197 protein-coding genes, 2 pseudogenes, 1 riboswitch and 1 other annotated feature are annotated in these 228370 nt (G+C 54.1%); of the genes and pseudogenes, 113 read left to right on the top strand and 86 right to left on the bottom strand.

The features are described 5' to 3' along the window. The coding region (locus ABRZ26_RS14085; protein WP_319604767.1) for a transposase at positions 1–344 on the top strand (344 nt) is incomplete at its 5' end. A 231-nt stretch (positions 345–575) separates the two neighbouring features. Further along, entirely contained in the window at positions 576–3242 is a 2667-nt protein-coding gene (locus tag ABRZ26_RS14080) for a type I restriction enzyme HsdR N-terminal domain-containing protein (RefSeq protein ID WP_319604766.1), read from the top strand. 555 nt (positions 3243–3797) lie between these two features. Here ABRZ26_RS14080 and ABRZ26_RS14075 read toward each other — a convergent pair. After that, on the bottom strand, positions 3798–4052 hold the full coding sequence (locus ABRZ26_RS14075) for a helix-turn-helix domain-containing protein (protein WP_319604765.1): 255 nt from the start codon (positions 4050–4052) through the stop codon (positions 3798–3800). A gap of 104 nt (positions 4053–4156) precedes the next feature. On the opposite strand from ABRZ26_RS14075, the pseudogene ABRZ26_RS14070 reads away from it, so the two are divergent. The 3 genes and pseudogenes from ABRZ26_RS14070 to ABRZ26_RS14060 all read left to right on the top strand — a co-directional run bounded on the left by ABRZ26_RS14070 (position 4157) and on the right by ABRZ26_RS14060 (position 6008). Then, positions 4157–4420 (top strand): annotated as a pseudogene (locus tag ABRZ26_RS14070) (helix-turn-helix domain-containing protein). Positions 4421–4605: 185 nt separating this feature from the next. Continuing rightward, complete coding sequence (locus ABRZ26_RS14065; protein ID WP_319604764.1) at positions 4606–5217, top strand: rhomboid family intramembrane serine protease; 612 nt, start codon at positions 4606–4608, stop codon at positions 5215–5217. A 218-nt stretch (positions 5218–5435) separates the two neighbouring features. Then, positions 5436–6008: a hypothetical protein gene (locus ABRZ26_RS14060; protein WP_319604763.1), complete on the top strand. Its 573-nt coding sequence runs from the start codon at positions 5436–5438 to the stop codon at positions 6006–6008. A gap of 430 nt (positions 6009–6438) precedes the next feature. Here the strand turns inward: ABRZ26_RS14060 and ABRZ26_RS14055 are convergent, their stop codons facing one another. Beyond that, positions 6439–6978, bottom strand: coding sequence for a DUF2058 domain-containing protein (locus ABRZ26_RS14055; protein ID WP_319604762.1), 540 nt, complete (start codon positions 6976–6978; stop codon positions 6439–6441). Between the two features lie 179 nt (positions 6979–7157). Here ABRZ26_RS14055 and ABRZ26_RS14050 point away from each other — a divergent pair, with 179 nt between their 5' ends. Further along, positions 7158–7541, top strand: coding sequence for an MFS transporter (locus ABRZ26_RS14050; RefSeq protein ID WP_319604761.1), 384 nt, complete (start codon positions 7158–7160; stop codon positions 7539–7541). Here ABRZ26_RS14050 and ABRZ26_RS14045 read toward each other — a convergent pair. Next, entirely contained in the window at positions 7538–8389 is an 852-nt protein-coding gene (locus ABRZ26_RS14045; RefSeq protein WP_319604760.1) for a helix-turn-helix domain-containing protein, read from the bottom strand. The genes ABRZ26_RS14050 and ABRZ26_RS14045 overlap by 4 nt on opposite strands. 122 nt (positions 8390–8511) lie before the next feature. On the opposite strand from ABRZ26_RS14045, the gene ABRZ26_RS14040 reads away from it, so the two are divergent. Further along, the gene (locus tag ABRZ26_RS14040) at positions 8512–9927 is read left to right on the top strand and encodes an MFS transporter (RefSeq protein ID WP_319604759.1); all 1416 of its coding nucleotides are present in this window, start codon (positions 8512–8514) and stop codon (positions 9925–9927) included. A gap of 59 nt (positions 9928–9986) precedes the next feature. Here ABRZ26_RS14040 and ABRZ26_RS14035 read toward each other — a convergent pair whose 3' ends face one another. Beyond that, the gene (locus tag ABRZ26_RS14035) at positions 9987–10604 is read right to left on the bottom strand and encodes a LysE family translocator (RefSeq protein WP_319604758.1); all 618 of its coding nucleotides are present in this window, start codon (positions 10602–10604) and stop codon (positions 9987–9989) included. A gap of 273 nt (positions 10605–10877) precedes the next feature. Between ABRZ26_RS14035 and ABRZ26_RS14030 the strand changes: the two genes are divergently transcribed. The 6 genes from ABRZ26_RS14030 to ABRZ26_RS14005 all read left to right on the top strand — a co-directional run bounded on the left by ABRZ26_RS14030 (position 10878) and on the right by ABRZ26_RS14005 (position 16840). Beyond that, the gene (locus ABRZ26_RS14030) at positions 10878–11756 is read left to right on the top strand and encodes a LysR substrate-binding domain-containing protein (RefSeq protein ID WP_319604757.1); all 879 of its coding nucleotides are present in this window, start codon (positions 10878–10880) and stop codon (positions 11754–11756) included. Positions 11757–12205: 449 nt separating this feature from the next. Continuing rightward, entirely contained in the window at positions 12206–13024 is an 819-nt protein-coding gene (locus tag ABRZ26_RS14025) for an ABC transporter ATP-binding protein (protein ID WP_319604756.1), read from the top strand. A gap of 2 nt (positions 13025–13026) precedes the next feature. After that, complete coding sequence (locus ABRZ26_RS14020; RefSeq protein ID WP_319604755.1) at positions 13027–13815, top strand: ABC transporter permease; 789 nt, start codon at positions 13027–13029, stop codon at positions 13813–13815. Between the two features lie 20 nt (positions 13816–13835). Beyond that, positions 13836–14912, top strand: coding sequence for an ABC transporter substrate-binding protein (locus tag ABRZ26_RS14015; protein WP_319604754.1), 1077 nt, complete (start codon positions 13836–13838; stop codon positions 14910–14912). An 81-nt stretch (positions 14913–14993) separates the two neighbouring features. After that, a complete protein-coding gene (locus ABRZ26_RS14010) occupies positions 14994–16181 on the top strand; it encodes a mandelate racemase/muconate lactonizing enzyme family protein (RefSeq protein ID WP_319604753.1) in 1188 nt (395 codons plus the stop codon). 56 nt (positions 16182–16237) lie between these two features. Beyond that, positions 16238–16840 (top strand): peroxidase-related enzyme, encoded by a 603-nt coding sequence (locus ABRZ26_RS14005; RefSeq protein WP_319604752.1) that lies wholly within the window; start codon positions 16238–16240, stop codon positions 16838–16840. Positions 16841–16927: 87 nt separating this feature from the next. On the opposite strand, the gene ABRZ26_RS14000 is transcribed toward ABRZ26_RS14005, so the two are convergent. Then, positions 16928–17305 carry a MerR family transcriptional regulator gene (locus ABRZ26_RS14000; RefSeq protein WP_319604751.1) on the bottom strand — a complete coding sequence of 126 codons (378 nt, stop codon included), beginning with the start codon at positions 17303–17305 and terminating at the stop codon, positions 16928–16930. Positions 17306–17647: 342 nt separating this feature from the next. Here ABRZ26_RS14000 and ABRZ26_RS13995 point away from each other — a divergent pair, with 342 nt between their 5' ends. The 3 genes from ABRZ26_RS13995 to ahpF all read left to right on the top strand — a co-directional run bounded on the left by ABRZ26_RS13995 (position 17648) and on the right by ahpF (position 21370). Next, positions 17648–18793, top strand: a complete 1146-nt coding sequence (locus tag ABRZ26_RS13995) for an MFS transporter (RefSeq protein WP_319604750.1) — start codon at positions 17648–17650, stop codon at positions 18791–18793. Between the two features lie 375 nt (positions 18794–19168). Then, complete coding sequence (ahpC, locus tag ABRZ26_RS13990; protein WP_319604749.1) at positions 19169–19732, top strand: alkyl hydroperoxide reductase subunit C; 564 nt, start codon at positions 19169–19171, stop codon at positions 19730–19732. Between the two features lie 69 nt (positions 19733–19801). Then, entirely contained in the window at positions 19802–21370 is a 1569-nt protein-coding gene (gene ahpF / locus ABRZ26_RS13985) for an alkyl hydroperoxide reductase subunit F (protein WP_319604748.1), read from the top strand. A gap of 807 nt (positions 21371–22177) precedes the next feature. On the opposite strand, the gene queG is transcribed toward ahpF, so the two are convergent. Then, positions 22178–23317: a tRNA epoxyqueuosine(34) reductase QueG gene (gene queG, locus ABRZ26_RS13980; protein ID WP_319604747.1), complete on the bottom strand. Its 1140-nt coding sequence runs from the start codon at positions 23315–23317 to the stop codon at positions 22178–22180. A gap of 144 nt (positions 23318–23461) precedes the next feature. On the opposite strand from queG, the gene nnr reads away from it, so the two are divergent. From nnr to ABRZ26_RS13925, 11 genes are all read left to right on the top strand, one after another. Further along, positions 23462–24991 (top strand): bifunctional ADP-dependent NAD(P)H-hydrate dehydratase/NAD(P)H-hydrate epimerase, encoded by a 1530-nt coding sequence (gene nnr / locus ABRZ26_RS13975; RefSeq protein WP_319604746.1) that lies wholly within the window; start codon positions 23462–23464, stop codon positions 24989–24991. Then, positions 24988–25470: a tRNA (adenosine(37)-N6)-threonylcarbamoyltransferase complex ATPase subunit type 1 TsaE gene (gene tsaE, locus ABRZ26_RS13970; RefSeq protein WP_319604745.1), complete on the top strand. Its 483-nt coding sequence runs from the start codon at positions 24988–24990 to the stop codon at positions 25468–25470. The genes nnr and tsaE overlap by 4 nt, the downstream gene beginning before the upstream one ends. Further along, entirely contained in the window at positions 25467–27143 is a 1677-nt protein-coding gene (gene amiB / locus ABRZ26_RS13965) for an N-acetylmuramoyl-L-alanine amidase AmiB (RefSeq protein WP_319604744.1), read from the top strand. Before tsaE ends, amiB begins: the two co-directional genes overlap by 4 nt. A 49-nt stretch (positions 27144–27192) precedes the next feature. Continuing rightward, positions 27193–29115, top strand: coding sequence for a DNA mismatch repair endonuclease MutL (mutL, locus tag ABRZ26_RS13960; protein ID WP_319604743.1), 1923 nt, complete (start codon positions 27193–27195; stop codon positions 29113–29115). Beyond that, complete coding sequence (gene miaA, locus ABRZ26_RS13955; protein ID WP_319604742.1) at positions 29108–30049, top strand: tRNA (adenosine(37)-N6)-dimethylallyltransferase MiaA; 942 nt, start codon at positions 29108–29110, stop codon at positions 30047–30049. Before mutL ends, miaA begins: the two co-directional genes overlap by 8 nt. Before the next feature lie 113 nt (positions 30050–30162). Then, positions 30163–30459, top strand: a complete 297-nt coding sequence (hfq, locus tag ABRZ26_RS13950) for an RNA chaperone Hfq (RefSeq protein WP_048637380.1) — start codon at positions 30163–30165, stop codon at positions 30457–30459. 92 nt (positions 30460–30551) lie between these two features. Beyond that, a complete protein-coding gene (gene hflX, locus ABRZ26_RS13945; protein ID WP_319604741.1) occupies positions 30552–31832 on the top strand; it encodes a ribosome rescue GTPase HflX in 1281 nt (426 codons plus the stop codon). A gap of 89 nt (positions 31833–31921) precedes the next feature. Then, positions 31922–33187 (top strand): FtsH protease activity modulator HflK, encoded by a 1266-nt coding sequence (gene hflK / locus ABRZ26_RS13940; RefSeq protein ID WP_319604740.1) that lies wholly within the window; start codon positions 31922–31924, stop codon positions 33185–33187. Between the two features lie 3 nt (positions 33188–33190). Beyond that, positions 33191–34180: a protease modulator HflC gene (gene hflC, locus ABRZ26_RS13935; RefSeq protein ID WP_319604739.1), complete on the top strand. Its 990-nt coding sequence runs from the start codon at positions 33191–33193 to the stop codon at positions 34178–34180. Between the two features lie 97 nt (positions 34181–34277). Continuing rightward, on the top strand, positions 34278–34478 hold the full coding sequence (locus ABRZ26_RS13930) for a DUF2065 domain-containing protein (RefSeq protein WP_009111325.1): 201 nt from the start codon (positions 34278–34280) through the stop codon (positions 34476–34478). A gap of 100 nt (positions 34479–34578) precedes the next feature. Next, entirely contained in the window at positions 34579–35877 is a 1299-nt protein-coding gene (locus ABRZ26_RS13925; RefSeq protein WP_319604738.1) for an adenylosuccinate synthase, read from the top strand. Positions 35878–35921: 44 nt separating this feature from the next. Here the strand turns inward: ABRZ26_RS13925 and mpl are convergent, their stop codons facing one another. Further along, the gene (gene mpl, locus ABRZ26_RS13920; RefSeq protein ID WP_319604737.1) at positions 35922–37307 is read right to left on the bottom strand and encodes a UDP-N-acetylmuramate:L-alanyl-gamma-D-glutamyl-meso-diaminopimelate ligase; all 1386 of its coding nucleotides are present in this window, start codon (positions 37305–37307) and stop codon (positions 35922–35924) included. 168 nt (positions 37308–37475) lie between these two features. On the opposite strand from mpl, the gene fbp reads away from it, so the two are divergent. Further along, entirely contained in the window at positions 37476–38480 is a 1005-nt protein-coding gene (gene fbp, locus ABRZ26_RS13915; protein WP_319604736.1) for a class 1 fructose-bisphosphatase, read from the top strand. Between the two features lie 73 nt (positions 38481–38553). On the opposite strand, the gene ruvX is transcribed toward fbp, so the two are convergent. From ruvX to ABRZ26_RS13875, 8 genes are all read right to left on the bottom strand, one after another. Beyond that, positions 38554–38976, bottom strand: coding sequence for a Holliday junction resolvase RuvX (gene ruvX, locus ABRZ26_RS13910; protein WP_319604735.1), 423 nt, complete (start codon positions 38974–38976; stop codon positions 38554–38556). After that, positions 38976–39539, bottom strand: coding sequence for a YqgE/AlgH family protein (locus ABRZ26_RS13905; RefSeq protein ID WP_319604734.1), 564 nt, complete (start codon positions 39537–39539; stop codon positions 38976–38978). The genes ruvX and ABRZ26_RS13905 overlap by 1 nt, the downstream gene beginning before the upstream one ends. 99 nt (positions 39540–39638) lie before the next feature. After that, positions 39639–40598, bottom strand: a complete 960-nt coding sequence (gshB, locus tag ABRZ26_RS13900; RefSeq protein ID WP_319604733.1) for a glutathione synthase — start codon at positions 40596–40598, stop codon at positions 39639–39641. A gap of 11 nt (positions 40599–40609) precedes the next feature. Then, positions 40610–41344, bottom strand: coding sequence for a 16S rRNA (uracil(1498)-N(3))-methyltransferase (gene rsmE / locus ABRZ26_RS13895; protein ID WP_319604732.1), 735 nt, complete (start codon positions 41342–41344; stop codon positions 40610–40612). Between the two features lie 182 nt (positions 41345–41526). Beyond that, positions 41527–42225, bottom strand: coding sequence for a deoxyribonuclease I (gene endA, locus ABRZ26_RS13890; RefSeq protein ID WP_319604731.1), 699 nt, complete (start codon positions 42223–42225; stop codon positions 41527–41529). A 98-nt stretch (positions 42226–42323) separates the two neighbouring features. Continuing rightward, positions 42324–42836, bottom strand: coding sequence for a SprT family zinc-dependent metalloprotease (locus tag ABRZ26_RS13885; protein ID WP_319604730.1), 513 nt, complete (start codon positions 42834–42836; stop codon positions 42324–42326). 90 nt (positions 42837–42926) lie between these two features. Beyond that, on the bottom strand, positions 42927–44078 hold the full coding sequence (gene metK, locus ABRZ26_RS13880; protein WP_319604729.1) for a methionine adenosyltransferase: 1152 nt from the start codon (positions 44076–44078) through the stop codon (positions 42927–42929). Between the two features lie 143 nt (positions 44079–44221). Continuing rightward, positions 44222–44461 (bottom strand): hypothetical protein, encoded by a 240-nt coding sequence (locus ABRZ26_RS13875; RefSeq protein WP_319604728.1) that lies wholly within the window; start codon positions 44459–44461, stop codon positions 44222–44224. 330 nt (positions 44462–44791) lie between these two features. Between ABRZ26_RS13875 and speA the strand changes: the two genes are divergently transcribed. Then, positions 44792–46771, top strand: coding sequence for a biosynthetic arginine decarboxylase (gene speA, locus ABRZ26_RS13870; RefSeq protein WP_319604727.1), 1980 nt, complete (start codon positions 44792–44794; stop codon positions 46769–46771). 62 nt (positions 46772–46833) lie between these two features. Here the strand turns inward: speA and ABRZ26_RS13865 are convergent, their stop codons facing one another. Together ABRZ26_RS13865 and loiP are read right to left on the bottom strand one after the other, a co-directional pair. Next, entirely contained in the window at positions 46834–47451 is a 618-nt protein-coding gene (locus tag ABRZ26_RS13865) for a LuxR C-terminal-related transcriptional regulator (RefSeq protein WP_319604726.1), read from the bottom strand. A gap of 457 nt (positions 47452–47908) precedes the next feature. Further along, entirely contained in the window at positions 47909–48667 is a 759-nt protein-coding gene (gene loiP / locus ABRZ26_RS13860; RefSeq protein ID WP_319604725.1) for a metalloprotease LoiP, read from the bottom strand. Between the two features lie 340 nt (positions 48668–49007). On the opposite strand from loiP, the gene tkt reads away from it, so the two are divergent. The 8 genes from tkt (at position 49008) to ABRZ26_RS13820 (ending at position 58355) form a co-directional block, all read left to right on the top strand. After that, positions 49008–51002, top strand: coding sequence for a transketolase (tkt, locus tag ABRZ26_RS13855; protein WP_319604724.1), 1995 nt, complete (start codon positions 49008–49010; stop codon positions 51000–51002). Positions 51003–51494: 492 nt separating this feature from the next. Next, the gene (epd, locus tag ABRZ26_RS13850; RefSeq protein WP_319604723.1) at positions 51495–52511 is read left to right on the top strand and encodes an erythrose-4-phosphate dehydrogenase; all 1017 of its coding nucleotides are present in this window, start codon (positions 51495–51497) and stop codon (positions 52509–52511) included. A gap of 72 nt (positions 52512–52583) precedes the next feature. Continuing rightward, positions 52584–53747, top strand: coding sequence for a phosphoglycerate kinase (gene pgk / locus ABRZ26_RS13845; protein ID WP_319604722.1), 1164 nt, complete (start codon positions 52584–52586; stop codon positions 53745–53747). Between the two features lie 119 nt (positions 53748–53866). Continuing rightward, entirely contained in the window at positions 53867–54946 is a 1080-nt protein-coding gene (gene fbaA, locus ABRZ26_RS13840) for a class II fructose-bisphosphate aldolase (RefSeq protein WP_319604721.1), read from the top strand. Positions 54947–55077: 131 nt separating this feature from the next. Next, positions 55078–55932 carry a small-conductance mechanosensitive channel MscS gene (mscS, locus tag ABRZ26_RS13835; protein ID WP_319604720.1) on the top strand — a complete coding sequence of 285 codons (855 nt, stop codon included), beginning with the start codon at positions 55078–55080 and terminating at the stop codon, positions 55930–55932. Positions 55933–56094: 162 nt separating this feature from the next. Next, a complete protein-coding gene (locus ABRZ26_RS13830) occupies positions 56095–56709 on the top strand; it encodes a hypothetical protein (protein ID WP_319604719.1) in 615 nt (204 codons plus the stop codon). Between the two features lie 152 nt (positions 56710–56861). Then, positions 56862–57476, top strand: coding sequence for an arginine exporter ArgO (gene argO / locus ABRZ26_RS13825; protein ID WP_319604717.1), 615 nt, complete (start codon positions 56862–56864; stop codon positions 57474–57476). A gap of 153 nt (positions 57477–57629) precedes the next feature. Next, positions 57630–58355, top strand: coding sequence for an oxidative stress defense protein (locus ABRZ26_RS13820; RefSeq protein WP_319604716.1), 726 nt, complete (start codon positions 57630–57632; stop codon positions 58353–58355). Here the strand turns inward: ABRZ26_RS13820 and ABRZ26_RS13815 are convergent, their stop codons facing one another. Then, positions 58356–59249, bottom strand: coding sequence for a LysR family transcriptional regulator ArgP (locus tag ABRZ26_RS13815; RefSeq protein WP_319604715.1), 894 nt, complete (start codon positions 59247–59249; stop codon positions 58356–58358). Positions 59250–59519: 270 nt separating this feature from the next. On the opposite strand from ABRZ26_RS13815, the gene rpiA reads away from it, so the two are divergent. Both rpiA and serA read left to right on the top strand, forming a co-directional pair. Next, complete coding sequence (rpiA, locus tag ABRZ26_RS13810; RefSeq protein ID WP_319604714.1) at positions 59520–60176, top strand: ribose-5-phosphate isomerase RpiA; 657 nt, start codon at positions 59520–59522, stop codon at positions 60174–60176. A gap of 300 nt (positions 60177–60476) precedes the next feature. After that, complete coding sequence (serA, locus tag ABRZ26_RS13805; RefSeq protein WP_319604713.1) at positions 60477–61709, top strand: phosphoglycerate dehydrogenase; 1233 nt, start codon at positions 60477–60479, stop codon at positions 61707–61709. Between the two features lie 42 nt (positions 61710–61751). Here the strand turns inward: serA and ABRZ26_RS13800 are convergent, their stop codons facing one another. Continuing rightward, positions 61752–62753: a zinc-binding alcohol dehydrogenase family protein gene (locus ABRZ26_RS13800; protein ID WP_319604712.1), complete on the bottom strand. Its 1002-nt coding sequence runs from the start codon at positions 62751–62753 to the stop codon at positions 61752–61754. 117 nt (positions 62754–62870) lie between these two features. Here ABRZ26_RS13800 and ABRZ26_RS13795 point away from each other — a divergent pair, with 117 nt between their 5' ends. Next, positions 62871–63776, top strand: coding sequence for a LysR family transcriptional regulator (locus tag ABRZ26_RS13795; protein ID WP_319604710.1), 906 nt, complete (start codon positions 62871–62873; stop codon positions 63774–63776). A 77-nt stretch (positions 63777–63853) separates the two neighbouring features. Here ABRZ26_RS13795 and ettA read toward each other — a convergent pair whose 3' ends face one another. After that, positions 63854–65521, bottom strand: coding sequence for an energy-dependent translational throttle protein EttA (ettA, locus tag ABRZ26_RS13790; protein WP_319604709.1), 1668 nt, complete (start codon positions 65519–65521; stop codon positions 63854–63856). Positions 65522–65901: 380 nt separating this feature from the next. Here ettA and sltY point away from each other — a divergent pair, with 380 nt between their 5' ends. Beyond that, positions 65902–67830, top strand: a complete 1929-nt coding sequence (gene sltY, locus ABRZ26_RS13785; RefSeq protein WP_319604708.1) for a murein transglycosylase — start codon at positions 65902–65904, stop codon at positions 67828–67830. Positions 67831–67899: 69 nt separating this feature from the next. After that, positions 67900–68247 (top strand): trp operon repressor, encoded by a 348-nt coding sequence (trpR, locus tag ABRZ26_RS13780; protein WP_319604707.1) that lies wholly within the window; start codon positions 67900–67902, stop codon positions 68245–68247. Here trpR and yjjX read toward each other — a convergent pair. Next, on the bottom strand, positions 68244–68780 hold the full coding sequence (gene yjjX / locus ABRZ26_RS13775; RefSeq protein WP_319604706.1) for an inosine/xanthosine triphosphatase: 537 nt from the start codon (positions 68778–68780) through the stop codon (positions 68244–68246). The two genes, trpR and yjjX, sit on opposite strands and share 4 nt — an antisense overlap. 52 nt (positions 68781–68832) lie before the next feature. Between yjjX and gpmB the strand changes: the two genes are divergently transcribed. Beyond that, positions 68833–69483 (top strand): 2,3-diphosphoglycerate-dependent phosphoglycerate mutase GpmB, encoded by a 651-nt coding sequence (gpmB, locus tag ABRZ26_RS13770; protein WP_319604705.1) that lies wholly within the window; start codon positions 68833–68835, stop codon positions 69481–69483. On the opposite strand, the gene robA is transcribed toward gpmB, so the two are convergent. Then, positions 69472–70362, bottom strand: a complete 891-nt coding sequence (gene robA / locus ABRZ26_RS13765; protein WP_319604704.1) for an MDR efflux pump AcrAB transcriptional activator RobA — start codon at positions 70360–70362, stop codon at positions 69472–69474. The genes gpmB and robA overlap by 12 nt on opposite strands. A 364-nt stretch (positions 70363–70726) precedes the next feature. Between robA and creA the strand changes: the two genes are divergently transcribed. After that, entirely contained in the window at positions 70727–71194 is a 468-nt protein-coding gene (creA, locus tag ABRZ26_RS13760; RefSeq protein ID WP_319604703.1) for a protein CreA, read from the top strand. A gap of 73 nt (positions 71195–71267) precedes the next feature. Here creA and arcA read toward each other — a convergent pair whose 3' ends face one another. Next, the gene (arcA, locus tag ABRZ26_RS13755) at positions 71268–71984 is read right to left on the bottom strand and encodes a two-component system response regulator ArcA (RefSeq protein ID WP_048637421.1); all 717 of its coding nucleotides are present in this window, start codon (positions 71982–71984) and stop codon (positions 71268–71270) included. Positions 71985–72726: 742 nt separating this feature from the next. On the opposite strand from arcA, the gene ABRZ26_RS13750 reads away from it, so the two are divergent. From ABRZ26_RS13750 to thrC, 5 genes are all read left to right on the top strand, one after another. After that, entirely contained in the window at positions 72727–73413 is a 687-nt protein-coding gene (locus ABRZ26_RS13750) for a tRNA/rRNA methyltransferase (RefSeq protein WP_319604702.1), read from the top strand. A 211-nt stretch (positions 73414–73624) separates the two neighbouring features. Beyond that, positions 73625–73693 (top strand): thr operon leader peptide, encoded by a 69-nt coding sequence (gene thrL, locus ABRZ26_RS13745; RefSeq protein ID WP_349824361.1) that lies wholly within the window; start codon positions 73625–73627, stop codon positions 73691–73693. Further along, positions 73632–73747: a sequence feature (Thr leader region), on the top strand. (Overlaps the previous gene by 62 nt.) Positions 73748–73909: 162 nt before the next feature. After that, positions 73910–76369, top strand: a complete 2460-nt coding sequence (gene thrA, locus ABRZ26_RS13740; RefSeq protein ID WP_319604779.1) for a bifunctional aspartate kinase/homoserine dehydrogenase I — start codon at positions 73910–73912, stop codon at positions 76367–76369. A gap of 2 nt (positions 76370–76371) precedes the next feature. After that, positions 76372–77301 (top strand): homoserine kinase, encoded by a 930-nt coding sequence (gene thrB / locus ABRZ26_RS13735; RefSeq protein WP_319604701.1) that lies wholly within the window; start codon positions 76372–76374, stop codon positions 77299–77301. 3 nt (positions 77302–77304) lie between these two features. Continuing rightward, the gene (gene thrC, locus ABRZ26_RS13730; protein WP_319604700.1) at positions 77305–78594 is read left to right on the top strand and encodes a threonine synthase; all 1290 of its coding nucleotides are present in this window, start codon (positions 77305–77307) and stop codon (positions 78592–78594) included. Between the two features lie 78 nt (positions 78595–78672). Here the strand turns inward: thrC and yaaA are convergent, their stop codons facing one another. Next, entirely contained in the window at positions 78673–79446 is a 774-nt protein-coding gene (gene yaaA, locus ABRZ26_RS13725; protein ID WP_319604699.1) for a peroxide stress protein YaaA, read from the bottom strand. Positions 79447–79796: 350 nt separating this feature from the next. Between yaaA and tal the strand changes: the two genes are divergently transcribed. Next, complete coding sequence (tal, locus tag ABRZ26_RS13720) at positions 79797–80750, top strand: transaldolase (protein ID WP_319604698.1); 954 nt, start codon at positions 79797–79799, stop codon at positions 80748–80750. A gap of 157 nt (positions 80751–80907) precedes the next feature. On the opposite strand, the gene ABRZ26_RS13715 is transcribed toward tal, so the two are convergent. Next, positions 80908–81669: a GGDEF domain-containing protein gene (locus ABRZ26_RS13715; RefSeq protein ID WP_319604697.1), complete on the bottom strand. Its 762-nt coding sequence runs from the start codon at positions 81667–81669 to the stop codon at positions 80908–80910. Between the two features lie 715 nt (positions 81670–82384). On the opposite strand from ABRZ26_RS13715, the gene mog reads away from it, so the two are divergent. After that, positions 82385–82972, top strand: coding sequence for a molybdopterin adenylyltransferase (mog, locus tag ABRZ26_RS13710; RefSeq protein ID WP_319604695.1), 588 nt, complete (start codon positions 82385–82387; stop codon positions 82970–82972). A 127-nt stretch (positions 82973–83099) separates the two neighbouring features. Beyond that, positions 83100–84437: an MFS transporter gene (locus tag ABRZ26_RS13705; protein WP_319604693.1), complete on the top strand. Its 1338-nt coding sequence runs from the start codon at positions 83100–83102 to the stop codon at positions 84435–84437. A 62-nt stretch (positions 84438–84499) separates the two neighbouring features. Here the strand turns inward: ABRZ26_RS13705 and satP are convergent, their stop codons facing one another. Further along, the gene (gene satP / locus ABRZ26_RS13700) at positions 84500–85069 is read right to left on the bottom strand and encodes an acetate uptake transporter (RefSeq protein WP_319604691.1); all 570 of its coding nucleotides are present in this window, start codon (positions 85067–85069) and stop codon (positions 84500–84502) included. Positions 85070–85251: 182 nt separating this feature from the next. Continuing rightward, complete coding sequence (locus ABRZ26_RS13695; RefSeq protein ID WP_319604690.1) at positions 85252–85560, bottom strand: hypothetical protein; 309 nt, start codon at positions 85558–85560, stop codon at positions 85252–85254. Between the two features lie 51 nt (positions 85561–85611). Between ABRZ26_RS13695 and dnaK the strand changes: the two genes are divergently transcribed. Further along, entirely contained in the window at positions 85612–87531 is a 1920-nt protein-coding gene (gene dnaK, locus ABRZ26_RS13690; RefSeq protein WP_319604689.1) for a molecular chaperone DnaK, read from the top strand. A 111-nt stretch (positions 87532–87642) separates the two neighbouring features. Beyond that, entirely contained in the window at positions 87643–88776 is a 1134-nt protein-coding gene (gene dnaJ, locus ABRZ26_RS13685) for a molecular chaperone DnaJ (protein ID WP_319604688.1), read from the top strand. Between the two features lie 222 nt (positions 88777–88998). Here dnaJ and rpsT read toward each other — a convergent pair whose 3' ends face one another. After that, positions 88999–89262, bottom strand: coding sequence for a 30S ribosomal protein S20 (gene rpsT, locus ABRZ26_RS13680; RefSeq protein WP_239782317.1), 264 nt, complete (start codon positions 89260–89262; stop codon positions 88999–89001). Positions 89263–89679: 417 nt separating this feature from the next. On the opposite strand from rpsT, the gene ribF reads away from it, so the two are divergent. The 9 genes from ribF (at position 89680) to ABRZ26_RS13635 (ending at position 102527) form a co-directional block, all read left to right on the top strand. Continuing rightward, positions 89680–90621: a bifunctional riboflavin kinase/FAD synthetase gene (gene ribF, locus ABRZ26_RS13675; protein ID WP_319604687.1), complete on the top strand. Its 942-nt coding sequence runs from the start codon at positions 89680–89682 to the stop codon at positions 90619–90621. 32 nt (positions 90622–90653) lie between these two features. Continuing rightward, positions 90654–93467, top strand: a complete 2814-nt coding sequence (ileS, locus tag ABRZ26_RS13670; protein ID WP_319604686.1) for an isoleucine--tRNA ligase — start codon at positions 90654–90656, stop codon at positions 93465–93467. Then, positions 93467–93976 carry a signal peptidase II gene (lspA, locus tag ABRZ26_RS13665; protein WP_319604685.1) on the top strand — a complete coding sequence of 170 codons (510 nt, stop codon included), beginning with the start codon at positions 93467–93469 and terminating at the stop codon, positions 93974–93976. The genes ileS and lspA overlap by 1 nt, the downstream gene beginning before the upstream one ends. Continuing rightward, a complete protein-coding gene (fkpB, locus tag ABRZ26_RS13660; RefSeq protein WP_319604684.1) occupies positions 93976–94449 on the top strand; it encodes an FKBP-type peptidyl-prolyl cis-trans isomerase in 474 nt (157 codons plus the stop codon). The genes lspA and fkpB overlap by 1 nt, the downstream gene beginning before the upstream one ends. Beyond that, the gene (gene ispH, locus ABRZ26_RS13655) at positions 94430–95380 is read left to right on the top strand and encodes a 4-hydroxy-3-methylbut-2-enyl diphosphate reductase (RefSeq protein ID WP_319604683.1); all 951 of its coding nucleotides are present in this window, start codon (positions 94430–94432) and stop codon (positions 95378–95380) included. The genes fkpB and ispH overlap by 20 nt, the downstream gene beginning before the upstream one ends. Before the next feature lie 300 nt (positions 95381–95680). Beyond that, positions 95681–96502, top strand: a complete 822-nt coding sequence (gene dapB, locus ABRZ26_RS13650) for a 4-hydroxy-tetrahydrodipicolinate reductase (protein WP_319604682.1) — start codon at positions 95681–95683, stop codon at positions 96500–96502. Between the two features lie 434 nt (positions 96503–96936). After that, on the top strand, positions 96937–98085 hold the full coding sequence (gene carA, locus ABRZ26_RS13645) for a glutamine-hydrolyzing carbamoyl-phosphate synthase small subunit (protein WP_319604681.1): 1149 nt from the start codon (positions 96937–96939) through the stop codon (positions 98083–98085). A gap of 14 nt (positions 98086–98099) precedes the next feature. Then, positions 98100–101327: a carbamoyl-phosphate synthase large subunit gene (gene carB, locus ABRZ26_RS13640; RefSeq protein ID WP_319604680.1), complete on the top strand. Its 3228-nt coding sequence runs from the start codon at positions 98100–98102 to the stop codon at positions 101325–101327. A 267-nt stretch (positions 101328–101594) separates the two neighbouring features. Beyond that, positions 101595–102527: an SDR family oxidoreductase gene (locus tag ABRZ26_RS13635; protein ID WP_319604679.1), complete on the top strand. Its 933-nt coding sequence runs from the start codon at positions 101595–101597 to the stop codon at positions 102525–102527. 37 nt (positions 102528–102564) lie between these two features. Here the strand turns inward: ABRZ26_RS13635 and ABRZ26_RS13630 are convergent, their stop codons facing one another. Continuing rightward, positions 102565–103179 (bottom strand): LysE family translocator, encoded by a 615-nt coding sequence (locus ABRZ26_RS13630; RefSeq protein WP_319604678.1) that lies wholly within the window; start codon positions 103177–103179, stop codon positions 102565–102567. 163 nt (positions 103180–103342) lie between these two features. Here ABRZ26_RS13630 and ABRZ26_RS13625 point away from each other — a divergent pair, with 163 nt between their 5' ends. The 3 genes from ABRZ26_RS13625 (at position 103343) to folA (ending at position 105170) form a co-directional block, all read left to right on the top strand. Next, positions 103343–104119: a threonine/serine exporter family protein gene (locus tag ABRZ26_RS13625; RefSeq protein ID WP_319604677.1), complete on the top strand. Its 777-nt coding sequence runs from the start codon at positions 103343–103345 to the stop codon at positions 104117–104119. Then, positions 104110–104580, top strand: a complete 471-nt coding sequence (locus ABRZ26_RS13620) for a threonine/serine exporter (RefSeq protein ID WP_319604676.1) — start codon at positions 104110–104112, stop codon at positions 104578–104580. The genes ABRZ26_RS13625 and ABRZ26_RS13620 overlap by 10 nt, the downstream gene beginning before the upstream one ends. A gap of 107 nt (positions 104581–104687) precedes the next feature. Then, a complete protein-coding gene (gene folA, locus ABRZ26_RS13615) occupies positions 104688–105170 on the top strand; it encodes a type 3 dihydrofolate reductase (protein WP_319604675.1) in 483 nt (160 codons plus the stop codon). Between the two features lie 56 nt (positions 105171–105226). On the opposite strand, the gene apaH is transcribed toward folA, so the two are convergent. The 6 genes from apaH to lptD all read right to left on the bottom strand — a co-directional run bounded on the left by apaH (position 105227) and on the right by lptD (position 112023). Then, the gene (gene apaH / locus ABRZ26_RS13610) at positions 105227–106063 is read right to left on the bottom strand and encodes a bis(5'-nucleosyl)-tetraphosphatase (symmetrical) ApaH (RefSeq protein ID WP_319604674.1); all 837 of its coding nucleotides are present in this window, start codon (positions 106061–106063) and stop codon (positions 105227–105229) included. Between the two features lie 2 nt (positions 106064–106065). After that, positions 106066–106443, bottom strand: coding sequence for a Co2+/Mg2+ efflux facilitator ApaG/CorD (apaG, locus tag ABRZ26_RS13605; RefSeq protein WP_319604673.1), 378 nt, complete (start codon positions 106441–106443; stop codon positions 106066–106068). 14 nt (positions 106444–106457) lie between these two features. Continuing rightward, positions 106458–107276 (bottom strand): 16S rRNA (adenine(1518)-N(6)/adenine(1519)-N(6))-dimethyltransferase RsmA, encoded by an 819-nt coding sequence (rsmA, locus tag ABRZ26_RS13600; protein ID WP_319604672.1) that lies wholly within the window; start codon positions 107274–107276, stop codon positions 106458–106460. Beyond that, positions 107269–108270 (bottom strand): 4-hydroxythreonine-4-phosphate dehydrogenase PdxA, encoded by a 1002-nt coding sequence (gene pdxA / locus ABRZ26_RS13595; RefSeq protein WP_319604671.1) that lies wholly within the window; start codon positions 108268–108270, stop codon positions 107269–107271. The genes rsmA and pdxA overlap by 8 nt, the downstream gene beginning before the upstream one ends. Beyond that, the gene (surA, locus tag ABRZ26_RS13590; protein ID WP_319604670.1) at positions 108270–109565 is read right to left on the bottom strand and encodes a peptidylprolyl isomerase SurA; all 1296 of its coding nucleotides are present in this window, start codon (positions 109563–109565) and stop codon (positions 108270–108272) included. Before surA ends, pdxA begins: the two co-directional genes overlap by 1 nt. A gap of 97 nt (positions 109566–109662) precedes the next feature. Then, positions 109663–112023, bottom strand: a complete 2361-nt coding sequence (gene lptD / locus ABRZ26_RS13585) for an LPS assembly protein LptD (RefSeq protein WP_319604669.1) — start codon at positions 112021–112023, stop codon at positions 109663–109665. A gap of 186 nt (positions 112024–112209) precedes the next feature. Here lptD and djlA point away from each other — a divergent pair, with 186 nt between their 5' ends. Then, a complete protein-coding gene (gene djlA, locus ABRZ26_RS13580) occupies positions 112210–113076 on the top strand; it encodes a co-chaperone DjlA (protein ID WP_319604668.1) in 867 nt (288 codons plus the stop codon). A 72-nt stretch (positions 113077–113148) separates the two neighbouring features. On the opposite strand, the gene rluA is transcribed toward djlA, so the two are convergent. The 4 genes from rluA to ABRZ26_RS13560 all read right to left on the bottom strand — a co-directional run bounded on the left by rluA (position 113149) and on the right by ABRZ26_RS13560 (position 121198). Beyond that, entirely contained in the window at positions 113149–113826 is a 678-nt protein-coding gene (rluA, locus tag ABRZ26_RS13575) for a bifunctional tRNA pseudouridine(32) synthase/23S rRNA pseudouridine(746) synthase RluA (protein ID WP_319604778.1), read from the bottom strand. An 89-nt stretch (positions 113827–113915) separates the two neighbouring features. Next, positions 113916–116819 (bottom strand): RNA polymerase-associated protein RapA, encoded by a 2904-nt coding sequence (gene rapA, locus ABRZ26_RS13570; RefSeq protein WP_319604667.1) that lies wholly within the window; start codon positions 116817–116819, stop codon positions 113916–113918. A gap of 302 nt (positions 116820–117121) precedes the next feature. Continuing rightward, a complete protein-coding gene (locus ABRZ26_RS13565; RefSeq protein ID WP_319604666.1) occupies positions 117122–119488 on the bottom strand; it encodes a DNA polymerase II in 2367 nt (788 codons plus the stop codon). A gap of 111 nt (positions 119489–119599) precedes the next feature. Further along, a complete protein-coding gene (locus ABRZ26_RS13560) occupies positions 119600–121198 on the bottom strand; it encodes a sensor domain-containing diguanylate cyclase (protein ID WP_319604665.1) in 1599 nt (532 codons plus the stop codon). A gap of 727 nt (positions 121199–121925) precedes the next feature. On the opposite strand from ABRZ26_RS13560, the gene ABRZ26_RS13555 reads away from it, so the two are divergent. The 6 genes from ABRZ26_RS13555 to ABRZ26_RS13530 all read left to right on the top strand — a co-directional run bounded on the left by ABRZ26_RS13555 (position 121926) and on the right by ABRZ26_RS13530 (position 127601). Continuing rightward, positions 121926–123062, top strand: coding sequence for an ABC transporter substrate-binding protein (locus ABRZ26_RS13555; protein ID WP_319604664.1), 1137 nt, complete (start codon positions 121926–121928; stop codon positions 123060–123062). Positions 123063–123263: 201 nt separating this feature from the next. Continuing rightward, complete coding sequence (locus ABRZ26_RS13550) at positions 123264–124163, top strand: branched-chain amino acid ABC transporter permease (RefSeq protein WP_319604663.1); 900 nt, start codon at positions 123264–123266, stop codon at positions 124161–124163. A gap of 59 nt (positions 124164–124222) precedes the next feature. Further along, positions 124223–125206 carry a branched-chain amino acid ABC transporter permease gene (locus ABRZ26_RS13545; RefSeq protein ID WP_319604777.1) on the top strand — a complete coding sequence of 328 codons (984 nt, stop codon included), beginning with the start codon at positions 124223–124225 and terminating at the stop codon, positions 125204–125206. Continuing rightward, complete coding sequence (locus tag ABRZ26_RS13540; RefSeq protein WP_319604662.1) at positions 125196–125975, top strand: ABC transporter ATP-binding protein; 780 nt, start codon at positions 125196–125198, stop codon at positions 125973–125975. The genes ABRZ26_RS13545 and ABRZ26_RS13540 overlap by 11 nt, the downstream gene beginning before the upstream one ends. Next, positions 125968–126663: an ABC transporter ATP-binding protein gene (locus ABRZ26_RS13535; RefSeq protein WP_319604661.1), complete on the top strand. Its 696-nt coding sequence runs from the start codon at positions 125968–125970 to the stop codon at positions 126661–126663. The genes ABRZ26_RS13540 and ABRZ26_RS13535 overlap by 8 nt, the downstream gene beginning before the upstream one ends. 167 nt (positions 126664–126830) lie before the next feature. Further along, positions 126831–127601 carry a DedA family protein gene (locus ABRZ26_RS13530; protein WP_319604660.1) on the top strand — a complete coding sequence of 257 codons (771 nt, stop codon included), beginning with the start codon at positions 126831–126833 and terminating at the stop codon, positions 127599–127601. Positions 127602–127734: 133 nt separating this feature from the next. Here the strand turns inward: ABRZ26_RS13530 and ABRZ26_RS13525 are convergent, their stop codons facing one another. From ABRZ26_RS13525 to ABRZ26_RS13490, 8 genes and pseudogenes are all read right to left on the bottom strand, one after another. Continuing rightward, positions 127735–128820, bottom strand: coding sequence for an iron-containing alcohol dehydrogenase family protein (locus tag ABRZ26_RS13525; protein ID WP_319604659.1), 1086 nt, complete (start codon positions 128818–128820; stop codon positions 127735–127737). Between the two features lie 146 nt (positions 128821–128966). Then, on the bottom strand, positions 128967–130136 hold the full coding sequence (hisC, locus tag ABRZ26_RS13520; protein ID WP_319604658.1) for a histidinol-phosphate transaminase: 1170 nt from the start codon (positions 130134–130136) through the stop codon (positions 128967–128969). A gap of 152 nt (positions 130137–130288) precedes the next feature. Then, positions 130289–131974, bottom strand: a complete 1686-nt coding sequence (gene hutU, locus ABRZ26_RS13515) for a urocanate hydratase (protein ID WP_319604657.1) — start codon at positions 131972–131974, stop codon at positions 130289–130291. A 64-nt stretch (positions 131975–132038) separates the two neighbouring features. Then, a complete protein-coding gene (hutH, locus tag ABRZ26_RS13510) occupies positions 132039–133589 on the bottom strand; it encodes a histidine ammonia-lyase (RefSeq protein ID WP_319604656.1) in 1551 nt (516 codons plus the stop codon). Between the two features lie 126 nt (positions 133590–133715). Beyond that, complete coding sequence (locus tag ABRZ26_RS13505) at positions 133716–134501, bottom strand: ABC transporter ATP-binding protein (protein WP_319604655.1); 786 nt, start codon at positions 134499–134501, stop codon at positions 133716–133718. Beyond that, positions 134501–135382, bottom strand: coding sequence for an ABC transporter permease (locus ABRZ26_RS13500; protein ID WP_319604654.1), 882 nt, complete (start codon positions 135380–135382; stop codon positions 134501–134503). The genes ABRZ26_RS13505 and ABRZ26_RS13500 overlap by 1 nt, the downstream gene beginning before the upstream one ends. 17 nt (positions 135383–135399) lie before the next feature. Then, entirely contained in the window at positions 135400–136380 is a 981-nt protein-coding gene (locus ABRZ26_RS13495) for an ABC transporter substrate-binding protein (protein ID WP_319604653.1), read from the bottom strand. Between the two features lie 308 nt (positions 136381–136688). After that, a pseudogene (locus ABRZ26_RS13490) lies at positions 136689–136796 on the bottom strand (HutD/Ves family protein); the annotation flags it as partial. Here ABRZ26_RS13490 and ABRZ26_RS13485 point away from each other — a divergent pair. From ABRZ26_RS13485 to hutI, 3 genes are all read left to right on the top strand, one after another. Further along, entirely contained in the window at positions 136795–136968 is a 174-nt protein-coding gene (locus ABRZ26_RS13485) for a hypothetical protein (RefSeq protein WP_319604652.1), read from the top strand. The pseudogene ABRZ26_RS13490 and the gene ABRZ26_RS13485 sit on opposite strands and share 2 nt — an antisense overlap. A gap of 269 nt (positions 136969–137237) precedes the next feature. Then, complete coding sequence (gene hutC / locus ABRZ26_RS13480; RefSeq protein ID WP_319604651.1) at positions 137238–138038, top strand: histidine utilization transcriptional repressor HutC; 801 nt, start codon at positions 137238–137240, stop codon at positions 138036–138038. A 176-nt stretch (positions 138039–138214) separates the two neighbouring features. After that, complete coding sequence (gene hutI, locus ABRZ26_RS13475) at positions 138215–139477, top strand: imidazolonepropionase (RefSeq protein ID WP_319604776.1); 1263 nt, start codon at positions 138215–138217, stop codon at positions 139475–139477. Between the two features lie 192 nt (positions 139478–139669). On the opposite strand, the gene ilvN (ABRZ26_RS13470) is transcribed toward hutI, so the two are convergent. From ilvN (ABRZ26_RS13470) to sgrR, 8 genes are all read right to left on the bottom strand, one after another. Further along, positions 139670–139963 carry an acetolactate synthase small subunit gene (ilvN, locus tag ABRZ26_RS13470; RefSeq protein WP_319604650.1) on the bottom strand — a complete coding sequence of 98 codons (294 nt, stop codon included), beginning with the start codon at positions 139961–139963 and terminating at the stop codon, positions 139670–139672. 4 nt (positions 139964–139967) lie between these two features. Further along, on the bottom strand, positions 139968–141632 hold the full coding sequence (gene ilvB / locus ABRZ26_RS13465; RefSeq protein ID WP_319604649.1) for an acetolactate synthase large subunit: 1665 nt from the start codon (positions 141630–141632) through the stop codon (positions 139968–139970). 115 nt (positions 141633–141747) lie between these two features. Then, positions 141748–141849, bottom strand: a complete 102-nt coding sequence (gene ivbL, locus ABRZ26_RS13460; protein WP_319604648.1) for an ilvB operon leader peptide IvbL — start codon at positions 141847–141849, stop codon at positions 141748–141750. Between the two features lie 266 nt (positions 141850–142115). After that, a complete protein-coding gene (adhE, locus tag ABRZ26_RS13455; RefSeq protein ID WP_319604647.1) occupies positions 142116–144800 on the bottom strand; it encodes a bifunctional acetaldehyde-CoA/alcohol dehydrogenase in 2685 nt (894 codons plus the stop codon). Positions 144801–145623: 823 nt separating this feature from the next. After that, positions 145624–146271: a thiamine ABC transporter ATP-binding protein ThiQ gene (gene thiQ, locus ABRZ26_RS13450; RefSeq protein ID WP_319604646.1), complete on the bottom strand. Its 648-nt coding sequence runs from the start codon at positions 146269–146271 to the stop codon at positions 145624–145626. Continuing rightward, on the bottom strand, positions 146255–147865 hold the full coding sequence (gene thiP / locus ABRZ26_RS13445; RefSeq protein WP_319604645.1) for a thiamine/thiamine pyrophosphate ABC transporter permease ThiP: 1611 nt from the start codon (positions 147863–147865) through the stop codon (positions 146255–146257). Before thiP ends, thiQ begins: the two co-directional genes overlap by 17 nt. Further along, on the bottom strand, positions 147841–148827 hold the full coding sequence (gene thiB / locus ABRZ26_RS13440) for a thiamine ABC transporter substrate binding subunit (protein ID WP_319604775.1): 987 nt from the start codon (positions 148825–148827) through the stop codon (positions 147841–147843). The genes thiP and thiB overlap by 25 nt, the downstream gene beginning before the upstream one ends. Positions 148828–148921: 94 nt before the next feature. Continuing rightward, positions 148922–149040: riboswitch (TPP riboswitch) on the bottom strand. A gap of 41 nt (positions 149041–149081) precedes the next feature. Next, a complete protein-coding gene (sgrR, locus tag ABRZ26_RS13435) occupies positions 149082–150740 on the bottom strand; it encodes an HTH-type transcriptional regulator SgrR (protein WP_319604644.1) in 1659 nt (552 codons plus the stop codon). Positions 150741–150830: 90 nt separating this feature from the next. On the opposite strand from sgrR, the gene sgrT reads away from it, so the two are divergent. Beyond that, entirely contained in the window at positions 150831–150995 is a 165-nt protein-coding gene (gene sgrT / locus ABRZ26_RS13430; RefSeq protein ID WP_319604643.1) for a glucose uptake inhibitor SgrT, read from the top strand. 200 nt (positions 150996–151195) lie between these two features. On the opposite strand, the gene ABRZ26_RS13425 is transcribed toward sgrT, so the two are convergent. The 11 genes from ABRZ26_RS13425 to leuA all read right to left on the bottom strand — a co-directional run bounded on the left by ABRZ26_RS13425 (position 151196) and on the right by leuA (position 162330). Then, a complete protein-coding gene (locus tag ABRZ26_RS13425) occupies positions 151196–152026 on the bottom strand; it encodes a shikimate 5-dehydrogenase (protein WP_319604642.1) in 831 nt (276 codons plus the stop codon). 63 nt (positions 152027–152089) lie between these two features. Further along, positions 152090–153343 (bottom strand): zinc-binding dehydrogenase, encoded by a 1254-nt coding sequence (locus tag ABRZ26_RS13420; RefSeq protein ID WP_319604641.1) that lies wholly within the window; start codon positions 153341–153343, stop codon positions 152090–152092. Positions 153344–153367: 24 nt separating this feature from the next. Continuing rightward, the gene (locus ABRZ26_RS13415; RefSeq protein ID WP_319604774.1) at positions 153368–154198 is read right to left on the bottom strand and encodes a PTS system mannose/fructose/sorbose family transporter subunit IID; all 831 of its coding nucleotides are present in this window, start codon (positions 154196–154198) and stop codon (positions 153368–153370) included. A 10-nt stretch (positions 154199–154208) separates the two neighbouring features. Beyond that, positions 154209–155003 (bottom strand): PTS mannose/fructose/sorbose transporter subunit IIC, encoded by a 795-nt coding sequence (locus ABRZ26_RS13410; protein ID WP_319604640.1) that lies wholly within the window; start codon positions 155001–155003, stop codon positions 154209–154211. Between the two features lie 96 nt (positions 155004–155099). Then, entirely contained in the window at positions 155100–155591 is a 492-nt protein-coding gene (locus ABRZ26_RS13405) for a PTS sugar transporter subunit IIB (RefSeq protein WP_319604639.1), read from the bottom strand. Continuing rightward, positions 155588–156013 carry a PTS sugar transporter subunit IIA gene (locus ABRZ26_RS13400; protein WP_319604638.1) on the bottom strand — a complete coding sequence of 142 codons (426 nt, stop codon included), beginning with the start codon at positions 156011–156013 and terminating at the stop codon, positions 155588–155590. Before ABRZ26_RS13400 ends, ABRZ26_RS13405 begins: the two co-directional genes overlap by 4 nt. Positions 156014–156194: 181 nt before the next feature. Beyond that, positions 156195–157154, bottom strand: coding sequence for a sugar-binding transcriptional regulator (locus ABRZ26_RS13395; RefSeq protein WP_319604637.1), 960 nt, complete (start codon positions 157152–157154; stop codon positions 156195–156197). Positions 157155–157639: 485 nt separating this feature from the next. Continuing rightward, positions 157640–158242 (bottom strand): 3-isopropylmalate dehydratase small subunit, encoded by a 603-nt coding sequence (gene leuD, locus ABRZ26_RS13390; RefSeq protein WP_319604636.1) that lies wholly within the window; start codon positions 158240–158242, stop codon positions 157640–157642. 13 nt (positions 158243–158255) lie between these two features. Next, on the bottom strand, positions 158256–159656 hold the full coding sequence (leuC, locus tag ABRZ26_RS13385; protein WP_319604635.1) for a 3-isopropylmalate dehydratase large subunit: 1401 nt from the start codon (positions 159654–159656) through the stop codon (positions 158256–158258). A 2-nt stretch (positions 159657–159658) separates the two neighbouring features. Continuing rightward, positions 159659–160750 carry a 3-isopropylmalate dehydrogenase gene (gene leuB / locus ABRZ26_RS13380; protein ID WP_319604634.1) on the bottom strand — a complete coding sequence of 364 codons (1092 nt, stop codon included), beginning with the start codon at positions 160748–160750 and terminating at the stop codon, positions 159659–159661. Continuing rightward, positions 160750–162330 carry a 2-isopropylmalate synthase gene (gene leuA / locus ABRZ26_RS13375; RefSeq protein ID WP_319604633.1) on the bottom strand — a complete coding sequence of 527 codons (1581 nt, stop codon included), beginning with the start codon at positions 162328–162330 and terminating at the stop codon, positions 160750–160752. The genes leuB and leuA overlap by 1 nt, the downstream gene beginning before the upstream one ends. 497 nt (positions 162331–162827) lie before the next feature. Between leuA and ilvI the strand changes: the two genes are divergently transcribed. The 5 genes from ilvI (at position 162828) to def (ending at position 168123) form a co-directional block, all read left to right on the top strand. Beyond that, positions 162828–164546, top strand: coding sequence for an acetolactate synthase 3 large subunit (ilvI, locus tag ABRZ26_RS13370; protein WP_319604632.1), 1719 nt, complete (start codon positions 162828–162830; stop codon positions 164544–164546). Between the two features lie 2 nt (positions 164547–164548). Next, on the top strand, positions 164549–165040 hold the full coding sequence (gene ilvN, locus ABRZ26_RS13365; protein ID WP_319604631.1) for an acetolactate synthase small subunit: 492 nt from the start codon (positions 164549–164551) through the stop codon (positions 165038–165040). 232 nt (positions 165041–165272) lie between these two features. Next, positions 165273–166277 (top strand): catabolite repressor/activator, encoded by a 1005-nt coding sequence (gene cra, locus ABRZ26_RS13360; protein ID WP_319604630.1) that lies wholly within the window; start codon positions 165273–165275, stop codon positions 166275–166277. 86 nt (positions 166278–166363) lie between these two features. Next, the gene (locus tag ABRZ26_RS13355) at positions 166364–167587 is read left to right on the top strand and encodes a DUF2075 domain-containing protein (protein ID WP_319604629.1); all 1224 of its coding nucleotides are present in this window, start codon (positions 166364–166366) and stop codon (positions 167585–167587) included. Between the two features lie 14 nt (positions 167588–167601). After that, the gene (gene def, locus ABRZ26_RS13350; RefSeq protein WP_319604628.1) at positions 167602–168123 is read left to right on the top strand and encodes a peptide deformylase; all 522 of its coding nucleotides are present in this window, start codon (positions 167602–167604) and stop codon (positions 168121–168123) included. 41 nt (positions 168124–168164) lie between these two features. Here the strand turns inward: def and ABRZ26_RS13345 are convergent, their stop codons facing one another. Further along, positions 168165–168638, bottom strand: a complete 474-nt coding sequence (locus ABRZ26_RS13345) for an L-alanine exporter AlaE (protein ID WP_319604627.1) — start codon at positions 168636–168638, stop codon at positions 168165–168167. Positions 168639–169534: 896 nt separating this feature from the next. On the opposite strand from ABRZ26_RS13345, the gene mraZ reads away from it, so the two are divergent. The 16 genes from mraZ to lpxC all read left to right on the top strand — a co-directional run bounded on the left by mraZ (position 169535) and on the right by lpxC (position 187358). Then, positions 169535–169993: a division/cell wall cluster transcriptional repressor MraZ gene (gene mraZ / locus ABRZ26_RS13340; RefSeq protein WP_319604626.1), complete on the top strand. Its 459-nt coding sequence runs from the start codon at positions 169535–169537 to the stop codon at positions 169991–169993. A gap of 2 nt (positions 169994–169995) precedes the next feature. After that, positions 169996–170937 (top strand): 16S rRNA (cytosine(1402)-N(4))-methyltransferase RsmH, encoded by a 942-nt coding sequence (rsmH, locus tag ABRZ26_RS13335; protein ID WP_319604625.1) that lies wholly within the window; start codon positions 169996–169998, stop codon positions 170935–170937. Continuing rightward, positions 170934–171254 (top strand): cell division protein FtsL, encoded by a 321-nt coding sequence (gene ftsL / locus ABRZ26_RS13330; RefSeq protein ID WP_319604624.1) that lies wholly within the window; start codon positions 170934–170936, stop codon positions 171252–171254. The genes rsmH and ftsL overlap by 4 nt, the downstream gene beginning before the upstream one ends. Before the next feature lie 23 nt (positions 171255–171277). Further along, on the top strand, positions 171278–173041 hold the full coding sequence (gene ftsI, locus ABRZ26_RS13325; RefSeq protein ID WP_319604623.1) for a peptidoglycan DD-transpeptidase PBP3: 1764 nt from the start codon (positions 171278–171280) through the stop codon (positions 173039–173041). Continuing rightward, positions 173028–174515, top strand: coding sequence for a UDP-N-acetylmuramoyl-L-alanyl-D-glutamate--2,6-diaminopimelate ligase (murE, locus tag ABRZ26_RS13320; RefSeq protein WP_319604622.1), 1488 nt, complete (start codon positions 173028–173030; stop codon positions 174513–174515). Before ftsI ends, murE begins: the two co-directional genes overlap by 14 nt. Then, positions 174512–175873, top strand: coding sequence for a UDP-N-acetylmuramoyl-tripeptide--D-alanyl-D-alanine ligase (gene murF, locus ABRZ26_RS13315; protein WP_319604621.1), 1362 nt, complete (start codon positions 174512–174514; stop codon positions 175871–175873). The genes murE and murF overlap by 4 nt, the downstream gene beginning before the upstream one ends. After that, positions 175867–176949: a phospho-N-acetylmuramoyl-pentapeptide-transferase gene (gene mraY / locus ABRZ26_RS13310; protein WP_319604620.1), complete on the top strand. Its 1083-nt coding sequence runs from the start codon at positions 175867–175869 to the stop codon at positions 176947–176949. Before murF ends, mraY begins: the two co-directional genes overlap by 7 nt. Before the next feature lie 3 nt (positions 176950–176952). Beyond that, complete coding sequence (gene murD, locus ABRZ26_RS13305; protein ID WP_319604619.1) at positions 176953–178269, top strand: UDP-N-acetylmuramoyl-L-alanine--D-glutamate ligase; 1317 nt, start codon at positions 176953–176955, stop codon at positions 178267–178269. Next, positions 178269–179471, top strand: a complete 1203-nt coding sequence (ftsW, locus tag ABRZ26_RS13300) for a cell division protein FtsW (RefSeq protein ID WP_319604618.1) — start codon at positions 178269–178271, stop codon at positions 179469–179471. Before murD ends, ftsW begins: the two co-directional genes overlap by 1 nt. After that, on the top strand, positions 179468–180532 hold the full coding sequence (gene murG / locus ABRZ26_RS13295; protein ID WP_319604617.1) for an undecaprenyldiphospho-muramoylpentapeptide beta-N-acetylglucosaminyltransferase: 1065 nt from the start codon (positions 179468–179470) through the stop codon (positions 180530–180532). Before ftsW ends, murG begins: the two co-directional genes overlap by 4 nt. Positions 180533–180625: 93 nt before the next feature. Continuing rightward, positions 180626–182086 carry a UDP-N-acetylmuramate--L-alanine ligase gene (gene murC / locus ABRZ26_RS13290; protein ID WP_319604616.1) on the top strand — a complete coding sequence of 487 codons (1461 nt, stop codon included), beginning with the start codon at positions 180626–180628 and terminating at the stop codon, positions 182084–182086. An 8-nt stretch (positions 182087–182094) separates the two neighbouring features. Then, positions 182095–183015, top strand: a complete 921-nt coding sequence (locus ABRZ26_RS13285) for a D-alanine--D-alanine ligase (RefSeq protein WP_319604615.1) — start codon at positions 182095–182097, stop codon at positions 183013–183015. Between the two features lies 1 nt (position 183016). Then, positions 183017–183865 carry a cell division protein FtsQ gene (gene ftsQ, locus ABRZ26_RS13280; RefSeq protein ID WP_319604614.1) on the top strand — a complete coding sequence of 283 codons (849 nt, stop codon included), beginning with the start codon at positions 183017–183019 and terminating at the stop codon, positions 183863–183865. Next, a complete protein-coding gene (ftsA, locus tag ABRZ26_RS13275) occupies positions 183862–185118 on the top strand; it encodes a cell division protein FtsA (RefSeq protein WP_109052476.1) in 1257 nt (418 codons plus the stop codon). The genes ftsQ and ftsA overlap by 4 nt, the downstream gene beginning before the upstream one ends. Before the next feature lie 68 nt (positions 185119–185186). Beyond that, positions 185187–186338 (top strand): cell division protein FtsZ, encoded by a 1152-nt coding sequence (gene ftsZ / locus ABRZ26_RS13270; RefSeq protein ID WP_319604613.1) that lies wholly within the window; start codon positions 185187–185189, stop codon positions 186336–186338. A gap of 102 nt (positions 186339–186440) precedes the next feature. After that, entirely contained in the window at positions 186441–187358 is a 918-nt protein-coding gene (gene lpxC / locus ABRZ26_RS13265) for a UDP-3-O-acyl-N-acetylglucosamine deacetylase (RefSeq protein WP_319604773.1), read from the top strand. Positions 187359–187369: 11 nt separating this feature from the next. On the opposite strand, the gene ABRZ26_RS13260 is transcribed toward lpxC, so the two are convergent. Then, on the bottom strand, positions 187370–187897 hold the full coding sequence (locus ABRZ26_RS13260; protein ID WP_319604612.1) for a DUF721 domain-containing protein: 528 nt from the start codon (positions 187895–187897) through the stop codon (positions 187370–187372). Positions 187898–187925: 28 nt separating this feature from the next. Here ABRZ26_RS13260 and secM point away from each other — a divergent pair, with 28 nt between their 5' ends. From secM to mutT, 3 genes are all read left to right on the top strand, one after another. Beyond that, positions 187926–188438 carry a secA translation cis-regulator SecM gene (secM, locus tag ABRZ26_RS13255; RefSeq protein ID WP_319604611.1) on the top strand — a complete coding sequence of 171 codons (513 nt, stop codon included), beginning with the start codon at positions 187926–187928 and terminating at the stop codon, positions 188436–188438. A gap of 98 nt (positions 188439–188536) precedes the next feature. Beyond that, complete coding sequence (gene secA, locus ABRZ26_RS13250; protein WP_319604609.1) at positions 188537–191239, top strand: preprotein translocase subunit SecA; 2703 nt, start codon at positions 188537–188539, stop codon at positions 191237–191239. Between the two features lie 69 nt (positions 191240–191308). Then, on the top strand, positions 191309–191704 hold the full coding sequence (gene mutT, locus ABRZ26_RS13245) for an 8-oxo-dGTP diphosphatase MutT (protein ID WP_319604772.1): 396 nt from the start codon (positions 191309–191311) through the stop codon (positions 191702–191704). Positions 191705–191743: 39 nt separating this feature from the next. Here the strand turns inward: mutT and yacG are convergent, their stop codons facing one another. The 3 genes from yacG to coaE all read right to left on the bottom strand — a co-directional run bounded on the left by yacG (position 191744) and on the right by coaE (position 193394). After that, entirely contained in the window at positions 191744–191941 is a 198-nt protein-coding gene (gene yacG, locus ABRZ26_RS13240; RefSeq protein WP_319604608.1) for a DNA gyrase inhibitor YacG, read from the bottom strand. A gap of 81 nt (positions 191942–192022) precedes the next feature. After that, complete coding sequence (gene zapD / locus ABRZ26_RS13235) at positions 192023–192775, bottom strand: cell division protein ZapD (RefSeq protein ID WP_319604607.1); 753 nt, start codon at positions 192773–192775, stop codon at positions 192023–192025. After that, the gene (coaE, locus tag ABRZ26_RS13230) at positions 192768–193394 is read right to left on the bottom strand and encodes a dephospho-CoA kinase (RefSeq protein WP_319604606.1); all 627 of its coding nucleotides are present in this window, start codon (positions 193392–193394) and stop codon (positions 192768–192770) included. Before coaE ends, zapD begins: the two co-directional genes overlap by 8 nt. Positions 193395–193568: 174 nt before the next feature. Here coaE and ABRZ26_RS13225 point away from each other — a divergent pair, with 174 nt between their 5' ends. Continuing rightward, positions 193569–194609 carry a GMP reductase gene (locus ABRZ26_RS13225; RefSeq protein WP_319604605.1) on the top strand — a complete coding sequence of 347 codons (1041 nt, stop codon included), beginning with the start codon at positions 193569–193571 and terminating at the stop codon, positions 194607–194609. A 121-nt stretch (positions 194610–194730) separates the two neighbouring features. Here ABRZ26_RS13225 and hofC read toward each other — a convergent pair whose 3' ends face one another. From hofC to ABRZ26_RS13200, 5 genes are all read right to left on the bottom strand, one after another. After that, entirely contained in the window at positions 194731–195936 is a 1206-nt protein-coding gene (hofC, locus tag ABRZ26_RS13220) for a protein transport protein HofC (RefSeq protein WP_319604604.1), read from the bottom strand. Continuing rightward, entirely contained in the window at positions 195936–197378 is a 1443-nt protein-coding gene (gene gspE, locus ABRZ26_RS13215) for a type II secretion system protein GspE (protein WP_319604602.1), read from the bottom strand. The genes hofC and gspE overlap by 1 nt, the downstream gene beginning before the upstream one ends. A gap of 2 nt (positions 197379–197380) precedes the next feature. Then, a complete protein-coding gene (gene ppdD, locus ABRZ26_RS13210) occupies positions 197381–197827 on the bottom strand; it encodes a prepilin peptidase-dependent pilin (RefSeq protein WP_319604601.1) in 447 nt (148 codons plus the stop codon). Positions 197828–198092: 265 nt separating this feature from the next. After that, positions 198093–198983: a carboxylating nicotinate-nucleotide diphosphorylase gene (nadC, locus tag ABRZ26_RS13205; protein ID WP_319604600.1), complete on the bottom strand. Its 891-nt coding sequence runs from the start codon at positions 198981–198983 to the stop codon at positions 198093–198095. A gap of 205 nt (positions 198984–199188) precedes the next feature. Beyond that, entirely contained in the window at positions 199189–200052 is an 864-nt protein-coding gene (locus ABRZ26_RS13200; RefSeq protein WP_319604599.1) for a nucleoside-specific channel-forming protein Tsx, read from the bottom strand. A 408-nt stretch (positions 200053–200460) separates the two neighbouring features. Between ABRZ26_RS13200 and ampD the strand changes: the two genes are divergently transcribed. After that, positions 200461–201036 carry a 1,6-anhydro-N-acetylmuramyl-L-alanine amidase AmpD gene (gene ampD, locus ABRZ26_RS13195; protein WP_319604598.1) on the top strand — a complete coding sequence of 192 codons (576 nt, stop codon included), beginning with the start codon at positions 200461–200463 and terminating at the stop codon, positions 201034–201036. Continuing rightward, positions 201033–201887 (top strand): beta-lactamase regulator AmpE, encoded by an 855-nt coding sequence (gene ampE / locus ABRZ26_RS13190; protein ID WP_319604597.1) that lies wholly within the window; start codon positions 201033–201035, stop codon positions 201885–201887. The genes ampD and ampE overlap by 4 nt, the downstream gene beginning before the upstream one ends. 56 nt (positions 201888–201943) lie before the next feature. Here ampE and ABRZ26_RS13185 read toward each other — a convergent pair whose 3' ends face one another. Next, the gene (locus tag ABRZ26_RS13185; RefSeq protein WP_319604596.1) at positions 201944–203302 is read right to left on the bottom strand and encodes an amino acid permease; all 1359 of its coding nucleotides are present in this window, start codon (positions 203300–203302) and stop codon (positions 201944–201946) included. A gap of 643 nt (positions 203303–203945) precedes the next feature. Between ABRZ26_RS13185 and pdhR the strand changes: the two genes are divergently transcribed. The 4 genes from pdhR to lpdA all read left to right on the top strand — a co-directional run bounded on the left by pdhR (position 203946) and on the right by lpdA (position 211128). After that, on the top strand, positions 203946–204710 hold the full coding sequence (pdhR, locus tag ABRZ26_RS13180; protein ID WP_319604595.1) for a pyruvate dehydrogenase complex transcriptional repressor PdhR: 765 nt from the start codon (positions 203946–203948) through the stop codon (positions 204708–204710). A 143-nt stretch (positions 204711–204853) separates the two neighbouring features. Then, a complete protein-coding gene (aceE, locus tag ABRZ26_RS13175; protein ID WP_319604594.1) occupies positions 204854–207517 on the top strand; it encodes a pyruvate dehydrogenase (acetyl-transferring), homodimeric type in 2664 nt (887 codons plus the stop codon). 14 nt (positions 207518–207531) lie between these two features. Next, complete coding sequence (aceF, locus tag ABRZ26_RS13170) at positions 207532–209433, top strand: pyruvate dehydrogenase complex dihydrolipoyllysine-residue acetyltransferase (protein WP_319604593.1); 1902 nt, start codon at positions 207532–207534, stop codon at positions 209431–209433. Positions 209434–209703: 270 nt separating this feature from the next. Next, a complete protein-coding gene (gene lpdA / locus ABRZ26_RS13165; protein WP_319604771.1) occupies positions 209704–211128 on the top strand; it encodes a dihydrolipoyl dehydrogenase in 1425 nt (474 codons plus the stop codon). Between the two features lie 122 nt (positions 211129–211250). On the opposite strand, the gene ABRZ26_RS13160 is transcribed toward lpdA, so the two are convergent. The 4 genes from ABRZ26_RS13160 to ABRZ26_RS13145 form a co-directional block, all read right to left on the bottom strand. Continuing rightward, a complete protein-coding gene (locus ABRZ26_RS13160; protein ID WP_319604592.1) occupies positions 211251–211679 on the bottom strand; it encodes a hypothetical protein in 429 nt (142 codons plus the stop codon). 64 nt (positions 211680–211743) lie between these two features. Then, a complete protein-coding gene (locus tag ABRZ26_RS13155; protein WP_319604591.1) occupies positions 211744–212316 on the bottom strand; it encodes a hypothetical protein in 573 nt (190 codons plus the stop codon). A gap of 21 nt (positions 212317–212337) precedes the next feature. Continuing rightward, positions 212338–212823: an Hcp family type VI secretion system effector gene (locus tag ABRZ26_RS13150; RefSeq protein ID WP_319604590.1), complete on the bottom strand. Its 486-nt coding sequence runs from the start codon at positions 212821–212823 to the stop codon at positions 212338–212340. A gap of 282 nt (positions 212824–213105) precedes the next feature. Further along, positions 213106–214092 carry a helix-turn-helix transcriptional regulator gene (locus ABRZ26_RS13145; protein WP_319604589.1) on the bottom strand — a complete coding sequence of 329 codons (987 nt, stop codon included), beginning with the start codon at positions 214090–214092 and terminating at the stop codon, positions 213106–213108. Between the two features lie 319 nt (positions 214093–214411). On the opposite strand from ABRZ26_RS13145, the gene ABRZ26_RS13140 reads away from it, so the two are divergent. After that, positions 214412–216673 carry a TonB-dependent siderophore receptor gene (locus ABRZ26_RS13140; RefSeq protein WP_319604770.1) on the top strand — a complete coding sequence of 754 codons (2262 nt, stop codon included), beginning with the start codon at positions 214412–214414 and terminating at the stop codon, positions 216671–216673. Between the two features lie 126 nt (positions 216674–216799). Further along, a complete protein-coding gene (locus ABRZ26_RS13135; protein WP_319604588.1) occupies positions 216800–217663 on the top strand; it encodes an alpha/beta hydrolase in 864 nt (287 codons plus the stop codon). 49 nt (positions 217664–217712) lie between these two features. Here the strand turns inward: ABRZ26_RS13135 and ABRZ26_RS13130 are convergent, their stop codons facing one another. Continuing rightward, positions 217713–219332, bottom strand: coding sequence for a methyl-accepting chemotaxis protein (locus tag ABRZ26_RS13130; protein WP_319604587.1), 1620 nt, complete (start codon positions 219330–219332; stop codon positions 217713–217715). Positions 219333–219756: 424 nt separating this feature from the next. Between ABRZ26_RS13130 and acnB the strand changes: the two genes are divergently transcribed. Further along, positions 219757–222354 (top strand): bifunctional aconitate hydratase 2/2-methylisocitrate dehydratase, encoded by a 2598-nt coding sequence (acnB, locus tag ABRZ26_RS13125; RefSeq protein ID WP_319604769.1) that lies wholly within the window; start codon positions 219757–219759, stop codon positions 222352–222354. A 350-nt stretch (positions 222355–222704) separates the two neighbouring features. Then, positions 222705–223772 carry an alkene reductase gene (locus ABRZ26_RS13120; RefSeq protein ID WP_319604586.1) on the top strand — a complete coding sequence of 356 codons (1068 nt, stop codon included), beginning with the start codon at positions 222705–222707 and terminating at the stop codon, positions 223770–223772. Positions 223773–223804: 32 nt separating this feature from the next. Here ABRZ26_RS13120 and ABRZ26_RS13115 read toward each other — a convergent pair whose 3' ends face one another. The 4 genes from ABRZ26_RS13115 to fepB all read right to left on the bottom strand — a co-directional run bounded on the left by ABRZ26_RS13115 (position 223805) and on the right by fepB (position 227936). Beyond that, on the bottom strand, positions 223805–224632 hold the full coding sequence (locus ABRZ26_RS13115) for an ABC transporter ATP-binding protein (protein WP_319604585.1): 828 nt from the start codon (positions 224630–224632) through the stop codon (positions 223805–223807). A 24-nt stretch (positions 224633–224656) separates the two neighbouring features. Further along, positions 224657–225691 (bottom strand): iron-enterobactin ABC transporter permease, encoded by a 1035-nt coding sequence (gene fepG, locus ABRZ26_RS13110; RefSeq protein WP_319604584.1) that lies wholly within the window; start codon positions 225689–225691, stop codon positions 224657–224659. Positions 225692–225702: 11 nt separating this feature from the next. Then, complete coding sequence (gene fepD / locus ABRZ26_RS13105; RefSeq protein WP_319604768.1) at positions 225703–226707, bottom strand: Fe(3+)-siderophore ABC transporter permease; 1005 nt, start codon at positions 226705–226707, stop codon at positions 225703–225705. Positions 226708–226922: 215 nt separating this feature from the next. Further along, positions 226923–227936 carry a Fe2+-enterobactin ABC transporter substrate-binding protein gene (gene fepB / locus ABRZ26_RS13100; RefSeq protein ID WP_319604583.1) on the bottom strand — a complete coding sequence of 338 codons (1014 nt, stop codon included), beginning with the start codon at positions 227934–227936 and terminating at the stop codon, positions 226923–226925. A gap of 157 nt (positions 227937–228093) precedes the next feature. On the opposite strand from fepB, the gene ABRZ26_RS13095 reads away from it, so the two are divergent. Beyond that, on the top strand, positions 228094–228370 hold a 277-nt coding region (locus ABRZ26_RS13095; protein WP_319604582.1), incomplete at its 3' end, for an Rpn family recombination-promoting nuclease/putative transposase.

The following is a 228370-nucleotide window of genomic DNA, read 5'->3' as shown; positions in this document are numbered from 1 at the left end:
TGCTGGATGGTATTGGTGTTCAGCGTCAGAACGGCAGTATGAAGCGCCGTGGTTATGCGGTTTTGGCTGACAAAGCTTACTCAGGGCATGCGCTTCGTAACGAACTGAAACGAAAAGGGATAAAAGCAGTTATCCCTCGAAAATCTAATGAAAAAATGGCTTCTGACGGACGCTCACGGTTCGCCAGTGACATTTACCGTCGCCGCAACGTAGTGGAGAGATGTTTTGGCCGGTTAAAAGAGTACCGGCGTATTGCCACACGCTACGACAAAACGGCGAGAAATTATCTGTCGATGGTGAAACTGGGCTGCATCCGACTCTTTTACAAGAAGTTATGCAATTAAGGGACACAGCCTAGTATAAGAAGATCCTTTTGTAAGGATAAGATAGCGGTTTAAAGGTTGCCCATATACCACAACATCTATTATATTTTTTGTGGTAGGGATGTGAGTAAACATAATTGGTATAATAACGTCCCTATATCTGGAGTGCTTTTTCGCATACTCTAGTTTAGATTTTTATGAATTATTAAAAAAGGTAGCAATAAAATAATTAAATTTATAGGAGTATGATAGATGTGGGAGAAAGAGGGTTTTAAAAATGAAAGTGACGTAGAGCAGAAGTTTATTTATCCGTATTTGACTTCACCATTTCCGTATGGATTTAATTTACCTAGCTCAGTGATTCAAACAAAAGTTAATATTAGAAGATTTACCATTGGTAAAGGTAATGAGACGAAGTTATATTACCCTGATTATTTGATTGTTGTGTCTGGTTTACCGTTAGTTGTTATAGAGGCTAAGGGGCCGTCTGAGAATTTAAATGAAGGTTATAGACAAGCAAGATTGTACGCAACAGAACTTAACTCTCTTTTTGATACAGGTAACAACCCATGTAAATATGTAATTGCAAGCAATGGCATAGATTTTTGGTATGGTTCTGTTGATCAAAGTGAACCAAGATCAAGAATTAAAGTTTTAGATTTGTGTAATTATACGGAAGCTGATGCAGCCTTACAAGATATATTTTCATGGGGTAAAATTGAAGAACTTGCTAGTAATATTTCAAAAGAAATAAAAAATGAAAACTACTTTAAACCTAGGAGATTAATAGGTGGAGTGGCATTTCAGAATGAAGAGGTCGGTAAGAATACTTTTGGTGCAACATTGACCACGTCAATATCTTCTATTTTTAACCCTATTACAAAGGCTGATAAGAGATTTATTGCGAAAAATGGATATATTTCCTCTAAAAAGAGAGAGCGTTATATTGAGCCTATAGATAAAGTTATACGTGCAGCTCGTCCACCAAGTGAAACAAATGCGGTCTTAATCGAGGATACTAGTAGTCCTACTGAAATATTAGATCGTTTGAAAAACCAAAAAGAATTAGAACACCAGATTATGCTTATAATTGGAAGTGTTGGTTCGGGGAAAACAACTTTTGTTGATTATTTACAGGAAAAAGCACTGCCGAAATCACTTCTAGAAGATATGGTTTGGTGTCGGTTCGACATGAACAATGCACCTGTTTCACCAAATGAAATTTATACATGGCTAAAAAATAAAATTATTGAATCCTGTAAAAACTCAATGCCTGAAGAGGATTTCGAAGATATTGAAACAATCCAAAAACTTTATCATGCTGAGTTAAATGCATTTAATAAAGGTGTTGGTAAGTATTATTCACAGAATCCTGACGTTTATCATGTCAAATTAGCTGAATTTATACAAGATCTGCAAAGTAATCTAGAAAAAACAGTTAACGCATTTATGAGATATTGTTGCGGCAACAGGAATAAGCTAAGCCTAATAGTACTGGATAATTGCGACAAAAAAACAAGGGATGAACAACTGTTAATGTTCGAAGCGGCTCAATGGTTGAAGTCAGAGTATAAATCATTAGTAATATTGCCATTGAGAGACGAAACCTATGATAATAATAGAAATCAACCCCCACTTGATACAGCCTTAAAAGATATGGTTTTTAGAATAGATCCCCCTATGTTTCAGCAAATTCTAGTGAGGAGGGTACAATTAGCTTTGAATAAACTAAATTCCAATTCAGGAGAAAAACTTAAATTTAGTTTACCGAATGGAATCCAAGTTGAATATCCTAGGTCAGATCAAGCCTATTATCTTACTTCTATTGTTACCTCTCTTTTTGAACATGACCGCTTTGTCAGAAGAATGATTGTTGGGCTTTCTGGTCGTAATATGCGAAATGCATTGGAAATATTCCTTGAGTTTTGCAATAGCGCACATATCGGTGAGGACCAAATATTCAAAATAAGACAGTCACAGGGAAGATATACTATACCGCTGCACCAAGTTGCTACTGTTTTAATAAGGATGAATAGAAGGTTCTATGATTCTGATAACTCCTACATAAAAAATATATTCAGCGCAAACAATGAAGATTCCAACCCAAACTACTTCACTAGATATATGATTATAAAATGGTTGAGAAGAAAGTTTTCTGAAGCTGGAACAGAGGGGTTTAAAGGTTATTTTACTAAAAAATCTTTAAAAGATGCTTTAACTGGGTATGGCCTAACTCCGAATTTACTTGATAGAGAAATAAATTACCTTCTATCAAGTCGTTGTATAATTGCAGAACATCTAAGGTTAGATTACGTTGATGATGAAGATTTGATAAAGATAGGGCCAGCGGGTTTCGTTCATCTTGACTTGGTAGGTAATATAAGTTATTTGGCCGCTGTATCAGAAGATACATATTTTAACGATCGCTTTACAGCAGAAAGAGTTGTATCTCGTATAAAAGAAATTAATTCACATCTTCATATTCAGAATACAGTTGACAATGCTTCTGACTTAGTGAGTTTTCTATCCGAGAAACAAAAACAACTAACACCACCAAATGGTTCATTCCTATTGGATGATTTATTTCAAGAGCTTACGGATATTAGCGAGGCTCAAAATGCTGTTGCAAGAGTTCGTATTAACCAATCGTGGGATCCTTGGTTTGACGCTCACAGAAGGCTGCCTCGCGGTTCAAAACATCAAGTTAGTCTCACTAATGTAGTGAAGTACGGATCATTTGTGGAATTTAAAGATGGTTTAGTTGGGTTGGTTCACAATTCAAATTATAACGGAATATCACCGAGTATTGGTGATAAAGTCGAAATTGAAGTCATTTGGGTTGATGCTGTTCAGAAGAAAATGAGTCTTTCTCTGGTGTCAATTATACAAGAGGATGCTGGGGATTTATTTGAGAAGTGATCAAAAAGAAGTAGGGTAAGTGAAACTTACCCTACTTCTTGTGGTGTGTTTAAAAAAATACCCATGATAACTATTGGCATACTGCAATTGCATTACATATGTAATCTTCTTTTTATATTGATTCATTTGTTAATTGGGTATAGAAATTCTGCTTCTCGCTCGTGCCTGACAAGGAGCTATCTCGAGGATACATTCAGTGCCAAAAGCGGATGCTGCTAACATTACAGATGTACCCATCAATGAGGAGCAGGTCAGAGATACCTTGCCAAATTCCCCAACCTAGTACACAATATAGCCAGTCAACCAACGAGGTGTACCGAAAACCTTTGTTGAATCAACCGATTGAGCGAGAAATGACTATCTCGTTTCCCGCTCCAATTTCTTTTCTATAGACAGCCACCAACGTCTGTAGCTCTCTGATTCAACAGGGTAGTCGCTCTGTTGCGCATCCTAAAAAAGCCATTGAAAATCCCAGCGTAGCCATGTGTCCGCGCGTTCAACATGGCGTTGAATAATCGGATGCGGCCTGTGGAAGGCGCACGTTGTTACGCGAGGTTATTTTGCGCTGAGCGGCTTATTTTTCGCCGGGATCTTGCCAATGATGCTGATGGGATCGATCGAGAGCAAACGGGCAAGGTGGACAAATTCTACGATGTCTAACCGGCGCTCTCCGTTTTCGACTTTGGCGATAAACGACTGAGGGCGAGCCAGCGCCTGAGCCAGACTGTCCTGCGTGACCCCTTTCGCTATGCGCGCCTCGCGCAGCGCCTTGATAACACGTTGATATTCTTCTGAATAAATTGACGCCATCTCGTTAACCTTGATTGATATCCCAAAATCGAATATCTGCCATTTATTGAGTTATCCCAAAACAGGATAATCAATGAAATTCGTTATGAAGAGGAGCCAGGAAGATGAATAAAAATGACTGGCATCCTGCTGATATCATTGCATCTCTAAGAAAATAGGGAACAACGTTGCAGCGGTTTCAAAGCGGCGGAGCTGGCCTCGTCCACGTCGGCGAATGCGCTGGGCCGAGGGGCGAGCGTTTAATTGCTGATGCGCTTAAAAAACAACCGAAAGAGATCTGGCCTTCATGCTATCAGGATATCGGGAGTGGACAGGGCGACAGGCGCAGGTGGTTTGTGAAACAGATTTATGGCAAAGGGATAAAATAATATCGATATACTTGTGATACTTAAAGTTGCAGGTATGTTTACCATAAGCCTACATCTGTGCCATCGTGAACCAGTAGGTCTATCCTGCATTTTGAGGTTTATTGATTATATAATCCGCTAACCTATAAACTGAGTCTTTAATGAGTCATATTACTGTGACTTTAAATTATAAAAGGATATCGGTGATGCATAAAAACTATTTTCCCCTAACAACTATATTTATCATATGCCTGACATTTTTTTATTCTACATATGTTTCATACTCCCTGACGGGCAGTTTTATGGGTAAAATAAGCGTTCTGGATTTAGAGAAGTTTGGGGGGGTAACGCCAAGTAAACTGTATGATTTTGAAATCTGGAGACTACTGCTCTCCCAATTCATACATGTTAAACCGATTCATATGATTTATAATGTGTTGTCTTTTTTTATACTCGGCGTTTTATTAGAAAAACATATTGGTTCTCGATTTCTGTTCGTTTTATGGTTTGCTAGTGGTGCATTAGGAACCCTTTATAGTACTAATTTTGTAAGTTACCCTTGGAATATTGGTACAGGATCATCTCAAGCTGTATTGGGTGTTTCTTCGTTCGCTTTATTATTAGCTTTGGTTAAAGAAAAAACGACGAATATGTTAAAGTTTGCTGTGGTTTTTTCTATATTACCAGCAATGATTTTGGATGTTATTTATGCGCATTATCCAAAACCTGGCCATGTGCTTTCCATTTTTGTCGGTCTTGTATTGAGTCTAGTTTATTACAGAAAGCATAAATTATATTTTGATAATGAAATTATTTAAAAACGGTAAGTTACATATAAGCTATGCCAGTACTCATTGAAAATGCTTGAATTTTCTGGGAATGACAAGATGTCGCTCTTCTTACCGTAAAACCGTGGCCTGTTTCCCTTTACTACTACATATCACGGTGACAATGCGTTATGCTCGTTTTGCACTCAATTATGTTATTGATGTTATTTTACTCAGCCACATCGTAAATGTTCTAATCGGTATTCAATATGGAAAAACCAGAGTACAAATACAGCTTGCAGGAACTTCTTTGCCTGAAAGTATTCAGTGAAGTGTTTGGCGTAATCAGCTCTGAAGCGTTTTGTCGGGCTGTAGTGGCCTGGGCTGAAAGAGAGGTTATCACTGGCATAGACTCTGAAACGCTTCTTATAATTGCATCGCTGGGACTTGATTCAACGCTAGACCGTTTTGAAGTCGAGAAATACCTGCTTATTTACCAAAGTGAACAGTGCATTCAAGATCCATCCCCTCGTTATAGTGCTTTAGTTTGGCTTCGCTTGCAGCTGGAACAGTTGATTACAGCCTCATCCGCATACGAAATCGAAAGCAGGCTTTCATTTTTTACACATTATGTTTTAGACCACCCACCACGAGCTTTCGCCTGTATAACAAATACACTATCAAATTTTTATTGGGAACTCTATGACGAGTCAATTCCTGTATTTAATTCCAGAGCATCTGAAATGAGTGAAGATGAGCTTTTAGAGCAGGTTAAAGAGCGTCTACTTCCCTTCTACCGGATTCTAAACAACCCCGACTGGATGCAGGTATTAGCTTATTGAAACCAAAGCACCTGCATCATCGTTTTATTCATAACCTCTTAATTCGTGGTTACAGGCGAGCGCTGGTATTGGTATTTCAGCTACAGTAATCGAGCCATCAATGAAACATCATGTTTTAGGCAATGAGCTGATGACATGTCTTGATTACTAACTCTTTGAAAGATTTCTTTTTGGCACCTACCTGCGGATCGATGACACTATGTCAACAATGAGCGAATTGCAGACTTAGCGCCATGGTGAACCAGGTAATGGGGAGCCGATCAAGATGATAAAAAGCCGGGAGGCCAAAAGGCGTCATGCCAGCCGGGCTGGTCGCAAAGGTTGGCAACTATCCGGAACAACAGTGCGTTTTTCCATAAACTGGCTGAATATAAGTGTTAATGAAAAGCCCGGTGGGACTTTTCATTCTTAAGCATCGGCAACACATCAATTACCACATCAAATCATCAGGTACTTTAAAATCCGCATACGGATCTTCTTCATCTTGCTCTTCCTGACTAAGCGCACTATTTAATACAATACTGTTCTCATCTCGCTGCGCAATTTTATCGGCTACGCTCGCGGGGATAATCGCGTATTCACTCTTGCCGCTGTTATCAACAACCAAACGGGCAATGGCGAGACGACCACTGATCAACTGAGCTTGAGTAAGTTTATCCACCACTATTTTTTTAATTAAATTGTTATCTGTGAAGTTAAAGTCAATATCGCCTTTTGAAATGACGATTCGGTTCATTTCAATGAGCTGCTTCACCTGAGCTTTATACTCTTTGGATAAAGCCGCTTGTTTTTGTTGTTCGCTTAGCTGTTTATCACGCTCAAGTTGCGCTTTCTTATTTTCTTCCACAGCCGCTCTTGCCTCACGCGCCTGAACGCGTGATTTTTTAGCCGTTCTCTGGACTTTGGCCATTTTTTTGCTGGTTACTAATCCAGCTTTGAGCATCTGCTCTTGTAAGGTGAGTTTTGCCATCTTCGTTTCTAAACCCGTTGAATAATTTTGGGGATTATACCTGTAATTTTTAAGGCTGTACCAGGTTGCAGGATCTGAGCACCGCGTGGCTTGAGTTTATAGGGATCTACGCATGAAATAAAACCAGTGCTGACACCGGGTCGAATGATTCTGTTCGCCATGGTCATAGGATAGGGGTCATGGTCGCCGATCTTTATTACGCGCAGTCGCGACTGGCGGAGATTGGCCGCAGTTTCGGATGCCCGGCGACTCGGCCGACCCTGATCCAGTTGGGCTATGCTCTTGGCGTTTTGCTCATCGGCATTTTCTTGGCGGATGTGGCTGCTCAGGGTCTACAGGTGACACATCAGTCGGTGCTGTATCGCCTTGCGCCCGAAGCGCGTTCACGCATTACTGCGGTCTTTGTCACGTCGGGATTCGTCGGCATGTCGCTGGGAACGGCGCTCGCCAGCCTGGGGTATGCCCGGCTAGGGTCGACAGGCGTTTGCCTTATTGGCGCCGCATTCCCCGCTGTGCTGGTTCTTCACTGGTTGTGGCGCGCGGCTGGAATAAAGCCTTTTTAATTCTGTCGCGATGGCATTATTTCCGACAAACGTTGGCGATCCGTTTCGGTTTGAGGATGATAAATATTTAATCTGCTGCTGGCGTCGCCGCTAAAGTTCCACCACAATTGTTTATCGAGCGCTATTTTACCCAGTTCTGCATGCCTATAGGTATATGACAGTTCCTCTGGTTGTAATACGGTATTATCTGCCCAGGCCTTATCAAAAATAGGCGATAGCGCTTTAAAATCATCAATTTTTTGCTTCAGCATTTCATCATCAGGATATCTGGCCAATGTGTCCCTGAGAAACCCCGCCATTCTGGTTATTTGTATCCTCATTTTTTTGTCATTATCAATACATAAGAATTTTTGCCAGGCGGCGTTTCTGATAGTCAGGCTAAGATAGTTTTTTTCGCTGACAGGAATGGAATCAATGTTAAAACCAATCATAAGACTGAATGCATGATTACATGTAATAATATCTAAATAATCATTCTGCAATAGTGAAGGGAGCGGGTTGAGTTGTAATAGTAATTGAGAGGTGTGTTCGGAAATGGTGCGGCAAGGATCTTTGTGCGTTATTGTTTGCGGCGAAATTAAATGGCAGAGGTATTCGTATTCAAACGTAGTCAGCCGCAAGGCCTTTGATATTGATATAAGTACCTGCGGTGAAATACCCGCCGCTTGGCCGCGCTCAATTTTACTGTACCAGATTGTGCTAATGCCGGAAAAATAGGCTACATCCTCTCTTCTCAATCCTTTGGTTCTGGTTCGAACGGGCTTGGACAATCCCATGATCTCAGGAGAAATACTTTCTCGTTTTGCGCGTAAGAAATCGCCCACTAACTTTAGGTTATCCTGGTTCATTAACTAACCCTATACAATTTATACGTGTCTAACCTGTTCCTTGTACGGTATAAAACAAAGGTCATAATGTCCATGCTTAATTAAAAATAAGCGATAAAAATGACCGGCATGGAATGAGAAAAATGTTAAGTAAGAATAGAAATAAAGCGCTTTCCGCGTTTGGAGTACTGCTTCTGGTGATGGGGCAGGTCTTGCCTCAATTAGATTTCTCAATAGTGAATGTCGCACTCGATGTAATAGGTAACACATTAAAAACGGATGAGACCGGACTTGTATTGATCGTTGCGTTATATGGATTAAGTTTCGCCGCGCTAATTACCACCGGGGGGCGACTCGGCGATAAGTACGGAAGAAAGCGTCTGTTTATGATTGGCATTATCGGGTTTTGTATTGCCTCGGCGATTTGCGGGTTTGCCGCTGATATTATCGCTATGCTGGTGGGGCGTGTACTTCAGGGCCTTTTTGCCGCACTGCTAATGCCGCAAATACTCGCGACAATCCATACCACATTAGAAGGCGATCGCCACCGCAACGCCGTCGGTATTTACACTTCTATTGCCGGCCTTTCCGTCGTTATTGGCCAAGTGGTCGGCGGTTGGTTGGTGTCTGCAAATTTATGGCATTTAGGCTGGCGAATCGCTTTTTTTATTAACGTGCCTATTTGCATGGTTATATTTATATTGGGTTATTTTGTTATCCCTGAAACTCAATCAGATAAAGCTCAACAACATATGGATGTCAGGGGGATCGTATTATTTATTTTGTGCCTGTCATTGATCATGATGCCCGTCTCTTTAGGAAAACACTGGCCTGAACTATGGTGGTTATTGTTAGGCGCGCCGCCTTGCGCAATGCTATTGTGGAAAGCGGAAAAGGCATATGAAATGGCAGGCCGTAAGCCAATTTTGCCGCCGTCGCTGTTCAAAACACCGATGGTGATAAATGGGTTCGTCAGTGAAATGACGGTGACATTTACTTATCCCGGATATCTGTTTGTCACGGCGTTATGTTTACAAAGCGCCATAGGATTCACGTCGTTTGAATCAGGAAATTCATTTATTGCGCTCGGCGTGATGTTTTTTATCGGCTCATTGATAAGTAAACCATTAAGCAAACGGATTGGCGATGCCAAATCTTTTGCTCTCGGATCGATTCTTTCCGTTATAGGGTTTTTAGGAACTGTCTCGCTAATTTATCATTTCAATGCTGACCTGAGGTTTTATCACTTGTGGATAGCCACGGGCGCGGTAGGGATCGGTGACGCCATCAGGCTAACCTCGGCTTACAGGATTGCATTATCGCGAGTCGGGAAACACCTTGCCAGTGAAGCAAGTAGCGCATTAGTCACCGTACAGCAGGGCTGTGCTGCGTTAGGCACGGCATTTACCGGCGCAATCTATTCATTTGCGTTAGTTCAGGGATATTTAACGGCAATAACAATATCAATCGGCGTCGTGTCTTTGTTGGCGCTATTTGTCGGCATCCCGGTTTATATCAAAACCGCCGGCGCGCTAAAAGCAAACTTGAACGCATCATAAGCCAATAAAATAAGTGGGGGATATTGGCATGCCCCACTTTTTTATCCCTGCAATGCCGCTTAAATAGCGACATTGGTAAAAGCCAGGGACGCGCCCAGCGCGATCAGGGCTATACCGATGAGTTTGTCGACCGTGAGCTGGTGGTTCAGCAAGCGACGGCGCATAGCAGGAGCCGCAAAGAAGAGCGCGACAATGCTGAACCAGATCCAGTGTGAAACCGACATGAACAGGCCATAGGCGACGTTGTGGCTTATCGGGCTGCCTGCGTGTACCACCTGCGTATAAGTCGCCACCACGAAGAGCATGGTTTTCGGGTTAAGCGCATTGGTCAGGAAGCCCATGCGAAAGGCCGCCAATGATGACGGCGCGGCGCCGGGCGCCTCTTCCAGTTTCAGTGCCGTCTGGTTGGTCAGCGATTGGTATCCAAGATAGATAAGATAGGCGGCGCCAAGCACCTTCATCGCCAGGAACAGCAAAGGCGAGTCGACGATAACCACGGCGATGCCCAGCACCGTATACATCACATGGACCTGCACGCCGCAGGCGATGCCGAACGCCGAAATCAAGCCGGTGCGCGAGCCGAAGGCGTAGCTGTTTCGGGTGACCATCGCGAAATCGGGACCAGGACTGATGACCGCCAGAATGGTGATGGTGGCCACTGCTATCAGTTCGTTCATAAGTTCAATACTCCATTGGAAGGCGCGCGACGATCGGACGGCGGAATGATGTCATCTTTTGTGCAATGGTTTTGCACAGATTGTTGATGCGGTCGCGGCTTGCAATCTGCTTCAATCGCGGCTGTGCTGCGGCAGTATCAGGTGCTGGTTTCCCCATATTTAACCTTTGGTTGTCCATTAGTGCTTGCGTGGTGTTGCTTTAATTATTGAGTGCTTGCGCGGGGGAAAAAAGCGATTTATCTTGAGGCAAATCTGTTAGATTTCATCGTGAATATGAAACTTCCATCACTGGCTTCATTCCGCTTTTTCGAAGCGGCGGCGCAAACCGGCAGCTTCGTGAAAGCGGCCGAACAACTGCATGTGACGCACGGAGCCGTCAGCCGGCAGGTGCGGCTGCTGGAAGAGGCGTTGGGCGTCGAGCTGTTCGAGCGACGCAACCGGGCCGTCTTCCTCAATGCGGCCGGGCGCTCATTGCATGCGGCCACGTTCGCGGTGTTCGAACAGCTTGAAACTGCGGTTTACCGGTTGCAGCAGGCGGCGCGGGAAGAGGTGCTGGTGTTGTCCTGTGAGCCGACCATCGCCATGAAATGGCTGATCCCCCGGCTACCCTCGTTTCATCAGGAAAATCCCGACATCAATCTGCATCTGGTCGCGGCAGGGGGGCCGATCGATTTCGCACGAACCGGGGTCGATCTGGCGCTGCGTCGCGACGATTTTCTCTGGGAACAGGGGATTCACGCCGAGAAAATCTGCGATGAGTGGGTGGGGCCGGTAAGCCGCGCGCAGAGGGCGCGGCAGGAGCAACTGGACGGCGTGCGTTTGTTACACGCCGGAACGCGCCCTAAAGCGTGGTCGACCTGGCAGCGATTAGCCGGTGTTTCCACGAAAGGCAGCATCAGGGTCGACTACGAACACTTTTATCTGTGCGTTCAGGCGGCGGCGTCCGGTCTGGGGATGGCGATGGTTTCGTTCCTGATGGTGCAGGATGAACTGGAGAGCGGGCAACTGCATGCGCCCTATGGCTTCATCCGCGATGGCTCCGGTTATTACCTGCTGTCGCCGGAAGCGCTGGAGCAGGACGAAAAGCGCGCGCGTTTCAAGAGCTGGCTGATGGCGGAAGCGGCAACCAGCCTTTCCGCCGTTGGGAAATAATCCGGCAAGTCCGCTTGCCCCTGTCGAGCGGTATTTCGAGTAATAGCCGCCGTCGGTTAGCGGCGAATAGATGATGATTTCCCTGGTTTCAAGATTGGTATATTAAATATGACGCTTAATATGCTAACCGGTAGACGGCGGAATAGAGGGTTTTATTATTATCGACTTTTATTTCCGTCTGAATAAAGCTAAGTCATGCCGGCAATTAATGGATAAAAATAATAAATCGCATATATAAAATGCGCGCCCGGCATCGGATCGGTTACTCACAGCAAACCTTAAATCTTTATGCGAAAAACGGCATTACTAATTCGATATAGTGCAAAAGCGCGCTGTGCTTATTGGTTTTTAATTCTCAGCAGTAATGATAGCCTGTTATATATTCTCATTTTTATTATTTAATTCGAAAACTATAAAAATATCGGCGCATATTGTTTTGAGGGAAATAAATGCCAATTCTGTCCGCCAGGTCCGGGAGGGAAGGTCAATCGCCGGCCAAATCCAGCACCATCAGCGTTCGCGGCGTCCAGCAGCGATTTACAACCAGGAATAATTCCGTTACGGCGTTGACCGGGGTGGATATCGAGATTCCGGCCGGGCAATTCCTTTCTATCGTCGGGCCGTCAGGCTGTGGGAAAAGCACGTTGCTGCGGCTTATCGGCGGACTGGATCTGCCATCGGCGGGCGAGATTCTGATCGATGACGTCAGAGTGCGGGGACCACGCAGGGAAATCGGCACGGTATTCCAGACGCCGGTGCTGTTTCCCTGGCGTACCGCGCTCGAAAACGTTCTTCTACCGGCGGTGGTGAGACGGCAGAACCGCAAACAGGCCACGGCAAAGGCCTATGCCCTGCTTGAGGCCGTACAGCTCTCCGGATTTGAGAAGAGTTACCCCGCCGAGCTTTCCGGAGGTATGCAACAACGCGTCGGCATTGCCCGCGCGCTTGCATCCGACCCCGGCATGCTACTGATGGATGAACCCTTCGGCGCGCTGGACGCTCTGACACGCGAAACCCTCAACGATCAAATTCAGCAATTATGGATGGCGCAGCGCCAGACCGTGGTCTTCGTCACCCACTCGGTGCCGGAAGCCATTTTTCTTTCGGATCGGGTGCTGGTGATGAGCGGTCGTCCCGGGCAGATCCGGGCCGATATCGCTATCGATCTTCCCCGACCACGCACGCTGGCCGACACCGCGACGGCGATCTTCGGCGCCTATGCCGAGGAAATACGCGGCCACCTCAATGCCAACGGCCGGCTGGATTGATCATGAAAAATATCGTTCTCAAAATCGTATCCAGTCTCCTGTTGTTCGTCGGCCTGCTTTGCCTGTGGCATTTCAGCGTGGTCTATTTCGGCGTGCGCAGCTATGTGCTGCCGGGGCCGATCGCCGTGGCGCAAGCCCTCTGGAACGGCATCGGCAACGGACTTTACCTTGAGCATATCTACGTTACGCTCACCGAAACGCTGACCGGGTTCGCCGCCGCTTTCGTCGCCGCGCTGGCTCTGGCGACGCTGATTTCGCTTAGCCGCCGGGCGTCTTTTTATCTTTATCCCTATATCGTTTTCTTTCAGTCGGTGCCCAAGGTGGCATTGGCGCCGGTCATCGTGATCTGGTTCGGACTGGGCATTAACTCGAAGATCGTCACGGTGGCGCTGATGTGCTTCTTCCCGCTGATGGTGAATGCGATCGCCGGCCTCCAGTCCGCGCAGAAGGATCGGATCGATCTATTACGCTCGCTCGGCGCCAACCAGTTCCAGATCTTCACGCTGCTGCGTCTGCCGAGCGCGTTGCCGTTCATCGTGGCCGGCGCCGAGGTCTCGATGATCTTCGCCCTGATTGGCGCCATTGTCGCTGAGTTCGTCGGCGCGCAGGCCGGCCTCGGCGTGCTGTTGCAAACCATGGGCAGCAATCTCGACGTCGCGGGGCAATTCGCGGTGTTGGTGATCCTCGCCTCCATTGGATTTCTGCTCAACCGGATCGTCACCCTGCTCGGCGACCGGCTTCTGGCCTGGGATGCAGGCCGTAAATCACGCCGGTTCGGAAACCGGCATTAACGTTGACGCTGGAGTTCGCTATGTCGCTCAAAAGTCTTGCCCATGCCGCCCTGGCGGCGCTGTTCCTGATCCCCGCAAGCGGCGCGCTGGCGGCGGACGCGAAACCCGTCCGTTTTGCGTGGTGTACATCCTCGACCGGTATTTCGATGGCGCCGATCGCCGCGGCGAAGAAGTTCGGCTGGCTGGAGCAGGAAGGGATCGCGCTCGACATCATCCATGTCGGATCCGGCACCGATTGCGCGAAATATGTCGCAACCGGCGAAGTGGATTTTGCCGCGCCCGCAATCGAGGCGACCGCGGCAATGGCCGCCGTCGGCGCGGATTTGAAGATCTTTTTCACCATCCAGCAGGTGTCATCCTGGAGCATTCAGGCGCCCGCCGCCGGCAGCATCAGCACCGTAAAGGATCTTAAAGGCAAGAAAGTCGGCGTCATCTCGCTGTCCGCCCTCGGCGCGACGATCGTCAAGGGGTTAGCAAAAGAGGCGGGACTGGATCCTGACAAGGATATATCGCTGGTCGCGGTCGGCGATGCGCAACGCGCCGCTTATTTCCTGCAACAGAAAGAAATCGATGCGGTCAGCATTTTCACCCTGGCTCATCTTCAGATCGAAGCGCTCGGCACGCCGCTGCGAGAAGTGGAGGCCGCCTCGATCAAAGATGCGCCGTCGATCGCGCTGGTGACCCGGGGCGATTATCTGAAGGAACATCGCCAGGAGGCCGTGAAACTGGCCCGGGCCTATGCCAAGGGGCTCGCTTTTACCTTTGCCGCGCCGCGCGCCGCCGAGAAAGTTTTCTATGAGGTGTTCCCGAAAGCGGTGCCGGATGCGTCGGTCGCCGCAGGGGTTCACCGCTCGAATATCACGCTGACGGAATATCATGCCGGCGCGCCTTCGCCGCTGAACGGCAACTTGCCGAGCTGGGGCTACTCGCGGCCGGAGGTTTATGGCGCTTATATCGCCAGGTTGATCGACTGGGGGCTGGTACGCGGCAAGATCAGCGAAACGGACGTGATCGACAACAGCCTGCTGCCCGAGATTAACGATTTCGATCACGCGGAAATCGCCGCGCTCGCCGCCAACGCGCCGACCGGCGACTGATGGCGGCGCGCTGTTTTTCGAATTCGACGGGCGGCGTTCCGGAACGGGCCGCACACTAACGCAACGAGCGGAGATAAGGTGATGAAGATTACCAGTATCGATATCTACGAGGTGCTTGGCCCGCAGATGGCGAAGACCCGGTGGAAACCGGTGATCATCAAGGTGAACACCGACGAGGGGATCAGCGGCTTCGGCGAAGTCGGCCTGGCTTACGGCGCAGGCAGCGCCGCCGGGGCCGGCATGGTGAAAGAACTGGCGCGCTACGTTATCGGCATGGATCCGATGAACGTCGAGCAGATCTGGGAGAAGTTGTTTCGCAAGACGTTCTGGGGCATGGGCGGCGGCGGCGTGATTTTCGGCGGTATAAGCGCCATCGACATCGCATGCTGGGATATCCGCGGCAAGGCGCTGGGCCTGCCGCTGTACGTTCTGCTCGGCGGGAAGATGCGCGACAAACTGCGGACATATGCCAGTCAGATCCAGTTCGACTGGGGCAAAGACAACAACAGGAATCTGATCGAACCGGCAGAATACGCCGAAGCGGCGCTGCGCGCGGTCGCCGACGGCTACGATGCCGTCAAGGTTGATGTGGTCTGCCTCAATTCCGCCGGGCAATATGCGGCGGAGTCGCTTGAAGGCATTCTCACCAACGCCCAGCTCCGGCTATTCGTCAATCGCGTGAAGGCGATCCGCGAGGCCGTCGGCCCGGATGTCGACATTATTCTTGAACAGCATTCCTTCCTGGGCGTGAATTCGGCCATCCAGTTTGCCCGGGCGGTCGAGGAATACGACATCTTCTTTTACGAAGAGCCGATCCATCCGCTTAATGTCGACGCCATGGCGCTGGTGGCCCGCAGCACCTCCATTCCAATCGCCTCCGGCGAACGAATTTATAGTCGCTGGGGCTATCGTCCATTCTTTGAGAAACAGGCGCTGGGCGTCATCCAGCCGGATCTCGGTCTGGTCGGCGGCATCACCGAGTGCAAGAAGGTGTGTGATATGGCGCACATCTACGACGTCCAGGTGCAATGCCATGCCTGCGGCAGCCCGATTATCACCGCCGCTTCGCTGCATATGGAAGCGGTATTGCCGAATTTCATCATCCACGAGAACCATCGCTACAACCTGCTCGATCACAACATTGAGCTGTGCAAATACGATTATCAGGCCAGGGACGGGTTCTACGAGGTTCCCAATCTGCCCGGCATCGGGCAGGAGATGAGTGAAAAGGCCATGCGCGAGAGCGCCTGCTCTCATATTACCGAATGACGACCGAACGCCATCATTCATTACACACGCCATCCACATCAATGAGGTTTCCCCGTATGACAGACGTTCAAATCGCTGCGGCATCCGACATCTCCTGGCTGCGCTTGCCGGCGGCCCACTTAACCCCCGCCGTTCGGCAGGCTCTGAGCGCGACCGTGGCGTCGATAGGCTATATCCGTCATCAGCAGAATGTCGTCGCCCATCGTCCCGCGCTGCTGACGGCCACCGCGGCTCTCGCCGAGGCGGTGCTGCGCGATCCCGAGGGCGCGCTCTCGCTGCGGGAACGGGAACTGATCGCGCTGGTGGTCAGCGCGGAAAATCGCTGCGACGCCTGCGTGATTGCGCATACCGCGGCATTGCGCGCGCTCGGCGCCGATGAACTGTGGGCGGAGCAGGTCGCGATCAATTATCGCCGCGCCGAACTGACGCCGAGGGAGCGGGCGCTCGCCGACTATGCGCTGAAGGTGACGCGCGCCGCCAACGAGGTAGTGCCAGACGATCTTGATGCGGTGCGCGCGGCCGGCGTACCGGAAGAGGGGCTGCTGGAGGCGGTCGCCGTCGCCGCCTTCTTCAACCTGACCAACCGCCTCAACAGCGCTCTCGGCATTCAGGCAAACCGCGAGGCTCACGCATCGCACCGGGGGAACGCGCCCGCCTGATCTGCGCGCTAACTGGCGGCCATGATCGGATATGCGTATTTTAGCCGCCGGAAAGATAGGTAAAGGTGCCTGTCCGCGCGTGCGGGGTCAGGATGACCCCAGGTTTATTAAATCCATTAATGATTTGATCTTCGACAGCCGCTTTTCGACTTTGGCCGCCGCGCCGTCCAGCGTGTAGCCATCCTCCAGCAACTCATTGATGAGGATGATTTTCTTGATGTCCGCCAGATTGAACTGGCGCGAACTGGCATCCGGATCAACCGACTTGATGATTCCCTTCTCTTCCCAATAGCGGAGTTTTCTAACGGGAACGCCTGTAATATCAGAGACTTCTCTGATACCGACAATCACTTTAGCCAGAAAATCGTGATAAGAGTCTGAAAGTTTTTGCATATCAGCGGTCACCGTATTTAGAAACCCGATGGTTTTATACAGTGAGTATAGTTTTAGATCAATGATTGACATGTCATGATGCCGGTTGTAGTTTTACGACAATTATTGTTGCATTGAGACAAAATCCAGTTAACGCTTTTCACTGCAAAATAAAGCGAGTGTGACGATTATTTCGTGCTCTGTAAGTAAGCAATAGCCTATTTATCTTGGGTAGGGCGTTATTTGTCCCGACGGTTTTGCTGATGTCGTTTTTATTAAAATTGGGGGGTGATCATTATTCCATAAATACCGGTTATTACTGGTGGGAACGATTTTTTATGGTTCGTATATAGATTTATATTCTGATTTTGTTAATTCATTGTCGTGATTATTTTTGTGCATTAATTATTTATTCAAGGCAGGAAGTTAAAAGTAATGTCCCAGCTTAAAACGAGTGCGCCCATGTTCGTGGCTTTTATCACGATGCTTGTGGTCGGTACCGATCTTTTTGTCGTATCGCCTTTGCTTGCCCCTATTGCCGAATCATTTGATATATCAATAGGAAAAACCGGCCTGTCCGTCACCATCTTCTCCCTTGCCTATGTTATCGGCGCGCCGATATTTGGCAGCTTAGGGGATAAATTTGATAAAAAAATTATCCTTGTCGCCGGGCTATTAGGATTTGCCATCGCCAATTTTCTCACGGCCGTATCGCCGTCCTATAGCCTGTTTATTATTGCACGCGCACTGGCGGGCGCGGCCGCTGCGGCGATCAGCCCATCTATCTATGCGCTTATCGGCAGTAATGCCCCGGTTGGAAATAAAGGGAGCTGGATGTCGGTCGCTGTGGCCGGATTTCTTATTTCATTGACGACTGGCGCGCCGACCGGAGTTTATATTTCAGAAATGAGCAACTGGAATAGGGTGTTTGTCATTATTGCCGTGTTATCTCTCTTTCTTGCGCTGTTAAATTGGAATATCTGGGAAAAGGCGAGTAAATCTGCGATAAAAAAAGAACAGAAAACCCGCCTGGCGCAAAAACTCAAAGCCGTTTCTATTACTGGCGTCTGGGGAGGATGCGTCTATGCTACCTATACTTATCTCTCGGTAGGGTTGCAATCGGCGGCGGGATTCAGTAACGCGCTGATTGCATTCGCATTGATCATTTATGGGGGCGGGGCCGTTATCGGCAGCCTGAGCGGGGGGAAACTGGCTGATAGATTCGGTACCAAAAAGGTTGCCGCATTAAGCCTGGTTGCTCTTTCTTTAGTCGAAATTACGCTCTCTTCATTGTTGAATTTCGCCCCTGAATTACAGATGATGACGATTGTCCTATTGGGGGTGTTCGCCATTGTCGCCTATCCCTGCCTTCCCGCTTATCAAGGTTATCTGATAGGACAGTTTCCCGATGAAAGCGGGGCTATCATGGCCTGGAATAGCAGCGTTATGTACTTGGGCATATCCATAGGCGCGGCGGTAGGCGACGCGGTTTTTTCCAGTGTCGGCTTTATTTTCGTCCCTCTTCTCAGCGCCGTGGCGGGTATTCTGGGCGGGTATCTTTGCCATCGAATGAAATTGTAATGCGGATGATGAAATCGTCAGACGCCTGGAAAAACCGTTTTCTTTAAGGCGCCTTGATGGCTTAGATTTGATCCTATTGTCTTTGTCGCAACACAATAGATTTCCGGATTTTTATTGGCGCGGCACGGATAGTGATGGGATCTTTGCTAAATTTAAGGCGGTAAAAGGTTGATGAACACGCCATTGTTGCCGGTCGTTGTCCTGACGATCGCCTGTGACGCTGTCTCTTATGCGATCTCACGGCGTTGGTAAAGTCAATGCCGCGTCTATCGCTAAGTAAGGTATTACTTATCGATTCGATAATAACAACGGATTGGTGATGTTCATCACGTTTCTGTACTTTAGTGCCATACCAACACACATGAGGATACCGTGATGTCAGTAATTAATACCCAGGTTAAACCGTTTAAAAACCAAGCATTCAAAGATGGCAAGTTCATCGAAGTCACTGAGAAAGATATCGAAGGCAAATGGAGCGTGTTCTTCTTCTATCCGGCCGACTTTACTTTCGTCTGCCCGACCGAACTGGGCGACGTTGCCGATTATTACGATGAATTCCAGCAGCGCGGCGTGGAAATCTACTCTGTTTCCACCGACACCCATTTTACGCACAAAGCGTGGCACAGCAGCTCTGAAACCATTGCCAAAATCAAATATACCATGATCGGCGACCCGACCGGCCAACTGTCCCGCAACTTTGAAATCCTGCGTGAAGATGAAGGTCTGGCTAACCGCGGTACCTTTATCGTTGACCCGCAAGGCATTATCCAGGCGGTGGAAATCACGGCTGAAGGTATCGGTCGCGATGCGTCAGACCTGCTGCGCAAAGTGAAAGCCGCTCAGTATGTCGCCTCTCACCCAGGCGAAGTTTGCCCGGCTAAATGGAAAGAAGGCGAAGCGACGCTGGCTCCGTCGCTGGATCTGGTCGGCAAGATCTAAGTCAGACCCCGCTGAGATCTGTTTTTTATCGGGTGCCTGGCACCCGATTTTTTGCACGGAGGATAACCAATGCTCGACAATACAATGAAAGTCCAGTTGAAAGCCTATCTGGAAAAATTAACTAAACCTGTTGAGTTAATTGCGACTCTGGATGACTCGGCAAAATCTTCTGAAGTAAGAGAATTACTGACTGAAATCGCTGGCTTATCTGATCAGGTCAGCTTTACTGAGGACAACAGTCTTCCCGTACGCAAACCCTCTTTTCTGGTGACCAATCCAGGATCGCAGAGCGGCCCGCGTTTCGCCGGCGCGCCGATGGGGCATGAATTTACCTCGCTGATCCTGGCTTTGTTGCAGGTCGGCGGACATCCGTCAAAAGAAGCGAAAGAATTACTCGACCAAATCCGCAATCTTGACGGTAAGTTCCAGTTCGAAACCTATTACTCGCTGTCTTGCCACAACTGTCCGGACGTGGTGCAGGCGCTGAATTTAATGGCCGTCCTGAATCCAAACATTACCCATACCGCGATTGACGGCGGCGTGTTTCAGGATGAGATCCAAAGTCGTAACGTCATGGGCGTGCCGACGGTGTTCCTTAACGGCGAACACTTTAGCCAGGGCCGTATGAGCCTGAGCGAAATCGTGACTAAAATCGATACCGGTGCGGGCGCAAAGCAGGTTGAAAAACTGAATCAACGTGATGTCTACGATGTGCTGATTATCGGCAGCGGCCCGGCAGGGGCGGCTGCGGCGGTTTATTCCGCGCGTAAAGGTATTCGCACCGGTCTGCTGGGCGAACGTTTCGGCGGCCAGATCCTGGATACCGTGGATATTGAAAACTACATTTCCGTGCCGAAAACGGAAGGGGCGAAGCTGGCGACCGCGCTGAAGAGCCATGTTGATGACTACGATGTCGATGTGATCGACGCGCAGAGCGCTGAAGCGTTAATTCCAGGCAGCAAACCGGGCGCGCCGCATCAGGTCGTGACCGTTTCCGGCGCGGTGCTGAAATCCCGCAGCGTGATCATCGCCACCGGCGCCCGCTGGAGAAACATGAATGTGCCTGGCGAGGATCAATACCGCACTCGCGGCGTGACTTACTGCCCGCACTGCGACGGCCCGCTGTTTAAAGGCAAGCATGTGGCGGTGATTGGCGGCGGCAACTCCGGCGTGGAAGCGGCGATCGATCTGGCCGGGGTAGTGAAGCACGTTACTCTGCTGGAGTTCGCGCCGGAACTGAAAGCCGACTCCGTATTGCAGGATAAGCTGCGCAGCTTGCCGAACGTCGACATCATCCTGAACGCGCAAACCACGGAAGTGAAAGGCGACGGTCAGAAAGTCACGGGTCTGAGCTATAAGGACCGCGTCAGCGATACGTTGCATGAGCTGCCGTTGGAAGGGATCTTCGTGCAGATCGGTCTGCTGCCCAATACCAACTGGCTGGAAGGTACGGTCGCCCGTAACCGGATCGGCGAAATTGAAATCGACGCCAAGTGCGAAACCAGTGTTAAAGGCGTGTTTGCCGCCGGCGATTGCACCACGGTGCCTTACAAGCAGATTATCATCGCCACCGGCGAAGGGGCCAAAGCCTCGCTGAGCGCTTTTGATTATCTGATCAGAACGCAGTCAGCCGTCTGATACTGAGCTTGATGACAAAGTGCGTCGAGCGGTGAGAATGGATAGATCGTAAAGACGCGGTAAGTACCTCCCTGTAAGCTCGAGCCGCGCGAATAGGAATCTCAGGGATGAGATTCCCCCTTGCAGGGCCGTCGTAAGCGACGTTCAAAGGCGTTCCCAACGCCTTTGTCCCTGGCGCGGACGCTTTACTCTTCTATCCCATTCTCACCGTTCAGGTTAGGCGGATAGGTTTGTCAACAGTCTGACTGATATTGATCGCATCGACCAGATAGCGTCGGTGTGGTCGGTCATCCACTTCATCATTATCATTGCCACATTTGAAATTCTGTCTGCCGTGTCTGGCCCGTCGAGCAACGCTTGATGGGCTTTTTTTTGCCGTTATCGGCAAAAATAACGGGATAGGGGTTGCCAAGGGACGGCGGCGACTTCATAATGCCGGCCTTTCTTTGCACGGACGTAAGGAAATACTATTGATTGACGCGTTAAATGTTAACGGTGTTCACCCCCCTGCGGCGGCGTTTCCCAGAGAGGCTTTTCCAGCCTGTCGTTACGCATTTTTTTGATTAATCCATACAAAACATAATAATTTTTTGAACAGACTTATCCACAGGCCGCCTGTTGATCTTTTTCCCGTCGCGCTATCTTGCTGACGGCGCTGTTTTTTCCATTTCTTTGATATTTATAGATAAAAATTACTTATAAAACGTTATCGCAATCACTTGTACTTTTTGTGACGGTTGATTGTGAAAGACTTTTTATATTTATGCACAGGCTGGACGACGTGTTGATAACGCCGGACGTCATGGCTCACGCATCACGCGGCAATCCTTTCTCGACCGCCCGAATCAACCTTTTTTTCCGCGCCGGCTGCACGTCAATTTCCCGCAATGCACGGCGCGTCATCTGCTGCTCAATGGCCCAGTGGATATGTTCGTCCAGCAGTGCGCTTTCGCCCAGCCGGGTTTGCAATGCCAGCACAATCTGCGCCTGATAGGGCGCATTTCCCAGCGCTACCGCGATATTACGCAGCCAGCGCAAATGGCCGATACGGCGAATGGCGGAACCCTCCGTAATGCGGAGAAATTTTTCTTCACTCCAACTGAACAGATCGAGTAATTCCGGGGTATGCAGCGCCGCGCGCGGGCTAAAATCGGTTTCGTCCGTTAATTGAGAGAAGCGATTCCACGGGCAAATTAACTGGCAGTCGTCGCACCCATAGATACGATTGCCCATCAGGGGGCGGAATTCCTCGGGGATCGCGCCTTCAAGCTCTATCGTCAGATATGAAATGCAGCGTCGGGCATCGACCGTGTACGGCTCGACGATGGCGCCGGTAGGGCAGGTTGTCATGCAGGCCACACAGCGGCCGCACTGTTCTTCCTGCGGTTGGTCTACCGGCAACGGCAGGTCGATCAGCAGCTCGCCGAGAAAGAACCAGGAACCGGATTCCCGATTTAATAAAAGTGAGTGCTTACCAATCCAGCCGAGTCCGGCTTTAGCGGCGAGCGGCCGTTCCAGAATCGGCGCTGAGTCGACGAACGGGCGAAAATTCAGTTCGCCGCAGTAGTCCTGGATTCGATCGCCGAGCTTTTTCAGCCGCTGGCGCAGCAACTTGTGATAGTCGCGGCCCAGCGCATAGCGGCTGACGTAACCTAGCCGGGGATTCTTTAGCGTACTGGCGAATGCCGCTTTCGCGGGCAAATAATTCATGCGCACGCTGATCACCCGCAGCGTGCCGGGCAATAGCTCATGCGGACGCGCGCGCAGCATGCCGTGGCGCGCCATCCAGGCCATTTCGCCATGATATTGCTTGTCCAGCCAGGCTTGCAGCTTAGGCTCCTCGGCGGATAAATCGGTATCGCAGATGCCGACCTGCTGGAAGCCCAGCGATAGCCCCCATTGCTTAATAAGTTGTGCCAATTCGCCGAGATCGTAGGGGTATACCATGACAAGCCGTAACGGGATGAGAGAGCGGGTTATTTTACCACATTACGCTTTACAGACCGATAGCGCGGTAATTTGCGTGAGCTATGGCGGTTGCCCCCATAGCTTGCTAACTTGGAACGATCTGCTGAACCATAAGGGGGCGTGATGACTGACGGCTTAACCTGTGGATCTGACTTTTCTCTTCCACAAACAGTATTCCAGGCGCAGTGGGTGCGTCGTGAAGAGGCGAACGCCGCTCGCGAGAGCGGGGTTTCATTGTATGAGCTGATGCGGCGGGCAGGACAGGCAACCTTTCAAATTGCCCGCCAATATTATCCAACCGCCAACCATTGGCTGATACTGGCGGGGCATGGCAACAACGGCGGCGATGGTTATGTGGTCGCCAGTCTGGCGCAGGCCGCAGGCATCACGCCTTATGTCATTGCCTGTACGGGCGACCGTGATTTACCGGCCGAGGCGCACGCCGCGCGTCAGGCCTGGCTGGATCAGGGCGGAACGATCCAGCGTGCCGACGCGCCGTGGCCGGATGATATCGACCTGATTATTGATGCTTTGCTGGGAACCGGCTTGTCCAATGCGCCGCGCTCCCCTTATGACGAACTGATTACCCAGGCAAACGCGCATTCCGCCCCCGTGGTCGCGATTGATATTCCTTCCGGATTAAATGCTGAAACCGGGCAGCGTGCGGGCAACGCCGTTCACGCCGAACATACGGTCACGTTTATTGCCCTGAAACCGGGGTTGTTAACGGGCAAGGCCCGCGATTGCGTCGGCCGATTGCACTATAACGCATTAGGATTATCCGAATGGATGGCCGCTCAAGCCGCGCCGATACGGCGGTTATCGGCGATATCGCTAACGGAATGGCTGAAGCCGCGGCGTCCGGACGTCCACAAAGGCGATAACGGACGCTTGTTGATCGTGGGCGGCGATTACGGCATGGGGGGGGCGGTGTTTATGGCAGGGGAAGCCGCCTTACGCAGCGGCGCCGGTCTGGTGCGAGTACTCACTCACAAAGAGTATTTATCGGCGTTGCTGACTGTTCGTCCGGAGCTGATGGTGCGGGAACTCACCGCCGATAATTTGCGGCAGGGGCTGGAATGGGCCGATGTCGTGGCGATTGGACCCGGTCTCGGGCAGGACGAGTGGGGAAAAAATGCGCTGCGGCTGGCGGAAAATTGTAACAAACCGATGTTATGGGACGCCGACGCGCTTAACCTGCTGGCAATCGATCCGCATAAACGGCAGAATCGCGTGCTGACGCCGCACCCTGGCGAGGCGGCCCGTTTGTTGAACTGCCGTGTGTCTGATATTGAAAGTGATCGCTTACTTGCAGTGCAAAAACTGGTAAAACGTTATGGTGGCGTTGTTGTATTAAAAGGTGCAGGTACAGTCATTGCCGGCGAACAGGGCCAATTGGCCATTGCCGACGTGGGCAACCCCGGTATGGCGACGGGCGGTATGGGCGATGTGTTGTCCGGGATTATCGGTGGTTTGCTGGCGCAAAAGCTCTCGCTGTATGATGCCGCCTGCGCGGGATGCGTTGTCCACGGCGCATCGGCTGACTGGCTGGCCGCACGGCGCGGAACCCGCGGTATGTTGGCAACCGATCTGATGCCTGTGTTGTCCCGATATGTCAATCCCGAATCGATACCCTTAGAAAAGACAGAATGAAAAAAATTGCGTTACCTCTGCCGGATGAGGCAGCAACCATCGCGTTAGGCGCGGCGCTGGCTAAAGCCTGTGAAAGCGCCTGCGTCGTGCATTTATATGGCGATCTTGGGGCAGGGAAGACGACCTTTAGCCGAGGTTTTTTACAGGCGCTGGGACATCAGGGCAATGTGAAGAGCCCGACGTACACCCTGGTCGAGCCTTATGCCCTCTCGCCGTTGTCGGTCTATCATTTCGATCTCTACCGTCTGGCCGATCCTGAGGAGCTTGAGTTCATGGGGATCCGTGATTATCTGGATCAGGACGCCATTTGCCTGATCGAATGGCCCCAGCAAGGCGCAGGCATTTTACCGGCTGCCGATCTGGCATTGCATTTGCTTTATCAGGAGCCGGGCCGGCAAGCCGAACTGTCGGCGCTTTCCCCTCGGGGAGAGGAGATTGTGCTGCGGGCGGCGAATCAGTTGGGGATAACAGCGCGATGATGAGCCGTATGATCAAGCCGTTCGTCTGGATGGGGTTGATGCTGTTCGCCAGCGCCGTCTGGGCCGCCAATCTATCTGATATCAAAGTGGATAACGCCTCCCGACAGGCAACCGTAAGCCTGAGCTTCAGCGGTCAGCCCGTCTACGCATTCTTTCCGCTGAGCAATCCCGCCAGAGTGGTGATTGATATTCGTCAGTCCGTGCTGATTCAGGGATTACCGCTGGAATTCAGCGGGCAAAATCTGATTAAGCGGGTCCGGACCAGTAATGCGCAGGACGCGCAAAGCATACGTCTGGTGCTGGATCTGACGCAATCCGCCAAGACCCGGGCGGTAACGCAGAAGACGGCTAATGGATACGCCGTGGTTTTTACCCTGATCAGCGACAATCCCAGGGCGACGCAAAGCGCGCCGGCGGCGCGACGTGAGCAGCAACAGCCGCCGGCGAAGTCTCAACCGGCGAAAAATCCGTTCAATAACCAGCCGACCCTGGTGGTGAATAGCAATGCGTCGGCCAGAAAGCCTGCGCGCGCCGTCGGTAACGATAGCCACGAACCGGTGGTGGTGGCCATCGATGCCGGACACGGCGGTCAGGATCCCGGCGCCATCGGTCTGAATGGGCTGCGTGAAAAGGATGTCACCATCGCCATTGCCCGTAAGCTGCAAGCTTTACTGAGCAACGATCCCGCGTTCAAAGGGGTACTGACGCGCAACGGCGATTATTTTGTGTCGGTGATGGGGCGCTCCGACGTGGCGCGTAAACACGGCGCCAATATTCTGGTCTCCATCCATGCGGATGCCGCGCCAAATCGCAGCGCCACCGGCGCGTCGGTATGGGTGCTATCCAATCGCCGGGCAAACAGCGAAATGGCCGGTTGGCTGGAACAGCATGAGAAGCAGTCGGAGTTGCTGGGCGGCGCCGGCGATTTGCTGGCAAACAACAGCGCCGATCCTTACTTAAGTCAGGCGGTGCTGGATCTGCAATTCGGTCATTCCCAGCGCGTCGGCTATGACGTCGCCAGCAAAGTGTTGCGTGAACTTCAGCGCGTGGGCGGGTTACACAAATCCCGGCCTGAACATGCCAGTCTGGGGGTGTTGCGTTCGCCGGATATTCCTTCGCTGCTGGTTGAAACCGGGTTTATCAGCAATGTGGCGGAAGAGCGTCTGCTGGGCAGCAATGCTTACCAGGAAAAAATCGCCAACGCGATTTATCGCGGGGTGAAGAGCTATTTTCAGACGCACCCTTTGCAAGCCGCCCCAAAGCAGGAGGATCGCCCGGTTCCGCCGGCGACAAGCAGAGCGGCAACGCCGGCGGAAAAGACCGGTAGCAGCGGCGGCATTCGCCATACGGTGGCGCGCGGCGAAACGCTGTCGTCTATCGCCGCGCGTTACGGCGTCAGCATGTCGGCGATCCGGGATATCAACAAGCTGAATAAAGATATTGTGTGGATTGGTCAGCGTTTGAGAATTCCGGCCAGCGGGGTAAAACAAACGGCGACAGCGGCCAGCGCCAAAAAAGCCGCCGCGGTGGTCAAACATAAAGTGGTGCGCGGCGATACGCTGAGTGCGATTGCCGACCGTTACGGCGTCAGCATGAAAGAGATTCAGCGGGCAAATGATATGAATTCAGGCGCCGTGCAACTCGGCCAGACGTTGCTCATCCCTTCTGCCTGAAGGGATTGTTATCCTGAATGTTCATTCCGTTAATGTAAGAGGGTATGCCATGTCGATTCAGGTTTTACCACCGCAATTGGCTAACCAGATCGCCGCCGGCGAAGTGGTGGAGCGGCCGGCCTCGGTCGTAAAAGAGTTGGTGGAAAATAGTCTGGATGCTGGCGCGACCCGTATTGATATTGACATAGAGCGCGGCGGCGCCAAATTGATTCGCATCCGGGACAACGGCGTCGGCATCAGCAAGGATGAGCTGACGCTGGCGCTGGCGCGCCATGCGACCAGTAAAATTTCGACGCTCGACGATCTGGAAGCCATTGTCAGTATGGGCTTCCGCGGGGAAGCGCTGGCCAGTATCAGCTCGGTTTCCCGACTGACGCTGACCTCCCGCACCGCACAGCAGTCCGAAGCGTGGCAAGCCTATGCCGAGGGGCGGGATATGGCGGTTACGGTCAAGCCCGCCGCCCATCCTGTCGGCACCACGCTGGAAGTGCTTGATCTGTTTTACAATACGCCCGCCCGGCGTAAATTTATGCGCACGGAAAAAACCGAATTCACCCATATTGACGAGGTGGTGCGGCGCATTGCGCTGGCGCGTTTTGATATCGCCATTACGTTGCATCACAACGGCAAGCTGATCCGGCAATATCGACCGGCGACCGAGCCTTCTCAGCATGAACGTCGGTTGGGCAGCATTTGCGGCAGCGCGTTTTTACAGCATGCGCTGGCGGTGTCGTGGCAGCATGACGATCTGACTATTCACGGCTGGGTGGCCGATCCTTCCGGGGCGAAGCAGTTGCCCGAAATGCAATATTGTTACGTTAACCAACGTATGATGCGCGATCGCTTGATCAATCATGCGATTCGCCAGGCTTATCAGGATCAGCTTAAAGACGATCAGCAGCCCGCCTATGTCCTCTATCTGGAGATCGATCCGCATCAGGTTGATGTGAATGTGCATCCGGCCAAGCATGAAGTCCGCTTTCATCAGGCGCGTCTGGTGCATGATTTTATTTATCAGGCGGTCATGACGGTATTGCAGCAGGTGTCCGCGCCGGGGTTGGCGCTGCTGGAGCCGGGAAGCGAACAGCCGATACAGTGGCAGCAGGAAAACCGTACGGCGGCCGGAGAAAACCATTTTGCCCGGCCAGCCGCGCCTGCGGCGGCGAAAAGCGGCGGGCAACGCTCAGGCAATGCTCGCGAGACGCAACATCCGGGCTATCCGGCCGGCCCAACCTATCAGAAAAAACAGGGCGAGCTGTACCGTAAGTTGCTGCAACCGAATGAGGTAGCGGAAGACGCCGCCCGGCCGCCGGCGGCGGAAACGGAGGTTATCCCTTCGCCGTCGGCGCCTGTCGCTACGCAAGGCGCCGACGCGGCGAAATCCGCCGCTATCGCGGAATCGCCGCTGGAGAGCAATGTAAGCGGCTTCGGCCGGGTGTTGACCGTCTATCCGCCCTGTTATGCCCTGCTGGAGTACCGCAAAGGGCTGGCGTTGCTTTCATTACCCGTCGCGGAGCGTTATCTGAAGCAGGTGCAGCTGACGCCGCCTGAAAGCGGATTGCGTCCGCAGCCGCTGCTGATTCCCCAGCGCCTGACGCTGAGTAAATCCGAACTCTCTGTATTGGCAAGATTTCAGCCGTTACTGGCGCTTTTTGGCGTCGATATTCATGTCGAGTCACAGCGTGCAACGTTACGAGCGGTACCTTTACCATTGCGCCAACAAAATTTACAAAACTTGATCTCTGAACTGGTAGGCTATCTGGCCGATCGTGAAACGGTAGAGCCGAACATTTTGGCCGCATGGATGGCCGCCCGCCTGAGCAGCGAACAGCAAAGCTGGAGTCATGCTCAGGCGATACAACTATTAACGGATGTAGAGCGCCTTTGCCCACAGCTGGCAACGGCGCCGCCGATTGAACTTTTATATAAGATGGATATCAATATTGCCATCAAGGCTCTGAAGCATGAGTGATTTTGCAAAGACGCCGCATCCGCCCGCGATTTTTATCATGGGGCCGACGGCGTCGGGGAAAACAGCGCTGGCAATGGCGTTACGTCGATATTTGCCGGTGGAGTTGATTAGCGTCGACTCCGCCCTTATTTATAAGGGCATGGATATCGGCACCGCCAAGCCGAGCGCGGATGAACTGACCGAGGCGCCGCATCGTCTGATCGATATTCTCGACCCGGCGCAAGCCTATTCGGCGGCCGATTTCCGGCGGGATGCCCTGCGGGAAATGGCGGATATCAGCGCCGCCGGACGGATCCCCCTGCTGGTGGGGGGAACGATGCTGTATTTTAAAGCCCTGCTTGAAGGACTGTCGCCCCTGCCGTCCGCCGATGCGGCGGTTCGCCAGCGTATTGAAGCGCAGGCGCAAGAAATCGGCTGGGAAGCGATGCATCGACAGTTGTGCGAGATCGATCCGGTGGCCGCGACTCGGATTCATCCAAATGATCCGCAGAGACTCTCGCGGGCACTGGAAGTTTTTTTCGTTTCAGGTAACACTTTAACTGAACTGACAAAAACGACTGGAGAGGCGTTGCCTTATAACGTTCATCAGTTTGCTATTGCTCCGGCAACACGCGAATTGCTGCATCAGCGTATTGAGCTGCGTTTCCATCAGATGTTAACGGCGGGTTTTGAGGCGGAAGCGCGGGTTCTTTTTGCCCGACATGATTTGCATAAGGACTTGCCTTCCATTCGTTGTGTCGGTTATCGCCAGATGTGGTCATATTTATCGGGCGAAATTGATTACGATGAGATGGTTTATCGGGGAATTTGTGCGACACGTCAGTTGGCCAAGCGGCAAATGACCTGGTTACGCGGTTGGGACGACGTCTGTTGGCTGGACAGTGAAAAGCCGCAGGCGGCGTTGGACAAGGTAATACAGGTTGTTAGTGCATAGGTTGGGTGATTGTGTACAATTGGTGAGTCTCAGCGCATAAATTTTTTACATCGTTATTTTAGGACCCTAGGGGTTCTTTGTTACAAACAACATACAAATAAGGAAAATATAGAATGGCTAAGGGGCAATCTTTGCAAGATCCGTTCCTGAACGCATTGCGTCGCGAACGTGTTCCGGTTTCGATTTATTTGGTGAATGGTATTAAGCTGCAAGGCCAGATTGAATCTTTCGATCAGTTTGTCATTTTGTTAAAAAATACGGTTAGCCAGATGGTGTATAAGCACGCCATTTCTACAGTTGTTCCATCTCGTCCGGTGTCTCATCACAGTAATAATCCAGGCACCAGCAACTATCATGGTAGCAATCCGGCTGGGCAGCAACAGCCGCAGGAAAGTGATGACGCTGAATAAGGCGTATTGTCAATTCACCAAGGCGGGGGGGAAGAAACCATTATACCTATCCCTCGCCCTGGTGTTTTTTGATCGTTTGAGAGGTTACTCGCTTGTTTGACCGTTATGAAGCCGGTGAACGGGCCATACTTGTTCATATTTACTTCTCGCAAGATAAAGATACAGAAGATCTGCTGGAGTTTGAGTCTCTGGTCTCTTCTGCCGGAATTGAATCGTTGCAGGTAATTACCGGCAGCCGTAAGGCACCTCATCCCAAGTATTTTGTTGGCGAAGGCAAAGCCGAAGAAATTGCTCAGGCGGTAAAAGATACCGACGCTTTTGTGGTGCTGTTTGACCACGCGCTGACGCCTGCCCAGGAACGTAATCTGGAGCGTTTGTGCGAATGCCGCGTGATTGACCGCACCGGGCTGATTCTGGATATTTTCGCTCAGCGCGCGCGTACCCACGAAGGTAAGTTGCAGGTAGAGCTGGCGCAATTGCGTCACCTTGCCACCCGGTTGGTTCGCGGCTGGACTCACCTTGAGCGGCAAAAAGGGGGCATCGGTTTGCGCGGCCCGGGGGAAACCCAGCTTGAAACCGACCGTCGTTTGCTGCGTAATCGCATCAGCCAGATTTTATCCCGCCTTGAACGGGTGGAGAAACAGCGCGAACAGGGGCGCCGGTCGCGCGTTCGCGCGGATGTGCCGACGGTTTCCCTGGTGGGGTATACCAATGCCGGGAAATCCACGCTGTTTAACAAGATAACGTCGGCGGACGTGTATGCCGCCGATCAACTATTTGCCACATTGGATCCAACATTGCGCCGGATTGAGGTTGCTGATGTCGGTGATACGGTGTTGGCGGATACCGTAGGTTTTATCCGGCAGTTACCGCACGATTTGGTGGCTGCGTTTAAGGCTACATTACAGGAAACGCGTCAGGCTTCTCTGTTGTTGCATGTTGTGGACGCCGCCGATCCTCGTCTCGACGAGAATATCGACGCGGTAGACGCCGTGTTGGCGGAAATCGAAGCCGACGAAGTTCCCGTGCTGTTGGTAATGAACAAAATCGATATGCTGGAAGGTTTCGCGCCGCGTATCGATCGCAACGAAGAAAATTTACCGGTCAGAGTTTGGGTTTCTGCACAAACCGGTGAAGGCATTCCGTTGCTATTTCAAGCGCTGACTGAACGGCTATCCGGGGAAATCGCCCAATACGCATTGAGCCTTCCCCCTCAGGCCGGACGGTTGCGCAGCCGTTTCTACCAGCTTCAGGCAATAGAAAAAGAATGGATTGAAGATGACGGACATATCGGTTTGGTGATTCGTATGCCGATTGCCGATTGGCGTCGTCTCTGTAAACAAGAGCAGGAACTGACGGACTATATTGTCTGACCGGCAAATTGTCTAAACGGCGAAATAGTCTGATGGACTCTGGGATATTGAACCTGAAGAACACCTATCATAAAGAATGGAGCTAAAACATGGCGTGGAATCAGCCCGGTAATAACGGACAGGACCGCGACCCGTGGGGGAGCAGCAATAACAATAGCGGCAACTCTGGCGGAAATAATAATAAAGGTGGCCGAGATCAGGGGCCACCAGATTTGGACGATATCTTCCGGAAACTGAGTAAAAAACTCAGCGATCTGGGGGGCGGAAAAGGCTCTGGTTCCAGCAGCGGCGGAACTTCCGGCGGTTCCGGTCTGGGCGGCCGGGTTGTCGGTATTGTCGCGGTTGCGGCCGTCGTCATCTGGGCCGCCAGCGGTTTCTATACCATCAAAGAAGCGGAACGCGGCGTGGTGACGCGCTTTGGCAAGTTCAGCCATCAGGTTGAGCCCGGCCTGAACTGGAAACCGACGTTTATCGACTCCGTCAGAGCCGTGAACGTGGAATCCGTGCGCGAACTGGCGACCTCCGGCGTGATGCTGACCTCGGACGAGAACGTGGTGCGCGTCGAAATGAACGTCCAGTATCGCGTAACGGAACCGGAACGTTATCTGTTCAGCGTGACCAATGCGGATGACAGCCTGCGTCAGGCGACGGACAGCGCTCTGCGCGGCGTGATCGGTAAATACACCATGGATAAGATCCTGACCGAGGGTCGAACCATCGTGCGTACCGATACGCAGCGCGTGCTGGAAGAAACGGTGCGTCCGTACAACATGGGCATCACCCTGCTGGACGTCAACTTCCAGGCGGCGCGTCCGCCGGAAGAGGTGAAGGCGGCGTTTGACGACGCCATTGCCGCCCGTGAAAACGAGCAGCAATACATTCGTGAAGCGGAAGCCTACGCCAACGAGGTTCAGCCGCGCGCCAACGGTCAGGCGCAGCGTATTCTGGAAGAGGCTCGCGCTTATAAAACCCGTACCGTTCTGGAGGCGCAGGGTGAAGTGGCCCGTTTCGCCAGAGTCTTGCCGGAATATAAAGCCGCGCCTGAGATTACGCGCGAGCGTCTGTATATCGAGACGATGGAGCGCGTTCTCAGCCATACCCGCAAGGTGCTGGTTAACGACAAAGGCGGCAACCTGATGGTACTGCCGTTGGATCAGATGCTGCGCGGCGGTTCCTCCGGCGGCGGCGAGAATACGTCAGGCGCCGGCAGCGCCAATCCGCTGCGTTTGCCCGCCACGTCCGGCAATAGCGGCGCGAGCAGCGGCCAGACGCGCAGCAGCAACAATGGAAATATCATGGATCAGCGCAGAGCCAATGCGCAACGTGATGACCTCACTCGAGTAGGGAGAGAATAATCGATGCGTAAACCCTTACTAATTATCCTGATCCTGGTACTGATGGTGGTCTATGCGTCACTGTTCGTGGTGCAGGAAGGCCAGCGCGGCATCGTGATGCGCTTCGGCAAAGTATTGCGCGATGATGAAAACAAACCGCTGATTTATGCGCCGGGATTGCAGTTTAAAATTCCGTTTATTGATTCAGTGAAGATGCTGGATGCGCGTATCCAGACCATGGAGAATCAGGCTGACCGCTTTATTACCAAAGAGCAGAAAGACCTGATCATTGATTCCTATATCAAATGGCGCATCAGCGATTTCAGTCGTTATTATCTGGCGACCGGCGGCGGCGATGTTTCTCAGGCGGAAGTGCTGTTGAAACGTAAATTCAGCGACCGTTTGCGTTCAGAGATCGGCCGTCTGGATTTAAAAGGCATCGTTACCGATTCGCGTGGTCAGTTGATGACCGACGTGCGTGAGGCGTTGAACACCGGCACCGGCGAGACAACCGAAGCGGATAACGCCATTGCTTCAGCCGCGGCGCGTGTTGAGCAGGAAACCACCGGCACTCAACCCCATATCAACCCGAACAGTATGGCGGCGTTGGGGATTGAAGTGATTGACGTGCGGATTAAGCAGATTAACCTGCCGACCGAAGTGTCCGACGCCATCTACCAGCGTATGCGCGCAGAGCGTGAAGCGGTAGCGCGTCGTCACCGTTCGCAAGGCCAGGAAGAGGCTGAGAAGTTAAAGGCGACGGCGGACTACGAGGTGACCCGTACGCTGGCGGAAGCCGAGCGTCAGGGGCGTATTTCCCGTGGTGAAGGCGATGCGGAAGCCGCGAAACTGTTTGCCCAGGCCTTCAGCGAAGATCCTGATTTCTACTCCTTCATTCGTAGCCTGCGCGCCTATGAAAGCAGCTTCAGCTCTAATCAGGACGTGATGGTGCTGAGTCCGGACAGTGATTTCTTCCGCTATATGAAATCGCCGGAAACGACGCTTCGCCGTTAATGTTTCCGCGATGACTTGCTTAAAGCCCGTGAATACGGGCTTTTTTTCGTGTCGCTGCAAGCGACGTTGAAAATCTGACAGGCAATTTGGAGTGTTTATGAATGCAACCGTTTGGATGGCTTTGGGATTGGTATTGATTATCGAAGGGCTGGGTCCCTTGCTGTTTCCCCGCATCTGGCGGCGTATGATTTTGGCGATGGCGCAGTTGCCGGATAATACATTACGGCGTTTCGGCGGTGGAATAGTGGTTGCCGGATGCGTTGTCTACTATATGTTGCGTAGCCGCATGGGCGGCTAGTCTTTATCTTAAAAATGTGCGCAAACCGGCGCTAAAAAGTACTGAAAGCGAGCAAATGAGATGTTAGAATCTTTTTTTAAGCAACCTGGTGATTCTTGAGATGGGTAAGAACGTCGTCGTACTGGGCACCCAATGGGGTGACGAAGGTAAAGGCAAGGTCGTTGACCTGCTGACTGAACGGGCTAAATATGTTGTGCGCTACCAAGGTGGCCACAATGCGGGCCATACTCTGGTTATTAACGGTGAAAAAACCGTTCTTCATTTAATTCCCTCGGGTATTCTGCGTGAGAATGTCATCAGCATCATCGGTAACGGTGTGGTGCTGGCGCCTGATGCCTTGATGAAGGAAATGACGGATCTTGAAGCGCGCGGCGTCCCGGTACGCGAACGTCTGCTGTTGTCTGAAGCTTGTCCGCTGATTCTTCCTTATCATGTCGCATTGGACAACGCGCGCGAAAAAGCGCGCGGCGCCAAGGCAATCGGCACGACGGGGCGCGGCATCGGTCCGGCCTACGAGGATAAGGTGGCTCGTCGCGGGCTGCGTGTCGGCGATCTGTTCGATAAACAGGCGTTTGCCGTTAAGTTGAAAGAGATCGTTGAATACCATAATTTCCAACTGGTTAACTATTACAAAGTCGAAGCGGTTGACTACCAGAAAGTGCTGGACGAGGTATTGGCGATCGCCGATATCCTGACCGGTATGGTGGTCGACGTATCCGATCTGCTGTATAAAGCCCATCAGCGCGGCGAGTTCGTCATGTTTGAAGGCGCTCAGGGTACGCTGCTGGACATCGACCACGGTACCTATCCGTATGTGACCTCTTCGAACACCACCGCCGGCGGCGTGGCGACAGGTTCCGGTCTGGGACCCCGCTATGTCGATTACGTTCTGGGTATTGTCAAAGCTTACTCCACGCGCGTCGGCGCGGGTCCGTTCCCGACCGAGCTGTTTGATGATGTCGGCGACTACCTTACCGAGAAAGGCAATGAATTCGGCGCGACTACCGGTCGTCGTCGTCGTACCGGCTGGCTGGATGCCGTCGCGGTTCGCCGTGCGGTTCAGATCAACTCCCTGTCTGGTTTCTGCATGACTAAACTGGATGTGCTGGACGGTCTGAAAGAAGTCAAACTCTGCGTCGGCTACCGCATGCCAGATGGCCGCGAAGTGGATACCACGCCGCTGGCCGCCGATGGCTGGGAAGGTATTGAGCCGATTTATGAAACCCTGCCCGGCTGGTCTGAAAGCACCTTCGGCGTGAAAGATCACAGTAAATTGCCGCAGGCGGCGCTGAACTACATTAAGCGTGTGGAAGAAGTGACCGGCGTGCCGGTAGATATTATTTCTACCGGTCCGGATCGCGACGAAACGATGATCCTGCGCGATCCGTTTGACGCCTGATTAGTTGACGAAGGACGGGTTGACCCGTCCTTTTTGCTGCCCCTCTATTTATCCGCCGTAAGTTCCGCCATCGCCTTTTTATTCAATGCATCCAGCAGCTTATTATGGATATTACTGAACCCGCCGTTACTCATCACCAATATGTGATCGCCCGGTAGCGCGGCTTTTGCGATCATATCAACCAGCGTATCGATGTCGGCGCTCCAGTGCGCAGGCTGCACGCAGGATTCGGCCACTTCGGCCACCTGCCAGGGAATATGCTGGGGCTGAAATAGAAACACTTCATCGGCGCGACCGAGCGCCGGAGCAAGTTCGTTTTTACATACGCCCATCTTCATGGTGTTGGAACGTGGTTCAAGCACCGCCAGAATGCGGGCCGTTCCTCCGACCTTGCCGCGTAGCGCGGCCAATGTCGCCAGTATCGCCGTAGGATGATGGGCGAAATCATCATATACATTCACGCCATGCGCCGTACCGCGTAGCTCAAGCCGACGGCGGGCATTAACGAAACCGCCCAATGCGCGGCAGGCATCGGCAGGCAGTACGCCAACGTGGTGCGCCGCGGCAATCGCCATCAGTCCGTTATGCATATTGTGTTCGCCTACCAGGCTCCAGTGTACTTCGCCAACCACTTCGCCATTCAGGTAAACCTGATATTCGCTGGCGTCCGTCGAGACTTTTTTCGCGTGCCAGACGCCGTCTTCGCCAACCAGTTCTTGCTGGCTCCAACATCCCATCGCCATCGTCTGCTTGAGATGAATATCATTGGCGGGCAGGATGATTTTCCCGCTGCCGGGAACCAAACGCACCAGGTGATGGAACTGTTTTTGAATAGCTTTCAGGTCATCAAAGATGTCGGCATGATCGAATTCAAGATTGTTGAGAATCAGCGTGCGCGGGCAATAGTGGACGAATTTTGAACGCTTATCGAAAAAGGCGCAGTCATATTCATCTGCTTCAATCACCATAAACGGGCTGTCGCCTAAACGCGCCGAGACGGTAAAGTTGCCCGGCACGCCGCCAATCACGAATCCCGGCTGATACCCGCAATCTTCCAGGATCCAGGCGACCATGCCCGCCGTCGTGGTTTTGCCGTGGGTGCCGGCTACCGCGATGACCCAGCGATCGCGCAACACATAATCATGCAGCCATTGCGGGCCGGAAGTATAAGCTAACCCTTGTTCCAGAATGGCTTCAACGCAAGGATTGCCGCGCGTCATCGCATTGCCCACGATAACCAGATCGGGCGCGGGATCGAGTTGAGCCGGGTCGTACCCTTGCATCAGCGTGATTCCCTGTTCTTCCAGTAAGGTACTCATGGGCGGGTAAACGTTTGCATCGGAGCCGGTAACCTCATGCCCCAGCGAGCGGGCCAACAGCGCCAGGCCGCCCATAAAGGTGCCGCAGATGCCTAAAATGTGAATACGCATACAGTTTCCATCTATACAGTGAGTCTGCGCACATTCTAACCCCATGAAACCGTCATAAGAAATGGATTTGACTAGGTACTCACTTTCTCTTTGGGCTACACTGCAATCGAATACGCTGGCGGTTTTTAAATGAAACCGCTTTTCATCCGTAGACTCTGGAATAGTGTTATGAAAACGTTAGGCGAATTTATCGTCGAAAAACAGCACGATTTCTCTCATGCCACCGGTGAGCTTACCGCGCTGCTCTCTGCGATCAAACTGGGTGCTAAAATTATCCATCGTGATATTAACAAGGCGGGCCTGGTTGATATTTTGGGTACCAGCGGCATTTCCAATATTCAGGGCGAAGTACAGATGAAGCTTGATCTGTATGCCAATGAAAAGTTGAAAGCCGCGTTAAAAGCGCGGGGCGAAGTCGCCGGGATAGCCTCTGAAGAAGAGGATGAAATAGTTATTTTTGACGGCGAGCGGGCTGAAAACGCCAAATATGTGGTGTTGATGGATCCGCTGGACGGCTCTTCCAACATTGATGTAAACGTATCCGTCGGCACGATATTCTCTATTTACCGCCGCATCACGCCCTTGGGGGTTCCGGTAACCGAGGATGATTTCCTGCAACCGGGCAACAAGCAGGTTGCCGCCGGCTATATCGTTTATGGCTCCTCCACCATGCTGGTGTATACCACCGGACACGGCGTGCATGCTTTTACCTACGATCCCTCCCTCGGCGTGTTCTGCCTGTCTCATGAAAAGGTTCACTTCCCGGAAAAAGGGAATATGTACTCCATCAACGAAGGGAATTACATTAAATTTCCTCTGGGGGTGAAGAAATACATCAAATACTGTCAGGAACAGGACGAAGCGACGCTGCGCCCCTATACCTCGCGCTATATTGGTTCACTGGTTGCGGATTTTCACCGTAACCTGTTGAAAGGCGGTATTTATCTCTATCCAAGCACCGCCAGTTATCCGCAAGGCAAACTGCGTCTGTTGTACGAATGCAACCCGATGGCGTTTCTGGCGGAGCAGGCGGGGGGGAAAGCCAGCGACGGTGAACGCCGTATTCTGGATATTATTCCGGATAAGTTGCACCAGCGTTCGCCTTTTTTTGTGGGAACGGAGTCGATGGTCAATGACGTTGAGCGCTTTATCCGCGAATACCCGGATGAGTAAGCGCTAATTTGGCGGCTTGAATCATACGGCAGCGCGCCTCGCAGACGGAGGCGCGCTGATTATCCGCATTCCCTCACTGATTTTGTCCTTCAAACCAGCTTTCCAGAATAATCACGGCGGATGCCGCGTCGACGCTGCCTTTATCCAGCGCTCGAAATCCGCCGTGCTCAAACAGATCGGCCCGGGCTTCCACCGTGCTCAGACGTTCGTCATGCAGCGCGATTTGCACGCCAAAGCGGCCGTGCAGACGGTTGGCGAATTTCCGCGCTCTGGCGGTGAGCGGCTGTTCCGTTCCATCCATGTTTAGCGGCAGTCCCACCACGACCAGCGCCGGTTGCCACTCGGACAGCACTTTTTCTACTTTTTGCCAGTCAGGTATTCCCTCTTGCGCCTTGAACGACGTCAGCGGACGCGCCGTCCGGGTTATTTCCTGGCCGATAGCGACGCCAATGCTTTTGGTGCCGAAATCAAAGGCAAGAATGGTGCGGCTTGCCATCAGGCGTGACCTGCTTCAGTGGCGATATTATGGATATCCACGCCCAGTTTTTTGGCCGCCGCCCGCCAGCGTTCGGCAATCGGCGTATGAAACAGAATCTCTTTATCCGCCGGCGAAGTCAGCCAGGCATTGTCCAGCAGCTCGTTTTCAAGCTGGCCTTCTTCCCAGGCGGAATAGCCCAGCGCCACCAGCATGTTTTCCGGTTGATTCGCGGTGCCCAACGTCTCCAGTACGTCTTTCGAGGTGGTGATCATGGTGTCCTCGGAAATACTGATGCTGGAGCCAAAACCGTCGCAAGGGGTATGCAGGATAAACCCACGATCGTCGGCCAGCGGTCCGCCGGAAAAAACCGGTTTGTCCAGGCTGATTGCGGGATCGCGCGGCGTTGGGTTTATCTTTAGCTTCTTCAGCACGTTCTCCACGGTAAACTGCTCCATGGGTTTGTTGATGATCAACCCCATGGCGCCGTCTTCATTATGTTCGCAGATATAGACCACCGAACGCTTAAATACCGGATCCTGGAGTGCTGGCATGGCGATGAGAAAGTGATGCTGTAAATTCATTTGTGCTATCGATCTTTGTCGGCGTTTGATGATCGGCTCGTCAACACAGTACGAGCCGGGCGTTCATGCATTCCGGCTGAAGATATCGCCAGGAACGCATTAGCTGTTACGCGCAGCCAGACGTTTTTTAATCGCATCCATAAGCATGCCGGTGATGGAGATATCCGGATAGGCCGCTTCAATCTCACGTACGCAGGTCGGGCTGGTAACGTTAATTTCAGTCAGACGATCGCCGATGATATCCAGACCCACAAAGATCAGGCCTTTCTGCTTCAAGGTGGGGGCGATTTCATTGGCGATCTGCCAGTCGCTGTCGCTTAGCGGACGGGCTTCTCCTCGTCCTCCCGCCGCCAGATTGCCGCGCGTTTCGCCGCTTTTGGGAATACGGGCCAGGCAGTAAGGAACGGGTTCTCCGTCAACGACCAACACGCGTTTATCGCCTTCTTTAATCGCCGGCAGATAGTTTTGCGCCATGCAGTAACGGCTGGCATGTTCGGTCAATGTTTCAATGATAACGGAAACGTTGGCGTCATCCTGTTTCAGACGGAAAATAGAGGTTCCCCCCATGCCGTCCAGCGGCTTCAGGATGACATCGCCATGCTTCTGATGGAACTGACGCAGCTTATCCGCGCTCCGGGTGACCAGGGTATCCGGCGTCAGATGCGCGAACCAGGCGGTGAAGAGTTTTTCGTTGCAATCACGCAGGCTCTGCGGTTTATTGACGATCAGCGTGCCTTTCTCTTCCGCGCGTTCCAGGATGTAGGTGGCGTAAATGAATTCCGTATCGAACGGCGGATCCTTACGCATCAAAATGACATCCAGCTCTTCCAGCGCGATATCCTGTTCGCCGGAGAAATCATACCAGCCATCATAGTCGTACTGTACGTTCAGACGACGGGTGGTGGCGCGGGCCACGCCGGCATGCAGATAGAGATCGTTCATCTCCATGTAATGCAATTCCCAGCCACGACGCTGTGCTTCCAGCAGCATGGCGAAACTGGTGTCTTTCTTGATATTGATGGCGTCAATCGGATCCATCACGATACCGAGTTTGATCATTATTTTCTCCTTTACCCCAGATCGCCGAAACGTACCTGCAAGGCGGTAATTGCGGTGAGCGCTGTGGTTTCTGTACGCAATACGCGCGGCCCCAGGAGGATGTCGGTAAATCCGTACTCCGAGGTCATCGAAATTTCATTGGAGGATAGACCTCCTTCCGGGCCGATCAACAATCGAACCCGCTTTACCGGCAGCGGCAAGGTATTAATGCTTTGCGTGGCGCGTGGGTGCAGATTGAGTTTTAATGCTGAATCCTGCTCGGCGCACCAGCTTTCCAGCGTTATCGCCGGGCGTACTTCCGGCAGACGGTTACGGCCGCATTGTTCGCAGGCGGCTATCGCGATCTTCTGCCATTGACCGATCTTCTTTTCCAGCCGATCGGCGTCTAATTTTACACCACAGCGTTCAGAAAACAGGGGAGTGATGATATTCACGCCCAGCTCAATGGACTTCTGAATGGTGAACTCCATTTTTTCGCCGCGGGACATGACCTGTCCCAGGTGCAGATGCAACGGCGATTCTTTATCTTCCAACTTACCTTCTGTAACGCGGACCCGCACACTTTTTTTACCTGACTGAACAATTTCGGCGGCAAAGATGTAATTGCTGCCGTCGAATAATTGCAACGGCTGGCCGCTGCTCATGCGCAGAACACGCCCAACGTGGTTGGCCGCCTCTTCACTCAGTTCAACTTCGCCGCCCGCGAGCGGCAGCGTCTCGGGATGAAAAATGCGCGGTATTCGCATACTGATGTTCCGACCTTAATCATGTAGTAATCTGAACTGGACCTGTTGTGTCCAATAAAGGCAAACCACCGTCGGTCAGACGGTGGTTTTACGGACGGTCATTTCCTTCGTCTTGCAGGTTACCGGCCTTGCAACCTGAAATCTGTCGGGCATGACGATACACGCTATAGTAGGTAGACTGACTATTGCTGGCAAGCCTGTTGAACGTAAGGGTTATGATTCCCTTGTTTTGCGGCAATGCGCTGGTCGCGAGTACATTCCCATGGCGTGACCGGAAATTGTTTATCCCAGGCTTCGAACAGCTGGGTTTGCTGTCTGGATAAACGCAACTGGTAGCGATCCCGCATGTAAAAATAGGTGCGGGCGATGGGGCCGCGGGCGCGGGCCGGCGGCTCCGCCGCTTTGTTTTTGAAGTCGATCTTCATTTCACACTGGCCGTATTCGGACTGGCCGCCGTTCCATTGGCCATACATGAAATTACCGCGATCGCCGTTGATCTCGCCGATGGCGGGTTGCAGGTTATGTAGGTCGGTTTCCATTTCACGGTATACCGGATCTCTGCTGCAATTCTTTCTGCCGCCGTTTTGCCAGCACTGGCGCTGATGACCGAACTGCCAGGCGGGGACGACATGTTCCCATTCAATACGGCTGGCGCGCTGCTCGCTTTTTCTTACCTGATAGCCGCAGGAGGCGAGATCGGGAATGCCTTTTTTCCCCTGCCATTTGATTTCACAACCGCAATAAAACGTGCCGGGCGCTCCCTGATTGACCTGTACCGCGGCGGCTTTTGCCTGAGTAAAGTTATTGATGTTTTGACTAAAGGCTGCGGCGGAAACCAGACCAAACCCGACCGATGCGATAGCGAGTGTTTTGCGTAGCATATTCCAAAATACCCCATGGGCAATAAATCAGGCAGACTACCGGATGTGACTTCGGCAGGCAAATGCAAAAGCTGGTTTTTTAAGCTGATAATTTTCTTTTAAATAGAATTTGTTACGACGAAACGTAATGTTCCACCGCAATGGCGGCAACGATATTCTGTTTCGCCGCGCAGCACGCGGTTATGACGCCGCACGGTTAACTGATGCTGTCGACAACCACACTGATAGGGGAAAGTTTTGCCCTGCACGGATTTCACCTCGAAGCGGTGCGTGCGCCGGGCCGGCGTCTGCAATACGCTCTCCATCATCCACCGCCACTCATTGCCATGCGGCGCGACTTTGCCAAAGCGGGCAAAAACCAGCAGATGAGCTAATTCGTGCGGGACGACTTCATCAATAAAAGTTTGCTGGTTTTCCTGCAAGAGAACAGGATTGAGGCGGATTTCCCACTGTTGTAGCCAGGCTGTGCCGGCCGTCGACCCGCGCTGCTGATAGCTAACGACAGGCTCGGGGTAGTCGCTGTTCAAGGCCAGATTGGCTTGCCGGAGTTTTTCTCGCAGGCAACGCATGACCGCCTGATGGTAGGCAATGGGAATTCTCGGTGTATTCATACGAAGAAGGATAAAACGGGGCGGGGCGCAGCGCAATAACCCCTCTTGCGTCTCCCCCTTGCCAGGGGGAGACGCGATGCGGTATTACCGTTACAAACCGGCGGCTTCACGCAACAGCGCGGCTTTATCGGTTTTTTCCCACGGGAAGTGTTCGCGGCCGAAGTGGCCGTAAGCCGCGGTTTCCTGATAGATCGGGTGCAGCAGATCCAGCATCTGGATTAAGCCGTAAGGGCGCAGATCGAAGAACTCGCGCGCCAGCAGGATCAGTTTTTCGGTCGGGACTTTTTCCGTGCCGAAGGTTTCGATCATGATGGAGGTCGGTTCCGCGACGCCGATAGCGTAAGAAACCTGGATCTCGCAGCGATCCGCCAGACCGGCGGCAACGATGTTTTTCGCCACATAGCGAGCCGCGTAAGCGGCGGAACGGTCCACTTTCGATGGATCCTTACCGGAGAATGCCCCACCGCCGTGACGAGCGGCGCCGCCGTAGGTATCGACAATAATTTTACGGCCGGTCAGACCGCAGTCGCCCATCGGGCCGCCGATAACGAAACGTCCGGTTGGGTTGATGAAGAATTTCGTGTTGGCGGAAAGCCATTCAGCAGGCAGCACCGGCTTGATGATCTCTTCCATCACGGCTTCATGCAGATCTTTCTGCGCAATATCTTCCGAGTGCTGAGTCGACAGAACCACCGCATCGATACCGGCGATTTTTCCATCGTCATACAGGAACGTCACCTGGCTTTTCGCATCGGGACGCAGCCATGACAGGGTGCCATTTTTACGTACTTCAGATTGACGCTGGACCAGGCGATGCGCGTAAGTGATCGGCGCCGGCATCAGAACGTCTGTTTCGTTGGTGGCGTAACCGAACATCAAGCCCTGATCGCCTGCGCCTTGCTCCAGCGGATCGCTGCGGTCGACGCCCTGGTTGATATCGGGGGATTGCTTCCCGATGGCGCTCAATACGGCGCAGGAATTAGCATCAAAACCCATTTCGGAATTAACGTAACCAATGTCGCGCACAGTACGGCGTGTGACTTCTTCGATATCTACCCAGGCGCTGGTCGTGATTTCACCACCGACTAACACCATACCGGTTTTTACGTAAGTCTCACAGGCGACGCGCGCCTTAGGATCTTGCTCCAGAATAGCGTCAAGGACGGCATCGGAGATCTGGTCCGCAATTTTATCCGGGTGTCCCTCAGAGACAGACTCGGACGTAAAAAGGTGTTTAGCCATGAGTTTCTTTACCTTCAAATCAAAGCCGTTAAGCAATTTACCCGTTAATCAGTTTGGATGGATTAACATCTGGACGTCTATTCTAGGTCACGTTTTGTTCTCATTACCAGCAGTTTTTGGTTTTAACCGATCATCGTTTTTTGTTATCGGTCATTTTTTCTTACCGAGTAGCCGTCGACGGCGATATTTTCATTTTGCTTTTCCCGCATCATGTCGGTATAAACGGCAAGCGGTTTGTTCGCCGTGATAAAGGTATATTGACCGTTCCGTTGATGGTTTAACCGTATGCCCCGCGGCGTGCGTGGAGGTGATAGGATTAATGATCCGTTGTTTACTGAGTGTGTTGCGTTCACAACGCCTTTCTTTTGACGCCATAGCGTCATGCGCTCACCCCTTCTCTTTGTTTGCTCGAAGTTGCCTGTCTTTGAATTCGACGCAGGATTCCAGGGCCGGTTAGTCTGCCGCTGTTCCCTGAGCCGGAGGCGAACGCTGCTCTGCCGGTAATGATTTTTCCTGTTCTTTCCACCATGAGTTTTCACTGACCCGTACCACGGAGTCTGACAACGTGTTTTACACTAATAAGAGTAATACAACGGCGGCATACTGTATTCAGTCTGGTTTTTCACTGGCGATGCGGCGTGTTGCGAGCATTATGCTGGTTGTTTATTTAGGCGCTGAGACGATCAGCCGTACAAAAAAAGAAGAGGTTCGTTATGTCTGACGACATGATTCATCAGGGCTCGTCAGCGACGGGTAAATATGAAAATTTGCGCTCCATGCAGGAGGTTGCCATGAATGACCAGAATGCCAGCGAAATGCTTCGTACTTATAATATTGCCTGGTGGGGTAATAATTATTACGACGTTAATGAGTTAGGGCATATCAGCGTTTGTCCGGATCCCGATGTGCCGGAAGCGCGCGTCGATCTGGCCAAGTTGGTCAAAGAGTTGCAGGAAGAAAGGCACCAACGCCTGCCGGCGCTGTTTTGTTTCCCACAGATTCTTCAGCACCGTTTGCGATCCATTAATGCGGCGTTTAAACGGGCGCGCGAATCCTTTGGTTATCAGGGCGATTACTTTCTGGTTTACCCCATCAAGGTCAACCAACATCGCCGCGTCATTGAGTCGTTGGTTAATTCCGGCGAGCCAATGGGACTGGAGGCCGGATCCAAGGCGGAATTAATGGCGGTGCTGGGCCACGCCGGCATGACGCGCACGGTGATAGTCTGCAACGGTTATAAAGATCGCGAGTATATTCGTCTGGCGTTGGTCGGCGAAAAGCTGGGACACAAGGTTTATCTGGTCATTGAGAAAATGTCCGAGATTAAGCTGGTGCTGGAAGAGGCTGAGCGTCTGAACGTGGTGCCGCGTCTCGGCGTGCGCGCCCGTTTGGCTTCCCAGGGATCCGGCAAATGGCAGTCCAGCGGCGGCGAAAAATCCAAATTCGGTTTGGCGGCGGCGCAGGTGTTGCAATTAGTTGAAATGCTGCGTGACGCAGGCCGGCTGGAAAGTCTGCAACTGCTGCATTTCCATCTTGGCTCCCAGTTGGCGAACATCCGCGATATCGCCACCGGGGTGCGTGAGTCCGCCCGTTTCTACGTTGAGCTGCATAAGCTGGGCGTCAACATTCAGTGCTTCGACGTCGGCGGCGGTTTAGGGGTGGATTATGAAGGAACGCGTTCCCAGTCGGACTGTTCGGTCAACTACGGTCTGAATGAATACGCCAATAATGTGATTTGGGGTATTGGCGACGCCTGCAACGAATATGGGTTGCCGCACCCGACGGTGATCACCGAATCGGGCCGGGCGGTGACTGCGCATCATACCGTATTGGTTTCCAATATTATCGGGGTGGAGCGTAACGAGTTCAGCGAACCTTCGGCGCCGGAAGAGGATGCGCCGCGCGCGTTGGAAAGCCTGTGGTCAACCTGGCAGGAAATCAAGCAGCCGGGAAACCGTCGCTCGCTGCGAGAATGGCTGCACGACAGCCAGATGGATCTGCATGATGTGCATACTCAATATACGCACGGCATGCTGGATTTAACCCAACGGGCGAAAGCGGAGCAGCTTTATCTGAGTATCTGTCAGAAAATTCAGCAGCAGTTGGATCCCAGCAACCGTGCTCACCGACCGATTATTGACGAATTGCAGGAGCGTATGGCCGATAAGTTGTACGTCAACTTCTCGTTGTTCCAGTCGATGCCGGATGCATGGGGAATCGATCAACTTTTCCCGGTGATGCCGCTGGAAGGGCTGGATAAACAACCCGAACGCCGTGCCGTCTTGCTGGATATTACCTGTGACTCAGACGGGTCTATCGACCATTACATCGATGGGGATGGTATCGCGACCACGATGCCGATGCCGCCGTATGATGCCGAGAATCCGCCGTTACTGGGTTTTTTCATGGTAGGCGCTTATCAGGAAATTCTGGGGAATATGCATAATCTGTTTGGCGATACGGCGACCGTCGACGTATTCGTTTTCCAGGACGGCTCCATCGAGATCGATGAATCGGATGAAGGGAATACCGTTGCGGATATGCTGGAGTATGTTCAGCTCGATCCCGAAGTTTTGCTGGCGCGTTTCCGCGATCAGGTAAAAGGTACCGACCTGGATGCGGCGCTCCAGGCGCAATTCCTGGAAGAGTTTGAAAATGGTCTTTATGGGTACACCTATTTAGAGGACGAGTGACGTTTTAATCGCTCAAGGCAGATTGCGGAAGGATGTGCCGGCGCACATCCTTTTTTTTAGCATTAAGCCAGGGAATCCATGGCGTCGATATTTTTTATCGATGCGGATGGATAAGCCGCATCGCCGGGAAGACCATCCCTGAAGAGAATTTTGGCGATGAGTATTAATGAGTTTTTGTCCTGAACGCCATATTTATTCAATAATCTTGATTTGCTGTTCAATACGGATTTTTTATTCAGGCCGACGATGGCCGAGATTGACTCCACGCTGTAGCCCGCAATCCAATATTGAAAAACGGCATACTCTGATTTGGATAGTCTGACCGGCATGAGTGAATGCCGGCTATGCTGTGGGATAACGTCCAGCAACTGATAAAAGGCCGCTATCGGCGAGGATTTGGAAATAAGCAGCGTCTTTTCATCGATACATACCGGCGGGTGAAGGGGGGAGGCGTTGATGATCACGAAGGCGGCCGCCATAGGGTAAAAAAACGTTCTTACTGATTCGTAATATTCCTCAAACCCTTCGCTACTGCCGTCGATGATAAAGATACAGGTTGTTCTTCCCTGGGAAAGCGTAAACCGGCTGGAGGGTCTCACATATAGCGCAGGAATGCTGGCCAGGACTTCTCGTAAGCCCACGGTGGTAAAATGACATTTGCTGAAAATTCTCACATCCATGATTATTAACACATCAACGTTTGTTTTTTAAAAGGAGACAACCCAACAAGGGTTGCTGACGCCGCAAATACTACTCAACCGTTAAGAAAGTATTAAATGGGTGTGGTTTCAAATGGATATCTTGAAAAAATAAAAAGTGGAGAAGTATTTATTCTATATTTTTATGTTTATTTCAGGGGGAATTCAATGCCCGTAGGGGCGCTATTATGCTTGATTTGTAAACGTATTGCCATCTTTAAAATATATGAATTTCGCCCGCGTCGAAGGGAAAGATAATAAAGTCATATTATTTTAGACTATCATTTTTTATTCTTCGATTGGTTAACGCTATTACCGGTGGGGGCGCTAGCGAATGAGAAAGGCGACATTATTTAACAATAACTCGGCGAGGGCGGACAGTGTTGGCAACGGCACCTGGCGATACCAGGTGCCGGATGGGTATCAAATGTCTAAACGATTATTTGCCCGCGGCAATACGCTCACGGATATGTTTGGCGCGCCCCTCTGATGACGGATGCGAATCAAACATGCTGCTCTCATGTCCTGCATCCAGCTTGGCCAGTTTCTCAAAGCTGGTTGCCAGACCTTCGGTTTTGATGCCGCGTTTTTTCAGCAGATCAAACGAGTAGTCATCGGCCTGCGACTCTTGCGACTGGGAGAACTGCGCATTAACCAGTTTTTCACCCAGATCGGCAAGTTGGGACTGTGATAACGAAGCCGCCACGCCGCCCGCGGAAGCCGCGGCGGAACGGGCTGCGGTCGCGGCGTAAGCCACCTGCATGGCTTTGCGGGTGTGACCCAGCGCGACATGGCCCATTTCATGGCCCAGAACGCCCTCGATCTCATTGTCCGTCATCATGTCCATCAAACCGCTGTAAACGCGGATACAACCGTTTGCCATCGCCCAGGCGTTGACATCTTTGGTCAGATAAACCTTATAGTTGGCCGGCGTACCGTTAATATCGTGGCCCAATGCGTTCGAAATTTTATTCAGACGTTTTGTGTATACGCTATTAGCCGGAGCTATTTGAGCTTCTTTATCCATCTGCTCACAGGATTGGTTACTTAGCGTTTTTACCTGTTCGTCACTGAGTGTGGCCGCCTGGAAAGCCTGGGTGCCGGATTGTATCAGTGCGCTGGAGTCAAGATTCTGGCAGCCGCTGAGTAAAGCGGCGATACTGAGTGCCAGCAGAGGCAAAGAAATTCGAGATGTCATAAACATATTCCCTAAGATAGTGAGGTATAAAAATAAAAGCGTTGGCAACATAACCGAAAACATAATCGGGTAGTAGGCCATAATTCTGATTTATATCCGATAGTTATTCCTTGATGGGGCGCAAGTCTGCGGCGTTAAGCCCGGTTAGCGGCGATACGGAAAAAGAGTGGTTGACGAATTAGTGACTCAATCCACCGTTTTTGCTCACGGTTCCATGTGCATTCGCCTTGATTTTCATGTACATTTATAGTCATCTTTTCTTCGCCTTTCCTGGCTAACGTGTTGATTAATATATCCTATGTCTGACAAGACATCTGTTCAATCCGATCTGGAGTAAAGCATGTCCTCTCGTAAAGAACTTGCCAATGCTATCCGTGCGCTGAGTATGGATGCGGTGCAAAAAGCTAAATCCGGTCACCCCGGCGCCCCGATGGGGATGGCGGATATCGCCGAAGTTCTGTGGCGTGATTACCTGAACCACAATCCAGCCAACCCGCACTGGGCTAACCGCGACCGTTTTGTGCTGTCCAACGGCCACGCTTCAATGCTGATATATAGCCTGCTTCACCTCACCGGCTATGACCTGCCTATCGAAGAGTTGAAAAATTTCCGTCAACTGCACTCTAAAACTCCTGGTCATCCCGAGTACGGTTACACGCCGGGCGTGGAAACCACGACCGGACCGCTGGGACAGGGCATTGCCAATGCGGTGGGTATGGCGATTGCGGAGCGTACGCTGGCCGCGCAGTTTAACCGTCCGGGTCATGAAATTGTCGACCATTACACCTATGCCTTCCTGGGCGACGGTTGCATGATGGAAGGCATTTCTCATGAAGTCTGCTCGCTGGCAGGGACGATGAAGCTTGGCAAGCTGACGGCGTTTTATGATGACAACGGCATCTCCATTGACGGCCATGTGGAAGGCTGGTTTACCGATGATACGGCTGCCCGTTTTGAAGCCTACGGTTGGCACGTCGTTCGCGGCGTAGACGGTCACGACGCGGATGCGATTAAGCGCGCCATCAACGAAGCCAAGCTCGTTACCGATAAACCATCGCTGCTGATATGTAAGACGGTGATCGGTTTCGGTTCGCCGAACAAAGCCGGTACGCACGATTCCCACGGCGCGCCGCTGGGCGATAGCGAAGTCGCGGCATCCCGCGAACAACTGGGCTGGAAATACCCGCCGTTTGAGATCCCGAAGGATATCTACGCCGAGTGGGATGCGAAAGCCGCCGGTAAGCGTAAAGAAGCCGCCTGGGATGAAGCCTTTGCCGCTTACGCCAGCGCTTACCCCGATCTGGCCGCCGAGTTTAAACGCCGCACCAATGGCGAACTGCCGGCTGACTGGCAGGCCGACGCGCAGAAATTTATTGAGCAGTTGCAGGCCAATCCGGCGAAAATCGCCAGCCGCAAAGCCTCGCAGAATGCGCTGGAAGCCTACGGCAAGTTGTTGCCGGAATTCCTGGGCGGCTCCGCCGACCTGGCGCCGAGCAATCTGACGGTGTGGTCTGGCTCGAAGTCGCTGGATAAGGATAACGGCGGCAATTATATCCACTACGGCGTGCGTGAATTCGGTATGACGGCGATTGCCAACGGCATCTCGCTGCACGGCGGTTTTATCCCTTATACCGCCACCTTCCTGATGTTTGTGGAATACGCCCGTAATGCGGTTCGCATGGCGGCGCTGATGAAGATTCGCAGCATTTACGTCTATACCCACGACTCCATCGGTCTGGGCGAAGATGGCCCGACCCACCAGCCGGTTGAACAGTTAGCCAGCCTGCGCGTAACGCCGAATATGAGCACCTGGCGTCCGGCCGATCAGGTTGAAACCGCCGTGGCATGGAAATATGCCGTTGAGCGTCAGGACGGTCCGACGGCGTTGATTCTGTCGCGTCAGAACCTGGCTCAGCAGGATCGCAGCGTCCAGCAACTGGCGGATGTAGCTAAAGGCGCGTATGTGCTGAAAGACAGCGGCGGTCAGCCGGAAGTGATCCTGATCGCCACCGGTTCCGAAGTGGAACTGGCGGTGGGCGCCTATGACAAACTGACGGCGGAAGGGCGTAACGTTCGCGTGGTGTCGATGCCGTCTACTGATGCGTTCGACAAACAGGATGAAGCCTACCGTGAGTCGGTATTGCCGAAAGCGGTGTCGGCCCGTGTGGCGATTGAAGCCGGTATCGCGGACTACTGGTACAAGTATGTCGGTCTGAACGGCGCGATTGTCGGGATGGAAAGCTTCGGCGAATCCGCACCGGCGGAACTGCTGTTTGAAGAGTTCGGTTTCACGGTGGATAACGTGGTGGCGAAGGCTAAAGCGTTGTTGAAGTAAGTTCAGAACCGGCGCGATGCCGCCGGCGGTTGCTGACCAACCTTCGTGGCTTGTTTCCAAGGGAGGGCGCAGGCAGGCCACTCCCTCTGGTAAAGTCGGGGCGGGAGGAGGGTTATTGGTAAAGCGTCGGACTTTGTCATCAGACTGAGCCGCCAGAGCGATCTGGCGGCTTTTTGTATGGCGGCGCCATCTCTCCAGCTCGCCGTTCGTCTGGTAGAAATATGACGTGGGTCACTCTTCTGATGAGAGTCGAGTGAGAATATTTCTTTTGCAGGTTAATTCGTTTATGCTAGCTGAAGCGTTTCAGTTGTGATGTTGATAGCATTTATTCAACACAATCGGGCTTGCGCGGATTTGAATTCGGTTTAGCGAGCCCGGCAAGAGACGCAGGCGCGAGTCTGAGTGATTTAAGCATGCCGACGCCATTGCCACTTTCAGCAAGAAGTCTATATCCTATGCGGGTGGCACTATCATCGTTACACAGGGAACTGCATGACAATCCGTATTGCTATAAACGGTTTTGGCCGCATCGGCCGTAATGTCTTACGCGCGCTGTATGAGTCGGGCCGCCGGGCCGAGATCTCGGTGGTGGCGATCAATGAGCTGGCAAGCGCCGAAGGTATGGCTCATTTGCTCAAGTATGACTCCAGTCACGGCCGTTTCCCCTGGGATGTGCGTCAGGAATGCGATCAACTGTATGTCGGGGATGATTGCATCCGGCTGTTGCATCAGGCGGCGATCTCATCGTTGCCCTGGCGTGAACTGGGTATTGATGTGGTGCTGGACTGTAGCGGCGTTTACGGCAGTCGCGAAGATGGCGAAGCGCATCTGGCGGCGGGGGCCAAGAAAGTGCTCTTTTCTCATCCGGGAACGCCCGATCTGGACGCCACCGTAGTGTTTGGCGTCAATCATCAAAATTTACAGGCCGAACACCGTATCGTGTCGAATGCATCCTGCACAACCAACTGCATTATTCCTATCATTAAATTGTTGGATGACGCATTCGGTATCGAAAACGGCACGGTAACGACGATCCATTCATCGATGAACGATCAGCCGGTGATTGACGCCTATCATCGCGATCTGCGCCGTACTCGCGCGGCCAGCCAGTCCATCATTCCGGTAGATACCAAACTGGCGGTGGGCATCACCCGGATCTTTCCGCAGTTTGTCGATCGTTTCGAAGCGATATCGGTTCGGGTCCCGACAATTAACGTGACGGCAATCGATTTAAGCGTCAGCGTGAAGAACGCCGTCAATGTGAATGAAATTAATGCGCTTTTGCAAAAATCAGCGCATGGGGCATTTCGTGGTATAGTTGACTATACCGAATTGCCGCTGGTTTCGGCCGATTTTAACCACGATCCGCATAGTGCTATTGTTGACGGCACGCAGACCCGGGTTAGTGGTCAGCACCTGATTAAAACGCTGGTCTGGTGCGATAATGAATGGGGGTTCGCCAACCGAATGTTGGATACAACTCGGGCGATGGCGGCCTGCGGTTTCTAGTACGACGGTATTGATCTCGGGTCAATATCTCGCTCAAGCAACTTTAAAAGAGAATCAACAAGAGGATTCACCATGTCTGTAATTAAGATGACCGATCTGGATCTGGCTGGTAAACGTGTATTGATCCGCTCGGATCTGAACGTGCCGGTAAAAGAAGGTAAAGTGACGTCTGATGCGCGTATCCGCGCTTCTCTGCCGACCATCGAAGCCGCCCTGAAACAAGGTGCTCGCGTGATGGTGACTTCCCACCTGGGTCGTCCGACCGAAGGAGAATACAACGAAGAGTTTTCTCTGCTGCCGGTTGTCAATTATCTGAAAGACAAACTCTCTTCTCCGGTACGTCTGGCAAAAGATTATCTGGATGGCGTAGACGTTGCTGAAGGCGAACTGGTTGTTCTGGAAAACGTACGCTTCAACAAAGGCGAGAAGAAAGACGACGAAGTGCTGGCCAAAAAATACGCCGCGCTGTGCGACGTCTATGTGATGGACGCATTCGGCACCGCTCACCGTGCGCAGGCTTCCACGCATGGCGTGGGTAAATTCGCGCCAATCGCCTGTGCCGGCCCGCTGCTGTCCGCCGAACTGGAAGCCTTGGGTAAAGCGCTGGGCAACCCGGCTCGTCCGATGGTCGCCATCGTCGGCGGTTCTAAAGTTTCAACCAAACTGACCGTACTTGACTCCCTGTCCAAAATCGCCGACCAGCTGATCGTCGGCGGCGGCATCGCGAATACGTTCGTCGCGGCTCAAGGTCATAATGTCGGTAAATCCCTGTACGAAGCGGATCTGATCCCGGAAGCGAAAAAACTGCTGGAAACCTGCGATATTCCGGTTCCGACCGATGTGCGCGTGGCGACCGAATTCTCTGAAACCGCCGCAGCAACCCTGAAATCCGTCAACGAGATCAAAGATGACGAGCAGATTCTGGATCTGGGCGATGTTTCCGCGGAACGTCTGGCTGACATTCTGAAAAGCGCCAAAACCATTCTGTGGAACGGTCCGGTCGGCGTGTTTGAATTCCCGAATTTCCGTAAAGGCACTGAAATTGTCGCCAAAGCGATTGCCGACAGCGCCGCATTCTCCATCGCCGGCGGCGGTGATACGCTGGCGGCAATCGACCTGTTTGGTATTGCTGACAAAATTTCTTATATTTCTACCGGCGGCGGCGCTTTCCTGGAGTTCGTCGAAGGGAAACAACTACCGGCGGTCGTTATGCTGGAAGCGCGTGCCAAGCAGTAATGTTTTAAGCTGAGCGCCATGACGGCCTCTGCTTTGGTTGTTCCGACCCGCGGTCGGGACAACCCTTGATGAAAAAACAGATTTTTTAACCCCACGGCCAACGAAACAGGACACGTAACATGTCTAAAATTTTTGATTTCGTAAAACCTGGTGTCATCACTGGTGATGATGTTCAGAAAGTTTTCGCAGTAGCAAAAGAAAACAAATTCGCTCTGCCGGCAGTAAACTGCGTCGGTACTGATTCAATTAATGCCGTGCTTGAAGCCGCAGCCAAAGTTCGCTCGCCGGTGATTGTACAGTTCTCTAACGGCGGCGCCGCATTTATCGCCGGCAAAGGTCTGAAATCAGACGTTCCGCAGCAGGCTGCCATCCAGGGCGCGATCTCTGGCGCGCATCACGTTCATCAGATGGCTGAATACTACGGCGTTCCGGTTATCCTGCACACCGACCACTGCGCCAAGAAACTGCTGCCGTGGCTGGACGGACTGCTGGACGCGGGTGAAAAATACTTCGCCGCCTACGGCAAACCGCTGTTCTCTTCTCATATGATCGACCTGTCTGAAGAGTCGCTGGAAGAAAACATTGAAATTTGTAGCAAATACCTGACTCGCATGGCGAAACTGGGTATGACGCTGGAAATCGAACTGGGTTGCACCGGTGGTGAAGAAGATGGCGTGGACAACAGCCATCTGGATAACTCCGCGCTGTATACTCAGCCGGAAGATGTGGCTTACGCCTATGAAAAACTGAATGCAATCAGCCCGCGTTTCACTATCGCGGCTTCTTTCGGTAACGTTCACGGCGTTTACAAACCAGGTAACGTACAGCTGACGCCGAAAATCCTGCGTAACTCTCAGGATTATGTCTCTGAAAAATACAACCTGCCGCACAATAGCCTGAACTTCGTCTTCCACGGCGGTTCCGGTTCTACCGCTGCTGAAATTGAAGAAGCGGTTGGTTACGGTGTTATCAAGATGAACATCGACACCGATACCCAATGGGCGACCTGGGAAGGTATTTTGCAGTACTACAAGAAAAACGAAGGGTATCTGCAAAGCCAACTGGGCAACCCGGAAGGCGCCGACAAACCGAACAAGAAATACTACGATCCGCGTGCATGGCTGCGTGCCGCGCAGGGCACCATGGTCGCTCGTTTAGAAAAAGCCTTTAAAGAACTGAACGCTATCGATGTTCTTTAACTAAGATTCTTAAAGGTTTATCGCTAAGGCTCCCACGGGAGCCTTAATTTTATATAGCTTTCGCCGCAGACTGCGGTTTTTGGTGTGAAAACAATGCGCGGTCAGCGCGCGTAAGAATCAGGAGTCATTATATGGAAGAATTGAATGTTGGTGTGGAGCAGGCGACCGGTTGGCTGGTCAATCATCAGGATATATTGTTGCAGTATGCGGTTAATATCGTCGCCGCGTTAGTGATTCTGGCTGTCGGTCTGCTTGTCGCCCGTGTGGTGTCCGGCACGCTGAATAAAGTGTTGGTGAGCCGCTCGATTGATTCAACGGTGGCCGATTTTCTGGCCGCGCTGGTGCGATACGGCATCATCGCGTTTACGCTGATTGCCGTATTGAGCCGCGTAGGCGTACAAACGGCATCGGTTATCGCCGTACTGGGTGCGGCGGGTTTGGCTGTTGGTTTGGCCCTGCAAGGCTCGCTGGCGAACTTTGCGGCAGGCGTGTTGCTGGTGACCTTCCGGCCTTTTCGTATTGGCGAGTCGGTAGATTTGGGCGGTATCGCCGGCACGGTTACCCAGGTGCAGATTTTTTCCACCACTTTGCGCACGACTGACGGCAAAATCATCGTGGTGCCGAATGGCAAAATCATTGCCGGTAATATCATCAATAGCTCGCGCGAGCCCGATCGTCGTACCGAAATTATCGTCGGCGTGGCCTATGACGCGGATATCGACGTGGTTAAAAAGCTGCTGGGCGATATTGTCGCGGCCGATACCCGTATTCAACATGATAAGGGCGTCACTATCCGCCTGAATGAAATGGCGGCGTCATCCCTGAACTTTGTGGTATGGGTGTGGACCGCCAACGGCGATGCGCAGGCGGTTTATTGGGATCTGCTGGAAAGTTTCAAACGGGTGCTGGACGAAAATCGCATCGGCATCCCTTACCCGCAGATGGATGTTCATCTGTATAATGCCGATCGGCGGGAAACTCACTGATTTTATTCTGACTTATCCGGGAATGCGGCTATTCCCGGATAGCGTGCCATGCTGAAAAATTCCATATCCATCAAGATACTGCGGGTTATCGCCTGAAAGGTGAAATTTTTTCTCTTCGTTTGTTTTATCTTGCTCCTACCTTATTTTTTTCTGATATTGACAATGAAACCAGATCGTACGCTGTATCCGCATACAGTCGCCGTTTTTATTTTTGCTCTCTTCCTGCCTTACATCGGGCCGCATTTCCTCGCATTCAGCCCGAATAGCGTGGATAACATTGAGCTGTTTCAGTCTTGTTTCCTGCTGTTCGGCGCTATCTTTACCTGGTTTTATATCAAACCGCTTCGCTGTGATAAGGAGAGGCGCATTTTCTGGTTATGGAGCATCAGTTGGTGGATCCTGCTGTTCGGCCGCGGGGTCGACTGGGGGCGGATTTATCTGCCCGACGTGCCGCGGATCTATTTCCGCGCGATATCTGTCGTGCTGATAGCGATTACCGTGCTGATGTTGCTGCACCCCGCCATCCGGCGTGAAATTGTCCGGCGTTTTCGCACGGAAACGATACCGGTCTGGGATGCGGGCTTGGTGGTGGTTTATTTTCTGATTGCCGACACTATCGAACATCATCGCCTGTTGTCTTTTCTGTTTTTGTATGACGTGCAATACAAGGATTTGATGGAAGAACTCTATGAGTTGCCTTTCATGTTTTCGCTGTTTTTCGTCGCCTTCTACCTCCAGAAAAGGGAAAAGCGGGTTTCCTCCGTCTGCTATTCCTGATCGTAATCTCAGCCTGTCTGTGTCCGCATGTCCGAGGTCGCCGAACGATATTAATATCGCTAATGTACAATTAGAAACTTCCATTTCCATTAATGACCAAGCGTCCATAAACTGCCGCTCATCTTAATAAGCCTGTTTTCTGAGAGGTGGGTATGTGGGCGGTGTATTTACAGGGTTTTATCCTGGGCGCGGCGATGATCTTACCGCTGGGGCCGCAAAATGCCTTTGTGATGAATCAGGGCATTCGGCGTCAATATCACCTGACGATCGCGCTGTTGTGCGCGCTGAGCGACATGGTGTTGATTTGCGCCGGGATCTTCGGCGGCAGCACGTTGCTTAGCCAGTCCTCATTGCTGCTGGGGCTGGTGACCTGGAGCGGCGTGGCTTTCCTGCTGTGGTATGGCTGGGGGGCGTTTAAGACGGTATTCAGTAAAGATTTGACCATGGTCAGGACCGAGGTGCTGAAGCAGAGTCGCTGGCGCATTATTGTCACGATGCTGGCGGTTACCTGGCTTAATCCGCACGTCTATCTGGATACCTTCGTCGTGCTGGGCAGTCTGGGGAGTCAATTCGCCGATCGGGGACGCGGTTGGTTTGCGTTGGGGTCGATCACCGCATCGTTTTTATGGTTCTTCGCCCTGGCGTCGCTGGCCGCCTGGCTATCGCCGTGGTTGAATACGCCGCGCGCGCAACGGGTGATTAACCTGTTTGTCGGTACGGTGATGTGGGGGATTGCGCTACAGCTGGCTCGTCATGGCTGGCAATAAATGACATTGCTTTACACAGGTTTCGGAAATTCACCTATATTTTGTTGTGTTGGCAATACGTTATGTTACCCGGCATGGCCGATACGGGCAACGAAGCGGCAGTAGGGCGGTCTGCGACCGTCTCAGCGACAAAACATACATAAAGGAGTCATTGTGAAGCTAAGAGTCCTCACATTAGCGGCGCTGGTGGGGTTAAGTACCTTACCGATGCTCGGACAGGCGGCGGAATTACCGGATGGTCCGCATATCGTGACCTCGGGTACCGCCAGCGTTGACGCCTCGCCTGATATGGCGCGTTTGGCGATTGAAGTCAGCGTCTCTTCCAAAGATGCGGCCGACGCGAAAAAACAGGTTGATGCCCGCGTCGCCCAATATTTTGATTTTCTGAGTAAAAATGGGATTGAGAAAAAAGATATCAATGCGGCTAACTTACGCACTCAGCCTGAATATGATTACCTGAAAACCGGCGGATCGGTGCTGAAAGGGTATCGAGCCGTGCGTCAGGTTGAAGTGACGCTCCGCCAGTTGGATAAGCTCAATGAGTTGCTTGACGGGGCGCTGAAGTCAGGATTGAATGAGATTCGCACCGTTGACCTGGGCGTCGCCAACCCCGAGGTCTACCGTGACAAGGTTCGGCAAAAAGCGATTGAGCAGGCAACCAGTCAGGCTCAATCTCTGGCGAAGGGTTTCAACTCCACCCTGGGGCCTATTTACAGCATTCGTTATCACGTCACCAACTACCAGCCGGTACCCATGGCCCGGATGTTTAAAACGGCTGACGTAGCGGTGCAAAGTGAAGCCGCTCAGACTTATGAGCAGCAAACCATTCACTTTGACGACCAGGTCGATGTGGTGTTCGAACTGCGACACAATCCCTGATTAGGACTGCCGAAGTACCTGATGCCCGTACGCCAACAGGGCATCAGTCACCTTTCTCATCATGCGGCTTTCCGGCGCGAAACGGTGCCAATACAGCATCCGGCGCTGAAACAGTCCCGGCGTCAGATCAATCAACTCATTGCTGGCTAACTCTCTCTCGATTTGCAGATGCGGGATCATGCAACAGGTGGTTCCCTGTCGGGCCAACTGCACGAAGGCTTCCGACGAGTTCACGATGTGACACGGCACGCTGCCGGGCGATAAATCGAAGTTCTGCTGCAAGAAAGCCTGATGCATATCATCGAGATGATCGAACGCCACGGCGGGGGCGCGAAGAAGGGCGGAACGCGTCACGCCGTTGGGGAAATAGCGGGCCGCAAAGGCCGGTGAAGCAACGAACAGGTAGTCCAGCGCCCCCAGTTTATCAACCAGACAACTCGGCAACGGCTGAGGCTGGATACTCACGGCTCCCACGACTTCGCCGCGGCGCAATCTTTCCTGCGTCCGGGTTTCGTCTTCCACCTGTAGATTCAGGCGGATGGGCGAATCCGCCAGCACCGGTTGCAGGGCCGGCAGCAGCCAGGTCGCCAGGCTGTCGGCGTTAACCGCCAATGAAAGCAGCAGTGGAATATCGCTGCTGCTTTCATTGCCTAACCACTCCTCTTCCATCAGTTCAACCTGATGTAATAACGCCAGCAGTTTTTGGCCTTGCTCGGTGGGGCGGGGCGGGATTGTTCTGACTAATAATGGCTGACCGAACAGGTTTTCCAACTGTTTGATGCGCTGGGATACGGCTGATTGAGTAATGCATAATTTCTGCGCTGCGCGTTCAAAGCCCCGCTCACGGATTACGGCATCCAGAGCCTGAAGCGTTCGATAGTCCGGGCGTTTCATGAAAGTAAAAATCCTCTGAATGAAGTCAGTTTTTTTCACTATGCCACATTTTTTTGCTTTACCATGCAGAAATCTTATTTCCCGATTTTTTGTGCATGGCGGCGAGCGGCGGCAGGCCGCCAGCGGCTCGGCTTCCGGCGGATTGTCCGGTCGTCGGCGGAGCGCGCAAGGCGGCGCTCGACTGCGGTCCGGCTGCATCTTGGCGCCTATTGGGTATATAATGCCCTCCACATTTTTCGTATTTTCGTCTCTACGGGCCTGAAACAGACTATGACACAAGATGAACTGAAAAAAGCCGTTGGCTGGGCGGCGCTTGATTATGTTCGCCCTGACACTATTGTTGGCGTCGGAACGGGCTCGACAGCCGCTCATTTTATCGATGCGCTGGGGTCGATAAAACATCAGATTCAGGGCGCGGTATCCAGTTCCGACGCCTCGACGGCGAAACTGAAAAGCCTGGGTATCCCGGTTTTTGACTGCAACGAAGTCGATTCACTGGATGTTTACGTTGACGGCGCCGATGAAATCAACGGTCATATGCAAATGATAAAGGGCGGCGGCGCCGCGCTGACCCGTGAGAAAATCATTGCCGCCATCGCCCGCCGGTTTATCTGCATTGTTGATGCGTCAAAACAGGTCGATATTTTGGGTCGGTTTCCTCTGCCGGTTGAGGTTATCCCGATGGCCAGGTCTTACGTTGCCCGCGAGCTGGCGAAAATGGGCGGACAGCCGGAATATCGGCAGGGCGTGATAACCGATAACGGCAACATTATTCTTGATGTCCACAACCTGAATATCATGGATGCGATAGCCATGGAGAATCATATCAATGGTATTGCCGGCGTGGTGACCGTGGGTCTGTTCGCCAACCGTGGGGCGGATGTCGCGCTGGTGGGTACGGCTGAAGGCGTGAAGACGATTAAGTAACCTTTGTCATCGCCTGTGGCGCGGGCGGACGGCTGCGACTGAAAAATTTTTATATAAAAAAGACTGTTACGGCTAACGGCTCATTTTTGGTACTTAATATCACTTTTTCTTATTTTATTTGTCGTCAATATGGCGATGACGCTATTTAGCAACATTTTTTGCCAGGAATTTTAAGTGCAGATTCAATATGCGATGTCGATGAGGCAATCGTTTGTATTGCTGACTGCGTAATTTTTGTTATGTTGGACAGCGGCTGTTTAGCAAACTGCCGCATCTGAAGTCTGAAAATAAGGTCGGGAAATGGCAAAGGTATCATTAGAAAAAGATAAAATTAAGTTTCTGTTGGTCGAGGGTGTGCATCAGAGCGCGTTGGATAATCTGCGTGCCGCTGGCTACACCAATATTGAATACCATAAAGGCGCATTGGATCCGGAAGCGTTAAAAGCCTCCATCCGGGATGCGCATTTCGTTGGTATCCGTTCTCGTACGCACCTGACGGAAGAAGTTTTTGCCGCCGCTGAAAAATTGATTGCGGTCGGCTGTTTTTGTATCGGTACGAATCAGGTTGAATTACCGTCCGCGACAAAACGCGGTATCCCGGTATTCAATGCGCCGTTTTCCAATACGCGTTCCGTAGCCGAAATGGTGCTCGGTGAAATGCTGCTTATGCTGCGCGGTATTCCGGCTGCGAATGCCAAAGCGCACCGCGGCGTCTGGAACAAACTGGCGGTGGGTTCTTTTGAAGCCCGCGGCAAGAAGCTGGGTATCATCGGCTATGGTCATATCGGTACCCAGTTGGGTATTCTGGCTGAAAGCGTAGGGATGCATGTTTACTTCTACGATATCGAAAGTAAGTTGCCGCTGGGGAATGCTCAGCAGGTTCGCCATCTTTCAGATTTGTTGAACATGAGCGACGTGGTCAGTCTGCATGTGCCGGAAACCGACAGTACCCAGAATATGATGGGCGCTGAAGAAATGGCGCTGATGAAGCCGGGCTCTATTCTGATTAACGCCTCTCGCGGTACGGTGGTTGATATTCCCGCGCTGTGCGATGCATTGTCCAGCAAGCATATCGTCGGCGCGGCGATCGACGTTTTCCCCAAAGAGCCCGCGTCCAATGGCGAGCCTTTCCAGTCGCCGCTATGCGAATTCGACAATGTGCTTCTGACGCCGCATATCGGTGGTTCAACGCAAGAAGCGCAGGAAAACATCGGTGATGAAGTCGCCGGAAAACTGGCTAAATACTCGGATAACGGTTCAACGCTGTCTGCGGTCAACTTCCCTGAAGTTTCTCTGCCGACTCATAGCGAACGTGCCAGCCGCCTGCTGCACATTCATGAAAACCGCCCGGGCATTATCACCAAGATTAACCAGATCTTTGCTGAGCAGGGCATTAACATCGCCGCCCAGTATCTGCAAACGACGCCGGAAATCGGCTATGTGGTGATCGACGTTGAAACCGACGGCGCGCATACGGCGCTGCAACTGATGAAGGCGATCCCCGGCACAATCCGTGCCCGTCTGTTGTACTAAGTTGTCATCCAGCCCCGTCAGGGGCTGGCGTTTTCTTTCCGGTCAGAAGGCAATAACCACCTTGCCGCGCATATGGCCTCCCAGCACTTTATCATGCGCCTGTCGCAGCGTTTCGACGCTGAGTCCGTGCAAGGTTTCGCTTAACGTTCCCGGTAATTTTCCCGCGTCGACCAACTGCGCGACCTCATGCAGAATTTTTCCCTGCCGGCCGATGTCAGGAGTAGAGAACATGCTGCGGGTAAACATAAACTCCCAGTGCAGAGCCGCGCTTTTGAGCTTCAGGTCATTTTGATCGAGCGGATGTTGATTTTCCACGATAGTGCAAATATGCCCCAGCGGCGCGATCAGCTTGCCGATTGACGGCCAGTGTCCATCGGTATCATTCAGACAGAAAATATAATCCACCTGTTCGATGCCCTCTTTTCCAAGTTCCTCGACCAGATGCCGATAGTCGACGACCAGATGAGCGCCGCGTTGTCGGCACCATGCCGCCGAATCAGGCTGCGATGCGGTGGCGATAATTTTTACCGGACTGCGCAAGGCGGCAAGTGAAATCGCCAGCGAGCCTACGCCGCCGGCCCCGCCGATAATCAGCAACGTTTTCTCGCTATCGGCCTGCTGGATTTTCAAATGTTCAAATAATCCTTCCCAGGCGGTCAGCGCGGTAAGCGGCAACGCCGCCGCCGCCGGCCAGTCTAGCGATGCGGGTTTGCGCGCCGCGATGCGGGCATCGATCAACTGATGCGAACTGTTGCTGCCGGGGCGGGTGATATCGCCGGCGTACCACACTTCGTCGCCCACGTTGAAATCGCTGACGGCGCCGCCTGTTTTCAATACCACGCCGCTGGCGTCCCAACCCAGGATGCGCGGCGCGGTTAACCCGTTCTTGCGCAAACCAGCATGCACTTTGGTATCCACGGGATTAACGGAAACCGCCTTCACCGCCACCAGCAGATCGTGTTCGCCTGGTTCAGGGATGTCCTGGGTAATGGTGATAAAATTTTCCGGATGCTGGGGGTCGACAGCGATTGCATGAACACTCATGTGCGTTCCTCTCTATGTTTGCTGTAGATATTTTTCTTCATACACAGTGTAGATTGGCATCATCGGATTGATAAGATGGACAATCATGAATGTAGTGTTCGTCTATGGGTAACAATCATGTTTAAGCAGTTGCAGGATATGGCATTGTTTGCGCTGGTGGCTGAATGCGGCAGCTTTACGCTGGCCGCGAAGAAGGCCGGGTTGGCGAAGTCCAGCCTTAGCCTGCGAATCAGCCAGCTTGAACACCAATTAGGTATACGTTTGCTTAATCGAACGACGCGTCGGCTTAACCTGACGTTCGCCGGCGAACGTTATCTGATCCACTGTCGGGAAATACGGCTGGCCAGCGAACGGGCTGAACAGGCGATCCAACGTTTGCGCGATAATCCCAGCGGTCGTTTGCGCATCACCTGTCCGGCGGGATTTGGCTCGACATGGCTGGCGCGATTAACTACGGAGTTTCAGCAACGTTTTCCGGCGGTATCGCTGGAAATATCGATATCCGATGCCGTTATCGATCTGGTTCAGGATAGTTTTGACGTCGCATTGCGTACCGGGAAACCACAGGACTCGTCGTTGATTGGTCGAGCTTTAGGCTATACGCCCCGCTATTTACTGGCGTCGCCGGCCTATCTCGCGCAGTATCCGGCTTTGACGCATCCCCGGCAATTGCAGTCTCATCGTTGTATTACTCATCGGGCGTGGAGCGAATGGGCGCTGCATCGCGGTTCCGAATATTACCGCTGGCTGTTGCCTGAGGCGCATACCACGGACAATCTGTTATACGCCCGCGAGTGTGCTATTGCCGGCGCAGGCATTACCCTGTTGCCGGACTTTCTCTGTCAGGAAACCGACGTCTCAGCATCGCTGGTGCGGGTTTTGCCGGAGTGGCAGGCCGAAGCCAATGAACTTTATCTGGTTTATCCCAGCCGCAAGCTGAACTCGCCTGCGCTGGTCTGTTTTATTGATTTTGTCTTGCAGCACGGCGATCTGAAGCGCTATGCGCGGACGATGGACCTATAAGCGGCGAAAAAAAAGCCCGCTTTGCGGCGGGCCTGAGTTTGACGGCAACGCGTTATCGCTACCATCGTCATGCTGAATTACTTGGATATTTTCTTGTACTTGATGCGGTGCGGTTCAAGAGCGTCAGCGCCGAGAGTCCGTTTTTTGTACTCTTCGTATTCGGTGAAGTTACCTTCAAAGAATGCCACTTTGCCTTCATCCTGGTAATCCAGAATGTGGGTGGCGATGCGGTCGAGGAACCAGCGGTCATGGGAAATAACCATGGCGCAGCCGGGGAATTCCAGCAGGGCGTTTTCCAGCGCCCGCAGCGTTTCGATATCCAGATCGTTGGTCGGTTCGTCAAGCAGCAGGACGTTGCCGCCGACTTGCAGCAGTTTGGCCAGATGCAGACGGCCGCGCTCGCCGCCGGATAATTCGCCCACGCGTTTGCCCTGATCAACCCCTTTGAAGTTGAAACGGCCCACATAGGCGCGGCTCGGCATTTCGGTGTTGCCGATACGCATAATATCCTGTCCGCCGGAGACTTCTTCCCATACCGTTTTGCTGTTGTCCATGGCGTCGCGGAACTGATCGACCGAGGCCAGCTTCACGGTATCTCCCAGTGTGATGGTGCCGGCATCAGGCTGTTCCTGACCGGACATCATCCGGAACAGGGTTGATTTACCCGCGCCGTTCGGACCGATGATCCCGACGATCGCGCCTTTCGGCACCGAGAAGGACAATCCGTCGATCAGCTGACGTTCGCCATAGGATTTGCTCAGGCCGGCGACTTCAATCACTTTATCGCCGAGACGCGGGCCGGGTGGAATAAACAGTTCGTTGGTTTCGTTACGTTTCTGGTATTCCGTGCTATTCAGCTCTTCAAAGCGCGCCAGACGCGCCTTGCCTTTAGACTGGCGACCTTTGGCGCCCTGGCGAACCCACTCCAGCTCTTTCTCGATGGATTTACGGCGCGCGGCTTCGGCGGAGGCTTCCTGCGCCAGACGCTGATCTTTCTGCTCCAGCCAGGAAGAGTAATTGCCCTCCCAGGGAATGCCCTCGCCGCGGTCCAGTTCCAGAATCCAACCGGCGACGTTATCAAGGAAGTAACGGTCGTGGGTGATCGCGACCACGGTACCCTCGAAGTCGTGCAGGAATCGCTCCAGCCAGGCCACGGATTCCGCATCCAGGTGGTTGGTGGGTTCGTCGAGCAGCAGCATATCCGGTTTTTCCAGCAGCAGGCGGCACAGCGCCACGCGGCGACGTTCGCCGCCGGAAAGATTGGCGACTTTGGCGTCCCAGTCCGGCAGGCGCAGCGCATCCGCCGCCCGCTCCAACTGGTTGTTCAGATTATGGCCGTCGTGGGCCTGGATAACCTCTTCCAGTTTGCCTTGCTCGGCGGCCAGCTTATCGAAATCGGCATCCGGCTCGGCGTACAGCGCATACACTTCATCGAGCCGCTTCAGCGCGGTGACAACGTCGGCTACCGCTTCTTCAACCGATTCGCGAACGCTGTGTTCCGGATTCAATTGCGGCTCCTGCGGCAGGTAGCCGATCTTGATGCCCGGCTGCGGGCGCGCTTCGCCTTCAATGTCTTTATCAATGCCGGCCATAATGCGCAGCAGAGTAGATTTACCGGCTCCGTTCAGGCCCAGCACGCCAATTTTGGCGCCGGGGAAAAAGCTGAGGGAGATGTTTTTCAGAATATGACGCTTCGGCGGAACGATTTTGCCGACGCGATGCATGGTGTAAACATATTGAGCCACGTTGCGACTTCGCCTCTTTCTGTCTGTGTTGTTATCGATATATTGTTGCGCCACGCGTGGTAGTCGCGCTGGGCTTTTTGCCGCAGAGGATAACGCGTCCCTTTGCGGATCGATCGTGCTGATCCCGGAGTGTAACTGGTTTCCGCGTTCGATCCCAGCTATCCGGCGATTTGCTGCTGACGGCGCGTGAGGAAGATATTCTGAATTCTCTCACTTGGCGTGTCGCAGTCTTGTGTGATGTGCCACACTACATGAGTATAAACAGGCTCATGAGGAGTCTGGAGAGTGTGTTGCACGAATGGTTTTGTGATATCGATGGTTAAACGCATTGTTAAACGGGTCGATATTCGCATCGATAACGGATGAGGTTAACGCAAGTTATGGTCAAAGCGGGTCATTGGTGGTGTGTCATTGCGGCAGTATGTCTGGCAGGCGCTTCCAGCCATGTCAGGGCGGATTCTCTCGACGAACAGCGTCAGCGCTATCAGCAGGTCAAACAAGCGTGGGATAGTAATCAGTTGGACACCGTGGCGCAAATCATGCCGACGCTGCGTAACTACCCGCTTTACCCTTACCTTGAGTACCGCTCGTTGACCCAGGATCTGAGTCAGGTCAGCGTTTCACAGGTGAAACAGTTTATCGCTGCGCATCCCACGTTGCCGCCGGCGCAAAATCTGAATACCAGTTTTGTCAATGAACTGGCGCGCCGTCAGGATTGGTCGGGACTTCTGAGCTTTAGCCCGCAGCCGCCGAAGCCGGTTACGGCGCGCTGTAATTTTTATTACGCGCAGTGGGCTACCGGGCAGCGTCAGGGCGTCTGGGAAGCCACTCGGGATATTTGGCTGACCGGGCGTTCGCTGCCGGCGGCTTGCGACAAACTCTTTACCGCCTGGAAACAGGCGGGCGAACAGACGCCGTTGACGACGCTGGAGCGGATCCGTCTGGCGATCAACGAGGGCAATAGCGGATTGGTGACCTATCTGGCCAAACAGCTGCCGGACGATTACAAAACCATCAGCGATGCGTTGGTCAGGTTGCAGAGCGATCCTGCTACGCTCGAAGGCTTTGCCCGAGCGATAGGACCGACCGATTTTACCCGCAAGGTGACGCTGTCTTCATTTAGCCGGGTGGCGCGCCAGGATGTCGATAACGCCCGTTCCATGCTGCCGGTGATTGCGCGTCTGCAAAAAATGAGCGCGGCGGAACGCCAGGCGATGGAGGAAATCATCGCCTGGCGTCTGATGGGCAATGACGCCACGCCGGAACAGGCGGCCTGGCGCGATAACGTGACGCAACGCAGCAGTTCGACCTCATTGCTGGAGAGGCGGGTGCGAATGGCGCTGGGCAATGGGAATCGACAAGAACTGTCGGACTGGATGACGCGGTTGCCGGCAGACGTTCAGCAGAAAGATGAATGGCGCTACTGGCGCGCCGTTTTACTGCTGGAGCAGGGAAAACGGCAGGACGGCGAGGCATTGCTACGTGGATTGATGGCCGCGCGCGGTTTTTATCCCATGGTGGCGGCGCAAAAGCTGAATCAAGCCTATCCGATAACGATAAAGACCGCCGTTCGTCCTGATAGCTCATTATCACAACTGCCTGAAATCGCCCGCGTTCAGGAACTGATGTTCTGGCAGATGGACAATCTGGCGCTCAAAGAATGGGTCGGTCTGGTCGCCGGCAGCAGCGCGCCGCGACAGGAAGCGCTGGCGCGTTATGCGTTTGAGCAGCGCTGGCCGGAGTTAAGCGTTCAGGCGACGATTGTCGCCAAACTGTGGGATCACCTGGAAGAGCGCTTCCCGCTGGCCTGGAATGACGAATTCCTGCGCGCCACGCAGGATAAGGGCATTAGTCAGAGTTATGCGATGGCGATAGCCCGTCAGGAGAGCGCCTGGAATCCGCAGGCGCGTTCTCCGGTCGGCGCTTCGGGGCTGATGCAGCTTATGCCGGCCACGGCGCAGCATACCGCACAGATGAGTAATATCGCGGAATACAGCAACAGCAGCCAACTTTTTGATCCCCAAACCAACATTCTGCTGGGCACCAGTTATCTGGAGTACGTGTATCAGACGTTCGGCCGCAACCGTATTTTGGCCTCCGCGGCTTATAATGCCGGCCCGTCGCGGGTGAATACCTGGCTGAGAAACAGCGCGGGACGCATCGACCCCGTGGCGTTTATTGAGAGCATTCCGTTTTCGGAAACGCGCGGGTATGTGAAAAACGTGCTGGCTTATGACGTTTTCTATCGCCACTTTTTGCATCAGCCCGACAAGGTGCTGACCGATGAGGAATGGCAGCGGCGCTATTAAGCGTCTGAGCGATCATTTTCATAACTTGTGTTATGCTGCTGTACTAGTTGAATAGTATGGCAGCCTGTTATGAATCCGTTATCTCTTACCGATCCCGCGCTCTCCGAGCAGGAAGATAATGACTGGTTACGCTTTGTGGCTTTGCTACAGCAGTCAATGAATGAAGATCTTCACCAGCCGTTATTGCAACTGTTGCTGACCGCGGATGAGCGTACTGCGCTAGGCACGCGGGTACGTATTATTCAGGAGCTGTTGCGCGGCGAAATGAGTCAGCGTGAATTGAAGAATGAACTTGGCGTGGGAATAGCGACCATTACGCGTGGCTCCAATAGTCTGAAGTCCGCTCCTCCCGCGCTGAAAAAATGGCTGGAAGCGCAATTATTGTCCGCAGAGAAAGCCTCCAGGAAAGAGGGTTAATTGATAATCTGTACCGGCGTTTGATAGATGGGATTATGGAACGGGACGAGCGCCAATAACAGCGCCTGATGATAAACGCTGGCGCGTGACAGTTTGCCATTGGTGAAAATACCTATTGCGCCGCCCTGATGTTTAATATTCTGAATTCCGGTCAATCGAGCCATCTCATCGCCTAATTCTCTTCCCTCACGGATGCCTTGTAATATACTTTCCGGCAGAATCAGGCTGGCGGAACGAGATTCACCGCGCTGGTGGGGGTTTTCAATCACCATCCAGGCGAAGGTCATCTGTTCTTCTATTCCTGCTTCAACGCCAACCCAGAAATTGGCTTCCGGGCGTACCTGGCGGGCCATCATAACCCGGTTTCTGGCGCCGGTTCGGGTTTCAAGCGATCCGAGCGGCTGGCGCGGCACGCCGCTGTCGACATCAACGCCTTCTACGCGGCACTGGTCTGCGCCAAAGACATCGGTGAAAGCTAAGGTTATTGCTTCAATTTTGGCCGGGTTGGTGGTTGCTGCTACAACGTGATACATAACGGTTTTATACTCTTTTAGTTAATTTGACGCAGTATAACGGAAAACAACCATGTTACAGGTATATCTTGTTCGCCACGGCGAGACGGAGTGGAATGTGGCGCGACGTATCCAGGGACACTCTGACAGTTCCCTGACGCCGCTGGGCGAACACCAGGCGCGTCAGGTCGCGCAACGTATGAAAGCATTGGGTATCACGCATCTATTTACCAGCGACTTGGGACGCACGCGCCAAACCGCTGACATTATCGCTCAAGCGTGCGGCGACTGTCGGGTAATCATCGAGCCCGGTTTACGCGAGCTGAATATGGGGGTTTTGGAAACGCGTGATATTGATTCGCTGAGCGCGGAAGAAGAGGGTTGGCGCAAACAAATGGTGGATGGCACGCCGGACGGCCGCATCCCGCAAGGCGAGTCGATGGCGGAAATGGCTACGCGCATGCATGGCGTATTGGAGCGTTGTCTGGCGTTGCCTGAAGGGAGCCGTCCGTTGTTGGTCAGTCACGGCATGGCGCTGGGATGCCTGCTCAGCACGATCCTGGGCTTACCTGCCTGGGCCGAACGCCGGCTGCGCTTGCGCAACTGCTCCTTGTCGCGCATTGATTATCAACAGAGTCCGTGGCTGGCTTCCGGATGGGTTGTTGAAACGGCCGGAGATGTATCGCATCTGGATACCCCGGCTCTGGATGAGTTACAGCGATAACGATGAGCCGCTGATTGGAATCAGGTATTCGCAGCGGATGATGTCCGGCGGCCCGCTTTTGGTTTCTTTCGCCTCATCGGTGGGATGGAAACGTTCGATATCGTGTTCCTTGCGGCGGATAAGCTTGAGCGTCGGCAAACAGGTGTCGTACAGGGTGATAATAAAGTCCTGTAGTCCATCGGTCGGGCCTTCATAGATAAACAGCGCGTACTCCCCGCCGGATAGGGTGATGGGGTCCCCGGGATGTGCGCCTTCGGGTACATGCCCGGGCTCCAGTGCGGTGGTGTAGAGAACATCATGTTCGTCATCTTTTTCTTTACTGGGCCGTGAGTGATGCAGGCCGTAAAGCACCGGCGGCACGGTTTTAGCTTCGCCGAGGAATTGACGCCAGTAGTGAACGCGGATTTCGGTGCGGAAATTACCAATCTGCTCCAGACTACAGTTGTAGGATTGCGTTATCCCCACCAGTTGCGTTTCCGGCAGCGTAACGAATTGCGGTTGCGGCAGGGTAAATTCGCCAAGCCGGATCGGCGGGTGAATACCAAAAGTGTCCCATGTATCAGAGCGCCGATAGGATGCGGGCGTTTGCGCAAACTGCTTTTTGAATGCGCGGGTAAAGGTTTGCTGAGAATCAAAGCGATATTGCAGGGCGATATCCAGGATCGGTCTGCTGGTCAGACACAGCGCTACGGCGGCTTTGGTGAGTCGACGGGCGCGGATGTAGGAACCAATCGCATGTCCGGTTACATCTTTGAACATTCTTTGTAAATGCCACTTGGAGTAACCTGCTTTTGCCGCCACATGATCAAGTGATAACGGTTGATCGAGATGGCTTTCCAGCCAGTTAAGCAGGTCACGTATGATACTGGCTTGATCCATAGAAGATCTTCCTCATAAAACACGCTGAGCACTAAAGGTAGAGACTGCTTGCATCATAGCAATTTTTTTACATTGACACTGCTTAAGATTTTGACCGTTTCCGGTTTATCATGCGGACAAGAAAACCTGGGATCGAGTTTGGGTAGCGTATATAGAGGATAGGGTTTCTTGCCGCTACTTCTATATCTCTCCGTTTTTTCCAGTCGCAGGCGTGACGGCATCCCTGAATTATCGGGATTTTCTCTGAAGCCTGCATCTTCCTGGCCGCGGCAGTCGCATGCAACTTGCTGTTTTGTCGCAGTCTTCCCGCATCTTGTATCATAGATGCCGATAATGAGTGATAGACAATCAGAGAAACAGGAAAATGAATAAAAAGTTCGTAATGGGGGCAGGTCTGCTGATGTTGTCCTGGAGTTCCGTGCAGGCTGAGCAGGTGGGTTCCGTCGATACCACGTTTAAGCTGTTGGGGCCGGACCATAAGATTGTGGTGGAAGCGTTTGACGATCCGGATGTCGATAACGTGACCTGTTATCTCAGCCGGGCGAAAACCGGTGGCATAAAAGGCGGATTAGGACTGGCTGAAGACACGGCGGATGCGGCGATTTCCTGCCAGCAGGTCGGGCCGATAACGCTTAGCGATAAAATTAAAAACGGCGGCGACAAAGGGGAGGTCGTTTTCCAGAAACGGACGTCGCTGGTGTTTAAAAAGTTGCAGGTGGTACGGTTTTACGATCAGAAGCGCAATGCGTTGATCTATCTCACCTATTCCGATCGGCTGGTCGAAGGCTCGCCCAAAAATGCGCTCAGCGCCGTACCCGTGATGCCATGGTAAAAAACAGAGGCCGAGAGTAAAGCCAAAAAACCGTTGCTAGCCGAAGCAGAGTACCTGCTTCGGCGTCGTGGCGTTACTCTTCCAGATCGCCACAGAAACGGTAGCCTTCACCGTGGATGGTGGCAATAATTTCAGGGGTATCGGCTGTAGACTCAAAGTGTTTACGGATACGACGAATGGTCACGTCAACCGTACGGTCATGAGGTTTCAGTTCGCGCCCGGTCATTTTTTTCAATAACTCCGCGCGGGATTGGATCTTGCCCGGGTTTTCACAGAAATGCAGCATGGCGCGGAATTCGCTGCGCGGCAGCTTATACTGCTCGCCGGCAGGGCTGATCAGGGAACGGCTGTTGATATCCAGTTCCCAGCCGTTGAATCGATAGCTTTCAACCAGGCGGCGTTCTTCGGTGCCGCCGCCAAGATTCATGGTGCGCGACAGCAGGTTGCGGGCGCGGATAGTCAATTCACGCGGGTTGAACGGCTTGGTGATGTAGTCATCGGCGCCGATCTCCAGTCCCAGAATTTTATCCACCTCGTTGTCACGCCCGGTGAGGAACATCAGGGCAACGCTGGCCTGTTCACGTAACTCGCGAGCCAGCAGTAAACCGTTCTTGCCCGGCAGGTTGATGTCCATGATCACCAGATTAATGTCGTTCTCTGACAAGATATGGTGCATTTCTGCGCCGTCGGTGGCTTCGTGAACGATGTACCCCTCAGCCTCAAAAATACTTTTGAGGGTATTGCGAGTTACCAACTCGTCTTCAACAATAAGAATGTGCGGCGTCTGCATGTTTGCTACCTAAAATTGCCAACTAAAATTATAAATATCGGAAGTACAGAAGTCGTTGTTATCATTGGAGTTATCGAGGCAGATATCGCCATCTCACTCAACATTGGACTAAAGTACGTAAATGCGTTCCTGATGCACGTTTCACCTGCCAAATAATACGGCAAACAGATGATAGTGGCGCCGGTCTAAACTGCACTCAAAGTGGCGCATAGTTTAACCTTATTAACAGCAACATAACAGCTAGCACTGATTTTGCTTACTGATAAATATACGGTTATGTTGACATATATCAAATTTCATTGTAGCACGTTAACTATTTTGTGAAAAACACTTCAGGATTGCCAGTTTGAGTCACAATTTAGCATTTTTTGTGAACGATTCAGCATAGTCAATGCTGCTGGCAAGGGGAAAAGTGTTCAATAGGGAATTTTCTTATTTAACTATTTGAAATTAAATTAATTTAAATGCTCCCGTCAGCGATTGTCGGTGTGTTTGCGCCAAGCTGTTTTTCTTTTCCAGGACAACATGTCGTTCAATATTTTGTTGTTTTATTGTTAACTCCGAGCGGGGCGAACGATGTTTTTTTTTACTACCGGGCGCGGCGTTGCCGAGTTTTTTGAGAGCGGGCGTCTCTCTGTCCGTCACGCCCTGGGCTGCGGTAAGCGGCGTTAAAAATGGCGTCCGGTAAATTTTTTATGGCGAAGCGGTCATCGCGTGACGTTGAACGCCGCCGAGGAGAGATATGCGGTTTCATATTATTTTGGTCGAGCCAGCACGGGCTGAAAACGTCGGCGCCGCCGCGAGGGCAATGAAGACCATGGGATTCAGCGGGTTAAGGATCGTCGGCAGCCGCGTTCATCAGACGCCGCCGGCTCGCTGGGTCGCGCATGGTTCCGGGGACATTCTGGACGAGGCGGCAACATTCCCGACGCTGGCGGAGGCGTTGGCGGATATCGATTTTACCATTGCGACCACGGCGCGCAGCCGGGCCAGGTTTCGATATTATTGCTCTCCCGCCGAGTTGCTCGGCGTGATGCAGGAAAAACAGCGCTGGGTAACGTCCGCCGCCTTGGTTTTCGGGCGTGAAGATTCCGGTCTGACCAACGAAGAGCTGGCATTGGCGGATGTGTTGACCGGCGTGCCGATGAAGGCGGACTATCCGTCGTTGAATCTTGGTCAGGCCGTGATGGTGTATTGCTATCAATTGGCGGAGTTAATGCAGGTAAAATCCGCTGCCGTTGCGTCGCCGGCGTCAGGGCAGTTATCGGCGCTGCGTCAGCGATTGGAGCGGTTGCTAATCAATCTGGCGGTGGAGGAGGATGAAAAACTGCGGGATTGGATCCATCAACGGTTGGGGCGACTCGAGCAGCGGGACACCGCGATGTTGCATATGCTGCTGCATGACGTCGAAAAAGCGATATCAAAATAAAAAATGTATAAACGATTTTATCTCAGATGAATAAATCGGTTTGTGGTTTCTTATGAAAAAAAATTTTATGCATATGCGGAATTGTGGTTTATTCCACTGCTCCGCATGTTGACTGGATACCATGGAAAAACAGAAATCCGTTGACTTCAAAGCCTAATTGCCCTAACTAATAGGGCAGTTAAATCTAAATTGATTAAGATAAGATCTCAGAATGCGTTATATCAGCCTGATCACCACGATTATTACCATCACCGGTACAACCAGTAACGGTGCGGGCTGACGCATACAGAAGAAACGAAAAAAGCCCGCACTTGAGAGTGCGGGCTTTTTTTTTTATAGCGGACGGCTCCCTGTCCGCCACCGTAACAGGCCGTTGCGGAGCGAGGTTTAAAATCGCGCCAGGCGACTTTTTATGGTGGGCGACCGGTTCACCACCGCGGCATTCAAAAACGCTTCCGGCGTTTTTGTCGGCAGAAATTCAGGAGAAAAGATAAAAATGCGAGTGTTGAAATTTGGCGGGACTTCAGTGGCGAATGCGCAACGTTTTATGCACGTTGCCGATATTATTGAAAACAATGCGCGCCAGGGACAGGTCGCCACCGTACTGTCGGCCCCGGCAAAAATTACTAACCACTTGGTCGCCATGATTGAAAAAACCGTGGCCGGACAGGATATACTGCCTCATCTAAACGACGCTGAAGCTATCTTCTCTTCTTTGCTTACAGGCCTTGAACAGTCGCAGCCCGGTTTTGACGGCGCCCGTCTTAAGTCGCTGGTGGATCAAGAGTTCGCGCAGTTAAAACAGGTGCTGCACGGTATCTCCCTGCTGGGTCAATGTCCTGACAGCGTGAATGCGTCCATCATCTGCCGCGGCGAAAAACTGTCGATCGCGATAATGGAAGCGGTGTTTCAGGCTCGCGGCCATGCCGTCACCGTCATTAATCCGGTGGAAAAATTGCTGGCGCAGGGACATTATCTTGAATCTACCGTCGATATCGCCGAGTCCACTCGTCGCATCGCCGAAAGCGCGATACCGGCCGACCATGTGATCCTGATGGCCGGTTTCACGGCGGGCAACGAGAAAGGGGAACTGGTGGTGCTGGGCCGCAACGGTTCGGATTACTCGGCCGCCGTGCTGGCAGCCTGTTTACGCGCGGACTGTTGTGAAATCTGGACGGATGTCGACGGGGTTTATACCTGCGATCCGCGTCAGGTGCCGGATGCGAGGTTGCTTAAATCGATGTCCTATCAGGAGGCGATGGAGCTTTCCTACTTCGGCGCCAAAGTTCTCCATCCCCGCACCATCGCTCCCATCGCCCAGTTTCAGATTCCCTGCCTTATCAAAAACACCGAAAATCCCCAGGCGCCCGGCACGCTCATCGGCATGGACAGCAGCGACAGCCAATATCCGGTTAAGGGCATCACCAACCTGAATAATATGGCGATGTTCAATATTTCCGGTCCTGGCATGAAAGGAATGGTCGGCATGGCGGCCCGCGTGTTTGCGGCCATGTCGCGGGCGGGGATCTCCGTCGTTCTGATTACGCAATCATCTTCCGAATACAGCATCAGCTTCTGCGTTTCGCAAAATGAGCTGGCGCGCGCTAAAAAGACGTTGGAAGACGAATTCTATCTGGAACTGAAAGAGGGCGTTCTGGATCCGCTGGACGTGATGCAGCGCCTGGCGATCATTTCGGTGGTGGGCGACGGTATGCGCACGCTGCGCGGCCTTTCCGCTCGTTTGTTCACGGCGCTGGCCAGCGCCAATATCAATATCGTGGCCATTGCCCAGGGTTCATCCGAGCGCTCAATTTCGGTTGTGGTCAATAATGATATGGCGACAACTGGCGTCCGGGTCGCGCATCAAATGCTGTTTAATACCGATCAGGTCATCGATGTGTTCGTGATCGGCGTCGGCGGCGTCGGCGGCGCGTTGCTGGAACAGATCCACCGTCAGCAGCCGTGGCTGCGGCAGAAACATATCGACCTGCGAGTGTGCGGCATCGCCAATTCCAAGGCTTTATTGACCAACATCAACGGCATCCCGATGGATAGCTGGCGTGAAGAGCTGGGCAAAGCCCGTGAGCCTTTTAATCTGGGTCGCCTGATCCGACTGGTCAAAGAGTATCATTTGCTGAACCCGGTGATCGTGGACTGTACGTCCAGTCAGGCGGTTGCCGACCAATACGCCGATTTTCTGGCCGATGGTTTCCACGTCGTTACGCCGAACAAGAAAGCCAATACCGGCTCGATGAATTATTACCAGCAAATACGCAATGCGGCGGCGAAGTCCCGCCGTCGGTTCCTGTACGACACCAACGTCGGCGCCGGCCTGCCGGTTATCGAGAATCTACAGAATCTATTGAATGCGGGCGATGAACTGATCCGTTTTACTGGTATCCTGTCCGGCTCGTTGTCCTTTATTTTCGGTAAGCTGGACGAAGGCATGTCGCTGTCTGAGGCGACGCGGCAGGCGAAAGAAAAAGGCTATACCGAACCCGATCCGCGTGACGACCTGTCCGGTATGGATGTGGCGCGCAAGTTGCTGATTCTGGCGCGCGAAGCCGGTTACAAGCTGGAGCTGGAAGACATTGACGTCGAATCCGTGCTGCCGGCCGGTTTTGATGCTTCCGGCGATGTGGCCGCTTTCATGAGCCGTTTGCCGTCGGTGGATGACGAATTCGCCAGCCGCATCGCGCAGGCGCGCGATGAAGACAAGGTGCTGCGTTATGTCGGCGTGATCGAGGACGGGAGCTGTAAAGTTCAGATCAGCGCGGTGGGGAGCAATGACCCGCTGTTCAAAGTTAAAGATGGTGAAAATGCGCTGGCTTTCTATAGCCGCTACTATCAGCCATTGCCACTGGTATTACGAGGGTACGGCGCGGGGAATGATGTTACCGCCGCCGGTGTATTCGCCGACTTACTGCGTACCCTGTCATGGAAGTTGGGAGTTTAATTATGGTTAAGGTGTATGCGCCCGCGTCGATTGGCAATGTCAGCGTCGGATTTGATGTCCTGGGAGCCGCGGTTTCGCCGGTAGACGGCTCGTTACTTGGCGACTGCGTTTCCGTCGTCGCGGCGGATCAATTCAGCCTGCGCAGCGAAGGGCGTTTTGTCAGCAAGCTGCCGGATGATCCGAAGCAAAACATTGTGTATCAATGCTGGGAGCGTTTCTGTCAGGAGATCGGTAAAACCGTTCCGGTCGCCATGACGTTAGAGAAGAATATGCCGATAGGCTCGGGGTTAGGGTCCAGCGCCTGTTCCGTGGTCGCGGGGCTGATGGCGATGAATGAATTCTGCGGCAAGCCGCTGGACGATACCCGCCTGCTGACGTTGATGGGTGAACTGGAAGGGCGGATTTCAGGCAGCGTGCATTATGATAATGTGGCGCCTTGTTTCCTCGGCGGCATCCAATTGATGCTGGAAGAAGAGGGGATTATCAGCCAGCCGGTTCCCGCCTTTGATGATTGGCTGTGGGTAATGGCCTACCCTGGAATTAAAGTATCGACGGCTGAAGCGCGGGCCATTTTGCCGGCGCAGTATCGGCGTCAGGATTGCATCAGTCACGGTCGTTATCTGGCCGGTTTTATTCACGCCTGCCATACCGGCCAGGCGTCGCTGGCCGCCAAGCTGATGAACGATGTCATCGCGGAACCTTATCGGACGAAACTGCTGCCCGGTTTTGCCGAGGCGCGCAAAGCGGCGCAGGATATCGGCGCGTTGGCCTGCGGTATTTCCGGCTCCGGCCCGACGTTATTTTCCATATGCGATGATATGGATAGCGCGCAGCGTCTGGCTGACTGGCTGCGGGATAACTATTTGCAGAACGATGAAGGTTTTGTTCATATTTGCCGTCTGGATACGACCGGCGCACGACTACTGGGATAATGCATGAAACTCTATAATCTTAAAGATCATAACGAGCAGGTCAGTTTTGCTCAGGCTATCAAGCAGGGGCTGGGAAGTCAGCAAGGGCTGTTCTTCCCGCTGGAACTGCCCGAGTTCAGCCGGGCGGAAATCGACGAACTGCTGCAACTGGATTTTGTTACCCGCAGCAGCCGTATTTTGTCCGCCTATATCGGCGATGAAATGGCTGAAGAGACGGTATACCAACGCGTTAAGGCGGCATTTGCCTTCCCCGCGCCGGTTGCTTCCGTGACGGAAGATATCGCTTCGCTGGAACTGTTCCATGGCCCGACGCTGGCTTTCAAGGACTTCGGCGGCCGCTTTATGGCGCAGATGCTGACGGAAGTCGCGGGCGACAATAAAATCACCATTCTTACCGCCACCTCCGGCGATACCGGCGCGGCAGTCGCTCACGCGTTTTACGGTCTGGAGAATATCCGTGTGGTGATCCTCTACCCACGCGGGAAAATCAGCCCGTTACAGGAAAAACTGTTCTGTACGCTGGGCGGCAACATTCACACCATCGCGGTCGACAGCGATTTTGATGCTTGCCAGTCACTGGTTAAACAGGCGTTTGATGACGAGGAACTGAAGCAAACCATCGGTTTGAATTCGGCGAACTCGATCAATATCAGCCGGCTGTTGGCGCAAATCTGTTACTACTTTGAGGCCGTATCCCAACTGCCGCAGGCTGCGCGTAGTCAACTGGTGGTTTCTGTTCCGAGCGGCAACTTCGGCGATCTGACCGCGGGCCTGCTGGCCAAATCCCTCGGCCTGCCGATTAAGCGCTTTATCGCCGCCACCAACGCGAATGATACCGTGCCGCGTTTCCTGAGCAATGGCGAGTGGGCGCCGAATAAGACCGTCGCCACCTTGTCCAACGCCATGGATGTGAGCCAGCCGAACAACTGGCCGCGAGTGGAAGAGCTGTTCCGTCGTAAAAACTGGCCGTTGAGCGCCTTGGGCTTTGGCGCGGTAAGCGATGAAACCACGAAAGAGACCATGCATGAACTCGAATCGCTGGGGTATACCTCGGAGCCGCATGCGGCGATCGCCTATCGTTTGCTGCGCGATCAGCTACAACCCGGCGAGTTCGGGCTGTTCCTGGGTACCGCGCATCCGGCGAAATTTAAGGAAAGCGTAGAGGAAATTCTGGGTAAAAAGCTGGAACTGCCTGAAGCGCTGGCGAAACGCGCCGATCTGGATTTGTTGTCGCATCATTTCCCGAATGATTTCGCTAAATTGCGCCAGTTCCTGATGACGCTGCCGCGGTAAACGCGCGTCGCCGGATTTGGCGTTTGTCATCCCCGCCTACACCTCTGCGGCTGTAGGCGGGCATCTCGGCAACGGCCCTCACTGTTCGCGGCGTTTAAATACCAGTTCATCAGCGGAAGATTCACCGTCGGCGAAGCGGTAGCCATCCAAATTAAATTCTTTCAGCTGTTCCGGCTGCGTAAGGCGATTTTGAATAATAAAACGGCTCATTAACCCGCGCGCTTTTTTGGCATAAAAGCTGATGACTTTAAACTTGCCGTTCTTCTCGTCCAGAAACACCGGTTTGATCAGGCGAGCGTGTAATTTTTTGGGGCGGACCGATTTAAAGTATTCGTCGGAGGCCAGATTAATCAGGATATCGTCGCCCTGGTCACTCAGCGCCTGGTTCAACTTGTCGGTGATGACATCTCCCCAAAAACTGTAGAGATCCTTGCCCGCTTTGTTGCCGAGTTTAATCCCCATTTCCAGTCGGTAAGGCTGCATTAAATCCAGCGGTTTCAACACACCGTATAAACCGGACAGTATGCGCAGATGTCGCTGCGCGAAATCAAAGTCGTCTGCGCTGAAATCTTCCGCCGCCAGACCGGTGTAGACATCGCCTTTAAAGGCCAGCAGCGCCTGCCGTGCGTTATCCGGCGTAAAGTCGGGACGCCAGTCATGAAAGCGGCCGGCATTCAAGCTGCCCAGTTTGTCGCTGATCCCCATGAGGGATGATATTTGCGCCGGCGTCAGTTGCTTGCAGATGGCGATCAACTGGCCTGCGTAATCCAGCAGTTCCGGCTGGGAATACCGTTTGGTGGCCAAAGGACTGGTGTAATCAAGGGTTTTCGCGGGTGAAAGGGTTATTAACATGCGCCATGTCCTATCGAACTGATTTCAATGCCTTACTGTAGCAAAAATCAAACAAGAAAGCGGCGATGGTTATAACAGGGGACGGCAATCATCCGTCATAAACCGCGCTGGCAGTGAAACAATCAACTGGCGAAAAGGTATCGAACAGACCTTTTATCGCCCGCCTGCAATGGCGGCGGAGAAACGCGGCGAGAGAGGTTCGGCCGCTCGACAACACGGATGAAAAGGCTGTCTTGCGCCGTATTGAACGCGTGTTATTATCAGATTCAGGCGACAACATAATGCCATCGGTTCATGTACTAATAATTCATGCTCTCGTAATCCACGCATAAACAATGAGAAATGCCAACATGACGGATAAACTGACTTCCCTACGCCAATTAACAACGGTTGTGGCTGATACCGGCGATATTGCGGCAATGAAATTGTATCAACCGCAAGACGCCACCACTAACCCTTCACTGATTCTTAATGCCGCCCAGATCCCCGAATACCGTAAGCTGATTGATGACGCAATCGCCTGGGCGCGCGCTCAAGGCGGCGACCATGCGCAGCAGATTATTGACGCAACCGACAAACTGGCCGTTAACATCGGCCTTGAGATCCTGAAGCTGATCCCCGGCCGCATCTCGACGGAAGTCGATGCCCGCCTGTCCTATGATACCGAAGCCAGTGTCGCCAAAGCCAAGCGCCTGATTAAACTTTATAACGATGCCGGTATCGGCAACGATCGCATTTTGATCAAACTGGCTTCCACCTGGCAGGGGATCCGCGCCGCCGAGCAGTTGGAAAAAGAAGGCATCAACTGCAACCTGACGTTGCTGTTCTCCTTTGCGCAAGCGCGCGCGTGCGCCGAAGCCGGCGTATTCCTGATTTCGCCGTTTGTCGGCCGTATTCTGGACTGGTATAAAGCCAATGGCGATAAAAAGGAATTCGCGCCGAGCGAAGATCCGGGCGTGGTTTCCGTCAGTGAAATCTACAATTACTACAAGGAGCACGGTTATGAAACGGTCGTCATGGGCGCCAGCTTCCGTAATCTGGGCGAAATCATTGAGTTGGCGGGCTGCGACCGTCTGACCATTGCGCCGGCTCTGCTGAAAGAGTTGTCCGAAAGCGAGGGCGAAGTGGCCCGTAAACTGTCTTACGCCGGCGAGGTGAAGGCGCGTCCGGCTAAATTGACCGAAGCGCAGTTCTACTGGCAGCATAATCAGGATCCCATGGCTGTAGATAAGCTGGCCGAAGGTATCCGCAAGTTCGCCGTCGATCAGGAAAAACTGGAAAAAATGATTTCCGAGTTATTGTAAAAAGCGGTCGGAGAGAATAGCCGGGTTGACGCCTGGCTATTTTTTATCGCATTAGATACCGCCGCTTAAATATCCGCGATATATTTACGTCCGCAATTACCTTGATGCCGGCTACGGCAAAGTTTGTTCGCAGCGGCTCAATGCGCCAAACGGATTGTTATTTAGCGACGGTATTTCGCATTTCTTTGGCGACGTAAAGTTTTTCATCCGCCCGATTCATTACTTCCGTTAACTCTTCTGATTCAATATGGTATTCAACCAGTCCGATGCTGACCGTCAGGCTGACGTCCTTACCCAATATTTCACTGCGGGCTTCGCTGACCCGTAATCTGGCGCGCTCTGCTACCACATAGGCGTCATTCAAGGCGATGTTAGGTAAAATAATGGAAAACTCATCGCCGCCTATCCGGCCAAAAATATCTTCCCGACGGAATGATTTTTTAAACACATCGGCTACCAGTCTTAATGCGGTATCCCCGGCGCTGTGGCCGAAGGTATCATTCACATGCTTAAAATGATCGATGTCGATAAGAATGACGCACAGGGGACGTTTGGAAAAGTTGGCTACGCTCAGCGCCTTATTCGCCGCCATAAAAAACGCATCCCGCCGCAGGCAGCCGGTCAAATCGTCGTACTTTGCCGTTAAAGGCAGCTCTATCAGATACTTTCTGGCGAGAATGGAAAGCAGACTGCCGAGTATGGCGATAAGCAGTACGATGCTCACGACGGCAATGACGGAGGTGGTGGTTGACAGCGTGTCGAATAGCGAAGGGTGAGGCTCGTACGACGTTGTTCTGATCCGAATGCCCAGCAGGTCGTCATGCGACGACAGAATAGGAAAAATGACGGTGAGCGTGTCCTTCCCCGCAAACGCCCCGATTGAGGGCAGTTTATTCTGGCACACTCGAATAATGGTCATGTCATTAAATTTCAACTCTGAGACCGATAATCTATTGATGCATTCACCACGAACGTCGCGGGTATTAAATGCAAAGGTTCTCATTCGTGCGGAAAGATAACGCCCTGTCTTTTCGGTTATATCGGTGTCTGTTACGTCGCCGGAATTATATGATTCATAAGTTTTAATTATTGAATCCAGGTCGTGCTTCTCTACTCTCCAGGTTCTTTTGTTTGATTCATGCATGGCAATGATAGCGACGGAAAAGGAAATAAAACCAAAAATAACAAAAGCGGATATTGGGTGAGAAAAAAGTTCTAATATCTTGTATTTAGCGCCATTCATGAATACTTCCTTGGTGTGACTTTTTTACTTATTATCTTTATATACGAAAATACCTGCTAACTTTACCATATTATCCAAAGACTGGTGAGTGTAATGATGATTGCCGCCTTCTTTTTCTTTGTGTAAGCAGCTATATTGAGAAAACGCCGATGCGTGTTTGATTAGCAATGGTAATCACTCAGCCGCTATTACCTTTTTAAACTCAACGTCAGTGACGCGCAGCTTAAAAAGCATGTATTTCATTTAAAAAACGTATTTCATGATTATTATCATCTACCGGTTTGACCTGCTATCTCAGGTGATGAACCGGGCGTATAACATTTCTCACTATAGGTGCTCAACTCGGACAATATCCTGATAAAATTGGTTTTTATTTTATTAGAGGGTGGTTATGAACGTATTGCGTGTTGGTTTGGTCTCCATTTCCGATCGGGCATCCAGCGGGGTTTATCAGGATAAAGGCATCCCTGCGCTGGAAGTCTGGCTGGCGTCTGCATTGACGACGCCTTTTGAAATCGAAACCCGTCTGGTTCCGGATGAACAATTGCTGATTGAACAAACGTTATGCGAACTGGTTGATGAAGGCGGTTGTCATCTGGTGCTGACGACTGGCGGCACCGGACCCGCGCGTCGCGATGTCACGCCCGACGCGACGCTGGCGATCGCCGACCGCGAGATGCCGGGCTTCGGTGAACAAATGCGTCAAATCAGCCTGCAATTTGTGCCGACGGCGATCCTCTCAAGGCAGGTGGGAGTGATTCGTAAGCATGCGCTGATCCTTAATTTGCCGGGGCAGCCCAAATCCATCAAAGAAACGCTGGAAGGCCTGAAAGATGCTGACGGCAAGGTCATCGTCGCCGGAATTTTTGCCAGTGTTCCTTATTGTATACAACTACTGGAAGGGCCTTACGTTGAAACCGATCCGCAGGTAGTAGCAGCTTTTCGTCCTAAAAATGCCATACGCGAAATAAAAAACTGAAGTTCAGCAATTTCAGGAATAAGATTCAGCTTTGCTGGTGTATAAATATTTTGCCGGTATAGTAATTCTGCCTTTACACTTTACGGCAAGATTTCTTTATCCTCACACTGGCACTGCACGGTAATTTATGGAACGCGAGCATCAGCAACCACATAGTCGATTAAACCGACAGGATTACAAAACGCTTTCTCTGGCCGCGCTCGGCGGCGCGCTGGAGTTCTATGATTTCATCATTTTCGTCTTTTTCGCGGCGGTTATCGGCGATCTCTTTTTCCCCGCCGATATCCCTGAGTGGCTGCGTCAGGTTCAGACCTTCGGCATTTTCGCCGCCGGTTATCTGGCTCGTCCGCTTGGCGGCATTATCATGGCTCATTTCGGCGACCTGGTCGGGCGTAAAAAAATGTTTAGTCTAAGCATTTTGCTGATGGCTCTGCCTACGCTGGCGATGGGGATGTTGCCCACTTATCAATCTATCGGCATTGCCGCGCCGTTATTGCTGTTGCTGATGCGTATACTGCAAGGCGCGGCGATTGGCGGAGAAGTGCCAGGGGCATGGGTCTTTGTCGCGGAGCATGTTCCGCGCGCGCGCATCGGCTTCGCCTGCGGCGTGTTGACTGCCGGCCTGACGGTGGGGATTCTACTGGGATCCATGATCGCCACCTTGCTGAACACTTTCTTTACCCCCGAACAGCTATTGGCCGGCGTCTGGCGTTTACCCTTCTTCATCGGTGGGATTTTCGGTCTGGTCGCCATGTATTTACGGCGCTGGTTGCAGGAAACCCCCATCTTCATTGAAATGCAGGCGCATAAAAAGCTGGCGTCAGAAATGCCGTTGAAATCCGTGGTCGTTAATCATAAGCGGGCGGTCGTGGTCTCCATGCTGCTTACCTGGATGTTGTCGGCCTGCATTGTGGTGGTTCTGCTTATGGCGCCGACTTATTTGCAGAAAGTCTATGGCATCTCCGCTGCGTTGGCATTGCAGGCAAACAGCCTGGCGACGATCACCCTGATGTTCGGCTGCGTCGCTGCCGGTTTGTTGATCGATCGCTATGGCGCCAGCAAGATTTTTATCGGCGGCAGCTTGTTCCTTGGCGTGTGCAGTTGGTTTTTCTACAGTGTTGCGGCAAGCAATGCGGAATTACTGTTCGTCGGGTATGCGCTCGTCGGATTCAGCGTCGGGGTCGTCGGTGCGGTTCCCTACGTGATGGTGCGGGCGTTTCCGGCTGAAGTACGTTTTTCCGGCATTTCATTTTCCTATAATGTGTCTTACGCCATTTTTGGCGGATTAACGCCGATTTTCGTCACCTTGATGATGAAGGCGACGCCGTTGGCTCCGGCCTGGTATGTGTTAACGCTGGCGGGGCTTGGGGTGTTGATGGGGATCTATTTGCACCGCGATCTGAATAGCGAGGAAACGCCCCAGGCTATCGGCGAAGAGGATTCGCGTTCAACGGTCGGCGTTTAATACGCTTTTGTCGCCGAGCATAAAACAGCGCCGGCCCATCCGGGCGGCGCTGTTTTTTACATTCATGCGCGACGTTCGCCTATCGGCAGAATTTTGCGGCCTGATTGTTCGTTGATGACTTCCGCCATCGCCAGATAAATGGCGCTTGCGCCACAGATGATGCCTTCGAAGCCGGCAAAGGTCAGCAGCGCATGGTTGCCGGTAAAATTACCGATTGCCAGTAAGGCGAACAGCACGGTCAGACTGGCGAACACAAACTGTAACGCAAAGTTGGCGCGTAATGTTCCGAAGAACATAAACAGGGTGAAAATACCCCACAGACCGAGGAATACCCCCAGGAAGCGGGCATCGCTGGGTTCCGCCAGACCCATTTTGGGCAGCATCAGAATGCCGACCAAAGTTAACCAGAAAGCGCCATAAGAGGTGAATGCGGTAACGCCGAAGGTATTTCCTTTTTTATATTCCAGTAAACCAGCCAGAATTTGGGCAATGCCTCCGTAAAAGATGCCCATACTAAGAATAATGGAAGAGAGCGGGAAAAAGCCTGCGTTATGCAGATTTAATAAAATCGTCGTCATCCCGAAACCCATCAATCCTAACGGGCCGGGGTTCGCCAACTTGTTCGAGTGCATAAATCCTCAGCAATAACAGATAGTTGATATTCCCTTTCGCACTCGACGTTGATGCCGGGGTAGCGGCGACTTCAAGCACTTTGGGATTTAGGTTTTTTATTACGGTGCGCTTGTCGCCATCACGCCGGGAATGTCCCTTTTTGTGGCGGTCTATCCTTGCCCGCCACCCTCTCGGGCCGTTGTTATGCAACGTCAAAAATTTTTCCTGAAAATTTTTTTGTGGCGGGCGCGGCATCATATCGGGCGGTTTGAAGGGATACAATATGGCGGATCAAGAATAGTTTGATCGAGCAAGGGATAAAGCCCACTTTTTTTTCATCTCCCCCCCTTGATGATGGAATTGTTGACCCCATCTTATTTTCAACCAAAACAGTTTGACCGAATAAAAAGGGTTGTGTCGGGCCGTTGAGCTTGCCGGGTATCATTGAAATATGGGGCCGGGGAAGCGAAAAACGATGTTGTGCAGTTGAAAAACAACATTTCGCCCGCATAGTAGGTTGAACTACCACACCGAATATGACTTTATTAGTGGAGATGTTTAGATGGGTAAGATTATTGGTATCGACCTGGGTACAACCAACTCTTGTGTAGCGATTATGGACGGTACGCAGGTTAAAGTACTGGAAAACAGCGAAGGCGATCGCACGACGCCTTCAATCATTGCTTACACGCAAGACGGTGAGACTCTGGTTGGCCAGCCGGCTAAACGTCAGGCGGTGACTAACCCGCAAAATACGTTGTTTGCAATTAAACGTCTGATTGGCCGTCGTTTCAAAGATGAAGAAGTGCAGCGTGATACCAATATCATGCCGTACAAAATCGTTGAAGCCGACAACGGCGATGCCTGGTTGGAAGTGAAAGGCCAGAAAATGGCTCCGCCGCAAATTTCAGCCGAAGTGCTGAAGAAAATGAAGAAAACAGCGGAAGATTATCTGGGCGAACCGGTCACTGAAGCGGTTATTACCGTACCTGCTTACTTCAACGATGCGCAGCGTCAGGCGACCAAAGACGCCGGCCGTATCGCTGGTCTGGAAGTAAAACGTATTATCAACGAACCGACAGCGGCTGCGCTGGCGTACGGTTTGGATAAAGAAGTCGGCAACCGCACTATCGCGGTATATGACCTGGGTGGCGGTACATTCGATATCTCTATTATCGAAATCGATGAAGTTGATGGCGAAAAAACCTTTGAGGTTCTGGCGACCAACGGTGATACCCACCTGGGCGGCGAAGACTTCGACAGCCGTTTGATTAACTATCTGGTAGACGAATTCAAGAAAGAACAGGGCTTCGATCTGCGCAACGATCCGCTGGCGATGCAGCGTCTGAAAGAAGCGGCGGAAAAAGCGAAAATCGAACTTTCCTCCGCGCAGCAGACCGACGTTAACCTGCCGTACATCACTGCGGATGCGACAGGCCCGAAACACCTGAACATTAAAGTGACGCGCGCCAAACTGGAATCGTTGGTCGAAGATCTGGTTAATCGTTCTCTGGAACCGCTGAAGGTGGCGCTGAAGGATGCCGGCCTGTCCGTTTCTGAAGTACAAGACGTGATTCTGGTCGGCGGTCAGACCCGTATGCCGTTGGTTCAGAAGAAAGTTGCTGACTTCTTCGGTAAAGAGCCGCGTAAAGATGTTAACCCGGATGAAGCCGTTGCTATCGGTGCTGCGGTTCAGGGCGGCGTACTGTCCGGCGATGTGAAAGACGTTCTGCTGCTGGATGTGACTCCGCTGTCGCTGGGCATCGAAACGATGGGCGGTGTGATGACGTCGCTGATTGCCAAGAACACCACGATCCCGACGAAACACAGCCAGGTTTTCTCTACGGCGGAAGATAATCAGTCTGCGGTGACGATTCATGTCCTACAGGGTGAACGTAAGCGTGCGCAGGATAACAAGTCGCTGGGTCAGTTCAACCTGGATGGCATCCAGCCCGCGCCGCGCGGCATGCCTCAGATCGAAGTCACCTTCGATATCGATGCTGACGGTATCCTGCACGTTTCCGCCAAGGATAAAAACAGCGGCCGTGAACAGAAAATCACGATCAAAGCCTCTTCTGGTCTGAATGAAGATGAAATCCAGAAAATGGTGCGCGATGCGGAAGCGAACGCGGAATCCGACCGTAAGTTCGAAGAGCTGGTTCAAACGCGCAACCAGGGCGATCACCTGCTGCACAGCACGCGTAAGCAACTGGAAGAAATCGGTGATAATCTGGCCGCTGATGATAAAACCGCCATTGACGACGCCCTGAAAGCGCTGGAAAGCGCGCTGAAAGGCGAAGACAAAGCGGATATCGAAGCGAAAATCCAGGCGCTGGTTCAGGCTTCCGGTAAACTGCTGGAAGCGTCTCAGCAGCAGGCACAGGCTGGCGCTGAAGGCGCGGCGGGCGCTAACGATACTTCTGCTCGTAAAGACGACGATGTAGTCGATGCCGAGTTTGAAGAAGTAAAAGATAAAAAGTAATCGCCCTTAAGCGGGCGCAGTAACGGTGACGAAGGACTGTTGCTGGCAACCAGCACGGGCGTTGAGGAAACTCTGCGCCCGTGCACGCATGTTGAGGGCAGGAAAAAAAGAATGGCGAAGCAAGACTATTACGAGATTTTAGGCGTTGCTAAAGATGCCGATGAGCGTGAAATCAAAAAGGCTTATAAGCGTCTGGCGATGAAGTTTCACCCGGATCGTAATCCTGGTGACCAAAATGCCGAAGCACGGTTCAAAGAGATTAAAGAAGCTTACGAGATCCTCACCGACTCGCAGAAACGTGCCGCCTACGATCAGTACGGCCATGCTGCATTTGAACAAGGTGGTATGGGAGGCGGCGGCGGTTTTGGCGGCGGCGGCGCCGATTTCGGTGATATTTTTGGCGACGTGTTCGGCGATATCTTTGGCGGCGGTCGTCGTCAGCGCGCGAGTCGCGGTTCCGATCTCCGCTATAACATGGAACTGACGCTGGAAGAGGCTGTCCGCGGCGTCACCAAAGAGATCCGTATCCCAACCTTGGAAGAGTGCGATACCTGCCATGGCAGCGGATCCAAGCCCGGTAGTTCGCCCGTCACCTGTCCGACCTGTCATGGTAATGGTCAGGTGCAAATGCGTCAGGGCTTTTTTACTGTCCAACAGGCTTGTCCGCACTGTCATGGCCGCGGGAAAATCATTAAAGATCCATGCACGAAATGTCATGGTCATGGCCGCGTAGAAAAGAGCAAGACGCTATCGGTGAAGATCCCCGCCGGGGTGGACACCGGCGATCGGATCCGCCTGTCCGGAGAGGGGGAAGCCGGGGAGCATGGCGCGCCGGCGGGCGATTTGTACGTTCAGGTTCAGGTAAAAGCGCATCCGATCTTCCAGCGTGAAGAAAATAATTTGTACTGCGAGGTGCCGATTAACTTTGCTATGGCCGCACTGGGCGGAGAAATTGAAGTCCCGACGCTGGATGGGCGCGTGAAGCTGAAAGTGCCGGCTGAAACGCAAACCGGGAAGCTGTTTCGCATGCGCGGCAAGGGCGTGAAGTCGGTACGGGGCGGCGTACAGGGCGATCTGCTGTGCCGGGTCGTGGTGGAAACGCCTGTCAGCCTGAACGAGCGGCAACGGCAGCTGCTGCAAGAGCTGGAAGAGAGTTTTGGCGGCCCATCGGGCGAAAGAAACAGTCCGCGCTCTAAAAGCTTCTTCGACGGCGTGAAGAAGTTTTTTGACGATCTGACTCGCTGACGCGCTTTTTATTGCCAGTGGGATAAGACGGAAAAACCGGTCGGCGAATCAGCGGCCGGTTTTTTTATGGCGGGCAATCCCTGCCCGCCACCCTTCAGGCCGTCGCAAGCGACGTTTAAAAACGTTCCTGACGTTTTTTTATGGCGGGCAATCGCCGGAAATGACAGGCACAAAAAAACCGGCCAGAGCCGGTTTTTTCAACAACAATATGCAAAATCGCAATTATTGCATAGCGTTGATGCGCGCAACCAGATTGGATTTATGACGTGCAGCTTTGTTCTTATGGATCAGGCCTTTGCTTGCCTGGCGATCCACGATCGGTTGCATATCATTAAACGCATTCTGTGCCGCTTCTTTATCGCCAGCAGCGATCGCCGCGTATACTTTCTTGATGAAAGTACGCATCATGGAGCGACGGCTTGCGTTATGCTTGCGGCGCTTCTCAGATTGTACGGCGCGTTTCTTAGCTGATTTGATATTAGCCAAGGTCCAACTCCCAAATATATTCTATCGAGGACAATTCAAAGGCCGAGGAATATGCCCTTTTAGCCTTCGTTTGTCAATGGATTTGTGCAAATAAGCGTCGTTTGTACGTCAACGCTTGTTACGTTGTGATGGCGCAGGATTTTAACAGCTTCACGCGGTGGAATACAGCTTTTCACGTCATAAATTTACCCGGAGGTGATTAATCGCCGGTAAAACAGATCATCGCCGAGAAAACCCCGGCGCAATGCCTGCTCTCTTGCCGGGAAGACGCCGATGGGCGGCGGCAAAACGTCAAAAATAGCGACGGTATCGGCCCCGCCGGCTGCAAAAGGCGCGAATCGCGGGTTAACCTTACTCGCTGTACAAGGTATAATCCGCCGATTTCCATTATTTTAACCCATTTGTTCTGAGCCAGCTATGCAGCTAATTCGCGGTATACACAATCTTCGGGCGCGCCATTATGGTTGTGTGCTCACTATTGGTAATTTTGACGGCGTACACCGCGGACACCAGATGCTGCTGGAACGCTTGAAGCAGGAAGGTCAGTCCCGCGGTCTTCCTGTGATGGTCATGATCTTTGAACCACAACCCCAGGAACTGTTCTCAGCCGAGAGAGCGCCGGCGCGGTTGACGAGTCTGCGCGATAAAGTGAATTATCTGAAAAAAGCGGGCGTCGACTACCTGCTGTGCGTCAAGTTTGACGCTCGCTTCGCCGCCAATGATGCGCAAACTTTTATTTCTACCTTACTGGTGGAAAAGCTGGGTGTCAGGTTTCTGGTGGTCGGGGATGACTTTCGTTTCGGGGCTGGTCGACAAGGGGATTTCCTGTTATTACAGAAAGCTGGCGTCGATGCTGGATTTGAGGTTATCAGTACGGCTTCATTCTGTAATGATGGTAAACGAGTCAGCAGCACGGCCATCCGTGAGGCGCTCATGAACGATGATTTAACGCGGGCGGAAAACCTGTTGGGACACCCTTATAGCATTTCCGGGCGAGTGGTTCATGGTAATGCTCTGGGGAGAACGATAGGTTTCCCCACGGCCAATCTGCCGTTAAAGCGGCAGGTATCGCCGGTCAAGGGCGTCTATGCCGTCAGCGTATATGGGCTGGGTGATGAGCCGGTGCCGGGCGTGGCCAATATTGGCTCGCGTCCGACGGTAACCGGCGACAAGCGCCAGCAGCTTGAGGTACATCTGCTGGATACGACGATGAATTTATACGGTCGTCATATAGAAGTGGTGCTGCGTAAAAAGATACGTAATGAACAGCGGTTTGCTTCGCTTGAGGCGCTAAAGCGACAAATCGCTGACGATGTGGTGACGGCCCGGATGTTTTTCGGGCTAAAGACACCGGTTTAATTTTTCTAGCCGAAGACGAAATCGAGAATCTAATGAGTGACTATAAGACTACCCTGAACTTGCCGGAAACAGGGTTCCCGATGCGTGGCGATTTGGCCAAGCGTGAACCTGGCATGCTGCAACGTTGGTATGAACAGGATCTGTACGGGATTATTCGCCATGCGAAAAAGGGCAAAAAAACCTTTATCCTGCACGATGGCCCTCCCTATGCGAATGGCAGTATTCATATTGGTCACTCAGTTAATAAAATTCTTAAAGATATTATCGTTAAGTCTAAAACCCTGTCGGGCTATGACTCGCCGTATATACCCGGCTGGGACTGCCATGGTCTGCCGATCGAACTGAAAGTCGAGCAGCTTATCGGCAAGCCGGGCGAAAAAGTCAGCGCCGCGGAATTCCGCGCCGAATGCCGTAAATACGCGGCGGAGCAGGTTGCCGGCCAGAAGAAAGATTTTATCCGACTGGGCGTGCTGGGCGACTGGGATCATCCGTACCTGACGATGGATTTTGAGACGGAAGCCAACATCATCCGCACCCTGGGTCGGGTTATTGAAAACGGCCACCTGCACAAAGGCGCCAAGCCGGTTCACTGGTGTGCCGATTGCGGCTCTGCGCTGGCGGAAGCGGAAGTGGAGTACTATGACAAAACCTCACCTTCCATCGATGTGGCTTTTAACGCCGTTGATGCCGACGCCGTCAGCGCCAAATTCGGCGTGAAGCAGGTTGATGGCCCGCTTTCCCTGGTTATCTGGACCACCACGCCGTGGACGCTGCCGGCTAACCGCGCGATTTCACTGAATGCGGGATTTGTCTATCAGTTGGTGCAGATCGAAGGGCAGGCGCTGATCCTTGCCGCCGACCTGGTTGAAAGCGTGATGAAGCGTATCGGCGTCGACCATTGGCAAGTCCTGGGCGAATGCCAAGGCAGCGATCTTGAACTGTTACGCTTCCAGCACCCGTTCATGGGCTTCGATGTGCCGGCGATTTTGGGCGATCACGTTACGCTGGATGCCGGTACCGGCGCGGTGCATACCGCGCCCGGCCATGGTCCGGACGACTATGTCATCGGACAGCAATATGGGCTGGAAGTCGCCAATCCGGTCGGGCCGAATGGTTGTTACCTGACCGGCACCTACCCGGAACTGGATGGTAAATTCGTCTTCAAGGCCAACGATATCGTTGTTGAGATTCTGCGCGAACACGGCGCGCTCCTGCATCTGGAAAAGCTGCTGCACAGCTATCCGTGCTGCTGGCGTCATAAAACCCCGATCATCTTCCGTGCGACGCCGCAGTGGTTTATCAGTATGGATCAGAAAGGGTTGCGCAAGCAGTCGCTGTCTGAGATCAAAGGCGTTCAGTGGATCCCGGATTGGGGTCAGGCGCGTATTGAAGCGATGGTCGCCAACCGTCCCGACTGGTGTATTTCCCGTCAACGCACCTGGGGCGTGCCGATGTCGCTTTTCGTCCATAAAGAGACGGAAGAGCTGCATCCGCGCACCAAAGAATTGATTGAAGAAGTGGCGAAACGCGTTGAGCAGGATGGGATCCAGGCATGGTGGGATCTTGACCCGAAAGAGGTGCTGGGCGCCGATGCCGAGAATTACGTTAAGGTTCCCGATACGCTGGACGTCTGGTTCGACTCCGGATCGACCCATGCCTCCGTGGTTGACGTTCGTCCAGAATTCGGCGGCCATTCGGCGGATATGTATCTGGAAGGTTCCGATCAGCATCGCGGCTGGTTTATGTCCTCTTTGATGATTTCTACGGCGATTAAAGGCAAGGCGCCATATCGTCAGGTATTGACGCACGGTTTCACCGTGGATGGTCAGGGACGCAAAATGTCCAAATCCATCGGCAATACCGTCAGCCCGCAGGACGTGATGAACAAACTGGGCGGCGATATTCTGCGTCTGTGGATCGGTTCAACGGATTACTCCGGCGAAATCGCCGTGTCCGATGAGATCCTGAAACGTTCCGCGGACGCCTATCGCCGTATCCGCAACACCGCGCGCTTCCTGCTGGCTAACCTGAACGGGTTCGACCCGAAAAAGGATAGCGTAAAACCGGAAGAGATGGTGGTGCTGGATCGCTGGGCGGTCGGCTGCGCGCAAGCGGCGCAGGAAGAGATCGTCGAAGCCTACGACAGCTACGATTTCCACCGCGTGGTGCAGCGTCTGATGCAGTTTTGCTCTATCGAGATGGGCTCATTCTATCTTGATATCATCAAGGACCGTCAGTACACCGCGAAGAGCGACAGCATCGCCCGTCGCAGCTGCCAGACGGCGTTGTATCACATCTCCGAGGCGCTGGTGCGCTGGATGGCCCCGATTCTGTCCTTCACCGCGGATGAGATCTGGGGATACCTGCCGGGAGAACGCGCGCAGTATGTGTTTACCGAAGAGTGGTATGACGGTTTGTTCGGTCTGGATACGGCTGAGAGCATGAACGACGCATTCTGGGCCGATATCCTGAAAGTCCGTAGCGAAGTGAATAAGGTGATCGAGCAAGCGCGTAACGACAAGCGTATCGGCGGATCGCTGGAGGCGTCCGTCACGTTGTATGCCGATGCCGCTCTGGCGGATAAGCTGAATCAGTTGCAGCAGGAATTGCATTTCGCTCTGCTGACCTCCAAAGCCAAGGTCGATCTGTATGAAAATGCGCCGGCCGATGCGCAGAGCACTGAACTACCCGGATTGAAAATTGCCTTAAGCAAGGCGGAAGGACATAAGTGTCCGCGGTGCTGGCATTATGAGTCAGATATCGGTACTGACACCGATCATCCCGACATTTGTGGTCGCTGCGCGACCAACGTCGGCGGCAAAGGCGAAGAGCGTAAATTTGTCTGATGAATAAATCGATCTGTTCGAGTGGGTTGCGCTGGCTGTGGCTGGCGCTGTTGGTTCTGGTTGTCGACCTGGGCAGCAAACAGTGGATTTTATCGAACTTTGCGCTGGGAGAGACGCAGCCGCTGATTCCGTATCTGAATCTGCACTATGCCCGTAATTACGGCGCGGCGTTCAGTTTTCTGGCGGACAAGGGCGGTTGGCAGCGCTGGTTTTTCGCCGGCATCGCCATCGCCATCGTTATCGCCCTGCTGGTGATGATGTATCGCGGCAGCGCGCGCCATAAGCTCAATAACATCGCCTATGCGCTGATTATCGGCGGCGCACTGGGCAACCTGTTTGACCGGATGTGGCATGGTTTTGTCGTCGATTTTATCGACTTCTATGTCGGCAACTGGCATTTCGCCACCTTCAATCTGGCGGACAGCGCAATCTGTATTGGTGCTGCGCTCATCGTGCTGGAAGGTTTTGTCAATAAGCATGATGATTCGGCTAAGCAAAAGGGTCACTGATGTCTGAGACTGTACAGAGCAACAGCGCCGTGCTGGTGCATTTCACCCTGACCCTGGAAAACGGTACGGTGGCGGAATCCACCCGTGAAAGCGGTAAGCCCGCGTTGTTCCGTCTGGGGGATGACAGTTTGTCCGCAGAGCTGGAACAACATCTGCAAGGCTTGAAGCGCGGCGAGCAACGGCGATTCACCTTGCCGCCGGAATCGGCTTTTGGCCCGGTAAACCCTGATATGATCCAGTTTTTCCTGCGTCGCGATTTTGCCGAAACGGGAATACCGGACGTGGGAACGATTATGTTGTTCAGCGGCGTCGGCGGGAATGATATGCCGGGTATTATCCGTGATGTGACGGAAGAGTCCGTTACGGTGGATTTTAACCACCCGCTGGCCGGCCAATCTATTACGTTCGATCTGGAAGTGTTGGATATTGATCCATCTCGGCAGGAGGTTCCGCATGCAGATCTTGCTGGCTAACCCGCGCGGCTTTTGTGCCGGGGTTGATCGTGCCATCAGTATTGTTGAACGGGCGCTGGAGATATTCGGCACGCCGATTTATGTGCGCCATGAAGTGGTGCATAACCGCTATGTCGTCAACGGACTCCGTGAACGTGGCGCGATATTTATTGAACAGATAGATGAAGTGCCGGACGGATCGATTTTGATTTTCTCCGCGCACGGCGTATCTCAGGCCGTGCGCAATGAGGCTAAAAGTCGGGATTTGACGGTCTTTGATGCGACCTGTCCGTTGGTGACGAAAGTGCATATGGAAGTGGCGCGAGCGAGCCGGAAAGGGGTGGAGGCTATCCTGATCGGCCATGCCGGACACCCGGAAGTGGAAGGCACGATGGGGCAGTACAGCAATGCCGAGGGCGGTATGTACCTGGTGGAGTCGCCGGATGACGTGTGGCGGTTGCAGGTAAAGGATGAAAACAACCTGTGTTTCATGACGCAAACCACGCTGTCGGTGGATGATACTTCTGCAGTAATCGACGCGCTGCGTGAGCGCTTCCCGCGTATTATCGGCCCGCGGAAAGACGATATCTGTTATGCCACCACCAATCGTCAGGAAGCGGTGCGCAACCTGGCCGCCATGGCTGACGTGGTGCTGGTGGTGGGGTCAAAGAACTCGTCTAACTCCAATCGGTTGGCGGAGCTGGCGCAGCGCGCCGGTAAAGCCGCTTATCTGATCGATACCGCGGAAGATATTCAGGAAGACTGGCTGGCGGGTATCGGTCATGTCGGCGTGACGGCCGGCGCATCGGCGCCGGATATTCTGGTGCAGCAGGTGCTCAGTCGTTTACAGGCGCTGGGCGGACAGGTGACGGTTGAAATTCAGGGGCGGGAAGAAAATATCGTTTTTGAAGTCCCGAAAGAGCTTCGCGTTGAGGTGAAGCAAATCGATTAAGTTTATTGCGGCGGAGAAACGGTCTTCTCCGCCGTTTTTTTGCTGACGGACGCCTGGCGCGTCTCTTCCCCCCGTCTGAATCGCCCTCATCGCCGATTGATAATACGCCGATAAAAATGCATGTTTATGCGTTATTGCCGGTGAGATTTTCGTTTGGGCGAACGGTTATGACGGTTTTTACTGATATAATTTTCCCACTGACATAAATTTCTAATCCGCTTATAAATGCGCTGGCGGTAGAGCTTCACGCCCGTTAACCTACTGTGCATGTCATAGCGGAAATAGCAGAGAGAGATAAAAATGAAGGATTCAACGATCCGTATCGCGGTTGCCGGCGCCGGCGGCCGCATGGGACGTCAGCTGATTCAAGCGGTTGCGCAAATTGAAGGCGCCGTACTGGGCGCGGCGTTGGAACGCCAGGGTTCGTCGCTGCTGGGCGCTGATGCCGGCGAACTGGCGGGGCTGGGCAAATCCGGCGTGACGGTGAGCGATAGCCTGGATGCCGTTCGTGATGAATTTGACGTGCTTATCGATTTTACCCGTCCTGAAGGTACCCTGACTCACCTGGCATTTTGCCGTCAGCACCGCAAATCCCTGGTCATCGGCACCACCGGCTTTGATGATCAGGGAAAGGCCGCGATTCGCGACGCCGCACAAGATATCGGTATTGTTTTCGCCGCGAATTTCAGCGTCGGTGTGAATGTCATGCTGAAACTGTTGGAGAAAGCCGCCAAAGTCATGGGGGATTACACCGATATCGAAATTATCGAGGCTCACCATCGCCATAAAGTGGATGCGCCTTCAGGAACGGCGCTGGCGATGGGCGAAGCAATCGCCGGCGCGCTGGGGCGGGACCTGAAAACCTGCGCCGTTTACGCGCGGGAAGGGCATACCGGAGAGCGCGATCCGCAAAGCATTGGTTTTGCGACCGTGCGGGCCGGTGATATCGTCGGCGAACATACCGCCATGTTTGCGGATATCGGCGAGCGGGTAGAGATTACCCACAAGGCTTCCAGCCGCATGACCTTTGCAAATGGCGCGGTTCGTGCTGCAATATGGTTGAAGGATAAGAAAAGCGGCCTTTTTGATATGAAAGATGTGCTCGGATTGGAAGATTTATAAAAAAATATTTTTTTAATGTATTGATACAAGTAGCGATTATATGTCTCTACTTGTATTTTTTTATTTTATCGTTGTTTTTTTGTTTAGTCTGTTATTTTTGTGTGTTTTCTTGTTTTTTCAGGCCGATTGCGCGCACGGAAAGCATGAAATTGTCCGTGTTGGTTGATTGTTGCGCTTTTTTTCAGTCACATGAGTTGGCAACCGTTTTCTTTCCCTAGTTAACATCCCTTTTTAAGGGCGAGGGAGAGGTTTTAAGGTGTAAAGCAGTAAAAGAAGAGAAAAAGTGCGGTTGAAGTGGACAATTCAGCCGGCCGTCATTAAAATGCGCCCAATTTGCCAAAAATTTACCTTGAAGGTGGTTTTTGCGTTGATTTAGATCGATTAATCTGAATTAATATGCAAATAACATGATTTTTTATTCCTTGGAGGGTGTTTTGATTAAGTCAGCGCTATTGGTTCTGGAAGACGGAACCCAATTCCATGGTCGGGCCATCGGGGCTGAAGGGACGGCAGTGGGGGAAGTGGTCTTCAATACGTCGATGACCGGATATCAAGAAATCCTTACTGATCCATCCTATTCCCGCCAGATCGTCACTCTCACTTATCCCCATATCGGTAATGTCGGCGCCAACAAAACCGATGAAGAATCTCCATCCATCCAGGCTCAAGGTCTGGTAATCCGCGACCTGCCGTTGATCGCCAGCAACTACCGCAGTGAAGAAAGCCTGTCGGAGTACCTGAAGCGCAATAACGTTGTCGCCATCGCCGATATCGATACCCGCAAACTGACCCGCCTGCTGCGGGAGAAAGGCGCTCAGAACGGCTGCATCATCGCGGGCGACGAGCCGAATGCCGAGCTCGCGCTGGAAAAAGCGCAGGCTTTCCCTGGGCTGAAGGGGATGGATCTGGCGAAAGAGGTCACGACAACGGAGAGCTATCGCTGGTTGCAGGGGAGCTGGACATTGGAAGGCGATTTGCCCGCCGATACGCAGGAAAGCGAACTGCCGTACCATGTGGTGGCCTACGACTATGGCGTCAAGCGCAACATTCTGCGCCTGTTGGTGGACAGAGGCTGCCGACTGACGGTGGTGCCGGCGCAGACCCCGGCGGAGGAAGTGTTGAAACTGGATCCGGACGGCATCTTCCTGTCGAACGGTCCGGGCGACCCGCAGCCTTGCGACTACGCCATTCGGGCGATTAAAGCCTTTCTGGACACCGATATCCCGGTATTCGGCATCTGCCTCGGCCACCAGTTGCTGGCGCTGGCGAGCGGGGCGAAGACGGTCAAAATGAAGCTTGGCCACCACGGCGGCAATCATCCGGTAAAAGATCTGGATAATAATCGCGTGATGATCACCGCTCAGAACCACGGTTTTGCGGTGGATGAAAACGATCTGCCCGCCACTCTGCGGGTGACGCACAAATCGCTGTTCGACCACACGGTGCAGGGGATTCACCGCACCGACAAAGCGGCGTTCAGTTTTCAGGGACACCCGGAAGCCAGCCCCGGCCCGCACGATGCGGCGCCGTTTTTCGACCACTTTATTGAATTGATCAAGACTTACCGTTCTTCAGCGAAATAATCAGGAGCGAGAAAATGCCAAAACGTACAGATATTAAAAGCATCCTGATTCTGGGCGCCGGCCCGATTGTTATCGGCCAGGCCTGTGAGTTTGACTACTCCGGCGCGCAGGCGTGCAAAGCGCTGCGCGAAGAGGGGTACCGCGTCATTCTGGTGAACTCGAACCCGGCCACCATCATGACCGACCCGGAAATGGCCGACGCCACCTATATCGAGCCGATTCATTGGGAAGTGGTGCGCAAAATAATCGAAAAAGAGCGTCCGGATGCGGTATTGCCGACCATGGGCGGTCAGACGGCGTTGAACTGCGCGCTGGAGCTGGAGCGTCAGGGCGTGCTGGCTGAATTCGGCGTCACCATGATCGGCGCCACCGCCGACGCCATTGATAAGGCCGAAGATCGCCGCCGCTTTGACGTGGCGATGAAGAAAATCGGTCTGGATACCGCGCGTTCCGGCATCGCGCATAATATGGAAGAGGCGCTGGCCGTCGCCGCCGATGTCGGTTTCCCCTGTATTATCCGTCCGTCCTTTACCATGGGCGGCACCGGCGGCGGGATTGCCTATAACCGCGAAGAGTTTGAAGAAATCTGCGAGCGCGGTCTGGATCTCTCTCCCACCAAAGAGCTGCTGATTGACGAATCGCTGATTGGCTGGAAAGAGTATGAAATGGAAGTGGTGCGCGATAAAAGCGACAACTGCATCATCGTCTGCTCGATAGAAAACTTTGACGCCATGGGGATCCACACCGGTGATTCGATAACCGTCGCGCCGGCGCAAACCCTGACCGATAAAGAGTACCAAATCATGCGTAACGCCTCGATGGCGGTACTGCGTGAAATCGGCGTGGAAACCGGCGGTTCGAACGTGCAGTTCGCGGTAAACCCGAAAAATGGCCGTCTGATCGTTATCGAGATGAACCCGCGCGTTTCCCGTTCTTCCGCGCTGGCGTCCAAAGCGACCGGTTTCCCGATTGCGAAAATCGCCGCCAAACTGGCCGTCGGCTATACGCTGGATGAACTGATGAACGACATTACCGGCGGACGTACGCCGGCATCGTTCGAGCCTTCCATTGATTATGTCGTCACGAAGATCCCGCGTTTTAACTTTGAAAAATTTGCGGGCGCCAATAACCGTTTGACCACGCAGATGAAATCCGTAGGCGAAGTGATGGCGATCGGCCGTACGCAGCAGGAGTCGCTACAGAAAGCGCTGCGCGGTCTGGAAGTCGGCGCGACCGGGTTCGATCCGCAGGTGGATCTGGACGATCCGCAGGCATTGACCACAATCCGCCGCGAACTGAAAGATGCGGGCGCCGATCGGGTTTGGTATATCGCCGATGCGTTTCGCGCCGGCATGTCCGTCGACGGCGTCTTTAATCTGACCAACATCGACCGCTGGTTCCTGGTGCAAATTGAAGAGCTGGTGCGTCTGGAAGAACAGGTGGCGGAAAAAGGCGTGACCGCGCTGGATGCGGCGTTCCTGCGTCTGCTCAAGCGCAAGGGTTTTGCCGATGCGCGTCTGGCGACGTTGGCCGGCGTGGCGGAAAGCGAAATCCGCAAACTGCGCGATAAGTTCGACCTGCACCCGGTTTACAAGCGCGTAGATACCTGCGCGGCGGAATTCGCCACCGACACCGCCTATATGTACTCCACCTATGAGGATGAGTGCGAAGCCAACCCGAATCAGGATCGGGATAAAATCATGGTGCTGGGCGGCGGGCCAAACCGTATCGGTCAGGGCATCGAGTTCGACTACTGCTGCGTTCATGCCTCGCTGGCGCTGCGCGAAGACGGTTATGAAACCATCATGGTGAACTGCAACCCTGAAACCGTTTCGACCGACTATGACACCTCCGACCGTTTGTACTTTGAACCGGTTACGCTGGAAGACGTGCTGGAAATCGTGCGTATCGAGCAGCCGAAGGGCGTTATCGTGCAATACGGCGGGCAGACGCCGCTGAAGCTGGCGCGTGCGCTGGAAGCGGCCGGGGTGCCGGTCATCGGCACCAGCCCGGATGCCATTGACCGCGCGGAAGACCGCGAACGTTTCCAGCAGGCGGTTAACCGTCTGGGACTGAAGCAACCGGCCAACGCCACCGTGACGGCGATCGAGCAGGCGGTGGAAAAAGCGCGCGACATCGGCTATCCGCTGGTGGTGCGTCCTTCCTATGTGCTCGGCGGCCGGGCGATGGAAATCGTCTACGACGAGATTGACCTGCGTCGTTACTTCCAGAATGCCGTCGTGGTTTCCAACGACGCGCCGGTGCTGCTGGACCATTTCCTCGACGATGCCATTGAAGTCGACGTTGATGCCATCTGCGATGGCGAGCGGGTGCTGATTGGCGGCATCATGGAACACATCGAGCAGGCCGGCGTTCACTCCGGCGACTCGGCCTGTTCTTTGCCGGCCTATACGCTGAGCAAAGAGATTCAGGACGTGATGCGCCGGCAGGTAGAGAAGCTGGCGTTTGAGCTGTGCGTTCGCGGTCTGATGAACGTGCAGTTCGCGGTGAAGAGCAATGAAGTCTACCTGATTGAGGTCAACCCGCGTGCGGCGCGTACCGTGCCGTTCGTCTCCAAAGCGACCGGCGTACCGCTGGCGAAAGTGGCTGCCCGCGTGATGGTGGGGCAATCGCTGGAGCAGCAGGGGGTGACGCAGGAAGTGATCCCGCCCTACTATTCGGTGAAAGAAGTCGTGCTGCCGTTCAACAAGTTCCCCGGCGTCGACCCGATTCTGGGGCCGGAAATGCGTTCAACCGGTGAAGTGATGGGCGTGGGCCGGACTTTTGCCGAGGCGTTCTCCAAAGCGATGCTGGGCAGTAATTCACAGATGAAGAAATCCGGCCGGGCGCTGTTGTCGGTGCGTGAAGGCGATAAGGCCCGCGTGGTGGACTTGGCGGCCAAGTTGCTGAAACATGGCTTTGAGCTGGATGCGACGCACGGCACGGCTATCGAGCTGGGCGAGGCGGGAATCAATCCGCGTCTGGTGAACAAGGTGCATGAAGGGCGTCCGCACATTCAGGATCGTATCAAAAACGGCGAGTATACCTATATTGTCAACACCACGGCGGGGCGTCAGGCGATTGAGGACTCCAAGCTGATCCGCCGTAGCGCATTGCAATACAAGGTGCATTACGATACGACCATGAACGGCGGGTTCGCCACGGCGATGTCGTTAAATGCCGATCCGACGGAAAAAGTCACCTCGGTGCAGGAGATGCACGCCTTGATTAAAGGCCGTTGATCGTACGGCGTTAACCGTTTCAGCCGGCGTTTGTGATTCACAAACGCCGGCTGTGTTTTTCCGGGACCGGAAAATGAAATAAGGCGCGAAGCCGCGCGCCGATGTCATCACGCCGCTTGCCGCGTTGATTCGTTTTTCCTGCTGCATAATCTCATTTCCCTTTTCGTCTTTTCCCGCCTTCCCTGATGAATGCCAGATAATCGTCTACACTTATTATGTTGTTTGAATTTTTATGCCGTAAATGTTGTTCAGCAATAAGAGGCGACCATGAGTTTTAATGAAAAGAACCAACCTGTAACCAAAGAAACGCGATTGCCAAAAGCCATCAACGATCCATTGACGGCTTATCCACGGCCCCCTTTTGAGCATCAGCCGCAACAGGCGCCGGGGCTAGCCGGTAAAATGAAACCGCTCCCCGATCACGGCGAAAAAAGCTATCAGGGCAGCGGGCGGCTGAATGGCCGTAAAGCGTTGGTCACCGGCGGGGATTCTGGGATTGGACGCGCTGTCGCCATTGCTTACGCCAGAGAAGGCGCGGACGTGGCGATTAACTATCTGCCGGAAGAGGAATCCGATGCGCAGGAAGTGATTGAGCTGATCCGCGCCGAAGGGCGTACCGCGGTCGCCATCCCCGGCGACATCCGCACGGAGGAGTTCTGCCAGCGTCTGGTCAAGGAAGCCGTTGAAAAACTGGGCGGGCTGGATATTCTGGTGAATAATGCCGGACGTCAGCAATTTAATGAGTCCATTGAGACGCTGAGCACGGAAGATTTTGACGCGACCTTTAAAACCAATGTGTATGCGCCGTTCTGGATCACAAAGGCCGCGCTGGCGCATTTGCAGGCCGGCTCCGTCATCATTAACACCTCGTCCGTGCAGGCGTTTATCCCCAGTCCGATCCTGCTGGATTACGCGCAGACCAAAGCCTGTAACGTCGCTTTCACTAAAGCGTTGGCTAAACAGCTGGGGCAAAAGGGCATTCGCGTCAACGCGGTGGCGCCGGGGCCTTATTGGACGGCTTTACAGCCGAGCGGCGGCCAGCCGCAGGATAAACTAAGGGAGTTTGGCGGCGATAGCCCGTTGGGCCGCCCCGGTCAGCCGGTGGAAATCGCGCCGCTGTATGTGACGCTGGCCTCGGCCGAAAGCAGCTATACCTCAGGACAGGTATGGTGCTCCGATGGCGGGACAGGGACGCTCTGAGCCATATAAACGGCCCGCTCGGCGGGCCTTAACCAGGTTAACCCAGCGCCACCTTGATGCCGAGCGCAACCAACACCGTCCCCAGCAGTTTATCCACCAGCTTATGCGCCTTTTCCAACGCATGACGCACCGGCCCGCTTTGGAACAGCACCACCAGCAGCGGCCACCAGATAACCGACAGTCCCCAGATGATCATCGCATACCAGAGTTTCTCGCCGACGCCGGAATCGACGCTGAGCACCTGAGTGAAGACGGCAAGAAAGAACAACGTCGCTTTCGGATTCAGCAGATTGCACAAATAACCCTGCAAAAACGCTTTTTTCAGACTGACGCGCTGCGGCGATAAATGCGCAAGGTTCATTTTACTTGCGCCGCGGGACAACAGCGCCTGAATCCCCACCCAGATCAGATAAGCGGCGCCGGCGTATTTCAGCAGATTAAACAGCCATGGCGTCGTGGTGATGACCACCGCCAGTCCCGCTACGCAGTACGCCATATGCGTCGCCACCCCGCAAATCACGCCGCACGACGTCATCAGCGCGGCGATGCGCGGATAGCGAACCGAATTCTTGATGACCAGAAAGAAATCAGGGCCGGGAGAAAGCATGCCCAGCGTGGCAATGGTGGCGACAAATAGCGATGTTTCGAGCATGATGTGTTCCAGGTGGCGAAAATAGCAAGATAAAACGGTTAGAATGATAGCGCCGTCGTCATTATTTAGCATCACCAATATTGGCTATTGGCCTGCAATATGTTAACAAGTTGCCTTGCCTTCTTCAGGGTTATTCTTCCGTGCGTAGAATCGGGATAAAAACATGGTCAGTGATATAACACAGCAAAGGGATATTACCCGGTTGTGTATTCAGTGCGCGCTGTTGCTGCTACAGCATGGCGCGGAAAGTATGGTTGTGGAAAAGTTATCTTCCCGTCTTGGCGTGGCATTGGGGGTTGATAGCGTTGAGAGTTCCATCTCGGCCAATGCCATCGTGCTCACCACGATAATGCAGGGGCATTGCCTGACCACCACGCGCAATAATATCGATCGCGGCATCAATATGCATGTGGTGACCGAAGTGCAGCATGTGGTGATTATGGCCGAGCATAACTTGCTGGATGTGGCAGGCGTGGAAAAACGTTTAGCCCATATCAAACCCCTGCGCTATCCGCGCTGGCTGATGGTGACGGTCGTGGCGCTCTCCTGCGGCTGCTTTAGCCGCTTGAATGGCGGCGGGTGGGATGCCTTCCTGGTGACGCTGATTGCCAGCGGACTGGCCATGTATGTCCGGCAGATTTTGACCGGGCGTCGATTTAATCCATTGATTAATTTTTGTATTACGGCGTTTGTGGCGACCTCGGCCTCCGGGTTGCTGATGAAGCTGCCCCTGTTCCAGCAAACTTCAACCGTGGCGATGGCGGCCAGCGTATTGCTGCTGGTGCCCGGTTTCCCGCTGATTAATGCGGTGGCCGACATGTTCAAAGGACACGTCAATACCGGGCTGGCCCGTTGGATGGTCGCCAGCCTGCTGACGTTGTCGACCTGTATCGGCGTGGTCATGGCATTGGCCGTGTGGGGGTTACGCGGATGGGCTTAAGTCTGCTGTGGGCGTTGTTGCAGGATATGGCGCTGGCGGCCGTGCCGGCGTTGGGCTTTGCCATGGTTTTTAATGTTCCCCTCAGGGCGTTGCACTATTGCGCGGCGCTCGGGGCGCTGGGTCATGGCGTGCGGTTTATCGCCATGTATTTCGGCCTGAACATCGAATGGGCGTCTTTTCTGGCCGCCATCACTATCGGGATTATCGGTATTCGCTGGTCGCGCTGGCTGCTGGCGCATCCCAAGGTGTTTACCGTGGCGGCGGTGATCCCGATGTTCCCGGGGATTTCGGCCTATACCGCCATGATTTCCGTGGTGGAGATTTCGCATCTTGGCTACAGCGAAGAATTAATGAGCGTCATGGTGACCAATTTCCTGAAGACCAGCTTTATCGTCGGCGCGCTGTCTATCGGCCTGTCGTTGCCGGGAATATGGCTCTATCGCAAACGGCCCGGCGTGTAATTCTCATCGGAGCCTTCTTATATTGTTATTTGGCCGGTAGTGCGTATCGACGAGGGCGGGGGCTTTCCGTATAGTGTCAGCAATTTTCTGACCTACAGGGTTTCACCATGGTTATTAGTTTGATTGCCGCATTGGCTGTGGATCGTGTGATCGGCATGGAAAATGCCATGCCGTGGCATTTACCGGCGGATTTGGCATGGTTTAAGCGCAATACATTAGGGAAGCCGATCATCATGGGTCGTAATACCTTCCGCTCTATCGGCCAGCCATTGCCCGGCAGACTGAATATTGTCGTCAGCAGTCATCCCGGCGATGATGAGCGCGTCACCTGGGTCTCTTCACTGGATGACGCCATAGCGGCCGCCGGAGAGGCGGAGGAAGTGATGGTGATCGGCGGCGGAAGTATTTATCAGCAGATGTTGCCGCTGGCCGACCGTCTGTACCTGACCCATATTGACGCGGAAGTGGAAGGCGATACGCATTTTCCGGATTATGAACCTGATGAGTGGCAGTCCACGTTCAGCGAATTTCATGATGCGGATGAGCGCAACTCTCATAGCTATTGTTTCGAAATTCTGCAAAGAAACTAGAGATTTTTGTCCGAGGCGCAGTACGGAGACTGCGCCCAGTCATTATGGCTGACGGATTATTGGATATTATCCGCATCGGAATGAGACAGGGATTGCTGCGTAAAGTATTGCTTATCTTCCCAACGCAGCATCGTCAGTTCTCCCCCCCAGCAGCAGCCCGTATCCAGCGCGTAGATATTATCCGGCGTCCCCTTGCCGTTCAGCGATGCCCAGTGGCCGAAAGCAATGGCATATTCCCCCGCGACCTGGCTGGGCAGCTCGAACCAGGGTTTCAGCAAAGAGGGCGCCTGAGTCGGCGGCTCCTTGCAGATCATATCCAACTGACCGCCGGCGAAGCAGTAGCGCATGCGGGTAAAGACGTTGGTGCTGAAACGCAGGCGGGGCAGGCCGCTGAGTTTAGGGCTCCAGTGATTCGGCATGTCGCCGTACATGGCGTCGAGGAACAGCGGATAGCTATCGCTGCTCAAAATAGACTCCACTTCGCGCGCGCACATTTTGGCGGTTTCCAGATCCCACTGCGGCGTAATCCCCGCATGCGCCATCACCAGCTTTAACTCTTCATCAACCTGCAAAAGCGGCTGCCGACGCAGCCAGTTAATCAAATCGTGGACGTCCGGCGCATCCAGCAGCGCATTGAGCCGATCCTTGGGTTTGTTGCGGCTGATCCCCGCGTAGACGGCGAGTAGATGCAGATCGTGATTGCCCAAAACCACCCGGGCCGATGCGCCGAGCGAGCGGACAAAACGCAGCACCCCAAGCGAGTCAGGGCCGCGGGCGACCAGGTCGCCGGTCAGCCATACCGTATCTTGTTCGGGGTTAAAGGAAATTTGCGCCAATAGCGCTTCGAGTTCAACCAAACAGCCGTGAACATCGCCAATCAAATAAGTAGACATAATTAATGTATCAGTGAGGGAATAGCCAGACGGAATACGGGAATACTGACCTGAAAAGCGTCGCCTTGATGATCGAGCATCTGGTAATGCCCTTCCATCGTCCCCAACGGGGTTTCCAAAATCGCGCCGCTGGTGTACTGAAATTCGCTTCCCGGCTGGATGACCGGCTGCTTGCCAACCACGCCTTCGCCCTGAACTTCGGTCTGACGTCCATTGGCGTTGGTGATCAACCAGTAACGACCGCAAAGTTTGACTTCATGCCGCCCCAGGTTGCGGACAGTAATCGTGTAAGCGAAGACGAAACGTTCTTCATCAGGCTGTGACTGAGACTCGACGTAGAAACTCTGAACCTGTACACAAACGCGGGGCGCATTAATCATCACGACAACTCCAGTTATTCCTGTGCTGTAGGATGCTCGGTCAGCCAGTTCGCCAATCGGCAGTATTGCTCAACCGTAACATTTTCGGCCCGACAGCCCGAATCGATATCCAACTCAGCCAGTTGCGCGGGCGTAAAGAGATTACCCAGGCTATTGCGCAGCGTTTTACGACGCTGGTTAAACGCTTCAGTCGTAATCCGGCTCAATACGCGAATATCGCTCACCGGATACGGAACCTGTGTATGAGGAACCAAACGGACGACGGCTGAATCGACTTTCGGAGCCGGTTTAAACGCCGTAGGCGGTACTTCCAACACCGGGATCACCTGGCAGTAATACTGGGCCATCACGCTTAAGCGACCGTAAGCCTTACTGTTGGGGCCGGCGACCAGACGGTTAACCACTTCCTTTTGCAACATAAAATGCATGTCGCGAATAGCTTGAGTATAGCTGAACAGGTGGAACATCAGCGGTGTGGAAATATTATAGGGCAGATTACCAAATACCCGCAGCGATTGCCCTGCCTGTTCGGCTAATGCCGAAAAATCCACCGTCATGGCATCCTGCTGAATGATGGTCAGCTTATCTTTCAGCGTCGGATGGGTTGCCAGCCGAGCGGCCAGATCGCGATCCAGTTCGATCACGGTAAACCGATCCATGCGTTCGCCGACCGGTTCCGTCAACGCGCCCAGGCCGGGGCCGATCTCAACGATGGCCTGACCGGGTTGCGGATAAATCGCCGAAACGATGCTGTCGATCACGAAACGATCGCTCAAAAAGTTTTGCCCAAAGCGTTTACGGGCGAAGTGACCTTGGTGTACTCGATTATTCATTAATGTGTGTTGTCATTTTGATGGCAAGGTTTAATGCCGTGGTAAAGCTGCCGGGATCGGCAGCGCCGGTAGCGGCCAGTTCCAACGCGGTGCCGTGATCGACCGAAGTTCGAATGAACGGCAAGCCCAGCGTGATATTGACCGCGCGGCCAAATCCCTGATATTTCAGAACCGGCAGCCCCTGATCGTGATACATCGCCAGCACCGCGTCGGCATGTTGCAGATATTTCGGCTGGAACAGCGTATCCGCGGGTAACGGGCCAATCAAGGCGATGCCTTGCCGGCGTAGTTCGTCTAACGCGGGTGTGATGACGTCCAGCTCTTCACGGCCCATATGACCGCCTTCACCGGCGTGAGGATTCAAACCGCAGACGTAGATTTGCGGCTGTGCGATACCAAACTTGGTCTGGAGGTCATGATGCAGAATAGTAACGACTTCGTGCAGACATTCCCGGGTAATCGCGGCGGAAACGTCGGCGAGCGGCAGATGCGTGGTCGCCAGGGCGACGCGCAACTCTTCGGTCGCCAGCATCATGACGACACGTTTACAATGGCTGCGATCGGCGAAAAACTCGGTATGTCCGCTAAACGGCACGCCGGCATCGTTGATAATGCCTTTGTGAACCGGCCCGGTAATCAGGGCGGCGAATTCCCCGTTCAGGCAGCCATCGCAGGCCCGCGCCAGCGTATCGACGACATAAGGGCTATTGTTGACGTTAAGCTCTCCCGCCACCACGGTCGCGGGGGCGGGGATCGCCAGTATCGTCAGACTCCCGGCCCGCTGCGGCTGCGCGGGTTGCCCCGGTTGGTAGTACTGCAACGTTAACGGTAAGCGTAGTTGCAGCGCGCGGCTCATCAGCAGGTCAGGGTCGGCGCAAACAACCAACTCCACCGGCCATGACCGTTGCGCCAGCGCAATCACCAGATCGGGGCCGATCCCGGCCGGTTCGCCGGGCGTAATCACAACGCGTTGCGTACTGCTTTCAGTGTGCATTAATTATTTGCGCCATCAATAATTTTCACATAAGCCGAAGCGCGTTGTTCCTGCATCCAGGTCTGCGCCTCTTCGGCGAATTTCCGGTTAAACAGCATCCGGTATGCACGTTCTTTTTGCGCCGCGTCGGTTTTATCAACCTGACGGGTATCCAGCAGTTGAATCAGGTGCCAGCCAAAGGCGGAATGAACCGGTTGGCTGATCTCGCCTTTTTTCAATTTCACCAACGCATCGCGGAAAGCCGGATCGTACATGTCGGGGGAAGCCCAACCCAAATCGCCGCCCTGGTTGGCTGAACCGGGATCCTGCGACAATTGTTTCGCCTGGGAAACGAAATCGGCTCTGCCGCTTTTGATCTGCTGGGCCACTTCCGCCAGTTTCTCCCGTGCCTGGTCGTCGGTCATCACCACAGACGGCCGCAGGAGAATATGACGGGCATGGAATTCAGTGACCGATACCGTTTGATTGCCGCCGCGAATATCGTTGACGCGCAAAATGTGGAAACCCACGCCGGAACGGATAGGGCCGACAATCTGCCCTTTCTCGACCTGCATCAGTCTTTCGGCAAACAGCGTCGGGATCTCTTGCAGTTTACCCCAGCCCATCTGCCCGCCGCTCAATGCCTGAGAATCCGCGGAATAGGCGATAGCCAGTTTACCGAAATCAGCGCCTTCGTTGAGTTGTTTCACCAGCGAATTGGCCAGGGTCTCCGCCTCATCCACCTGTTGCTGCGTGGGGTTTTCCGGCAACGGAAGCAGGATGTGGCTTAAATTCAGCTCGTCATCCTCACCCGTCTGGTTGGCGATCTGTTTCGCCAGCGCATCGACTTCCTGCGGCAGAACGCTGACGCGGCGACGAACCTCATTATTGCGGACTTCGGCGATCAGCATCTCTTTGCGAATCTGTTCGCGATAGGCGTTGTAGTTAATGCCTTCATAAGCCAGTTGGCTTTTCAACTGATTAAGCGTCAGGCGGTTCTGGGACGCGATATTGGCGATGGCTTGTTCCAGTTGCTCATCCGTAACCTGAAGACCCATCTTTTTCGCCATTTGCAGGACGATGTTATCCATAATCAGACGATCGATAATCTGATGACGCAACGTGGCGTCATCCGGCAATTGCTGACCCGCATGTTGCGCGTTCAGCTTGACTGACTGAAAAAGACTGTTCACATCGCTTTCTAATACAACGCCGTTATCCACTACAGCGGCAACTTTATCAACCACTTGTGGCGCTGCGAACGCGGTAGAGGCTGTCAGTGCCAATCCGAGAATAAGCGTTCTCCAGTTATTCATACCTTTCCCATTTATTTCATCCGCAAGGCGGGCTTAGAAGTTTCATTGACACAGTCTGTCTGTCGCAACGGTTTCTTTCCGCGCGCCGTTCTGTTTATCAGAACGCGCGTTGATAAGGCAAAATGCCTGAACGCAGCATTTTTTCGGAGCCCAGACTGTAATTATTGCTTAAACCACGTAATTCGATATTAAACGACACTTTGTTGTCGTAAACGCTGTTGGCTCTGGCGCTGTCCCAGTCGGTAATTTTACGTTCATAGCCGATACTGACGGCCCAGCAGCAGGTATTATATTGCACGCCAATCAACTGGTTGGCGGGCTGACTGGCCTTGGTGTCATAGTAGTAAGCGCCCACAACGGCCCAACGGTCGGCGATTGGCCAACTGGCGGTGACGCCCACCTGCGAAATTCCCTGCTGAAAACCGGGATTCTGCACGTTCGGCAGCATTGCCCGAATATATTCAGGGCTGGCGTAGCGATAGTTCAACTGTACCAGCCGTTCAGCGTCTTTGCGATATTCCACCACGGCATCGCCCAGCGCCACCTTATTGATGCGGGCGTCGTACTGCAACCCTCCTCGTAAGCCCCAACGGTCATCGACCTTCAGATAAGCGTCGCCGGCCCATACCATGCTGCCGTTATCATCGCTGCGGTCAAGCGACATATTGCTATCGCCGGTGCGAGGGCGATTAAAATAATAGATTTGACCTACAGAGGCATTAAAACGTTCAACCAAAACGTCATCATAAATTCGGGAGGTGACCCCGGTTGCGATTTGGTTTGCCGACGCGATGCGATCCAGGCCGCTGTAACTCCGATCGCGGAACAGACCGGAGTAGTCGGATTGCAACAGCGTGGAATCATACGTATGGATATCGCTTTGATTGCGGTACGGCACATACAGGTACTGCGCCCGCGGCTCCAGCGTCTGGGTGTATCCCGCCGCCCAGTCCATTTCGCGATCGAACACCATTTTGCCGTCAACTTTGAACTGCGGCATTACGCGATTGACCGAATCCTTCAAATCATTTTTAGCGCTGTCGGCAACCGACGAATCGGCCTGGTAACGCTCAAGGTTGGTCTGCTGATAATGCGTCGCCAGCAATTTGGCTTCGCTGTTCAGGCTGCCCCAACGGTTGACGAGCGGAAGGTTGATCGTCGGTTCAAAATGCAGACGCGTCGCTTCCGGCCGGTTGGTATTCACGTTGGTGAATTTTACCGCCTGACCGTAAAGGTGCATATCGAACGGGCCGATATCATTCTGGTAATAATTGATATCGAGCTGGGGTTCGGCGCGATAGACGTCCCGGCTGCTTGAGCTGGAAAGCAGTTGGAACTGCTTGACGGATAGCGTGGTGTCCCAATTCTGATTGGCGTAGCCCGTGCTGAATTTCTGCGTCAGGTAACCGTCGGTGCTTGAGCCGTATCGCGAGTCCAGATCGGTGAAGTAGCGATCGTCGCTGACTTTGGTATAGTCGGCGTTGAAGCGCCATACCTGATCCAGCACGCCGTTGTGTTCCCAGTGGAACAGCCAGCGAGTATCGTTGTCGTCATCGGGGACGTCTTTGGCGTATTCGTCGTCGCTGGGCAACCAGTCGAACTGGATGGTGCCGGCGCCGGGCGCGGTCAGATAGCGGAATTCGTTTTGCAACTGCATACCGCGTTTGGTTTGCAGATGCGGCGTGATGGTGGCGTCGAAATTCGGGGCGATATTCCAGTAGTATGGCGTGATAAGCTCAAAGCCGTTACTGCTGCCGTACTTGGCGTTGGGGATCAGGAAGCCTGAGCGCCGCTTGTCGCCAATCGGTAATTGCAGGTAAGGACTATAGAATACCGGTACGTTGCCGATCTTGAAGCGCGCGTTCCAGATTTCGGCCACCTGTTCTTCCCGATCCTGAATCACTTCCGAACCGACGACGCTCCAGCTATTATCTCCGGGCAGGCAGGAGGTAAAGGTGCCGTTTTCCAAAATGGTGTAGCGACTATTGTCGCGCATTTTCATTTTGTCGGCCGCGCCGCGCCCTTGACGACCAACCATCTGATAGTCGCCTTCATACACATCCGTGTCTTTGGTGTTAAGGTTCGACCAGGCTTTAGGGCCTTTCAGGATGACCTGGTTGTCATCGTAGCGGACATTGCCCGTCGCGGTCACGGTGCGGGTGGGCGAGCGTTGGCTATCGGATCCGATCTGGTCGAGCTCCACCTGCTCGGCGGTCAGGACGCTGTTGCCTTGCTCGATGTTGACATTGCCGATGAATCGGGCGCTGTCGGGATAGCTGGCTTCGGTTTTGTCGGCCTGAATATTGATCGGTAATTGATTCGGATCGCCTGTGACCAGCGGCCGGTTGTACGTGGGGACGCCCAGCATGCACTGTTCGGCGAGATCGGCCAGCGATTGTTGACTGTATAGCGCCGACCAAATCAGGGTGGCCAGCAGGGTTGGAAAACTTTTTTTCATACGCTGTATCAGGTATTCCGTTATCGGAGGCATCACGCCGGCAAACGGTCAGAGACTATATCAGTCATCAGCGTTGCGCCAGTGTTAAATCCCCACTGTTTTATAAGCGCTGCCGTTAGGTGCAAAGATAAATGACGGGTATGATAAAGCAATTTTTAGCCGACGGCATGAGGATTTGAGGAGTATATGCGGTATTGGGGAAAGTTGCTGGGGCTGGTGCTGGGGATTATGTCCAGCGGCGGCATCTGGGGGATCGTGCTGGGACTGCTGATGGGACACATGGTCGACAGGGCCAGGGCATCGCGTCGCCGTGACTTTTTTTCCGCTCAATCCACTCGCCAGTCACTGTTTTTCCTCACGACTTTTCAGGCGATGGGGCATCTGACCAAAGCCAAAGGGCGGGTTACGGAAGCCGATATCCGGATTGCCACCCAAATGATGGATCGGCTGGAGCTGTTCGGCGCCGCGCGAACGGCGGCGCAACAGGCCTTCCGCGAGGGGAAATCCAGTCATTTTCCGCTGCGTCTTAAATTGCGGAAACTGCGTGATGCCTGTCTGGGGCGTTTTGATTTAATTAAGATGTTTCTGGATATTCAGATTCAGGTCGCTTTTGTCGACGGGGCGCTGCATCCGAACGAAAGACGTATGCTGTATGTTATTGCCGACGAACTTGGCGTAAGCCGCGAGCAGTTTGAATTTTTTCTGCGCAATATGGAAGGCGCGGCCAGCCAGTCCGAATCCGGCGCCGGACAGGACGGAAAGTCTTATCAGCGGCGCGGTCAGTCGTCCGGCGGATACTCCTATGGCGGGCATCGCCAGCCCTCGCCCCCGCGCGGCCCCACGCTGGAGAGCGCCTGCCGTACGCTGGGCGTGCATCGCAATGACGATGCGGCGACGATTAAGCGCGCCTATCGTAAGCTGATGAGCGAACATCACCCGGATAAACTGGTGGCGAAAGGGGTGTCGCCGCGCATGATGGAAATGGCCAAACGCAAAGCTCAGGATATTCAGGCCGCCTATGAATTGCTGAAAAGCGCCAATCAGTTTAAATAATTCCCTGTCCCCGCCGTTTCGCCTTTTCTTGTTCTGTCCGCACAGCCTTCCCATCGGCCAATGATAAAAATCCTAAAAATCCGCTTCGCAGCGAAAATGCATCGGCGTGTTGAATTCGGGATGCGTGATGCGCAGTTCCTGCGCGTGGAGCAGCAGGCGCGGCGCTTTGGCTCTGGCTTGCTCATGGGCATAGAAACCATCCCCCAGAATCGGGTGGCCCAGGGCCAGCAGGTGGACGCGCAACTGGTGGGAGCGTCCGGTGATCGGCATCAGTTTGACGCGCGTGGTGCCGTCGCCGTCGCGGGCCAGAACCTGATATTCGGTTTGCGCCGCTTTGCCCTGTTCAAAACAGACTTTCTGTTTCGGCCGGTTCGGCCAGTCGCAAATCAGCGGCAGGTCAATTAAGCCCTCATCCGATTCCATCCATCCCCAGACGCGGGCAATGTAGGATTTTTTGGGCTCTCGTTCACGAAACTGGCGTTTTAATTCACGTTCGGCGGCTTTGGTCAGCGCGACGACGATGACGCCGCTGGTCGCCATGTCTAAACGATGCACGGACTGGGCGTCAGGGTAGTTCGCCTGAATACGGCTCATCACGCTGTCGTTGTGTTCCGGCGCGCGGCCGGGAACCGAGAGCAGGCCGCTGGGCTTGTTCACCGCCATGATGTGCCGATCCTGATACAGAATGTGCAGCCAGGGATCGGTGGGGGGATTGTAAGGTTCCATCGATAATGCCTTTCTCCAGGCTATTGATAACGCGTCGCGCTTTATCGCTAACCCCTTTCCGACCCACCCTTGCGAAGGGGAGGGCCGGAAAGGGGTGGCCAGACAACATACCGCTACTGATGCGTAACCACCACCAGACGGATAGCGTCCAGACGCCAGTTCGCCTCATGAAGATTGGTTAATACCTGCTCACGCTGATTTTCCAGCGCGCTCAATTCATCTTCACGGATGTTGGGGTTGACGGCCTTGAGCGCTTCCAGGCGCTCCAGCTCACGGCGCAACTGCCGATCGGCCTGAGCCTGCGCGTCGGTAATCAACTGACGAGCCTGCGCCTCCACCAGCGGTTCGGCCTGCTGGAGCATGGCATGGACATCCGCCTGTACGGCATTCACCAGCTTGCTCGACGTATGACGATTCACCGCGCTGAGCTGGCGGTTGAAGCTTTCGAACTCCACCTGACCGGCCAGGTTGGCGCCTTTGCGATCCATCAGCAGCCGAATGGGCGTCGGCGGCAGGAAACGCGTCAGTTGCAGGTGTTTCGGCGCCTGCGCCTCCACCACATAGATGAGCTCGGCCAGCAAGGTGCCGACCGGCAACGCTTTGTTTTTCAACAAGGATACGGCGCAACTGCCGGTGTCGCCGGACAGGATCAGGTCAAGCCCGTTGCGGATCAGCGGGTGTTCCCAACTGATGAACTGCGCATCTTCGCGCGCAAGCGCCTGATCGCGATCGAAGGTGATGGTGCAGCCGTCCTGCGGCAAACCGGGGAAGTCGGGCACCAGCATATGATCGGACGGCGTCAGGATAATCAGGTTATCGCTGCGATCTTCCTGATTGATGCCGACGATGTCGAACAGATTGAGGGCGAAGGTGACCAGATTGATGTCGTTATCCTGTTCGGCGATAGACTGAGCCAGTATCTGCGCCTGTTCGCCGCCGTTGGAATGCATTTCCAGCAGACGGTCGCGGCCTTGTTCAAGCTGCTGTTTGAGCCGATCGTGCTGTTGTCGGCAGGCGCGAATGAATTCATCCAGACCTTGCTGTTCGCCCTGGGTGGTCAATCGTTCAATCAATTCATCGTAGTGCGCGTCATAGATGGCGCGGCCGGTCGGGCAGGTGTGCTCAAAAGCATCCAGCCCTTCGTGGTACCAGCGGACCAGCATCGCCTGCGCGGTATGCTCCAGATAGGGGATCATAATCTGGATTTGCCGTGTCTGACCGATACGATCCAGACGGCCGATGCGCTGTTCCAGCAGATCGGGATTGAACGGCAGATCAAACATGATCAAATGGCTGGCGAACTGGAAGTTACGGCCTTCGGAGCCGATCTCCGAGCAAATCAGAACCTGCGCGCCTTCTTCTTCCGAGGCGAAATAGGCGGCCGCCCGATCGCGTTCGAGAATCGATAATCCTTCGTGGAATACGGCGGCGCGGATGGCTTCCCGGGTGCGCAGCACCTGTTCCAACTGCAACGCGGTCGCGGCTTTGGCGCAGATCACCAGCACCTTTTCGTCGCGATTCGCCGTCAGATAATTGAGCAACCATTCAACGCGGGGATCGAAGTTCCACCAGGTGGCGTCATCGCCTTCCAACTGCTGATAGATCTGTTCCGGATAGAGCATTTCGCGCGCGCGCGCCTCGGGCGCTTTTTTCGCGCTCATGATGCCGGAAACTTTGATTGCCGTCTGATACTGAGCAGGCAGCGGCAGGCGGATTTGATGCAGAATGCGCTGTGGGAAACCTTTCACCCCTTGACGGGTATTGCGGAACAGCACGCGGCTGGTGCCGTGCCGATCCATCAGCATGGTAATCAGTTCCTGACGGGCTTTCTGATTGTCGTCGCTGTCGCTGTTAATCGCTTTCAGCAGCGGTTCGATATCCTGTTCGCCCAGCAATTCACTCAGCGCATTGAGTTCGGCGCTGGTGGCCTTTTCCCCGGACAGCAGCGAGGTCACCGCATCGGCGACCGGACGATAGCGGCGCTGTTCATCGACGAATTCACGATAGTCATGAAAGCGGCTCGGATCGAGCAGACGCAGACGGGCAAAGTGGCTTTGCTGACCCAACTGTTCCGGCGTGGCGGTAAGCAGCAGCACCGCCGGGATATTTTGCGCCAGTTGTTCAACCGCCAGGTACTCCGCGCTCGGACGGTCTTCGCTCCAGGACAGATGGTGGGCTTCATCCACCACCAGCAGATCCCAGTTGGCATTGACCAACTGATTAAAACGCTGCGCGTCGCGTTGCACAAAACTCAGCGAGCAGATAACCAGTTGCTCGGTTTCAAAAGGGTTGCTGCTGTCCAGTTTGGCTTCAGCGTAACGCTCGTCGTCGAACAGCGAAAACAGCAGGTTGAAGCGGCGCAGCATTTCCACCAGCCACTGGTGCTGCAAGGTTTCCGGGACGATAATCAGCACGCGTTCGGCACGTCCGGCCAGCAGTTGCTGATGGATAATCATCCCGGCTTCAATGGTTTTGCCCAGACCGACTTCATCCGCCAGCAAGACGCGCGGCGCGTGGCGCTGGCCCACTTCGTACGCAATGTGCAACTGATGCGGGATCAGGCTGGCGCGCATACCGCGCAGTCCGCCCCACTGTTGCAGCGCCTGCTGGTGCTGATTGGCGCGCGCGCGATAGCGCAGGGCAAAGCGGTCCATGCGGTCAATCTGGCCGGCGAACAGGCGATCCTGCGGTTTGTTGAACGTTAGCTTGCTGTCCAGCAGAACCTCACGCAGCTCGGCCGCCGAGTCATCATCCAGACGCCGACCGATATAGAGCAGCAGACCCTTCTCATCGCGTACCTCTTCTACCTGGAGCTGCCAACCTTCGTGGCTGGTGACGGTATCGCCGGGATTAAACATGACGCGGGTGATGGGGGCATCGCTGCGGGAATAGAGACGGTTTTCACCGCTGGCCGGGAAAAGCAGGGTAATCATGCGGGTGTCGACGGAAACCACTGTTCCCAATCCAAGTTCGCTTTCCGTATCGCTGATCCAGCGTTGACCAAGTGTAAAAGGCATAAATTCTTTGCTCGATTTTTGTCTGTGTCGGGATAGTGTCGGGTCATACCGTAGGAATACGGACAACGCGGATTAATGCGGCGTTGCGGTATTCCTCGCTGTCATTCCTGTTCCGCATTGTCATTCTGGCTTTAGCGGTACGCGGGAATGACCATGGCGATAAATCATGTCATCGGTCTGATGCGTATTGGCAATTATCTGATAAGAGATGGAACTGATGATGCCAATCCAGAAAGGGCGCTATGGTAATGGATGGCGGCGCGTTCGTCACCTGATCAAACGCCCGGACCCGCCGCGGATTATCAAAATAGCCCCATTTGGCCGGTGACCAGGGTGGAGAAATCATCGTGCAAAAAGGGAAGAATGGCGTCCGCCACCGGCTGTAGCTGGCGCTCGACATAGTGTTGATAATCCAGCGGCGAATGGTAGGTTTCCAGCGGCTCCGGCCCGCTGGCGGTGATCACGTAGCTAATCCAGCCGCCGTTCTGATATTGCAACGGCCGCCCCTGTCGACGGTTATAGTCATCGGCGATTTTGGCTGCCCGGGCATGGGGCGGCACGTTGCGCTGATAATCGTCAAGACGACGACGCAGCCGTTTGCGATAAATCAACAGCTCATCGAATTCGCCGTTCAGGGTTTTGCGCACATAATCCCGCAGCCATTCCTGATAAGGCTTTTGCTGAAAGATAAGCAGGTAGAGCTGCTGTTGAAACCGTTGCGCCAGCGGCGTCCAGTCAGTACGTACCGTTTCCAGCCCTTTAAATACCATTTGCTCGCCCTGGTCGGTCATGATCAGTCCGGCGTAGCGTTTTTTACTGCCTTGTTCCGCGCCGCGAATGGTTGGCATCAGAAAGCGGCGGAAGTGGGTTTCAAACTCCAGCTCCAACGCGCTGCTTAACCCGTGGCTTTGCCGTAAATGGTCTTTCCACCACTGATTGACCTGTCGCACCAGTTGCTTGCCGATTCGGGCTGCCTCTTCTTCCGCATGCGCGCGTTTGAGCCATACAAAGGTGGAGTCCGTATCGCCGTAGATCACCTGATAGCCCTGATCTTCAATCAGCTCGCGTGTCTTGAGCATGATTTCGTGACCGCGCAGGGTAATGGAAGACGCCAGACGGGGATCGAAGAAGCGGCATCCGCTGGATCCCAGCACGCCGTAAAAAGCATTCATGATGATTTTCAACGCCTGGGACAGCGGCTTGTTGCTGCTGCGTTTGGCGGCTTCCCGCTCCTGCCAGATATGTTCGACAATCGCTGGCAGGCAGTGACGATCGCGGGAAAACCAGGCGCCGCGAAAACCGGCGACCGCGTGACGTTCGTCGGGCTGTTGCATGCCGACGGCCAGACCCACCGGATCGATCAGAAAAGTGCGGATGATCGACGGATACAGGCTTTTGTAATCCAGCACCAGCACCGAATCGTATAAACCGGGGCGCGAGTCCATCACAAATCCCCCCGGACTGGCTTCCGGCGCGATTTCACCCAGATTGGGCGCCACATACCCTATCCGGTGCATGCGCGGCAGATAAAGATGGGTAAACGCCGCCACCGAACCGCCGCTGCGGTCGGCCGCCAGACCGGTGACGTTCGAACGCGCCAGCAAAAAATGCATCAGCCCCGTTTGGTCAAAAATGCGCGTCACCAGTTCGCAGTCCTTGAGATTGTAGCGGGCGAGCGCGGGCTTATCTTCGGCGAACCGGCGATCGATCTCGTCCATGCGCTGATAGGGGGTATCAATCGCTTTGCCTTCGCCCAGCAGCGATTGCGCGACGAATTCCAGACTGAACGAGGCGAAATTCCAGGTCGCCGATTTCAGCGCTTCGATGCCGTCGATAATGAGCCGTCCCGGCGCGTCGGCAAAAAAATGCCCCGGTTTGAAACCGTGCTCGCGCCACGTCACCTCGCTGCCGTTGCGCCCCAGCTGCAGCGGGATACGGTAACGTTCGGCGTGTTTTTGCAACACCCGCAGATCGAACTGCACCAGATTCCAGCCGATGATGGCGTCGGGATCGTGCAATTGCAGCCACTGATTCAGTTTTTCCAGCAACAGCGGACGGCTGGCGACATACTCCAGCGCAAAATCGTCCGTCCCGGCTGGGCGGCCATTCGCCGGGCCGAGCATATAAACCTGACGTTGACCGCAGCCTTCCAGCCCGATGCAGTAAAGCTCGCCGTGGCGATTGGTTTCGATATCCAACGAGACCAGCCTGAGGTTGGGGCGATAGTCCGCACTGGGTTTCATGCGCACCTGAGTCAGCAGACCGGAAGCCGTGGGTTCGCCGCTCAGCCAGACGGGGGCGGTAATAAAACGCTCCATCAGGAAACGTTCGGGCGGGCGAATATCGGCCTCGTAAACCTGAACCCCGCCTTCACGCAGTATTTTTTCCAGTTTCAGCAACTGGCGGTATTGGCGGCAGTATAAACCCAGCAAGGGCTGGTGATGGAAGTCCTGTAGCGACAGCGGGCGCAGTCGCCAGTGCTTTTCACGGCGCAGCAATGCCTCGGCCTGCGTCTGTTGCGACGCCGGGATAAAGGCGACCGCCTGTTGCAACGGCAGGCGGGCCTGTAGCGGCCCTTCATCGGTCGCCAGCCAGAATTCCACCTGTGTGCCGTCAGGGGTATCGTGCCAGTGACGGGTGAGGATAAAGCCCTGACGAGTCTGGGTCACTAAGGCGGCCTTTTTCAATACGATAATGCCATAAAGTATGGTTATTTATACAGTCATTGTCCAGCCGTTTGCTAACCGGTTGGTCGCAGGGATGGCGGCGGCGCGCGGGGATTAAACCCGATCCCGGCCGACTCGGACGGATTCAGCCGCGGTAACCACCCGGTTGCGTCCCGCCTGTTTGGCCTTGTACAACGCTTCGTCCGCTTTTTTAAAGGCTTGTTCGATGGTGATGTTATGTACGCCCGGCGACCACTGTGACACGCCCAGCGAGATTGTGATGCGCCCGACTTGCGGGATCATGGCTTCCTGCGTCGCGTTGCGCAACCGTTCCGCGATACCGGACGCTATCTTTAGCTCGGTTTCAGGCAGCAGGATGAGAAACTCTTCCCCCCCGCTACGGCATAAAATGTCGGATTCACGGGCGCTGGAGCGAATGATCTTAGCCATATATTTAATGGCGCTATCGCCAATATCATGTCCGAACGTGTCGTTAACGCGTTTGAAGTGATCGATGTCCAGCGTGATGATGGCGAAGCGTTTCTGCCCGACCAGCCAGTAGCGCAGAATGCCTTCCAGCCCGCGGCGATTGAGCAGACCGGTCATCGGGTCGGTTTGGGCCTCCGAACGCAGTTTGCCGATTTGCTTCTGTAGCAGATCGATGCCAATCAACATGGCCTGCTTGAGTTGCGTCGCCTCAAAATACCAGGAATGAATTTTCCTGATATCGTCGGAAACGTTGAGCGAGTCCATCTTATTGGCGCTGCGGGCCAGCAGCCACAGCGGCTGGGCAATGAGGCGGGCCAGCAGCCAGACGCCGAGTATGGTCAACACGGCCAGAGGGAGCGAATGACGCAACACGTTCATCATCAGGCTATCCAGCGGTTTTAACGTTTCCCTGGTCGAGCGCACCACCACCACTTCCCAATTATTTGCCGGAACAATGCCGTATCCGGCAAGCATTTTGTGACCCTGGGTATTGAGAATTTCCTGGCTGCCGTTGCTGTCGGTCGAGGGATTGATCGTCAGGTCGTTGTTGACGGTTTCGCCGATCCGCCCGATGTATTTGTGGTACAGCATCTTGCGGTTTTTGTCGGTAACATAAATGTAGGAACCGTCCCGATAGTAATGCTGATCAAGTAATGTATTGAGAATACTGGGTTTCTTTAGATAAATGGAGGCGCCGACAAATCCCTTGTACTGGCCGTCGCGGTTAAATATCGGCGATGAAATCAGCACGATAAGGTTATTGGCCACGGAGACATAAGGTTCGCTGATCAAGCGTTGTTTTTCCCGCAGCGCTTCCTGTACGCCGGGTGTCGTCAACCTTTGTCCGATAAAGTGAGGCGCATCGGGAAACGCGGCTTTGATCACGCCATGTTCGTCCACGATAATCGCGGTGTTGAAACTGTGGCTTTGTAATCCGATGCGTTCGGTTTCCTTCACCAGGCTTGACGTATCGTCAATCAGGGGGGAGACGATGTCGGCGCTATAGGCTAATTGTTGCAGCGCCGAGTTAAAGAAAAGATCCGTCATCGCGGCCAGTTTTGTGGCATACACGCGATTGGCTTCCAATGTGCTATCGATCAGGAGCTGGCGCTGAACCCGGTAACTGGCATAAAAACTGTTAACGAGCATGATTAACGCGCTGGCGATAGCCAGAAGCAATATTAGTCGACGCAATCCGATGTGATTGAATGGTCTTAACAGCATACGTGTTTTTTTGGCAGATTGACGCAGTGATGAGAAAATGGCCGCTATCATAGGTGCAGATGTATGGCCTGTAAAATAATTATCCTGAAAACTATTATCAATGTAATTATATTATTTAGTATTACATAGCCTGACAGGGATAACGCGATGTGTTGAGTCCAGAATCCATAGCGTGGTTAAAAGCGCGAGATGAGAAAATCTGAAACCAGCGAGAGTTTATTATAGACACCCTGCGCGGGAATTATAAATTTTTCTATAACGTCTGGTATACAGGTATCCCGGCGCGCTGTTTTTGGCATAAAAACTGGAAAACGGCTTATTTAAAGAAATTATCACTATAAAAACAGGGTTTAAGGCGCTATGGGTAGAATATAAATAATCTCTTGCGCTCGCAAAGGCGTTATATGGCCAGGCCGCGATGGGTGACTGATTTACTTATAAAATTTTGCTATTTATGCCAACGCACTTTTTAAAAGCAACGACGAAACAAATTGGTGCATCCCGCTTCTTTTACTCTCTTCCCGCCTATTTTATCAAGTTCAATAAATCAATTTTTCTGTTGTTTATTAATCTGTTAATCGCGATTTAATGGTTTTGGCACATTTATTGCTGAATTTAATTCGGCCAACAGAATATATCCCTGTGGCGCTTTGGGGATTCTTACCGTCAGGCATACGGCTTTATTTCATTACTGGGATTTGCATCACTCATCATTAAAGAGGCGATCATGAATAAAAAATTTGTCAGGATAACTGTAGCTGCAGCATTCGTTTCCTCTGTCATCGGTGCCGGCAGCGCAATGGCTGCGGAAGTGAAAATCGGGGTGGTGCTGCCTTTAAGCGGGGCGCTTAGCGGTTATGGGCAACCTTCTCAGAAAGGCGTTGAGTTGGTAAACAGCATGGAGCCGACGCTGAAAAACGGCGATACGATCAAATTGGTGATTATTGATGACAAAAGCGACAAGGTCGAAGCGGCTAACGCCATGCAGCGTCTGGTCTCCAGCGATAAAGTCGATGCGGTGATTGGAGAGGTGACCTCCACCAATACGATGGCGATGACCAAAATGGCGGAAGACACCAAAACGCCGCTGGTTTCTCCGACCGCGACCAATGACCGTGTTACCCGCAACCGCGAATACGTCAGCCGCGTGTGCTTTTCCGATAGTTTCCAGGGGGTGGTGGGCGCCAACCTGGCATCGCGTGATTTAGGCGCGAAAACCGCCGCCATCATGTTCGACAGCAGCAACGATTACTCTGTCGGTCTGGCAAAATCCTTCCGTACCCAGTTCCTTAAAAACGGCGGCACTATCCCGATCGAAGTGCAGGCGCCGGGGGGCAGCAAGGATTTCAAAGCCCAGCTTTCCACCATCAAAGCTAAAAATGTCGACATGATCTATATGCCGATTTATTACACCGAAGGCGCATTGATCGCCGTGCAGGCCAAACAGTTGGGGCTGAAAGTGCCGGTCGTCGGCGGCGACGGTCTGGCGGCCGATCCGGTATTCTTCAAGCTCGGTCAGGACGCGGTTGAAGGCTACATGACCACCGATTACTACTCGCCGAATGCCAAAGAACAGACCCCGGAAGGCGAGAAATTCATCAAGGCCTGGGAAGAGAAATATAAAGAGCCTACCCACACCTGGGGAGCGATGACCGCTGACGCTTACAAGATGATCGTCAACGCGATGAACCAGTGCAGCGATCCGAAAGACCGCGTTTGCGTCAATGAGAAAATCCGCGCAACCAGTAACTTTTCCGGCATTACCGGCACGTTGACGCTGAAAGATGGCGATGCGATCCGAAACGCCGTTATCAATGAAGTCAAAAACGGCCAATTGGCCTTTAAAACGGTTGTTAACCCTTAATTTATACCCTTCATCTTTCACGTTGCCGTGATGTCGGCGTCTTTTTATCCGGCTCCTCCGTGGGGCCGGGTTCAAATCCGCCGTGCCGCATCGTGAAAAACGCCGGGAGCGGGTTCGACAACGCGCAGCGTTGGCCCCGGAAGCGGGCAGGATAGTCCGCCATAAATCCATTGGGTAGAAAGGTCACTAAGGATTAAATCTATGGATGCTGCCATTTTCTTTCAGCAAGTGGTTAACGGCATGAGCCTGGGCAGTATGTATGCGCTGATTGCCATCGGTTACACCATGGTGTACGGCGTATTACGACTGATCAACTTCGCGCATGCCGACATCATGATGGTTGGGGCGTTTTTGGCGCTCTTCGGCTCAACCACCTTTGAGCTGCCTTTCGGGGCCGCGATTTTATTCGCTATTCTCTTTTCGGCGCTGCTGGGCGTCTGTATCGATCAGATTGCCTATCGTCCTCTGCGTCAGGCCTCCAAGATCTCCATGCTGATTACCGCTATCGGCGTGAGTTTCTTTCTGGAGAACCTGTTCAACGTGCTGTTCGGCGGTAGCCCGCGTTTCTTTGCCGCACCCGAGTTCTTCAATCGCACCGTGACGTTCGGCAGCATCATTATCACCAATGTGGCCTGGCTGGTGCCGTTAGTCACTCTGGTGTTGCTGGGCTGCATTCTTTTCATCCTGTACCGGACGCGTCAGGGGATGGCGATTCGCGCGGTCGCCTTTGACGTCAATACCGTTCGTCTGATGGGGGTGGACGCCAACCATATTATCGCCTTTGTTTTCGCTCTCGGCAGCGCGCTGGCGGCGCTCGGCGGGATTTTTTACGCCACCAGCTATCCGACCATCGATCCATTAATGGGCGTACTGATTGGCCTGAAGGCATTTGCCGCCGCCGTATTAGGGGGGATTGGCAGCGTCACGGGGGCGGTGATCGGCGGCTTTATTCTGGGGTTCACCGAAGTGGTCGCCGTCGCGGTATTTCCTGAGCTGGGCGGATATAAAGACGCCTTTGCATTTATGTTTTTGATCCTGGTTTTATTATTCAGACCGGTAGGCATTATGGGTGATGAAAGACTGGAAAGGAGCCGCTTTTGATGAGAATGCCAACAAATTCATTTTCGTTGTTAATAGGCTATATCGGGTTATTTGTCATCATGCTGCTGATGCTGTTCGCTTTGCAGAATGTATTTGACGATTATGTTCTCCGCATAGTCTGTAATATTTTTATTTTTATGATTCTGGCGGTGAGTTATAACCTGATAAATGGGGTAACCGGACAGCTTTCACTCGAGCCCAATGGTTTTGTCGCCGTCGGCGCTTATATTACCGCGCTGCTGCTATTAAGCGCGGATACTAAAATGGATATGTTCGAAATGGCTTCACCCAGCCCGCTGATACTGGCCGTACATACCACATTTTTACCTGCGTTGATTATCAGCGGCGTTTGCGCGTCGATACTGGCGGTATGCCTGGCATTCCCTGTATTCCGGGTGCGCGGCGATTATCTGGCGATTGTGACATTGGGCTTCGGCTTTATTATTAAAATACTGGCGATTAATAATCCCCAGATCACCAATGGCGCCATCGGGCTGAATGAAATTCCGCAGGCCAGCCATATGCTTTATTGGTGCGGCTTTATTGCCCTGATTGCCGTTTTGCTTATTTTGCAAATCGTGTATTCGAAATACGGGCGGGCCATGAAGGCCGTGCGCGATGATGAAGATGCGGCGATAGCGATGGGGATTAATACCTTCAAAATTAAGACCTGCGCCTTTGCCACCAGCGCCTTTTTAGAAGGCGTCGGCGGCGGATTATTGGCCTCGCTGCTGACGATCATCTCCCCCGATCTGTTTGACTTCATGCTGACGTTCCAGCTGTTGATCATCATTGTACTCGGCGGGCTGGGAAGCACCACCGGCGCGATTCTCGGCACCATTGTGGTGGTGGGCAGCGGCGAATGGCTGCGGTTCCTCGACCAGCCGTTAAGTTTCTTTGGCGAGGATTTAGGGTCCTATCCCGGTTTACGCATGGTCGTATTCTCACTGGTGCTGCTCGTCATTATGCTGTTCGCGCGTGAAGGGTTGCTGGGTAAGCAGGAGATTTGGGAAGTGAACAGGAAGCGCCGTTATGGAAAATAAAACTATTCTCAGCGTTGATAATATCATCATGCAATTCGGCGGATTGCGAGCCATCGATGGCGTCAGCTTCACGCTTAATCAAGCTGAAATATTTGGCCTGATCGGCCCGAATGGCGCGGGGAAAACCACGTTATTCAATGTGATTACCTCCAACTATAAACCGACCTCGGGAACGGTGATGCTGGGGGATAATAAAATTACCGGATTAAAACCGAATCAGGTGGTGAATCGCGGTATTGCCCGTACCTTCCAGAATATTCGCTTGTTTAATTCGATGACGGTGCTGGAAAACGTATTAATCGGTTTCGATCGCGCGATTCATTATTCGTTTCTTGAGGCGGCATTTCATATGGGCCGTTTTTTCTCGGCGGAAAAACAGGCTAAAGCGCAAGCGATGGAGATTCTTGAATATATCGGTATCGCCGAACATGCCCAATCGCTGGCGACCAACCTGAGCTACGGCAATCAGCGCAAAGTCGAGATCGCCAGAGCATTGGCGACGTCGCCCGCGCTGCTTTTGCTGGACGAACCGGCGGCCGGTATGAATCCCCGCGAGACCAATGAATTGGCGCAACTGATTTTTAAAATGCGTGAGGATTACAAATTAACGGTTTTGCTGATTGAACATGATATGTCTTTCGTGAATACCCTGTGTGAACGGGTGTTGGTGCTGGATTACGGCAAACCGTTATTCAGCGGCGCCACTCATGAGGCAATTAATAATAAAGAAGTGATTGCCGCGTATCTTGGAGATGTCGATTATGCTTAAAGCCGATGATCTACAGGTATTTTACGGGCTGATTCAGGGATTAAAGGGCATCGACATTGAGGTACGAAACAGTGAAATCGTTACCTTGATCGGCAGCAACGGGGCGGGAAAAACCTCAACGCTGAACGGTATTATCAACCTGGTGAAATCAACCGGGCAGGTAAACTTCCTGAATGAGGATATTTCCAATAGCCTGACGCACCAGATCGTCAGGAAAGGACTGGCGCTGGTTCCTGAAGGGCGCAAGGTTTTCACCAACCTGACCATTGAAGAAAACCTGCGTATGGGCGCCTACAATAACCCGGTTAACTTCAACTATCTGAAAGACAAAATGTATACGCTGTTTCCTCGTTTAAAGGAACGTCGTAGCCAGTTGGCGGGGACGATGAGCGGCGGCGAGCAACAGATGCTGGCGATTGCCCGTGCGTTGATGAGCGAGCCGGTATTGCTGATGCTCGATGAGCCGAGTCTGGGGCTCGCGCCGAAGATAGTCGGCGAAATGTTCGGCATCATTAAGCAGTTGCAGAAGGAGAATATCACCATCCTCTTGGTCGAGCAGAACGCGACCGCCGCATTGAAGATCGCCGACCGCGCCTATGTGCTGGAAAACGGCAAGATAGTCCTGAAAGGAAACGCGCAGGATATTCTTGCCAACCCCGAGGTGAAGAAGATGTATTTGGGGGGCTAGGTTTTCCTCTGGCGTCGCGGGCTGGACGGGCAGAGGCTGTCAGTACGAGCTGCATGGATGCGGTTCAAGCCGGTGCCGTGCTCCCTTATCATTCGGAAAATGACCAGTTGACGGTTGCCGCCAAGATCCAGACAATCCCATCTTTCATCAATAATGGGCAGGGCTCTATGGAAGCATGGCTGGATCATCTGGTGACTCAATCATTAACCTATGCGCTGATCGCGGTCATGCTGGTCGCCTTTCTGGAGTCTCTTGCCGTCGTGGGGCTGTTGCTGCCGGGTACGCTGTTGATGGCGACGCTGGGAGCATTGATCGGCAGCGGCAAGCTGGGACTGTATCCGGCGTGGGGCGTGGGCATTATCGGCTGTCTGCTGGGCGACTGGATCTCGTATTATATCGGTCGGCGTTTTAAGGGGCCGCTGCACCGATGGTCGTTCCTGAAGAAACACCAGACGATGCTGCGCAAGACGGAACATGCGTTGCATCAGCATCATATGGCGACGGTGCTGATTGGTCGCTTTGTCGGCCCGACGCGTCCGCTGATCCCGATGGTTGCCGGCATGCTGGAACTCCCCCCCTGGAAATTCGCTTTGCCGAACATCATCGGCAGCCTGACCTGGCCGCCGGTCTATTTTTTTCCGGGGATTCTGGCCGGCGTCGCCATTGATATTCCAAGCGCGGCCAATAGCGGCGGTTTCAAATGGCTGTTGCTGGCGGCGGCGCTGCTGGCGTGGGGGACGGCGTGGTTGTGCTGGCGCTGGTGGCGGGGCGATAAACGTAAAAAGCGCGACTGGTTCGCTCAATGGCTGCCGATGAACCGTTTACGCTGGGCGGCGCCGCTATCGCTGGCGGCGACGGGCGTGAGCCTGGCGTTGCTGATACAGCATCCGTTAATGCCGGTTTATTGCCACCTGTTGTGGCAGGTGCTGAATGGGTGAAATCCAGCGAACGATGCGCGCAGTTTAAAGAGGCGGCAGATCCGGGCGAGGTCTGTTACGGCCTCTCCCGGGCGGCTTCGGCGCAGCGCGTTCAGCAACTGCTGAACGTGAGAAACCGAAACCATCGTCGGCATTATATTGAATCCGCCAGCGCCTCAACCCGTGCAATCGCCTGATACAGCGCCGCCGCTGTCACCACCCCAGGCATGTTTGCCATATCCGGGGCATGCAACGACGCTTGCACGATACTATCAAGCTCCTCTGAATTCAGTTGCGCAATTTCGCGCAGACGCAGCGGAACCGCACAGGCATGCGCCAGTTTGATCGCTTCCCGCAACTCTTCATCGCTGCGGTTTTCCAGCGCCAGCAGGCAAAGATTACCGAAACCAACCAGCAATCCGTGGCCGAAGGCGCGGGTTTTATCGCAGACGGTAAAACCTTCATAAATTGCGTGGGAAGCGGCGGCATGGGCGCCGCTGCTCATCAGCGAGGTCAGACCGGCGAACATGAAAATAGCGTCGAGCACCTGGTCCAGTTCGGCGCCGGGTTTACCGGCGCGAACGGCGTCGCAGGCCGATGCGCCGTAGGATCCTATCAGGTCGTAGCAAATCCGGCTGTTGGCGCAGGAAGAACGCGCCACGCCGCTCTGTTGGCCGAGATGATCGCTGATGGCGCGGAATTCGTACCATTTCGCCAGCGTATCGCCGAGGCCGGCGGCCAGCCAGCGCAACGGCGCGGCGGCGATGATTTCGCTATCGATGATGACCGCCGCCGGAGCCTGCGGCAGGGGGAATAAATCACGAAAGCGGCCGTCGTCGTGATAACGGATGGTCAGTGGCGTAACGGCGGCGCAGGTCGCCGCAATGGTCGGGATGGTCACGACGGGTACGTTGGTTTCCACACCGACGGCTTTACCGGTATCGAGGGATTTACCTCCGCCGACGCTAATCACCATATCCGCTTTCTGGTCTTTGACCGCCTGCGCCAGACGGCGGATATTCTCTTCGCTGCTTTCGCCGCCAAACCATGCGCTGCCCGCCAGTTCTACTGCGGAATCTTCCAATTGGCGACGAATTTTATCATTTACCGCGGCCAGAGACTGATGCCCGCCAATCACCAGCGCGCGTTTACCCAGTAACGCGCAAATATCGCCAAGCTGAGAAATAACGCCGGGACCGCGCAGGATTTGCGCCGGGAAAATGATGTTCTGTGCCTGCATGACTGCCTCTCCGTAATTTTTGTGTCTGGCTGGTTCTGGTTAAAAATCTTCTGAGTATGCTTATCGTTATGACTTATTGATACCTATGGCGGAAGACGCCGTCCATGCGGGTACGGTCGCGCAACCGATATACAACCCGACAAATTTCACACGGCTTCCGCCGCCAGAATCTGTTTCAGGCTGTCCATAAACTGCCGGTTATCCTGTTCGTTGCCGACAGATACGCGGATCCAGTTTTCATAGCCGGTTTCCCGCCACGGTTTGATAATGACGCCATAAGTTAGCAATCGCCGTGCCAGTTCGCCACTCGGCCGGCCGCAATCGAAGAACAGAAAATTAGCGTAAGACGGCGCCACGTCGAAACCCAGCGCCGCGAGTTCCGCCGCCATCATCCCGCGTTGGGCGGTTGTCAGCGCAATGCTGTCGATAACGTGCTGTTTGTCCTGTAACGCCGCCACTGCCGCCGTTTGCGCGCAACGGTTGATGTTGAACGGCGTACGAACGCGATCCAGCAAATTCACCAGCTCCGGATGGCTGGCTAAGCCATAGCCGACGCGCAGCCCCGCCAGACCGTACGCTTTCGAAAAGGTTCTCAGCACAATCCACGGGAGCGGCTGTTGCGCCAGAATGCGCAGACTGTCGGGATAATCAGGATCGCTTTCGCAATATTCGAAATACGCTTCGTCGATCGCCAGCAGACAATCCTGCGGCGCCGCATCGATAATTCGGGCGAATCCTTGCTTGTCGAGCATGCAGCCGACCGGATTGGATGGATTGCTGAAAATCACCATTTTGGCCGGCGTCGAAAGCGCCGTTTCCCAGGCTTCGACATCGAACCGCCGCTGCGCATTAACGCCAACCAGGGTGACGTCCGCTCCCATCATGCGTGGGAAAATTTCGTGCAGACCAAAGGATGGCATCAACGTGACCACGCGGTCGCCGGGGTTGAGAAAGGCCAGCGCCAGCATGTGCAGAATGTCTTCCGAACCGTTGCCAACCACAATGTTGTCCGCCCCCACGCCGGTATGTTCCGCCAGCGCCTGGCGCAGCGCCGCACTCGACGCATCGGAATAAACCGCGCTGAAACAGGCATCCGCCTGAAGTGCGGCCACGACCTGCGGGCTGGCGCCCAACGGGTTTTCGTTGCTGGCGAGTTTCGCCACATGCGCGACGCCATATTTTTGCTGCACGCTATCCGCGGAAAGCCCGGCATTATAAACCCCCAGTGAACGCGAGGCTGCTCTTGCCAGGTTTCTCAGACCTTGTTTTTCCGTATCAACATCTGCTGCATCGAATACTGCCAAATCTGAAGCCATCTTCCACTCCGTGCTGTTATATGCCGTCGAGCATGATTGTTTTACGTCATTTTTGATTAATTTTCAGCGTGTTAGGGTGATAGGGCGCGCAATGCCCGCGCCGCTGCCCATGTTCATTGCTGCGTTTACTTTCCTGCTGAATGCGTCGCTTATCACCCCTGATTGCGCAGCATCGGCAAGTTAAGCCCGTTACGGTCAGCGCATTCTTGCGCCTGCTCATAACCTGCATCCGCATGCCGCATCACGCCAGTCGCCGGATCATTCCACAAAATGCGTTCAAGGCGAGCATCCGCTTCCGGGGTTCCATCGCACACAATGACCATCCCGGCATGTTGCGAGAAGCCCATGCCGACGCCGCCGCCGTGGTGCAGACTCACCCAGGTCGCGCCGCCGGCGGTGTTCAACAGCGCATTGAGCAGCGGCCAGTCGGAAACGGCATCGGAGCCGTCTTTCATCGCTTCGGTTTCGCGGTTTGGCGAGGCGACGGAACCGGTGTCCAGATGGTCGCGGCCGATAACGATAGGCGCTTTCAGTTCGCCGTTGCGCACCATTTCGTTGAAGGCCAGACCGGCGATATGACGTTCGCCCAGACCAAGCCAGCAGATGCGAGCCGGCAAACCCTGGAAGGCAATACGTTCATGCGCCATGTCCAGCCAGTTGATCAGGTTGGCGTTATCCGGGAACAGCGCTTTCAGTTTGGCGTCGGTTTTATAAATATCTTCCGGGTCGCCGGAGAGCGCCACCCAGCGGAACGGCCCTTTGCCTTCACAGAAAAGCGGGCGAATATACGCCGGGACAAAGCCAGGGAAATCAAAGGCATTGACAACGCCTTCGTCTTTCGCAACCTGACGGATATTGTTGCCGTAATCGACAGTCGGAATGCCCATCGCATGGAAATCGAGCATCGCCTGAACATGTTTCGCCATGGACGCGCGTGCGGCCTTCACCACGGATTGCGGGTCGGACTGACGCGCTTGCCGCCATTTTTCCAGGCTCCAGCCTTCCGGCAGATAACCGTTCAGCGGATCATGCGCGGAAGTCTGATCGGTGACGATATCAGGGCGCAGGCCGCCTTCTTTTGCCCGCGCAACCAACTGCGGCATCAGCTCCGCGGCGTTACCCAGCAGACCGACGGAAATGGCTTTCTTCTCGGCGCAGGCTTTTTCGATCATCGAAAGCGCCTCATCAATGTCGTGCGCTTTGTAATCCAGATAACGGGTACGCAGGCGGAAATCAATGCGCGATTCCTGACATTCAATCGCCAGCACGCAGGCGCCGGCCAGTACGCCCGCCAGCGGTTGAGCGCCGCCCATGCCGCCCAGACCGGCGGTTAAGATCCATTTGCCGCGCAGGTCGCCGTCATAGTGCTGACGCCCGGCTTCCGCGAAGGTTTCGTAGGTACCCTGCACAATGCCCTGCGCGCCGATGTAAATCCATGAGCCGGCGGTCATCTGGCCGTACATCATCAGACCGGCTTTATCCAATTCGTGAAAATGCTCCCAGCTCGCCCAGTGAGGCACGATGTTGGAGTTGGCGATCAGCACGCGCGGCGCGTCGGCATGGGTGCGGAACACGCCAACCGGTTTGCCGGATTGCACGAGCAGCGTTTCGTCTTCTTGCAGTGCGCGCAGGCTTGCGAGGATGCCTTCAAAAGCGGGCCAGTTACGCGCCGCTTTACCTATCCCGCCATAAACCACCAGATCTTCCGGACGTTCCGCGACATCCGGATCAAGGTTGTTTTGGATCATGCGGTAAGCCGCTTCAATCAGCCAGTTCCGGCAACTCAGTTCCGTGCCGTGCGGTGCGCGAACAACGGCGGTTTTTTGTGGCGCGTTCATCGTTGTTTCCTTATCTAAAATTGAGAAATTTATAAATAGCCAGGAAGTGATAAATAGACAGTTATCAGGCGAAGCTCGGCAGCAGCGCTTCAATCGCCGACGGCCAGCGTTCACGGCAAGCCCACCGGCGCATCACTTCGATGTCCGGCGCCATCAGGCGATCCTTTTCCAGGAACGCGACGTTTTCACGGATGGCTTTTATTTCATTTTCCAGCGTCGTCGAGCTTTGCAGAGGACGGTGGAAATCAACGCCCTGCGCGGCAGCCATCGCTTCGATGCCGACCACCACGCTGGTGTTGAAACACATGTCGCCCAGACGGCGTGCGGCATAAGTCGCCATCGAAACGTGATCTTCCTGATTCGCCGATGTCGGCAGGCTGTCGACGCTGCCCGGATGCGCCAGTGATTTGTTTTCCGACGCCAGCGCCGCTGCGGTGACCTGGGCAATCATAAAGCCGGAGTTCACTCCGCCGTCGTTGACCAGGAACGGCGGCAACCCGGAAAGGCCGGTATCGAGCAACAGCGCCATACGCCGTTCTGAAATCGCACCGATTTCAGACACGGCCAGCGCGATAATGTCGGCGGCAAACGCCACCGGTTCCGCATGGAAGTTCCCGCCGGAAATCACATCGCCGTTTTCGGCAAACACCAGCGGGTTATCGGAAGCCGCATTGGCTTCAATACGTAAAATGCGCGCGGCGTGGTGCAGGTTGTCGAGGCATGCGCCCATCACCTGCGGCACACAGCGGATGGAATACGGATCCTGCACGCGGCCGCAATCGGCGTGAGACATGACGATATCACTACCAGCCAGAACATCGGTTAACGCGGCGGCGACGGCAATCTGTCCCGACTGGCCGCGCGCTTCATGAATGCGGGAGTCCAGCGGTTTAATCGAACCTCTGATTGCTTCCAGAGACAGCGCTCCCGCCACCAGGCCGGCGGAAAATACGCGTTCGGCCTCAAACAAACCGGACAGCGCCAGGGAAGTTGAAACCTGCGTACCGTTCAGCAGCGCCAGACCTTCTTTCGGACCCAGTTCAAATGGCGCCAGCCCCGCGGTTGCCAGCCCTGCTATCGCCGACATTTTTTCGCCTCTGACCGTAACCTGACCTTCACCGATCAGCATCAGGGAAAGGTGCGCCAGCGGGGCTAAATCGCCGGAAGCGCCGACCGATCCCTTTTCAGGAATACACGGATAAACCCCGGCGTTAAACAATGCAATCAGCGCATCGATCACCTCGATACGGATACCTGAATGTCCGCGCGACAGGCTGAGAACTTTGGTCGCCATCACCAGACGCACCACGTTATCCGCCAGATCTTTGCCGATACCGACACTGTGCGACAACGCCAGATTACGTTGCAGTTCGGCCAGACGTTCAGCCGGAATGCGCGTTTGCGCCAGCTTGCCGAAACCGGTATTGATGCCGTACACCACTTTGCCCGACTCCACGATGCGGGCGACCGTTTCCTGCGACGCCAGTATGCCGGCGCGCGCCTCCTCAACCAGTTCAAGGCGGACATTGCCCTGATAAATCTTACGCAGCATCGGCAGGTCGACATGACCCGGTTGCAGGCGGCAAAGGGTTAATTCGGTGGATGAAAAAGACATAATCTATTCCTGTATAGACAACTTGAGCTGGAAGTAACCCCGGCCAAGGACTCAGCCCGCCGGGCGTTTATGCATATATGCATGACCTGACGCTAAAACCGCACAATTTTGTGCTCTGAGAGCAAATCAGTGCTCCAGCGCCTGCATCGTCTCTGTACGAATTTCTTCGGTAATCCGCGCTTTCAGCGCCATAAATTCCGGCGATGTTTTCAGGGTATAATCACGCGGATGCGGGAAATCAACGGCGACTTCGGTTTTAATCCGCCCCGGTCGCGCACTGAAAATCGCTACTTTGTTGGCCATGAAAATCGCCTCGTCAATGTCGTGCGTCACGAACAGCACGGTCTTGCGGGACGATTCCCAAATCGACAGCAGCAGTTCCTGCATCATCACGCGAGTCTGGTTGTCGAGCGCGCCGAAGGGTTCATCCATCAGCAGAATTTTCGGATCATTCGCCAGCGCGCGGGCTATCGCGGTACGTTGCTGCATGCCGCCGGAAAGCTGGCGCGGAAAATGCCGCTCAAAACCACGCAGCCCGACCTTGTTGATAAAGTAATCGCTGCGCTCTTTTTGTGCCGCTTTAGCGACGCCGCGCTCCTGCAAACCGAAGCGGATGTTCTGCTCGACTGTCAGCCACGGGAATAAGGTATAGCTCTGAAATACCATGCCGCGGTCAGCGCCCGGGCCGTCGACCAGTGCGCCATCAAGCCAGATTTCGCCGTGCGTCGGTTGATCCAGCCCGGCGACGATGCGCAACAGCGTGGATTTACCGCAGCCCGACGGTCCGAGGATGGTGATGAAGTCATTTTCATCGACCTGATAATTCACCGGCAGCAACGCCTGGGTTTGCTCGCCTTTCGGACCGCTGAAAATGCGCTCCACCTGACGGATGCTCAGTTTGGGATATCTCATTACAGCGAACTCCATACAAACAGACGACGGTTGGCCGCTTTAAACAACAGATCGGACAGCAAACCGATGCACCCAATCACGATAATGCCGAAGATCATTTGTCCGGTATTGAGCAGCGCCTGACTGTTGACGATCATATGACCGATACCGCTTGATGAACCAATCAGTTCCGCCACGATGACGTAAGTCCACGCCCAACCCAGCACCAACCGCAACAGTTCGGCGATTTCCGGCGCGGCGCCGGGAATGATCACCCTGCGCACCACACTCTGATTGGTCGCGCCCAGCGTATAAGCCGCTTCAACCAGATCTCGTCTTGCGGCGCCGACAGTCACCGCCACCATCAGGGTTATCTGGAAGAAAGAACCAATGAAAATCACCAGAATTTTCTGCATCTCGCCAATACCCGCCCACAGGATCAGCAGCGGAACAAACGCTGAAGCAGGCAGATAACGACAGAATGAAACAAACGGCTCAAAGAACGCTTCAATGAGTTTGTATGAACCCATCAGAATGCCCAGCGGTATCGCGATAGCGCTGGCCAGAATAAAACCGCCCAGCACACGCATCACCGTCATTGCGATGTCGGTTGCGAAATCGAACTCGGTAAACAGTAAAACGCCTTCCTGCAACATACTGGCCGGGCTGGCGAGGAACGTTGGCGAAACGAAGCCGGTAAACGTGATCAACGCCCAAAATGCGAAAAACAGGACAAAGAAACAGAACCCGAGGAACCAGCGACGCTGTAAAGCGACTGGCCGTAAAGGCACCATCATCGGGTTATGCCAGACTTTTTTGCTTGCCGGCAACGGCGCCGGCTCGCGTAAGGCTGGCTGCGTACTAACGGAATGTTCCGCCGGCTGACGGACAGGACTGTTCATGTCTTGGTCCTTCATGGCTATTTAATGTATTGCGCATCGTATAACGTATTGATGTCCGGCGTTTTACGCAGGATTTTCATCTCAGTCATCAGGCGTGCGGCTTCGTTGCTGAAGGTCACGATTTCGCCGCTGAAAAATTTCTGGTTGTCATCGCGATCCTGCCAGCGCAGATAACTGGATTTTTCCGCAAACTGCTTACCGGTTTCTTTGACTGAGGCGCCCATGATTTCATAGGATTTTTCAGGCTCTTTCCTGATCATATCCAGTGCCTCGAAATAGCTGTTAACCAGCGCCTGCGCGGCGGTTGGATTTTTATCCAGCCAGGCCGGCGTACAGCCAAGGGTATCCGTCACTGCCGGATATTCGATCGTCGTCGCCAGAATTTTGCCTTTGTCCGGACTGTTGCGAATATTGGACAGGTAAGGTTCGTATGACATCGCCGCATCGTTCTGCCCGGCAATGAAAGCGCGTGCGGCCGCGTCGGCGCCCAATGTCGCCAGCTTGACGTCTTTCATCGTCATGCCGTTTTTATCCAGGATCCAGGCGAGCAGGAAGTAGGAGGAGGTTCCCGGCGCATCAACGCTGATGGTTTTGCCTTTCAGATCGGTAATTTTGTTGATGCCGTTGCGCACGGCGATGCCGTCGGCGCCGTAGGATTTATCCAGTTGCACAATCTGTTTGACCGGCACGCCGCTGGCGTTCCAGGTTAAATAGGTTTCGACGGTGGTCGCCGCGCACTGCAATGAACCCGCGGCAATCGCCAGATGGCGGGACTGCTGCGGCACCATTTTCAGGGTGACGTCGAGACCGTTCTTTTTGAAAATGCCAGCCTTATCCGCCAGCGTCAGCGGTGCAAAGCCGATCCATCCTGAAATACCAATAGCAACCGGCGTATCAGCAGCCTGCGCCGCGCCGACGGTCATACTGCCCAGCGTCGCCGCCAGCCCTAACAAAGACAACGAACGTCTCAGTACCGCTCTGGAATTCATGTTGCTCATCTGCCACTCCTGCCAAAGTATCTGTCTCGGTGAGTGCCTGTTGCTGTGAAAGCAGCCGGCAAATCACGCCACTGTATATTCTTGTCTATACAAGTAAGTCGGCAAGGTTTAAGCAAACTATATGCCAGTTTGAAGATCGCCGTTTTACTTCAGGTTTTGCGTCCCATGTGCGGTTTTTTGTTCGTCGGATGAATTAATTCGGTGCGTCGTCTGCTCCATTTTGGCGCAACATTGCGGCGGACTCCGTCCGTGATCGATGCTCACAGCAAAAGGCTATGGTTTTGCTGTGCGGCCATGAGGAGGTTTTCTTCGCTTTTGCCCGCAGGCCAACTGAAGATCTCGTGGGTTTCGCCGCCGCCGTTGCGCCATGGGCTGACCGGAAGAGCGGCAAAGTTGAAATGCCGCCAGCCCTTCATGCCGCATCCTCCGCGAGCGGATCGGCTGGCGCAGGAAATCAGCCGCCGCGTCCGCGATGTCATTCGCCATGTTCGCCAGTACCTGATACGCTTGCTCAAGCGTCACGGCGGCAAGTATTCCGGCAGAATCGGCGTTCGGATGCACATCGTGCGCCCAGCCTTGAGCGAGTAAGTCATATGAAGCAAAATAAGCAGGCATGACAGCATTCCTGGTCAGCAAGGAGAAACATAAATGGGATTTTATGACGACAATGACAACACCTCTATCCGACTTGTCTATACATATACATGCGCCTGATTGCGCTGTAGACTTGCAATAACCCTTTTTATCAATTTAGTTTTCCGTCACGCACTTTCCGTCCGTTTTCTGCTGGAGGACACGCGGGCGTTCAGGGAATTTTTTGAAATACCTGTGAATATTCATAGAGCGAGGTAAAAGACATGTCGGAGTCCACACCACTTTCGCAAAATGGTGCTGCGCACCAGGGCGTGTCCCGGCAGACATTGTCCGAACTGTCTGCCGCGATGAGCGCTGCCCCCGCGCCAATTTATCAGCGTGTGAAGCAGGCGATCGTTGGCCAGATCCGCGCAGGTGTCTGGAGACCGCATCAGCGCGTGCCTTCGGAAAGCGAACTGGTAAACGAACTGGGCGTCAGCCGTATGACCATCAACCGCGCACTGCGTGAACTGACCAGCGAAGGTTTTCTGATCCGTATGCAGGGCGTCGGTACGTTTGTTGCCGAAGCCAAGGCTTACACGCCTATGCTGGAAGTGCATAACATCGCCGATGAAATCGCCCAGCGCGGCCATCGTCATGACAGTCAGATTCTGGTTTGCGAAGCGCGCTCCGCAGATGCCGATCAGGCATTGCAATTGGGGATCGCTACCGGCGACACGCTGTTCTATTCGCAGATTGTGCATTACGAAAATAACGTACCGGTGCAGATCGAAGATCGTTTCGTGAATCCAGCAACCGCGCCGGACTACCTGCGACAGGTAATGAAAAAACAGACGCCCTATGCCTATCTGATGGAGATTGCGCCCCTGACCGCGGGTGAACACCGCGTAGAGGCGATCAGCGCCAGTGATGAGCAGCGCGAGTTGCTGCACCTGAACGAGCATGAGCCTTGCCTCCTGATCCATCGCCGCACCTGGAGCGGCAGCCGTGTGGTGACCTCCGCGCGCCTGATTTATCCAGGCTCCCGCTATCAGTTGTTTGGGCGGTTCACCAGCCACGGCTGATGTTTTTCTCCTGCCTACCCCAATCGCGGCCTGAAAAGGCCGTATCCCCCGGTTTACATTTTGCCGGATGTTTCGTAATAAGAAAAAACTATCGCTGGCCGCCTTGCTGGTTTGTCGGTTATGCGATAGGTTGACTTTAGTTGTCTATACAAGATGAATTCAGCCTGGAGTCCGTCATGCCGGTCGCGTTATCCCCTCAGTTTTCCGCAGCGTTGCCTTCCCGCTGTGACAGCATATGGCGAGGCGCCACGCTTGTGACCATGCAGGACGGGCATTACAACCTGATCGAAAACGGTGCGATTGCCGTTACCGACGGTAAAATCGTCTGGCTCGGCAGCGCGGCGGATTGCCCGGCGTTCCCCGGCGCACGGTTGCATGAATTCGACGGCGGGATCATCACGCCGGGATTTATCGATTGCCATACGCATCTGGTTTTTGGTGGCGACCGCAGCGCGGAGTTTGAACAGCGACTGAACGGCGTGAGTTATGCGGAAATCGCAGCGGCAGGCGGCGGAATTTTATCGACGGTTAATGCGACTCGTGAGGCAACCGAAGACCAATTGCTGGCTCAGGCGTTATTTCGGCTGCAACCGCTGCTGGCCGAAGGCGTGACCTGTGTTGAGATTAAATCCGGCTACGGGCTGAGCGTGGAAAACGAGCTCAAGATGCTGCGGGTGATCCGTCGGCTGGGCGCTATGCTGCCGGTTGAAGTGAAATCCACCTGTCTTGCCGCGCATGCTGTGCCGCCTGAATTCAACGGGGACGCTGATGAATATATACAGCTGATTTGCGAGACATTGTTGCCTGTCGTCGCCAGAGAAAAACTGGCGGATGCGGTTGATGCATTTTGCGAACATCTGGCCTTCTCGCCTGAACAGGTTGAGCGGGTTTTCAATGCGGCACAAGCGTTAGGTTTACCCGTTAAATTGCACGCGGAACAACTTTCCTCCCTGCATGGCAGCGCACTGGCCGCGCGGCATCACGCGTTATCGGCCGATCATCTGGAGTATGCGACCGAAGAAGACGCCAAAGCGATGGCTGCCGGCGGCACCGTCGCTGTTTTACTGCCGGGAGCCTATTATTTGCTGCGGGAAACACAGTATCCGCCGGTCAATCATTTCCGCCGGCATAAAGTGCCGATGGCATTGGCCAGTGATGCCAATCCAGGCACCTCTCCCGCGCTTTCACTACGCCTGATGCTCAATATGAGCTGTACGCTGTTTCGTCTGACGCCCGAGGAAGCGCTGGCCGGGATCACCTGTCACGGTGCGCGTGCGCTCGGTTTACAGGACTCCCACGGTACGCTGGAAGCCGGGAAAGTTGCTGATTTTATTCACTGGCCGTTGTCGCGTCCGGCTGAACTGGCTTACTGGTTGGGCGGTCAGTTGCCCTGTACCGTTATCTATCGTGGAGAAGTTCGAGGCGCCGTTCGTTCATGAACCCGCTGACATCCAACATTACTGCGAACCTTGTCATTTCTCCGCCGGCACAGTATTTCTTATGCCGGCACACGCCTGACAGCGGAAGTCAGGCGTGTGCCGGCAGTCTGAACGATGCGCGCTCCCGCTTTCAGATACTGATTGGCTGAACCCGCAACGGTACGGTTTTCCCCCGCGCTCGTTTGTTGCCGATTAGCGATAAAACTCCGATACCTGATCAAAGATACGCATTTCATCGCCGTGACGGCGTACCTGAAGCACATCCTCTAACTTTTCTACCTGACTGATCATCTGTTGCAGTCGCTGATCGTCCTGCACCAGCAGCCAGATCCGGCTTTCATCGCCGCCGGGCAGCGGCATACATAAGATGCCTTCAACGTTAAACGCCCGACGGGCGAATAACCCGCATACATGAGACATCACGCCGGGATGGTTGCGTACCGATAGCTCCAGCGTCACCTGGGTTGAAGTAGATTGATTCGGCATGGTATTAGTCTCCAATCATATCGATATTGGCGGCGCCCGGCGGCACCATCGGATAAACTTTTTCATTCGCATCGATGAGTACATGGATCAACGCGGGACCGGGGCGATTCAACGCTTCAGACAGCGCGGCGCGCGGATCTTCCGCGGCATTCAGATCGCAGGCGGCAAAACCGAAACCGGCGGCGATGGCCAGAAAGTTGGTGCGGTAGGGATAATCGGCCGCAAAGATGCGCTGCTGGAAGAACAGCTCTTGTTGTTGATGCACCAGACCAAGAGACTGGTTGTTCATCAGAATGATTTTAACGTTCAGCCCGGCTTCCGCGGCGGTCGCCATTTCCTGAATATTCATCATCAGGCTGCCGTCGCCGGAAAAGCAAACCACGGTGCGTTCCGGTTCGGCCAGCGCGGCGCCAATGGCGGCGGGCAAGCCGAAGCCCATGGTTCCCAGCCCGCCGGAGGTCAGCCATTGGCGCGGCCGGCGCAACGGATAGGATTGCGCGACCCACATCTGATGCTGGCCGACGTCGGTGGCGATCACCGCGTCATCGGTCAACGCCTGCGCGGTAGCCCGTATCAGACCGTAATGGCTCAACGGGTTGTCTGCGTCCGGCATGCTGAAAGGAAACTCGCGCTGTAACGCGCAGACCGCATCACGCCAGCCTGTGCGCTGTCGGGGCGCGATCAACGGCAGTAATTGATCCAGCGCCTGTGCGACATCCGCATTCAGCGCGACGTGCGGTTGCCGGATTTTACCCAGTTCGGCCGGATCGATATCAATGTGGATAATACTGGCCTGCGGGCAGAACTGTTCGGCCTTGCCAATCGCCCGGTCATCAAAGCGGGCGCCCAGCACAATCAACAAATCCGCCTGCTGTAAGATCAGATTGGTTGATCGCGCCGCGTGCATGCCCAACATGCCCAGCGACAGCGGATGATCGGCCGGCATGGCGCCGAGCGCCATCAGCGTCATGGTGGTGGGCAAGCCGGCGCGCTCCGCTAACCGGATCGCCTGCTCATGCGCCGATGCATTGATGATGCCGCCGCCCAGGTAGAGCACCGGACGCTGCGCTGCGTTAATCATTGCCGCGGCTTGTTCGATTTTCCCTGTGTCGATAGTCGGCGGCGCGGTGTGCTGAGCGATCGCCGGAAGTTCAGCCAGCTCGATTTCTGCGGTTTGCACGTCTTTGGGAATATCAATCCATACCGGGCCGGGGCGGCCTGACTCGGCAATACGAAAGGCTTCAGGAATGACGCGCGGTAAATCTCTGATATCCCGTACCAGATAGTTATGTTTGGTCACCGGGATGGAAATACCGTAGGTATCCACTTCCTGAAAGGCATCGGTGCCGATCATGCAGGAAGAGACCTGTCCGGTGATGCAGACCAGCGGGATCGAGTCGAGTTTGGCGTCGGCGATGGCGGTCAGCAGGTTGGTGGCGCCTGGCCCGCTGGACGCCAGACACACCGCGGCGCGTCCGCTGGTTCGCGCCATCCCTTGCGCCATAAAGCCGGCGCCCTGTTCATGTCGGGCCAGCACATGACGAATGGTTTTACTCTGGCCGAGGGCATCATAAAGCGGCAGGGCGGCGCCGCCGGGAATACCCGCCACTGTCGTGATGCCCTGCCGTTCAATCAGCCGAACGATCAACTGAGCTCCTGTATAACGCATGATCATATCCTTCATCAGAGCCGGTGCGGGTAGCGGAGCGGGGAGGGTAGAAACAAGAAACCCCGCTCGGCTTGCGCCGGCGGGGTTTGGGAATCTTTGCTTTGATTCGGACCCGTTACGGCGCGCTGCCGACGACCACCACGACCACGCGCACGACGACGACCGCGTCGACATGCGCGGTGCTTAGTAGTGCTGAAGTGGAGGATGGGTGTCTCATGGGGATCCGGTTAATTATTTGATAACCGCTTTATATAAACATGACTTGTGAAAAAGACACAACCCCCATAGGGGATAAAAAGTGAAAATTTATGCTGGATCACACTTGCTGACCGTCGCGTGAGAATGAAAAAACGCGCTGGGATGAGGCATGACGCCTAAATACTGAGTAAGAGAAAAGGCAATGGGCTGCGAGGGAATGCGTTAGCTATGGGCTTATGCGCGATTCCACATAAGCCCATAGCGGTTAATTGCAGACGTTAATCATCAGTTTTTCGCTTTCCCCTTTTTGCCATTGGTCGTGGACTTGGACTCATCAGCCTGTTTAGCCGCACTGGCGGCGATATCGCCGTAGGCGCGACCGTAGTAGGTATCCAACAGGATCTGCTTCAGTTCGGAGATTAACGGATAGCGCGGGTTGGCGCCGGTACACTGGTCGTCGAACGCATCCTCGGACAGTTTATCCACTTTGGCCAGGAAATCCGCTTCCTGCACGCCGAAGTCGCGAATGCTGGCCGGCACATCCAGCGCCGCTTTGGTTTCTTCCAGCCAGGCCAACAGTTTGTCAATTTTCTGACCTACATCGTCGCCGGGCGCGCTGAGGGCAAGATAATCGGCGATTTCCGCATAGCGTTTGCGAGCCTGCGGATAACCGTATTGGCTGAAGGTCGCCTGTTTGGTCGGCTTATCGGTCGCGTTATAGCGAATGACGTTGCAAATCAGCATGGCGTTGGCCAACCCGTGCGGAATATGGAATTCCGAGCCCAGCTTATGCGCCATGGAGTGGCACACGCCCAGGAAGGCATTGGCGAAGGCGATGCCGGCGATAGTCGCCGCATTATGCACTCGCTCGCGCGCCACCGGGTTTTTCGCGCCTTGCTGATAACTGGTGACCAGATTGCCGTGCAGCAGTTTCAGCGCCTGCAAGGCTTGCCCGTCGCTGAATTCATTGGCCAGCACCGACACATAGGCTTCCGTTGCATGGGTGACGGCATCCAGACCGCCGAATGCGCACAGCGATTTCGGCATACTCATCACCAGATCGGCATCCACAATCGCCATATCCGGCGTCAAGGCATAGTCCGCCAGCGGATATTTTATCCCGGCGACATCATCGGTCACGACCGCGAACGGCGTGACTTCGGAACCGGTGCCGGAGGTGGTGGGAATGCAGATCATCCGCGCTTTGACGCCCATTTTCGGGAACGTGTGGATACGCTTGCGGATATCCATAAAGCGCAGCGCCAGATCCTCGAAGCGGGTTTCCGGGTGCTCATACATCACCCACATCAGTTTGGCCGCATCCATCGGCGAGCCGCCGCCCAGCGCGATGATCACGTCCGGATTGAAGGCGTTTACCTGCTCCGTCCCCTTACGCACGATGCTCAGCGTCGGGTCGGCTTCCACTTCGAAGAAGACTTCGGTGGCGACGCCGTGTTTTTTCAGACGCGAGATCACCTGATCGGCATAGCCGTTGTTGAACAGGAAGCGGTCGGTGACGATAAATACGCGTTTCGCGCCATCGCGCACCACTTCGGCCAGTGCGACGGGAAGCGATCCGCGCCGGAAATAGATGGATTTGGGAAGTTTATGCCACAACATATTTTCCGCTCGCTTGGCTACGGTTTTTATATTGAGAAGGTGCTTCGGCCCCACGTTTTCCGATACGGAGTTGCCGCCCCAGGAGCCGCAGCCCAGTGTCAGAGAAGGCACCAGCTTGAAGTTGTACAGATCGCCGATACCGCCGTAGGAGGTCGGCGAGTTGATCAGTACGCGGGAGGTTTTCATTCTTTCGCCGAAATAGAGCACGCGATGGGAATTATTATCCTGATCGGTATACAGACAGCTGGTGTGGCCGATGCCCTCCATATTGAGCAGTTTTTCGGCGATATCGACCGCTTCGCCGAAATTTTGCGCCTGATACAGCGCCAGCGTGGGGGACAGTTTTTCGTGGGCGAAGGGCTCGGATTCGTCAGCCTTGGATACTTCGCCGATCAGCACCTTGGTATCCGGCGGGACGCTGATGCCGGCCATCTCGGCGATTTTCACCGCTGACTGGCCGACGATGGCGGCATTCAACCCGCCGTTTTTCCTCAGGATATTCCCCACGGCGGCCAGCTCTTGCCCTTGCAGAATATAGCCGCCTTGAGCGATGAAATTCTCACGAACTTCGTCATAAATGCTTTTGACGACGATGGCGGACTGCTCGGATGAACAGATCATGCCGTTATCGAAGGTTTTCGACATCAGAATGGAGGCCACGAAGCGTTTGACGTCGGCGCTTTCATCCACCACCACCGGCGTGTTGCCGGGGCCGACGCCCAGAGCGGGTTTCCCGGAGCTGTAGGCCGCCTTCACCATGCCCGGTCCGCCGGTGGCGAGAACCAGGTTGATGTCCGGATGGTGCATCAACTGGTTGGTCAGCTCGATGGTGGGTTCGGCAACCCAGCCGATGATGTCCGCCGGGGCGCCGGCGGCGACCGCGGCCTGTAGGACGATCTCCACCGCTTTGTTGGTGGCGTTTTTCGCGCGCGGGTGCGGCGAAAAAATGATGCCGTTACGCGTTTTCAGGCTGATCAGCGCTTTGAAAATCGCGGTGGAGGTTGGGTTGGTGGTGGGGACGATGCCGCAGATCAGACCGACGGGGGCGGCGATGGTAATGGTGCCGTAGGCGTCGTCTTCCGACAGAATGCCGCAGGTCTTCTCGTTTTTGTAAGCGTTGTAGATGTATTCGGAGGCGAAGTGGTTTTTGGTCACTTTGTCTTCCACGACGCCCATACCCGATTCCTCAACCGCCATTTTCGCCAGCGGAATGCGTGCGGCGGCGGCGGCGAGCGCGGCGGCGTGGAAGATGTTATCCACCTGTTCCTGCGTGTAATCGGCATAAATGCGTTGGGCCTTTTTCACCCGGGCAACCAAGGAATCAAGATCATCAATTTGTGTAACGGCCATGGTGGTCTCCAATTTAGCAATATATCGTGCCAGGGGCTTTCCCTGAATAAGGCGACAAGAGTCCATGAGGCTGATAACAACGTACCGCATACTCTTGCCAGGGCTCTTGCTTCCACCTCTACGGCATAGGCTTGGAAACGCATGCCGAGAGAAATATATTCCGTATCAAATTGGTGACTTTGATTGAGATTGATAACAACGATATGGCTGGCGATGCTGTTGACTGACGACTCTTTATTTTGAGCGGTAATTAACAATAGCAGGCTTATTATTTCAATGTTGCTATTGCGAATAGCCATGACATCAGAGAAAAACAGATCTTTTATTATCAATCTCTATCAAAGTAATTGTTGTTTTTGTGTTAATTAAAATTAATTTTTATGTAAAAAATAAGTTGTAAGTAATACTGATGCGATGTGGTTAAATTTCCCCTAAGGCAATAAAAAATAATGAAAACAGGATCGGTAATATAAGGGCGACACGATGTTTCTTTTGATTTCCTCCTATAAATAAATAGTAAAATCAAATAGATATTTGTTTTTTAACAAAAAATAATATTTCATTGCTATTATTTGTGACAGCGCTCTCATTAGTGCCGTAAGTAATATTTATGTTACCAATATTGATTATTTAGTAGCTTATTTTATTTTCTGTCTTGTTTCACGCATCAATTCAATTTTTTTCCCAGAATAACCGGATAGATCACAGTATGGCGCGAGCTGTGACGCGCCATGTCACAAAATATTCCCGTTATACATTCCTGAGCGCCATGCTTTAGCGTGAATGCTGAGAATAGTTATGCCGGAAATAAATAATAAACGGGTTAATTTGTCAGGCGACTGTCGCTAATGCAGCCGTTATTCACGGTTATTGCCCGGCTGGCGATATAGTTGGCATCGTCCAGGTTGTGCGACACCATCAGCAGCGTCAGTTGACGTTCATCGCAGATTTTCTCCAGCAGTTGCAGCATTTCCTGCCGTAGTGCGGGATCGAGCGCGGAAAAGGGTTCATCCAGCAGCAAAATTGGTTGGCGGCGTACAAGACAGCGCGCCAGCGCGGCGCGCTGGCGTTGGCCGCCGGACACTTGCGACGGCAGACGGTTGAGGAGTTCGGTGAGTCCGACCTGTTGGGCAATCTCTTGCAGCGTTTCACGCTGTCCGGCATTAAGCCGCAGGCCGGGGTGCAGTCCCAGCGCGATATTTTTTTCCAGCGTCAGGTGGGGAAAGAGATTGTTTTCCTGGAACAGGATGGAGACCGGTCGTTTCGACGGCGGCGTATGGCGGTGATCTTGCCCATTCAGGCGTAACTCGCCGCTGTCGGCGATCAAAAAACCGGCGATCAGATTCAGCAAGGTGCTTTTCCCGGCGCCGCTGGGGCCAAGTATCGCGATACGTTCCCCAGCCTGAACGTTTAAGTCAAAGCGCATGGGAAAGTCTTGATAGAGATAGGTCAGTTTATCGAGAAAGATCATCGCGATCCGCCAGTTTTTCAATGAGGGTGAACAGCGTAAAGCAGAGCAACATCAGTAGCAATGCGGTGACGGCGCCGTCAACGCTGCGATAGGCGCCAATCTGCTGATAAAGATAAAAAGGCAAGGTGCGGAACTGTTCATTGCCGAACAGGGCGATGACGCCAAAATCGCCGATAGACAGCACGCTGGCAAACGCCAGCGCCTGAACCAGCGGCTGTTTCAGCGCTCGTAACTCAATGATTTTTAACCGTTGCCACCCGCGAAGATCCAGCGACAGACAGAGTCGGTTATAGCGTTCGGCGACGTCCAGCATGGGGTTTTCCAGCACTTTGAGCGCATAAGGAATGGCCATCAGCGCGTTGGTCATCACCACCAACCCATAAGGCGACGTCGGCAACCCGATGGTATTGTTCAGCAACAGGAAAAAACCGGTCGCCAGCACGATACCGGGCATGGCGAGGATCAGCATGCCGCTCAGGTTCATCAACTGACCATAAAACTGTCGCTGACGCAGCTTAAGCTCCCGGCTGCTCCACAGCAGCATCATCGTCAGGATGACGCAAATGACGCCTGCCGCCAGCGCGATACGCAGCGAGGTGAATAAGGTTTGCCACAGCGCGGGCTGTTGCAATACCGCGAACAGGGAAGGATTCACCCCGTCGACCACCACGGCCAGCAGCGGCGGTACGATCAGGAGTAACGCCGCGCCGATCAGCAGGCTATCGCATACCCGGCTGAACAGACTATCCTGCGGGTTGCGCCACGCCAGTTGCTGCGTGCCGCCAACCGGCAGAACCCTCCCCAGACGCTGACTCAGCAGCACCAACCCCAGACAGCACGTCATCTGAATCAGCGCCAGCAGCGCGGCGCGCGACGGATCATAGTCAAAGCTCAGCGCCTGATAAATCGCTAACTCGATGGTGGTCGCCCTCGGGCCTCCGCCCAGGGATAACACGGTGGCGAAACTGGCGAAGCAGAGCATAAAAATGAGTGAGGACACCGGCAGGATCTGCCGGCGCAGCGAGGGCCATTCGACGATGCGAAAGTGCTGCCAGCCGTTCATGCCCAACTGGGCGGCCAGTTGACGCTGCTCGGTGGCGATGCCCTCCAGCGATTGCAGCAGCAGACGGGTCGCCAGCGGCAGGTTAAAGAAAATATGCGCCAGTAGAATGCCCTGTAGTCCATAAGGGGAAAAAGGGTACGGCAGGCCAACGATCTCCAGTAGATGCGCCAGCCATCCCTGACGACCATATACGCTCAGCAGGCCGAAAACCGCCACCAGCACCGGCAGCACCAGCGTCATGGCGCACAGGCGTAAGAGCAGACGATGGCCGGGAAAGCGCCGGCGATAAAGCGCTCTGGCCAGAAAAATCGCCGGGACGGTGGAGAGCAGGGCAGATAACAACGCCTGCCAGAAAGTGAAGCGGACGACATGCCACAAATAGCTGTCATGCCAGAGGGTTTGCCACTGGCTTTCCGGCGCCTGTAGCCATAAGGCGCCGAAAGCCAGCGTCGCCACCGTAATGAGCAGGGCTGCGGCCAGTCCTCCCGGCCACAGACTGCCGGCACTCAGCGGCTGACCGCGCGCTGCCATTCCTGGATCCAGTTATTGCGCTGTTCTGCCACCTGTTGCGTGCTGTATTGCAACGCTTTGGCGGGAATGGCGATATTGGCGAACCCGGCCGGCAGATCGGTTTTGATCGCCGGATACATCCAGTTCGTGGTGGGGATCGCCTGCTGGAAGGCGGGGGTCAGGATGAACTGCATAAAGCGTTTCGCCAGCGCCGGATTCTTGCTGGCGGCAAGCTGTCCGGCGATTTCAATTTGCAGATAATGCCCTTCGCTGAAATCCGCCGCCGCGTAATTGTCTTTCTTCTCTTCAATGATGTGGTATGCCGGAGAAGTGGTATAGCTGAGCACCAGATCGGCTTCGCCTTTCAGGAACAACCCATAGGCTTCGCTCCAGCCTTTGGTCACGGTGACCGTTTTTTTAGCCAGCTTTTGCCATGCCTGCGGCGCCTGCTCGCCGTACACGTTCTGCATCCATAGCAGCAGGCCCAATCCCGGCGTGCTGGTGCGCGGATCCTGATAAATCACTTTCCAGGGTTCAGGGCCGTCGACCAGTTCATGCAGGCTTTTGGGCGGATTTTTCAACCGGTCTTTATTGTAGACGAAGGCGAAGTAGCCGTAGTCGTAAGGGATAAACGTCGCATTGTCCCAGCCGCCGGGGACATCAACGACGGCCTGGGTATCCAGGTTATGTTTGGTGAATAACCCGGTCTGTTCCGCCGCCTGCAACAGGTTGTTATCCAGCCCCAGAATGATATCCGCCTTGCTGTTTTTCCCTTCCATGCGCAGGCGGTTCAGCAGTGCGGCGCCATCGGCGAGCGCGACAAAATTCAGCTCGCATTCGCACTCTTTTTCAAAGGCGGTTTTAATGACCGGTCCGGGTCCCCACTCCGAGGCGAAAGAATCATAGGTATAAACCGTCAGCGCCGGCTTGGCGAACGAGGAAGCCGACACCAGCAACAGGCAGGGCAGGATTTTTTTCAATATTGACGTTGAACGCGGGAACCGCGATTGTTTGCGTAATGCGATATTTAACACTTTGCACTCCTGTCGTCATAGGGTGGCAAAGGTCTTTGAGTCAGCGATGAGCACTCTCAAATCCCTTCGCCGGTATTAACCGGATCAGGTTCGACGGGTATTTTCTCAGCGAAAAACGAGTCGCACAGGCGTTAAACGTTTTCCGCACCCCGCTGAGAACGCTCTATTGTAAAGACTTATAGATAGTTGTGAAAGCAAGAAGCCTAGTTTTCCGGCGGCGCGAACCAGGCGGATTTGAAGTCGAACCAGCCTAAGGTATTCATGCGGATGCCGCGCATACTGCGTTGCCCCTCAAGTTGCAGCCAGTTGTGAAACAACGGATGCAACTCGCTGTCGCTGACCAGTTTTTCACTCCATTCGGCCATGGGCAGCGCCTTGTTGCGCCACAGGGCGGCATCCTGCAACAGATTTTCATTAAGGCAATGTTGTATCAGCGGTTGTTCGTAAAACAGGGCGAACAGCGAGAACTCCAGCGGTAGATAACAGTTGTTGCTGCTTAGCCAGATGTCGCTTTCCGCTTCGCCGCGGTACCATTCTTGGTAACCGACCGTCTGTAAATCGAGTTGAACGCCCTGTTCCGCCAGCACCTTTTTCATGAGGCCGCCGATCACCTTGTATTCAGGATGTTCCCGGTAGATTGTCAGGGTAATCCGCTTCAGATCGTCGGGTTTATCCTGGGGTTCGATATGGTTCCGGTGATGCCAGCGCGGCAGCAGACCATAAGCCGGCGACCAGTCTCGCTGGTGCGAAAGATCCGCATAACGCAGCAGGGCTATGGGATTGAATATCTGACACAGCCAGCGGCGCACGGCCAATTGGCCGGCCTGCGCCGAACGCCTGTCGAACAGCAGGAAATAACAACCTTCCTCCATGCGGCTTTCCAACTGATTATGGGACGAATCATCTGATTCCAGATGCAGGGAGTAGGGGTACATCTCGGTCGCGTCGGGAATCACCCAGATATTGACTTCATCAATCAGCGCCCGATAACCGAAATAGTCATCAAATGCTTTTATTTTCAATTGATTATCATTATTTCGCGTGACTGCGTACGGACCCGTGCCGACAGGATTTTGGGCGAAATCAGGCAGGGTGCGCCACTCTTCCGGCAAAATCATCGCCGACACGCTGCCAAGCAACCACGGCAACCAGTCGTCGGAACTGGTCAGTCGGACATCGATCACAAACGGCATGGGGGAGGTCACCTTGTCGATATGTGCAAACAGCGGGGACTCGGCGAGCCGGGTGAGCGAGGTAATGACGTCCGTCATCGCGAGTTCCCGACCATGGTGGAAACGAATGGAAGGGCGCAGATAAAAGCGCCAGTGCAACGGCGACAACATTTGCCAGTGATGGGCTAAATCAGGTTTTAGTTCCCCGTTTTCCTCATTTATGTTGGTCAGTCCGCTGAATATCTGACGGACAATGTGCATTTCCGAGCGACGCAGGGCCGATCCCGGCAGCAGATTACGCAGCGGACGATAATAAAGAATACGCAGAATGTGTTTGCCCTGACGAAAACTGCGGCCAAGGTGCGAAAGCAGCATCTGTCGTACGGTCGCTTTATCGCCCACCAGTTGCACGAGTTGATCGATGCGGTCCTGTTCCAGCAGGTCTTCAGCCCGCTGCTGTTGCAGCGCCAGCCCGGTATAGATGAAGGTAAGCCGCGAACGCTTGCTCCGTCCGGCTTCCGCCTGCCAGATAAGCCATCCCTGTTTTTGCATCGCCCCGAGCAGCGAGCGGATATGGCGGCGGGAACAGCTTAATACTCCTGCCAGCTCTTGCAGCGTCGTTTCGGTGGTTTGCCCTTGATAGCGCTGCCACAGGCGAATGAACTGTTGTTGCAGACGAGATGAAGACATAAAAGAGGAACTCCCCGCGCTAAAGTCATCAATTTATCTTTCCTTATATTACGTTGATACTTTTATGCAATGAAAGCGGGGAGGTGGATTATGAAAGTTTCGTCATTGTATCGGTTCTATCAAGCCTATCTTGCTGCGGGCAAATCTAAATGGTTAAGCGGGATATCGGCTCAACAGCGGCTGGCGTTATTGCAGCAGGCGACGCAGTGGCAAATCGAGGAAATGCCGGAAGATGCCTATCGGCACTGGATTTAAGGGTAAGTCGCCGAGCGGTAAGTGATGGTTAAAGAATAATTCTGAGTAATGGTGCATTTCACCAGCCAGCGGATCTTCCGCTGGTTTTTTTTATGCTTGTTCAATAAAGCGCGGTCAGCGGCAATACATACGCATCCAACGCGTTGCTGTCATTAAGCAACGCGCTGAAATTATGGCGGAATCGACAGCCGTCCCGCCGCCTACTCGACGGCTTCCCCGCGCGCGTAGGCGGCGGCCCGGGCGAGCTGCTCGTCGGTTGGACGTATGCCGGTGTACAGCACAAACTGTTCCAGCGCCTGTAGCGCGATCACTTCCGCCCCGGTAATCACCTGCTTGCCTTTTTGCCGCGCATAACGGATCAAGGGGGTTTCCGCCGGCAAAGCCACCACGTCGAATACGATTTTCGCGGCATCGATGATGGCGGGTTCAAACGGCAACTGTTCGGATTCCTCTCCCCCCGCCATACCGATAGGCGTCACGTTGATTATCATCTCCACCGGTAAAACGCCCACTTCGGGTTGCCAGGTATAGCCATATTGTGTCGCCAGCGCTTTGCCTGTGGCTTCATTACGGGCAATGATGTATCCGTTTTTGAATCCCGCATCGCGTAGCGCCGCGGTGACCGCCTTTGCCATGCCGCCGCTGCCGCGTAGAGCAAAGGTTGTCGCTGGCGGCACCTGGTGTTGATCCAAGAGTTTTGCGATGGCGATATAGTCGGTGTTGTAGGCGCGAAGGAAACCATCGTCATTGACGATGGTGTTTACCGATTCAATCGCTTTGGCGGAAGTATCCAACTGGTCTAAAAAAGGGATACAGCGCTCTTTGAACGGCATGGACACGGCGCAACCACGGATTCCCAATGCCCGCACGCCGCCCACCGCCGCCTGTATATCTTTTGTGGTAAAGGCCTTGTAGATAAAATTCAGGCCCAGTTCCTGATACAGATAGTTATGGAACCGGGTGCCGAAATTGCCGGGACGCCCCGACAATGACATGCACAGTTGAGTATCTTTGTTAATTTCACGACTCATGGGGATTCCTCAGTACATTGACAGGCATCTATGCCTTTCAGCCTACGCCCAATAGCGGCGGATTCAGATGGCTGGCGCCTGATTGAGCACAAAATCTTCCGCGGCTTTCGACCACAGACCGTCATTTTCGCGCAGCAACACCTGCAATTGCCGGGTAAATTCCGTTTCCTGCTGTGCCTGAGCTAACGTCCTCAGGCTAAGCAGCGGAAGGGATTTCCCGGTATAGACCAACTTTTTTCCGCCAATAATTTGTGGAAGATTCAGCGTGGTTTCCGCCGCAGCATTCAGACCCAGTATATGAGAAACCACTTTGCTGACATCGATCTTTTTACCCTCAATGAGTTTCACCGCGGCGCGCATGTCTGCGGTATTGCCGCCGGACGTGCCGACATAATGGGTAAATGCATAGTGCATATCGTAAAAGTTAATGGGCGCGCTGAATGATTTGTCCTGTGGGCCGGCGAAGAAATTCATACAGCCGTCGGGGGCCAGCAGCGAAGAGGCGAGGGCGACCAATTCCTCAGACGGCACGAAGACAAAGATGTCGTCATAGCCAGCGCCCTCGGTCAAACCAAGCAGATAACCGCGTTGATCCGCTAAGGTTTTCACATTGATGTAGTTCACCTGCGTATTATTATCGGCGGGATACAGATGTTCGGCATAACGGACCTTTTCTTCATGGCGATCGGTTACTACCAGACGCCGTGGCTGGATTGGGCCGTGCAGCGCATAGTCGATCGCCAGCAGCCCCATTGGTCCGGTGCCGCCCAGAATCAGTAGATTGCCTCCCGGTTTGATGCCCATCGTGTGATCATAGCCGCCGGCGGTCAGGTGATAATTGGCGTTGAATGCGCCAATGACGCATGACAGCGGTTCAACCAGAGAGCCTTCGAAGTAGCTGTCGCCTTGATAAGCCAGCAGGCAATCCTGCGCCATCACCTCATTGGGGATCAGTACGTGTGTCGCTTCTCCGCCGATATAGGGAAAGGAATAGCCCGGACAGTCCGGGCGATCCGGTAGTTGCAGATTGGCCTGGATAACATAGCGGCTGCCGGGCTTGAATTTGTGCTGCCATTTTTTACCGACGCGCAGGATATCGCCGCAGAATTCATGGCCGATGATAATCGGGTTTTCCGCCACGTTATCCGGCACCTTTTTATGGTTAGCCCCCTGATTGGCCTCTTTCCAGGAAGAGAGGCAAATACTGTCGGTGACGACGGTCGCTAAAATTTCGTCGTCAGCCATTTCCGGTAATTCAAATTGCTCCAGACGCAGGTCGTTTTTACCATACAGGCGCAGTGCGGTCGTTTTCATCATGTCCTCATCATCGAAGGTGAAAGATTAAGAAAGAATGCCGAGCCAGTAGCCGAAAATGCCAAGCCCAAACAGCGAGAAAATCAGCCAGATCGGGTTTATCTTGCGTTTCAGCAAGCGCATCATCAGTAGCGTCAGCCCTAGCGCCAACAAGCCGGGACACAGTTGGTCGAGGATGTTCTGTACCGTCATCACGACCGGTTGGCCTTGTGGGTCGGGCGTTTCGGATACCACCAGCGGCACGTTGATGGTGGTCCACTTGGTGACCAATACGCCCATAATGAACAGGCCGAGGATTGAAGCGCCTTCCGTCAGTTTTTGCAGCAGGTTGCCCGCCATGTCCTTGACGATATCTACCCCTTTGCTAAAACCGTATTGCAGACCAAACCATTTCAACGCCAGCCGCACCAGATTGAAGATCAGGAAGAACAGTATCGGCCCCATGACGTTGCCGCCGAGCGCCAACGAAGCGCCCAGCGCGGCGGTGATTGGCCGTAGCGTACCCCACACCAGCGGATCGCCGACCCCGGCCAGCGGCCCCATCAGGCCGACCTTCAGGCTATTGATTGCGCCCTCATCAATGTCGGCGCCGTTGGCGCGCGACTCTTCCATCGCGGCCGTTACGCCCAGTACCGGGCCGACCACCGCAGGCGTGGTGTTGAAAAACACCAGATGGCGTTTCATCGCCGCGATCTGATCCTCTTTTAACGGATACAGACGTTTGATGGCCGGGATCATGTCGTAACAAAAACCCAGACCGTGAATGCGTTCGTAGTTAAACGACGCCTGTTGCAGGTTCGATCTGAGGAACATTTTGAATAGATCGGCGCGGGTTAAGCGTTTTGGTGAATTTTCCATCATCGTTCTCCTAATCTTCCAGTTCGTCTAAGCGCTGGTTGTGTTCCTGCGGGGCGCGGCGTGCTGGCTGGTAGTTCGGATTCAGTTGGATGTAAATCAGCGCGATAATCAGGCCGACGCCGCCGAAGGCCAGCAGGCTGAAATTGAGGTAGCCGCCGGCCAGGAACCCGAGGAAGAAAAACGGCATCAGGTATTTGACGCCCATCATGTTCAATACCATGGCGTAACCCACCACCACGATGAACCCGCCGGCAATTTGCAGACCGCGCGTCACGACTTCCGGGATGGCGCTCAGCATCTGGCTGACCATATCGGCGCTGACGAATATCGAGACAAACAGCACCGGAATGGCGACCCGTAGCGCTTGTACGCCCAGCGCGGAGACGTGCAGCAGATCGACCATGGCGAAGTTGGCTTTTTCCGCCGCTTTGTCGGCGGCATGCTGGAAAATGACGGTAATAGTCCGGGCGAACACCGTCAGCACCTGTCCGGCCGCCGCTACCGGCAGCGCAATGGCGATACCGGTGGGGATGCTTTGGTGGCCGACGACGACCAGAATGGTGGAAATGATACTGGCGAGCGCGGAATCCGGTGATTGCGCCGCGCCGATGTTCATCCAGCCCAGCGCAATCAGTTCCAGCGTGCCGCCGAGGATCACGCCGGACGTCATGTCGCCCAGAATTAATCCGGTGACGGTGCAGGCGATCAACGGGCGGTGCGTCTGGAATTCATCCAATACGCTGCCCATTCCGGCAATACAGGCAAAAATAAATATCAGGATAATTTGTACGATGCTTATTTCCATGATGGTGCGCCTTACTTATTTTGTGTAAAACAACCCCATGTTTCATGCGAGGACATGAAACGCTGTCGGTGATGAAATAAAGCGTTTGGTTAAGCGTTAACTGAATTCAACGGCGTTAATCTTATTAATAAAATCTATCGGCGGGTCGGAAATGACGACGCGTAAATCCAATTCAACCCCGGCGGATGCCAATTGCTGAAAAGCATCAACATCCTGTTTATCCAGCGAGACGGCTTTGGTTAACTGTGTTTTGCCGATACGATAAGCCATACCGCCGATATTTATTTTTTTAATTTTTACGCCGGCATTAACCATGCGCAGTACGTCGTTCGGATTGGTAAATAAATAAAATACCGTATCGTTGGCATATTTTTCGTTGTGATAAACGGCCACGGCTTTTTCAATATTCACCACGTTAACTTTGATCCCCGGAGGAGCCGCTTGTTTTAATAACGTTTTGCGTAGCTCATCGTGATAAACATCGTCGTTGCAGATCATGATGCGTTCCGCCTTCGCCTCTTTGGCCCAAACGGTGGTGACCTGACCGTGGATTAGGCGATCGTCGATTCTGGCTAATTTAATGATCATTGGAAATCCGCCTCTTCTTCTTCACAGGTGTGCAGATCGCGCAAAGAGCAGACGCACGCCTTGCCGATCTCCGTTAGATGTACGGCCAACTGTCTGGCGCTCATTTCCTGCTGGTTGTCGGCTATCTCCAGGCACAGCGGCAGAGAGATGCCGGTAATCACTTCCAACTGCGGATTTTTCAGCGCCAGCATCGCGGCGGCGTTGTATGGGCTGCCGCCAAATAGATCGACGGCAATCAGCCACGGCTGCGGCGGCAACTGCGCCATGATTTGCTGCATGTTGCGCATGATGTCATCGGCATTTTGCCCTTTACTGAAGATCAGCGGGTGGATCGGCCCGGTTGCGCCGTACACCATATTGACCGAATCAAGTAGCGCAGGGGCCAGCTTGCCATGGGCGCATAAGATCACGGGAGTGGTCATCTTCAGCCTCCTAACCGCGGATTTTGCCGCCGGCGAGGCAGTCGCATGCATCCGTGACGATAATCATTATTTGAACAGTCCTGCATATTCTTGCTCCTCATTATTGGTTGGTTGTTTTTCGGCAAGGGGAGGCCGTAAACGACGAGTCGCCGTTTAAAATCGTTATTTTTCTTTGGTTCTGTTATGGCGTAATAGTTAGCAGTTTTTCCGCCGTCTCCTTGGTTGTAACCAGACAATTAATATAGCCGCCGTTAATGGCGCCGATAATGCCGGACAACTTTTCATAGGAATGCGCTACGCCTATGGCGTAATTGGCGCGTTTAATTTTATCCAGCGTAATATTGATGGTTTTCTCGGAAAGATAAGTCGTGATGCCTTTTCCGTCCGAGTCGTAAAAACGGGAGCATATGTCTCCGGCAACCAGTGCTGTATTAACGTGTTCAATAACATCGCTGCCATAAAAAGCGCGCCAGATAGAATGTCCAGTAATATTGGGCGAGCCAATGCCGAAAACGGCAATATCCAGTTTGTCCCAATATTCGGAAATAGCGCGATAATGCTGTGATTCCATGATGCCGTCGCGAATCAGTTTCTGCTCAAGAATAGCTGGAAAATCAATCAGCTTTGATTCTGCCCGCATCTTGCTTGCCGCGCTGTAAACGATGGTATTGACGTGGTAGCGGCTTTCCAACTTGCCGGATGGGCCGCCGACCATCGGCACGCAGGTGACGGTTTTTTTGCCGCAGCCGTCGGCCATCTGGTCTACGACCGCTGCCAGCGCGCTGCCCCATGAGAAGCCGATCACATCACGATCTTCAATAATGCCATTGAGAAAATTGGCGCACAGTAACCCCATGCTATTGAGTTGTTCCTGCATCGACTGCCCGGCATCCACCGGGGATACAATGGCTTCTTTTAGTCCAAATCGCTGTTTTAACCGTTGTTCCAACAGCAGCGTTTCATTGAACTGGTAATTGATGGCGATAGTAACAATGCCTTGCTGACGGATCTTTTTCAGCATCCGGCTGATGGTGGTGCGATAAATGCCGAGCGATTTCGCGATCTGCGACTGGGTCAAATCCTGCTCATAATACATTTGTGCAATTTTGATCAGCAAACGCAGGTCGTCATTGTTCTCCATTGGCCACCCCAGTATATTTGCACATTTGTGCAGGCGTTAATCGGCTATTTCTGATTTGATATAATCATGTTCATATCAGCCTGTCAAAATGTCGACTGGCGATAAATTTGTTTTTTCTGGTTTTATTTACCAATAAATTTTATTTACAAAGCATTAAATAACGCACAGTTGTGCATTATTGGCTATTTAATTGATATAGCTTACGTTTGTGGCGCGCGGTTTATTTTGCACGAGTGAGCGGAAATCGGTAGCTCGTCACATTTTTATTTTCGTAAAAATAAAATTTTGCACATTTGTGCAAATTAAGGAAAGGCGGTAGAGGCAGTCGAAATATATTGATTACCGCATTTGACGATCGATCTGCCAGGATGGCGTTATTTCCGATCTTAATCGCCAGATAAAGGCAAAAAAACGCAGCGCTTCCTCGGGGAAGCGCTGCGTTTACGTGATGTGGGAAATACCGAGTCCGGTATTTCCGGTAGTCATCAATGCAGGAAAGAGGGCTGATTCTTTTCGTAATCGGCGATTGCCGCCTCGTGCTGCAATGTCAGGCCGATGTTGTCCAGACCGTTGAGCATGCAGTGACGGCGGAAGCTGTCGATTTCAAACGGATAGCTTTTGCCGCCGGCCAATACGGTCTGCTTTTCCAGATCGACGGTGAAGGTGATGCCTTCTTCGCCGTCGACCAGCTTGAACAACGTATCGACGTCCGCTTCGCTCAATCGGACCGGCAGCAGCTGGTTGTTGAGCGCGTTGCCGTAAAAGATATCGGCAAAGCTCGGCGCAATCACCACCTGAAAACCGTAATCGGTCAGCGCCCAGGGGGCGTGTTCGCGTGAAGAACCACAGCCGAAGTTTTCCCGCGCCAGCAGAATGCTGGCGCCTTTATAGCGCGGTTTGTTCAGCACAAAATCAGGGTTGGGCTGCTGGCCGGACTCGTCCAGAAAACGCCAGTCGTTGAACAGGTGCTGGCCGAAACCGGTACGCGTCACCTTTTGCAGAAACTGCTTGGGAATGATCGCGTCGGTATCAACGTTAGCGGCGTCCAGAGGAACCACCAGACCTGTATGTTGGGTAAATTTAGCCATGTCGGTTTCTCTCTTAATTCAACTCGCGGATATCGGCAAAACGGCCGGTAACGGCAGCCGCGGCGGCCATCGCCGGGCTGACCAGATGCGTGCGGCCGGCGCGGCCCTGACGGCCTTCGAAGTTACGGTTGCTGGTGGAGGCGCAGCGCTCGCCGGGGTTCAGGCGGTCGTTATTCATAGCCAGACACATGGAGCAACCGGGCAGGCGCCATTCAAAGCCGGCTTCGATAAACACTTTATCCAGCCCTTCCAGTTCCGCCATGGTCTTCACCGGGCCGGAGCCGGGTACCACGATAGCCTGCACGCCTTTGGCGACCTTGCGGCCTTTGGCGACTTCCGCCGCCGCGCGCAAGTCTTCGATACGCGAGTTGGTACAGGAGCCGATGAAGACTTTATCGATCGCCACCTCGGTCAGTTTGATGCCGGGTTGCAAATCCATATACGCCAGCGCTTTGGCCGCTGAAGCCCGTTCCACCGGATCGCTGAAGGATTCCGGCGCGGGAATGGTCTGATTGACGGCAATCACCTGACCGGGGTTGGTACCCCAGGTGACCTGCGGCGCGATATCGGCCGCGTTCAGCGTGACGACAGTGTCGAAGCTGGCGTCGTCATCGGATTTCAGCGTGCTCCAGTAAGCGACGGCGGCATCCCAGTCTGCGCCTTTAGGCGCGAACTGGCGGCCTTTCAGATAGGCGAACGTGGTTTCATCCGGCGCCACCAAACCGGCTTTGGCGCCCATTTCGATCGCCATGTTGCACAGCGTCATGCGGCCTTCCATGCTCAGCGACCGGATGGCGTCGCCGCAAAATTCCACGACGTGTCCGGTACCGCCCGCGCTGCCGGTTTTACCGATAATCGCCAGCACGATATCTTTGGCGGTGATGCCGGGCGCGGCATTACCGGTCACTTCGATTTTCATGGTTTTCGCGCGCCCTTGTTTCAGGGTTTGCGTTGCCATTACATGCTCGACTTCCGACGTGCCGATGCCAAACGCCAGCGAACCGAACGCGCCGTGCGTGGCGGTATGGGAGTCGCCGCAGACGATGGTCATGCCCGGCAGCGTCATACCCTGTTCCGGGCCGATAACATGCACGATGCCCTGATACGGGTGATTCAGGTCATACAGCTGTACGCCGAACTCAGCGCAGTTTTTAATCAGTTCCTGCATCTGAATACGCGCCATATCGCCACAGGCGTTGATATCTTTCGTCTGGGTGGAGACGTTATGGTCCATGGTGGCGAAGGTTTTACCCGGCTGACGAAGTTTGCGTCCTTTGGCGCGCAGACCGTCGAAGGCCTGCGGCGAGGTCACTTCGTGTACCAGATGGCGGTCAATATACAGCAGGGGCGTTTCATTCGGCGCCTCGTAGACGACATGCGCATCGAACAATTTTTGATATAACGTCTTACTCATGATCAGGCCCCTTGCGCAACAAACCGGGCAATGATATCGCCCATTTCATCCGTACCCACCGCGTTGCCGTCGCTGGCCAGATCCGAAGTGCGATAGCCTTCGGACAATGCCAGGTTCACCGCTTTTTCAACCGCTGTGGCGGCGTCATCCGCGTCCAGGCTGTAACGCAACAGCAGCGCCAGGGATAAAATCTGCGCAATCGGATTGGCGATGTTTTTGCCGGCGATATCCGGCGCGGAACCGCCTGCCGGTTCGTACAAGCCGAAGCCCTGCTCGTTCAGGCTGGCGGACGGCAGCATGCCCATCGAACCGGTGATCATCGCGCATTCGTCGGACAGAATATCGCCAAACAGGTTGGAACACAGCACCACGTCAAACTGGGACGGATCTTTAATCAGCTGCATGGTGGCGTTGTCGATATACATATGCGAGAGCTGCACGTCAGGATAGCTTTTGGCGATTTCGCTGACGATTTCACGCCACAGGATAGAGCTTTGCAGCACGTTGGCTTTATCGATCGAGGTGACGATGCCGCGACGTTTACGGGCGGACTCGAAGGCGATGTGCGCAATACGCTCGATCTCAAAACGGTGATAAACCTCGGTATCGAATGCGCGTTCGTACTGACCGCTGCCTTCGCGTCCCTTCGGTTGACCAAAGTAGATGCCGCCGGTCAGTTCGCGCACGCACAGAATATCAAAGCCTTTGGCGGCGATGTCGCCGCGCAGCGGACAGAATGCCTCCAGCCCTTGATACAGACGCGCGGGGCGCAGGTTACTGAATAAGCGGAAATGTTTGCGTAACGGCAGCAATGCGCCGCGTTCCGGCTGTGCGTCCGGCGGCAGGTTCACCCATTTCGGGCCGCCCACTGAGCCGAACAGAATCGCATCGGCCTGCTCGCAACCGGCAACCGTCGCCGGCGGCAACGGCATCCCCTGACGATCGATGGCAATGCCGCCCACGTCGTATTCGCTGGTGGTGATCCGCATGTCGAAGCGTTGACGTACCGCTTCCAACACTTTGTGGGCCTGCGCCATTACTTCCGGGCCAATACCGTCTCCGGGTAAGACGGCGATATGGTAACTCTTTGTCATCACACTGTTTCCTGACTATTTTGTTGTTTGCTATTGTGCTGTTGCAGACGCTGAATTTCTTTTTCTACCTGCTGAGCGCGTTTGATATTGTTCAGAACGTTCACCATCGCCTGAGCGGAGGATTCGACGATATCCGTCGCCAGGCCGACGCCGTGGAAACGACGACCCTGATAATCCGCCACGATATCCACCTGACCCAATGCATCTCTGCCGTGTCCTTTGGCGGTCAGTTGATATTTGACCAGTGAAATCTGATAGCCGGTAATGCGGTTAATAGCCTGATAAACGGCGTCAACCGGACCATTGCCGGTCGCGGCTTCTGACTGGGTTTCCTCGCCGCAGACCAGTTTGACCGAGGCGGTCGCCATCACGCTGGAACCCGATTGTACGCTGAAATAGTCCAGACGATAAAATTCCGCGTCCTCTTGCTTGTTATTGATAAAGGCCAGCGCTTCCAGATCGTAATCGAAAACCTGACCTTTTTTGTCGGCCAGTTTCAGGAATTCGGCGTACAGATTATCCAGATTATAATCGCTGTCTTTATAACCCATCTCTTCCATACGGTGTTTCACCGCCGCACGACCGGAACGGGAAGTCAGGTTCAACTGGACTTCTTTCAGGCCGATGGATTCCGGCGTCATGATTTCGTAGTTTTCGCGGTTTTTCAGCACGCCGTCCTGATGAATGCCGGAGGAGTGGGCGAAAGCGTTGGAACCGACGATGGCCTTGTTGGCCGGGATCGGCATGTTGCAAATCTGGCTGATCAACTGACTGGTACGGTAGATTTCCTGATGATTGATATTGGTTTGCAGATTCAGAATGTCATGACGGGTTTTGATCGCCATGATCACTTCTTCCAGCGCGCAGTTGCCGGCGCGTTCGCCGATACCGTTCAGCGTGCCTTCCACCTGACGCGCGCCGGCGTTGACCGCCGCCATGGCGTTGCCCACCGCCAGACCGAGATCGTCATGGGTGTGAACGGAGATAATGGCTTTATCGATATTGGGTACGCGTTGATACAGAGAAGAGATGATATTGCTGAATTCGTGGGGCAGGGTATAACCGACGGTGTCCGGGATGTTGATGGTGCGGGCGCCGGCATCGATGGCGGCCTCCACCACGCGACACAGATCGGCGATTGGCGTGCGCCCGGCGTCTTCACAGGAGAATTCCACATCGTCGGTGTAGTTGCGCGCGCGTTTGATCATATAAATCGCGCGCTCGATAACGTCGTCCAGCGTACTGCGCAGCTTGGTGGCGATATGCATCGGCGAGGTGGCGATGAAGGTGTGGATGCGGAAGGCGTCGGCCACGCGCAGCGCCTCGGCGGCGACGTCGATATCTTTTTCAACGCAGCGAGTGAGGCCGCAAACCCGGCTGTTTTTGATATGGCGGGCAATGGTCTGTACCGATTCGAAATCGCCGGGAGAGGACACCGGAAAGCCGACTTCCATTACGTCGACGCCCATTCTTTCCAGCGCCTGTGCAATCTGGAGTTTCTCCTTAACGCTCAGACTGGCCTGCAACGCCTGTTCACCGTCACGTAATGTGGTATCGAAAATAATAACTTGTTGGCTCATCGGCTTGATTCCTTATCGTATTTACTGGCGCCCGGCGAGTTAAAAAAAAACCCGCGCATCGGCGCGGGTTTTTTTATTGGAAGGTGCGAAATCAGTTCTGAATCCTGCCCACCAGCATACCGCGCAACGTAGATGCGTTTAGTAGTAGGCCTAGTAGGAAAGAGAAATTGAACATGATATCTCGTCATATGAAATTGATTCGCTGCCCATATTGGTACTTGATTTGCAGGGTTATGTCAATATTTGATTTGTTTGGCTACGGCCGAATCATCGCCCGGCGGCTTTGTTTGCGCCGCCGAATAACATTGCGGTTTTGGCGGATAACGGTAGACTGCTGCCAAAATTATGTACGGCTTTTCCCTAATCTATTGTGTATATATTAAATGCGCTTTTGAATAAAATAACGAAATCAAAACAGAGCGAACATCGGGATTTACCCCGTCTATATAAAAGATAGAGAGAAGCGTAACCGCTTTCTGAACAAAAGAGGCAAACCCATGGAGATGTTGTCAGGCGCCGAGATGGTGGTCCGATCGTTAATCGATCAGGGCGTAAAACATGTGTTCGGCTACCCCGGCGGTGCCGTGCTGGATATTTATGACGCCTTGCATACGGTTGGCGGCATTGAACATATTTTGGTTCGTCACGAACAGGGCGCGGTGCATATGGCCGATGGCTATGCGCGCGCCACCGGCGACGTCGGCGTGGTGTTGGTGACCTCCGGTCCCGGCGCGACTAACGCCATTACCGGCATCGCCACCGCTTATATGGATTCGATTCCCATGGTGGTGCTTTCCGGTCAGGTGGCGTCATCCCTGATTGGCTATGACGCGTTTCAGGAGTGCGACATGGTGGGCATTTCCCGTCCCATCGTGAAACACAGTTTCCTGGTCAAGCAGGCGGAAGATGTGCCAACCATACTGAAAAAAGCCTTTTATCTGGCATCCAGCGGCCGTCCCGGTCCGGTGGTGGTGGATTTGCCGAAAGACGTGATGAGTCCGGCCAATAAGCTGCCTTATATGTATCCCGACCATGTCAGCATGCGTTCGTACAATCCGACGGTTCAGGGACATAAAGGCCAGATCCGCCGCGCGCTGCAAACGTTGCTGGCGGCGGAGAAACCCGTTATCTACAGCGGCGGCGGGGTGATTAGCGCCGATTGCCATCAGGAACTGCTGGCGCTGGCGGAGCAACTCAATCTGCCGGTGACCACGTCATTGATGGGACTGGGCGGTTTCCCCGGCACGCATCGTCAAAGTCTGGGCATGCTCGGCATGCACGGTACTTATGAAGCCAATATGGCCATGCATCATGCCGACGTGATTTTCGCCGTCGGAGTCCGTTTTGACGATCGCACCACCAATAATCTGGCGAAATATTGTCCTGAGGCGACGGTGTTGCATATCGATATCGATCCGGCGTCGATCTCGAAAACGGTTTCGGCGGATGTGCCGATCGTCGGCGATGCCAAGCAGGTACTGACGTTGATGCTGGAGTTGCTGGCGCAGGACGGCGCTCAGCAGCAGTTCGATGCGTTGCGCGACTGGTGGCTGAATATCGAGCAATGGCGGTCGCGGCATTGCCTGGCATATAACCAGGATGGCGATAGCATAAAACCTCAGGCCGTGATTGAAACCCTGTACCGGCTGACGAAGGGCGAGGCTTATGTGGCCTCGGATGTGGGTCAGCATCAGATGTTTGCCGCGCTCTATTATCAATTCGATCTGCCGCGCCGTTGGGTTAACTCCGGCGGTCTGGGCACCATGGGATTCGGTCTGCCCGCCGCATTGGGCATCAAGCTGGCGTTACCGGAAGAGACGGTTATCTGCGTCACCGGCGATGGCAGCATCCAGATGAATATCCAGGAGCTTTCCACCGCGCTGCAATATAACCTGCCGATCGTGGTTGTTAACCTTAACAACCGCTTCCTCGGTATGGTGAAGCAGTGGCAGGACATGATTTATTCCGGCCGCCATTCCAACTCCTATATGGAATCCCTGCCGGATTTCGTCAAGCTGGCGGAAGCCTATGGCCATATCGGTATTTCCATCAATACGCCTGACGAGCTGGAAGAGAAGCTGGCGCAGGCGCTGGCGCAGAAAAATCGTCTGGTGTTTGTGGATGTCAACGTCGACAGCAGCGAGCATGTCTACCCCATGCAGATCCGCGGCGGCGGGATGGACGAAATGTGGCTAAGCAAAACGGAGAGGACCTGATCATGCGTCGGATTTTATCGGTATTACTGGAAAATGAATCAGGCGCATTGTCGCGTGTCGTCGGCCTGTTCTCTCAGCGCGGCTACAACATCGAAAGTTTAACGGTCGCGCCCACTGACGATCCAACGCTGTCGCGCATGACCATTCAAACGGTCGGCGACGAAAAAGCGCTGGAGCAGATAGAAAAACAGCTGCATAAGCTGGTGGATGTATTACGCGTCAGCGAACTGGGACAAGGCTCTCACGTCGAACGTGAAATCATGCTGGTGAAATTGCAGGCGACAGGTTACGGCCGTGAAGAGGTCAAACGTTGCGCCGAGATCTTTCGCGGGCAGATTGTCGATGTCACCACCTCGCTTTACACCGTACAGTTGGCGGGAACCAGCGATAAGCTGGATGCATTTCTGAATGCGGTGCGTGAAGCGGCGGATATTGTGGAAGTCGCGCGTTCCGGGATCGTCGGCGTCTCCCGCGGCGATAAAATCATGCGCTAAGGCCGATTTTCGCTGACCAGGCTCGACCATGGCGTCGGGCCTGCCGACTACCGTATTCCGCGTCTTCCCTGTCTGCTGATTTTAACGTACGGATCGGCGGCAATCTGAAATATGCAGGTATATGATAAAAGCGGTTGCTGTTCAGTAGCGTCTGCGGTTAGATCTACGCCATATCCATGAGGAGCTTATGGTCATCGCTCTATTTATTTATCCGGCTTACTAAGGGGTTTCCGTGAAACTGGATGAAATCGCGCGTCTTGCGGGTGTTTCACGCACGACCGCCAGTTATGTGATCAACGGTAAAGCAAAACAGTATCGCGTCAGTGATAAGACCGTTGAAAAAGTCATGGCCGTGGTCAGAGAGCATAATTATCATCCTAATGCCGTCGCCGCCGGATTGCGTGCCGGGCGCACGCGTTCTATCGGTCTGGTGATTCCCGATTTGGAAAATACCAGCTATACGCGTATTGCCAACTATCTTGAGCGCCAGGCGCGACAACGCGGATATCAGTTGTTGATTGCCTGCTCTGAAGATCGGCCGGATAACGAAATGCGTTGTATCGAACATCTGCTGCAACGCCAGGTCGATGCCATCATCGTGTCGACGGCGTTACCGCCGGAGCACCCGTTCTATCAGCGTTGGGCCAATGACAGTCTGCCGATTATCGCGCTGGACAGGGCATTGGATCGCGAACATTTTACCAGCGTGGTGGGCGCCGATCTGGAGGATGCCGAAATGCTGGCGCAGGAACTGAGAAAAATTCCGGCGGATTCGGTGCTTTATCTGGGGGCGTTACCTGAGCTTTCCGTGAGTTTCCTGCGCGAACAGGGGTTCCGTCAGGCCTGGGCCGGCGATCCTCGCGAAGTGAATTACCTGTACGCCAATAGTTACGAACGCGTGGAGGCGGCAACGGTATTCGCCGAGTATCTGAAAGATCATCCGATGCCGAAGGCGTTATTCACCACCGCTTTTCCGCTTTTACAAGGCGTGATGGACGTGACGCTGAAAATGAGCGGGCGTTTGCCGAACAATCTGGCGATTGCCACTTTTGGCGATAATGAGCTGTTGGATTTTCTGGAATGTCCGGTCTTGTCGGTGGCCCAGCGTCATCGTGAAGTGGCTGAGCGGGTGTTGGAACTGGTGCTGGCCAGTCTGGATGAGCCGAAAAGGCCGAAACCGGGCCTTAACCGCATCCGCCGTAACCTTTATCGTCGGGGATCGCTCAGCCGACGTTAATTCCGCTTTTATTGCGCCATATGACTTATCGGAAAATATGGCGCCTGCTTGCAACGGACGCATCATTCATCAATTAGTTAGTCACTATGTCAGACATTAATCAGGCCAGCTTCAAGCTCTCGCCGGAAAAAGCCCTTTCGGGCGAACAGAACGCATTGAAACGCAACATTGAGGACTTCCTGAACACGCATCGGCACGATCGGCATGCGTTCTTTGTGATTCACGGCGAAGCAGGAACCGGCAAAAGCGTTTTATTGAACGCCATTTTTCGCGATATACAAACCCATGCCCGCCTTCAGCCACGGCATCCGCTTTACGGCAGTGAAAACTATCTGCTGGTAAACCATCCCGAGATGCTGAAAGCCTATAAAAATGCGACGGATAACCAACCGAGCTTGCGCAAAAAGGATTATGAACGTCCCACTACCTTCATTAATCGTATGGACAAACGCGGAGCAATCGCGGATATCGTTCTGGTTGATGAAGCCCATCTGCTGCTGACCCGACGCGACAGCTATAACCACTTTTTCTACGATAATCATCTGGATGAGATTATTCGCCTGGCGCGGATCGTCGTCCTGGTTTTTGATGAGCGTCAGGTGCTGAAATTCAAGAGCCTGTGGAGCGAGAGCCAGTTGTCGCGCATGATGAACCAGTGGCCGCATGACGTTTATGTGCTGCAACACCAGTTCAGAATGCGGGCTGATGCGGCGGTTCAGCGCTGGATCCGCGCTTTCTGCCAGCGCAAACTACAGCCTTTGCCGTCTTCCGCCGTAGCCGGAGGGAAAAGCGATTTCGAAATCCGAATATTCGACGATGCGCAGGCGATGTATGACGCGGTAAAAGAAAAAAATGCCGCCAGCGGGCTGTCGAGAATGTTGTCCACTTACGATTATCCTTATCGGCTGGACGGACAGGATTATTTTATTGCGGAAGGGCGGTTCCGCCTGCGTTGGGATCGCTCAAAACCCAGCGAGCGATTGCCGTGGGCAGAGCGCGAAGACACCATTGATGAAGTGGGATCGGTCTATACCGTGCAGGGATTCGATCTGAACTACGTCGGTTTGATCCTTGGCCCTTCGGTGGCCTGGGATGCGCAGAGAAAAGAGATTGTGCTCGATCCCGCCAGATACGAAGACAGCGCGGCTTTTCAGGGCAAGGCGCGGATTGATAACAGCGAGGCGGTGAAAGAGCGCATCATGCTTAATGCCATTAATGTGCTGATGACCCGCGCCATCCATGGGCTTTACCTGTACGCGCATGATGAAAAACTGCGTACGGTACTCATGTCGCTACAGAACGAGAGATGAAAACGGAGATAACGATGACAGCAACAGAAGTGCTATGGATCGACGATCCGCGGATGCAACAGGTTTCCCGTCCTGTTGATACCATTGATGATCATGTGAAAGCGGTGGTCGAGCAGATGTTTGCCGTTATTGACGAGATGAAGGATTCGGGGCTTGCCGCCATTCAACTTGGTATTCCACTACGTATTGTCGTGATCGATATGGCGGATGAGCAGGGCAAACGTCAGCGTCTGACGTTGATCAATCCGCAGATAACCGAATACTCGGAAGAAAAGACGGCACATCTGGAGCTGTGTTCTTCCATTCCGGAACATCCTATGCCGGCGGAACGCTCAAAGCGGGTGAAGGTGACATTCCTCGATTTGGACGGCAAAACCCAGGAAATAGATGCTGGAGGGGAATTTGCCGTGTGTCTGCAACACGAGATCGATCATCTGGACGGCGTCTCGTTGCTCGACAACCTTTCCGACCTGAAGCGCAGCCGCCTCAAGGTACAGCTTGCCAAGCTGCGCCGTAAGACGGCTTCCCGCCAGTAAGATCCCGGCCTGCGCGCGATTATTCGGCTGAGCGCAGGACGTTAGTTCGGTTGCCGCCGGTTGGTGTCGTGAAATTGAAGAGGAACGGCCACCCTGAATAACCGACGGCAGTATTCCAGAAAGTATCCGTACACGACCCCCATCGCCATGGAGATGACCGCATTGCTGGCAACGGCGGTCAGTATCTGTGATTCATCCGCCCCGATAGCCCAGAGAATCGCGAGATAAACCGGAGACTGAAAGCTGACATACGCGAATAGGTCGGCAAGGTTGCGCATCAGGAAATGTTCCGATAGATGACGTCTGGCGATGCCAAGCACCTGGTCGCGGTAAATGCCGTAGGGCCAGGCGACCACGATATTGACCGGAATGGACAGCAGACGAGAAGAAAACGACTGTTCAAAGCTCATGCCGGACAGCCCAATCTCAATCACCATGCCGGTGATGAAGCAGTAAATGACTAACGCAAAGGTATCTGCGGTGGCATTCCGTAATCGCGATGTCGGGGAGAACATACCAGCTAACTCCAGTTTAAGGTGGCGGATAGAACAAAAATCAGAGTAAAGCATCTGTGTTGGTCTTTTGTTTTGCTTTTAAATTTTTTGCTAGTGTACATCACTGCATTGTTGCTTAATAAGTAGCTTAAAATATTTATTTTTGACCGCTTGGTCAGTTTTATCGCTACTTTATTTCTGCCAATTCATGGAATCGCGAGTTTATGGTGCGAAGGATGTGAAAAATCTTTTTAAACAATAGGTTGTGATTTTTACCCCAGAAGGGTTCACGGCGATAGTGACATTAATAAAAAGGGAATAAGGCGGAGGTTGATAATTAATGATGGAAATAGTTCTGTTCGTCTTTAACCACGACAGCAAAGGTTATTAAAGCGGGTCATTACTCTGTTTATATAAACAGTGTTTTTATTTCCTCTGGTCGTGAAGTCGGCGGGGAAGGAAATGTAAATTAATGTCGATTTGATGATTAATAAAGAAACAATAAGTGAGGATGTCAAAAATGTGACGTTGAGCAAATCTCACCGATGGCAGTATAATGGCTTCAAAGCGCGCAAGCCTTGTCTGCTCAGGTCTGAGACGCATTCAGACTATTCTGGAAATATTTATATTTGGTATCAGTCTGTGACAGTAAAAATAATCTCTTGCTGCGAATTTATTGCCATATCTTTATACAAAGTTATTTTTGGGTGAATTTTTCTTAAATTTTCATGACGTTAATCTTTATTAATTATCCATCCTTATTTTTTTTACCCTCATGTCGGCTCAAATTCATGCAGAAATAATTCCAAAGCACGCCCGCTCTGGCTTGACAAGGTTTTCATACCCTCCGTACACTCTCCAATGTGGGAATTTGTGGGATAAAGTGGCGAAAAAGGTTATGAAGGGGTAACTCAGGTATGTTTCGTGGGGCTACGCTGGTTAATCTCGACAGCAAGGGGCGGCTTGCCGTACCCACCCGTTATCGGGATACGCTGAACGAGGAATCGCAAGGTCAAATGGTCTGCACCATTGATCTTCACCAGCCATGTCTGCTGCTTTATCCCTTGCCTGAGTGGGAAATTATTGAACAGAAACTTTCTCGTCTGTCGAGCATGATCCCCGCCGAACGTCGTGTTCAGCGTTTGTTATTGGGGCATGCCAGCGAATGTCAGATGGATAATGCGGGACGTTTATTAATCGCCAGTACGTTGCGGCAACACGCAGGTCTTACAAAAGAAGTGATGCTGGTCGGGCAGTTCAACAAGTTTGAGCTGTGGGATGAACAGACCTGGTATCAACAGGTCAAGGATGATATCGACGCAGAACAGTCGACTCAGGAAGCGCTGTCTGAGCGATTGCAGGACTTATCACTATAGTCATGCCGGAAAATTATAAACACACAACCGTGCTATTGGATGAAGCCGTTAACGGTTTGAACATTCGCGGTAACGGAATCTATGTAGACGGTACTTTTGGCCGTGGCGGCCACTCTCGTCTTATTCTTTCCCAACTGGGACCAGAAGGACGTTTACTGGCAATCGATCGCGATCCTCAGGCCATTGAGGTCGCCAAGACGATAGACGATCCCCGCTTTTCTATTATTCATGGCCCGTTTTCAGCGCTGGCAGACTATATGGCGGAGCGCGATCTTACCGGTCGTATTGACGGCGTGTTGCTGGATCTGGGCGTGTCATCGCCTCAGCTTGACGATCCCGAACGCGGTTTTTCATTTATGCGCGACGGTCCGCTGGATATGCGCATGGATCCCACGCGCGGCGTTTCGGCGGCGGAATGGCTGATGAAAGCGGAAGCGGATGACATCGTCTGGGTATTAAAAACCTTCGGCGAAGAACGTTTTGCGAAGCGGATCGCCCGCGCCATTGTCGAACGTAACCGCACCGAACCGATGACGCGAACCAAAGAGCTGGCCGAACTGATAGCGGCCGCCAGTCCGATTCGCGAGAAGCATAAACATCCGGCGACGCGCAGTTTTCAGGCTATCCGGATTTATATCAACAGCGAACTGGAAGAGATTGAACAGGCGTTGAACGGCGCGTTGAGCGTATTGGCTCCGCATGGCCGCCTGTCGGTTATCAGCTTCCACTCGCTTGAAGACAGAATTGTGAAGCGCTTCATTCGTCATCAGAGCCGCGGTCCCCAGGTGCCGGCGGGTATGCCGTTGACGGAAGCGCAACTTCGCAGTCAGGGCGGACAAACGTTGAAGTCGGTGGGGAAAATGAAGCCTTCCGCTGAAGAAGTGGCTGAAAACCCGCGGGCTCGCAGTTCGGTTCTGAGGTTTGCCGAGAGGCTGCCGGCATGATAGGGCATGAGCGTCATGGACTGGTCGGCGTTATCGGCGAGGATCTGCTGCGTAATGCCAAGATCCCGACGTTGTTGATGATTGCCGTGCTGGTTTCCGCGGTGTTCGTCGTCACGACGGCGCATAAAACGCGTTTGTTGACCTCGGAGCGCGAACATCTGTTGTTGGAGCGCGATGCACTGGATATTGAATGGCGTAACTTGATTCTGGAAGAGAACTCCTTAGGGGATCATAGCCGCGTTGAGCGGATCGCGACGGAAAAACTGAAAATGGGACATGTCGATCCGTCACAGGAAAATATTGTGGTTAAGCAATGAACTAAACAGGCATCCAATTAAGCATGAAAGCAGCTCGTACAGGAAGATTGAAACGCCAGGAAGACCAGGCCAGCTTTGTTAGCTGGCGTTTTGCGTTGCTTTGCGGCTGTATTCTGTTGGCGATGGTTGGACTGATGGTTCGTGCCGCTTATCTCCAGGTGATCAACCCCGATAAACTGGTGCGCGAAGGGGACATGCGCTCCCTGCGCGTACAGGAAATACCGACGGCTCGCGGCATGATCAGCGATCGCGCCGGGCGCCCCCTGGCGGTCAGCGTGCCGGTAAACGCGGTCTGGGCCGATCCGAAAGATCTGAATGACCATGGCGGCATCACGCAGGATACGCGCTGGAAGGCGCTTTCCGATGCGCTTGAGATTCCGCTGGATCAAATGACCGCGAAGATTAACGCCAATCCCAAAGGACGCTTCGTCTACCTGGCGCGCCAGGTGAATCCGGCAATCGGCGAATATATTCATAAACTGAAGCTGCCCGGCATTAACTTACGCCAGGAGTCGCGCCGTTATTATCCTTCGGGTCAGGTCACTTCTCATTTGATTGGTTTTACCAATATCGACGGCCAGGGCATTGAAGGGGTCGAAAAAAGCTTCGATCGCTGGCTGACCGGACAACCGGGCGAACGCACCGTGCGTAAAGATCGGTTCGGCCGGGTGATTGAAGACATTTCTTCCGTTGACAGTCAGGCCGCGCATAATCTGGCGTTGAGCATTGACGAGCGTTTACAGGCGCTGGTCTATCGTGAGCTGAACAACGCCGTGGCCTTTAACAAGGCGGAGTCCGGCACGGCGGTATTGGTTGATGTGAATACCGGGGAAGTGCTGGCGATGGCGAACAGTCCGTCCTATAACCCCAATAATCTGTCCGGTACGCCTAAAGACATTATGCGCAACCGCGCCATTACCGATATTTTTGAACCGGGCTCCACCGTGAAGCCGATGGTGGTAATGACCGCGTTGCAACGCGGGGTGATAAAAGAAAACAGCGTGCTCAACACCCAGCCGTATTACGTTAACGGTCACGAAATCAAAGACGTGGCCCGTTACAATGAATTGACCCTTACCGGGATCCTCCAGAAGTCGAGTAACGTCGGTGTTTCCAAGCTGGCGTTAGCGATGCCTTCCTCCGCGCTAGTCGAAACATACTCGCGCATGGGGTTGGGAAAAGCGACCAATTTGGGGTTGGTCGGAGAAAGCAGTGGCTTATACCCGCAAAAACAACGGTGGTCTGACATAGAGAGGGCCACCTTCTCTTTCGGCTACGGGCTAATGGTAACGCCGTTACAATTAGCGCGAGTCTACGCCACCATCGGCAGCTTCGGGGTTTACCGCCCGTTATCGATTACCAAAGTCGATCCGCCGGTTGCGGGTGAACGCGTGTTTCCCGAAGCGTTGGTGCGTACCGTGGTGCATATGATGGAAAGCGTCGCCCTGCCGGGCGGCGGCGGCACCAAAGCGGCGATTAAAGGTTATCGGATTGCCATTAAAACCGGGACGGCGAAAAAGGTCGGGCCGGATGGCAAGTACATCAATAAATACATTGCCTATACGGCGGGCGTCGCGCCCGCCAGCAACCCCCGGTTTGCGTTGGTCGTGGTTATCAACGATCCCCAGGCCGGTAAGTATTACGGCGGTGCGGTTTCCGCGCCGATCTTTGGCGCCATCATGGGGGGCGTTCTGCGTACGATGAACGTAGAGCCTGATGCCTTGCCCACGGGTGACAAAAATGATTTTGTGATTAATCGAGAAGAGGGGTCAGGTGGCAGATCGTAATTTGCGCGAGTTATTAGCGCCGTGGGTGCAGGGTGCTCCGGCGTGTGCGCTGCGGGAAATGATACTAGACAGCCGCAATGCGGCTGCCGGGGATCTGTTTGTCGCTGTCGTCGGCCACCAAACGGATGGGCGGCGCTATATCCCGCAGGCGATTGCACAAGGCGTGGCTGCGATTATTGCTGAAGCCGAGGACGAAGCTTCCGATGGTACGGTGCGTGAAATGCATGGCGTACCGGTGGTTTACCTTAGCAATCTGAACCATCGCCTTTCCGCACTGGCGGGACGCTTCTATCAACAGCCGGCAGAAAAATTACAGTTGATCGGCGTGACCGGCACCAATGGAAAGACCACCACGACGCAGTTGCTGGCGCAGTGGAGCCAGGCGTTGGGAGAAACCAGCGCCGTCATGGGTACGGTCGGCAACGGCCTGCTGGGACGCATCACGCCGGCGGAAAACACCACGGGTTCGGCAGTCGATGTGCAACATGTATTGAGGCAACTGGTCGATCAGGGCGCAACGTTCGCCGCCATGGAGGTTTCTTCTCATGGTCTGGCGCAAGGCCGTGTGGCGGCGCTGCCGTTTGCCGCCGCGGCGTTCACCAATCTGAGTCGGGATCATCTGGATTATCATGGCGATATGGAACATTACGAAGCCGCTAAATGGTCCCTGTTTGCCGAGCATCGGGTAGGGCAGATGATTATCAATGCGGATGACGACGTTGGTCGTCGCTGGCTGGATAAACTGCCGGATGCCGTCGCCGTTACCATGGAAAACAATCTGATTCCCGGCTGTCGTGGGCGCTGGCTGAAAACCACCGGCGTCGATTATCACGACAACGGCACCATTATTCGTTTTGACTCCAGTTGGGGGCATGGCGAGATTGAAAGCCATCTGATCGGCGAATTTAACGTCAGCAATCTGTTGCTGGCGCTGGCGACGCTGCTTTCGCTGGGTTATCCCCTCAGCCAGTTGATTGCGGCCGGATCGCATCTGCAACCCGTGTGCGGCAGGATGGAGGCGTTTCACGCCGAAGGCCGCCCTATGGTGTTGGTGGATTATGCCCATACCCCGGACGCGCTGGAAAAAGCGCTGGCGGCCGCGCGGCTGCATTGCAAAGGCCAACTGTGGTGCGTCTTCGGTTGCGGCGGCGATCGCGATAAAGGTAAGCGCCCACTTATGGCGGGAATAGCGGAGCAACTGGCCGATCGTGTCGTGGTGACCGACGATAACCCGCGTAGCGAAGCGCCCGCCGCCATTATCGACGATATCTTATCGGGCTTGCTGGATGCCGGGCGTGTCCAGGTGATTCATGGTCGGGCTGAAGCCGTGACCCGCGCGGTCATGCAGGCAAAAGAACAGGATGTGGTGTTGGTAGCCGGTAAAGGCCATGAGGATTATCAATTGATAGGCAATCAGCGTCTGGATTATTCGGATCGGATTACCGTCGCCCGCTTGCTGGGGGTGATCGCATGATTCGCGTTTCCTTACAGCAGATAGCCTCCGTGGTGAGCGCCGAATTGATTGGCGAGAACGTCGAGATCGATGAGGTTTCAACCGACACGCGTAAGCTGAAAGCAGGGTGTTTGTTCGTCGCGTTAAAAGGCGAGAAATTTGATGCGCATGATTATGCCGACGCGGCCTGTCAAAGCGGCGCCGCGGCTCTGTTGGTCAGTAAGCGCTTACCTGTTAATGCGCCGCAGTTGCTGGTGAAAGATACCCGCCTGGCGTTGGGCAAACTGGCCGGCTGGGTAAGAGAGCAGTCAGGCGCGCGCGTAGTGGCGTTAACCGGGTCTTCCGGTAAGACTTCGGTCAAGGAAATGACCGCCGCCATTCTGCGCCAGTGCGGCAATGTGCTGTATACCGCCGGCAACTTTAACAATGATATCGGCGTGCCGTTGACGCTATTGCGTCTGACGCCGGAACATCAGTTCGCGGTCATTGAATTAGGCGCCAACCATATCGGCGAGATTGCTTACACCACCGATCTGGTGCGTCCCGAAAGCGCGTTGGTCAACAATCTTGCCGCCGCGCATTTGGAAGGCTTCGGTTCTCTGGCCGGCGTGGCGCAGGCGAAAGGGGAAATCTTCGCCGGTCTGCCCGCCGACGGCGTGGCGATTATCAATGCGGACAGCAACGATTTCCCGCACTGGCAGACAATCCTGAACCACAAAACGCTCTGGCGTTTTGCCGCGCAGGCAGCCAGCAATTTCGATTTCTTTGCCAGCGACGTCCGGGTGCTTGCCCAGGGGACGGCGTTCAATCTGCATACGCCGTTCGGGCAGATTGAGGCGATGCTGCCTTTGCCGGGGCGGCATAACGTGGCGAATGCGCTGGCGGCGACGGCGCTGGCCATGTCCGTCGGCGCGACATTGGCGGCGGTCAAAACCGGTTTGGCGCAAATCAAGGCGGTGCCGGGACGACTGTTCCCGATCGTGCTGGCGGAAGGAAAATTGCTGCTGGATGACAGCTACAACGCCAATGTCGGCTCAATGACGGCGGCGGCGCAGGTTCTTGCCGAAATGCCGGGCTACCGCGTGATGGTGGTCGGCGATATGGGCGAATTGGGCGAGCAGGCGGCGGAGTGTCATCGTCAGGTGGGCGAGGCCGCGCGCGCGGCCGGTATCGACAAGGTATTAAGCGTGGGGACGTTAAGCGAATTAATCGGCCATGCCAGCGGCAAGGGCGAACATTTTCAGAATAAAGCCGCACTGGTTTCACGACTTGGCGAGTTGGTGTCTGAACACAAAATAATAAGCATATTGGTTAAAGGTTCACGTAGCGCTGCGATGGAGCAGGTAGTACGCGCATTACAGGAGAATGCAACATGTTAGTTTGGCTGGCCGAGCATTTGGTCAAGTTTTATTCCGGCTTCAACGTCTTTTCCTATTTGACGTTTCGCGCCATCGTCAGCCTGCTGACTGCATTGATCATTTCTTTATGGATGGGACCGCGTTTGATCGCCTGGCTGCAACGGTTGCAGATTGGGCAGGTAGTGCGTAATGACGGACCGGAGTCGCATTTCAGCAAGCGGGGAACGCCGACGATGGGCGGCGTGATGATTCTGGCCTCCATCTCCATCTCGGTGCTGATGTGGGTGAATCTCGCTAATCCGTATGTCTGGTGCGTGCTGGTTGTCCTGCTGGGTTACGGCTTCGTCGGCTTTGTTGACGATTACCGCAAAGTGGTGCGCAAAGACACCAAGGGACTGATTGCGCGCTGGAAGTATTTCTGGCAGTCGCTGATTGCGCTGGTGGTGGCGTTCGTCATGTATTCGATCGGCAAGGATACGCCGGCGACGCAACTGGTGGTGCCGTTCTTTAAGGACGTCATGCCGCAGTTGGGACTGCTTTATATCGTACTGGCCTACTTTGTGATTGTCGGGACCAGTAATGCGGTGAACCTGACTGATGGTCTGGACGGCCTGGCGATCATGCCGACGGTCTTCGTCGCCGCGGGATTTGCGCTGGTCGCCTGGGCGACGGGGAACATGAACTTTGCCGGTTATCTGCATATTCCTTATATCCGGCATGCCAGCGAACTGGTGGTGGTCTGTACGGCGATTGTCGGGGCGGGACTCGGCTTCTTGTGGTTTAACACCTATCCCGCCCAGGTTTTCATGGGGGATGTGGGTTCGCTGGCGTTGGGCGGCGCGCTGGGCACCATCGCGGTGCTGCTGCGTCAGGAGTTTTTGCTGGTGATTATGGGCGGCGTATTCGTGGTGGAAACGCTGTCGGTCATCTTGCAGGTAGGGTCTTTTAAGTTACGTGGTCAGCGTATTTTCCGCATGGCGCCGATTCATCATCATTATGAACTTAAAGGGTGGCCGGAACCGCGCGTGATCGTACGTTTCTGGATTATTTCGCTGATGCTGGTGCTGATTGGCCTGGCAACGCTGAAGGTACGGTAAAATATGGTGGACTATCAGGGTAAAAAAGTCGTCATCATCGGGTTGGGGCTAACCGGTCTCTCCTGCGTTGATTTCTTTCTCGCGCGTGGCGTGGTGCCGCGCGTGGTGGATACCCGCGTCAGTCCTCCCGGATTGGATAAGTTACCGGAAAATGTCGAGCGTCATCTCGGCGATCTCAATGAAACCTGGCTGATGGACGCCGATTTGATTGTGGCGAGTCCGGGCATCGCCTTGTCCACGCCCATACTGTGCGATGCCGCAGACGCGGGAATTGAGATCGTCGGCGACATCGAGCTGTTTTGCCGTGAGGCTCAGGCGCCTATCGTGGCGATTACGGGGTCGAACGGTAAAAGCACGGTCACGACGCTGGTCGGCGATATGGCGCGCGCCGCCGGTTGGCAGGTGGGCGTGGGGGGGAATATCGGCCTGCCGGCGCTGCAATTGCTTCAGCATGAATATCAGCTTTATGTGCTGGAGTTGTCGAGCTTCCAACTGGAGACCACCAGCAGTTTACATGCCGCGGCGGCGACCATACTGAATGTGACCGAAGACCATACCAACCGTTACCCGTTCGGCTTGCAGCAGTATCGCGCCGCGAAGTTGCGTATTTATGAAAACGCCAAAGTGTGCGTTGTTAACGCGGATGATGCGCTGACGATGCCCATTCGCGGCGCGGATGAACGCTGTGTCAGTTTCGGCGTCGACGTCGGCGATTATCACCTGAACCGCCAGCAGGGAGAAACCTGGCTGCGGATTAAGGGGGAGCGGGTGCTGAACACCCGGGAAATCAAACTGGTAGGACGGCATAACTATACCAATGCGCTGGCCGCGCTGGCATTGGCTGATGCCGTCGGTATTCCGCGTTCATCCGCGTTAACCGCGCTGACCGCTTTTACCGGGCTGAGCCACCGATTCCAACTGGTTTGGGAGCGCAACGGCGTGCGTTGGATCAACGACTCCAAAGCCACCAACGTCGGCAGTACCGAAGCGGCGTTAAACGGCCTGAAGGTCGAGGGTACCTTACACTTATTATTGGGGGGAGACGGCAAATCCGCCGATTTTTCTCCTTTGCTGCGTTATTTCCAGGGCGACGACATCCGGCTCTACTGCTTCGGCCGCGATGGCCGGCAGTTGGCGGCGTTGCGGCCTGAAATCGCAGAGCAAACAGAGACCATGGAACAAGCGATGCGGCTGATAGCCGGGCGCGTGGCGCCGGGCGATATGGTGTTGCTGTCGCCGGCGTGCGCCAGCCTCGATCAGTTCCGCAGTTTTGAACAGCGCGGCGATGAATTCGCCCGCCTGGCTGAGGAGTTGGGCTAATGCGGTTCCCGGGACTGGCATTGATCGAACCTCTAAGAAATTGGGTGATGGGGTCGCGGGAAAGCGATTCGCTGAGCCTTGTGCTGTATGACCGTACGCTGGTGTGGTTGACGTTCGGGCTGGCTGTGATTGGTTTTGTGATGGTGACATCGGCCTCAATGCCGATCGGGCAGCGTTTGGCGGACGATCCTTTTCTGTTTGCCAAACGGGATGCGTTGTATCTGGGGCTGGCTTTTGCGCTGGCGCTGGTGACGCTGCGCATTCCTATGGAAATTTGGCAGCGTTACAGCCCGGTGCTGCTGCTGTTGGCGATGGTGATGCTGCTGGTCGTGCTGGTGGTCGGCAGTTCGGTCAACGGGGCGTCACGCTGGATTTCCCTGGGGCCGCTGCGTATTCAGCCTGCCGAGTTATCCAAGCTGGCGCTGTTTTGTTATCTCTCCAGCTATATGGTGCGCAAAGTAGAAGAAGTGCGTAACAATTTCTGGGGCTTTTGTAAGCCGATGGGCGTGATGGTGGTGTTGGCCGTGTTGCTGCTGGCTCAGCCGGACCTGGGAACGGTGGTCGTGCTGTTTATCACTACGCTGGCGATGCTGTTTTTAGCGGGGGCGAAGCTCTGGCAGTTTCTGGCGATTATCGGCTGCGGTATTTTCGCCGTTTGCCTGCTGATTATCGCCGAACCCTACCGTATGCGGCGTGTGACTTCCTTCTGGAATCCGTGGGAAGACCCGTTCGGTAGCGGCTATCAGTTGACCCAATCTCTGATGGCGTTCGGTCGGGGCGAACTGTGGGGACAAGGACTGGGAAATTCGGTGCAGAAGCTGGAATATCTGCCGGAAGCGCACACCGACTTTATTTTCTCCATTTTAGGCGAAGAGCTCGGCTATATCGGTGTGGTTTTAGCGCTGTTAATGATATTCTTCGTCGCTTTTCGTGCGATGTCTATCGGGCGGCGGGCGCTGGAGATTAATCAGCGCTTTTCGGGGTTTCTGGCATGCTCTATCGGCATCTGGTTTAGTTTTCAGACGTTGGTCAACGTCGGGGCGGCGGCGGGAATGCTGCCCACCAAAGGACTGACGCTGCCGTTGATCAGTTACGGCGGTTCAAGTTTGCTCATTATGTCGACGGCCATCGTTTTGTTGTTACGCATTGATTTTGAAACGCGCCTGACAAAAGCGCAGGCGTTTACGAGGAGTGCCAGATGAGTGGCGAAGGAAAGCGTTTGATGGTGATGGCGGGCGGAACGGGAGGACATGTTTTCCCCGGTCTTGCCGTCGCGCATCATTTGATGGCTCAAGGCTGGCAGGTGAGGTGGTTAGGCACCGCCGATCGCATGGAAGCGGATTTAGTGCCGCGGCATGGGATCGAGATCGATTTCATCCGTATTTCCGGGCTGCGGGGAAAAGGGCTGAAAGCCCAGCTCAGCGCGCCCCTGCGTATTTTCCGCGCGGTTCGTCAGGCGCGGGCGATTATGCGTCGTTATCAGCCGGATGTGGTGCTGGGGATGGGCGGTTACGTTTCCGGCCCCGGCGGTTTGGCCGCCTGGCTGTGCGGCATTCCCGTGGTGCTGCATGAACAAAACGGCATTGCCGGGCTGACCAACCGTTGGTTGTCGCATATCGCCAAAAAAGTGTTGCAGGCTTTTCCCGGCGCGTTTCCGAAGGCGGATGTGGTCGGTAACCCGGTAAGAACGGATGTGCTGGCTCTGCCGACGCCGGAGATTCGTCTGGCTGGACGCAGCGGGCCGATTCGCGTTCTGGTGATCGGCGGCAGTCAGGGGGCAAGAGTCCTGAACCAGACGCTGCCGGGCGTCGCCGCGAAGTTAGGCGACAGTATTACGATTTGGCATCAGGTCGGTAAAGGCGCCCTGGCGGATGTTAAGCAAGCTTACCAGCAGGCGGGGCGGACTCAGCATCGCATCGACGAGTTTATTGATGACATGTCGGAGGCGTATGCCTGGGCTGACGTGGTGGTGTGCCGTTCCGGCGCCCTGACGGTCAGTGAAATTGCCGCCGCCGGGCTGCCGGCGCTGTTTGTCCCTTTCCTGCATAAGGATCGGCAGCAGTATTGGAACGCCCGGCCGCTGGAGAAAGCGGGTGCGGCGAAGATTATCGAACAACCGCAGTTTAACGTGACGTCCGTGAGTGAAACGCTGGCGGGCTGGGATCGCGCCACGCTGCTGTCGATGGCGCAAAAGGCTCGAACGGTGGCCATTCCCGATGCGACAGAGCGCGTGGCGGCGGAAGTGAGCGCCGCTGCGCGCTAGCTAAACGACCGATGCGGTTCATGGTCGGATCATTAATTTAGTATCGCCGGCGGGACAGCCGCCGGGGATTAAATAAGGTAGCGATAGAAAAAAGTGAATACTCAACAACTGGCGAAACTGCGTTCAATCGTGCCCGAGATGCATCGCGTCCGGCACATCCACTTTGTCGGCATTGGTGGTGCCGGCATGGGCGGTATCGCCGAAGTGTTGGCTAATGAAGGCTACGAGATTAGCGGGTCCGATCTGGCGCCGAATGCCGTGACTCAACAGTTGAGTGAACTGGGGGCGCAGATTTATTTTCACCACCGAGCTGAAAACGTATTGAATGCCAGCGTGGTCGTGGTCTCCAGCGCCATTTCCGCCGACAACCCGGAGATTGTGGCGGCGCATGAAGCGCGTATCCCGGTGATTCGCCGGGCTGAGATGCTGGCCGAGTTAATGCGTTTTCGTCACGGCATCGCCGTTGCGGGAACGCACGGCAAAACCACGACCACGGCCATGGTCGCCAGCATTTATGCCGAGGCCGGGTTGGATCCGACATTCGTGAACGGTGGTTTGGTCAAGGCGGCGGGAACGCATGCGCGTCTGGGTTCCAGCAGATATCTGATTGCCGAAGCGGACGAAAGCGACGCCTCGTTCCTGCATTTGCAACCGATGGCGGCGATTGTAACCAATATCGAAGCCGACCATATGGATACCTATCAGGGCGATTTTGAAAACCTGAAACAGACGTTTATTAACTTTTTGCATAATTTGCCGTTTTACGGTCGGGCGGTGATGTGCGTGGACGATGATGTCATCCGCGAGTTGTTGCCTCGGGTCGGGCGTCATATCACCACCTACGGCTTTAGCGACGATGCCGATGTGCGCATCGCCAGCTATCGGCAGGTCGGCGCGCAGGGGCATTTCACCCTGGCGCGCCAGGATAAACCGCTGCTGAATGTGACGCTGAACTCGCCGGGGCGTCATAACGCGTTAAACGCCGCGGCCGCCGTTGCCGTCGCGACGGATGAAGGCATAGACGATGAATCGATCCTGCGTGCGCTGGAGCGATTTGAAGGAACCGGCAGGCGGTTCGATTTTCTGGGTGAATACCCGTTGGAACTGGTTAACGGTCAAAGCGGCAGCGCCATGCTGGTGGATGACTACGGACACCATCCGACCGAAGTCGATGCGACCATCAAGGCTGCGCGCGCAGGCTGGCCGGACAAACGTCTGGTGATGATTTTTCAGCCGCACCGTTATACGCGTACTCGCGATTTATATGATGACTTTGCCCATGTGCTGTCGCAGGTGGATGTGTTGTTGATGCTGGATGTTTATTCGGCGGGCGAATCGCCGATACCGGGGGCGGATAGCCGGTCGTTATGCCGCACTATCCGGGGACGCGGTAAGATTGATCCGATTTTAGTGACTGACGTGGATACTTTGCCTGAGTTGTTGTCACAGGCGCTACGTGATGGGGATCTGGTTTTGGTGCAAGGGGCTGGCAATATCGGCAAGCTGGCGCGGAAACTGGCTGATTCCAGGTTACAGCCGCAGATAAGTGAATGAGGAACATCATGACAGAGAAAGTTGCCGTATTGCTTGGTGGAACCTCTGCCGAACGTGACGTGTCGTTGCTTTCAGGTCAGGCGGTGCTGGCAGGTTTGCAAGAAGCGGGGATTAACGCCCACGCTATCGATACGCGCGAGTTTCCGGTGACGCATCTCAAGGATGAAGGGTTCACTAAAGTTTTTATCGCGCTGCATGGCCGCGGCGGCGAAGACGGGACTTTGCAGGGGCTGCTGGAATTTTTACAACTGCCCTATACCGGCAGCGGGGTGATGGCGTCCGCGCTGACGATGGACAAACTGCGCACCAAGCAGGTATGGCAGGCGTTGGGGTTGCCGGTGTCGCCTTATGTCGCCCTGAGTCGGCAAGCGTTTTCCGCGATCGCTCCGGATGAGCTGCCGGGAAAATTCGCGCATTTAGGCACGCCGTTGATTGTGAAGCCAAGCCGCGAAGGCTCCAGCGTCGGCATGAGCAAGGTGAATGAGATAGCAGATCTGCCTGCCGCGCTGGAAGAGGCGTTTCGTCATGACGACGAGGTGCTGGTGGAAAAATGGCTCAGCGGCCCGGAGTACACGGTTGCCATCCTTGGCGACGAGGTGCTGCCGTCTATCCGTATCCAGGCCGCGGGTACGTTTTACGACTACGAAGCGAAATATCTGTCGGATGAAACACAGTACTTTTGCCCAAGCGGTCTGTCATCGGAAAAAGAGCAGGCGTTGGCCGATCTGTCGATGGCGGCTTACCGTGCGCTGGATTGCAGCGGCTGGGGCCGGGTGGATCTGATGATGGACGGCGACGGGGCTTTTTATCTGTTGGAGGTCAACACCTCTCCGGGAATGACCAGCCATAGTCTGGTGCCGATGGCGGCTCGTCAGCGCGGCATGACGTTCTCACAACTGGTTGCCCGGATTCTGGAGTTGGCTGACTGATATGTCGCAGGCAGCGTTGAATACGCGTGGACGAGAACATGAGACTCGCGGGGCGCGTCGCAGTAACGGAGGCCAACTGGCGGGATTGATTTTCCTGCTGATGGTGATAGGGACGATCGTCTGGGGGGGCTGGATGGTCGTCGAGTGGATGAAGGACGCCAGTCGTCTGCCGCTCTCCAGACTGGTGGTGACCGGTGAAAGGCAATACACCACCAACGACGATATTCGTCAGGCGATTTTAGCGTTGGGTTCGCCGGGAACCTTTATGACGCAGGATGTCAACGTGATCCAACAGCAGATTGAACGTCTGCCGTGGATCAAGCAGGCCAGCGTGCGTAAGCAGTGGCCGGATGAATTGAAGATTCATCTGGTTGAATATGTTCCGGCGGCGCGTTGGAATGATCTGTTCATGGTTGATAATGACGGGAACGCTTTCAGCGTACCGGCCGAGCGCATCGGTAATCGTAAAATGCCGTTGCTGTACGGCCCGGAAGGCAGTGAAAAAGAAGTGCTGGAAGGATATCGGACCATGAGTCAGGTGCTGGCGGCAGGCAAGTTTACCTTGAAAATGGTTGCGATGAGCGCGCGTCATTCATGGCAACTGGGATTGAATGACGATACCCGTCTTGAACTGGGACGGGACGATCGGGCCAGGCGTTTAGATCGTTTTATCGAGCTTTATCCGCTGTTGCAACGTCAGGCACAGAGCGATAACAAACGTATCAACTATGTCGATCTGCGTTATGACTCTGGTGCGGCGGTAGGCTGGGGGGCGGCCTTGTTTGAACAGCAACACATTGATCAGCAACAGAACAGTAATCAGAATCAGACACAGGCTAAACAACAATGATCAAGTCGACGGACAGAAAACTGGTAGTTGGGCTGGAAATCGGTACGGCAAAGGTGGCTGCGCTGGTAGGGGAGGTTCTGCCCGATGGCATGGTCAATATTATCGGCGTGGGCAGTTGTCCGTCTCGCGGTATGGATAAAGGCGGCGTTAACGATCTTGAATCGGTCGTCAAATGCGTTCAGCGCGCGATTGACCAGGCTGAACTGATGGCGGATTGCCAGATTTCCTCGGTATATCTGGCGCTCTCCGGCAAACATATCAGTTGCCAGAATGAGATAGGGATGGTGCCTATTTCAGAAGAGGAAGTCACGCAGGAGGATGTGGAAAGCGTGGTGCATACGGCCAAGTCCGTGCGCGTGCGCGATGAACACCGCGTTCTGCATGTGATTCCGCAAGAGTATGCGATTGATTACCAGGAAGGGATTAAAAATCCGGTCGGATTATCCGGCGTGCGTATGCAGGCGAAGGTTCACCTGATTACCTGCCATAACGATATGGCGAAGAATATCGTCAAGGCCGTCGAACGTTGCGGTCTGAAAGTGGATCAGCTGATTTTCGCCGGTTTGGCGTCCAGCTACGCGGTATTGACGGAAGATGAGCGTGAGCTGGGCGTTTGCGTCGTCGACATCGGCGGCGGCACGATGGATATTGCGGTCTATACCGGCGGCGCCTTGCGGCATACCAAAGTTATCCCTTACGCGGGTAACGTGGTAACCAGCGATATCGCCTATGCCTTTGGTACGCCGCCGACGGATGCCGAAGCGATAAAAGTCCGTCACGGCTGCGCATTGGGCGCGATTGTCGGCAAAGACGAAAATGTCGAGGTTCCCAGCGTAGGGGGGCGCCCGCCGCGCAGTTTGCAACGGCAGACGCTGGCGGAAGTGATTGAACCGCGTTACACCGAACTGTTGAATTTGGTGAACGACGAACTTTTACAGTTGCAGGAGCAGTTACGTCAACAAGGCGTTAAACACCACCTGGCGGCAGGTATCGTGCTTACCGGCGGTGCGGCGCAGATAGACGGACTGGCGGCCTGCGCACAGCGAGTGTTCCACACTCAGGTGCGCATCGGCCAGCCACTAAATATTACAGGTCTGACGGATTATGCGCAGGAACCTTACTACTCCACGGCTGTCGGGTTACTGCATTACGGCAAGGAGTCTCACCTCGGTGGTGAGCATGAAGTCGAAAAACGCGCTTCAGTGAGCAACTGGTTCAAAAGAATCAATAGCTGGCTGAGGAAAGAATTTTAATTTTATCAAAGAGATCATTTAGCACAGTTTATGATCTCGCAGTTACAGGCACAAAGCGGAGAGAAACTATGTTTGAACCAATGGAATTAACCAACGACGCGGTGATAAAAGTCATCGGCGTTGGCGGCGGCGGCGGCAACGCCGTCGAACACATGGTGCGTGAGCGCATCGAAGGCGTTGAGTTCTTTGCAGTGAATACCGATGCGCAGGCATTACGTAAGACCGCGGTCGGTCAAACCATTCAGATCGGCAGCGGCATCACCAAAGGTCTGGGTGCCGGCGCCAACCCGGAAGTCGGCCGGAATTCAGCGGAAGAAGACCGTGAAGCGTTGCGTACGGCGCTTGAAGGCGCCGATATGGTGTTTATCGCCGCGGGCATGGGCGGCGGTACCGGGACGGGCGCTGCGCCGGTAGTCGCTGAAGTGGCGAAAGACCTGGGCATTCTGACGGTTGCCGTGGTGACCAAGCCTTTCAACTTCGAAGGCAAAAAGCGTATGGCATTTGCCGAGCAGGGCATCGCCGAGCTATCCAAACACGTCGACTCCCTGATCACTATTCCGAATGATAAACTGCTGAAAGTTCTGGGGCGCGGTATCTCCTTACTGGATGCATTCGGCGCCGCGAACGATGTCTTGAAAGGCGCGGTTCAGGGGATTGCCGAACTGATTACCCGTCCCGGTCTGATGAACGTCGACTTTGCCGACGTGCGCACCGTGATGTCCGAAATGGGTTATGCCATGATGGGCTCAGGCGTGGCGCGCGGCGAAGACCGTGCGGAAGAAGCCGCTGAAATGGCGATCTCCAGTCCGCTGCTGGAAGATATCGACCTGTCCGGCGCGCGCGGCGTGCTGGTTAACATCACAGCCGGTTTCGATCTGCGTCTGGATGAGTTCGAAACGGTGGGTAACACCATCCGTGCATTCGCCTCTGACAACGCGACGGTGGTTATCGGTACTTCGCTCGATCCGGAAATGAACGACGAATTGCGCGTCACTGTCGTCGCTACCGGTATTGGGATGGACAAGCGTCCGGAAATTACGCTGGTGACGAATAAGCAGTCCAGTCAGCCGGTTATGGATCATCGCTATCAGCAGCATGGCATGACGCCGCTGACGCAGGAAAAGCCGGCGGCGAAAGTGGTTAACGACCAGAATCCGCAGACGAATAAAGAGCCGGATTACCTGGATATCCCGGCGTTTCTGCGTAAGCAGGCGGATTAATACCGTCTCATAACGTTGGAATCTCCGCTCTTTGTGCTAAACTGTACCACCGAGCCTAGTGTATGCTAGGTCGGTAGGTTCAGTAACATGCGAGATAAAATGATGATCAAACAACGTACATTAAAACGTATTGTTCAGGCGACAGGGGTCGGTTTGCATACCGGCAAGAAAGTCACCCTGACCATGCGTCCTGCACCGGCAAATACCGGGGTCATCTATCGTCGCACTGACTTGAATCCACCGGTTGATTTTCCGGCTGATGCAAAATCCGTGCGTGATACCATGCTCTGTACTTGCCTGGTTAATGAGCATGACGTGCGTATTTCTACGGTGGAACACCTTAACGCCGCGCTGGCGGGGTTAGGCATTGACAATATTGTCATTGAAGTGAATGCACCGGAAATTCCAATTATGGACGGTAGCGCCAGTCCTTTTGTATACCTGCTGCTGGATGCCGGTATTGAAGAACTGAACAGCGCCAAGAAATTCGTGCGTATCAAACAGCCTGTACGGGTTGAAGATGGCGATAAATGGGCTGAACTGACGCCGTTTAACGGCTTTAGCCTGGATTTCACCATCGATTTCAACCATCCGGCTATTGATGCGGGTTCTCAGCGTTATCGTCTGGACTTTTCTGCCGATGCTTTCGTGCGTCAGATAAGCCGTGCGCGTACCTTCGGTTTTATGCGTGATATCGAATATTTGCAGTCTCGTGGGTTGTGCCTGGGCGGCAGTTTCGATTGTGCGATAGTCGTAGATGATTACCGCGTGCTGAACGAAGACGGACTGCGTTTCGAAGATGAATTTGTACGCCATAAAATGCTGGACGCCATCGGCGATCTGTTCATGTGCGGCCACAATATCATCGGCGCGTTTACTGCATTCAAGTCAGGACATGCCTTGAACAACAAACTGTTGCAGGCGGTGTTGGCGAAGCAGGAAGCGTGGGAATACGTGACGTTCGAAGACGATGCGGAAATGCCGTTGGCATTTAAAGCACCGTCGACCGTTCTGGCTTAACGTATAAGTCGTTATTTCTTATTACGACTGGTTTTACTGGTACTCTCTCCGGCCAGCGAAGCCAGTCGTTCTAGTATCTTGCGTAGTTTCTCCGGGCTGTGACTCGCCAAACCTCTTAATGTTTCCGCACTTTGTTCACTCAACTGACGCAATGGCCGTTGATCTGCCTGATCAGGCGTGGTGATATCACGACTTTTCACCATTTCATGCCCTTTTGCGGCGAGCGCGGGATTAATCCTGATGTCGATTGAGGCCAATGATGGTAATATTTGGGCGCGTAATGCAGAGAGCAACGCTGGCTGTTCATAACGTAACCGCATCAACCAGTTAGCGTTGGCGGTTTCCAAAACCAACAGCCCCTGCCGATAGTTGGCGACGCGGCACCAGGGGTGTAACTGTGCGGGAAGGATGCCACGCACCGCCCGGTTGAGTTTTAATAACGCGATAGCGCGCTGCTGCACATCACGCAGTGGGCCAGTACCCGCACCCGATGCGCTATCAAACAGAGATTCCAGTGATTGTGGGCGGCTATCACGCATAAATCAGGCTCCGACGGACGTTAAACTAGTGATCGGTATTCTAAATCGTTGGCGACAATTTGGCAGACGTTATTTCTGGCCGCATCTCCTATTGGGGATGGTCGCGGCAAGCCTTGGCTTGCCCAACAGTCTGAATGCGTCGCAGAAGATGGTTCCGTTACCTGATTCCTCTTCCAGCGTCAGCCGCCAGCACAGCGTATCGCTCAGCCTTACCGATTTAGTGGCGTTGAAAGAAGCGCAGCGTCGCTCTTCTTTTGCTGTGGACTACTGGCACCAGCATGCCATCCGTACGGTCATCCGTCATCTCTCTTTTGCACTGACCGCGCCGCAGCAGATAAACGCGCAGCAGGTTGATGATTTACCTCCGCACTCTCTGGTGTTGCTGGATACGCTCAATGCGCTGTTAACGCGCGAAGAGAAACCACCTACCATTATTCGCCAGACAGGGCGAATCTCCGCTTTTCCCCTTACGCAGCATCAGACCGGGATCTGGCTGGCCCAGGTTCGCGGCATTCGAGCCGGTCCCTATTTCCATTGCTGAAAAATATTGATTGATAATTAACAGCGGTAGGACTTTTTCCCGGTTTTTTGATGTTGTGCAGCCACTGGATGAGTGGCATTTGTGAGATTAAATTTATTATGGTCATGAATATATTAACAAAAATTTTTGGTAGCCGTAACGAACGAACCCTGCGCCGTATGCGCAAGAAAGTTGATATTATTAATCGTCTGGAACCTGATATGGAAAAGCTTTCGGACGATGAACTGAAAGCCAAAACGGATGAGTTCCGTGAGCGTCTGAAAAAAGGCGAATCATTGGACGGTTTGCTGCCGGAAGCTTTTGCCGTGGTGCGCGAATCGAGCAAACGCGTGTTCGGAATGCGTCACTTCGACGTTCAGTTACTCGGCGGGATGGTGCTGAATGAGCGTTGTATCGCCGAGATGCGTACCGGTGAAGGTAAAACGCTGACGGCGACGCTGCCGGCCTATCTTAATGCTTTGACCGGCCGCGGCGTTCACGTGGTGACGGTGAACGATTATCTGGCGCAGCGTGATGCGGAAAATAACCGTCCGCTGTTTGAGTTTCTGGGCCTGACGGTGGGGATTAACCTGCCGGGCATGCCGGCGCCTGCCAAGCGCGAGGCCTATGCCGCCGATATCACTTACGGCACCAACAACGAATATGGTTTTGACTACCTGCGCGACAACATGGCTTTCAGCCCGGAAGAACGCGTGCAACGTAAGCTGTATTATGCGTTGGTGGATGAAGTCGACTCCATCCTGATCGATGAAGCCCGTACCCCGCTGATTATTTCCGGTCCGGCGGAAGACAGTTCTGAGATGTATATCCGGGTTAACAAAATTATTCCCCACCTGATCCGTCAGGAGAAAGAGGATTCAGATACTTTCCACGGCGAAGGGCATTTCTCGGTTGATGAGAAATCGCGTCAGGTTAACCTGACCGAACGTGGTCTGGTGTTGGTTGAAGAGCTGTTGGTGAAAGAAGGCATCATGGATGAAGGCGAGTCGCTGTACTCGCCGGCCAATATCATGCTGATGCACCATGTCACCGCGGCTTTGCGCGCTCATGTGCTGTTCGCGCGTGATGTGGATTACATTGTGAAGGATGGTGAAGTCATCATCGTGGATGAACACACCGGACGTACCATGCAGGGGCGTCGCTGGTCCGATGGTTTACACCAGGCGGTGGAAGCGAAAGAAAACGTCGCTATTCAGAATGAAAACCAGACATTAGCGTCGATCACTTTCCAGAATTATTTCCGCCTGTATGAAAAACTGGCCGGGATGACCGGTACGGCGGATACCGAAGCCTTTGAATTTAGTTCTATTTATAAGCTGGATACCATTGTGGTTCCAACCAACCGCCCGATGATTCGTAAAGATCTGCCCGATCTGGTCTATATGACCGAGAGCGAGAAGATTGACGCCATCATTGAGGATATCAAAGAGCGCTCCGTAAAAGGGCAGCCGGTGCTGGTAGGGACGATTTCCATCGAGAAGTCGGAGGTGGTGTCTCAGGCGCTGGAAAAAGCGGGCATCAAGCACAATGTGTTGAACGCCAAATTCCACGCTATGGAAGCGGATATCATTGCGCAGGCGGGGCAAGCCGGCTCGGTAACCATCGCCACCAACATGGCCGGTCGTGGTACCGATATCGTGCTGGGGGGCAGTTGGCAGACGGAAATCGCCCGACTGGAAAACCCGGATGAGGCGCAGATAGCCGAGATTAAAGCCGCATGGCAGACACGTCATGATGCGGTACTGGCGGCAGGCGGTTTGCATATCATTGGTACTGAACGCCATGAATCCCGTCGTATCGATAACCAGCTCCGTGGTCGTTCCGGTCGTCAGGGGGATGCGGGGTCGTCGCGTTTCTATCTGTCGATGGAAGATGCGTTGATGCGTATCTTTGCTTCCGACCGTGTCTCCAACATGATGCGTAAACTGGGTATGAAACCCGGCGAGGCGATTGAGCATCCCTGGGTAACGAAGGCGATCGCCAACGCGCAGCGCAAGGTGGAAAGTCGTAACTTCGATATTCGTAAGCAGTTGCTTGAATATGATGATGTCGCCAACGATCAGCGCCGGGCGATTTACTCTCAGCGTAACGAACTGCTGGACGTTTCCGATATTAGCGAAACCATTAACAGCATTCGCGAAGATGTCTTCAAGGTGACGATCGATAGCTACATTCCGCCGCAATCTCTGGAAGAAATGTGGGATACCGAAGGTCTGGAGCAGCGTCTGAAAAACGACTTCGATCTGGATATGCCGATTAAAGAATGGCTGGATAAAGAACCCGAGCTACACGAAGAGACGCTGCGTGAGCGCATTCTGCAACAGGCGATTGAAGAATATCAGCGTAAAGAAGAGGTTGTGGGCAGCGAAGTGATGCGCAACTTTGAGAAAGGCGTTATGTTGCAAACGCTGGACTCCCTGTGGAAAGAGCATTTGGCGGCAATGGACTATCTGCGTCAGGGGATTCACCTGCGCGGCTATGCGCAGAAGGATCCCAAGCAGGAGTATAAACGTGAGTCTTTCGCCATGTTTGCCGCTATGCTGGAATCGCTGAAATATGAAGTGATCAGCACGCTGAGCAAGGTGCAGGTCCGCATGCCGGAAGAGATTGAGGCGCTGGAACAACAGCGTCGTGAAGAAGCGGAACGCCTGGCTCGCCAGCAGCAGCTGAGTCACCAGGAGGAGGCCGGCCAGACCGCCGGCGCGCCTGTTCATGCCGACCGCAAGATTGGTCGTAACGATCCCTGTCCTTGCGGTTCCGGGAAAAAATATAAGCAGTGCCACGGTCGTTTACAGAAATAACCGATCGTTGAATTGAGCGATAATATAAAGGCGGTCGCAGAGATCGCCTTTTACTTGATAGGACGTATGATGGAGCAAAAACAGTTATCCGTTGCGGTGGGTATTATCCGTAATGCCGAGCAAAAGTACTTTATTGCCTGTCGCCCCGCGGGTGTGCATATGGCCGGTATGTGGGAGTTTCCCGGTGGGAAAGTTGAAGCGGGAGAAACGCCGGAGCAGGCATTGATTCGCGAACTGCGCGAGGAAACCGGCATCGAAGCGGAAAATCCGCAGCCGTTGGGCAATAAAACGTTCTCCACGCCGGAACGTATGATAACGCTGCATTTCTTTCTGGTGGAGCATTGGCGGGGTGAGCCGTATGGCCGCGAAGGGCAGGCTTCTCGCTGGCTGCGGGTGGAGGAGCTGTCTGAAGATGAATTCCCACCAGCGAATGCGGAAATGATCCGCTGGTTGAAATCACATTAACTTTTAAAATCAGACGGTTGCAATCGGTCGCCATGTGTTTTAATGCTGAGATTCGCTCCACTCTTCGCTGTCTGAAATGATATCGTCACTGGGGATACGTTTTTCTTCATCCGCCCATTCCCCCAGATCGATAAGCTGGCAGCGTTTGCTGCAAAACGGGCGATATATACTTTTTTCGCTCCATTCGACCGGTTTTTTACAGGTCGGGCATTTTACGATGGTTACGTCATTATCCATGGGGTTCTCCTATACCTTTTATCTTTCAAATGGTTGCGTTGAAATCGATAGGGTATATTCTGATTAACTGTTTAAAAATGATTAACAACAGGCCAGTTCAAACGTCAGGCGTTGTGGAATTTGTCCGTTCTCGCTATCCAACGCCAGGAAACGGATGGCGTAGCGCGTTTTATGACCAGATATTTGTGGGTAAAGTTGAAGGGCCAAATCGATACGTAAGCGCAGAAGATCGGCGTCTGACGCATTATCCTGAAAGAAACCGTTCAGACTAATTTGCGGGCGGAATGGCGCAGAATGACGAATCAACTCCAGTATCATCGTCAGCGATGTCTTCAACGGCGCCAATGAGTCAAGCCAGCCCGCCACCAACTGTTCGCGCAGTTCCTGTGGCTGATAGAGCCAGATATGCAGGGTCGGCAAGTCGAAACTGCAACATCCCCCCGGTATGCTTATCCGTTGGCGAACCATGCCGATCAGGCGGTCTTCGCGCAATATTTGTCCCATACGCGGCGCCGCCATCAGTACCGTTGCATGTTCCTTCAACTGGTGGCGCAGAGCATGGATACGTTCCATATCGACACCCGGCACGTTACTCCATTGCAATAACTTCTGTTGCTGGCGTTCCAGCTCTTTCAACAGTTCGGTACGAACGTCCCCGCGTTCCAATACGTCCATCAGATCGGCAATGGCGCGAAAGAACGTCAACGCGCTTCCCATATCAGTGAGGGAATGGTTGCGATGCAACTGCTGTAACAACGACTCGATACGCAACCAGGTACGCATTTTCTCGTTTAACGGATATTCAAACAAAATGGTTGAGGATGCGTCACTCATTCTTAGTAATCCTGTTAGCGGCTGAGGCGGCGAGCTCAAGATAACGTTGATGCAATTGCGCAACGCATGAAGCAAGCTCTCTTTGGCTACGGTTATTATCAATAATATCATCGGCATGAGCCAGGCGTTGTTCCCGCGTAGCCTGGGCCGCCAGTATGTTTTCAGCTTGTTGTCGACTGATGCCGTCCCGCGCCAGCGTACGTTCAAGCTGCGTGTCCCGGTTCACGTCGACAACCAGAACACGTTGAGCATGTTGTTGTAAATCGTTCTCTATCAGTAATGGCACAACCCACAATACATAGGGGGCGGTCGATGCTTGAATTTGAGACTGCGTCTGTGCGTGAATTAATGGATGTAGCAGGCTATTCACCCATTGTTTGTCCTCCGGAGAGGAAAAGATTTTTTGACGTAACGCCGCACGATGCAAAGAACCATCAGCGTTAAGGATATTGTCGCCAAATCGGTGTTTGATGGCGTCCAGCGCGGGTTTTCCGGGTTCAACGACCTGACGCGCAATGATATCCGCATCAATGATGGTTACCCCAAGTTTGGCAAACTCATCGGCTACCGTGCTTTTCCCACTGCCGATACCGCCGGTTAAGGCTACGATATAGGTCATATGCCGATTTTTAAAGTTAATGGATAAATTTATCTGATTTTATCGCAAATAAAGGAAAATTCGCAGTCTTGCCGCAGGATTATTCCTGCGTATGATAACGTCACTGGGAATGGCATTAATCTTATCGCTCGCAATTTTTGCGAATCGTCGCCACTAGCCAGGAATCCAAAGCTCATGCGTATTGAAGAAGATTTAAAGTTAGGCTTTAAAGACGTTCTCATCCGACCCAAACGCTCTACTCTCAAAAGCCGTTCTGATGTTGAGCTTGAGCGGCAATTCACTTTTCTCCACGCCGGGTGCGACTGGTCCGGCGTGCCGGTTATCGCCGCCAATATGGATACCGTCGGGACATTTGGCATGGCGGAGGCGTTGGCGTCCTTTGACGTATTAACGGCAGTCCACAAGCATTATTCGGTGGAGCAATGGGCTGCTTTCGTGCAACGCGCATCCGTGTCCGTGCTACGCCATGTGATGGTCTCAACCGGTACCTCGGAAGCTGATTTCATCAAACTCAAGCAGATTCTGGCGCTGTCGTCGGAACTGAAGTTTATTTGTATCGATGTCGCCAATGGGTATTCGGAGCATTTTGTCACCTTTCTGCAAAAAGCGCGTGAAGCCTGCCCGGATAAAGTCATTTGCGCGGGGAATGTGGTGACGGGGGAAATGGTCGAAGAGCTGATTTTGTCTGGCGCCGATATTGTGAAGGTCGGTATTGGTCCGGGATCCGTCTGCACCACCCGGGTGAAGACCGGCGTTGGCTATCCTCAGTTGTCCGCCGTTATCGAGTGCGCCGATGCCGCGCACGGCCTGGGCGGACAGATCGTCAGCGACGGCGGTTGTTCCGTTCCCGGTGATATCGCCAAGGCCTTTGGCGGCGGGGCGGATTTCGTCATGTTGGGCGGCATGCTGGCCGGACACGATGAGTGTGAAGGCACCATTGTTGAAGAGAATGGCGAAAAAATGATGCTGTTCTATGGCATGAGCTCCGCGTCGGCGATGGAGCGTCATGTCGGCGGCGTGGCGGAGTATCGCGCCGCCGAAGGGAAAACGGTCAAACTGCCGCTGCGCGGGCCGGTTGAGAATACCGTGCGGGATATTCTGGGTGGGTTGCGCTCCGCCTGTACCTATGTCGGCGCATCCCGTTTGAAGGAACTGACTAAACGCACCACGTTTATCCGCGTTGCCGAGCAGGAAAATCGCATTTTCAATAGCTGATTTCCCGCCCTCATTCTGCAAGTCGCGTGAAAATCGACATTGCGGCCATTTGCAGGATGAGGGGCCGCTATCGGGTTTTGTTGGCCGATGGCGGTATGGATGAAGGAGGGTATTGGCTGGTTCAGGCTCCGGCCAATACATTGCCCAGTTGAAAAATCGGCAGGTACATGCCGATAACCAGAGCGCCCACCATCCCCCCGACAATCAGCATCATGACCGGCTCCAGCGTTTGCATCAGCGTTTCCGCCTGCTGGCGCGTTTTTCGCTCATACCACTGCGCCAACTGCGTAAACAACGTATCCAATTCCCCGGTTTCCTCGCCGACGCGGATAAGCTGCTGACAAGGCGGCGGGAAGAGGGCTGCATAGCGTTGTGTCGCATGATTCAGCGTGACGCCCTGGTGAATCTCTGTTTGGATCCATTGAATAGCGCGCTGGTAAACGGGGTGATGGATCGTCGCCGCGGCATCCAATCCAGCCGGCAATGTCAGCCCCGCGTGCTGCGTCATCGCCAGTATCTGAAATATCTGGCTTAGGCAGTTACCGCGGATCAGATTCGCGATGACGGGCAACCTGAGCAACCAAGCCTGTTCTTTTTCCCGCCAGCCGCGTCTGCGCCGGCGTAAGCTGATATAGCCCGCCGCACCGGCGGAAGTGAGGATCAAGCCCGCCAGACCATAGTCGGCGAGTCCCTGCGACAGCGACAGTAATTGTTGGGTAAACCAGGGCAGCGGCGTGTCGAAAGATGCATACAGGCTGGAAAACTCCGGTAACACCAGGGTGAGCATCAGGACGCTGACCAGCAACGCAATGATCAATACGAAGCAGGGATAGCGCAGCGCTTTGATCACCTGTTGCTGTAACCGGGATCTTCGCTCCTGCTGTCGGGCCAATTGAAAGCAGCATTCATCAAGGTTGCCCGTCAGCTCACCGACGGCGATCAGGGAACGATAGATGACGGGGAAAATATGCGGATACGTCGCTAACGTCTCAGACAGTGATTTCCCTTGTGCGATCTGGACGCTAATCTCTGTTAGTATGCAACGCCAGCCCGGACGCTCATGCTGCTCAGCCATCAGCTTAAGGGCTTCCAGCAGGGGAAGCCCCGCGTGTAAAAGCATGGCCAGTTGTTTGATAAGTTCATTGAGCTGTTCTCCCTTCCAGTAACGCGGCGACAGATATTGGCCTGTTTTCAATGACAGGGGCTGATACCCCTGAATAATTAAACGGGTATAGGCCTGTTGTCGTTGAGCGCTAATCATCTCGCCGTGGAGCAATGTTCCTTCCTGAGTCAGCGCCTGCCAGTAATAGAGGCGTTCCCATCTCATCACGCCGCCCCCTGATCCAAAACGCCTGCGCCGGCAATGCGATAGATTTCTGTTATCGACGTCACGCCTTGATTGACCAGCGCTAAGCCGGCCGCCAGCAGGGTGATCGAGCCTGATTCGCGCGCGAGCCGCGCTAGTCGGTTGTTGTTCGCGTTATCGGCCAATGCCTGCTGTAGCGCGGGCGTAATCACCAGGAATTCATAGATGGCGATACGGTCATAGTAACCGGACAAACAGTGACTACAGCCTTTGGCCTGCCAGTGCCGCAACGGACCGCGCCACAGTTCCGCCGGCAGCTGAGATAGCGGTTCGGCCGGCGTTTTACAGTGAGGACACAGACGACGCACCAGGCGTTGGGATATCACCAGTTTCAGGGCCGCGGCGATCAGGTAGCCCGGTATGCCGAGGTGGCTCAGCCGGGTCAGCGTTTCCACCGCGGAGTTGGTGTGCAGCGTGGACATCACCAAATGCCCGGTTTGCGCCGCTTTAACGGCAATTTCCGCGGTTTCGGCATCGCGGATCTCGCCGACCATGATCACGTCCGGATCCTGACGCAACATCGCGCGTAGTATCCTGCTGAAATCCAGATCCGCTTTAGGGTTGATCGCCGTCTGATTGATCCCCGGCAGCGGGATTTCAATGGGATCCTCCACGCTGCAAATATTGCGGCTGACATCGTTCAGCCAGCGAATGGCGCTGTATAGCGTGACGGTTTTGCCGCTGCCGGTAGGGCCGGTTACCAGGATCATGCCCTGCGGCATGCCGAGCACCCGGATCAGTCGGGCCAGATCGCCGTCTGAAAGCCCCAGTTTAGCCAGCGCCAGCTCTTGCTGTTGCGTTTGCTGGACGCGCAGCACTACTTTTTCCCCATGTTGCACGGGCAGTGTCGCAATGCGTAACGAATAGACCTGCTGATCCAGCGTGAGACTGAACTGCCCATCCTGCGGCAATCGCCGCTCGGCGATATTCAGCTTACCCATGATTTTCAGCCGGGCGGTAATACGCGTGCTCAGTTCGGCCGGCGGGGGCGATATTTCCTGTAATACGCCGTCGATGCGTAAACGGACGCGATACTGAGTCAGCAACGGCTCTAAATGAATATCGGATGCGCGACGTTGAATCGCCAGGCGTAATGTTTGATTAATAAAATGAACCGCCGGCGTATCTTCGTCGTTGATATGATCTTCTGGCTCGGCATGGTAATCCTCCGTGGGCTCTGCCACGGTTTTTACCGGATTGAGCTGTTGCTCCATTCTGGCCTGCGGCCACTGTTCAAGCAAAATCTGCCGGTTGCCGGCAAAACGCAGCGCGGCGAGCATGTCCGCCGAAGGGGCGCCGCTGACCGCCACCGACAACGTTTGTTCATCCATGTTCAGCAGCAATGCGTGATAGCGCCGGCACAGTATCTGTAATTCATGGGTGAGATGCTCTGCGTCGTCCATGGTTAACTCGGCGTATTGTCAAAACGGAAAACATCCTGACAGGCGGTTTGCAGGCTGTCTGTTTTACTTTCGGTAACGCAATTTTTAGTCCAGCGCGATGTGCTGGTGCTGGTATCCCACACCGGCGTCAATACGACGCTCAACCCTTTTAACGTGGATTGCCCGGTTAAGGTGATGATGCCCTGGCTAACGCTTACCGTGCTGACATAACGTGAGGATTTGCTGCCGGGAATACCCTGATTACCCGCATTGCAGGTTGAGAAAGCCGCGTTTTCCAGTCCGCAAAGGTCGACGGCGGTTTTATATGACGCCATCGTTTGCAGCATATCGGTCATCGCGGCCTTTTGCAGATAGCCCTGGTAGGCCGGTACGCCTATTGCGCTGAGGATCGCGACAATCGCGATGACGATCATCAATTCAACCAGCGTGAACCCCTGTTGTTTGCCCATTGTCGCTTTTCCCTGTTGTCTATTGGTCGATGTTGCGTGTAGCGACAAGATAGAAAACATGACGACGGCTGGCGACAGGCGATGATGAAAAGCGGAATACGGTGCGGAGAAGAATAGGGGATTTATCGATTATTGACTGGTTTTTGCGAGGGCTTTTGCAATTTGCAGGCGTCGATATGCTCGCCATAGCGAAAGAGGTGAAAAAATAGCCGTGGTTTTCTTACGGCAAAGCCCCCTGCGCCGGGGGGCTATAGCAAAACAGCCGTCAGATAAAGCGCATCGATAAATCCAGCGCGCGGATATGCTTGGTCAGTGCGCCGACGGAAATATAGTCCACGCCGGTTTGCGCATAATCGCGCAGCGTCTCGATCGTGACGTTGCCGGAGATTTCCAGCAGCGCGCGCCCCTGGACGATGCTTACCGCTTCACGGATTTTTTCCAGACTGAAATTGTCCAGCATGATGATATCCGCGCCGGCATCCAACGCCTGTCGCAGTTCATCCAGTGATTCCACCTCCACTTCCACCGGCACATCGTCGCGCAGTAAAAGGGCTTTTTCCACCGCCTGTCGGATTGAGCCGGCCGCGATGATATGGTTTTCCTTGATCAAAAAGGCATCGGCTAAACCAAGCCGGTGGTTATTGCCGCCGCCGCATGACACGGCGTATTTCAGCGCGGTGCGCAATCCCGGAATGGTTTTTCGGGTATCCAGCAACCGGGTGCCGGTGCCTTGCAGCAACGCGGCGTAATGGCTGACCTCCGTTGCCACGCCGGACAACGTTTGCAGGAAATTCAGCGCGGTACGTTCCCCGGTCAGCAGCTGTTTGGCCGGGCCGGCGATATCGCACAGGATTTGGTCGGGCGCGATGGCATCGCCATCGGCGACGCGCCAGGTTATGGACGTTGTCCCGCCAAGTTGAGCAAAAACTTCCTCAAGCCAGCGTTTGCCGCAGAAGATACCGGCTTCACGGGTGATAATACGGGCATGAGCCTGGGGGTTATCCGGCAACAATCGTGCGGTGATATCTTGCGAGGCATCGACCACGCCGCCTAAATCTTCACTTAACGCTAGCCGGACGCTGGCGGGAATATCCTGCGCAATACGATTGCGCAGATCGATCTGGCGTTGTTCCTGACTGTAGCGACGCGTTGTCATCACAAAAGCTCCGAAGGGGGGATTCGGGGTTCTATGCTACCTTGTTTATGTGACGACATCCAGAATGAATAATTGTTTTAATTCAATAGATTAAATCATTTTGTCGATGACGGGGGGATCCGTCAGTACGATGGGATGGGATTGGCGGCGGGGAAGGCGTCTTCCCCGCGCCCTGGTTGCATCAGGTCAGGCCTGGTGAATCGCTTTAAAAGTTGTAGCCCACCACCAGGTAATAACCCCAGCCGGTTGATTTCACTTCAAATGGCCCCTGGCCGAAATTCAGCTCGGCGCCGTCCGCCCACTGTCCGCCGTTGTGGAAATAACGGGCGGCGACGGCGTAGTGCCAGTGGTCGTAACCCAGCGACAGAATATGACTGGAGGCGATGAAGTTACCGGTACGCGACCGGCCGTCTTTATTGCGCAGGTCTGATCCGAAATCAAAGTTGGTGAAACCGATATACGTGACGTTGCCGCCCCACAGCGATCCTAACGGATAGAAGTATTTCACTTTGAAACGGTAGCCGTCCCATTCGTTTTCATTACCGGCGCCATAGTTCTTCCACTGGTATTTGGCATAGATATTGGTGGAAAGCGATAAGTCGGTGCCGGTATCGATATCGTTGCCCAATCCCACATACCAGGTGCTTTGCCGCGAATCACTGCTGCGCCCGTGGTCGTAAATGATATTGTTGGCGACATACAACTCTTTGAAAGGGCCGACGCCAAGGTCGACGCCCGTCAGCTTATCGATGGAAAAGCGTGGTTCAATTTCCACGAACAGCGGCGAGCCATCGTCCCAGGCGCCGCGGTCATGCGAGTTTCCCACGCCGAAGAATTTGGGGACATCGACATAGCCGTAAAAATCGAACCAGTCTTTGCGGGCGAACGCCTCATATTCCAGATAGACATCATTGTTTAACTGAGGTCCGAAGCGGGTGTGGTAGCTTCCCACCACGTTGATGCTTTGATGCCACCAGTCGGAAAGATACTCTGGTTTATTCTCGTCAGCGAGAGCCGGCACGCTGTAGGACAAGGCGACCAAAGCGCCTGCGGCGAAAGTTTTTTTCATGTTAATTTCCGTATTGTTGGCAAAGTGTGTTGTGATGTCGGTTGTTGTTGCATAGGTTTTTGTTATGAATGATAAATGTTTGTCATTTTATGTCGTTATTGTAAATAAAAATTGATGCAGTGCGCGTTAGTTAATTAATGTCTTCGGTTTGTTGCATTAAAATTGTGATGCGTATCACTATTTTTTTATGGGAAGAGGGGAGGTCTGGCGCGAAGGCCGTGTGTTAATTTCGATTTACCGTCTTGCCATGATCGGCGGGGGAACCAATAAAACCTTTTTGTATCCAGCCGGTTAGGCATGATGTTGAGAAACATGGTACTCTGTTGACCGGCGCATTCTGGTTAAACCGCATTTCGCTTCGCGCGCCAGATTCAGCCCGGCAAACGACATGATGCGAGGTTATCGCCGATGCTTTTGGAAAATGGCTGGTTATCCGAGATAAAACATATTCCTTCCCCACATTGTGATCGTCGCCCCGACGATGAATCGCCTTCTCTGCTGGTTATCCACAATATCAGTTTGCCGCCGGGGGAATTCGGCGGGCCTTACATCGATCAACTGTTTACAGCGACGCTGGATCCGACGGCGCACCCTTATTTTGCCGATATTTGTCATTTACGCGTTTCCGCGCACTGCCTGATTCGCCGCGATGGGGAAATTATTCAATACGTACCTTTTCATCAGCGGGCCTGGCATGCCGGCGTTTCTGCGTTTGCCGGGCGCGAGCGGTGTAACGATTTTTCCATCGGCATCGAACTGGAAGGAACGGATACGTTACCTTTTACTACTGAACAATATTCTCAGTTGGTGGCGATAACAGGAATGCTGATGAACGCATACCCCATTACCCCGGCGCGCATTACCGGACACAGCGATATCGCCCCCGGACGTAAAACCGATCCGGGGCCGGCTTTCGATTGGGATTGTTATCACCGTCTGTTACAGGAAAACGGGATAGAGAACGAAGGGAGTATAAAACGATGACGCTGTTTACATTGTTGCTGGTATTGGCGTGGGAGCGTCTGTTCAAGCTGGGTGAGCATTGGCAATTGGATCACCGGCTTGAAGCGGTGTTTCGTCATCTCTCCTCGCCTTCTTTATTGCAAACCCTGTTTCTGACGCTGTGCTGCATGGGGGTATCGGCGGTCCTGCTATGGCTGGCCGGCGGGCTGTTGTTTGGTCTGATTCTCTTGCTGCTGTGGGTGGTGATTGGTCTGATGTGCATCGGCGCGGGGAGCGTCCGCCAGCATTATCGCCGCTATCTGCAAGCGGCCGGGAACGGCGAAGCCGGCGCCAGTCAGGAAATGGCCTCGGAGTTGGCCTTAATTCACGGTTTACCCGTCGGCGCAGGCGAACAGGAACGGTTAAAAGAACTTCAGAACGCCCTGCTATGGATTAACTTTCGCTTTTATTTGGCGCCCTTGTTTTGGTTTACCGTGGCAGGTTCTTACGGCCCTGTCGCTGTGGCGGGCTATGCTTTTTTACGTGCCTGGCAGACCTGGCTGGCACGCCATCATACGCCGCTGGCGCGTGCGCAGTCGGGCGTGGATTCCTTGTTGCATTGGCTGGACTGGATCCCGGTGCGTCTGGCCGGCGTGGCTTATGCGCTGTTGGGACATGGCGAGAAGGCGCTGCCGGCATGGTTTGCCTCGCTTGGCGACTACCGTAATTCGCAATATTGGGTGTTGACCCAATTGGCGCAATTCTCGCTGGCGCGTGAACCGCATATCGACCCCGTTGAAACGCCGAAGGCCGCGGTGGCGCTGGCGAAAAAAGTCACGTTGACGTTGGTGGTGGTGGTGGCGTTGCTAACGATTTATGGGGCGCTGGTGTAAAGCGAAACGGAAAAAAATGGCCGAGGATATCGGCCATTTTTGCGGTGTAAGCTGAATTAACTCACCTGGTTTTTCTGTTTAATCGCATAACCAATGCCCAGAATAATCAGCCATACCGGGATCAATAATACGGAAATGCGAATGCCCGGCGTCAGATACATGATGACCAGAATACCGGCCAGGAACAGCAGGCAGATATAGTTGCCCAGCGGATAAAGCAGCGCTTTAAACTTGGTCACCGTCCCTTCGCGGTCTTTCTGCGCGCGGAACTTCAGGTGGGCAAGACTGATCATCGCCCAGTTTATCACCAGCGCGGAAACCACCAGCGCCATCAATAGTTCAAACGCTTTGCCGGGGATCAGGTAATTGATCAGTACGCAGAACGCGGTGGCCAGGGCGGAAACTCCAATCGCCACCACCGGCACGCCGCGGGCGTCGACCGTTTTCAGTTCTTTTGGCCCGTTGCCTTGATGGGCCAGACCGAACAGCATACGGCTGTTGCAATAAACGCAGCTGTTGTATACCGACAGCGCCGCGGTCAGAACCACGATGTTCAATACGGTCGCCACCACGTTGCTGTTCAACTCATGGAAGATCAGCACAAAGGGGCTGCCGCCTTCCACGACTTTCCCCCACGGGTAAAGCGACAGCAGAATGGAGAGCGAACCGATATAAAAGATCAGGATGCGGTAAAGAACCTGATTAGTCGCGCGTGGAATGCTTTTTTCCGGGTCATCCGCTTCCGCCGCGGTGATGCCGACCAGCTCCAGCCCGCCGAATGAGAACATGATCACCGCCATCGCCATTAAGAGCCCGGTCGCTCCGTTGGGGAAGAAGCCGCCCTGCGCCCACAGGTTGGTGACGGTCGCTTCCGGACCGCCGGTGCCGCTAATCAATAGCCAGCCGCCAAATACGATCATGCCGATAATGGCCGTCACTTTGATGATGGCGAACCAGAACTCCATCTCGCCGTAAATTTTGACGTTCGCCAGATTGATGGCATTAATCACCAGGAAGAAAACGGCGGCGGAAACCCAGGTGGGGATATCGGGCCACCAGTACTGAACATAAATTCCCACGGCGCTCAGTTCCGCCATGGCGACCAGCACATACAGCACCCAGTAGTTCCAGCCGGAGGCAAAACCGGCAAAGTTGCCCCAATATTTATAAGCAAAATGGCTGAAAGAACCCGCAACCGGTTCCTCTACCACCATTTCTCCCAGTTGGCGCATGATAAGAAAGGCGATCAGCCCGCCTATGGCGTATCCCAATATGACCGACGGTCCGGCCATTTTGATCGTTTGAGCAATACCGAGAAAAAGCCCGGTTCCCACTGCGCCACCCAGGGCAATCAACTGAATATGACGGTTTTTTAAACCACGTTTTAACGCTCCGTCTTGTTGTTGACCATCCATTAATTTAACCCTCTGCCGTTGTTGACAAAAACGAACTGCCTCCTGAGAAGCGCCGCGCATTTATGCGGTTACGTTTGTGTAATTTTATATTTACGATAACGCGCAAACTAATATTCTCTCGCCGCTATCGTTTGTCAGAGAATAGTGGCAAGCCAACAAGATTGCACTGATTTCTTGCTGGCCTACATAGAAAAATTATAGCCGCATCAATGTCTCACACAGCAGTTGGCCATTCCGAACGCCAGGGACGGTTTTTGGCGCGCCGTTTTTCGCTTAGCTTTACCTTTTTGTCGTGAAGTAGCCCGATAAGCGGCGGAATCGCACGGGAAAACACCTCGTCGCCGATCTGTTTTTTGAATAAAAAATCACATTAAATGAATTTTTATTGATGTTTAAACGGTTCAGCATCGCTCGGTTTTCGTTTCATGAAAGTTAAAATTCAGGTGGCGGAATTAATGGTAAGACCACCGGTGTGCTTTTACTTTGCCTTACATTGCGGCCGCATTTGTTAAAATCTGGGGGGATTGGTAATTTTGCTCAACGTCCTTATGGACAGAAGGTGAATAATTTGTTACTTTAGCGTCACGTTTTTGAAATTGGTATTACCAATTGACTCCGCGCCATTCGCAGAGATGAATTCACCATGGCATACAGCAAGATCCGTCAGCCCAAACTATCAGATGTGATTGAGCAGCAACTGGAGTTTCTGATCCTTGAGGGAACCTTGCGCCCCGGCGAGAAACTGCCCCCGGAGCGTGAACTGGCCAAACAGTTCGATGTCTCCCGCCCTTCTCTGAGAGAAGCCATTCAACGCCTGGAAGCCAAAGGATTACTTTTGCGCCGACAGGGCGGCGGCACTTTCGTGCAGGCCAATCTATGGCAAAGCGTCAGCGATCCGCTGGTCGCGTTGCTGAGCAATCACCCTGAATCACAATTCGATCTGCTGGAAACCCGTCATGCGCTGGAAGGCATCGCCGCCTATTACGCGGCCCTGCGCGGCACCGAGTCGGATTTGCAACGTATCCGCGATTGCCACGCGGTGACTCAGCAGGCCAGAGACGCGGGCGATTTGGCGGCGGAATCGGAAGCGGTGATGCAGTATCAGATAGCCGTAACAGAGGCGACCCATAATGTGGTGCTGTTGCACCTGCTACGCTGTATGGGACCGATGCTTGAACAGAATGTCAGACAGAATTTTGAATTGCTTTATCTAAGCCGGGAAGTGCTGGCGCAGGTGAGCGTTCATCGCGCCGGGATTTTTGAGGCGATTGTTGCCCGCGAGCCTGAGAAGGCGCGCGAAGCATCACATCGTCATCTGGCGTTTATTGAGGAAGTATTGCTGGATCTTAACCGGGAAAATAGCCGACGAGAAAGGTCATTGCGCCGGCTCCAGCAACGCAAGGATTGAGCGTCCTTTATATTTGGGGACGTTGAATACGGCGACTACGACACGAGCCTGTCTTCATGTGTTTTACTCGGATTATAGCGGGTTCAGAGCACAGGAAGACAGGCTCCAACAAACCAACTTATTAGAGAAGATAAGGAAAAACCATGTCAGATCGTTTAAATAATGACGTGGATCCGATCGAAACCCGCGACTGGCTGCAGGCGATCGAATCGGTCATCCGTGAAGAGGGTGTTGAGCGCGCTCAGTTCCTGATTGATCAGGTGTTGGGCGAAGCGCGTAAAGGCGGAGTCAGCGTTGCCGCCGGCAGCGCTGCAAGCCAATACGTCAACACCATCGCAGTTGAAGATGAACCGGAATATCCAGGCAACCTGGATCTGGAAAGCCATATCCGTTCAGCTATTCGCTGGAATGCGGTAATGACGGTGCTGCGCGCTTCGAAAAAAGATCTGGAGCTGGGCGGTCACATGGCTTCTTTCCAGTCTTCCGCAACTTTCTATGAAGTGTGCTTTAACCACTTCTTCCGCGCGCGCAACGCACAGGACGGCGGCGATCTGGTTTACTTCCAGGGCCACATTTCTCCCGGCATTTATGCCCGCGCCTTCCTTGAGGGCCGTCTGACCGAAGAACAGATGAACAACTTCCGTCAGGAAGTGCATGGTAAGGGCCTGTCTTCTTATCCTCACCCGAAACTGATGCCTGAGTTCTGGCAGTTCCCGACCGTCTCCATGGGGCTGGGGCCGATTGGCGCTATCTATCAGGCTAAGTTCCTGAAATACCTTGAGCATCGCGGCCTGAAAAACACCTCTCAACAAACCGTTTACGCTTTCCTGGGCGACGGTGAAATGGACGAGCCGGAATCCAAAGGCGCGATCACCATCGCCACCCGCGAAAAACTGGACAACCTGGTGTTCGTTATCAACTGTAACCTGCAACGCCTTGACGGCCCGGTTACCGGTAATGGCAAGATTATCAACGAACTGGAAGGCATCTTCGGCGGCGCCGGCTGGGAAGTGATCAAGGTGATCTGGGGCGGACGCTGGGACGAACTGCTGCGTAAAGATACCAGCGGCAAACTGGTCCAACTGATGAATGAAACCGTTGACGGCGACTATCAGACGTTCAAATCCAAAAACGGCGCCTATGTGCGCGAGCACTTCTTCGGCAAATATCCGGAAACCGCCGCGCTGGTGAAAGACTGGACCGACGATCAAATCTGGGCATTGAACCGCGGCGGCCACGATCCGAAGAAAGTTTACGCCGCGCTGAAAAAAGCGCAGGAAACCAAAGGCAAGCCGGTGGTTATTCTGGCGCATACCATTAAAGGCTATGGTATGGGCGAAGCGGCCGAAGGCAAGAACATCGCGCACCAGGTCAAGAAAATCAACATGGAAGGCGTGCGCTACTTCCGCGATCGTTTCAATGTGCCGGTCAGCGATGAAAATATCGAAAAACTGCCGTTCATCACGCTCGATAAAGATTCCGCGGAATATAAATACCTGCACGAACGTCGTCAGGCGCTGGAAGGCTACCTGCCGACTCGCCAGCCGACCTTCAGCGAAACGCTGGAACTGCCGACGCTGGAAGATTTCCGCAGCCTGCTGGACGAGCAGAATAAAGAAATTTCCACCACCATCGCTTTCGTGCGCGCGCTGAACGTGATGCTGAAGAACAAGTCGATCAAAGATCGTCTGGTGCCGATCATCGCCGATGAAGCGCGTACCTTCGGTATGGAAGGTCTGTTCCGCCAGATCGGGATTTACAGCCCGAACGGTCAGCAGTACACCCCGCAGGACCGCGAGCAGGTCGCCTACTATAAAGAAGACGAGAAAGGTCAGATTCTACAGGAAGGGATCAACGAGCTGGGCGCCGGCGCGTCCTGGCTGGCGGCGGCCACCTCCTACAGCACCAACGACCTGCCGATGATCCCGTTCTACATCTACTATTCGATGTTCGGTTTCCAACGTATCGGCGACCTGTGCTGGGCGGCGGGCGATCAGCAGGCGCGCGGCTTCCTGATCGGCGGGACTTCCGGTCGGACTACGCTGAACGGCGAAGGCTTGCAGCACGAAGACGGCCACAGCCACATTCAGTCGCTGACCATCCCGAACTGTATTTCCTACGATCCGGCCTATGCTTATGAAGTGGCTGTCATTATGCATGACGGTTTGCATCGTATGTACGGCGAAGCGCAGGAAAATATTTACTACTACATCACCACGCTGAACGAAAACTACCACATGCCCGCCATGCCGCAGGGTGCGGAAGAGGGTATCCGCAAGGGTATCTACAAGCTGGAAACGGTGGAAGGCGACAAAGGCAAAGTACAGTTGCTGGGCTCCGGCTCCATTCTGCGCCACGTGCGTGAAGCGGCGCAGATTCTGGCGAAAGACTACGGCATCGGTTCCGACGTGTTCAGCGTCACGTCCTTCACCGAACTGGCGCGCGACGGTCAGGATTGCGAGCGCTGGAATATGCTGCACCCGACCGAAGAACCACGCGTTCCTTACGTGGCTCAGGTTCTGAGCGATGAGCCGGCCGTAGCCTCAACCGACTACATGAAGCTGTTCGCCGAGCAAATTCGCAACTTCATCCCGGCCAGCGATTATCGCGTGCTGGGAACCGACGGTTTCGGACGTTCCGACAGCCGTGAGAACCTGCGTCACCACTTTGAAGTGGATGCGTCTTACGTGGTGGTTGCGGCCCTGGGTGAACTGGCTAAGCGCGGTGAAATCGATAAGAAAGTGGTTGCCGAAGCGATTGGCAAATTCGAGATCGATGCAGATAAAGTCAACCCGCGTCTGGCATAAGAGGTAAAGATTACATGGCTATCGAAATCAACGTACCGGATATCGGTGCAGATGAAGTTGAAGTCACCGAAGTGCTGGTGAAGGTGGGCGACAAAGTTGAAGTTGAACAGTCGCTGATCACCGTGGAAGGCGATAAAGCCTCTATGGAAGTGCCTTCCCCGCAGGCCGGTGTGGTAAAAGAGATCAAGGTTGCGGTGGGCGACAAAGTCGAGACCGGCAAGCTGATTATGATTTTCGATTCCGCCGACGGCGCGGCCGATGCCGCGCCTGCCAAGGCTGAAGAGAAAGAAGAGAAAAAAGAAGCATCCAAACCGGCGGCTCAGGCGGCCAGCGCCAGCAAAGACGTCGCCGTGCCGGACATCGGCGATGACGAAGTCGAAGTCACCGAAGTACTGGTAAAAGTGGGCGATAAGGTGGAAGCCGAGCAGTCGCTGATCACCGTGGAAGGCGACAAAGCGTCGATGGAAGTGCCTGCGCCGTTCGCCGGCGTGGTGAAAGAGATCAAAATCAACACCGGCGATAAAGTGAAAACCGGCTCGCCAATCATGGTGTTTGAAGTGGCGGGCTCGGCTGATGCCGCTCCGGCTAAAGAAGAGAGCGCCGCGGAAGCCGCGCCGGCCGCCGGCAGCGCGCCAGCCGCGAAAGACGTCGCCGTGCCGGATATCGGCGATGACGAAGTCGAAGTCACCGAAGTGCTGGTGAAAGTGGGCGACAAGGTGGAAGCCGAGCAGTCGCTGATCACCGTGGAAGGCGACAAAGCGTCGATGGAAGTGCCTGCGCCGTTCGCCGGCGTGGTGAAAGAGATCAAAATCAATACCGGCGACAAAGTGAAAACCGGTTCGCCGATCATGGTGTTTGAAGTGGCGGGCGCAGCCCCGGCCGCCGCGCCGGCCGCCAAACAGGAAGCGGCGCCGGCTAAGCAGGAAGCCAAAGCCGCCGCGCCTGCGCCGGCCGCGAAAGCGGAAAGCAAAGGCGAGTTCGCCGAAAATGACGCTTACGTTCATGCTACGCCGGTTATCCGCCGTCTGGCGCGTGAGTTCGGCGTCAATCTGGCTAAAGTGAAGGGGACCGGGCGTAAAGGCCGTATCCTGCGCGAAGACGTTCAGGCCTATGTGAAAGAGGCGGTTAAACGCGCCGAATCCGCGCCGGCCGCCGCCAGCGGCGGCAGTCTGCCGGGTCTGTTGCCATGGCCGAAAGTCGACTTCAGCAAGTTCGGCGAAGTGGAAGAAGTGGAACTGGGCCGTATCCAGAAAATCTCCGGCGCCAACCTGAGCCGCAACTGGGTGGTTATTCCACACGTTACGCACTTCGACAAAACGGATATCACCGAGCTGGAAGCGTTCCGTAAACAACAGAACGCGGAAGCGGAGAAACGTAAACTGGATGTGAAAATCACGCCGGTGGTTTTCATCATGAAAGCCGTTGCCGCTGCTCTTGAGCAGTTGCCGCGTTTCAACAGTTCGCTGTCCGAAGACGCCCAGCGTCTGACGCTGAAGAAATACATCAACATCGGCGTGGCGGTCGATACGCCGAACGGTCTGGTGGTTCCGGTGTTCAAAGATGTGAACAAGAAGGGCATCATCGAGCTGTCTCGTGAACTGGCGACGATCTCCAAGAAAGCGCGCGACGGTAAGCTGACCGCAGGCGAAATGCAGGGGGGATGTTTCACCATCTCCAGCATCGGCGGTCTTGGCACCACGCATTTCGCGCCGATTGTCAACGCGCCGGAAGTGGCTATCCTGGGCGTGTCCAAGTCCGCGATAGAGCCGGTCTGGAACGGCAAAGAGTTTACGCCGCGTCTGATGCTGCCGATCTCTCTGTCCTTCGACCACCGCGTCATTGACGGTGCTGATGGTGCGCGCTTTATTACCATCATCAACAACACGCTGTCGGATATTCGTCGTCTGGTGATGTAACCGTAAAGGCTGGCCTTACGGCCAGCCTTTTTGTTAACGTCAGTGTTGCTAACAATATTCTGTTTCTAGAACCCGGATAGTGGGTTTAGGCGCTTAAATATTATCAGACGACACTGTTGAGACCGCGTTTACTTACAGGTGATTTGCAGATTGTTAACAATTATGTAAACTGCCGACGGTGAAAGCGTCCCGGTGGATGAAGGGCGTACTTAAATTAACTCGCCATAAGAATGTCGTCTGACCGCCGGACAAACAAAACATGAGGTCATGATGAGTACTGAAATTAAAGCTCAGGTGGTGGTACTTGGTGCCGGCCCCGCAGGCTATTCCGCGGCATTCCGCGCTGCGGATCTCGGCCTGGAAACCGTACTGGTGGAACGTTACTCCACGCTGGGTGGCGTGTGTCTGAACGTTGGCTGTATCCCTTCCAAAGCTCTGTTGCACGTAGCCAAAGTGATTGAAGAAGCCAAAGCGCTGGCGGAGCACGGCATTGTATTCGGTGAACCTAAAACCGATATTGATAAAATCCGCCTGTGGAAAGAGAAAGTCATCAAGCAGCTAACCGGCGGTCTGTCCGGTATGGCGAAAGCCCGTAAAGTGAAAGTCGTTAACGGTCTGGGTAAATTCACCGGCGCCAATACGCTGGAAGTGGACGGCGAAAACGGCAAAACGACGATCAATTTCGAAAACGCGATCATCGCCGCCGGCTCGCGTCCGATCCAACTGCCGTTTATTCCCCATGACGATCCGCGCGTATGGGACTCCACCGATGCGCTGGAACTGAAAAGCGTGCCGGAACGTCTGTTGATCATGGGCGGCGGCATCATCGGTCTGGAAATGGGTACCGTCTATCATGCGCTGGGCTCGCAGATCGACGTGGTGGAAATGTTCGATCAGGTGATCCCGGCCGCTGATAAAGACATCGTCAAAGTGTTCACCAAACGTATCAGCAAGCAGTTTACGCTGATGCTGGAAACCAAAGTGACCGCCGTGGAAGCCAAAGAAGACGGTATCTACGTGACGATGGAAGGCAAAAAGGCGCCGGCCGAACCGCAACGTTATGATGCGGTGCTGGTGGCTATCGGCCGCGTGCCGAACGGTAAAAACCTGGATGCGGGCAAAGCGGGCGTTGAAGTCGACGAACGCGGCTTTATCCGCGTGGATAAGCAGTTGCGCACCAACGTGCCGCACATCTATGCCATCGGCGATATTGTCGGTCAGCCGATGCTGGCGCATAAAGGCGTACACGAAGGTCATGTCGCCGCGGAAGTGATTGCCGGCAAAAAACACTACTTCGATCCGAAAGTGATCCCGTCCATTGCTTATACCGAGCCGGAAGTGGCCTGGGTCGGGCTGACCGAGAAAGAAGCGAAAGAGAAAGGCATCAGCTACGAAACGGCGACCTTCCCCTGGGCAGCCTCCGGCCGCGCCATCGCGTCCGATTGTTCGGACGGTATGACCAAACTGATTTTCGACAAAGAGACGCATCGCGTTATCGGCGGGGCGATTGTCGGCACCAACGGCGGCGAACTGTTGGGTGAAATCGGTCTGGCCATCGAGATGGGTTGCGATGCGGAAGATATCGCGCTGACTATCCATGCTCACCCGACGCTGCACGAATCCGTCGGTCTGGCGGCCGAGATTTATGAAGGCAGCATTACCGACCTGCCGAACCCGAAAGCCAAGAAAAAGTAAGCGCGTCTACGCATAGTGAAAAATCCGGCGATTATGCCGGATTTTTTTATGGCGGCTTTGCTCGGAAACGGCGAACCGGTTGTCTCTCTTCGCGATTTCGTCAAGGCGGCGTACCTACCGCGTCAATTATCCCAGCGTTTACGACAGGTCTCGCTTGTTAGCCACGTTTTTTTCGCGGCGTCATCGAGGGATGTGAGGTTTTCCAGACAAATTAGGCCGTAGCCGTCATGCGTATCCAGGATGCCGACGCCGACGGCGTCATTCACGCCGGCCTTAATGCGCTCCCATTCCTGCTTTGACAAGCGCAATGATACCGATTTACCCAGCAACGCGTCATCACTACTGCTTAACACTTTTCCTTCAACCCGCAGTGGGTCGGGGTAACCGGAAATGAGCGACGGCGAGCGCAAGACCGACGAAGACAGTTTCTGATCCGCTTCAACGCTTTTGATCTGAACGACGGCCTTTCGGCTAGGCAATTCCATTTCCACGCCTTTGAACATGGCATTTTCTGCCTTGATCTCAATTTTTTTGCTAAATGAAAAGGACATGCTGGCTCCTGAGTACGCAATAAGCAGTACAGCGAGTATCGCCGATGTGAGTAAGCCTCTCGCTCTATTGCACTTCAACATAATACCTATCCTTATCCGGGGTAAACCCGACATAGCCGGAATAGGAACGCGTCAATCCTTTTTTTACGGCGACAATTTGCCGATAAAGTTGGTCGGGCGTATCAAGACCGGAAATTTCCGAAGGCAGAATACCAGCTTTGACGAAAGCCAGGCTCGCGTGAGTGGAACAGTTATTCCCCACGATGTTGAACGTATCGGGATGATTCTTGATCTCGTTCCAGGCTGCGTCGAACAGCATGGCTTCTGCACTGGAGACACTTACCAGCAGGACGGTTGAAACAAGATTGTAGCGCCTGGCTTCATATGTATCGATATAGTATGGCCTGCCGTATGCTTTTGAGGAAAAGTCGTTATAGGTCAGCACATACCCTTCCATTCCTAAACCCACGGTGCCTAATGAGTTGGAATATCCCTCACCTCGACCATAAAAGCCAATGGGGGCTCCGTTGCTTAAAATGCAATCGGCGTGTTGTTCCAATAGTCCTGGCGTATGTTCTGCGCTGTTTTTCCCCCGAACAACCATCCCCACTTCATTTTGCAGGAAAATAGGTTCCATTAGATATTTCCCTGTGGTTGATTAGCCGGTGATTTTGTTTTGCTTGATATCGAAGCCCATCGCCACTTCCGCGCCTTTACCGCCGTTTGATTGCTGTTTCCAGTAGTGTGCTTCGACGGCGGATGCCTGAAATTTATAGGTCACCAGCATCTGACTGCCGCTGGAACCGCCAATATTCACATCCGTGATCAGCGCGTCTTTCAATATGAAGGTGGAAAATTCTATGGGGTTGCCGCCGCTGGCCTTGCATATGGAAACCTTGACGTTACTGATATGCTGACCGACAGAGCACATTTTCAACATGGTCGGCATCGCATTATCTATAGCGGTAACGATGTTCAAGTCGCGAAAACTTACACGGCCGGAACCGCCACCGCCGCCGCGCGTCGTATCGGCATTTTGAGATGCGCCCCATGAACATGAAAACACGTCGATCCAACCTTCATGCTGCGACTCTGTACATTCACCGGTGACACCTTCAACGTAGAGATAAATAGCATTAGACATAGAAAATCCTTTTAGCAGAAATAGAAAACGTTTATTTGATATGAAAACGACGGGACTCTTGAAATTCTAAGATTCTTTCGAAAAATCAATCGCGCCATACTGTATCGGATTAGCATGTAGATAAAAAACGAACCAGACAGATAACCCTGCTATTGAGAAAAATCCTAATGGAAATCAGCTGTGGGGGCGGATTCGATTTATACGCGACGATTAGGGAGACGCTTAAGATGTCACTCGCCGTGGTCGCTCTGGCTATTTTGAATCTGAAACGAACGGTATTGATCAAAAACGATTCTTCACCTGTCCCGGCGTGATGCCGAAGGCGCGGCGCAGGGCGGTGGTAAAGTTTGCCGGGCTATTATAGCCGGCGATGCTGGCGGCCTGCGCAATACCGATGCCGTCTTTTTGCAGCGCCAGCATCGCGCGCTGTAAACGGCAGTTTCTCAGGTATTCAAACACCGTGATGTTGAATGTCTGGCGAAAATGACGTTGCAGCGTGCTTTCACTCATACTGACGCTTTTGGCGATGTCGGCGATGGAGAGCTGGTCGGCGCTGCCGCTTTCCAGCATATCGCGCACCTGATGGACGCGGTGATGGTTGCGCAGGTTAACGCCGGGCGCGGTTTTATTTTGTATCGCGTGAGCGGTGAGTGAATCAAAGGCTTCGATAATCAGCATCATGCACTGACTTTCCAGATACAGGCGTTGCAGCGGCGTATGGCAGGGGCCGGCGTTGAGGATCTGCCAGGCAATGGCCAGCGCCTGACGCGACGGCGTCCATAAATGGGTGGCGAGATGGGTTTGCGTGAAGTCATAAATGGTCTGCCAGTCGTTGACCGTATCCAGCAGGTTGCCATACAGCCATTCGCGGCTGAAGGTGAGGGAAACGGTGCGCTCGTATTCATCCCGCTTACCGTTGCGGCTAAATTGCGTGGGTTCGGTCAGCGAAATCAGCGACGCGGGCTGGTGATTGCCCAGATGCAGCAATTTTTCGTTATAGGTAATATGCGCGACGCCGTTTACCACGATAGCCAGTTTGATCGCGCCGTTCAGCACGCTCTGGGTTTTCATGTTGTGCAGGTTGATCACATCCGCCGTATGCAAAATCAGATCGCGGTTCAGCCGTATCACGTCGAAATTGCCGAACAGTACCGGCGTATCGTCAATCAACCTCGGTCCAAGCAGGCGATAATCATTCGTCACCAGGCTGGACTGCTGGACGATGTGATTCTTATAAATCGATTTCGATGACGGTACGTGATTTTGCATGATCCCCCCTCATATTCTCTGGTTATCGTCCGCCATTTTGCCGCTTGCGCAAAACAATTCGCCGTTTGCACAAAACCCGTGCCAAAAAACAAATGTAACAATGACTGACCAAAATTGGTAATGCAAATACTTCTCAGTAGCATTTTTCGTTGATGGTCAGCACGCGGCGGGCGGGTAATCCTGTCCGCTCGCTCAATGATAAGGCAGCCTTTTCTCCACAAAGCATGGAGGCCCGTTTTACGGTGATAAATGAAGCTTGCCTGCGCCATTCAACATCCGCCGTCTTTCCAATTATGATTCTACAGGGCGATTTTAGATGATGAGATTACCACCACGTCACTACCTGGCGACGCTTATCGGCTTGAGCTGTTCGACAACGCCGTTCATGACATGGGCCGATACGGCCGCTACCCAGCAAACCCAGCAGGAGACCGCATCGGACGCTGACGACACCATCGTGGTCACTGCCGCGGAGCAGACCCGTCAGGCTCCGGGCGTGTCGGTGATCACCGCGCAAGATATCGCCAGGCGTCCGCCGGCCAACGATCTGTCGGAACTGATCCGCACCATGCCGGGGGTGAACCTTACCGGGAACTCCACCAGCGGACAGCGCGGGAACAATCGCCAGATCGATATTCGCGGCATGGGGCCGGAAAATACGTTGATTCTGGTGGACGGCAAACCGGTTTCCAGCCGCAATGCGGTGCGCTATGGCTGGCGCGGCGAACGCGATACGCGCGGCGACACCAACTGGGTGCCGGCCGATATGGTGGAGCGCATCGAGGTGCTGCGCGGCCCGGCGGCGGCGCGCTACGGCAACGGCGCCGCGGGCGGGGTGGTCAATATCATCACCAAACAGCCGACGCAGGAGCTGCACGGCAGTTGGAATACCTATCTGAACGCGCCGCAGCATAAGTCGGAAGGCGCCACCAAACGCACCGATTTCAGCCTGATGGGCGGCCTGACCGATAATCTGAGCTTCCGTTTGTTCGGCAATCTGAATAAAACCCAGGCCGATGCCAGAGATATCAATGAAGGGCATCAGTCCGAGCGCACCGGCAATCAGATCAATTCTCTGCCCGCCGGTCGGGAAGGGGTGCGTAATAAAGACATTAACGGCCTGCTGCGCTGGGATATCACCAAACGGCAGTCGCTGGAGTTTGAAGCGGGCGTCAGCCGTCAGGGCAATATCTATGCGGGCGATAGCCAAAATACCAATAGCAATGCCAATGTTCTCAGCAATTACGGCAAAGAAACCAATCGCATGTACCGGCAGAACTTTGCGATTACGCACCGCGGCTATTGGGACAGCGGCGTCAGTTCAATGTCATATCTGCAATATGAACGCACCCACAATACCCGTATTCTGGAAGGATTAGCCGGCGGTACAGAAGGGATCTTCTCGTCGCCTGATGCGTTTAATACCATCAAGTTGAATAGTTTTACTGCGCATAATGAGGTCAATATTCCGTTTAATGCGCTATTCGATCAGGTGGCGACCATCGGCATCGAGTGGAACGAGCAGAAAATGAAGGATCCGGTGTCGAATACGCAGACCACCACTGAAGCCGGCAGCATTGGTTCGCTGAGCAGCAGCGGGCGCAGCGACAAGACATCCGCCCGTCTGGCGTCGGCGTTTGTAGAGGACAATATCCAACTGACGCCAAGCACGGCGCTGACGCCGGCGCTGCGTCTCGATCACCATAGCTCGGCGGGCACCAACTGGAGTCCGTCATTGAACCTGTCTCAGGAACTGGGAGAGGATTACACCCTGAAGCTGGGTATCGCCCGGGCTTACAAGGCGCCGAACCTGTATCAGACCAACCCTAACTATATCCTCTACAGCCGCGGCCAGGGGTGTTACGGCGGCAGCTCACAGAGCTGTTACCTGCTCGGTAATGAAGATTTGAAAGCGGAAACCAGTCTGAATAAAGAGATTGGTCTGGAGTTCCACCGCAACGGCTTGACGGCGGGCATTACCTATTTCCACAATGATTACCGCAATAAGATTGAGTCCGGCTTGTCGCCGATTGGTCAGGCCGTCGGAGGAAGCAATCCCGCTTACGCCAATGCCAATATTTTCCAATGGGGAAATATCCCGAAAGCGGTGGTGCAGGGGCTGGAAGGTAGCCTGAACGTTCCGGTAACGGAGAGCATCAACTGGCGTAACAATCTGACGTGGATGCTGGAATCGAAAAATAAAACCACCGGCGATTATCTCTCCATCACGCCGGAGTTTACTCTGAACTCATCGGTTGAATGGCAGGCGACGGAACAGCTTTCCTTCCTGGCGGATGTCACCTGGTATGGTCGGCAGAAACCTAAAAAGTATGACTATAACGGCAACCGGGTGACCGGCAGCGCCAGTGATGAACTCAGTCCATATGCGTTATTCGGTCTGAGCACCACCTATGAATTTAATAAATATGTGAGCGTAACAGGCGGCGTGGACAATCTGCTGGACAAGCGCCAGTTCCGCGCCGGCAACGCGCAGGGGGTGAATAATATCGCCGGCGCGGGCGCAGCCACCTATAACGAACCGGGCAGAACCTTTTTCGTTAGTCTGAACACGCGCTTCTAAGCGACGCCGGGCGACCAGCGCCAGGGGAATCACATGATCGTTTCCGGTGCGGGTATTCCACACCGGATTTTTTATTTGGCAGCGCGGTCGTCGGCATAAATAATAAGAAGAAATAAGGGAGGATGGGTGTACCAGCTACGCAATACTCGTGATGAAATATTCGATTCGGCGGCATGCGGGCGCTATCGCGTGCTCTCTTTTTGCCCTGCAAGCGCGCCGCCGCCGCAGGGATGGCCGGTAATCTACCTGCTGGACGGCGCCCGCTATTTCCCCGTCGCCGTGTCGCTGATGGATGCGCTGGCCGGCCCGCGCTGCGGCATGACGCCGGGGATTATCGTCGCGTTGGATTATGAAGGGCCGACCCGACGCGAACGGGACTATCGTCCCGCCGTCGCACGCATCGTGCCGGAGGCAAACCCGGCGGGCGGTTATTATCCGTCCGGCATGGCGGGCGATGCGGCAGGGTTCCGTCGCTTTATGCAGGCGGAGTTAAAACCTTTTATCGCCGCCGGCTATGCCGTCGACAGCCGGCGCGAAGCCCTGTTCGGCCATTCCTACGGCGGTTTGTTTACCGTCGATACGCTGTTTGCCGCGCCAAACGCATTTCAGCATTTTTATGCCTCCAGCCCGTCCGTCTGGTGGAATGGCGGCTATCTTATGCAGCAGGTCGAACCCTTTCTGGCAACCAGTGCATTACAAAGGATGCGGCCGATCAGTCTGGCGCTGTCGGTGGGAGAATATGAACAGTCTCTGGAGCGCTGGGAGTTGGGTTTGCCGGACGCTCAGCGTCAGGCGTTGCGTCAGCATCGTCATCAGCGGCGGATGGTCGACGGGATCCGGGAACTGGCCTGGACGTTGCAAAAACGTTCGCCCAATTTACGCGTAACGCTGGATATCTATCCGCAACAGTCGCATCAATCCGCGCCCTTGTTCGCGTTACAGCATGCGCTGCGTACCCATTTTCAACAGGATTTGCCCGCGGGCGAATAATGCCCGGCCGCAAGACCGGCGATTATCGCCCGAGCATGACGCCCTGCGCTCAGGATACCGTCGCCGCCAGTTGCGGCACCGCCTGCGCGTTTGATTTTACCTCGCCGTGCGTTTGCTGCTGCTCCAGTTGGAAAATGGCGACGGCCTGCATTAACTGGCGCGCCTGTTCTTCCAGCGAGGCGGCCGCGGCGGCCGATTGTTCCACCAGCGAGGCGTTCTGTTGCGTCACGCCGTCCATTTCCGTCACCGCCTGACTGACCTGACTGATGCCCTGGCTCTGTTCGTCCGAGGCGGCGGCGATCTCCGCCATCAGATCGTTCACCTGTTTGATGGAGGTAATCACGTCATCCATCACGTTGCCGGTGCGCGCCACCTGTTTGGCGCCCGCATCCACGCGCTCGACGGATTCCGCAATCAGCCCTTCAATTTCTTTCGCCGCCTGAGCGCTTTTCTGCGCCAGATTACGCACTTCGCCGGCCACCACGGCGAATCCGCGCCCCTGCTCGCCGGCGCGCGCGGCTTCGACGGCGGCGTTCAGCGCCAGAATATTGGTCTGGAAGGCGATGCTGTTGATCATACCGGTGATTTCGTTGATTTTACGCGAGCTGGTGGCGATGCTGCCCATGATCTCGCCGAGTTCGCGCCCCATTTCCCAGCTCTGCTTCGCCACCGAGGTAGCTTTCTCCGCCAGCCCGGTAGCCTGATGCACATTGTCGGTATTATGTTTTACCGTGGTACCCAATTGTTCCATGCTGGCGGCGGTTTCCTGCAACGCGGCGGCCTGCTGTTCGGTGCGAGAAGAGAGGTCGTTGTTGCCTGCGCTGATCTCCGCCGCGCCCTGATAAATGGAATCCGCGCTGTTGCGAATGGTGGTCACCGTGATTTTCAGGCTCTCCTGCATGTCGCGCAGATAGGGGATTAACTGTCCGGCATCATTACGGCCGAAGTCTTCCAGCGCATGATCCAATTTTCCCTCAGCCAACGTGCGGAAATGATCCCGGATGCGCACCAGAGGCTTGACGATAAAGCCCGTCAGGTAGCGATCGGTCAGCAGCAGAATGACGACGCCCGCGATCATCGCCGCAATCAGGATCTTTTTACACCAGTCGACCAGCGTATAGACGTGTTGTACGGTGGCGTTATCCGAGGCGATAGTCTGATAGTTGCCCGCCGCGGCGATAAACGCTTCGTTCAATGCTTGAAAATCGTCGCGGAACAACCGTCGGTATTCGGCGAATCTTTTCTCCAGCAGGGCGGTCATCATCGGCTGTAGACCCTGATCGATCAGTTTGCCCCATGAGGAGACGACCTCATCGACGATGAGCCGATCGATGTTGGTATGAGCCTGACCTTTGAATTTTTCGAGATTCTCCTGACTGCTTTTCAGCGCGGTATCGGCCGATGTCACGGTGGCGTCGATATCATCCAGTTTGCCGCTTTGCATCAGCGTCATCGCCCGGTTAATGCGGATCACCGAGCGCAGCGCCTGATCGGTGCCGTTCGTCAGGGTATTTAAGGACGCCACCTGCGTATTGCCGAGCGTCAGGTAATGGGTAGCCTGATTAAGCGATGACAGCGTAAACCACGATACGCCGCCCCACAGCAGTAGAAAAAGACTGAGAATAACCAACAAAACCTTTCTGATCGTAACATTCCGTAAAAAGGACATATGCACTCCCAAGCGTTGATATCAACCTGCCCATTAGGAAACTATCGGCAAGCGGGCGAATAGTTTGCATATTGATTTATTATGGCGTTCAGGTCGTTATTCCCTGCATACCGCTCATTGCCGCCGCGCGGGACGGCTTCAGCCGCGGCTTGATAGCGCCATAATTTATGGTCGATTTTACCGCTAACATGTTAATCTTCGGACGTTGGTCGTTATCGGATCCGCGTGATATCCGGCGGCTAAAATTAATGTAATGTTGCGATTGTGTTAATTAATTAACATTCAATTCAAATTCTGATATGCTGACAAGGCTGAACCGGGCGCTCTCTTACCTTACATCCCGTGCCGGAATACCGGCATGAACATTAGAATCTGGGACAAGAGCACCGGGCATAATGAAGACAATGAGAGCGAGGAGAAAGTCGTGCTAGAAGAATATCGTAAGCACGTGGCCGAGCGGGCTGCACAGGGAATTGTTCCCAAGCCGTTGGACGCCGTACAGATGGCGGCGCTGGTTGAGTCATTAAAACATCCGCCGGCCGGCGAAGAGGACGTTTTACTGGATCTGCTGATTAATCGTGTTCCCCCCGGCGTTGATGAAGCGGCATACGTTAAAGCCGGCTTTCTGGCCGCCATTGCCAAAGGCGAAGCCTCTTCCCCGTTGATCGATCCTGAAAAAGCCGTTGAACTGCTCGGCACCATGCAGGGCGGTTATAATATTCATCCCCTGATTGATGCGCTGGACAGCGACGCGCTGGCGCCGATTGCCGCGAAAGCGCTGTCGCACACGCTGCTGATGTTTGACAACTTCTATGACGTGGAAGAAAAGGCCAAAGCCGGCAACGCCTATGCGAAGCAGGTGATTCAGTCCTGGGCCGACGCCGAGTGGTTCCTTTCCCGTCCCGCCCTGGCGGAAAAAATTACCGTTACCGTCTTCAAGGTGACCGGCGAAACCAACACCGATGACCTGTCGCCGGCGCCGGATGCCTGGTCGCGCCCGGATATTCCGCTGCACGCGCTGGCGATGCTGAAAAACGCCCGCGAAGGCATCGAACCCGATCAGCCTGGCGTGGTCGGCCCGATCAAACAGATTGAAGCGCTGAATAAGAAAGGCTTCCCGCTGGCCTATGTCGGCGACGTGGTCGGCACCGGTTCTTCCCGTAAATCCGCCACCAACTCCGTGTTGTGGTTCATGGGCGACGACATTCCCCATGTGCCGAATAAACGCGCCGGCGGGGTGGTGCTGGGCGGCAAAATCGCGCCGATCTTCTTCAACACCATGGAAGATGCCGGCGCATTGCCGATTGAGGTGGATGTCGGCGATCTGAACATGGGCGATGTGATTGATATCTATCCCTATCAGGGTGAAGTCCGCCGCCATGATACCGGCGAGGTGCTGGCGACCTTCGAACTGAAAACCGACGTGCTGCTGGATGAAGTGCGCGCCGGCGGCCGTATTCCGCTGATTATCGGCCGCGGGCTGACGTCAAAAGCGCGTGAATCCCTGGGATTGCCGAACAGCGACGTATTCCGTGTGGCGAAAGCGGTGGCCGACAGCAACAAAGGCTTCTCGCTGGCGCAGAAAATGGTGGGTCGCGCCTGCGGCGTCGACGGTATTCGTCCGAACGAGTATTGCGAGCCGAAAATGACCTCCGTCGGTTCTCAGGATACTACCGGGCCGATGACCCGTGATGAGCTGAAAGATCTGGCCTGCCTGGGTTTCTCGGCCGATCTGGTGATGCAGTCGTTCTGCCACACCGCCGCTTATCCGAAGCCGGTGGATGTGACGACGCACCATACGCTGCCCGACTTCATTATGAACCGCGGCGGGGTATCGCTGCGTCCGGGAGATGGGGTGATCCACTCCTGGCTTAACCGCATGCTGCTGCCGGATACCGTCGGCACCGGCGGCGACTCCCATACCCGCTTCCCGATCGGCGTCTCCTTCCCGGCCGGCTCCGGGCTGGTGGCGTTTGCCGCCGCCACCGGCGTGATGCCGCTGGATATGCCGGAATCCGTGCTGGTGCGCTTTAAAGGCAAGATGCAACCGGGCATCACCCTGCGCGATCTGGTACACGCGATCCCGCTGTATGCGATTAAGCAAGGGCTGCTGACCGTCGAGAAGAAAGGCAAAAAGAACATTTTCTCCGGACGTATCCTGGAGATCGAAGGGTTGCCGGATCTGAAGGTGGAGCAGGCGTTCGAACTGACCGACGCCTCGGCGGAGCGTTCCGCCGCCGGTTGTACCATCAAGCTGGATAAAGCGCCGATCATCGAGTATCTGAACTCCAACATCGTGCTGTTGAAGTGGATGATTTCCGAAGGGTATGGCGATCGTCGTACGCTGGAGCGACGCATCCAGGGGATGGAAAAATGGCTGGCCGATCCGCAATTGCTGGAAGCGGACGAGGATGCGGAATACGCCGCGGTGATCGATATCGATCTGGCGGAAATCAAAGAGCCGATCCTCTGCGCGCCGAACGATCCGGACGATGCGCGTCTGCTGTCCGAGGTGGCCGGCGAGAAGATCGATGAAGTGTTTATCGGTTCCTGTATGACCAATATCGGTCACTTCCGCGCCGCCGGTAAACTGCTGGACAGCCATAAGGGCCAGTTGCCGACCCGCCTGTGGGTAGCGCCGCCGACCAAAATGGATGCCGCGCAGCTGACGGAAGAGGGGTACTACAGCGTATTCGGCAAGAGCGGGGCGCGCATCGAGATCCCTGGCTGCTCGCTGTGTATGGGCAACCAGGCGCGCGTGGCCGACGGCGCGACGGTAGTTTCCACCTCGACGCGCAACTTCCCGAACCGTTTGGGAACCGGCGCCAATGTTTATCTGGCTTCCGCGGAGCTGGCGGCGGTGGCTTCGCTGCTGGGACGTCTGCCGACGCCGGATGAATACCAGACCTACATGGAGCAGGTGGATAAAACCGCGCTGGATACCTACCGCTATCTGAATTTTGACCGTCTGGATCAGTATACCGAGAAAGCGGACGGGGTGATTTTCCAGACCGCGGTGTAAATCGCGATAGTTGGTCTTTGCCTGATGACCCTGACCCCACCCCGGCCCTCCCCTTCGCAGGGGAGGGAGAATGCCCCTCCCCCTGACAAGGGGGAGGCCGGGAGGGGGTCATCACACCCTTGCGCCAAACTTCAATCAGCAATCTCAGAGGCCGTCAGCAGGCCTCTTTTACCTTCCCCCGTAGCCGCATATAACTTTCCGTTACTGGATTAGTGCCTAATGGTATGACGATCCCGCACGCAATGGCGTGCCTTCCCCGGCGTATTTGCTCAATATATGGCTCGTGGTGGTCTCATATTATCGATAAGGTCTCTGATAACTCATCTGGGTTAAGCCGTAAGGAAAATGCTATGCCAAGTTTATTTGATCCGATCAAGATCGGCGCCATTCCGTTATCCAATCGTCTTGTTATGGCGCCGCTCACCCGTATGCACGCTTTTGAACAACGCATTCCCGGCGCGCTGTCGCTGGAATACTACGTTCAGCGGGCCAGCGCCGGTCTGATTTTGACCGAAGCCACCGCCATCACGCCGCAAGCGGTGGGGTATCCCAATACGCCGGGCATCTGGTCGGAAGCGCAGATCGCAAGCTGGAAAAAGATTAATGACGCGGTGCATCAGGCCGGCGGAAAAACGGTGATTCAGCTATGGCACGTCGGGCGTATTTCCGATCCGCTTTATCTGGATGGCGAATTGCCGGTCGCGCCCAGCGCCATTGCGCCGGAAGGCCATGTCGCCACCATCCGTCCGTATAAACCGTATGTGGTGCCGCGCGCGCTGGAAACGGCGGAAATCGCCGGACTGGTGGCGGATTTCCGTCAGGCGGCGGTAAATGCCGAACGCGCCGGCTTTGACGGCGTGGAAATCCATGCCGCCAACGGCTATCTGTTCGATCAATTCCTGCATGACGGCTCCAATAAACGAACGGACCAATATGGCGGCTCCGTCGCCAATCGCGCCCGTTTCCTGCTGGAGACGGTGGATGCGATACTGGAGGTCTGGCCGGCGGATCGGGTGGGCGTGCATCTGAACACGATGTCCGACACCCATTCCGTGCAGGATTCCAATCCGCATGCGCTATTCGGCTATGTGGCCGAACAATTGAATGAGCGGCATTTGGCGTTTATCTTCGTCCGTGAGACGCTGGAGACGCCTAACCGCATTTTGCCGCTGATTCGCGAACGGTTTGCCGGCGCGCTGATTGCCAATGACGGTCTGACGCGGGAGTCTGCCGAGCAACTGATCGCCAACGGTGAAGCGGATGCGGTGTCTTTCGGTCGGCTGTATATCGCCAATCCGGATCTGGCGGCGCGTTTTCGTCGTGATGCGCCGTTGAATGCGCTGAATAGCGCGACCATCTACAGCGCCGACGCTACCGGATACACCGACTACCCGACGCTGGAGCAGACCGAAGGCTAAGCGTCGTCCCGCCGTTTTTTCTGAGCGATCGCCTAGGCGGTCGGCTTCAGGTCGCCGATGTTATCCGGCACCGGATGGTAGCGCCCGCAGGGTACAATCAGCGGCGTATGGGACACCGGGTCGTCAACGATGATGCACGACATGCCGAACACCTGTTTGATCAGTTCGGCGCTGATAATCTCGGCGGGTTTCCCATGCGCCATAATCTTGCCGTCGCGCATGACGATCAGATGATCGGCGTAACGGCAGGCCTGATTCAGATCGTGCAGCACCGCCACCAGCGTGCGGCCATGCTGTTGGTGCAGATCGCGAAACAGGTCGAGCAGGTCAATCTGGTGCGCCATATCCAGCCAGGTGGTGGGTTCGTCCAGCAACAACAGCGGCGTTTGCTGCGCCAGCACCATGGCTATCCAGACCCGCTGGCGCTGCCCGCCGGATAACTCATCCACGCTGCGTTCGGCCAGAGCATGCACGTTGGTGGCGCGCATCGCCTGTTCCACCGCCTCCTGATCCGCGGTATTCCACTGTCGCAGCAGGCTTTGATGAGGATAACGTCCGCGCGCCACCAGGTCCGCCACCGTGATGTTATCCGGCACGATGGCCTGCTGCGGCAGCAGGCCGATTTGCCGGGCCAGCGCTTTGGTGGGAAGTTGGCGGATATTTTTACCGTCCAGCAGCACCTCGCCCGACAGCGGTTTCAGCAGTCGGCACAGCGCCCGCAGCAGGGTGGATTTGCCGCAGGCGTTAGGGCCGATAATCACGCTGAATTGATTATCCGGGATTGCGACGCTCAATGCTTGCGCGATGATTTTTTTATCGTACGCGAGCGTCAGGTTGTTAGCATGCAAGAGATGCGTCATCAATATGATTACCCTTCAGGATGGTTAACGACGAGCTTCACGGATCAGCAGCCAAATCAGATAAATTCCGCCGATGCTGACCGTCACCGCGCCCACCGGAAGCTGAATATCGGCAAAGGCGTTCTGGGCGGTAATATCCGCCGCCAGCAGCAAGATGGCGCCGACCATCGCGGCGGAGAACAACGGCGTTCCGCTGGCGCGGGTCATGCGCCGGGCTATCTGCGGCGCGGCAAGCGCGATAAAGGATATCGGTCCGGCGGTGGCGGTGGCCACGGCGGTCAGACTGATGCCGAACAGCATCAGCCACAGACGGCTGGCCTCGGCGTTAACGCCAAGCGACCTGGCGCTGTCGTCGCCCATCTCCAGCAGTTGCAGCCGTTTTCCCATTAGCAGCGCGGCGACGATGGCCAGGGGAATGATAAACAGGGCGGGCCGGATTTTCGTCCAGGTCATGCCATTGAGCGATCCGGTTCCCCATAGCGCCGCCGTCATCACGCTTTCCAACGCGCCGGTAATGATAAGCCAGGTATTGAATGCAACCAGAATCGCGCTGATGGCGATGCCGACGATAATTAAGCGAAAGCCGACGATACCGCCGCGCCAGGCCAGCAGATAGACCAATGCCGCGGTGGCGATGCCGCCCAGCATCGCGCCGCTGGCGATCTGGTAGTCGCTGCCGTGCAGCAGAATGATCACCAGCAGCGCGCCGGTATAGGCGCCGGAATTAAACCCGATGATATCCGGGCTGCCTAGCGGGTTACGGATAATCGACTGGAAAATCGCGCCGCTGACGCCCAGCGCGGCGCCAAGCAACAGCGCGACAATCGCCCGGGGCGCGCGCCACTGCGTGACGACGGTGGCGACGCCGGGCTCGCCATGATCGGTGAAAGCCCGCCAGACGTCGAACGGCGACAAGGACAAGGTGCCGAGGCTAACCGCCAGGGTAAGCAGCAGCAGGCTTAACAGCAGCAGTATACTGTTGATGGTCAGCACGCGCAGCGGCAGGCGGCCATAGCGATTTCCCGACGGGCCACGGAGGCGCTGGGTTCTGGTGTTCATATTGCGTTTCCTTACACTTTGCGCCGACGAACCAGCCAGATCAGCACGGGCGCGCCGATGAAGGCGGTGACAATCGACACCCGCAATTCGCCGGGAACCAGTAAACGGCCGGTGATATCGGCGCACAGCAGCAGCACCGGCGCAAATAGCAGGGAATAGATCAGAATCCAGCGCTGATCTGGTCCCGCCCACCAGCGGGCGATATGCGGGATCATCAGCCCGACAAAACCAATCGGTCCGACCAGCGCGGTGGCGGAACCGCACATCAGCATGATCGCCAGCACCGCGACCACACGTATCAGCGCCACGCGGGTGCCTAGCGCGGTCGCGACATCTTCCCCCATGCTGAGCGCATTCAGCGAGCGGGATGCCGCCAGCGCCAGTCCGCAACCCAGCAAAATGGTCGGCGTGACCAGGGCGATATGGCGCAGGGAGCGAATATCCAGCGTGCCGGCTTCCCAGATTCTCATCTGGTCGAACGCATCGGGATTCAGCAGTGAGATTGATGAGGTGAGGCCCGTCAGGACGGCGCTTAACGCCACGCCGGCCAGCGTTAAGCGAACGGGATTGATACGGCCGCCGCTGAGCGTGCCGATGATCCAGACCATCAGGCTGGCCGCCAGTACGCCCAGCCAGGCGAATCCGAGCCAGGCGGCCATGCCATGAATGCCGAACCAGGTAATGCCGATCACGATGGCGAAGCTGGCGCCGGCGTTGACGCCGAGGATGCCGGGATCGGCAAGCGGATTGCGCGTCAGCGCCTGAATTACCGCGCCCGCGCCGCCTAGCGCCATACCGACGATAATACCCGCCAGCGTACGCGGCAGCCGGGCGTGAAGAATAATGGTGCTGTCCGCATTGTCGATCTGTCCGGTCAGGCTCATCCAGACTACTTCCGGCGAAATGGGTTTGGCGCCGAGCATCAGGCTGGCGACGGCGCTGACGGCGATAAGCGTCAGACACAGGATGATGCCGGATAAGCGTCTTATGCCAGGGGGATTGGAAGGACTCGACATATTCTTGACGGCTTCAGGATGGGGATATGACATCACGCAATGAGCGCTCCCTTCATTAAAGAATAAATATAATAATTATTATTATCATTATAACTATGCTAGCACGCGTCATTCAGCAAATACATTGACCTAAACCCGGTGTTTGGCTGCGCCGGGGTTCGGCCACGGGCATAATCCCCGGCGCGCTGCGATGGTCCGGCAGCGGGAATCGGCGGCTAAGACTTGGGGAAATAACGCTCAATGCTATCCAGCATGTTATTGGCGCTGTAATAATCCAGCCGGAAGGTATCCAATCCCAGAGCCCACACGTGATTTTTCACCACCGGTTCCAGGTGGCTAAGGAAAGGATTGCCTATCACTTTATAAACCGTTCTCTCGTCCGCGGAAAACAGCAGCAACGATTTGCCGTTAAGGCTATCGGCCATGTTCTCGCCGGAGATTTGGATAATATCCTGACGCTTGCCCTGCGAGGTTTCCGCTTTGATCCCCTTCGGCAGCGCGGCGAGCTGAAATCCCAATTCTTTCAGCAACTGTCCTTGCGCCGATGCGCCGGTCCAGAGATTCACGCCGCGGCCGTCCTCATAGTACACCAGCGCGGAAACCGGCTGCGGCGGCAGTTGAATGGCCTGTTTGACGGCGAGCACCCGCTGTTCGAACTGGCTAACGATACGTTGCGCATCGGCCTCATGACCGGTTACCTCGCCAAGCTGCTGCGCCAACTGTTGCCAGCTTTTATCGCCGTAATCGATGACCAGCGTCGGGGCGATCGCGGACAATTGCTCGTACAGCTTGAGCGCCGAATCCCCTCCGGTGGCGGCAATGACGATCAGGTCGGGCGCCGTGGCGGCGATGGCTTCGGCGTTCGGCTCCGTGACGTAAAGCGGTTTTACGCCGCGTTCTTTGGCCTGCTGACTCCACTGCGAAAAGAATCCCTGACTATCCGCCACCGCGCTGCGCGGGCTGGTGGCGCCAGAGCCAATCAGCGGCGCATTGATGGCGAGTAGCGTTCCGCTGATGGTTACGCTGGTGGAGACAATCCGCTGTGGCGGCTGTTGCAGCGTCAGCGGGCCTTTGAGGGTCTGTACGGTTCGGGGCCAGCCGTCATGAGGCTGGCCGGCGGATGCCGGCGGCGAGGCGTCCTGCGTGTCGCAGCCGCTGATAAGCATGCTGACCAACAAACCGAATACCAGCGCGAATAGGTTATAAATATGCTGCCGACCTTTTTGCATAGCCGTATGACTCCTTTACGGACTGCGAATAACGGATGTGGTAGAGGAGGTTAGCGGTAATGCTTCTCATATACAACAATACGTGACGGCATGCCGGGGAAATGAGCCCTTCGGGCCGTCGCAAGCGACGTTAAAAATTTCTCCCGGAAATTTTTTTATGACGGGCTATCCCTGCCCGCCACCCTTCGGGCCGTCGCAAGCGACGTTAAAAATTGCTCCCGGCAATTTTTTCTTGCGAGCGTGTTTGCAGGGTGGGGCGTATTACCTTTACCCGCGAGCGGCAGGCGCTATCGTGGCGTTTTTAGGGACGCCATTCGCCAGGGACGACATGCAATCACATGATAAGGTATTCAAACTTTTTCTCAGCGATATTGCTGTGGCGCGGGATTTTCTGTCCATCCATCTGCCGCCGGATATAGGTGAACGCTGCGATT

It is taken from the genome of Brenneria sp. L4-2C, assembly GCF_040240335.1.
Taxonomy (GTDB): Bacteria; Pseudomonadota; Gammaproteobacteria; order Enterobacterales; family Enterobacteriaceae; genus Brenneria.
The sequence above is the reverse complement of the archived record's forward strand: the minus strand, read 5'-3'. Positions and strand labels throughout refer to the sequence as shown.

What these genes read in the sequence shown, in the direction of transcription:
- ABRZ26_RS14080 (WP_319604766.1), top strand. Translation starts at nt 576, where the DNA reads ATGTGGGAGAAAGAGGGTTTTAAAAATGAAAGTGACGTAGAGCAGAAG.
- ABRZ26_RS14075 (WP_319604765.1), bottom strand. Translation starts at nt 4,052, where the DNA reads ATGGCGTCAATTTATTCAGAAGAATATCAACGTGTTATCAAGGCGCTG.
- ABRZ26_RS14065 (WP_319604764.1), top strand. Translation starts at nt 4,606, where the DNA reads ATGCATAAAAACTATTTTCCCCTAACAACTATATTTATCATATGCCTG.
- ABRZ26_RS14060 (WP_319604763.1), top strand. Translation starts at nt 5,436, where the DNA reads ATGGAAAAACCAGAGTACAAATACAGCTTGCAGGAACTTCTTTGCCTG.
- ABRZ26_RS14055 (WP_319604762.1), bottom strand. Translation starts at nt 6,978, where the DNA reads ATGGCAAAACTCACCTTACAAGAGCAGATGCTCAAAGCTGGATTAGTA.
- ABRZ26_RS14050 (WP_319604761.1), top strand. Translation starts at nt 7,158, where the DNA reads ATGGTCGCCGATCTTTATTACGCGCAGTCGCGACTGGCGGAGATTGGC.
- ABRZ26_RS14045 (WP_319604760.1), bottom strand. Translation starts at nt 8,389, where the DNA reads ATGAACCAGGATAACCTAAAGTTAGTGGGCGATTTCTTACGCGCAAAA.
- ABRZ26_RS14040 (WP_319604759.1), top strand. Translation starts at nt 8,512, where the DNA reads ATGTTAAGTAAGAATAGAAATAAAGCGCTTTCCGCGTTTGGAGTACTG.
- ABRZ26_RS14035 (WP_319604758.1), bottom strand. Translation starts at nt 10,604, where the DNA reads ATGAACGAACTGATAGCAGTGGCCACCATCACCATTCTGGCGGTCATC.
- ABRZ26_RS14030 (WP_319604757.1), top strand. Translation starts at nt 10,878, where the DNA reads ATGAAACTTCCATCACTGGCTTCATTCCGCTTTTTCGAAGCGGCGGCG.
- ABRZ26_RS14025 (WP_319604756.1), top strand. Translation starts at nt 12,206, where the DNA reads ATGCCAATTCTGTCCGCCAGGTCCGGGAGGGAAGGTCAATCGCCGGCC.
- ABRZ26_RS14020 (WP_319604755.1), top strand. Translation starts at nt 13,027, where the DNA reads ATGAAAAATATCGTTCTCAAAATCGTATCCAGTCTCCTGTTGTTCGTC.
- ABRZ26_RS14015 (WP_319604754.1), top strand. Translation starts at nt 13,836, where the DNA reads ATGTCGCTCAAAAGTCTTGCCCATGCCGCCCTGGCGGCGCTGTTCCTG.
- ABRZ26_RS14010 (WP_319604753.1), top strand. Translation starts at nt 14,994, where the DNA reads ATGAAGATTACCAGTATCGATATCTACGAGGTGCTTGGCCCGCAGATG.
- ABRZ26_RS14005 (WP_319604752.1), top strand. Translation starts at nt 16,238, where the DNA reads ATGACAGACGTTCAAATCGCTGCGGCATCCGACATCTCCTGGCTGCGC.
- ABRZ26_RS14000 (WP_319604751.1), bottom strand. Translation starts at nt 17,305, where the DNA reads ATGTCAATCATTGATCTAAAACTATACTCACTGTATAAAACCATCGGG.
- ABRZ26_RS13995 (WP_319604750.1), top strand. Translation starts at nt 17,648, where the DNA reads ATGTCCCAGCTTAAAACGAGTGCGCCCATGTTCGTGGCTTTTATCACG.
- ahpC (WP_319604749.1), top strand. Translation starts at nt 19,169, where the DNA reads ATGTCAGTAATTAATACCCAGGTTAAACCGTTTAAAAACCAAGCATTC.
- ahpF (WP_319604748.1), top strand. Translation starts at nt 19,802, where the DNA reads ATGCTCGACAATACAATGAAAGTCCAGTTGAAAGCCTATCTGGAAAAA.
- queG (WP_319604747.1), bottom strand. Translation starts at nt 23,317, where the DNA reads ATGGTATACCCCTACGATCTCGGCGAATTGGCACAACTTATTAAGCAA.
- nnr (WP_319604746.1), top strand. Translation starts at nt 23,462, where the DNA reads ATGACTGACGGCTTAACCTGTGGATCTGACTTTTCTCTTCCACAAACA.
- tsaE (WP_319604745.1), top strand. Translation starts at nt 24,988, where the DNA reads ATGAAAAAAATTGCGTTACCTCTGCCGGATGAGGCAGCAACCATCGCG.
- amiB (WP_319604744.1), top strand. Translation starts at nt 25,467, where the DNA reads ATGATGAGCCGTATGATCAAGCCGTTCGTCTGGATGGGGTTGATGCTG.
- mutL (WP_319604743.1), top strand. Translation starts at nt 27,193, where the DNA reads ATGTCGATTCAGGTTTTACCACCGCAATTGGCTAACCAGATCGCCGCC.
- miaA (WP_319604742.1), top strand. Translation starts at nt 29,108, where the DNA reads ATGAGTGATTTTGCAAAGACGCCGCATCCGCCCGCGATTTTTATCATG.
- hfq (WP_048637380.1), top strand. Translation starts at nt 30,163, where the DNA reads ATGGCTAAGGGGCAATCTTTGCAAGATCCGTTCCTGAACGCATTGCGT.
- hflK (WP_319604740.1), top strand. Translation starts at nt 31,922, where the DNA reads ATGGCGTGGAATCAGCCCGGTAATAACGGACAGGACCGCGACCCGTGG.
- hflC (WP_319604739.1), top strand. Translation starts at nt 33,191, where the DNA reads ATGCGTAAACCCTTACTAATTATCCTGATCCTGGTACTGATGGTGGTC.
- ABRZ26_RS13930 (WP_009111325.1), top strand. Translation starts at nt 34,278, where the DNA reads ATGAATGCAACCGTTTGGATGGCTTTGGGATTGGTATTGATTATCGAA.
- ABRZ26_RS13925 (WP_319604738.1), top strand. Translation starts at nt 34,579, where the DNA reads ATGGGTAAGAACGTCGTCGTACTGGGCACCCAATGGGGTGACGAAGGT.
- mpl (WP_319604737.1), bottom strand. Translation starts at nt 37,307, where the DNA reads ATGCGTATTCACATTTTAGGCATCTGCGGCACCTTTATGGGCGGCCTG.
- fbp (WP_319604736.1), top strand. Translation starts at nt 37,476, where the DNA reads ATGAAAACGTTAGGCGAATTTATCGTCGAAAAACAGCACGATTTCTCT.
- ruvX (WP_319604735.1), bottom strand. Translation starts at nt 38,976, where the DNA reads ATGGCAAGCCGCACCATTCTTGCCTTTGATTTCGGCACCAAAAGCATT.
- ABRZ26_RS13905 (WP_319604734.1), bottom strand. Translation starts at nt 39,539, where the DNA reads ATGAATTTACAGCATCACTTTCTCATCGCCATGCCAGCACTCCAGGAT.
- gshB (WP_319604733.1), bottom strand. Translation starts at nt 40,598, where the DNA reads ATGATCAAACTCGGTATCGTGATGGATCCGATTGACGCCATCAATATC.
- rsmE (WP_319604732.1), bottom strand. Translation starts at nt 41,344, where the DNA reads ATGCGAATACCGCGCATTTTTCATCCCGAGACGCTGCCGCTCGCGGGC.
- endA (WP_319604731.1), bottom strand. Translation starts at nt 42,225, where the DNA reads ATGCTACGCAAAACACTCGCTATCGCATCGGTCGGGTTTGGTCTGGTT.
- ABRZ26_RS13885 (WP_319604730.1), bottom strand. Translation starts at nt 42,836, where the DNA reads ATGAATACACCGAGAATTCCCATTGCCTACCATCAGGCGGTCATGCGT.
- metK (WP_319604729.1), bottom strand. Translation starts at nt 44,078, where the DNA reads ATGGCTAAACACCTTTTTACGTCCGAGTCTGTCTCTGAGGGACACCCG.
- ABRZ26_RS13875 (WP_319604728.1), bottom strand. Translation starts at nt 44,461, where the DNA reads ATGACGCTATGGCGTCAAAAGAAAGGCGTTGTGAACGCAACACACTCA.
- speA (WP_319604727.1), top strand. Translation starts at nt 44,792, where the DNA reads ATGTCTGACGACATGATTCATCAGGGCTCGTCAGCGACGGGTAAATAT.
- ABRZ26_RS13865 (WP_319604726.1), bottom strand. Translation starts at nt 47,451, where the DNA reads ATGGATGTGAGAATTTTCAGCAAATGTCATTTTACCACCGTGGGCTTA.
- loiP (WP_319604725.1), bottom strand. Translation starts at nt 48,667, where the DNA reads ATGACATCTCGAATTTCTTTGCCTCTGCTGGCACTCAGTATCGCCGCT.
- tkt (WP_319604724.1), top strand. Translation starts at nt 49,008, where the DNA reads ATGTCCTCTCGTAAAGAACTTGCCAATGCTATCCGTGCGCTGAGTATG.
- epd (WP_319604723.1), top strand. Translation starts at nt 51,495, where the DNA reads ATGACAATCCGTATTGCTATAAACGGTTTTGGCCGCATCGGCCGTAAT.
- pgk (WP_319604722.1), top strand. Translation starts at nt 52,584, where the DNA reads ATGTCTGTAATTAAGATGACCGATCTGGATCTGGCTGGTAAACGTGTA.
- fbaA (WP_319604721.1), top strand. Translation starts at nt 53,867, where the DNA reads ATGTCTAAAATTTTTGATTTCGTAAAACCTGGTGTCATCACTGGTGAT.
- mscS (WP_319604720.1), top strand. Translation starts at nt 55,078, where the DNA reads ATGGAAGAATTGAATGTTGGTGTGGAGCAGGCGACCGGTTGGCTGGTC.
- ABRZ26_RS13830 (WP_319604719.1), top strand. Translation starts at nt 56,095, where the DNA reads ATGAAACCAGATCGTACGCTGTATCCGCATACAGTCGCCGTTTTTATT.
- argO (WP_319604717.1), top strand. Translation starts at nt 56,862, where the DNA reads ATGTGGGCGGTGTATTTACAGGGTTTTATCCTGGGCGCGGCGATGATC.
- ABRZ26_RS13815 (WP_319604715.1), bottom strand. Translation starts at nt 59,249, where the DNA reads ATGAAACGCCCGGACTATCGAACGCTTCAGGCTCTGGATGCCGTAATC.
- rpiA (WP_319604714.1), top strand. Translation starts at nt 59,520, where the DNA reads ATGACACAAGATGAACTGAAAAAAGCCGTTGGCTGGGCGGCGCTTGAT.
- serA (WP_319604713.1), top strand. Translation starts at nt 60,477, where the DNA reads ATGGCAAAGGTATCATTAGAAAAAGATAAAATTAAGTTTCTGTTGGTC.
- ABRZ26_RS13800 (WP_319604712.1), bottom strand. Translation starts at nt 62,753, where the DNA reads ATGAGTGTTCATGCAATCGCTGTCGACCCCCAGCATCCGGAAAATTTT.
- ABRZ26_RS13795 (WP_319604710.1), top strand. Translation starts at nt 62,871, where the DNA reads ATGTTTAAGCAGTTGCAGGATATGGCATTGTTTGCGCTGGTGGCTGAA.
- sltY (WP_319604708.1), top strand. Translation starts at nt 65,902, where the DNA reads ATGGTCAAAGCGGGTCATTGGTGGTGTGTCATTGCGGCAGTATGTCTG.
- trpR (WP_319604707.1), top strand. Translation starts at nt 67,900, where the DNA reads ATGAATCCGTTATCTCTTACCGATCCCGCGCTCTCCGAGCAGGAAGAT.
- yjjX (WP_319604706.1), bottom strand. Translation starts at nt 68,780, where the DNA reads ATGTATCACGTTGTAGCAGCAACCACCAACCCGGCCAAAATTGAAGCA.
- gpmB (WP_319604705.1), top strand. Translation starts at nt 68,833, where the DNA reads ATGTTACAGGTATATCTTGTTCGCCACGGCGAGACGGAGTGGAATGTG.
- robA (WP_319604704.1), bottom strand. Translation starts at nt 70,362, where the DNA reads ATGGATCAAGCCAGTATCATACGTGACCTGCTTAACTGGCTGGAAAGC.
- creA (WP_319604703.1), top strand. Translation starts at nt 70,727, where the DNA reads ATGAATAAAAAGTTCGTAATGGGGGCAGGTCTGCTGATGTTGTCCTGG.
- arcA (WP_048637421.1), bottom strand. Translation starts at nt 71,984, where the DNA reads ATGCAGACGCCGCACATTCTTATTGTTGAAGACGAGTTGGTAACTCGC.
- ABRZ26_RS13750 (WP_319604702.1), top strand. Translation starts at nt 72,727, where the DNA reads ATGCGGTTTCATATTATTTTGGTCGAGCCAGCACGGGCTGAAAACGTC.
- thrA (WP_319604779.1), top strand. Translation starts at nt 73,910, where the DNA reads ATGCGAGTGTTGAAATTTGGCGGGACTTCAGTGGCGAATGCGCAACGT.
- thrB (WP_319604701.1), top strand. Translation starts at nt 76,372, where the DNA reads ATGGTTAAGGTGTATGCGCCCGCGTCGATTGGCAATGTCAGCGTCGGA.
- thrC (WP_319604700.1), top strand. Translation starts at nt 77,305, where the DNA reads ATGAAACTCTATAATCTTAAAGATCATAACGAGCAGGTCAGTTTTGCT.
- yaaA (WP_319604699.1), bottom strand. Translation starts at nt 79,446, where the DNA reads ATGTTAATAACCCTTTCACCCGCGAAAACCCTTGATTACACCAGTCCT.
- tal (WP_319604698.1), top strand. Translation starts at nt 79,797, where the DNA reads ATGACGGATAAACTGACTTCCCTACGCCAATTAACAACGGTTGTGGCT.
- ABRZ26_RS13715 (WP_319604697.1), bottom strand. Translation starts at nt 81,669, where the DNA reads ATGACCATTATTCGAGTGTGCCAGAATAAACTGCCCTCAATCGGGGCG.
- mog (WP_319604695.1), top strand. Translation starts at nt 82,385, where the DNA reads ATGAACGTATTGCGTGTTGGTTTGGTCTCCATTTCCGATCGGGCATCC.
- ABRZ26_RS13705 (WP_319604693.1), top strand. Translation starts at nt 83,100, where the DNA reads ATGGAACGCGAGCATCAGCAACCACATAGTCGATTAAACCGACAGGAT.
- satP (WP_319604691.1), bottom strand. Translation starts at nt 85,069, where the DNA reads ATGCACTCGAACAAGTTGGCGAACCCCGGCCCGTTAGGATTGATGGGT.
- ABRZ26_RS13695 (WP_319604690.1), bottom strand. Translation starts at nt 85,560, where the DNA reads ATGCGGGCGAAATGTTGTTTTTCAACTGCACAACATCGTTTTTCGCTT.
- dnaK (WP_319604689.1), top strand. Translation starts at nt 85,612, where the DNA reads ATGGGTAAGATTATTGGTATCGACCTGGGTACAACCAACTCTTGTGTA.
- dnaJ (WP_319604688.1), top strand. Translation starts at nt 87,643, where the DNA reads ATGGCGAAGCAAGACTATTACGAGATTTTAGGCGTTGCTAAAGATGCC.
- ribF (WP_319604687.1), top strand. Translation starts at nt 89,680, where the DNA reads ATGCAGCTAATTCGCGGTATACACAATCTTCGGGCGCGCCATTATGGT.
- ileS (WP_319604686.1), top strand. Translation starts at nt 90,654, where the DNA reads ATGAGTGACTATAAGACTACCCTGAACTTGCCGGAAACAGGGTTCCCG.
- lspA (WP_319604685.1), top strand. Translation starts at nt 93,467, where the DNA reads ATGAATAAATCGATCTGTTCGAGTGGGTTGCGCTGGCTGTGGCTGGCG.
- fkpB (WP_319604684.1), top strand. Translation starts at nt 93,976, where the DNA reads ATGTCTGAGACTGTACAGAGCAACAGCGCCGTGCTGGTGCATTTCACC.
- ispH (WP_319604683.1), top strand. Translation starts at nt 94,430, where the DNA reads ATGCAGATCTTGCTGGCTAACCCGCGCGGCTTTTGTGCCGGGGTTGAT.
- dapB (WP_319604682.1), top strand. Translation starts at nt 95,681, where the DNA reads ATGAAGGATTCAACGATCCGTATCGCGGTTGCCGGCGCCGGCGGCCGC.
- carB (WP_319604680.1), top strand. Translation starts at nt 98,100, where the DNA reads ATGCCAAAACGTACAGATATTAAAAGCATCCTGATTCTGGGCGCCGGC.
- ABRZ26_RS13635 (WP_319604679.1), top strand. Translation starts at nt 101,595, where the DNA reads ATGAGTTTTAATGAAAAGAACCAACCTGTAACCAAAGAAACGCGATTG.
- ABRZ26_RS13630 (WP_319604678.1), bottom strand. Translation starts at nt 103,179, where the DNA reads ATGCTCGAAACATCGCTATTTGTCGCCACCATTGCCACGCTGGGCATG.
- ABRZ26_RS13625 (WP_319604677.1), top strand. Translation starts at nt 103,343, where the DNA reads ATGGTCAGTGATATAACACAGCAAAGGGATATTACCCGGTTGTGTATT.
- ABRZ26_RS13620 (WP_319604676.1), top strand. Translation starts at nt 104,110, where the DNA reads ATGGGCTTAAGTCTGCTGTGGGCGTTGTTGCAGGATATGGCGCTGGCG.
- folA (WP_319604675.1), top strand. Translation starts at nt 104,688, where the DNA reads ATGGTTATTAGTTTGATTGCCGCATTGGCTGTGGATCGTGTGATCGGC.
- apaH (WP_319604674.1), bottom strand. Translation starts at nt 106,063, where the DNA reads ATGTCTACTTATTTGATTGGCGATGTTCACGGCTGTTTGGTTGAACTC.
- apaG (WP_319604673.1), bottom strand. Translation starts at nt 106,443, where the DNA reads ATGATTAATGCGCCCCGCGTTTGTGTACAGGTTCAGAGTTTCTACGTC.
- rsmA (WP_319604672.1), bottom strand. Translation starts at nt 107,276, where the DNA reads ATGAATAATCGAGTACACCAAGGTCACTTCGCCCGTAAACGCTTTGGG.
- pdxA (WP_319604671.1), bottom strand. Translation starts at nt 108,270, where the DNA reads ATGCACACTGAAAGCAGTACGCAACGCGTTGTGATTACGCCCGGCGAA.
- surA (WP_319604670.1), bottom strand. Translation starts at nt 109,565, where the DNA reads ATGAATAACTGGAGAACGCTTATTCTCGGATTGGCACTGACAGCCTCT.
- lptD (WP_319604669.1), bottom strand. Translation starts at nt 112,023, where the DNA reads ATGAAAAAAAGTTTTCCAACCCTGCTGGCCACCCTGATTTGGTCGGCG.
- djlA (WP_319604668.1), top strand. Translation starts at nt 112,210, where the DNA reads ATGCGGTATTGGGGAAAGTTGCTGGGGCTGGTGCTGGGGATTATGTCC.
- rapA (WP_319604667.1), bottom strand. Translation starts at nt 116,819, where the DNA reads ATGCCTTTTACACTTGGTCAACGCTGGATCAGCGATACGGAAAGCGAA.
- ABRZ26_RS13560 (WP_319604665.1), bottom strand. Translation starts at nt 121,198, where the DNA reads ATGCTGTTAAGACCATTCAATCACATCGGATTGCGTCGACTAATATTG.
- ABRZ26_RS13555 (WP_319604664.1), top strand. Translation starts at nt 121,926, where the DNA reads ATGAATAAAAAATTTGTCAGGATAACTGTAGCTGCAGCATTCGTTTCC.
- ABRZ26_RS13550 (WP_319604663.1), top strand. Translation starts at nt 123,264, where the DNA reads ATGGATGCTGCCATTTTCTTTCAGCAAGTGGTTAACGGCATGAGCCTG.
- ABRZ26_RS13545 (WP_319604777.1), top strand. Translation starts at nt 124,223, where the DNA reads ATGCTGCTGATGCTGTTCGCTTTGCAGAATGTATTTGACGATTATGTT.
- ABRZ26_RS13540 (WP_319604662.1), top strand. Translation starts at nt 125,196, where the DNA reads ATGGAAAATAAAACTATTCTCAGCGTTGATAATATCATCATGCAATTC.
- ABRZ26_RS13535 (WP_319604661.1), top strand. Translation starts at nt 125,968, where the DNA reads ATGCTTAAAGCCGATGATCTACAGGTATTTTACGGGCTGATTCAGGGA.
- ABRZ26_RS13530 (WP_319604660.1), top strand. Translation starts at nt 126,831, where the DNA reads ATGGAAGCATGGCTGGATCATCTGGTGACTCAATCATTAACCTATGCG.
- ABRZ26_RS13525 (WP_319604659.1), bottom strand. Translation starts at nt 128,820, where the DNA reads ATGCAGGCACAGAACATCATTTTCCCGGCGCAAATCCTGCGCGGTCCC.
- hisC (WP_319604658.1), bottom strand. Translation starts at nt 130,136, where the DNA reads ATGGCTTCAGATTTGGCAGTATTCGATGCAGCAGATGTTGATACGGAA.
- hutU (WP_319604657.1), bottom strand. Translation starts at nt 131,974, where the DNA reads ATGAACGCGCCACAAAAAACCGCCGTTGTTCGCGCACCGCACGGCACG.
- hutH (WP_319604656.1), bottom strand. Translation starts at nt 133,589, where the DNA reads ATGTCTTTTTCATCCACCGAATTAACCCTTTGCCGCCTGCAACCGGGT.
- ABRZ26_RS13505 (WP_319604655.1), bottom strand. Translation starts at nt 134,501, where the DNA reads ATGAGATATCCCAAACTGAGCATCCGTCAGGTGGAGCGCATTTTCAGC.
- ABRZ26_RS13500 (WP_319604654.1), bottom strand. Translation starts at nt 135,382, where the DNA reads ATGAACAGTCCTGTCCGTCAGCCGGCGGAACATTCCGTTAGTACGCAG.
- ABRZ26_RS13495 (WP_319604653.1), bottom strand. Translation starts at nt 136,380, where the DNA reads ATGAGCAACATGAATTCCAGAGCGGTACTGAGACGTTCGTTGTCTTTG.
- ABRZ26_RS13485 (WP_319604652.1), top strand. Translation starts at nt 136,795, where the DNA reads ATGCCGCATCCTCCGCGAGCGGATCGGCTGGCGCAGGAAATCAGCCGC.
- hutC (WP_319604651.1), top strand. Translation starts at nt 137,238, where the DNA reads ATGTCGGAGTCCACACCACTTTCGCAAAATGGTGCTGCGCACCAGGGC.
- hutI (WP_319604776.1), top strand. Translation starts at nt 138,215, where the DNA reads ATGCCGGTCGCGTTATCCCCTCAGTTTTCCGCAGCGTTGCCTTCCCGC.
- ilvN (WP_319604650.1), bottom strand. Translation starts at nt 139,963, where the DNA reads ATGCCGAATCAATCTACTTCAACCCAGGTGACGCTGGAGCTATCGGTA.
- ilvB (WP_319604649.1), bottom strand. Translation starts at nt 141,632, where the DNA reads ATGCGTTATACAGGAGCTCAGTTGATCGTTCGGCTGATTGAACGGCAG.
- ivbL (WP_319604648.1), bottom strand. Translation starts at nt 141,849, where the DNA reads ATGAGACACCCATCCTCCACTTCAGCACTACTAAGCACCGCGCATGTC.
- adhE (WP_319604647.1), bottom strand. Translation starts at nt 144,800, where the DNA reads ATGGCCGTTACACAAATTGATGATCTTGATTCCTTGGTTGCCCGGGTG.
- thiQ (WP_319604646.1), bottom strand. Translation starts at nt 146,271, where the DNA reads ATGATCTTTCTCGATAAACTGACCTATCTCTATCAAGACTTTCCCATG.
- thiP (WP_319604645.1), bottom strand. Translation starts at nt 147,865, where the DNA reads ATGGCAGCGCGCGGTCAGCCGCTGAGTGCCGGCAGTCTGTGGCCGGGA.
- sgrR (WP_319604644.1), bottom strand. Translation starts at nt 150,740, where the DNA reads ATGTCTTCATCTCGTCTGCAACAACAGTTCATTCGCCTGTGGCAGCGC.
- sgrT (WP_319604643.1), top strand. Translation starts at nt 150,831, where the DNA reads ATGAAAGTTTCGTCATTGTATCGGTTCTATCAAGCCTATCTTGCTGCG.
- ABRZ26_RS13425 (WP_319604642.1), bottom strand. Translation starts at nt 152,026, where the DNA reads ATGAGTCGTGAAATTAACAAAGATACTCAACTGTGCATGTCATTGTCG.
- ABRZ26_RS13420 (WP_319604641.1), bottom strand. Translation starts at nt 153,343, where the DNA reads ATGATGAAAACGACCGCACTGCGCCTGTATGGTAAAAACGACCTGCGT.
- ABRZ26_RS13415 (WP_319604774.1), bottom strand. Translation starts at nt 154,198, where the DNA reads ATGGAAAATTCACCAAAACGCTTAACCCGCGCCGATCTATTCAAAATG.
- ABRZ26_RS13410 (WP_319604640.1), bottom strand. Translation starts at nt 155,003, where the DNA reads ATGGAAATAAGCATCGTACAAATTATCCTGATATTTATTTTTGCCTGT.
- ABRZ26_RS13405 (WP_319604639.1), bottom strand. Translation starts at nt 155,591, where the DNA reads ATGATCATTAAATTAGCCAGAATCGACGATCGCCTAATCCACGGTCAG.
- ABRZ26_RS13400 (WP_319604638.1), bottom strand. Translation starts at nt 156,013, where the DNA reads ATGACCACTCCCGTGATCTTATGCGCCCATGGCAAGCTGGCCCCTGCG.
- ABRZ26_RS13395 (WP_319604637.1), bottom strand. Translation starts at nt 157,154, where the DNA reads ATGGAGAACAATGACGACCTGCGTTTGCTGATCAAAATTGCACAAATG.
- leuD (WP_319604636.1), bottom strand. Translation starts at nt 158,242, where the DNA reads ATGGCTAAATTTACCCAACATACAGGTCTGGTGGTTCCTCTGGACGCC.
- leuC (WP_319604635.1), bottom strand. Translation starts at nt 159,656, where the DNA reads ATGAGTAAGACGTTATATCAAAAATTGTTCGATGCGCATGTCGTCTAC.
- leuB (WP_319604634.1), bottom strand. Translation starts at nt 160,750, where the DNA reads ATGACAAAGAGTTACCATATCGCCGTCTTACCCGGAGACGGTATTGGC.
- leuA (WP_319604633.1), bottom strand. Translation starts at nt 162,330, where the DNA reads ATGAGCCAACAAGTTATTATTTTCGATACCACATTACGTGACGGTGAA.
- ilvI (WP_319604632.1), top strand. Translation starts at nt 162,828, where the DNA reads ATGGAGATGTTGTCAGGCGCCGAGATGGTGGTCCGATCGTTAATCGAT.
- ilvN (WP_319604631.1), top strand. Translation starts at nt 164,549, where the DNA reads ATGCGTCGGATTTTATCGGTATTACTGGAAAATGAATCAGGCGCATTG.
- ABRZ26_RS13355 (WP_319604629.1), top strand. Translation starts at nt 166,364, where the DNA reads ATGTCAGACATTAATCAGGCCAGCTTCAAGCTCTCGCCGGAAAAAGCC.
- def (WP_319604628.1), top strand. Translation starts at nt 167,602, where the DNA reads ATGACAGCAACAGAAGTGCTATGGATCGACGATCCGCGGATGCAACAG.
- ABRZ26_RS13345 (WP_319604627.1), bottom strand. Translation starts at nt 168,638, where the DNA reads ATGTTCTCCCCGACATCGCGATTACGGAATGCCACCGCAGATACCTTT.
- mraZ (WP_319604626.1), top strand. Translation starts at nt 169,535, where the DNA reads ATGTTTCGTGGGGCTACGCTGGTTAATCTCGACAGCAAGGGGCGGCTT.
- rsmH (WP_319604625.1), top strand. Translation starts at nt 169,996, where the DNA reads ATGCCGGAAAATTATAAACACACAACCGTGCTATTGGATGAAGCCGTT.
- ftsL (WP_319604624.1), top strand. Translation starts at nt 170,934, where the DNA reads ATGATAGGGCATGAGCGTCATGGACTGGTCGGCGTTATCGGCGAGGAT.
- ftsI (WP_319604623.1), top strand. Translation starts at nt 171,278, where the DNA reads ATGAAAGCAGCTCGTACAGGAAGATTGAAACGCCAGGAAGACCAGGCC.
- murF (WP_319604621.1), top strand. Translation starts at nt 174,512, where the DNA reads ATGATTCGCGTTTCCTTACAGCAGATAGCCTCCGTGGTGAGCGCCGAA.
- mraY (WP_319604620.1), top strand. Translation starts at nt 175,867, where the DNA reads ATGTTAGTTTGGCTGGCCGAGCATTTGGTCAAGTTTTATTCCGGCTTC.
- murD (WP_319604619.1), top strand. Translation starts at nt 176,953, where the DNA reads ATGGTGGACTATCAGGGTAAAAAAGTCGTCATCATCGGGTTGGGGCTA.
- ftsW (WP_319604618.1), top strand. Translation starts at nt 178,269, where the DNA reads ATGCGGTTCCCGGGACTGGCATTGATCGAACCTCTAAGAAATTGGGTG.
- murG (WP_319604617.1), top strand. Translation starts at nt 179,468, where the DNA reads ATGAGTGGCGAAGGAAAGCGTTTGATGGTGATGGCGGGCGGAACGGGA.
- ABRZ26_RS13285 (WP_319604615.1), top strand. Translation starts at nt 182,095, where the DNA reads ATGACAGAGAAAGTTGCCGTATTGCTTGGTGGAACCTCTGCCGAACGT.
- ftsQ (WP_319604614.1), top strand. Translation starts at nt 183,017, where the DNA reads ATGTCGCAGGCAGCGTTGAATACGCGTGGACGAGAACATGAGACTCGC.
- ftsA (WP_109052476.1), top strand. Translation starts at nt 183,862, where the DNA reads ATGATCAAGTCGACGGACAGAAAACTGGTAGTTGGGCTGGAAATCGGT.
- ftsZ (WP_319604613.1), top strand. Translation starts at nt 185,187, where the DNA reads ATGTTTGAACCAATGGAATTAACCAACGACGCGGTGATAAAAGTCATC.
- lpxC (WP_319604773.1), top strand. Translation starts at nt 186,441, where the DNA reads ATGATCAAACAACGTACATTAAAACGTATTGTTCAGGCGACAGGGGTC.
- ABRZ26_RS13260 (WP_319604612.1), bottom strand. Translation starts at nt 187,897, where the DNA reads ATGCGTGATAGCCGCCCACAATCACTGGAATCTCTGTTTGATAGCGCA.
- secA (WP_319604609.1), top strand. Translation starts at nt 188,537, where the DNA reads ATGGTCATGAATATATTAACAAAAATTTTTGGTAGCCGTAACGAACGA.
- mutT (WP_319604772.1), top strand. Translation starts at nt 191,309, where the DNA reads ATGGAGCAAAAACAGTTATCCGTTGCGGTGGGTATTATCCGTAATGCC.
- yacG (WP_319604608.1), bottom strand. Translation starts at nt 191,941, where the DNA reads ATGGATAATGACGTAACCATCGTAAAATGCCCGACCTGTAAAAAACCG.
- zapD (WP_319604607.1), bottom strand. Translation starts at nt 192,775, where the DNA reads ATGAGTGACGCATCCTCAACCATTTTGTTTGAATATCCGTTAAACGAG.
- coaE (WP_319604606.1), bottom strand. Translation starts at nt 193,394, where the DNA reads ATGACCTATATCGTAGCCTTAACCGGCGGTATCGGCAGTGGGAAAAGC.
- ABRZ26_RS13225 (WP_319604605.1), top strand. Translation starts at nt 193,569, where the DNA reads ATGCGTATTGAAGAAGATTTAAAGTTAGGCTTTAAAGACGTTCTCATC.
- hofC (WP_319604604.1), bottom strand. Translation starts at nt 195,936, where the DNA reads ATGAGATGGGAACGCCTCTATTACTGGCAGGCGCTGACTCAGGAAGGA.
- gspE (WP_319604602.1), bottom strand. Translation starts at nt 197,378, where the DNA reads ATGGACGACGCAGAGCATCTCACCCATGAATTACAGATACTGTGCCGG.
- ppdD (WP_319604601.1), bottom strand. Translation starts at nt 197,827, where the DNA reads ATGGGCAAACAACAGGGGTTCACGCTGGTTGAATTGATGATCGTCATC.
- nadC (WP_319604600.1), bottom strand. Translation starts at nt 198,983, where the DNA reads ATGACAACGCGTCGCTACAGTCAGGAACAACGCCAGATCGATCTGCGC.
- ABRZ26_RS13200 (WP_319604599.1), bottom strand. Translation starts at nt 200,052, where the DNA reads ATGAAAAAAACTTTCGCCGCAGGCGCTTTGGTCGCCTTGTCCTACAGC.
- ampD (WP_319604598.1), top strand. Translation starts at nt 200,461, where the DNA reads ATGCTTTTGGAAAATGGCTGGTTATCCGAGATAAAACATATTCCTTCC.
- ampE (WP_319604597.1), top strand. Translation starts at nt 201,033, where the DNA reads ATGACGCTGTTTACATTGTTGCTGGTATTGGCGTGGGAGCGTCTGTTC.
- ABRZ26_RS13185 (WP_319604596.1), bottom strand. Translation starts at nt 203,302, where the DNA reads ATGGATGGTCAACAACAAGACGGAGCGTTAAAACGTGGTTTAAAAAAC.
- pdhR (WP_319604595.1), top strand. Translation starts at nt 203,946, where the DNA reads ATGGCATACAGCAAGATCCGTCAGCCCAAACTATCAGATGTGATTGAG.
- aceE (WP_319604594.1), top strand. Translation starts at nt 204,854, where the DNA reads ATGTCAGATCGTTTAAATAATGACGTGGATCCGATCGAAACCCGCGAC.
- aceF (WP_319604593.1), top strand. Translation starts at nt 207,532, where the DNA reads ATGGCTATCGAAATCAACGTACCGGATATCGGTGCAGATGAAGTTGAA.
- lpdA (WP_319604771.1), top strand. Translation starts at nt 209,704, where the DNA reads ATGAGTACTGAAATTAAAGCTCAGGTGGTGGTACTTGGTGCCGGCCCC.
- ABRZ26_RS13160 (WP_319604592.1), bottom strand. Translation starts at nt 211,679, where the DNA reads ATGTCCTTTTCATTTAGCAAAAAAATTGAGATCAAGGCAGAAAATGCC.
- ABRZ26_RS13155 (WP_319604591.1), bottom strand. Translation starts at nt 212,316, where the DNA reads ATGGAACCTATTTTCCTGCAAAATGAAGTGGGGATGGTTGTTCGGGGG.
- ABRZ26_RS13150 (WP_319604590.1), bottom strand. Translation starts at nt 212,823, where the DNA reads ATGTCTAATGCTATTTATCTCTACGTTGAAGGTGTCACCGGTGAATGT.
- ABRZ26_RS13145 (WP_319604589.1), bottom strand. Translation starts at nt 214,092, where the DNA reads ATGCAAAATCACGTACCGTCATCGAAATCGATTTATAAGAATCACATC.
- ABRZ26_RS13140 (WP_319604770.1), top strand. Translation starts at nt 214,412, where the DNA reads ATGAGATTACCACCACGTCACTACCTGGCGACGCTTATCGGCTTGAGC.
- ABRZ26_RS13130 (WP_319604587.1), bottom strand. Translation starts at nt 219,332, where the DNA reads ATGTCCTTTTTACGGAATGTTACGATCAGAAAGGTTTTGTTGGTTATT.
- ABRZ26_RS13120 (WP_319604586.1), top strand. Translation starts at nt 222,705, where the DNA reads ATGCCAAGTTTATTTGATCCGATCAAGATCGGCGCCATTCCGTTATCC.
- ABRZ26_RS13115 (WP_319604585.1), bottom strand. Translation starts at nt 224,632, where the DNA reads ATGACGCATCTCTTGCATGCTAACAACCTGACGCTCGCGTACGATAAA.
- fepG (WP_319604584.1), bottom strand. Translation starts at nt 225,691, where the DNA reads ATGAACACCAGAACCCAGCGCCTCCGTGGCCCGTCGGGAAATCGCTAT.
- fepD (WP_319604768.1), bottom strand. Translation starts at nt 226,707, where the DNA reads ATGTCGAGTCCTTCCAATCCCCCTGGCATAAGACGCTTATCCGGCATC.
- fepB (WP_319604583.1), bottom strand. Translation starts at nt 227,936, where the DNA reads ATGCAAAAAGGTCGGCAGCATATTTATAACCTATTCGCGCTGGTATTC.